We start from the raw sequence: 230,686 nt of genomic DNA on the forward strand, positions 1-230,686 counted from the left end.
TCAGTTCACAGTAGCTACCCTGTTCATTCTGAAACACTTTTCACGCTCGATAGTAAATAAACTTTAACTCCAGTTAAATTTACTTGCCTCATGAACATTCATTTCTTCCTTCCTGAACTGAAATGAGCATTACCTTAGCTGTGGTTATAACTACTCACTTCACCTTGCGAAAAAGAACCGCATTCACTACGTTCGCTTTCGGTAAACTATTGCACTATTTACCCGATTCTATCCTTGTTTTCACTGAGTCCAAATATGTAGCTCAGGCATAGTAATAACATCCATTAAAACAAGGAAACTGTGATGAATATAGACTTCGACATGCTGCGTCATATTATGCCTCAGGCTAAAGACAGCGACATTCAACACTACTTACCAGCTATCCAAAACAGATTAGCTACTTTTGATATAAATACCCCCTTACGTGTTGCACATTTCATTGCGCAAATTGCTCATGAAAGTGGTCAGTTTAAATATAAGGTTGAAAACCTAAACTATAGTGCCAGAGCATTGCGATTGGTGTTCGGTAAATACTTTCAAACAGATGAAATAGCTGAACAATATGCGCGAAACCCAGAGAAGATTGCTAATGTTGTGTATGCCAATCGCATGGGTAACGGTGATATAGGCTCTGGTGATGGCTGGAAATATCGAGGGCGAGGATTAATACAATTAACAGGCAAAGAAAACTATCGAACCTGTGGGAATGCCATAGGGTTGCCGCTGATTGAACAACCTGATGGTCTCGCAAACGATCCAAATGCGGCGGTGATGACTGCATGTTATTTTTGGCATAGTCGTCACCTAAATCAGTATGCAGATCAGGATGACCTAAAGTCGATTACGAAGCGCATCAATGGTGGTTACCATGGTCTTGAAGAGCGGGCCAAGTTTCTTAATAGAGCAAAGCAGTATCTTGAGATTCAAGGAGCGGATGTATGAGTAACTTCACTTTAGATGACTTGGAAAAAGCACAATCTCTTGTATTCAGTAAAGACAAACTTCGTACTTGGCAGCAGTTAAGTGAGTTGCTGACTGCACAATTAGATACTGTAAAAAAAGAGCCGGATCCATTTTCTACTTGGTGGAATACTAACTTTGCGCTCTTTAGTTCAGTCCAAGTACAGATTAGTGCAGTAAATGCTGGTTTTGCGTCTTTCGAAGATGAGTATATTGAAATAAGTAACTTAGGACCTTCTATTATTGATTTATCAGGCTGGCGATTGAATGCGGGCTCTGAAGGGCAAGATTATGATTTCAACAAACACACTTTGCTATTTCCACAAGATGTTATTCGCGTTTATACCAATCGTGAAAATGCCTATAGCTTTGATAGTCGCCGACCCATTCTAAATAATAAAGGGGATACGGTTTCTCTTTATGACAATCAAAGTAATCTGGTGAGTTGTTATGCTTATGGCCGAGATGCACATCAGAATGTTGGGATCACACATATCTTTTTTGACGGTAATGACCCGAAGAAAGAATCCGATGAATATATAGAGATCGGCAATTTAGGCAATCATATTATTGATCTGAGCCTTTGGGAAATTACTTCTAATGGAGGACAGAGATTTCAATTCCCTCTGGGTAGCAAGCTTATGCCTCACTCTGAACTTAGGGTTTATACCAATCAGATTAATGAGTTGACAGGTGGGTTCTCGTTTAATAGCAATAGAGCAATTTGGAATAATAACGGTGATGTTGGCAGGCTATTCGATTATCAAAAAGTATTGGTATCAGAATATGCGTATGCATAGAGGGAGGGGCTAAGTGCCCCTTAGTTTATTAATGCGAAAGAAAAAACCAGAGCAAATAGTGAATAAACCCAGCCAAGATATTGTCACCCTAGTCGACGATGCATTGCAGTTACTCAATTATATGTCTCGAGAGGGCGCCATTGAGCTAGATGAGCGTATTGCCAAAAATGTTGTTGAAGCTAAGTTTAAGGTCCAGAGCGGTAATTGGCAGGTTGAAGACGAAACCTTATTCCTTTTGAACTATGATGCATTATCAAAAGCTGTTCACCCAGTCACAGTTGAAAGTATTCAATCAGTTATACCCAATGAGAAAGCTGAAAAAAGAGCACCTACAAAAGCAGAAAGTGCAGTTGCTTGGTATCGTCGTTATGCCTTAATGGCGCTTGTTTCTTTGTTGATTATTCAGGTGTACTACTTATTCGGAGCTAACCTAAATAGCAATTTAAAGCATGCCTTTACTGAAAAAGTGCGGCTTACACTCAAGTTAGAAACACTGCCTGCAAACAGCCTTGCGAATGAATACACACAACTTAATCAGGCGCTAGAGACCGTTGAGCAGCAGTTTGACGCAAACTATAGCCTATTAAAGTCTTGGAATCGCATTTGGATGCTGGGGTTTAGTTTTAACCCAAATTTACCTGATTACAATCAGTTGTCTTTTCAGCTTAGGGCAGAGCAATTGAGCTTGAACGACCCTGAACTGAAGGTAAAACAACAGCAGCTTCAGCTAGAGCAAGCGCATTACCTGTCTCAGCTAACTTTCTTTGAGCATGACTTATTTTCAGATTCTATTTTGAATGTGTTGCAAAGTTACATTCTGCCTTTGCTATATGGCTTACTCGGCGCATTTATCTTTGTGCTCAGAGATCTTCTTCGCGAGATCAAATCACTGACATTCACTTATGATGATGAAATACGTTATCGCTTAAGGTTACCACTTGGATCATTGGCTGGCATGATTGTTGGTTGGTTCTTGAAACCTGAAGAGGCAGGTTTAGGTGCGTCATTATCACCTATGGCTTTAGCTTTTCTGATGGGTTATCACGTGGAGATATTGTTTGCGATGATGGACAAAGCGATTGCTAATATTCGTAAACAACTCGAGCCAAATCAAACGACCCCTCAATCTAAGTAAGACAGGATTACATAAATTGAAACTATCTAACCCTTGTCATTTAAACTGGCTACTTGTCGAAGAAAACGGCAAGTTGCTGGTTTAATTTATCTTGCTCTTGTTTAAGTTTTCCTAGCGTAACAAGTCCAACTAACGATCCTTTTAAACAAGCTTGCACTTTTTGTTTTTGGCTAAAGTGTTTGGCTTTGAACTTAGGTTTAATCTTTTTGGGCTTATAGACTTTTAGTGTGCAGACAATTGCACTTATTAATGCTTTTTGGCTCATTTTTATTTCCTTACTTTCTCCTCTAGCATGTCTGAAATACATATTTAAAACACAGGCAATAAAACGATTCTATTTGCGTTAATGCCACCGAGTTTTCTGTTCAAGGGTACTTTAAATTTAAGCTTTCAATCTAAGTTCTCAAACAAGTAAGGAATATCATGGAACATGAAAAGCATTTTGAGGCCGAGGGCTTTGAATGGCCAAATGTCTTGGAAAACAAGAGTACAGATCTTCATGAGAAACTGCTCAAACAAGGTCAAGCTATGGCACATTTTGCTTTGCAAAAGGGTTTAGCTGTGCCAAGTAAGTTGGTAGAGCAACTCCAACAGGAGCAAACTCAAACAGACATTGCCAGTTTAACAAAAGCACATAATCAGTTAGCTGAACTCGTCGCGCCAGCAATGCCAGAGACAATTTTAATGATGGCCCAAGAGCAAGAAAAACAAACATGGTTTTTGTTTTTAGGCAGAGTGCCACTTATACGCAAAATGATGTTAGTGGCAATCATCTCTTTGGTTACGCTGATTAGCTTGAGTCTGTCATCATATATTAACAACGACAATATGGTGGCCAGCATGTTTGATATGGAAGGTGCTCGCCTTTTATATGTGCAAGCGATATTACTTGCCTCTGCGGCCATTGGCGCCTCCTTCTCGGCCTTATTTAAGGCAAACAGCTATGTGACTGCAGGATGTTTTGATGCCAAATACGAGAGCTCTTATTGGGTTCGATTTGTGGTTGGCTTAATCTCGGGCATTATTCTGACTCAGCTTATTCCTATTAATTTAGATGCAGTGGCCAAAACTGCAGAGCAAAGCACCGGCATGGGCGGCGGAATGAGCCATGCCGCTTTAAAAATTACCATGGCTTTGGTGGGGGGCTTTTCGGCCAACTTGGTTTATACCATCCTCGATAGAATAGTTGATACCGCACAGTCGTTTATCTCACCGCAACAACCTGAAGATCTAGACACCGTCAAACAGGGTTTAATAAATCAATTTAAGTCTGAGCAGCTTGAATATGAAGCGCATCTTTCACAAGAACTTATGGCAATTCAGCAACAAGTTGCGAGTTCCCCCTCTATGTCGAGTACTGATTTCCAGCAGTTACTCAGTCAGTACTTAGCAAAGATAATCCGTAATGAGGAGAAGTAATATGGTTAAGTCTTGGTTAAAAGTACTGGTAGTGATTGGTAGCTTGTTGATTCTCAGCATGGCCTCAGGCTGTGCACTGCAAATGGTATCAAATTTTGATAGGCAAACTGAGCAGCAGATCATGGATGTCGCTAAAAAAGTCGATAGGTTTTACGTACAACTGAGTGAGCTGCCAAAAGAGAAGCGCACCTTTCACTTTAGTCAGAGTACATATCTCAATATTGAAGTTGAGTTATCAGCCCTGCTTATGCGTCAAAAAGTCAGAGAATTAAATGAGTTAACAACCAAGCAGGTGGAGATAACCCAAAACCTTTGGCTGCAAGATAAACAGCAGCATCAGCAAGCAAACAGTATTTCAGATTTTTTGATCAAAACGCGCAAGCAGCAGTATCAGCGACTTTTTCTTGCCATGATCCGTGGCGAACAAGCAAAACAGTAATAAAAGGACAACCTTATGAACATAAATGATTTATACAAAGAAATGTTAGACACCGCCTTGAATGTCGTCGGTGACGAAGCACAACAAATGTCTGGGCCTTTGCAAAAAGCGTTGAATGCACAGAAAGCATCGATTGAAGCTTTAGCGCAGGCTAAACTAAATGGCGAGATAAATGAAGATGAGTTTACAGCTGAACTAGAACGAGAAAAATCGATTTTGGAAGTTGAACTTATCACTTTAGAAATCATAGCTAAAGCGACGGTCCAAAAAGCCATTAACGCCGCCATGTCATGTTTAACCTCTGCACTAGCGCGTTAAGTTATGATGTTGTATCCGTCGAAGTGTTATGCGCTTCGATGGTGAGGAGTTCACAATGACAGATAAAAAAAAGCGTCAGCAAGCGACTAGAGTCAGGGTCATTCGACCATTCAAGTTTGCGCCTATCAGAGTAGTAAGAATCACCCAGCGTTCAGCAACTGATACCTGCCAATCTTCTAGCCTCAAAAAAGACGATGCATTAGAAGCTGAGAAGACGCATGTTGAAGGTGATTTAACAAAAGAGCCACAATATGGCTTGGGACTAGAAAAACAAAATCATAATAACGATGCAGAGCAACCTGTTGAAACAGACGCACCGCTGGCACATTTTGACAGCGCTGCAAACCCCTATGCATTCTATGTCGCACAAATCCCCACTATGCTGTGCAGTTTGCCCTCGGAGGCCATGAGCTCTGTTAGTAATAGTGATAATAAAGGAACACGCTCACTAACCGATGAAGTTCAAAATGCTCAGAACGACAACAAACTAACAAGTCCCGAACCTGAGGGGGGAGAGCTAAACGAGCAAAGCCAGCTGGAAAAACAAACTTATAAATCTGAGTTTGGGATGCCACAAAAAGATATCAAGCAAGCACGCTTTGGTGGACAATCAGGCAACAAACTCAGTAAAGAGTTAAAATATAAACTTAATACCACGCAAAGTGAAGATTCAACAGAGCAAGTAAATATCACCGCTCAGCTTATTGCAGAAAAGTTGAAGATAAGCCTGGGAGAACTCACCTTTTGGTTAAGTAGTCCGAGGGAGGTACTTAACACTGTCATTAAAGCAGATCGCGATAAGATTCTGCCTCTTTTAAAACAAACCAGTAATATTCAATCACTGACTTTTGCTCATGTGCTACATGCTTATCAACAAAATGTATTTACTGAGGCGCAAGCATGGTCTATTGAACAGATGATAGCGCGATTAATATCCAAGTCAGCAAAAGAGCAAATTAGTTTAAATACTTTGCTGGCATTAGCCGCACAAGCTAAAAATGAAGATTATGCCTTTGTACAATTCATGCGTAAGGGAAAAAGAAAATCGCTATTTAAGCCGTTGAGCGCTTTCATTCAAGCCGGTTATCTTGATGAATTGAAGCACTCGGCTCCTAAACATTTATTCTACATCCCTTGCAGCTTATCTTTTGAATATTTAAATGAATGCTTAGCTGCGCATCAACAGCGTTGGCAAACATGGCTTCGTCAACCTCTAGTTAAAAGTGTAATTTAGCCTGACTAATTAGGCTTTTAACCCAAGTGACTTAGTTAGGATATTTTTAAACTCATTCAGACACAAATGACATATTAATCGTGGAGTTTTCTGAATGACTAAACTAGTTTTTTGCTCTTGCGTTGCAGCAGATGGCCGCAAGTTTGCATTTTTAACCGACCAACCTGAAGTCGAAGAGCTGTTTGATAATGGCTATAAGGTCGCCTACAAAGATAGAGATGGACGTGATACCCCTGAGTTATTGGCACATTGGCGCAGTGCGATAACCTTAGAATCAAAAGAGTTCAGTTTGCTACCTGAAGACGACCAAATCCCAGACATTGTGCAGAGTGCGTTCAATACCATGCTGTCTCACCTAGTGAAGGGGATTGATGTTTTCTTCTGTGATTACAACTTAGGCGTCGAAGGCGACTTACCTATGTGTAATCAAGTGATGGATGAATTTAAGTCGACAGACTTTGTGTTGTTCTCATGTGCAGACATTGTTGGCAATGACCCCACAGTGCAACCTTATATGGTGTCGTATTGTGCACCTCGTTATAAGCAAGGTAGCAAGGTTGCACAGCAGCATCGTATTTATTGTAAAACAGATCCATTTGCGTTTTGCCAAGCCATAAACGCCATCGTTGTGCAACGTCAAAAAGATGATTTAACTGGCGGTCATATTCGTAGCGATCTAGACCCTTATATCAATGAATCTCCAATAGACAAAGATACGGCAGATCAAGTGCTTAATAGATTTGTAGAATCGCTGCGTAGTAGCAACCCAGATACCGTTGCGATTGGGTATAACGGTTAATAACGGCTAGCGCCGCCAGCACTTAGAAGTAACTTTTGAGTCATAGGCGGCCTAAAAGGATTTCTATGGATCAGCAATTTCATTATTACGCAACGCTTGTTGCTGGGATCATGGCGGGTATGCCTTTAAATGATTCCAGAGAGTTAGCCTATTATTGTTACGGGACAAGCCAGCAGTTCGCTAACTCTGAGCAGACCGAATCTTGGCAGTTTAACGACTACAGTTTTAAGCCAATTGTGACCCGTAAAGGTCAGTCAGAACTGCGTTATGGACCGAATAACTGTGCTTTGGCTTTTGAGGAGTTCCCGGCGATGGAAACTTCGTCAAATAGCGAGTACTCTGCATCAAGTAAAGTCACCGTGTGTAAAGTGGGCTCTAGTACTTCGGTGAATAACATGGCGCAACACAATACGCAATTTGCACAAACACAGTGTTTTTACAACCCGTTGACCGACGTAGATTGGCAAGGGGGAGGAGATTTAAAGCATCACTTTAAGCAGCGTTTGGCCCATAGAGCCTCGCAGCAAACTCAAAGCTTAAAAACGCAATATGAGCTTCAAGCGCAGCAAGTTCAGAGCAAGATATTTGACTCAGAAGCGATTTCGGAACCTGACGATGCACTGTCGTTATTGAAGCCACTAGAGAACAGTAAATTCATTCACAAAGCCATCAATGATGTGATTTACAAACAGCGTTATCACGACCAGGTGCGCTCAGCGCCTCTGGCATTGCTTGGTTGTCGTTTGTTCGTACTGCAACAAAGTTGGTCTGCTCCTCATTCAACCCAGTCACTATTGCATGCGTGGTTGAATACCTGGTTGGCCATTTATAGCTTTAAGCAAAACAGGCCCATGCCGCAAACAGCGCCTTGGGAATTATTTAGCTCACAACCAGGGAGCGGTCAGTTTTATGAAAAACTGGAGCAATGTTTAGAGGAGTTAAATCGAAAACGTTATGGCGAAGCTGTTTGGTTAGCGCTTATTACTGAAGCTTGCTCATCTCAGCAGCAAAGCACAAATTTTGATAAGTCGCCATGGTTACTGTTTTATGGTTTAGCATTAAGGCCCGCGTATTTATTAGACCAAGCACAGAATTTATCGGGCGGTGACAAAGAGTTTGTTATTCACAATCTTAATGGCTTTAAGCAAAGCCAGTTCTACCAATTGAATGTGGCAGCGCACTATCATTGTGATTGGCTAGCCAGACAACTCGCCAGTAAAGGCTTAAGTGCTTTTAACACCCAGCAGTCTTTAGGCAACTTAGCGCTTTGGAGAGCAGTATGAGATTATTTGAATTATTGATCGTACTCTGGTTATTGTTTTTAACCCTTTATATGTTTGTACCGAGTTTTAAAGTGATGATTGATATGTTCTTAATTTAATGGGTAGTGTCATTTCGACACTACCCATTAAGAAATTAAAGGCATGTGCCCGCTTCTACTAGAACCTTGTTTTTTGTGGTTTCACCAGTAATGACTGCTTGTCGATTAAAACAAGGAAAGTGTAACGTGCCAACTACTTTACCGTTTTCATCAACATAGTTATAGATGCGAAAATCCCAGTAGCCCGCTACGGCAGAAAATGAGAGTGCAATTGTTGCGGTTGCAATAGAGGCTAAAATTAAATTTTTCATAAAATGTCCTTTTATATATTAGATTAATAACAAGCTTGAATATGATCGGTAAAGCAAGGCTTGGCACTTAAGCAATCACGAAAAGTTTCTTGACCATGGCAGTTGTATTCAAAGGTATTACAAAAAGTATAAAAGCTAGGTCTAACACCTGCTCCTTGAACTTGTGGTGTTTGCTGAACGTTCAAAGTGATTGTCTTAGTAAGGCTTTTAAGGTTCGACTTTCTTAAACGAATTTTCATAACTCTCCTTATTGATGTTAACAGAAAGTTAAAGTTAACACTTCAACACTATAAGGTCAATTTTTACTCGATCAATGGGGCTCTTGTTGAGGATTTAGCCAGTAAATATAATGAGTTTCCCCGATTCAAATTGATAACTTACTTGCACAATAAGACTCCAACCAGTTAAAGGAGTAGCGACATTCAGCTTAAGCAGAATTCGTTCCGCGCAAGGATGCGGCCTTTGTTGGCACCTCCCAAAACGCAGGTTTGGCCGCTCTTTTGAGCGGTCTTTTTTAAACTTTCTTCGTGTATTTAAAAGGTACTTAAATCATGATCGATAAAGGAAATAATGAGACTAAGCAAACCCAAAAAACAGGGTTATTAGACAAAGCTAAAAACCATTTAAAGGGACTTGTGCTAGGGGGGCTTGGGGTTGTTTCTGCGGCTGCAGTACCCGTATGGCAAATCTACTTTGTAGAAACGTCCGAGGTGGCTATTGAGATCACTTCAATCAGTCGAATTGAATCGGATCATTTTAAGGTTGCCCTCGATACCGATGAGCTGCAAATGCTAGAGCCTTACATTCCTGAAAACTTGTTGTATGAATTTAATCACTTGGGGCAAAGGGGCGATAAAATTGACTTTCCTGAATTCTCTCTTGTCACTCTATTTACTGCCTATGATAAAGCAAAACAAGACCTTAAGAATATCTCAATCACAAAAACGAAATTACAACAAAGCATAGAGCGAATAGACGCTTATTTAGATCCAGCCAATCAACAGTATCCGTTGGATGAGTTTCGTGTCAGCGAGTTAAAAAGCTGGGATTTGAGTAATCACATTGATGACGCCGAAGCACAGTATTTTGAGAACCAAGTGCTAGCTATTACAAGAGATTATTCGCAGATGGAATTTAATGTCCAAGCAGAGCCTGCACTCAATCTGTCGGCATTGGCATTTCTACTTAATGATGTAAAAGAAGATATAACTGATGTGATCCGTGAGTCGAATAATCGCCATGAACGTTTAAGAGATGATATTCGCAATATCGAAACACAATTACAAAAACTAAAAGATCAGCAATTTGAGCAAAATACGTTTTTTACTGTGGACGCAGTGGTGTCAAACTCGGGTAGAGCAAGCACATCGCTGCGGCCTTTAGCACTGATGCGAGTGCAAATTAGTGATAACAACTATGTTGATATTCGCCTAGAGCAGCAACATTACTCAGAGCAATCTTAGTTACTCCCATCTTCTACCAATATGTTGAGCTATCGCTCATTAGAGCTATATTCTTTTCCGAGTGAAGATCAAGCATTGATCAACACCTTTTGGGGCAGCACTGGGCGCGTGCAAATGTATGCGATGGACACTCAGCAAAATGTATTCAGTTCAAATCAAATTGCTTTTGTCGATAATCGAAACCAAAAAGTCATTTTAGATAAACTAAAAGAAGTGGCCTCAAAGCAAATGCAGTAACTAATTAATTAGGCAAAGCTTTTACGGCGTTTTCAAAGGCAACTGATTGCGCGAGAAAGTCTGTTTTAACACCACAGTGGATTCAATCGCTGCGATACTGCTGATTTGTCCCAACGATTTTTTTACGAAGCTTTCGTAATGGCTTAAATCTTTGGCGACTATTTTCAATAAATAATCATAACTGCCTGTGATCACCGAGCATTCCATGACTTGCTCAAGGGCTTCTACTTCGTTTTCAAACTCATCGGCGAGCTTATCTGAATTGGCATTTAGCCTGACTAGGGCATACACCAAAATCGATAGGTTAAGTTTTTCTCGGTCTAGAATGGCCTGATAGCCCTTAATAATACCTTCTTGTTCAAGTTTTTTTATCCTTCTTAGGCAAGGGGTATCGGATAAGTTAACCTGCTGTGCCACTTCAGTGGTCGTCATTCGGCCACGATATTGTAATAGGTCTAAAATGGCTAAATCTTTACTATCAACACGCATGTTAGTTAATTCCACTAATTTTTATTTTAATTTTATTAAATATCACTCATTGGGGGCGGAATAATCAAGTTTATTGGTGAATTTTTATCACAGCCTACTGCTACTATTAATTTATCAATACCAATAAGAATAAAAATTATGACAGCATGTACACGAGAGTTTGATGTTTGGATCCGTAGTTCATTCTGCGAGATAAACTCACAGCTCGAAACCTTATATTGGCAGCAAGAAGACAAAGCGAATGTCGAACATATCGGTGAAGCATTAAAGCAACAATTGCAGGCTGAAGGCACAGAGTTGATCAAAGCTTTAGTTGCTGAAGGTAATACCGATGAAGGGTTCGATAATGCCTTTGATTTACTCGGCAATGTTGGCCTCTATATGGCAGCTTGCAGACGCCATGAAATAACTGAGCCGAGCCGAGAGCGAACTTCACCCTTAGTTGAAGCATCTACATTAGCCATGCACATTGGCGCGTCGATAGGTGTCACGCCACGTTTTGCCACCGCGCATTTAACGACACACAACACTGCCGTGAACGGTGTTTATAAACGCTTTACCGATCTCGCAGACGAAAAAACCTTCGTTGATTACAACACCAAGGGTATTCTGGCCTATAAACGCGCTGCTGACGCCTTGTTAAAAATCTTACCGCTGGGCGTATCGCACCCAATCACGGGCGATTTATTAAAAGTTGCTAAATTTGCACTGCAAGATGTGATTGACTCTAACCAAGAGTTGTTTGATAAGCTCGACACAGACCGATTTTTTTACTGTGTAAGACCTTATTACAAACCACATAGAGTGGGTTCTCAGGTTTATCGTGGTGCCAATGCTGGAGACTTTGCTGGTATTAATGTGATTGATATGCTGCTCGGGTTATGTGTTGCCAATGAGCCCAGTTATTCACAAATGCTTGTAGATAAATTCTTGTATATGATGCCAGAAGATCAGCAAATTTTGCGTGATTGTATGCGACGCACAAGTTTGATGGATTTATTTTTAAACCTTGAAAGCCAGCACAGCGCTTCTTGGTATCAAGAGAATGTGTCATTATTTTTAGAAGTGTGTGAGTTACACGGAAAAGGCGCTACTCAGCACCATAATCAACTGGTTGAAAAGTATATTGCGCAGCCTTCAAACTCAATGGCAGAGCAACACCTAGATAAAGTAACAGCCAGCGGCCCGCCACTGTCAGTCTTACTTGGCTCACTCGAAAAACTTCGAGACCGTCGCGCCGCCAATCAGCGAGAGGACATTTTTACTCGTTATCACGATATTCAAAAACTTAAAGCCACGTTAAGCAGATAACCAGATGAAACAAGATTTTGTATTACCGAGTGAAGCGTACTTATTGAATCACTCGGTTGGAAGACCACTAAAAAGTGCCGAAACCCACTTTAAACAAAGCTATTTATCACCATGGCAAGATTCGGGCAGGGAGCCTTGGCAAGCTTGGCTGGCCATTATTACTGAGTTTCAACAAGCGTTGGGCCGACTTTTTAATTCATCATCTATGCAGTTCTGCCCGCAAGTTAATTTATCGAGTGGACTTACAAAACTCATTATGGCGTTGCCTGAACTAAACGAAAACAGTGTTGTTTTAATGAGTGCGCAAGACTTCCCAAGTATGGGATTTGCGATGCAAAAGGCCCTCCCTGACGGGGCGATAATTCGCTATATTCCCGAACACAAAGACATCACGAAAATTGACGTTTGGCAGCAACATTTAACTGCCGATGTCGATTTGGTTTTTGTTAGTCAAGCCTACTCAAATACCGGGCAGCTCGCGCCAGTCAATGACATTGTAAAGCTTGCTAAAGCCAATCATACCTTAAGCATTATTGATGTTGCGCAATCTGCTGGGGTTATTCCTCTAAATTTAACCGACCTTGATGCCGATTTTATGATTGGTTCAAGCGTAAAGTGGTTATGTGGTGGCCCAGGGGCCGCCTATTTGTGGCTTAACAGTAAGCATATTGAGCGATTAGCGCCAAAAGATGTAGGCTGGTTTTCTCATGAAAACCCGTTTGAGTTCGATATTCACCACTTTGCTTATCACGATAGCGCTTTAAAGTTCTGGGGCGGTACACCCAGTGTTGCCCCTTTTGCTTTTGCTTCGCACAGCATTGACTATTTTTCTAAGCTTGGCGATAAGCTCAGGAAGCATAATCAAGACTTAATAGACTTACTGATCCAACATTTGGGCGAACAAGTGGTTTCACCCCACGATAGAAATCACCGCAGCGGGACTGTGATTATAAATCCGAAAATGGGAGTAGAAGCAGCTTTAACTGAATGTGTTAAAGATGGAATAAGCATAGATGCTAGAGCACATGGATTGCGTGTTTCACCGCATATTTATAATGACGAAAGCGATATTTTAAAGCTATTGGCAGTGTTAAAGTAGAGCACTTCTTATTAAAGTTATGAATGTGTAGTTGCTCAATAAGTATAGGTTTATTGAGCAACTTTCTAGAAAGCTTAAAGTTTACTCACCATGTGTTTCATGGAAGTGATTGCCATGTTGGTGGTGCCAGTGACCATCGTGTTTATATTCTACTCGCCCATTTTCGATACGCTGTTTATGACCACATTCTAAACTGTGTGCATGTTTGTGCTTCTTATGCGTTTCAGTTAACGCTTCATGAGTATGCCCTGCGTGGGTGTGGTGATCATGACCATCATGATTATAATCAAAATGGTCAATATGCCACTCTGAGGCATGCCCGCATTTGGCATTATGCATATGTTTATGGTCATTATGTTCTTTGTGCTCACCGGCTATCACAGACCCTGCTAAAAGTAATGTCGAAAACAAAATAGTATTTCTCATCCTAATTTCCTTAAGTGGTTTTCAAATACCATTTTATATTTGCTTATATGATGAAAATGTCAAATTAAACAGTATGTTATAAGGTATCAGGTTCAACTTCGATTTGTTGAAAAAATAAGTTCTTTTGCTTGATTTTTCAACACTTTGTTACAAACAATCAGTTGCTAACTACAAAAAAAAATATGTAATTTTATTTAATTTTTTAATAACTCAAGGATAGTTATGAAAAGCAAACTTATCGCAATAGCTGTATCCGGTTTAATAGCAAGTACATCTTCACAAGCGACTTCGCTTAACAAAACAGAAATCGACAATGTGTTTTCAGAGATCAAATCAACAAGCCCTGGTTGTAGTGTCGGGGTTATCAAAGATGGAAAACTCATTCACAAAGCAGGCTATGGTTTAGCAAATATGGAGCTAAATGTGCCTCTTGATGGATCACATGTTCACCGTATTGCGTCAGTTTCTAAGCAGTTTACAGGGATGGCGGTCATATTACTTGCCGATGAAGGTAAAATTGATTTAAACGCTGATATTCGTAAATATCTACCAGAGCTTAGAGATTATAAAGAATCAATAACGATTAATGCGATGTTAGGTCACTTTTCAGGCATGGGTGATTATGACTTTGTCGATGCAGAACTAGACAAAGATGCGCTTAAGCTTAAATCGACCATGGGTGGAGAGTTCCGTTTAGGTAAAGAAGATTATCTCACCATTGAAGAGTTTTACGATTACGTCAAAACGGTACCTTTAAGAAATAAACCTAACGAAGACTTCCGATACAGTAACTACGCATATTTTCTTTTGTCTATGCTGGTTGAACGTGTATCAGGTGAGAGCTTAAGAGAGTACAGTGAAGCGCGTATTTTCAAGCCTCTGGGCATGAGTAATACCTTCTTTAGTGACGAACCAACTGAAATTGTTAGAAACCGTGCCGATGGGTACAGTAAAAATAGTGAAGGTGAATATTTTACTAATATGACCAATCTATTCTGGGTTGGAGATGGTGGGTTACACACAACAGTTGAAGATATGGCTATATGGGACGCCTACTTCTATAACCCAACATTAGGTAAGGACCCAGAAAAGCTACTTGCGCAGTTTATGCAGCCAAATAATGCTGAGATCACCATGGAGGGGCGTAAGTATGCGAACGGACAATTTATTGGTGAAAAGGATGGTGTTGAAATTGTTTATCACAGTGGTGGTTGGTTAGGCACAATAACAAACTATGAACGTATACCAGAAAAAAAATATGCTTCAATTGTGTTTTGTAATGATACGTCTGTTGATATTGCACAATTGGTTAAAGAGCTTCGAAAGTTAGTTCTTTAATCTATTTTTCAAGAGGCAAGTAATGTTGCCTCTTCTTGCTATTATTTCATTTCTTCGCACCATGTTGATGCTAAATTAGGCTCAAGCAAGGGCTCTCTGGGCAGTCTTTTTTGACCTGGTGGAACAAGCACCTTTAGGTTTAGAGATTTAAGCAATAATCTGACATTTTCATTGGCGTCATCATGATCCATTAAAAATTTAACTAGCTCAGAAATATGTTGAGTCCGTAAGCTCGATAGATTTTCTATGGCTATTGCATGTTTAACTTCATCTAAAAAAAGCAGGTAGTCATGATTTTCGATTGCATGCTCACGAATTTTGTTTTCTATATTAGTTCGATACTCTTTGTATAAAGCAAGGTCTTGTTTGATGAGTGCAGTGGTCAAAATAGAGAATGTGAGTCGAACTGAATCTCTATGTTTATTTTGTAATTGAAATAACTTTTTGGCCTCTAAAAAGTGGTTAAGTGCCTTATCTACTTGCTCAATATGTAGAGCAATGTTACCGCGCACAATATGAATACCTGCGCTGATATTGGCATCTAAGTCATCAAACTCAATTGAATCGAGTAACTGAAATCCGACAGAAGGCTGTCCTTGGACGCGATAGGCTGTTGCTATGTTTGATTTCAGGGCCGCTGTGTAGTTAATACTTGTGGTTTTAGTTAAGGCGCAAGTAAAATGCTGTATCGCATCTTGATGTTGATTATTTTGTCTGTATGCCACACCAATATCATTGATAATATGCAAAGTTTTTTGTTCTGTTACAGCTGAAAACTGCTTCTTTTTCAAGGTTGTTAAGATATTCGTAAAGCTTTGCCAATCATATACATTGATTGCAGCCTTGATAGCGAAACGATGAAACTGGAGTGCGTCTTCGTTAAAGGTATTTTGGTACTGGTGTTTTTGTCTTTTGTACTCTGCTAGCGCTTGCTTCGGATTGTTTTTTCTAGCTGAGATAGATTCTCTATTAATTCAGAACTGACAGTTGCAGAGGCTGACAATAACAAAGACAACAATAGACTCATAAAAATGACCAAGCAAAACCAAGTAATATAGTTATTGTAAACGTATTGTGATTTTTTAATAATACTAATTTGCTACTTAACTACGCGCTTATTTGAAAAACACTTAATTAATAGATATATGGCTTGAAACAATATCAGCGTCATTGTCTAGCCAATGCGAGTAAAATAGATGAACTGCGCGGTTTTCTCATCATAATAGGCGCTCGAAACAAAGTCAGCTTCTGGTGGTAAGGCAAATTTATCTCGCTCTGCTAAGTTTGTTGATAAGGTCACTAAGTGATTTTTACCATTGTCTGTTCTGACATGAACCAGAATTTGATCCTCTAAACTGAATGCGTGCACAATTTCGCCGTCATTAAATGACCACTCCTGGTCACCCTGTAAGTTAAACACTTTATTGCGCTCCCAAACTGTTTGTTGATTTTCATCACTAAAAATAACTGTACCGCGTTGATTAAATATTTTGGCTGAGCCGGTGCTTAAATCAAAGTGCAAGGACGCGTTTGCTTGGTGAGTTGTTGTGATCAAGGTGTTTTTATCTTCTGACCAATGGTCAACTCGTACAATATAGACATCTGATTCTAAGGTTGTAAGTTGATTGGTGGCAAGATGATACACAAACGCTTTACCCGAGGCGGCAAAAGCAAGTTCAGTGTTATCAGCAGACCAAATTGCTTTGGATATAAAGTCACTCTGAAGGTTATTGTTAAAGATCACCTTATCTTGTTCATTTTGTCTAAGAAATAACATCGGTAGTCCATGCTTTTGAGAAACAAAGGCGATTTTCTCTCCATCTGAAGAAACACTTGCAAGGTAGTCTTCATATTTACTGTTAGCTTCAAATGCCCCTTCTAAATTAGAAAGAATGTCTATATTTTCGCTAAAAATCGTTGCGACTAATTTGCTATTTTGCAGCGAGACTTGAGTAAGTGGCGAGGTATCGAAAAACTGAACTGGATCAAGCTTAACATTGCTAATTTTCTCGTTATTTAGAAATTTACCATCGACCTTTCTTACTTCGGGTTTTAGCGTATCAAAAAGTAAAAGCTGTGCTTTAGGTGAATACCAAGCGAGGTGGTAAATAGATGATAAACCCTCTTTTATCGAAGTAAAATCATAAGTTTGCCTATCAAAACGCATTACTTTTTGGGTGGTTTGGTTTTGAGTAAGTTATATAAATACTGAATCAGGCGCCAATGCTAGTGAGTGTACTCGTGTACTTAATGTGAATGGGGCTAAAAAGGTAATCTCCTGTTTCTCAATAGTGACCTCTGTGAGAGAAGGTATCGTTCTATCAGCTATTTGTTGAGTCGCAACAAAATAGATATGCCCTTTAGTAGATGTAGATAGATGATCAACTTGGGTTACATCATCTGGCAAACTGATGCTGTGCTTAATGGTAATGAGGCTATTTTCAACTTCATATATATTTAGCTTTATCGAACCAGTTTTAGGCTCTTTAAAGCTGACAATAATTTTATCATTATCTAACCAAGCAAATGTAAAGGGCTCATGCTGCATTAGTAAAACATACTTGTTTGTGTTAGAAAGCATTTTTAAAACTAATTCAAAACCTTCATGTTTTTGTTGCATGAAAATTAGTTTTTCAGCATCAAGTGATAGTTTACCTCTAGATTCTTGGTGAGTAGAGTGGGTAAGCGCTTTTGATTTTGCTATAGATAACTGTGCCTGTTTTTGTGGCGGCACAATAAACTCAAATGCCAAGAGTATACACAGTAAGCATGCTGCACTAAAAAAGACCAAAGTTTTATGTGATGTGGGCTTGTTGTGTGCTTCTTTATCCGTTTCTACTTTCTTTATTTCTGGTGAAAGCTCGAGACTATAGCCACGCTTTGCATGTGTCTGAATAATTTTCGCGGCTTTGCTGTCGTCTTTTAAAGCCTTTCTTAATAGTGCGATCAAACGTTGCAGAGAGCTGGGGGCAAATATGCGATTTGGCCAAACCTGCTCGAATAAAAACTCTTGGCTGAGCACTTTTTTTGGGTGCTGTGCAAATACACAAAGCAACGCCATTGCTTTCGGTTCAACTAATTCACAGGTTTCTCCATGACAAACTTGATTTCTCTTTACATCAATGAAGATATTATTTAGATAAAATTTGTCCATGGAAGTCATTTAACGTATTGATAATGATAGTTATAAAAAGCCTAAGTTATTCCTAAGAGAAACATTGTTGCGACTCTATCGCGTTTGAATCTACTCTTTTGTAGAGTGAGTCCTCTGTTTTTTATAAGGCTTTTCTTATGGTTACTTTCTTAAATAAATTCGATTGCGCGCGAGTAGGTTGGCTGTTTTTAGCATTCTTTATTACCCCTATAACGGCTGCGCAGACGCCTAACATTACTAAAATAAAATCAAAAGTCTATGGCGAAACAAGAGAAATTCTCGTGTCTTTGCCAGCGAGTTATGAGCAAGATAAAGACAAAATTTATCCTGTTATTTATTTAACTGACGCAAATATGCAGGTACCTCATGCTGCGCCAATGATCCATTACCTCGCTGGTGGAATATCAGAGTTAATTGTTGTGGGTATTCAGACCTTTGACCGTCACGATGAGCTAAGCCCGTATCATCAAGATGGCACTGTATTTAGTAAAACAGAAGGTGCTGAAAAGCTGTTGGCTTTTATCGAAACTGAGGTGAAGCCCCTGATAAATCAAACCTACCGAACTGCGCCTTTTGAGATATTGAGTGGTCACTCTCTCGGTGGGTTGTTTACTATGTTTACTTTTGCACGCCACCCCGAGAAATTTGATGCGTACTTTGCATTGTCACCAACCTTAGCTTGGGCTGATGGCAAGCTTTTAGATGAGATTGAGCAGAGCCTAGAGGGGATGGCAAATAATAGAATTCTTGTGGCCTACAGTGAAAAAGAGACCCCGTTCGTAAATCAGTATGCTGCTTTTCAAAAATTCTTAACATTACTAAAAACAAAAGCACCTAGCTCTCTTGATGTAAATGCTCGATTTATTTCAGGTGAAGATCATATGACGATTGCACACCTTGGGTTATACCATGCGCTTAGGTATACATTCCGAGATTGGTGGTTGTCTAGCAATACTATGGTAGGTGCGCCAGAAAAGTTTGATGCCCATTATGCACGTTTATCAAAAAGATTAGGCTACTCTATTCGTCCTGAGTTTAACGAGTTATGGGGGCTAACTGCCTATTTGATCAGGGAGCAGCACTATGTAGAGGCGCATTACCTGATAAAAAAATGGCAAGGTTATTACCCAAACCGTTCAGCACCATTTTATGAATTGGCTCAATTGTATCTCGCCCAAGATAAGCCGATTGCGGCAAACCGCAGCATTTTGCAGGCAATTGAAAATGCAAAGCCTAATTCCAGGCAGCAGCGGAGAAGCCAAGACTTACAAGCCAAAATCAGAGCAAAACTATAGCTGGGTAAGGCAATTAGTCAGATACTGACTGCAAATATGAAAAATATGCTGTAGGTCAAATAATGCAGCATATTTACATTTAGATACTATTCTCATCGCATTTATTATTGCACTGATTGGTTTGCCTCGTAACATAGGGGGGTTAACAAACTGAGAACATCTAAAATGAAACTAAAAATCTCTCTATTAAGTGCAGCGGTTGTTGTTGCGCTAAGTGCGTGTACCAGTACACAAAGTACATCACAACAAGTTGTACCTGTAGTACAAAAAGTTGAAAAGCAATACGACAATATTTTATTGCAAAAGTACGCAGGATCTTATGATGGTGTTCCGCAGTTCGACAAAGTCACAATTGCGGATTTAGAGCCTGCGTTGGATATTGCAATTGCTGAAAACCTTGCAGAAATTGATGCCATTGCAAATAACCCTGAGAAGCCAACTTTTCAAAACACCATAGTGGCACTTGAAGCGTCAGGTGAAGCACTTGATCGTTTATTCCCATACTATGGCATTTGGGCAAACAATAACTCAAGCCCTGCATTTCGTGAGTTACAAGGTAAACTAGTGCCTAAGTTTTCTGCGATGAGCTCTAAAATCACGCAAAATAAAACCTTATTTGAACGTATTCAAGCGGTTTACAATAGTGATGAGTTTAAAAACTTAACCGCTGAAGAGCAGCGTATTACTTGGATGCGTTACAACGGTTTTGCGCGTAACGGTGCAACACTTTCGGGCGACAAAGCCAAGCGTTATGCTGAAATTAACTTAGAGCTGTCAGGCTTACATTCTAAATTTGGCAACAACGTATTGGCTGATGAAGAAAACTATGTTGTTTATCTTACAAAAGATCAGCTAGCTGGTTTACCTAAGTCATACATCTCAGCTGCAGAAGCAGCAGCAAAAGCGCGTGGTCAAGAAGGCAAATATGCCGTAACGAATACGCGTTCATCAATGGACCCATTCTTAAAGTATTCTGAAGAACGTGAACTACGTGAGCAGGTTTGGAATAACTATTATAACCGTGGGAATAATGCGGGCGAAAACAATAACCGTGACGTGATCAGCCAAATCTTAAAGCTACGTCATGAACGTATTCAGCTTCTAGGCTACGAAAACTATGCACAGTGGCGTTTAGAAGATCGCATGGCAAAAGCGCCTGAAAATGCCATCGAACTGATGAATAAAGTATGGCCTGCTGCGATTGCACGCGTAAAAGAAGAAGTGGCAGACATGCAAGCGGTAGCAGATAAAGAAGGTGTGAATATCACTATCGCGCCTTGGGATTACCGTTTCTACGCAGAGAAAGTGCGCAAAGCGAAATACGACTTAGACTCAAATGAAGTGAAAGAATACCTTCAAGCAGACAAGCTAACTGAAGCCATGTTCTATGTGGCGGGTGAGTTATTTGATTTCACATTTACACCAGTACCAGAGGGTTCAGTGCCGGTCTTCCATGAAGACGTGAAAGTATGGGAAGTGAAACGCAAGTCGAATGGCGAGCACGTTGGTTTATTCTACCTTGACCCGTTTGCACGTAAAGGTAAGCGCTCTGGTGCATGGGCAACATCGTTCCGTTCACACACGACATTCCAAGGGAAAACAAACGTACTTAGCACCAATAACTCAAACTTTGTTAAGGCGCCAAATGGTGAAGCGACATTGGTTTCTTGGGATGATGCGAATACCTATTTCCATGAGTTTGGTCATGCGTTACACGCGCTTTCTTCAAATGTGAAATACCCGAGCTCGAACGGCGGTGTGCGTGATTACACTGAGTTCCAATCTCAGTTACTAGAGCGTTGGTTATCAACTGACGAAGTGATCAATAAGTACCTTGTTCATTACAAAACGGGCAAGCCAATGCCAAAAGAGTTAATCGAAAAGATCCAAAAGTCTTCAACGTTTAACCAAGGTTTCTCAACAACTGAATACCTAGCGTCTGCGATCATGGATATGAAATTTCATATGACTGATCCTGAATTAATTGGCGATCCGGTTGAATTTGAAAAAACAGAACTTGCGAAATTAGGCATGCCATCTGAAATTGTAATGCGTCACCGTACAACGCATTTTGGTCATATCTTCTCTGGAGAAGGCTATTCAGCAGGTTACTATGGTTACCTATGGGCTGAGGTATTAACTTCTGATGCAGCAGAAGCATTTGCAAATGCACCGGGTGGTTTCTACGACAAAGACTTAGGCGATCGTTTAGTTCAGTACTTATTCTCAGTGCGTAATGCAATGGATCCAGCTGAAGCTTATAACAAGTTCCGTGGTCGTGATGCAGAAGTAGGCGCGTTAATGCGTGACCGTGGCTTCCCAGTATCTGAATAATTTTTAGCAGTTAGCATTAAATAAAAGATATTAAGCCCAGCGGTCGCTGGGCTTTTTTGTATAAGTATCAAACAACTCCATAAGCCAGCATGGCATCAGCCACTTTAATAAAGCCCGCGATATTTGCACCTTTTACATAATCAACGTGTTCTTCATGTTCACCATATTGCACGCATTTATCGTGTATTTGTTTCATGATGTTGTGCAGTTTCTCTTCAAGTTCCTCGTGCGACCAAGACATACGAATGCTGTTTTGCGACATTTCTAAAGCTGATACAGCCACACCACCAGCGTTTGCCGCCTTACCTGGCGCATAAAGGATTTTATTATCATGAAACACTTTGACGGCTTCTGGCGTACAAGGCATATTGGCGCCTTCTGATACCGCAATACAGCTATTTTCAGCCAATTGTTTTGCGTCTTCTTCTGTAAGCTCGTTTTGAGTAGCACAAGGCAAAGCGAGTTGTGCATTGATATGCCAAGGCTTTTTATTTTCGAAAAATTCGCAATTAAACTCATTGGTCAATACATCTAGCCGTTTGCGTTGCTGAATCTTGATTTCTTTAATTTTATCAAGTTGTACTTGCGTGAGGCCATCAGGGATAAATAGTGTGCCACTTGAATCTGAAAGCGTGAGCACTTTGGCATCAAGATGTATTAGCTTCTCTGCACAATGAAGCGCAACATTACCTGAGCCTGATACTAAGCAAGTCTTGCCATTAATGTCGTGCTGGTGGTGAGTGAGCATAGCTTGCATAAAAAACGCATTACCATAACCTGTTGCTTCAGTGCGAATAAGGCTGCCACCATACTCAATGGCTTTGCCCGTAAGCACACTTTCTACTCTATGGGTAATGCGTTTGTACTGACCGAATAAATAGCTGATTTCTTTTGATCCCACGCCGATATCTCCGGCGGGTACATCCATATTAGGGCCAATATGTTGATAAAGCTGTGTCATAAATGACTGGCAAAAGCGCATGATTTCTCTGTCAGACTTGCCTTTAGGATTAAAATCAGCGCCGCCTTTGCCTGCGCCTATGGGTAAGGTCGTTAAGCTATTTTTAAAGGTTTGTTCAAAGCCTAGAAATTTCAGCACACTTAAACTGACAGATGGATCGAAGCGAAGTCCACCTTTGTAAGGCCCGATGGCATTATTAAATTGCACCCTATACCCACGATTGATGCGAATATTGCCCTCGTCATCTTCCCAAGTAACACGAAAGAACACGACTTTATCCGGCTCAGTCATTCTTTCTAAAATATGAGCATGTTGATACTGCTTATTTTTATTTATGAAAGGAATAACAGACTCTGCGACTTCTTTGACAGCTTGATGAAATTCAGGCTCATGCGGATTCCTTTTAATGAGCCCGTCCATAAAGTGTTCTAAAGTTAAATCATCGTACATATGTCCACCTGTTAGGTTTGTGCGTTATTCTAGAAAATGGGCTATTTCGTTATATTGAGCCTAGTCTAATTTGTAGGAATTGTGATTTATTTTGTTTATTTTCCAGTTATTTAGTCTATATGAGTTCTCAGCTGGTTTAGATCAAATGTTACCAATTGTTTCCAATTTACAAACTCTTACAAATAAACAAAATGAGCGTTATTTTTTCTTTACCTTTTCGCTTATGATGTGAGCAAATAACATATGGCTAGTAAAATAAGAAGGGAATATGTCGTTGCTAAATTCATTTCAAAAATCACTTTTGGCGTTATCAGTATTAGGCTTAGTGGCCTGCTCAGGCGAAGAAAGCACTGAAAAAGCTGATAGCAAAACAGAGCAAACAGCGAAAAAACAAGAAAAAGAAGAGTTTGCAATTCCTGTCGAAGTCACCTTTTCAAAAGTAGGTGATGTTGCCAAGTTTTATCAAACCACTGCCATTTTAGAAGCAGAGCAAGAAAGTAAAGTGGTTAATAAGGTAACGGGCATGCTTGAATCTGTGCATGCTCAAGAAGGTCAGCGTGTGAGTGCTGGAGAGTTACTTGCACAAATTGACCCGCGCAATTATGAATTAGATTTTGAGCGAGCCAAGATTGATTACGAATCAGCAAAGTCAGAGTACCGTCGTAGCCAGCCAGTTGACGGCAAACAACTGATCTCTGAAAAAGACCTTGATAAACTGCGTTTTAGAGTGCAAACCACAGAAAATCAACTTGAAGTTGCCAGAATTAAACTTCGCGACAGTAAAGTTGTTTCGCCGATTGACGGCGTTATCGCAAAACGTTCAGTCAAAGCACATAACATGCTAAGTAATTTAGGCAATGAAATGTTCCATGTTGTGTCACTGGACTCACTCATTGGTGTGGTATATCTGCCTGAGTCAGAGCTTAGTAAAGTTAAGCTTGGCCAAGTTGCAAAGCTTCACTTTCCTGCAGAGCCGAATCTACAACTAGAAGCAACTGTATTGCGTATAGCACCTTTGGTCGATAGCAAGTTAGGTACCTTTAAGGTCACACTGACGATTGATAATCAAGATAATATTTTAAAGCCGGGGATGTTTGCCCGTGTTGCCTTATTACTTGATAGCAAACAAGGTGTTACCTTGGTGCCTGAAAACGCAGTAATCAAAAAAGATGGTAAAGCAACCCTGTTTGTTGCACAAAATGACAGAGCTAAAAAGCTTGAAGTCGAAACGGGTTATACCCAAGACGGCTGGGTAGAAGTTATCACGCCTATTTCGAGTGAAGATGGCGTTATCACTGTAGGTCAACATGGCCTGAAAGACGATGCTTTACTGAAAGTGTTAAATCACGACCAAAGTGCCATCGTGACCAATACTGAAGACAAATCTCAACAGCTTTAATCGCGCCAGAAGTAAGGACAGAGTATGAATATTGCTAGGCTTGCTGTAAAGCGCCCAGTGACCATAACCATGTTGGTTTTGGCGGTGATGTTGTTCGGTATGGTGGGGTTCTCACGCCTTGTGGTGTCGTTACTACCTGATCTAAGTTACCCAACTTTAACAGTAAGAACAGAAAACCCCGGTGCGGCCCCCGCTGAAATTGAACAATTGATTTCAAAACCAATTGAAGAAGCTGTGGGTGTTGTTAAAGGCATTCGCAAACTGCATTCTATTTCTAAACCGGGTCAATCAGACTTAGTCATCGAGTTTCAATGGGGCACAGATATGGATCTGGCCATCATGGAGCTTCGCGAAAAACTCGATATGGTGATGTTACCCGTTGAACTGAGAAAACCCGTCATTTTAAGGTTTAACCCATCTTTAGATCCAATTTTAAGACTAAGCATCTCAGGTGATGCGCAATCTTACACACAACTAAGATCACTGCGTACCTACGCAGAAGAAGAGTTAAAGCGCGCCCTTGAACCTATTGATGGGGTTGCAGCAGTCCAGCTCAGTGGTGGTTTAGAGCAAGAAATACAAGTGCTTATTGACCAACAACAAGCCAATCTTCGTGATGTGACCGCTGAGATGATCACAAACCGAATTAAAAACGAAAACATTAATGTGTCAGCCGGTCGAGTTTATGACGGTCAGCAAGAGTTTTTAGTTCGCACCCTTAACCAGTTTACTTATATCGAAGAAATTGGCGATGTCATTATTAAACAAGATGCCGGACAAACGGTTTATTTACGTGACATTGCCACTGTGGTTGACGGTGTAAAAGAGCGCCAAGATATTACTCGAGTTAATGGAAACGAAGCAATCGAGATGGCTTTGTACAAAGAGGGCGATGCCAATACGGTGGCTGTGGCCAAACGTGTACAGGCTAAGATCAAACAGCTACAGGACGAATTACCAGAAAATGCTGAGCTAAAAATTCTCTCAAATCAGGCTGAGTTTATTGAAAAAGCCATTGATGAAGTGAAGCAAACTGCCATTATTGGTGGTCTACTTGCGATTGTGGTTTTGTATCTTTTCTTAGGTAAGTTTAAGCCGACAATCATCATTGCACTGGCTATTCCAACCTCCATCATTGCAACCTTTAACTTGATGTTTGCCAATAACATCAGCCTAAACATTATGTCTTTAGGCGGTATTGCACTGGCGGTTGGCTTATTGGTCGATAACGCTATCGTAGTGCTTGAAAATATCTATCGTAAAAAAGAGCAAGGTCAAGATGTTGAACAAGCTGCAATCGAAGGTACCAATGAAGTATCGGGTGCAGTAACAGCGTCTACGCTAACAACATTAGCAGTATTTGCGCCTTTGGCATTTGTCACAGGTTTTGCTGGTGAGATTTTTAGCGACCAAGCGCTAACGGTCACCTTTGCTCTACTTGCTTCATTAATTGTGGCACTGAGCTTTATTCCTATGTTGGCGTCACGCCAGTTTTCAATTGCCTCGGGTGATGCAAACCTTGACAACATTGAATCTGAAAAGCCCGTGAAAACAGGTGCAAAGAAATGGCTTAGCCTGTTATTACTGCCATTCAAGTTTGTAGCAGTTGTGATCCCATGCTTTATTGGGCGTTGGATATTGCGCCTCATTATGATGCTGTCGAAAATTATTGGCTGGTGCACCAGCAAAATTACTTATCCAGCTTATGTTGCATTCAATGGTGTCTATAAAATTTTTGCCAAAGGGTATGACAAGCTACTTAAAGGCGCGATGAAACAGCGCGCATTGGTCATTTCAATTTCTTTAATTTTTGCTGTGGGTGTTGCAAGTTTATTGCCTAAATTGGGCATGGAGCTGATGCCTGAAGTGGCGCAAACAGAGCTGACTCTAGAAATAACGCTGCGCCAGGGCACGCCGATCGAACAAACCGACCAGCAGCTTAATTTGCTGGCTCGCTCAGTCGTTGATATGCCAGGTGTGGTGCACACTTATAGTATGTCGGGCACAGGTAGTCTGATGATGAGCAGTGCGACACGCGGCGGCTCTCACTGGGGGCAACTGGTTGTTAAAACTGAAACACCAGCACAACTAAGTGCGGTGCAAGATGCGTTACGTGCGCAACTATCTGGCATGGCGCAGGTCAATGCGGAGTTCACGCAAAGTCGTATGTTTGAACAAGAGCGTCCTTTAGTTGTGGTGATGAGTGGTTATCAGCTTGATGAGTTAAAACTGTACGCCGATAGATTGGTGTCACAACTACAACAGCAAAACCGTTTTGCCGATGTCACAACATCGCTCAGAGCAGGACAACCTGAGCTGAAAATTGAGTTTGATCATCAACGTTTAAGTAGCTTAGGTTTAACTGCTGCCGGCATCACCGATATTCTGGCAACCAAAATAGGCGGTAATGTCGCTAGCAAATATAACCTAGATGATCGTCAGGTTGATATTTTGGTTCAGGTTGATCGTGATTCACGTAACTCAGTGGCGGCGATCCGCGACTTAATCATTCATGGTGAGAATGGCCAGAGCGTGCCTTTGTCAGCGGTTGCAAAAGTCACTGAGTCTATTGGCCCGAACGAAATCAATCGTTTAGATCAGGCGCGCGTTGCCATCATTACAGCCTCTGTGAAAGAAGGTGATTTAGCAACAGCTGCGCAGGTCGTTCGCAGTGAAGTGGCATCTTTAGGGTTACCTGATCGTATTTATAGCCAAGTGATTGGTCAGAATCAGCAAATGGAAGAAGCCTATTCGTCATTAATGATGGCGCTATTGCTGGCGGTATTCTTGGTTTACTTGGTGATGGCTTCACAGTTTGAGTCATTGTTAAATCCGTTCATCATTTTATTCAGCGTGCCACTGGCGGTACTCGGGTCAATCTTTGGTTTATTTATCACGGGTACCAGTTTAAGTGTGATCACCTTTATTGGCTTGATCATGCTAAGCGGTATTGTAGTAAACAACGCCATTGTATTAATTGACCGTATTAACCAGTTACGTGCGCAAGGTTGCGCGATGTTAGATGCTATTTTAGAAGCAGCCAACTCACGTTTACGTCCAATCATCATGACGACCATGACCACAATTTTGGGTTTATTGCCTATGGCGATGGCAACAGGGGAAGGCGCTGAATTACGTGCGCCATTGGCGATTACGGTAATGAGCGGTCTATTAATTGCGACTTTCTTAACTCTGATTGTTATTCCTGTTTTGTATAGTGTGTTTAACCGTGACCAAGTGCAAGTAAATGAGAACTTAGGTAAGGCGGACTATGAAGCAGGCTAAATCAATCAAAAACCTGACTGCACTGGCCCTAAAGCGGCCAGTGACTTGCTTTATGTTGATGCTATCAATGATAGTAGCTGGTCTTATGAGCAGTAAGCTTATTCCCCTTGATAGCTGGCCTGCGGTCAATGCACCTGCCGTGTTTGTAAGAGCATCATACCCAGGTTCGACGCCTGAAGAGATTGAGCGTCTTATAACAAAACCGCTTGAAGAAGCTTTGGCAACCATGGGTGGCGTGAACTCAGTCACTTCTCGTACTTCTTCAGGGTGGACGTCACTTACCCTACAGATGAAGTTTTCTACCGACTTAAATGTGGCAATTTTAGAAGCACGTGAGAAGGTTGATTTGGTTCGACACCTTTTACCTGAAGACTTACAACGCGTAGACGTAATGAAATTTTCAACCCAAGATATGCCGGTTGTTGAATTAACATTATTGAGTGAAAAATCTTTAAATCGTGACTATGAGTTTTTAGAAAACAACCTAAAAATGCCATTGGAGCGGATTCAAGGCGTGGGGCGCGTAGAGCTTTATTTACGTCAGCCAAGAATTTGGGTGAAACTTGATCCTGACAAACTCGCCATGCATCGCGTTGATATTCAACAAGTGACGCGAGTGCTTCAAGAAGCCAACTTTTTAAAGTCTGTGGGTGAAGTACATACAGAAGATTATCGCTATGCGGTGACACCGCAGGGCCAATATCGTGATATCGAAGATATTCGTGCGCAACGCATCAATGAGCGAGTGAAACTCTCTGACATTGCCAACGTGCACTATGCTTTGAGTGAGCGTCAATGGCAGCGTCGTGTTGACGGTCAACCTGCGGTAGGCTTAGATATTTTCAGAGAGTCGGATTCAAATGTGGTTGATGTGGCAAAGCGCATTCGTGAAACTCTTGATGAAGTGATGCAAAAGCCACAACTGCAACATATTGATATTCAATATGACAGAGATGATGGTAACAGTGTTGAAGTATCAATTTCTTCATTGTTACAGGCTGGCGCAATCGGGGCGGTATTATCATTCTTTGTACTGTGGTTCTTCTTACGTAACCTCAAACTGACCGGCGTTGTGGTGCTTGCAGTGCCTGTTTCATTAAGTATTTCGTTGGCGATTATTTACTTCATGGGATTCAGCTTAAATATGCTGACCTTGATTGGCTTGATCATCGCCATCGGCTTGCTTATCGACAACTCGGTGGTAGTTTGTGAGAGTATCTTGCAACAACGAGCACAAGGTGACTCGGGTAAAACTGCTGTCATAGAGGGCGTTGATAAAGTCAGTATCGCCATTTTGAGCGCAACACTCACCACGGTAGTAATCTTTTTGCCTTTGCTTATGGGTGACAGTAACTTTTTAACCGTGATGTTACAGCAAGTAGCAGTGTCTATTTGTGTACCATTATTGGTGTCATTATTAGTTGCGAAAACTCTGATCCCATTGTGTATGTATCGTGTTTTACCAGACAATGCAGGCGCAAACGAATCTGGCTCAGATAAAGCACAACAAAAATACCGCAAAGCATTAAATTGGGGTCTTAGCCATCCTAAGCGAGTGGGCGCTTTTTTCTTGATTCTGTTTACCAGTGTCATGCTGGCAAAAAGTATTGTTGATAAGAGCTCAAGTGACGCCCAGTCACAGAAACGATTACAGATTTTTTATGAGTTTAAGGGGGAACCTGAGCTCGATAAAAAACTCGCGTTTTTGCAAGAAATAGAGACTTATTTACTCGATAACAAGCAATCTCTTGGGATTCAAAAACTTTACTCTGGCGTTTATCAAAGAGGCGCATGGTCAAGTATTCGTTTTGTTGAAGACTTACCAAGACCCATTGAGGATATTAAAAAAGATATCCGTGAAAACTTTCCTGAATCAGCGTATGCAAAAGCGTCTTTGCAACGAGAAGCTGGATCTCGAACGGCGGTGAGTGTTTATCTATTCGGTCGTTCGACTGCAAAATTAAATGAGTTGGCTGAGCAACTTATACCTGTGCTTGAAGCCCACCCACATTTTACTGATGTAAAAAATAGTGCTGAGGGCGATGTCTATGAAATGCAGCTGGTGGTAGACAGACAACGAGCTATGCAGCTGGGTGTTTCGACGCAAGAAATTGCCACTAAAATTGGTAATGCCATGCGTGGTCTCAATTTGAAAACGCTGAGGACTTTAGACAAAGGTGAAGTTGAAATTATCGCGGGTTACTATGAACAGGGCGCTATTCCTATAGAAGAACTTAAAAGCTTACCCGTCATGGAATCAAACGGCGCTATTTTAACCTTGCAACAACTGGTAGAAATAGAAACACGTCCAGCCCCGCGCACAATTTCACGCAGAGATCGTCAAACTCAGATTTCTATTGAGATGAATATTCAAGATGTTAGTCACAAAGAAGCCGCTAAGTCGTTGAACCAGATGATGAACGCGATCACATTACCGCGAGGTTATTCATGGGGCTTAGGCCCTAAATTTGCTGAGCAAGATGAGTCAATGAAAGACATGGTCTTTAATATGATGATTGCGCTTTTCTTGATCTTTATGATCATGGCGGCGTTGTTTGAGTCATTGCTATTGCCAATTGCAATTCTAAGCTCGATAGGCCTTGGTTTTGTTGGCGTTTACTGGACCTTTGCACTACTTGGTATGGGCTTGGGTGAAACAGGCATGCTAGGTATGTTGGTACTCATGGGTATTGTGGTAAACAATGGCATAGTCTTGATTGACCAGATCAACCGCTTTAAGGGCTCAGCAGAGCACTTACAGCAAGCGATTGTTGATGCTTGTTCAACACGTTTACGCCCAATCTTGATGACTGTGGCGACGACGGTAATTGGTATGTTACCTGTGTTATTCGATAGTAGTTCAGCAGATTCAGGTGTATTAGATTATAAACCCATGGCGATTGCGATTATCGGTGGCTTAATCTTTTCAACGCTGACTAGTTTAGCCTTTGTGCCTTACTGTTATTACCTACTTTACCGTTTAGGTCAGGGAAGTAGTAACCGACTTGCTGAGGCAAGGGCGTATGCCAATCATAAGTTAAGTAGGCTTAGCTAAGCTTTGAAGATAAAAAGCGCGACGAGTTCGCGCTTTTTTGTGTCAGTAGGTAGACGAAAAAAAACCTCCCTTTGTTTAATCTCAATATCCCTTCTACACTCATACAGTAAATTATGTCTTAACTTAGGAAGTGAAGCCTGTATATAAGGACATATTAACCATGCGTTTACTGCTTATTTTATTGTTATTACTGATAACCGTTACCTTATCTTTTCAACCTGCAAAAGGGGCTTCGGCCAACTTCAAAGCGAGCATTAAAGGTTGGCGTCCAGAAGTGCAAAGTAAAATTCAGGTATTGGGAGAGTTTTCCAGTTGTAGAGTGGTTAACGCCTTAAAATTTGATAGCATCAATTCGGCTTGCTTCTTGAAAAAAGAGAATAAAGGCTGGCAGTTAGAGTCTTTTGCTAGTCAATGTGAAGTCGAATGCATCAAGGTTTCGAACATCAATACAATCACTAATACAGTGCGTTTTAATCAAATAAATCCGTAATCTTATTAAGCTCTTTATAGCGTTTAATGATGGGGGCGCTTTTTTCATTTAGTGCAGTACTTATTTTTGTGTCACATTCTGCTTTACCAATAGATTCAAATGGCCCAGATAATACAACCGTGTAGCTTTTCCCTTGCTTGCTTATTTCAGAGAGAAAGATATTTTTATTTGATTCAATGAGTGGCACATTCACGGAAGAGCGCTTTGCATAAAGAGCATATTGGCAATAGTAATGGGCTGTTTTAGGTCTTGTTTGAGTTTGAGGTTTAGTAGGTAATTCAAAATTACTATCGATCCGTTGCCAATTTATAGAATCATATTTTCTGGCATCTATCATAAAACTACCAAATAAAACTGGTTGAGAGTAGGCCTGATTAATGACGAATTGTGCCTGTTTTTTAGTTTTGTACGGACCCGCAACAAGGTAATAGTTTTCATGATTTAAGTGTTGATATAGCTGTAGCGGGAAGTTAAGCGCTTGAATACTGTGAGCAACGATATTTGCTGAAAACCTTTTCTTAAATACACCTAGTTGAACAAAATATTGCGCTTTGTATGTGTCAGTGGGCTGTGTAAGCAACTGTGTTTTATCTTGAAGTACGATGTCTCTCAAAATAACAGTATCTCCATACTCTGGCGCGACTATCTTTTCTGGGAGGTTTTTTGTGATTAAGTTATCTACAGAAAATTGGTTTTGCTCTAGTTTTATACTGTATTCACCAGCTTTCACCTTAGGAAAAAAATAGTACCCATCATATTCACTGATGGTTTCGTATTGTATGTTGCCTTCATCATCGAGTAATAGCACAGACACGCCTGAAGCAGGCTTAGTCTTGTTATTGGTCGTGTAATAAAGCGTGCCTTCAACCTCATTGACAATATTAATAGGGATTTTGATATTGGTTACGCCACCTCTGTGAGAAGACGCTTTTATGCGATTATTAACTGGCTGATAGTATGGGTTAGACAGACTCATCAAATCTAAACTCAAAATTTGCCCGCCAGTACTGCTAGGTAGTAAAACTTGCCCGTTGGAGTTTGTTCGGTGCTCTTTCCATAAATAATTACCAGTGAAACTTGCATCCGCAATGGGTTGATCTTGTGTATCAAAAATCCCATTTTTATTCTGATCAACAAAAGTTTCTACTGCTAGTTGCCCTGAACTTAATGAACGAGGGGGCAAAAAATTGATGTTATTATTGAATTGGTCGAAGCTTATTGTGCCGCTGATCCCCAAGGATACTAGCCACTCATCTTCACTATCATATTGCCCGCTAAGGCTAATATTAAATACATCATTACGGTAAGTATATTGATGGCCGAGCACGACTTTTGCTGCAGAGCGTGGGTTATAGCTTAACTGTGTTTGGTTAAACATTTGGCTGGTTTGTGGCCACCGGAGACTGCTCCGATAATTGAGCAGCTCTTTGTCTTCAAATGGTTTCCAGTCAACAGAGTTAGTCCAATGCCATTTACCAAGATCCATAGACCAATAACTTTGATTGATTAATTCATCTTCAAGCTTGTCATATTGAAAACGACTGGACCAGTTCCCTCCTAAATAACTTGCATTGAGACCAAATTGGGTGAATTGACGCGTTTCTTTTTGTTCTCGCTTTTCATTTAAAAATCTTAAGTTCCAACTTAAATTATCAAACTGACTAAAGCGACTATTGAGGCTCAGTGAGGCACGGGATTTTAAAGGGTAATTTTGTTTTAAAAATACAGCACTATTGAATTCATTCAGGTGGCTGTATTCAAAGTTAATATTGATATTCTCTTCAGTAAACTTTGACGTTTCACCACGGTAACCTGCAAAATAAGCTGAGCCAAACTCAACCTGTTTTGCACCCACAAATTTGAAACTGCCAAGCTCAGAATTGCTCTGCAAACCCGTACTAAGATAACGACTGTTTTCATCTCCAGTTAAATAGTTCAAACCCATATCATAGGTGAGGGTATCTGATAAACCATAAGACACACTGCCAGATATAGACTTACCAAAACTAGCAGCATTGTTAGATTGTCCATTTAGTAAATTACGCGTGCTATCTAATAATTCTAGCTGGTAACTCATTTGACCTTTAGCAAGTGCAGTATTACCCACAGAGATCTTTCTGGTTTTAGTGAGCTGCTCACCTTGGGGACCATAGAGTCGAATTTCAAAGATGTTGTTGCCATAAAATGTTTCCACATCTTCAAAACGCACAATATTTTCATCGGTAGACTCCGAAGACGCGACAAATTGCCCATTACGGTAGAGTTCAGCAAGCCAGCCTGGCAGCGTAGCTTCTTCTATTGTTATTGTTGAGAAGCTTTGTGAGGTGTTCGGGTTTATATTTGATAGGTATACACCACGACCTTGGCTAAAGTTCATGATGAGTGGATCTCGTTGAGACTGAATATCACCTAGTTCGTAATGTAGTTGAGTGATTAGTCCTTCTTGGTTTGAGTCCTCATATGACTTTGTGAGTTTAATGAATTGGTTAGTGCCAGTTTCATTTTGGTTAAACCTAAATTGAGCTTGATGTTCGAATGCGTCGAAATAACTATTGAGAGTGAGTAGGTTTTTGCTTTTTTCAAGCCTTGATAAATAGCTAGAAGTGAGAGAATAATCAGTTACAGGGTATGTAATATTTTGAAACTGATCGGTTATCTCAATGTCAAACTCAGGGGTTAAAAGTCGAGAGCGTACCAATGGTAATTGAGAGTCTTTTTTCTGTTTTGTTTGAAGCAGATTGGTGTTTAAACTTAATTGCATCAAAGCGTAATCAAAATCTGCATCAATATTTAATACTGAATTAATCACTTGCAGGTCAATATAATGGTCAAAATCATCTTCTGTCCAGACAGGCTCTTCATCTGAGTCAAATGAGGTTGAATCTATAGCAATAGAAAAAGTCAGCTCGCTTTTTTTAATAACTCCAGTTATTTGTTGGTTCTCTACTTTAAAAGCAATACCGAGCGCATCATTTAAGGGCGATATGGGAAGTAAAAACCTTCCTGATTGAGTGTAATAACCCTCTAAGTCAGAAATTACAGAGCGACCGTTTAGCTTTACATTAACAATAACAAAGTCATCGTCCACTACTGGCCAATGGTATAAAGTGAAATTGGCTGCACTTACATTAAACGTAAAAAGTAATGTATAAAAGAAAAGTACAGCCTGACGATGAAACCGAAGTTTCATTTTGAGAAGTTAATCATTAATATTTAACGTTTCAGTAAGAGAAACCTTACCGCCATAACGAATATTTTCTTCGTACTGGATTGTTAGAGGTCCAGAGGCGCTTTCTGTTAAAGGAATAAACACCTTACGACGAGTAAGTGGGGTATAAACGCCCAAGTTTTTTATTTCTCCAACTACTTCTTCATCTTCATTGAGAATTTTGAAGTCACCAAATAATGAACGGTTACCATTAAGTGTCTGCCAAAACATCACCGTAGGCTGGCCATTTTGTGTCACCAATTGTGGATTCACAATATTTGACTCTACTTCCAAGCGACCATGTCGAACAATCACAGGAATGCTATAAGCCACTTTAGGTTTGATACTGATACCAGCTTCATTGGGGTCTTGGGCTTCCGAAGCAATAATCTTCAGTACAGCACGGTATTCACCATGTGCTAAATTTGCTTTTTTGCGCACCGTCATTCTAATGGCTTGCATATCTTTGGCTTTTATTGTGCCTCTGCGCGGTGAATATCTTAACATTGATTTGGCAGAGCGGCCTTGTACATCTGCTTCTGAGACATTGATGAGATTACCTTCTTCGGTCATGTCTTTGTGCACAAGTACTAATCTGAAATCGAGGTTTTTATCAGAAGTGTTTCTGATCATTAAAGAGTTGTTTTTGGAACGACCATCAAAGTAAAGGCGATATTCTGATAATGCAAGATTGGCAAATACAGATGAGCTACAGGTCACTAAAAATAATATAAAAGAGAAGTAAAGAGGAAAACGCATAACATTATAACAGACTAAGAAAGTAAAAAGTGTGAGCAACGCCCACACTTTAGTTTAAAAGATTTTGACGAAAAGTTCTTATTGGAAAGACACGTCAACAGTATAATCTACAGAGTAGTTACCATCTGCAGTTAGTGCATTGTCTACAGTCATTGTGCCGTATACACTGATAGTGATATCTGTTGCTGAAGCATCAGTCGTGAAAGCAGATGCTACGCCATCAGCTGTTGTCGTTGAAGATGTTCCATCTGTTGCTGTAGTTACAGGAGCAAATGTCAAGTTAGCACTTGAACTGCCTGTTACAGTAATGTTCATTGCAGAGTTTGGCGCAAGACCAGATACAGTTACGCCACCGATTTGGATGTTAGCATCAGATGCGTCACAGTCACCTGTTACCGCACCAGCGTTGTCCATAGTACAGCTTGAAGTTGCCGCCAAACGGATTTTACCGAAGTTTAGCGCACTAGTTTGTGCAAAAGTTGGTTCACTCCATCCACTGATAGTTGCTTGAAATGTGTCACTAGATGCAAAAATTGAGCTTGAAGTAGCTGCTAAAAGCGCCGCTGAGAATAGAAGTTTCTTGTTCATTAATACTTACCACTTAGTTATTAGTTTTGAACTTCCATGTATTAAGGGCTAGATAAAAATACACAACGCCATAATCCATTAGTATTGATTTAAACATACTTTGATACATATAAAAAATACTTTGTTTACATTTGTGCATTTTTATAAATAATTTTATTTAAATTAGGTAAGGGTGAAAACTAAAGTGCTAACTCAAAAAATCTTTCTAGTCCTTTGGTTGCTATTTTTTAGTGGTTTTGTAATGGAATTGTAATATTTCTATCTCTTCAAATATTGCCCCGGGGTGCAGTTAAATACCTTTTTAAATGCGGTGTTAAATGCTGAACTGGACTCAAAACCCAGCTGCTCAGCTATCGTTTGTTGTGTGTAACCTGCTTCAATCATTTCAACCGCACGCAGACCTCTTAACTTCTGTTTCCATTGACTAAAGTTCATAGCAAAGCTTTTGTGGAATAACCTATTAAGCGTACGAGTCGACGCGCCAACCAGTTCGCCCCATTGCTCAAGGGTTCTATTACAGCCAGGGTTTGCGTGCAGCTCAGAAATAATTGGCAATAAGCGGTCGTCTTGTGCGCTAGGCATAAAGAAACTACTGGTTTGCGCACATTCTAATTGGTCAATAAATACTTGGGTAAATCGTAGCTTTTTATCATCAGGTTGATAGTTTGGTGGCCAGTTACACACTTCTAAAATCATGGCTTTAAGTAATTCATTAACATGAAGAAGCTTGGCTTCACTACCAAGTATTTGAACATACTTTTCATCAATATAAACACTGCGAAAATGCCCACCGTAGCGGCAAAAGGTTTCATGAGGAAGGTTGGGTGGGATCCACAAAGCTTGATCTGGGGGAATAACAAATTTACCCGCGGGCGTGTGTACACCTAACACCCCATCGCTGGTATAAGCGAGTTGCCCCCAAGTGTGTGAATGAGTCTGCACATGCTGCCAAGGCGGCATTTCAGTGGCTCTTGGGTAGATAGGCTTGCCAAGGGCTTTTAGGTTAAAGCGTGTTTTAACACTCACCCAGCTCGAACTTGGCTGATTTGATAAGTTATCTGTCATAACTTTGCATTTTGGTCACACTGTGCACAGCATACAATGTGCTTGCGTTTTAATCAAAGTGCTTGTGTGAGGGAAAAGTGGAACAGAATAAACAGTGGCAGTCACCGTTTGGATTTTTAACTATTGCAACCATTGTCATGGCGGTCACGTTTTCGGCGTGGAATGCCTTATTAAATAATTTTGCAGTAGAGGCGGCACAATTTAATGGTGCCAATATGGGCATATTGCAGTCTCTTCGAGAAATACCAGGTTTGCTGGCTTTTACTGCAGTGTTTATTTTATTGGTATTAAAAGAGCAAACATTTGCGCTAATAAGTTTGTGTTTATTGTCGGTTGGCGTGGCGTTAACTGGGTTATTCCCGAGTGTTTATGGGCTATATGCCACGACGGTATTAATGTCGATTGGCTTTCACTACTTCGAAACTTTAAATCAATCTTTGAGTTTACAATGGTTTAGTAAAGATGAAGCACCGCAAAAGTTGGGTCAATTGATGTCGATAAAATCCATGGCCTCATTGGCAACCTTTGCCCTAATTTGGCTAGGTGTGACTTTCTTTAGTACCGCCTATCAAGGGCTTTATTTATTCTTTGGTGGTGTAGGCTTGTTACTGACTTTATTTATGATGGGTGCATTTCCGCATTTTCCTGAGAAAAACCTACAGCATAAAAAGTTAATCGTGAGAAAAGAATATAGTTTGTATTACATTTTGCTGTTCTTCTCAGGCGCGCGACGCCAGATTTTTATGGTCTTCGCGGGTTTCTTGATGGTTGAAAAGTTTGGGTTCGATGTGGCGCAAATAACCATGCTGTATATGTTCAATCACGTAATTAATATTTTTGCCGCACCAATGATTGGTAAAATGATAGGTCGCATTGGTGAGCAAAAAGCATTAACCATTGAATACGCGGGTTTAGTGTTGGTATTTGTCGGTTATGCGCTGGTGGAGTCGGCGGAGTTTGCTGCGGTGCTTTACGTGGTAGATCATTTGTTTTTTGCCATGGCCATAGCCCTTAAAACCTATTTTCAAAAAATTGCCCGGTCTGAAGACATTGCCGCTACGGCCGGTGTGAGCTTTACCATAAATCACATTGCCGCTGTGATCATTCCTGCAAGCTTTGGGGTTGTATGGTTATACGATAGCTCACTGGTGTTTTACTTTGGTGCGGGTTTGGCTGGGTGCTCTTTAATTTTGAGTCAGTTTATCGGAGGTCATTTGGCAAAGCATCAAGCTCAAAGTGAGCAAACAGCATAAGTTTTTAGCTTCTTACACTCATGTTGTCGTCAAGATGAGCGTACGTTAAAGACTTTATCATTTTACATTTGTTCATAATCTGTAACGTTTCTGTCTGTCTATCATTGCTGCTCTGTGGTTATAATCGAGCCAAATGTTTATTCATAGGGAACGTTATGCATATCAAAGTGGACAACATCAGCAAGCATTACAAAGAAGTGACCGCCGTAAATGGTCTCAGCTTTGAAGTACAACAAGGTGAGGTGTTTGCACTGCTTGGCCCCAATGGTGCCGGTAAATCATCTCTTGTGCGCATGCTTGTAGGCTTTACTCAGGCCGACGAAGGTCAAATCACAATTACAGTCAATGGTGAGCAATACACGTCTATTCCAGCCTCAGAATTAGGTTATTTGCCTGAAGATCGTGGCCTCTATTTAGAGAAATCTTTAGCACAGAACCTGATGTATTTTGCAACGTTACGTGGGGTAGATAAAAAAACAGCCAAAGAGCGCATTGATTATTGGCTCGAACGTTTTGATTTACTCAAGCGAAAAGACGATCAGCTTAAAAGCCTGTCTAAAGGCAACCAGCAAAAAGTACAGCTAATTAGTGCAGTTTTGCATAAACCGCAATTGGTATTACTCGATGAGCCATTCTCAGGACTCGATCCAGTGAACCAAGAAAAAGTTGTGTCATTTTTAAAAGAATTAAAAGCGCAGAATATGACGGTTATTCTGAGCGCACACCAAATGTCGATGGTTGAAAAACTGGCTGACAGAATGTTACTGATGAACCACGGGCAAAGTGTGTTGTATGGCACATTGGCAGACATTCAATCACAAGTTGGCGTGGGGAGTGCTTTGAAGGTGACATTTACCCACGCAGTGAATGGAATTGAAGCGAGCAACAAGTTGACGCAATTTGAAGTTGAGCAACTGAATGACACGACTTTGGCAATTCGTGCCGAGCGCGCAGATCAACTTAATCAATTATTAGCGCATTTACCTGAGTTAGGTGATATCGCGTTTATCGATAGCCAAAGAATGGATTTACACCAGCTCTACTTACACGCCATAGAAGCGGATCAAGCAGTACAAAAAGGAGAAGCCGCATGAGTAGACTAAATCAAACCCTGACTGTGGCTAAATGGGAGTTCATGCAATTCTTTAAATGGAAGCAGGAGCTCATTGGCAAATCAATTATGCTGCTGGTGGCGCTAGGTATGTATTTATGGCACAACCAAGTGCTTTATCAGCCTGAGCCGCAGCAAATCGTCTCTAATATTGAATTACAGGGTCTTCAATTAGATGATGACTTTGTGCTTAGAACAGAATCAAAATCGAACGATGCACTTATTGCTGAAGTCAAAGCGGGCAATATTGATGGTGCATTGATCTTTGCTTCACAAGCGTTACCACAAAAAGTGACTTTATATTCTCAAGGTAAAATGTCGTGGCAAAATGACTTGCAAGTCCAGTTAAACGACTATGCGCGTTCAAATGCTGCCGCTTCTTTAAACCTTGGCCCAACTCAACTGGCTTTACTTGAGCAGCCACTGCAGTTTGAAACAAACTACCTAGATGAAGCAGTCAAAGATGCAATGCAACAATCTTCAATTACCGCTAATGGTTTACTATTTTTAATGGCCATTGGTGTGTTTATGACTTTCGGGCAGGTGTTTGTTGCAATTACCGGCGAAAAGCAACAACGCGTCACTGAGCAGCTTTACTCTTGCATTGATGCAAAGACGTGGATTGAAGGTAAAATCATCGGGCAAATGTTGCATGCGCTGAAAGCCATGACCACGACCGCCATTACTGCATTGTTGGGGTTTGCATTTGTACAGGTCATTTTGAAAGGTAGAGCGCTTGATTTCAGCATTTTCGACTTTACTGTTTTACCTTGGTTTATTGTGTTTGTACTCGTGGGCATTTATATGTGTACAGCATTTATAGCCGCTATTGCAGCTGCGATCGATGACCCGAACCACAGTGGTAAGTCAGCGTTTATGATGATCCCCCTGATCCCGATTGTGGCTGGTTTTATGATGATGGATAGTCCAAGTAGCTTGGCTGTGACTGTGTTAAGCTATTTCCCATTAACGGCATTTGTCTTTATGCCAATGAAAATGGCGCTGATTGATGTGGCATTTTGGCAAGTAGCCATCGCCTTCATCAGCTCATTGCTTGGTTGTATTGTTATTCGCAATATGGCGGCGCGCATGTTTAAGATGGGGATGACCATGTATGGTAAAGAGCCAGACTTCAAAACCATGATGAAATGGGCGATTGCCGTTAAATCTTAATCGATACGATAGTAAAAGGCTGAATTTATTCGGCCTTTTTTATTTGTGTTTCTTTATTTGGTTTTTATTAACTGATCTTCTTTTTTATTCGAAAGCAATTATTTTTATCTAATTTAGGAACTAAAACAGACTTATTTATCTGAAAATCATTATTTAGTAACAATTAGAGTCTTGGCTTGAAGAAAATATTCAACTATTGTTTTTAATAATATAAACAGCTATAGAACGAATACCTATGTTTTTTAACTCAAGGAAAGAGCGCGAAATGTCTCAAGCGCTTCAAGTAAAACTTGATCTCCTCTCTCAAACACATGCATTTCTTGAAATAAATAGCTCAGGCATCATCGAAAATGCCAGTGAATTCTTCTTATCAAAAACGGGTTACTCCTTGTTTGATGTAAAAAATAAGAACTATAAAGTGTTTTTTAATGCTGACTTAAATGAATTACAAAAAGCAGGCAATAATGAGCTTGTTCAAGTGAATTGCAATAACAATCAAGCAAAATGGTTTTCATTGAGTATCAGCTACAGCAATGAGAGTTTAATTATCTTATCTTTAACTGATGTGGATGCTTACGAACAGCAAAGTGTTGATCAAAAAGGTCAACTCGAAGCAATTGGGCGTTCTCAAGCAGTGATTGAGTTTGATTTGCAAGGATATATTCTCCATGCAAATGAAAATTTTCTTCATGTAATGGGCTACAGTTTAAATGAAGTAATAGGCCAACATCATAGTATGTTTGCAGAACCAGCGTTTTCTCAAAGTGCAGAATATGCCGACTTTTGGGCTGCGTTGAGCCGAGGTGAGTTTAGTTCTGGCGAATATAAGCGCTTAGGAAAAGGCGGAAAAGAAGTTTGGATACAGGCTACTTATAATCCTATTTTTGATAAAAACAATCAGCCATTTAAAGTCGTTAAATATGCTTCTGACATCACTGAAAGTAAGCAGCAAGCTGCTGACTACCAAGGTCAACTAGATGCTATAAGTAAATCTCAGGCAGTTATAGAGTTTAACATGGACGGCACCATCATTACGGCGAATGAAAACTTTTTAGCGGCGATGGGGTATGATTTAAATGAAATTCAGGGCAAACATCACAGTATGTTTGCTGAGCCAGATTATGCACAAAGTGAAGATTATCGCGTTTTTTGGGCGCAATTGAATGCAGGCAAGTTTAGTTCTGGTGAATACAAGCGCCTGGCGAAAGGGGGCAGAGAAATTTGGATTCAGGCTTCTTATAATCCGATTTTTGATTTAAATGGCAAGCCATTTAAAGTCGTTAAATATGCCTCAGATATCACTGAGCAAAAGTTGCAAAGTGCCAACTATGAAGGTCAATTACACGCGATCAGTAAGTCTCAAGCGGTCATCGAATTTAATATGGATGGCACCATCATCACAGCCAACGATAATTTTTTAGCGACGACAGGGTATCAGCTTGAAGAGATCAAGGGGCAACATCACAGTATGTTTGCTGAGCCTGATTATGCAACCAGTGTTGAATATAAGCAGTTTTGGCAAAAGTTAAACAATGGCGAATTTGACTCAGGCGAATATAAGCGTTTGGCAAAAGGTGGCCGAGAGATTTGGATCCAAGCGACTTACAACCCGATTTTTGATGCCAGTGGCAGAGTAATAAAAGTTGTTAAGTTTGCCAGTGATATCACAGAACAAAAGCAGCAAAGTGCAAACTTTGCAGGGCAATTGCAAGCGATTGACAAATCTCAAGCCGTGATAGAGTTTAATCTTGATGGTACCATCATTACTGCAAATGAGAATTTTCTTAAAACAACGGGATATACTCTAGATGATATCCAAGGGCTGCACCACAGTATTTTTGCAGAGCCTAAATATGCCAGAAGCGACGAGTATGCCCAGTTTTGGCAAAAGTTAAACCAAGGTCTCTACGACAGTGGCGAATATAAACGTTTTGCGAAAGATGGCAGCGAAATTTGGATCCAAGCCTCATACAACCCAATCTTAGACAGTGAAGGGCGACCATACAAGGTTGTTAAATATGCAACTGACATCACTGAAAGAAAGCTGGCTATACGAAGTATTAAACAAGCAATCATTTCATTGGCTGACGGTAAACTTGCACAAAGCATTGATGAAGATTTAGGGTCAGAGTTTAACATCTTGAGAGATGCGATGAATGGTCTAATGCAAAACCTCAATAAAATGGTGATAGACATAACTCAAGCGTCGGAAATGGTAAATAATGGCGCGCAAAATATTGCATCAGGCAATGAAGAGTTAAGTCGTAGAACTGAGAGTCAGGCTGCAAGCCTAGAAGAAACGGCATCTACTATGGAAGAGCTTACCACCACAGTTCAGCAAAATGCCCGCAGTGCTGCTGATGTGTCGCTTCGTGCGGCTGATGCAATGCAAAATGCTGAAGAGGGTGGTGAAACAGTATCTACTGCCGTAAACGCCATGTCAGACATTGAAAACTGCAGTAAGCGCATTTCGGACATTATTGGAGTGATTGATGAAATCGCTTTCCAAACGAACTTATTAGCCTTAAATGCCTCTGTTGAAGCTGCAAGAGCCGGAGAAGCGGGGCGAGGCTTTGCTGTAGTAGCCAGTGAAGTTCGTAACCTTGCTCAGCGCAGTGCCTCTGCGGCGAAAGAGATAAAAATCTTAATTAAAGACAGTAGTGAAGCGGTTCATATTGGTAGTGCTTTGGTTGCTGAGTCCGGGGTGAAATTTAAAGATCTTATCTCTGTTGTCGGTGACGTTAATAAAATGATTAGCGAAATAACGAAGGCTAGCCAAGAGCAGTCTGAAGCCATCTCTGCGGTATCATCAACTGTTGCACAGCTTGATAACCTAACGCAAAACAATATGCATTTGGTTGCCCAATCGACCAGTGCAAGTAAAGATATGCGTGAGCAGGCAAGCCATTTACTTGATCATGTGTCAAATTTTGAAACAGATCAAAGTCAGCTACTACTTACATCAAATTCAGCGTCTAAAATACTTATCTAGTGAATACCCTCAGCGCATAAGTGAAAATTAAGATAAAGAGAGAAGCAATTTCTCTCTTTATCTCTACTTCGTTTATTTGTTGCGTTCTGTTTAATTATTAAAGTTTGTCACGCAAACAGCTTACTGCTAAAATCCGCAAAAATTTTAATAAGAAACAATAATATGGAAGTTTATTTAAACGACTATTTAGTCAATAGCAGCTTTTTAGTACTATTTTTATTCACGGTGTTTTCTGCAAAATGGGTGTACAACTTTACGACACCATATTGCACTTTTTCGCAACTTATTGAGCAGAAGAATCGTTCTTTGGCAGTTTCAATTTCAGGCTATTTATTGGCTGTCACTATCATCTATTTATCGGTGCTTAGCGGTCCATCTACTGGGCTCGTTACAGATCTGATTAATGTAGCGATTTATAGCACGTGTGGCATGTCATTACTTGTTTTGTCTCGTGTAATCAATGATAAATTTTTATTGCCTACTTTTTGTAATACAAAGCATTTAATTAAAAAACAAAATTTAGCGACAGGTTTTGTGCAAGCTGCGAGCTATATTAGCAGTGGTTTATTAATCGGAGGCGCTTTATCTGGAGAAGGCTCTTGGTCATCAGCCCTTGTTTTTTATGCACTAGGCCAGTGTATTTTAGTAGTTTTTACGAAACTGTATGACATTATCACTCAATTCGATCTTCAGAGTGAGTTAAAAAACCAAAATCTTGCTGCTGGTATTAGTTTTTCTGCGACATTGATCGCGCTGGGCATCATTTTATTTCATGCAATTGCAGGTGAGTTTGTGTCGTGGCAACAAAGTCTGATCTTATTTGCAATCGATAGCGTGATTGCCTTTTTGTGCCTGCCTATCTTCAGATTAGCTTTTGATAAGCTTTTGCTACCCAGTATATCGCTCGATATAGTAATTGCAGAAAATAATGTAGCTGTTGCGCTTATTGAGGGAGCGATGGTTATTGGTATTGCGTTGGCAATCTTAATTGCTCTTTAGGAGTTGCCATGTCTATCAATAAACTTTTTGTGATCTCTACGATCACACTTATCTATTGTTGGCTCATGATTGGTCATCTAGATTCACCTGAGAAAATTGAGCCTTTCGCTAGTGGCTCGACTTACTCTAAAAAGGATACACCCTATAAATTTAGAGTGCCAAATGACGGACAAATAATGCTTTTTGAAGTTAAAGGTTCTGTGGCAATGAACTCTTGGAAAAGTATTGATATAGAAATCTACGACGCACAGGGCAATTACTTATTTGCTTATACAGATGAACTATGGGCCGAGTCAGGAAGAGATTCTGATGGTCGTTGGACGGAGTATCATACGCACCTTGAATACAAGCAGCGTTTCCCAAGTAAAGGTGAATATGTTGCATATATTCATGACATGTCTTCTTCTAGAAATGCATACAGTAAATCTTCTTTTAACTTTCGTATTCTCGCACTAAATGGAGATAGTCGAAAACTCAAAGTCATGTTATGGATAAGCGGAGTTATAACTGTGATCTGCCTGCTTATCATCATGCACCGTTATGAAAATGGCTATAGTAGCTTCGAAAGAAAAAGAGCTAGACGGATCGCCAAAGAGGCTGCTCTGGGTATGAGCACTGAGCCAATGCAAGTAAAGACCGCTATTCTACTTTTTGCTGTACCAACATTTTTCTTAACATTATGGGCAATGCATGAAGATGATGCTGACATTGATTGGCTAAGTTACTCTCATAGTAAGCGTCATATCTATGTTGATAAGCAACTTCGTGAACACAGTTTAAAAAGTGCCCAGTTTAGAACTGGTTCAGGACGTGGTGGTAAATAGTGATCCGCGAAAGCCATATTCTGCTTTTTAGCATTTTCATCGCTGGTTTATGCTCAATCATATATGAGTTACTTATAGCGACAACTGGGGCTTATTTTTTGGGCGATAGCATCACCCAATTTTCTCTGACTATTGGTATTTACATGGCCTTTATGGGCGTCGGCTCGTATTTATCCCGCTGGGTGTCTGATACTAAGCTGCTTGGCTCATTTATAGGGTTTGAGTTGATTCTGGCTTTAATAGGAGGCATGAGTGTCCCTATTCTTTATTTCTCTTACGCATTTGATTTGTCATTACAGTTATCTTCCGTGGTGTTAACAGCTCTGATAGGTATATTGATAGGCTTAGAAATTCCTTTGCTTAGTCGCTTAATGGAGAAGCATTACAACTTAAAAACCAATATTTCTAATGTCTTATCTATAGATTACTTCGGGGCCTTATTGGCAACCTTGTTATTTCCTTTCTTACTTTTACCTTGGCTAGGTGTATTTAAAACATCATTGGCTTTTGGCATGATGAATTTAACAATTGCACTTGCCTTACTTTGGTATTTTGCCGAGCATTTGAGCATTGCCCGCAAAAATGTCTTGCGACTGGCACTTACTTTGGTTTCATTGATTTTAGTAGGAACATTCATTTTCAGTAATGAGCTGAATAAGATTTGGAATAATCGTGTTTATGAAGACCATGTCGTTCATTCAGAACAATCCCAGTATCAACAGCTGGTTCTGACGCGCTCCAAGAATGACATCCGTTTGTATCTTAATGGCGGTTTACAATTCTCATCGATCGATGAATACCGCTATCATGAGGCTTTGGTACATCCTGCTATGGCAAGGTTACATCAGCCAAAACAGGTCTTGCTCTTAGGAGGGGCTGATGGGTTGGCGGTACGTGAACTGCTTAAGTATGACTCGATAGAGCAGGTTACCTTAGTCGACTTGGACCCAGCAGTTGCCAAGCTTGCTCGTGAGAATCACTATGTAAAAGCGCTAAACCAAGATTCACTCAACAGCACCAAAGTTGATGTAATTCATCAGGATGGTTTTGTTTATAGTGCCGAAGATAAAAAAGAATACGATCTAATCTTGATTGATTTACCTGATCCTAAAACAATCAGTTTAGCGAGATTATATAGTAAGCAATTCTACCAACAATTAAAGCGTCGACTTCATCCGCATGGTCTGATGGTGACTCAGGCAACCAGTCCTTTCTTTGCCAGAGATGCATTTTGGTCCATCCATAATACTGCGGTTGCCGCTGGTTTTAATAGAGTGGCTCCATATCGTGTTAATGTCCCTTCTTTTGGAGAATGGGGCTTTATAATGGCTTGTAAGCATATATGCCAACAACCAGTTAATCACGATATTGAAAGTCGTTTCTATAAAACAGAGCTAGAAGCCATGTTGTTTACTATTCCTCCTGATTTTGAGAATCAACAACAAGACATTACAACGCTCGATAACCCCAGTGTGCTCTATTATTACTTAAAAGGCTGGAAGTACTGGAATTAGCCACAGAATTTGCTTAATTTAAGTGCCTCATAGCTTCGTTAAGCAAATTTTATCTAAAATATTTTATGCTCCCATTCATCCCAAAAAATTAACCATTCACTTAATTTGTGCGTGCCAATATTTAGTCGCTAAGTAAAATAAGCGTCAGTTAAACAATAGAAACCATTATGCGCACCATACAATTATCATTAAAAGAACAATTAATAATGCTCTGTTTGATAACCATGATCAGTCTAGCTATTAGCCTTTCTGATTGGGTTCTAAGAGGGATGTTACCTTCACTTAAAATACCTTTATCTGCACTCAATGCAGTAGTTTGTATGTACTGGTTCCCTATGGTGGGCACTTATGTACTGATAAGAAAATGCTTGATAGCAAGTTGGTTTGTTCAATTCTTAACTTTTCATAGTCTGATGCTATTAGGTGCACTATGTTTTGGCTTGATAAGGGCTAAGTTGCTACCAGTGTCTATCATCGGCTTGAAAGAGGCAGTTTTAATCAGCTTGCCATGGAGCACAATGATATTTGTTGCAGTTAAATTTTATTTGGCTCAAAAGCATCTCAAATTAGAGCAGCAATTAAGGAAACAAGCAGAAATCAACTTGCTGCACGCTCAATTAAACCCACACTTTCTATTCAATAGTTTGAATACCATAGCGTCATTTGCGCGCACTCAACCAACACGCTGTGAAGACTTAGTACATGATCTGGCATCCGTTTTGCGTTATTCATTGTCGCAATCAGGGTTAAACCAGGCAAATAAACCAACAACTAAGGAAGCCTGGGTCAAGTTGAGTGACGAACTGGTAATCCTAAATAAATGGTGTGATATCGAGCGCAGTCGGTTCGGAGAGAACCTCAATATTTCCTTCGGCATCGACGAAGACTTGCTTGATGAAACTGTGCCTGCCATGTTGCTACAACCTCTTATAGAAAATGCCATAAAGCATGGTAAGTCGGTGCCGCTGCGTATTTGGATCACAGTACGACGTGACAACCAATATATGCTTTTTAATGTGCGTGATAATGGCATTGGCTTTGCTGAATCTGATTTAGCTAATGCCCACCTTAAAAACACTGATATAAGAGATAAAAGGCTTGAACAAAACAAAGTCGCGCATTTTGGGCTGGAGATCACTCAAGCAAGGTTAGAATTAGAAGCAGGCTCAAGGCTAGAACTCAGCAATACCCCAGAGGGGGGAGCAAGTGTCGAGTTTAATTTACAAGTAGGGAGTATGGCATGTTAAATATCGCTATTGTTGAGGACGAACTGCCAGCATTAGAAAAGCTCAAAGCCCAGTTAAGCCGAGTATGTGCCCACGCTTTGTTGTTTACATATCAATCAGTAAAGGCATGTTTGGCTTCAAGTGAATTGTCGAAAGTAGATGTGCTTTTTGTCGATATTAATCTGCCTGACGCCAGCGGAGTGAGCTTGGTAAAGTCTCTGAAGCAGCTTGGATTTAAAGGTGAATGTGTTTTTAGCACTGCATATAGTGAATTTGCAGTGGAGGCTTTTACAATCGGTGCCGCCGATTATTTATTGAAGCCTTATACAGACGAGCGTTTATCCTTGGCTTTATCGAGAGTCAACGACAAGCTCAATAACAAAACCTCAGAATTTCAAGAAACGGAAGAATATAGTTTAGTTAGCAAAGTAGGCGTTAAAGTGACCTTAGTAAAAGTGTCCGATATTTGTGCAATTAAGTTAGAGCATGGTCAAGCGATTGCATATGGCTCTGAAGTTTCATATCCGCTTGATCACTCTCTTGATGAATTAATGACTTTATTACCTTCTCAATTTTTGCGAGTTCACCGAAACGGCATTGTGAATATCAAAGAAATCAAACAAATGGACCGCTGGGTAACAGGCGGTTATTTAATCAAGTTTCATCAATCAGAAGTAGAAGTAATCAGTAGCCGAAATGGCGGACGATTACTCAAAGACAAGCTAATGCGATAGCTAATCTAACCATCTAAAATCAATAGGAAAGCTCATGAAAAAAATAATGCCATGTATCTTGGTAGGGCTGCTTGCGGCCTGTTCAAGCCAAAACACGCAAGACGTTAAAACTCAGTTCATCGACGATGGTCAAAAACACCCTTTAGTGATTTTGCTCGGAGGCAGTGATGGAGGCAATACACTTGCAAAACCACAGTGGCAGCCAATTTTTGATAGATTAAATGAAACAGGCATGTCAGTGGCATCACTTGGCTATTTTGGTACAGACAGTACACCCAGTAATGCAGCTGAGTTGTCATTAGAAGAAATAGAAAAGCGTATCTCTTTATTGGCTAATAGCGACAAAATCAACAACAACTGCGTGGCGGTTTTCGGCTTCTCAAAAGGTGCTGAGTTGGCTTTATTGCTGGGTAGTCACTTTGATTCGATTAATCATGTGGTCGCTGTTATGCCAAGCCATGTCACTTGGAATGCAGTGAAAACAGTAACAGACAAATCTAGTTGGACTTTAAAAAACCAGCCATTGGCATATATCAGCGCACCATTGTTTTCTTGGCAAATGCAAAAAGGCAATGTGACAGGCAAGTTTACGCCAGCTTTCGAACAAGCCTTAGGCAAGGCGACAGAGCTTGAAATTGAACAGGCTAGAATACCGATAGATAAAAATGAAGGGCCAGTTTTGCTCGTGTCAGCTAAGCAAGATGAAATTTGGCCGTCTTACGATATGGCGAATGAAGTGATGAAGTATCTTGAAAAGCAAGATTATGAATACTCTTTCGAGCATATCACACTGGAAGGGGGACACTATGGCTTTGATAGACAAACCCTTAATCAGGTTAGCGAATTTTTAAAACAGCATTTAGTAGCTAGTTGTCGGTCATAAAACTCATATATGAAATTTTATTGAGTTTTCCAGAGCACAAGCATTGTTAATTTCCTTATTCAAGTTTATGTTATAGGAACTGCCGATTGGCAGGGAAAATTTTCATAAGGATAATAAAATGAAATTAAAATTGAATAAGAAAAACCTAAAACAACTCAATAATGATAAGGCGCTGGCTATGAATGCAACACCTCAAGTGGCAGGTGGAGCATTTACTGATGACAAAGTGCTTTGTGTACCGACAAACCTTTGTGCTTGGTTAAAAACAGATGCTTTCATGGGTTGCCCTACAGGTCCAGGCTATTGTTTTAGTTCACCTCATGAGGCTTGCGTAGATACGCGTATTTAATATCTCCTAGAAACTTAAAGTTATTGACTAAGGCCGGTATATCGGCCTTTTTAAGTGATAGCTCTATCCTTTCTTGCTATGCCCCTTAGCTTTGATTATTGTTCATTTAATTTAACTTAACTTATTTTTGACGTTCTATGAAAACAGCCATTGTAGTAGGTGCGACAGGTCTTATTGGTCAAATTCTCATTAAGCAACTTGCTGAGAGTGCAGGAATCGCAAAGGTGATTGCTATTACGCGCAGAAAAATATGTTACGTCAACCCTAAAATCAGTAACCAAGTTGTCGACTTTGCAAATCTAGACAATTTTAGTTGGTATTTCAAAGGTGATTTACTCTTTTCTTGCTTAGGCACAACAAAAAAGCAAGCGGGTTCTGTTGCTGCTCAGCGTATGGTTGATGTCGACTATCAGCTTAAGGTTGCTGAACTTGCTGCTGATAATGGTGTATCTGAGTATTTTTTAGTGTCTTCAAGTGGCGCAAACGGCAAAAGCAAGAATGCATATTTGCAGATGAAAGGAGAGTTAGAAGACAAAGTCACACGACTTAAATTTAACCGTATCTGTATTTTTCAACCGTCATTGTTACTTGGAGAGCGAGAGGAGGTTAGGTTTGGAGAAAAGCTTGGTAGTTGGATATTGCCTACACTATGCCGCTTACCTTTACTAAAACGCTATAAGCCAATTTTCGGGGAGCAAGTAGCAATAAAAATGTGTCAAGAAAGTTTGAAGTTAAAAACAGGCGTACAACGATTTACGCTAGATGCTTGTTTTCCTGACGAAGTATAAACTTTCTAACTCAAGAGATAAAAATGGCACTTTACTTATCAACACAACGACTGAATTTAATTGAACTGAGCTCTGAAAAAGCGTTAGTTGATGATGCATTAATAGCTGCGATCCCATGTGTTTTGACTGAGACCGTTGTGGCAAGCCTGCCGCCTTATTTTCATGGCGTGAGCAATGCTGTAGAAGTTAAATCTTGGTTAAGTAAAATGCGTTCAGAGAGCCGCTTATTTTTAATTAAAGATAAACACGATGCGTGTTTAGGCTTTGTATTTGTTAGTCATACAGATAAGGCTGAGAAACACATGGGTTACTTACTCGGACAAGAATATTGGGGTAAAGGTTTTGCCAGTGAGTTATTAATCGCCTTTATAAAACGCGCAGAGAAAATAGAGTCCTGGCGAAGTCTTGTTGGTGGGGTAGAAAAAGGGAATGTTGCTTCTTCTAAATTACTGTTGAAGTTGGGTTTTATACCTCGTGAAAATGAGCGTGAAAACGTAGACTTTTTTGAATATGTACTCAATAAGGGTTTATTAAATCGTGTTTAGGTGATTTAATTCAACGTGTTTTAAAAAAGGAATTTTAGGGAAGTTTAATAGTGAAATGCCCAGAGTGTGAAAATAAAATAGGCTTTTTTTCAAAGGCCTTGAATAAGTGGGGTAAATATAAAACCTGTCCCCACTGTCAAACTAAAATAGAAGTGGCTATTAACTTGAAATTCCTAGTAATAGGTATTATCCCATTAATTTTCTTCTTCATATTTGCCCTAAATCCTCTTGCATCGCAATTTGGCATGTTTTCAAGTGTGTTGATAGGCATTATCGCTGGAGTTTTTATAAGTTTTTCGTTAAAGCTTGAAAAGAAAGAGTAGTTTAAAAGTTAGCTCACTTAAATATTAGCTACTTGGCTTTTGTTTCACTTTCAGGCTCTCGCTGTGAGGGGGCCGACTCTTGATGCTCAATGGTATTTACCTTTTCAGCAACTTGTTTGAAGCTTTGAATTGATTTTATTGCTTCAACATAAAAAATAGTGGCTTCTTTTGACTTGTGATCATAAGTGAATACATAATTCACACTGGTTCCTAATAAAGAAGTCTCAATTGGCGCTTCTTGATCACTCAAAACAATAAGTACTCTCTCAGACTCACCAGCTTTAATATCATTTGCTTCAATTTTTGCGAATGCAAAAATATAAGCAATAACACATATAGACACTGCAGCGAGAGTAAATCGCAAGTTCGTTTTAGGGTTGTTTGGTGCCCAAAGCAATGCACTCAAAACTCGCATTCGCTTTGGCATTTGACCATCAGCATATTCCAGTTTTTTTCTGGCTCTAAAACGATTACCTATGTCAGCAATAACTAAAACCAAAATTACCGCGATATATGTAAATACGATATTTGGATTTTTTATAGGCGTAGCCAACATATCTTCAAAGGAAACATATTTAACAATGCTGATCCCGAACTCACTGTAAAATAGATGTAGGTAGGCCATACTGGTGAGTAATAAAACCAGATAACAGAAAGCTACGCTTATCCCTGTGGAAATACGGATGACTTTAAAGATCTCTTCAAATAAGTACATTTCAGAGAGTTGCTTAAATTTATCCTTGTTATTATCAGTGCTGCTCAAATCACTTATTCCTGAATCACATATAAACTTACCGTTTTTGACAATAGCACTTTGCTTTGGGTTAGTCACTGATCGGCTGGCGCTCAAAAAGTTTGCGCTAGGAGATAAGAGCGCCTACTGATTGTCTACCACGAGATTTGAAGACAGACCGTTTTTTCTATCTAATTTCACACTTAACCGACAAGGTTGGTTTTTCGAAAACAAACCGGATTTAGCTTTAAAAGTGAGGTTTGGCTTGGTTTCTTCTGCTTGCTCAATAAATAGGTCTACGTCGAGTTTAATATGCGCTATTTGCAAAAATGATAACGGGAATAAGTTTAACAAAGGCGCCTCAATCAGGGTATGTGAAAGTGCTTTATCATCATTGTAAACTGGCATGCTTATGCGCACAGTTTTGGCCTCTAATTCCTCTTTTGAATTAATATTTAAGCGGTTCAGTAATGCATGGTATTTGTCTACTTCTGTCATTTGTTGTGCTTTATAGAGCGCACTTATAAGCTGGTTTAAAATAGGGTCTGCATCACTGATTTTCACTTTTGAGCTATTTAATGAACTGGCCAAAACAATTACCCTGGGATCTGAGAACGTAGCGCACGTTCATATCCATCAACCAAATAACGTAAGCCATCAGGGGTTTCCATGGCGGCAATTTTCACTTCTAGTTTCGCCTTGCCGCCATTGCCTAAGTTAGCTCCTTCAGCGGCTAAATCTTGACTCTTGGCTGTGCGTTTTGGGAAGGACACTTGCAAGTCTTCACCGTTTACGCTGAGTTCCAGTTCAGTGGCAAATTCCATCTCTTTAAGCTCAACTTGAGAAAGGGGTACTAGGGTGATCAAAGGCACATTGACCGTTTGAATACTGGCGCCATCCTTGGTGGTTTTTGGATATTGCACCGCGACCATACGTGGTTTCATGACTTGCACTGGTGGCTCTTCATGGGGTGTTTGTGTTTCAGTACGTGAATTAATCGCAGCTTTTCGGGCATTACCTGATGCTGATTGTTCAGGCTCATCTTCAACAGGTTCAAAAAATTGGTCAATGAGGCCAAGGTTTTTTTGTATTAATGCTTCGCCCGCAGCTGCAGTGGCAGTGTGTATAGTTTGAACGAATTCTTGTAGGTTGATCATATGCAGGTCCAGTTATAATTTTTCACACAATAGCGATTTAACTTTCTTAAAACTCGGGCAGAACTCGGATCTCCAGGCGTAAAATTGCCTGAGTAGAAACCAGTTTTACACGATTGTTCAAATTTAAAAGCCTTTAACCTTATATGCTCATACACAACGAAAGGAAAATACCATGAGTGTAAATCAAGGGCCTGCGCTGCTGTCGATGGCGCAACAATTCAGCGGTTTGCCAATGAAAGACTTAATTGGCGGGCCATTAATGGCGGCTGCGCAGGCCAACCATAAAATGGCGATGACGCAAGTACAGTTTATGTTAGATACCTGTTTCAATAAGACTGAGAGCAAATCGCAAGACTCAGAGTTTAAAGGTGAAATGCTTGAGCCCATTATGGTGGCGCTCACATTGAAACGCCCAGTGCTTACGACCAGCAATAAAGATGGTGAAATCACCACAACTCAATCATCAGTTGAGTCAGAAATTCATTTGCCATTACTGACCTTACTCCCTTTGAATGCGCTCGCGGTTGATGACGTGAACATTCATTTTAATATGGAAGTGAAATCGAGCTTTTCTCATGAGAAAAGCAATGAGCAAAGCCAGTCGGTCGGCGCTGAGGCATCGTTCACTCAGAAGCTGAATTACGGCTTAGGCTCTACGGAAGTATCAGGCTCAGTGTCATATTCGAATGAAAGTAAGAATAGTGAAACTGAGAAATATAATAAGAGCAACAAAGCCACTTACGATGTCAAAGTACATGCAGGTCAGTTGCCTCTACCCGAAGGAGTGGGGGTGATCATTAAAGCGTATACCGACAACATTGCGCCTGTGCTCATCAGTGGTGACGGGACTAAAGCCGACGGAACAGGAGGTTAAAATAGCGCATGAGTACAATAATTGATTGTCCATATTGTGAATCAGAAGGGCGTAAAAGCCCTATTGTGATTGAGCCTAATTTATTGCTGCAGGGGAAGTCTTTTACATGTAGCTGCTGTAAGAGTGAGCTTTCTTTAAAACCGCAAAGCGCGGATGTGTTTGAACGCGGTTTAACAGCGTATCAAAACTATCAACATGTGACTGCGTCATTGCAAGACGCAGGCAACACACCGAGTTTGGCTTAATCTCTATGCTACCGAGTATATGTCGGTAGCTGTAAGCTCATTTTTTAAATTCACCCATAACCCGATATGAAGTTGGTACTACGTAAGGTTATTTAGTCCCAAACAAAAATAAATCTCGGTAGCAGTGAATTTACTTCGAGTCTTATCAATACCACTAAGTTGAATATAATCCCCTGATTTTACAGATATTACACCGATTAAATACTTCTTTAAAACAACATACTAAGGCTGTTTCAAAGCACATAAATGAGATTAAAGAGGATATTTATGAAACAGGTTTTATGGTCGTTGTTGTTTGTGACATGTGGGTTGTTTACAGCAAAGATAAATGCAGAAGATCAGCAATTATGGGTGTCGGCAAATAAGATGCTTTTTAAGCAAGGGTCGGTTTCAAGTTCATTTTACACCGAATTGAGAACTCAAAATGGAGTAGATGACTTGAGTGGCTTTTTTGCCGGACCCAAGTTGAGTTACAAGCTTAACGAGTATGTCAAAGTCGCGACAGCAGGTAAGTTTATTCGCTTGTATAACACCGCAGGTGATGACCAGTTACAACGTTTAGAACTAGAAGCATCGTTTTCATCAGGAAAACTCGCCAGTGGCTGGCGCTTTGGTTTACGCAATCGCGTTGAATATATCGAAAAAGACAGCGAAACCAATGGCCGCTACCGCATCAGAGTAAGTGCAGATAAAGATGCATCATTCGCTCATATTAAGCGTTTTCACATTCGCCAAGAATGGATTTTAGATGAAGACTATCAGCTAACCGAATACCGCCTTGTGCCTTTTGCTTTCACTTTAAAAGATGCTTTGATGGGCGCACAAGTCAGCTACTTGTTAAGACGAAAAAGTAAAACCGGAGAATACAGCCATGTATTAGGTTTGGCTTGGCAGTTTTAAGGAGTGAAGGCGATGTCAGTTAATACGGCACTGAATACATTGAAGTTAAATGGGCGTATTGCGGTGATTTATTCTGCTGATCCTGCACAAGTAGGTTCAGTGATTTATCGAAGCTACAACACGCGAAGCTGGAAAAGCTATCAAAAGGTGGCGAATGATATCAAAGAAGGGCTTGAGCAAGCAGGATTTAATCATGTTATCTGTTTGGCCGATGATCAACATTTAGCTAGGCAGTTAGCTGAAAATAAAATCGACTTTGCTTGGCTAAATACGGGAGGGATGCAAGGCGCAGATCCTTGTTGCCATGGTGCCGCGCTGTTAGAAAGTTTGGGTATCCCTTATGTTGGGCATACGCCGCTTAATGCCGCGCTTATGGATAATAAATTTCTGTTTAAAAAGCTGTTACAGCAACTTGCTATTCCTACGGCAGAGTATGTGCTTTGGCATCCTGAAAAGCCAAATACGGCTGAAGAACTGGTGCTCAGGCATAACAAACTTCACTTCTTTGGCGATGCTAAACTCATTGTTAAACCTGTATCGGGGCGGGCTTCTAATCATGTGCATGTGGTTAGCTCTTTGCGCGAATTAAATGAGGTTTGTCAGCAGGTTTATTCACACACGCAAAGTGCCGTTTTAATTGAGCAGTTTTTATCAGGAGACGAATACTGTGCTTCGGTGATCCCAACCATGGGGGAACTGGCTTCGCCCACTTGTTTTGGTATTTATCAGCGCAATTTAGGGCCAGGCAATCGCATATTTACGTCAATGGATATCAAGCCAATCGGTACGGACTCCATCATTACATTATCTGATGAGCAACAAGCGCATCTTAATGAGACGGTGACAGCTTATTGTAGAAAGCTCTTTTCCATGTTGAACTTATATGGCTTGTTTAGGCTTGATTTGAGAATGGATTCAAAAGGACAGTTATGTGTTCTTGAAGCAAACCCTAAACCTGATTTAGGGGCTGTACATAATGGAACAGGCAGCTTGGTTGCAATGGGTTTGCAAGAGCTCAAAGTCTCGTACACACAATTTTTAGACTATTTAGTTCAAGTCAGTTTGAGCCATTTATCTTTGCATCGAAAACCTAAATATCATGCTCTGTTAGCCCGTATAGGTGCGCCATGTCAGTAGAACCAGAGGTTATGCATAACCCCGAAGATCAACATGAGGCAGTAAATCGCACTGGGCTAATGTATTTGCTAAAGCAAACTGTGCAATTGCAAGTCACCTTATTATTGTGTGTTGCTGTGATAGTGTTCATTGCCGCGGGTGAAGCATACCGGGTTGCCCCAGAGTTGGTACTTAAAAATATTTGTAATCAATCACATATCTTACGTCAGCAAATTAATCAGTCGCTCAGCTTAGGTATGCCGATTGAATACAAAGGGTTTGCACCGCAAGTAAATACTTTTGCATTGCAAACCCAAGGGGTCGAACGGGCTGAAATAAAATCCATTTATGCGCAAGCTGACAGGCAAAACAGTGGTCTCATTCCCTTATCTTGCTCAGCAGCTCCAGGACAACTCGTTGAGCAAATCGACATTGATATTCTGGGACTAGTAATGCCTAAAGCAGCCTCACAGCAATATGTTTTGCAACTGCCATTGGCAACTAATACCGCTGATGTAGGGGTGCTTTCAATCGTCCTGACTGCGGGTATTTTCAATCAAGAAATCCATCAAGCATTTGGCAAGATTATCGATTCAATACCTTGGGTTTTCATCATTTTTACCTTTTTTGTGGCGGGGCTTTTCCAAAAACAAGCTAAGGCCAGCACCTTGAAGTGGGCGTTTTATTGTGTGTTTAGCTTACTTACTGTGCAATTGGTGATGACTTCTTTTTCTCTATATCAAACTAAAATTATTGGTCAAAGTGATGCGGTGCTTGATTTATTGTCGCAGCGTTTTAGCGCAGTGACCGATATGGGGTTTGATTTAGACCATCAGGTACGTGGTGTTGATGAGTTATTAGAGCCTTATCGGGTTAATAACAGTATTTTGCACAGTTTGAATGTGTTGAAGCTGGGTGAAGCATCAGGACCAGATAACAAAGATGGGGTCATAACAAACTGCCGACAAATCGGGTTGTCTGATTATCAAGTGTGTAGTGAGGTGTTAAGTAACGACATTTATCAGAAATTGTGGAAGGCCGTTCGCAATATTTTCATTTTGTTAGCCGCTTTATTATTGATTTTAAATGTCTTAGTTGAAGCCGTAGTCAGCAGTCAGCGAAGCAGTAAAGTGAGCAAGTCTGCTTTACCGAGTAGCTATCGAGCAATCAGAGCAATTTTTGTTTTGGGTGTCTTGCTTGAGTCGATCACCTTATCTTTTTTCCCTGCTTACTTAAGGCAAACATTGGCGCTCGGTAGCGGCGAATTACAGTTGATATTCAGTTTGTACTTCTTAGGATTTGCTTGTGTCATGGTGCCTGCAGCGGTGTGGGTTAGACGCTTTGGGGTGCAAACCATGCTGCGCTTGGCCTTAGTGGTGAATAGTGTGTCGTTGCTTGTGCTTGCCTATTTTGTTGAAGCTGAATTACTTGCAATTGCAAGGTTGCTGTCAGGTATGTCCCAGGGATTATTGGTGATCTGTGTACAAAGTCAGTTTTTACGGATCGCTCAATCTTACCCTCAGTTTTCAGCGAGTAATCAATTATTAATTGGGTTTTATATCGGTGCCATCGCTGGGGTGTCTGTAGGGGCGGTCGTGGTGCCAATTTTAGGTGTTTCAGGGGTATTTATGAGTGCAGCTGTCATTGGCGGCCTGACATTTCTTTATAGCTTGAATCAATCTATAGAGCTGGCAGTCGATACAAGTGGTGACGACGATGTTAAACCTTCTGTAAGCAAGGGGTTACTAACAGACTTATTAATGATGTTTAAAGATAGGCAATTGCAGCAATGCTTACTGCTTATCGCCATCCCAATCAAAGCCATACATACCGGGGTGATCTTGATTTATATCCCTGTACTTATCAACCAACAGTTTGCAGACCCTAATATCGCTGGGCAAATCATTGCCTTGTATTTCTTCGCAATCCTTATTGCAACACATTTTGCTAAGCCCAATGCCAATAACCAATTGCGAGCCATTAGTTTGAGTGTTATTGGCGCAGGGTTAAGCATTATGCTCATAGCCAGTTTTGAGTGGATGGCGCACTCCTTAAGTCACTATGGGTCATTGCAAAGCTATCAAGAGCTGCTGTCTGTGAGCGTTATTGTGATTGCGGTACTTATGGTCGGATTCTTTCAGGGCACTCTGGGCAGCCCATTGGTCGGGGTGATGCTGAGTAGTCAATACGCTAAACAATTTGGCAGTGACATTACCGCGGCTAATTATCGATTTTTAGAACGTATGGGGGCGGTATTGGGTCCCATGCTGACAGCGGTAATTTTGGTACAGGATAGCAATGACAAAGTAAATACTAACTTATCTTTAGTGGGTTTTATTTTCATTGTTATGGGGTTTATTTTTTATATTCTAATGAGGTTAACATGTCAAAAGGACAAGTAATATTGACGCTGTTTTTCACAGTTTTTTTATGTGTGTTCAAAGCTCAGGCTTTTGAAGTGGGTTTCTGCGATAGAATGTTTATCGCTTATCAAAAGGTTGCGCCAGAGCACAATGGTTTAACTTGTAAAAAGCGTTTTGTAAAAAGCGCCAAAACAGGACGATTGAAAGAGCAAGCGGAGTTAAATCGCTATCCCGACCCGCAATTTAATATTTTGGTTTTATCACCAAAATGGTCCACCGCCTATGATATTTCTACTGCAGAGATTGCCCGTGATTTTAGAAACTCAGGCATAAAAACCAATTTTACTTTGTTTAATTATGAAGGCAATGAAGTGGAAGCCGAAGCAATGGTTGCATGGGCGCAGTTAAAACAGTTCGACCTCATTTTTTCGATGGGCTCGAAGGCAACTGATTTTGTAAGTCGAAATTACAAAAATGGCGCCATTCCAGTTGTCAGTGCCTGTAGTAAAGATCCGATAGCCATGGGTTATGTCGATCCCGTGTTGATGAAAAGCCAAACAAACATTGCTTATACATCTTTGAACATTAATGTAGATACACAACTGGCCTATATCAAGTCTAAATTCTTATCAGATCTCACCGACTTGGCAATTATTTATGATACCAATAACACCAGTTCAGTGGTGACACAGGTAAAACCGTTTCTGAGCCTCCAAGAGGCATATAAAGTAGAAGTGAGCGAAATTGGAGTGGATTTAAAAGACCCTAATCATAATCTTGAACGCAAAATGCAAGAGTTTGTTGAGCTTGAGAAGTCGAACCAAGCCAAAGCCTTTTTAGTGACAGGCAGCTCTGAGCTTTATGAGAATGTCGATCTGATTAACGTTTATGCGCAAAATGTGCCTGTGCTGAGTGTCACGCCGAGTCATGTTGAAGGTGGTGAGCGTAGTGTCTTTATGGCTATAGGTGTTAGCTTTGAAAGTAACGCCCGTTTAGCGGCAAACTATGCGAAACGTATTCTAATGCACAAAGGCGAACCTGGTGAGTTACCCGTAGGTTTAGTAAAAGCACCTGATATTGCCATAAACTTGATGCGAAAACCTGATGAAATCACCAGCCTACCCATTAACTTCTTAGAAGATGCCCTGCATATTTTCAATAGCCAAGGAGAGCCGATGAAAGTTGGCGGCTTGATTGTGTCTCCGACACAGCTTTAAATAAATAGGGCAGACAGTTATGACAGAGCTCGAGGAAGCAATGGCAGAGCTGGAATTGCTGGTGGCTTACATTTGTCGTCAAGGCTTACAGCTTGACGGCAAATTACTCAAAGACGTACTTAGAATTAAAACTGAGTTTAACGAACAAAAAACACTCTCAGAAGAAGATGAAGCGGCGTTTTGGCAATACTTTAATGCACTAGTCAAACAAGTTGCGCCGGCAAGTGTGGTGAGTATTCGTGATAGTAATCCTAGTCATTCTTGGCAGGCGCGCTTTCCTAAGCAATTCAAACAAGTACACCGTATTCCTTTATATTATGGGTTGTTAGTATGTGCCATTATTGTACTGACAGTGAGTTTGCAAACTTATTATATGGTTGGTATTGGGGTAATTCATAAAACTCATGCGTTATTCGCAGAACGTAATGAATTTCGAGAAAAGCTACAGGTACTGAGCTTAAATCCCTCACATAAAGCAAGTTCAGAGTGGCTAGCCATAAAGCGCAAAGAGCAAGAGCTTGATCAGGAGTTTGATGCAAATCGTACCTTGCTACTCAGATGGAACACATATTGGCGATTGGGTTTTAGCCATGAAGTGACGATTTCGGAGTTTGATAAATTTAAATATCAGCAGAGTAAAGCCAAGTTAACGGCGCAATTAGACTTCATTACTGAGCAGCCACGAAGTTATGAAAGCGCTAAGCAAATTACACAGCTAAAAGATAAGATCTCGGAGTTAGATAAAGCCTTTGTGCTTCATCAAGCTCGGCAAGCCTTTTTTGACTCACGGCTTTCGGCCGAATATGTGGTTAACTTATTGGCGAATTATATATTACCCCTGCTGTATGGGCTATTAGGCGCATTAACTTTGGTATTGAGAAACCTACACCTTGACTTCAAGCGCGGTACGTTTTCAAAAAAACTTTGTTTAGATTACAACTTACGTATTTTGCTCGGTGGTGTTGCCGGTGTGTCTAGTAGTATGTTGATGGGGGAGGGCACAGGGGTACCACAAGGTAGTTATTCACCTATGCTGTTCGCGTTTGTTCTGGGCTACAATGTCGAAATTATGTTTGCATTGATGGATAACATTGCGAATCGATTAGGTGATAAATAAGCCTGATTAGTCACAGGGTTTCCCCAATTTATCGATTTTAATCTTGTTTAAAGTGTGATTTTTTAGCAGAAGAGTCACACTATGAGGCAATCTTTTTTTTCCTTAAAAATTAAAATAATACATCACATTATTGGCCAAGCATTTGAGCTGGTTAAACCCATTAAACAGTTTATTACTGGCGCCTTGTTACTCGTTCAAGGCCAAGCATATGCGCAAACACATGAGCAAGCAGAGAAGCAAGCTCTAACGATTGACGCATCAACGCTTTGGACAACACAGCAAAACAGCAAGCAAGGGTTTTCGAGCTCGTTATTTTCGGCAAATATTGACCTTGGTTTGCAGCTGAATACGCAACAAATGATTCAGTTTGGGATTGAGTACAGTCAAACGCCTGATGAGCAAGGGCAAGCTATGTTTGTATTATTTGAAAGTAGTGCCGACGTGCTGACCACACAAGATGCTAATGAAGCAGGCAGAGCACAAGTTTCTACGTTTTATTGGCAAGACTCAGGCGTATCTAAACTGCCAAATAGCAATACAGACACCGAACTGACCATTGGTTTGTTAGATATCGAAGGTGGTGTCGATACCAATGGCATTGCCAATGACGAAAACACCCAGTTTTTACTGCCAGCTTTGGTGAATAACACCAGCGTTTACACCCCAGATTACACCTTGGGCATACGCTACCTAAAACAACCCAGCGAGAATGAGGTGGGGTACACTTTATTAGTGAGTCGCAGTGAAGGGTTGGCGGATAAACAAGGTAATTACGCTGATGTACTCACACAAGGTAATAGCCAACTATTTATCGCAAGTGAAGTGAAATGGCGCGTTAACAACTCAGAAGTACACCTTGGTGCTTGGAAAAATCAGGCCGAAGCGGCAACGGGTATGTACTCTGCCTTACAATATCATCAACCATTTAGCATGGGAGAGCTTGCTTTGTTGGTGAGAGCAGGCCTTACCAAGCAACAGCAAAGTGACGCTGAAGCACAAAAAGATATTACTTCTCCAGAGCCTAAACAAACACTGACCCATTCAACTTTGAGTCTGGCTTCAACATGGACGCAGAATAACTGGCAGTTTGGTTTAGGTGTTGCGACTGAAAGACAGCAAGCCCAGCAAAATAATGAAATACATCAAGGAGAAGCCTGGCTCAAATATACATTGCATGATATGGCCTCGGTGTCCGTGTTTAATCAATGGCAGTGGCCTGATGAGCAAAGTAATAGGGTGCAAGCGAGGCACTCAGGCTTACGGTTGTTTTTGCAATTTTAAGAAAGTATTTAATGAGCAAGTTTCTAATAACCGCTTATATCCGCCACTCCTATGCCACCGATCTGCTCAGGCTGCCTGAGCAGCACCCACTGTATCGTAAACATGCGTGTTTGGTAGTAAGTGACTTAACCCATAAAACCGCTGCAGCGCATGGCTTTGGTTTTAACGGTTATATTCGAGAGTCTATTCCGCGCAAAGGGAAAGTTATCTATAAGCAGCCACTGCTACTATCAAAAAATGAAACTAAAATTGACGAGCTCTATCAGCATCTCACCAGTCGCTATGCACCAAATTACAGTATTGAGCATTATAACTGTGTTGATCATTTGTATTTTTGCTTAAAAGAAGTGGGAATACGCAGTAAGTTATTGAATCACTTCAAATATGCCAATAGTAAATGGTATAAATAGTTTTAACGCGTTATTGTAGTTTTCAATTATGAATAATTATTTAACCTGATTTCAGGTGATTGAGCCTTAAAGGCTTTGTTTAATAAGGATATTAGCATGGCGATAGAATTCACTTATTTAGCTTATCATCCTCAGCATATACCCCTGTTGGCAAAATGGTATTTTGATGAATGGGGCACCTATGTTGAAGATGGCTCGGTTGAATCGTTTCAAGACAAGTTGCAAGATTATTTAAACACGGACCAAGTGCCACTCATTATTTTGGCTGTTGATGGCCAAACCTTAGTGGGCGCGGTACAAATTAAGTACCGTGAAATGACTATTTACCCCGACAAAGAATATTGGCTGGGTGGTGTGTATGTTAACCCTGACTACAGAGGGCAGCACATCGCATCCCAATTGGTTATGCAAGCAGAGAAACATGGCATTGAACTCAATATAAACCATCTATACTTGCAGACAGAATCTTTGAATGGTGGCCTTTATACCAAACTAGGCTGGGAGATTGAATCGCAGGTTAATTACCGAGGTGTTGACGTGGCAGTGATGCAAAAAACGCTGAACTGAAATTTCATTCATGGGATGGGTAGCCAAACAGTACCTTAAGTTTTTTGCTTACACCTTTAGCTATTAGCACTTGCCTATAGAGTATTCTAACTTGCATAAAGTTAGCACTCCATGGCGTGTTATTGGGCTCCGATCCAACAATACCATAGCGGATTGTGAGGCTTTTATCTTCTTCTACAAACGTACCGAATAACTTGTCCCAAATGATTAAAACGCCGGCATAGTTCTTATCAATATAAGGGGCATTAGTGGCGTGGTGAACTCTATGGTGCGTAGGTGTGTTGAATACCTTTTCGAGCCAACCTAAGTTGCCTATGGTTTGCGTATGCACAAAAAACTGAAAGGCGAGGTTGAGGGCGACAATGGCAATCACTATAGCTGGCGCAAAGCCCAGTAAAATCATGGGCAGCCAAAACAGCCACATGCCAACAATTGGATATAAAAGGCTCTGCCTAAAAGCGGTTGTGAAGTTCATGTGTTTTGAGCTGTGGTGGACCACATGGGCAAGCCAAAACCAGTGGATATTATGAGACGCACGATGAAACCAATAATACAAAAAATCTTGTAGTAAAAAGCCGACTAATAAACTGCCAATTGAAAATGGAATATCAAACAAAGCAAATTGATGTAACCAATTAAAAAATGGCATCAATAATATGAGTGCGATGGCATCACTACCTTGATGCAACAGCGCGAGCATAGCGTTGTTTAAGCTGTCTTTTATGTTGTAATACTGCCTTGCTTTATAGAACTCAACAGCGACACATAATAAGAAAATAGGACTGAGACCAAGTAAAATCAGTTCAACGGGGATCATACATATCTCCAAGTCTATTTAGGCATTGTTGAATGTCTTTTTGAAGGATGGCTTTGAGCGCAAATTTGGGAATATACCAAGGACTTTGACATTGAATTCGATACGAAACTTGAGTGTGTTCGCCGGCTTTTTGAAAGAGAATTTCACCACGGTGCTGGCGAACAGGAAAATCATTGAGCACCTTATAACAAATCCCAGTTTGGTCAGCTTGAGTAATTTGCTCTTCAAAACTGATACCCAATATTGATACCTGCCGAATACATCCCTTGCCACCTGTTATTTCATCTTTGTTGGCAGGCTTAAGTTCTTTGAATTTGGCATTACAAAAACGGTCAAGATTGCTGTGGTCAAGCAGGGCATTTAGCAAAGTATCAGTGCTACAAGCAATCAGTTTTTGATATTTAACTTCTAACATAATTGAGTCACGTTTGGGCTTTTTAACAGCATAATTTGACAATAAGTGAGGTTCTTGCGCTAATACGACATAGTTTTGTTATTTTGCGACAGGGTTGTTATGGCGTCAGTTTCAAATGCATATTTACATAGTGTCTTGGCTTTTTTGAATGAGCAGGGCATTGCTACAACAGAAATAAAATACGATATCACACAGCTCACATCTGAGCGCATTGCCATGCAAACCTATGTTGATCTGCTTAACTTTGGTGCAGAGCGCACAGAGCTTAGCTTGTTTGGGTTTGAATTGGGAAAGCACATTCAAGCAAGAGATTACGGTGTACTGGGCTATTTGGTCGAAAGCTGTGAAAATCTTGCACAAGCCATAGATGTTCTCATGCGGTTTGATGCGCTGGTCGCTGATATTGGGCAAACTCAGCTAAGTGCTACTGACACATTTGCGCACTTAGATTGGCGGCCGCTTAGCATCGATTGCAAACAGATGGTGCTTCGAAATACCACAGCATGGATTGCGACGGTGAGAAAAATTCTCGGAGAAACGCTTTCTCCGCATCAAGTGACATTCAGCTTTGATTTGTCAGCACAAGAGGTTAAACAACTTAAAGTTTGGTTTAATTGCAAGGTCATAACAAAGACGAATGAAAACCGCATCAGCTTTGATAAAACTCTGCTTGCACTGCCATTTACCTCTGAAAATAAGGCTATGTTTTTGGCTTTGGTTAAACTTTCTGAAACAGAGCTTTCACAGAGTAAGCTCACTCAATCTGAGCTTTCTCAAACTATTCGAAACAGTAATATTAAACAGCAAGTCGCTACTTTACTCAGTGCTACAAGTAACTTACAGGGGTGCGACCAAAAACGTATCGCCGAAGCACTTTTTATGAGTGCACGTTCATTACAAAGAAAGTTAAAAGCGGAGAAAGTGAGTTTTTCGCTCATGCTAGAGGCTGAACGTAAATCTCGGATAGATAAGTTACTTAAAAATAATACCATTGCACAAACGGCCTATGAGCTTGGCTTTGTGGAACAATCTTCATTTACCCATGCATGTAAAAAGTGGTTTGGCATAACACCTCTGGCCTATCAGAAGTCACTATCAGAACTGACTAACAAAATGGCAAAATAATTCATTACAATTTTGTTGGTGATATTCAATTTAAATCTTTGGGTCTTAAATAAAAATGCTTTAGCTTGGTTGATAGAACTTGAGATAACAGGGGGAAAGATGAAACAAGATCAGATTAATTTTGCAGACAAGTTTGCTAAATTCAATGAGCATTGGTCGCCGAGAGTGATCGCAGAGATGAACGACTACCAGTTTAAACTGGTTAAAATTCAAGGTGAGTTTACCTGGCACGATCATAAAGACACAGATGAGGTCTTTATTGTCATCGAAGGCGAGATGGGTATTGAGTTTCGAGACCGAAGCGTTCATTTGAAAACCGGAGAAATGTGTGTTGTAGCTAAGGGCGAGGAACATAAGCCATTTGCTGAATGTGAGTGTAAAGTAATGATTGTTGAGCCAAAAGGTGTTGTAAATACGGGTGAAGCAGGCGGTGAACTGACCGCACAAAATGATGTGTATATTTAAGTAATTTTAAAAAGGAGCGGTTATGTCTAACGGTTGGAAGTGCCCTAAATGTGATTGTCGAGATTATGAAACAGATACCATTGCAACAACGGGCAGTGGCTGGTCAAAAATCTTCGATATGCAAAATCGAAAATTCACAGCTGTGACCTGTGTGCACTGTACTTATACAGAGTTTTATAAAAGCAGTACAAGTACATTAGGTAATGTATTTGATTTGTTTACTAATTAACCTGATTCCCGGATAATAAATGTATCTCCAGCGGCTACTTTCAACGTTAACTGCGTTGAATTTACTTGCAATAGGCTAGCTATTGACGCGTAAATTCGCCTTGTTATCGCTAAAAGTCTCCGGCTGCAGACTTGAATAATCACTTATCATTTAAATATCAATACGCTAGTAAATCTCTTAACCAAAGTTCGGGTTAATTAAGTAATTTATTGAAAAGGAATTCGAAAATATGGCAAAAATTTATTTACTACTCGCTATTTTAGGCGCGGTACTCCCGTATGGGGCCTTATTACCTTGGTTATTTGATAACGGCTTAAACCTAAAATTACTTTGGCAAGCAATCACAGCAAACAATATTAGCGTGTTAGCATGGTTAGATGTGGTTATAGCCGCAGTGGCACTTATTTGCTTCATCGTAACAGATAGTAAAAAGCATCAAGTTAGAGGTGCTGCGTTTGCGATAATCGCGACCTTGACTGTTGGTGTAGCGTGCGGTTTGCCACTGTATTTATATCTCAAAGAAAAACATAGGAAAGTACAGGCTAAGGCTTAAATTGTTCGAGGATCTTTGCCGATTCTTTACCTATATTGGCAAATTGCTCGGTGCCTTTTTCGAGCACTTTTTGCGCCTCTTCAATGACCTTTGAATACTTAGGGTCGCCCGTAGCCAGTAGCTGTGATAACGCCACACCAATGGCAGTAGTAGTAATGGTGCTGAGGTTTCTTAAATTATCGGTCGCGTCTTGTACGGCAATTGCCGTAGACTGGGCTACGGCTTGTTCAGCTTTTTTGCGCGCATTGACATCCGACATGATAGTGCGAGATTAACCCTGCGATAAGATCATGGCGCATGAAGTACTGACAGAAGCCGTACTCACAGTTTGCGAACTTTGCTGAATAGTCACGGCATTTTGCATCATTAAGCCCACGGTGTCTGCGAGGCTTGAGTCAGACAGTTGTGTGATGATGTCAGAAATGGTTTTTTCGTTGCTATCAGACATACTTACTCCTAGATAACAATGGGAGCTAATCTAGCCCCCAAACATGTTATACCAATCCTCATTAATACTTAATCATTTTGAGGGACTAAAACTGACGCTAGCTTCGTTAAAAATTTCTTTTTAGAACAACTAAATAGCAAAATTTTAGCCTTGCCTACATGGATGTAGGTACCTCAGCGATAGCAGGACGCGTGAGCGGTGCTATCGACAATTTTCCTTGCCTCAAAATAGATCACTTAATTAAAAGGATTGGTATTAAAAAATTGAGTTAGCCTTTCTCAATTAACTCTTCAGTGGTACGACCCAGTACCGCACTGCCAATTGCACCCAATGCATTAACACCCTGCACGGTTGCAGCTTGTGCCATGATATTGGCATTTTGCTGTGCGCTGGTGGCATTATTACCTGCGTTTGACAGTGATAAACCGAGCGCTGTGTAGAAATTACCCATCGCCATCGCTGGGGTATCTGCCAGTACTTTGGTATTTACTTGAGTAATAGAGTCTGTGATCTGTTCATTGACTTTATTGAGTTGTTTGTCGGCCATAATGAGTCCTTATTCCGTTTGATTGTCTTCTTGCGCTGTCGGCACACCAAGTTGTTCACTGAGTGCTGACATGGCTTGAGTGAGTGTTTTGTCAACGTCATTCAGCATGGCGTCAACGTGTTTAGAAATTTTGCTCGCTTCTTCAAAAGGTTGGTGCTCGTTTAACACTTTTTGATTGCCTTGCAGGAGCGCATTGACCTCTTGCTGCTTGCTTTTTGTGAGCGCAGTAATTTGTGCTAATTGCTCAGCACAATGAGCTTGAATTGTTTCGGTACTATTCATCGTCAGTTGACTCTTTGGGTTTTTTGCCTAAAAAGTTAAACAAGTTGAAGCGCTTTTTTTGTGGAGGCGAGGGCGTTACTTCCTCTTCAGGCTCTACATCTTCAATATCTGCATCTTGCTCAAGCTGTAAGGGAGCTGGAGGAACTTTGGGCGCAGCATGAGTTTGTTGAGTAGACGCTGGTAAATGAGTCGGTGTTTGCAATAATCGAGCACAGGCATTGGTGATCGACGCAGAAGTGGTCATTTGTGCACTTTGTTGGTTGGTGATCGCATTATGCATCGACAAACCCAATGTTTCAGCGAGGGTCGCTTCAACCATACTGGTTGGCTGCTGTGAAAATGGGTGGTTGTCTTCAGGTACTTGATTTGTATTATTTTGTTCGTCACTCATTGCTTTGTCCTTGCTTTAAGCACGCAAAAACTGCGTAGATTATACCAATGCGCAATAACACTTAATCATTTTCGAGGGATTAAACCTGATGATAGCTGCGTTAAAGATTTCTCATTTAGAACAACTAAACAACGAAATATTTGCCTTGCTACCAACAAGGTTTTCTTGCCTCAAAATAGACAACTTAGTTAAGCGTATTGGTGTTAGTTTGAAATTAAGTACAGGTTAACGTATTTTCTTTGAGCAAAATCGGGGCTTTTTACTGAAAATACGGGGATGATTAAGGTAATAAAACTCATCCCCATAGGTGTTATTCGGCGGTCTCGTGTAACACAGTGGCAATTTTTTCGCCCACCACACTGAAGTTTTCAGCACCTTGAGAGACAATAGATTGTGCCGTTGAAATAGCTTCAACATATTTGCTATCACCCGTTTCTAGAAATTGTGATAACGCGACACCAATTGCAGTTGTACTTAAGGTATTGAGGTTACGTAAATTGTCAGTTGCATCTGCCATTGCCAAGGCGGTAGATTGGGCGATTGACTGTTGTGCGCTATTAACTGCAGACTCACCTGCCTCAGGTGCTTGGTTTAGATTACTCATATTTTACTCCTGCAAAAAAGCCCTTAGTTGCAAGGCAAGTAAGGGCCTGAAGGCATCAGAAAAAGCGATTAAGCGCCTGGCTCAATAATGCTTTCAGCACTGCGGCCAATCACTGAGCTACCAATAGACATCAATGAATTAACACCTTGCACAGTTGCAGCTTGCATTGTGATTGCAGCTTGTTGTTGTGCCGCAGTTGCATTGTGCGCAGCGTTACCTAATGCTTGGCTTGTTGACATGAGTAGGTTACCCATTGCCATTGCTGGTGTTTCACCTACCACTTTAGTGTTTACTTGCGTAACTGAATCAGTAACTTGCGGGTTTACTGTTAGTGCATCTGCCATGATTTTCTCCTATGACCGAATCGGTCCTTATTAAGAATAAATAAAATTAAGAATTAAAAAGCGCCATACAAATTGTATGGCGCTGAGCGCGATTAGCCTTTTTCGATGATGCCTTCAGCGCTTCGACCTACTACAGAGCCACCAATTGACATTAGTGAGTTAACACCTTGTACAGTTGCAGCTTGCATTGTAATTTGCGCTTGTTGCTGAGCTGATGTTGCATTGTGCGCAGCATTACTTAATGCTTGGCTTGTTGACATTAATAGGTTGCCCATCGCCATTGCTGGCGTTTCGCCTACAACTTTAGTGTTTACTTGAGTTACTGAATCAGTGATTGCACCATTAACTGTTGCTGTCATGATAATTTCCTTTCTTTAAGTTAATTTTGACTGTTAAGTCGTAAAGTTAAGAGAGAAGTTTTGCCAAGCAAAACCGCTCAATTAAGATAAAATCTCTGCGGTACCGCGGCCGATCACTGAGCTACCAATCGACATTAGTGAATTCACACCTTGTACTGTCGCTGCTTGCATCGTGATTGAAGCCTGTTGGTTACCTGTTGTTGCATTTAATGCTGCTGTGCCTAATGCTTGACTGGTAGCCATATGCACGTTACCCATTGCCATCGCAGGTGTTTCACCAACTACACTAGTGTTCACTTGCGTTACTGAGTCAGTGACTTGGCCATTTACTTGAAGTGGTGTTGCTGCACCACCAGCTGCTGCTGCCATAGTTTGTTTCCTTCTTCATGTTAATATTGTGCTCATTCCAAGCGGTTTGAGCTCTTATGCTTTCGCATACTTAGCGCCAAGAGAGAGAATTAAATTCGCTCCAATGGCAGTATTAGTTTTGATCAGCACATTGTGTTGCTGTTGAGAGTAAGTGGCATTGTGTGCTGCATTACCTAGTGCTTGCGCTGTTGCTTGCACTAACATGGCACGAGAAACTTGAGGCGATTGCTGATTAACTAAGTCATGTATTTTTGTGCTTAGGTCTTCCATCACAGTTATCCGTGCTTGTTTCGATAAGGTCATATTAGGGGTTGCAACGTTTTGTTAATCGGGCAATTGTGCTAACAATTGCCGCGAATATCGGCTTGTCTAGATTCGGTATGGTTTGTATTGTTTTTTATAGTCGCGAGGTGACATACCGGTATAACGTCGGAAGATTTTTTCGAAGTGGCTTAAGTCGCCAAACCCAACCTCTAAACATAAATCAGTAATACGAATGTTAGGGTCCTGGGCTATCATGGCTTTGGCGTGTTCTATTCTTAGTTCAGCCAAAATTTGCTTAAAACTTTTGTTTAATGTGTTTTTAAATAAGTAAGACAGATGAGAGGGGCTGACAAATGCCTGATTAGCAAGGCCTGTTAACGTGATCTCTTGTTGCCAATTGTTCTGCATATAAATTAATGCTTTCAGCAAACTTGGGTGTAACGCTCTTTGTTCAGCAACTTGTTTTTTAAACAATATAGTGACGATAGATTTTCGGTGTTCTCCTAACATTTGGCCCGCACTATTTTCTAGTTGTTGACTAAATTCAGGCAGTGTCTGTTTAAGTACCTCTGAGCTGATATCGTCTTGATACGAAAGGGCGATTAGCTTAACCAGAGTTTGCTCTAATTGCATCATATTGCCAGGCCAATCGTACTGGCTGAGTAAATCAAAGCAATCTTTTGCAAGGCTTTGCTTGGCACTGATCTTATGGTAGTCAAATAAGGTATTGATGAGTAAAGGTAAGTCAGTTTTTCTGTCTTTTATACTTGGGATTGGTAGCTCAAGAAAGCTTAGTTTTTCAAACAGGCTGCGAGAAAATAACCCCTGATTAACCCGAGCATATAAATTGTGTTCACTACTAGAAAGTAACCTGGGCTGAGACGTGTTTTGTCTTAGGCTATATTGATTAGTCAGCAGGGCATTGAGCTGAGTTTGTTGCGACATCGGCAAATGGCTGACATTGGCGATTAACAAAGAGCCATTTTGCGCCTGTTCGAATGCTTGTTTTAATTTACTTTCAAAGTTATGTGCGTCAATAGATGTGCAATCAAGCTCAACAAAAGGGCCTGCTTTTTTATCACTTAACATATGAATGCTAATCGCTGTTGCGAGCGTTTCACTTCCTGGTGGGGCATTTAAGACGAGGGGGAATAAGGTGTTGGCACACTTTTCTATGAGTCTTTCAAGTTTGTTTATCTCTGCGCTATAGCCTTGGAGCGCAAAGCTTTGGCCAAATTTTTCGTCACTCAGTTGTGCGACTCTGAGCCTCGCAAGCATCAATCCGAGCTGGTTTGCAAATTGTTTAAATGCAAGCTCTTCGCTTGAACCCTGCTTTACTTCAACAAGTAAATGTAATGTACCAAGCTGTTTTCTTTGATAATTAATGGGGATTTTTGAAATGGGCTTTTCAAACTGCGCCGATTTAGGCCAAAAATGTGAAACAGCATGACTGGTTTGATATTCAACCACAAAGTCACAACGTGTTAAGTGATTAAATTTATTGTCTAGTAGCTGTGCAATTGAATTATTGAACAAAAGCGCTACATCTAAAGAGTTCCTTTTCACTTGTGAGCGAATTTCCATTTTATTTCTCCGGTTGGTTAGCCACCACACGCTTCTATTTCATTTATCCCAAAAAAAACAATAAAAATCGGTGTTAAATAAAATCCTTTATCAGCATTTTTGTGGTGAAAGTAGTGTGTAATTGGCAAAGTACTGGAAAAGACGGGCCTTAAATCGGGGAAATCAAGCGAATAGTGATTACAATTTATTACACCTATTAAGAAAACGTCTTATTAACATCGTTTAGGCTTTTAGTGCCAAAAAAATGGATAAGCGCTTGCCAAAGTAGAAAAGTGCAAGGAGCTAGCCAAATGCAAAAATTGCAATTGCGCATATTTGTATCAAGCTTGATACAAATGAATCACAAACGGATACCCAAAAGGTGGTTTAATATCGATACAGTGGTTTTGACTCATCAATGGGAAGACAACACAATGAAAAAAACTTTGTTAGCAGTAGTACTAAGCCAAATTATTTATTTACCCGCTCAGGCGAGTGAGTTATGGCAGCAAACCACACAAAACCGCAGTTCAGAGCTTAAACAGCTTGCTCGGTATCATCTTGCAAGCAGTCAATTACAAGCAAAGCTCATGGCGCCAAGCCAAGAGGTGGATGTTGAGTTGCCCTTACCCAGTGGTGAGTTTGTGTTATTTAGACTGAAACCCAATAAAGTCATGTCTGATACTTTGGCGGAAAAGTTTCCAGACATAAAAACCTTTGTGGGTTTTCAAGTTGATAACCCAGCTAACACAGGCCGTTTCGATATTGGACCAAAAGGCTTCTTTGGAGTTTTTAATCAAGGGCAATCACGGGTATTTATAGATCCAGAGCAGTCAGAACATGTTTATCGCAGCTACGAAGCTAAAGCACTGCATATATCTAAACTAATTAAGCAAGGTGCTCCGATTAAGCGCTTACAAAGCAGTCAGTTAAAGCGTGAACAAATACAATCGAGCGAAACTCAGGCGGAAGATAGTGCTTTACCAAATACACATATCACTTACCGTATTGCGTTTACTACTACAGGGGAATACAGCCAATTTCACGGTGGCACAAAAGAAAAAGTGATGGCGGCTATCGTGACCATGGTGAATCGTCTCAATGATGTATATGAGCGAGATCTAGCCATGAGTTTTGAGATAGTGAGTGACAATGACAAACTGATTTTTTTAGACCCTGAAACCGACCCATTTGCAAATACCGATGAAGATATCGATATTCTCACAGAGCAAATTAATGGCTTAATTTCACAAGACAGCTATGACATAGGCCACCTAGTAGGAACTGGCGGCGGCGGTTTAGCTGGGTTTGAAGTGGTGTGTACTGAGTTCAAAGCTGAAGGTGTAACAGGCAGTGAAGCGCCTACCAACGACGCATTTCATATTGATTATGTCGCCCATGAAATCGGGCATCAGCTAGGTGCAGATCACACCTATAATGGTTTAGCTGGGGCGTGTGATGGAAACCGAGTAGATCACAGTGCCTATGAACCAGGCAGTGGTTCTACCATCATGGGCTACACAGGCATTTGTGATGAGCAAGATTTACAAGCTAACTCAGATCCTTATTTTCATATTCGTTCATTAGATCAAATGAATAACTACAGTCGATTAGGGGCGGGTAATACGTGTGGTGTTCATAAACAACGAACGAATGCAAAACCTTCAGTTGAAGCAGGTCAAAACTATACTATACCGGCTAAAACTGCGTTTAAATTAGTAGGTTCAGCCCAAGATAGCGATGGGGACACGCTCAATTATAGCTGGCAACAGTTTAACTTAGGGCCTGCATCTGCTGATAAACAACAAGACAGTGTTGATGATGGTAAGCGACCCTTGTTTAGAACGTTTAATCCAAGTTCAGAGCCAACCCGTGTTGTGCCTCAGATGAGCGACCTCTTAAAAGGTGAACTGAGTTACGGCGAAGCGTATGCAACCACAACGCGTGCGCTAGATTTTCGTTTAGTTGTTCGCGATGGCCAGGGCGGTGTTAGTGATGACACAATGCAAGTTAATGTAGTTGAAGTTGAGCAAGGTTTTTCTGTCACGCTACCTGACCAATCAAGTAATTGGCGTGATAATGAACAAGTTGTTACTTGGCATACAGCGGGTACTGAAAACGCACCGGTCTCTTGTGAAAAAGTGGATATTCTACTTTCGGATGATGCCGGACAAAGCTTTACAACTACCTTGGCGCAAGGCGTTGCAAACAATGGTCAATTCAATGTTCAACTCGATAATATAACAACAACTCAAGCGCGTATAAAAGTGATGTGTAGCGACAATATCTTCTTTGCGGTTAATTCTGGCAATTTTGCTATTGAGGTTGGAGAAGGCCCAATCACTGAAGTCGCTCCACAAATTACGGGTCAAGTCGCGTTATCAGTGAATGAAGATAGTAGCATCACGTTAAAAACTTCTGATTTAACTTATGCAACAGCAAAGCCAGTTGATAAGCTCACCCTGCAGCCTGGTGAAAATTATGCACTGGACAGCTTAACCATCACGCCCACTGCTGATTTTAATGGCTCGCTTAAAGTGCCGGTTACCGCATCTAGAGGTGAGCTTACCAGTGAAGTATTCCAGCTAACAATTACAGTTGCAGCGGTTAATGATGCACCTGTTGCGCAAAATGACACTTTTGAAGTGGACTTTGAAGCCAGTGAAGTGACATTGGATGTACTTAGCAATGATTCAGATAAAGATTTAGATACATTGGTCGTTGAGAGTGTTGATTACCAAGGACAAGGCACAGTCGAGATTAAAGAGGGCAAGCTTGTCTATTCAGCAGCAAGCGGTTTTTCAGGGAAAGAAACATTTAATTACACTGTATCAGATGGTAGTGGTGGTACAAGCACCGCACAGGTAGAAGTTACAGTGAAAGAGGATCCGACGCCAGTAACGCCTCCAACGCCTGAGCCAAGTAATGATGATGGTGGTTCTGGAACATTCGGCTTATGGTCGTTGCTAGGACTTTCTGCATTATTCTTAAGAAGAGTGAGGAAATAATAATGATAAAGCTCACCAGTATCGCTTTATTAGCTGGGTGCTTAGTAGGTTGTGCATATACTGCACAACCTACTCAGGCCAGTGCCCAGCAAACCAGTCAGCATGAAATGACAAAACAAATAGAACAGGCAGTAGAAAGAAATGACTATAGATTGCTTGCCTTGGCAAGCAGGCGTCTAGTTTTTCCGGGCTTAGAGCAAGAAGACACTGCGAAATTAAAGAAAATGTGTGGAGTGCGCTACGTCGACAACAGCACAGACATTATTAAGAGCACAGAAGATAAACAAAAGCGCAGAGATGCTTATGCTTTCGCAAAATCGTTTAACCAAGCTATGTTAAAGCACTGTTTAAATTCAGCGACTGATTCAATAGATACTGTTGAATGATACACTTATGTTAGATGAAAAATGTATCAAAGCAGGGCATACAGACGTGCATTCAATTTTAATAATTGATGATGATATTGAGCTGACCGACTTAGTTAGCCAATTTTTAACTCAAAATGGTTATAAAGTTAGTGTTATCAATAATGGAAGTGATGCAATCAAAGGTATAGACTCTGAGCAGCCAGATTTAATCATTCTTGACTTAATGTTACCAGGCACAGATGGGCTTACAATATGTAAAGCTATCAGACCAAGCTTCACTGGGCCCATCATTATGCTCACCGCTTTAATTGATGACATAGATGAAGTGACTGGTCTAGAAGTTGGTGCTGATGATTATTTATGTAAACCAATTAAACCTAGGGTGCTTCTGGCACATATTCGAGCCCAGTTGAGAAGACAATCAAGTCTAATTGAACAGCAACAAACAAGCATAGTGTCTTGCCATGGTGAGTTGCAGATAGATTTACCTAATCGACGTGTTAAATACTTATCTCAAGATATAGATTTATCGAGTGCTGAATTTGATTTACTGGTGATTTTAGCAAGTTCACCTGGTGAGATTTTCTCCCGAGAAAAGCTGCATAAACGCATTTTTAAGCTTGATTATGACCCAATGGATCGTTCTATAGATTTGAGAGTATCTCGGCTCAGGAAAAAGTTAGGGGATGATCCTAAACAGCCTAAACTATTGACTACGGTCAGAAATAAAGGGTACTTACTTGCAACTTAATCTTAAGAAAATCGTTGTTGGCGCTCTTTTTTTGCTTCTATGTAATTTAGTGTCAGCGCATGTCACCTACCACTATGCTCAACCCGCTCTGGTTGAAAAGGCCATCGATGAATGGGAAGCACACCTTTATAAATTAGCCAGCGAACTTGAAACAGCCTTTACTAGCAGACCTGCGACACATTGGGAGCGTGAAGCGCTTAAAGCCAGTGAACGTCATGGGGCTGATGCTTATATAATTTTGGCTAAAAATTTTGCATCGTATGAGCAAGACTTGTTTTCCAGGGCGCTTTTGGATGGTCAAAAGAGTTTTATAGACTTATCGACATCCAGTGTGTTTTATATTCTTGATGAGCAGCAATTGGTGATGCTTGAAAATGTGTATTTTGATAGTGTAACGAACTGGCTCTCTGATTGGCTTTTATGGCTAGTATCTAGTGTATTGAATCTCGGCGCATTGGCTTTATTTACGTTTTATTGTTGGTCTGAGCAAAAGCGTTTGGAAAAAAACATTTCAAAAATTAATGAGAAAAGCAGTCCTCGTTCAAGGTCAATTGACGAGCAAATTATTCAAATAAAACATTATTTATCCGATATTAGTTCGCAAAATCAAACTCAATTAAACTTACAAAGAGACCTTCTGCATGGTGTTGCTCATGAATTCCGAAGCCCCATGGCACGAATTCAGTTTGCACTAGATATGTTAGAAGACGCTCAAGAGCAAGATAGACAAGACTTAACCCAATCAATGCAAAAGGCATTGCAGGGGCTAGATGACTTAGTAAAAGAGCTGCTTTCTTATGCTCGTTTAAAAGATGGCTCAACAGTGCTAAATAGAGAGCCTTGTGTACTTACTGAGCTAATAAGGCAAGCACTAAAACAAATTGAGGTTTTTTATCCGAGCATTCAGTTTGAGGTAAAAGACAGTCAAATAGAAGCTGAGGTTGATACACATTTATTAACTAGATTATTCATTAATATACTGCGTAATGCTGGTAGGTTTGCGAAAAGTAAGTGTGAAATCAGTCTAACGTTAGAGAGCGACTCAATTCACTGTATTGTTGAAGATGATGGTATTGGGATCCCGCCGGGTAGAATAACCCGCATTTTTGAACCATTTACACGCCTTGATCCTAGTCGATCAAGAGATTCTGGCGGATGCGGCCTAGGTTTAGCAATAGCGCGATCAATAGCACATTTACATGGCGGTGAATTAACTGTTATTGAAAAACACCAAGGTTTGGGCGGCGCATGTTTTTGTTTGGTTTTGCCATTTAACCCAAGATGATTGCCATTCATTTATTACTCAGATACTTTGCAATAAATTTTGGTAAATATTTATTTCGGTCGTACTTATGTTTACAAAAAACACCCCTAAAACAGTTTTTATTGTGGTGATACTACTAACGTTGATTTTTGATCAGCTTTCTAAGCTCTGGGCTGCTAATTCTCTAGAACCTTGGCCAATGGCGAGTTATTTTAATGATGTGTTTCGAATTGGTTATGCTGAGAATCATGGCGCTTTTTTGAGTTTGGGCGGTGCAATGCCTGAATCAATGAGAAAGGTCGCTTTCATTGGTGTGGTCGGGGCTTTTCTGTTGGGTATTATTATTTACGTATTAAGAGATAAGAAACTGACAAACCCAATGGCGGTTGCTTGGGCGCTGATTGTCTCTGGTGGTGCTAGTAATTGGCTAGATAGAGTATTAAATGATGGAGGTGTTATTGATTTCTTAAATGTGGGTATCGGTAACTTACGTACAGGGGTTTTTAACATTGCCGATATGTTTATTTTAGCCGGAGCAGGAATGCTATTATTTTATGGTTGGCAAGAAGAGCGCGCAGCGAAGCAGGCTGCTAGGTCTTAGTTTTATAAACTTTTTACAACGGCCCATCTTCAATTAATTAGAGCTTTGTGTTTGTAATTGTTATTAATTGTTACACAAAGCTTGCACTCTCTTTTCATTTTATCTTTTAACCAGTAGTCTTAGCACAAATTTTATATTTGAGGCAAAGACATTGATTAAACATTTATTTTCAACAGCACTGTTAGTTGCAAGCAGCTCAGCAATGGCAACTATTGTAGAGTTTCAAACTTCTCAAGGTAGTTTTCAAGTTAACTTGTTTGATCAAACCACGCCAAAAACGGTTGAAAACTTCATGAAGTATGTCAACGCAGACCGTTATCAAGATGTAATTTTCCACCGCTTAGAGCCAAACTTTGTGTTACAAGGTGGTGGCTTCTTTTATGAAGGCAGTATTCCGCTAAGCCAAGTTGAGTCATTTGGCAATGTAGAAAATGAGCCTGTTTATTCAAACGTGCGGGGGACCATTGCTATGGCTAAGGTGGAAGGTGATCAGAATAGTGCATCAAGTCAGTGGTTTTTTAACCTCAAAGACAATAGCACAAATCTAGACGTGCAAAATGGTGGCTTTACCGTATTTGGTCAGGTGATTGGTGATGGTATGGATATCGTAGATAAAATTGCTAAATTAGAGCGCTGTGGTTCAATTCCTTTAGTTGATTACTCGCAAGAAAAATGTGCTGACGATCAGGTTAACCCAGACGAGAGCAACTTCATAACAATCAATGCAGTAACGATTATTGATGACAGTGAAAATACGGCAGAAAATTTAGAACCTAAGAAAAATACGTTGCTGACAACTACTGATCCTGACACGGGTAATAACAATTCAGAGAGTAGTTCAGGTAGCTTATTTAGTATGTTGATGCTGTTAGGTGCAGGCTTATTTGTTAGAAGAAGATAATTTAGTAAAAGCAGGGGAGACCCTGCTTTGTCGTTATTATTAATAAATAGTAACTTGCCCACCTTGCGCTTCGCATTTAGATACTAGGTAGTTGAAGTCACTCTGACTTGTTGCTTCTTCAATCCATGGAAACCCACTAGATACAGGAAAGCAAGCAACTGAAACTTCTTGAAACCCTTTCGCAATTGCTGCATTAGAGAAGTAAGCTGCTGAGATCAGGACTGAAGAAATAGCTAAAGCTTTTATTGTTTTTAACATAATGATTCCTTGTTATTTTGTTTGTTATATTTATCAGCAATACCGCTCCTAGGGCTGATTTAGTAACGATATCAAAATAGGAACAAAAATTAAATAAAAAGCCCAAGTATTTCTACTCGGGCTTTTTATTTATGTTTTGCTTTTTTAGTTGATTTTTACCAACTAAATAACAACGCAGATACTGCAAGCAAACCAACGATTAATACAAAGTACGTGCTTAAGCGGCCTTTGTATTTATTTAGGCTTGGTACTTTGTATATGGCGATAGTTGGCATAACGAATAAAATCATCGCAATGATAGGGCCTGAAATTGCTTCCATCATACCCAGAATGCTTGGGTTAATTACCGCACAGATCCAAATTGTGACAAACATCACAGCAACGCCAATTTTATCCGCAGTCGCATTACCTAGCTTAGTTTGCTTTGTAACCAGACCATTAAAGCTTTCACGGGCACCTAAGAAGTGACCTAAGAAAGAAGAGGTAATGGCAACAAAGGCAACGAATGGGCCAAGCAGTGCAATATATGGGTTGTCATACACGTTAGCTAAGAATGATAGAACCGACACGTTTGCTTCTTTCGCTTGTGCCATTTGCTCTGGTGTTAAAGAGAAAATACAAGAAAATACAAAAAGCAATACAAATAGGATAAGCATTAAAGAGGTATATTTTAGAATCTTTTCGCTTTTGCTCACCGCTTCAGATTTGTAATGACGGCGCTGCACATTCGCAAAGCTAGAAATTGCAGCAGCGTGACTGAATGAGAATACAATCACAGGCACTGATAGCCATAATGTGCTGCTCAGCTCACCCATATCCGGTGCTGAAACCGCAGGCATTTGCCAATTAGGAATTAGGTAAAGTGATAAGAATAATAAAATCGCTACTAAAGGGTAAACCAAAGCAGAGAAGGCGCGCATGAGAAGCTTTTCACCACCCAGCATTAAACCAACCATAAACGCAACCAGTACGCCAGAAAGCGCCACACGAGGGATAGACTCCATGCCTAACTGGTTCACCATAAAGCTATCTACCGTATTGGTTAAACCTACACCGTAGATAAGTAGAATAGGGTAAATAGAGAAAAAATATAGAAGTGAAATTAAACGGCCCGCACCAGCGCCAAAATGCTCTTCAACCACGTCGGTGAAGTCTGCGTTATCTTGCTTTGATGAGAGCACAAAACGGGCAAGACCACGGTGTGCTAAAAATGTCATTGGGAAGGCTAGTAAGGCCATAATTAGCAGTGGCCAAAAACCACCAATACCGATGTTGATTGGTAAAAATAAAATACCCGCACCGACCGCTGTACCGAATAGGCTTAACACCCATTGTGTGTCGTGCTGAGTCCAGCCACCCCGACTGGCTGAAGACATATCTAATGTCATGGCTTCTGGGGAGTTACTCATACTTGTTGTCCTAAAAATTAATAAGAATTATTTTTCGCGCGCATAATATAGAAAATGACAGCAAGATGCATTCATACCAGCTTAATGGTTGCTGAATACTGTAAAGGGAGTTTGACGAGTGAATAGATAAGTCTACTTTTACAAGGTGTAAATATGTTCACTACAGAGAAAACTAGGTAATCATGTACAAAGTTTTAGCATTTGAATTTTAAATACTTTTTAAAAGCTCATTAGCTGTTTGAAACGACTTGTATGTCTACGAGAGGCTTCAACTTCATGGCCTGAATGTAAGGTAATTAATAAATTGCCATTAACAGCGATATCAACGTTTTTTACCTGTCTTAAATTAATGATGTGCTGTCTATTTGCCCTAAAGAATAGCGTTTCAGGCAATCGTGCTTCTAGTAGATTGAGAGACTTTTTTATCAGTGGTTTTTGTTGCTTATGATGTATAAAGCAATAGTTTGAACAGCTTTCAATTAAAAATATATCTTTTAAAGGCACGAAGTCACATTCATCGCCGTCTTTTAAAAACACAGAGCTGTTTTCATCAAACTTCACTTGTTCAGTGTCTTGTGGTGCTGGCTCTGAGGCTTCTAGTCTGATGAGCTTATTAATGGTGACTGTTAATCGGTCTGTTTCAATCGGTTTTAATAAGTAGTCGAATGCGTCGTAGTCAAATGAGCGAATAGCATACTCATCGTATGCCGTTGTGAAGATAACCTTACCTTGAAAATCGATCTCATCGAGTAATTCAAAGCCATTCTTACCCGGCATCTGAATATCCAAAAATAAGATCTCGGGTTGATGTTGTTTGATTAAAGCAATGCCTTCATCTGGATCTGCCGCTTGGGCTATCACCTCTATTTGTTCAAATTCACAGAGCATAGTGTTGAGTTCTAATCTTGCTAAACGAGAATCTTCAATAATGATTGCTTTCATAGTTCTGCCTTCGAATGATGAGACTGTATAGGAAAAGTAAGCGTGGCAATCACGGTCTCGTCTGCTTCGCTTAACTCAAAACTTGCAGATGAACCATATAACAACTGTAAACGCTTTCGAATATTATGTAAGCCTATATTGGTTGATGTTCTGGAGGTCGAAGAGGGCTTTAAGCTTCCAGGGTTACATACTCGAATGAATATGAAATCCGCTTGCTTGTTAATCTCCAAACTTAATACACCACCGCCTTTGACTAGGCTAATACCATGTTTTATAGCATTTTCAATGAGCATTTGTATCATCATAGGGGGCACGAGTACGTGAAGTAAGTGGTCATCTACCTTGCTTTTAAATTTGAGCCTGCCTTCATATTGAATACCTGAAATAGCAATAAACTCTTCAATTACTTTAAGTTCTTGCTCAAGAGGAATATGGCTTTTTTTATCAGCATTCAATGCATGCCTCATAACGTTAGAAAGTTGCGTGATACTCGCTCTTGCTTGGTTTATGTCCTCTAACATCAAAGCTCTAATGTTGTTGAGACTGTTAAACATAAAGTGAGGGTTAATTTGGCTGATTAGGGTGTTAAGTTGCGCTTCTTTTAATGCTAATTGCAGTGATAGTTTTTCACTTTCTACTTGTTTCCAACGCTGCAGTGATTGCACACCTAAATAAATACAGCTCCAAATTAGGGTGATTGGGTATAGCCCAATGATGTTACTTATAATATTCATGTGACCTAGTGCAGAGTCATAATCAGGGTTTGTGCTATGCAACAGGGAGACGATGCTAAGCATAAATAAAGCCATGGCACTTGTACTTATTAAAGAGCAAATAAGTACAGGTAATACCATTCTAGAGAGTGATTTTTCTATCACTCTACTTTTGATATAGAACACTCTCAGGCCAAGAGAGGTAAGCAGCCCAAAGAGCAAAATAACAATGCTGTTTACAACTTTTTCATCCACATTATTAAAGTCTGGCATTAATCTGAGGAGTAGATTTACAGTTGCCAACATACTCCACCCAATTATTTGGCAGACCCAGAATTGCTTCTTTCTAGAAAAGTAATGCATCAATTTTTGTACTCTTAGCCTATTTTAGTTGTGCTTAACCTAGCTGGGGTAAAGTATTTACCAAGCCCATAATGCTAAGCCTATGTAACCATTCACTGCAAAATATACCGTTGAAATTGAAAACAGCATACTACTCATTGGTAAAAATATTCGGGCGAATCGATTTGCTTCCTGTTTCTTAAATTTACAAAAACTGATTAAACTCATAAAAGAAAAGAGTGCAAATAGCCAAGTGCATGCAAAAATAATGAGGGTCGCGGCGTTGATATCGGCAATTGTCAGCCAAGTGATTTGTGTAAATGCAATTGCTAATAAAATTAAGCTTGCCACTGCACAAAATGGCAATAGACGAATGAGTAGCTGGCTTTTGTTTTTCAATTTGCCTCTGAAAAAGTTTACGCACCAGATTGGCAAATACAATAAAGTAACCGTTAAGCTAATAACAAATAGCAGGCCTATTACAACTGGTAACCAAGCCATAAAGAATGATGACTCAACCCAAAACTGCCCATCTGTTACCAATACCTTTCCATATTCAGGATGCTCTACAAAGATTGAATTAGCGATATACGAGCCTTTTTCAATAAATTGATTATCTTCAAGGTGAATTAGCGTTAAAGATTCAGATGGAATAAGCGGTGAGACAGTCAGTTCATTATCTTGTTGAGATACTTTTACGGCATTAAAAGGCCAAGTTATGCCAGCGAAAATTTGGTTTCTGTCAGAGTGCAAACGATAGTAACCAGTAATATCTGAGTTTATTTGTGTGCTTTGTGGCTGTAGTTTGGGCTCGATATTTTGGTGTAAGTAATCCATTAGCATATCCGAAATTTCACGATATTTAATGCTGTTGGTGTTCACCATGAGTACATAGCCAATATCTAATTGGTGAGAGAAAGCAAATGCTGTGATAAACTCACCAACGCCCCCATTGTGACCAACCCATAAATGGCCTTTTTGCTCTGTTTGGTATAAACCAAGGCCATAGCCAAAGTTAAGGCCTTGCTTGGCCGCTAGAGTAGAGTGCGGCATTTGCATTTTTGCTAAAATATCCGAGTTTATCGATGCGATAGCATTATGCTGAGTTGAATCAAGAAAATAGCGGCCAAACTTAGCAAGTTCAGATGCTGAAATACTTAAATTACCAGCTGGACGAAGAAAAATATCATAATTAGGGATTGCCTCACCTGAATTGAACCCTTGGCTAAATGCCGAGTTGTCTTGCTGGTAACCAAAGAAGGCATTGTTCATATCCAATGGTGCAAGGATATTTTTGCTTACATAGTCATCAAAAGCTTGGTTGCTAAACTTTTCTATTAAGTAACCCAAAATGCCATAGCCTGGGTTCGCATAGGCGTGCCTTGTGCCAGGTTGCCATCTTACAGCAAGTGACTCAGCATCACGATTTACTGATTCAAGCAGGTTTACCTCTTGCCCCGTTTTGTTATAAAAGTTCTTAAAATGCATGTCATCAAACCCAGCCGTGTGCTCGAGTAAGTGAACGACTCTGATAGGGCTGGTTTCGTGCCATGGATTATCAATGTTAATTTCAGGCGCAAGTTCACTCACCTTAGACTGTAAAGAAAAATATCCCTCTTCGATAAGTTGCATAATAGCCATTGCAACAAAAGGCTTGGTTGTTGAACCGGCTCTAAATAAAGTATTTTTATCGACTGCTATTTCTTGCTCTAGATTACTAAAACCATGATTAAGCTCTACGGTATTTTTATGTTTATTAAAAATGACGAGCTGAGCACCCACAACATTGTGTTCTTCAAGTATTTTGCTGAATTGAGCTTTGAACTCATCTGGTTGAAGTGTTTGCTGTGCTTGTGTCTTTGCCGTAGCAAGGCAGCTCAAAAATAGTAGATAAATGGCAAGTAGGTAACTGGTTTTCATATTAACCCCTGTTAGTAAATGTATGTACAGAGTCTAAAAGGAGCCGGTTTTTTGATGTTGAAAAAGTACAGTAACGGTGAAAAACGAAGATGAATGGTGTGATTGTTGAATTGAATGGAGGAGGGGGCTATTTTATAGAGCTATGCTTTTATCATTAAGGAAACAGTATGAAAATCGCTTTAGTCGGAGACTACGATCCACAAGTGCTTGCCCACCAAGCCATTCCTAAAGCTTTGCAGTTAAATACTGCTCAGTCAATTGAATATCAATGGATACATTCATCAGCAGTCGATTTACAAGATTTATCGCAGTTCGATGGCATTTGGTGCGTGCCCAAAAGCCCGTATGACAATATGGAAAACGTGTTGTCTGTGATCCGTTTTGCTCGTGAGCATAAAAAGCCATTCTTAGGCACTTGCGCGGGTTACCAACATGCCGCGTTAGAGTTTGCTCGAAATGCGTTAGAGTATGAACAAGCGGGTAATGCAGAAGTGGATTTAGAAACACCCATGCCTCTGATCAGTGCTTTAGTGTGCCGTTTAAATCATGAGCAACATGGTGTTACTTTAAAAGCAAACAGCAAAATACAAGGTATGTATGGTCAAAGAGAAATTAGAGAAGAATATAACTGCGGCTTTGGTGTGAACCCAAAATACTTAAACTTGTTTGCAGAAAGTGATTTGCTATTTAGCAGTGTTGACCACAATGGAGAGCCAAAATCGTTAGAGCTGCGATCCCATCCATTCTTTATTGGTACGGCCTTTCAGCCAGAGCGAAGCGCTTTACAGAATAAGCAACACCCAATTATCAAAGCCTTCATAAATGCTTGCTTAGGCTAGTTTTAAAACTGAGTAAAAAAAATATTATTGCTCAATCATCATATTTACCAATCTCAACTGCTATACTGCTTTTTAATCATAAGGTTAAAGAGAAGTAATATGAGATTAGTTTATTTGTTACTGAGTTTACTTTTTACATGTGCGGCCATGGCCGAAGAAGAAAAAAAGCCAGAGCCAGAACCTTTAGATCCTGGATATCATGCTGAGCATCCTATGGTGCTAGTTAATAAAGGCTCAAATATTTATGCTATGAATATGTCTGGTTATCGTATGCCCCATGACTTACAAGTTGTGTATGAAATTAAAAACCCCGATGTTGCTTTTTTAAATCTAGTCAAAGATGCAGATTTAGTTACGATTAAACCGCAAGCATTTAACATCCAACGTTTGCTTCGAGGTGAAGAGATCACTGTCACTGCCGATGTTTATATGGGCCACTTTGACAGAGGCGGTAATTTATTTTATGCAAACCGTACTATAGAATTTACCGATAAAATTTATGCAAGAGAGTTTAAAGATTTACAAGATTCGACTCAGTGGCAAGATTATGATTATGTGGATATCAAAGGCAATGAACGTTTATATATCCACAAAATCCAAAAAGCCCCTAGCTTCAGTCACTTGATTCATATTGATATGACTGGGGCTTGCTTGCAAAAATTCAGAACATCGAAGCGCGTGCCGAAAGAAAGCGAATTGACTTATAAATTTGTGAATTGTGGCACTTTAAAGCCGCTTTATTATGAAGCTGAAGACTTTCAAGAAAAGTAATGTATAAATTTGAATAAGCGCCTTAATCGGCGCGTTTTCTTTGCCAGTAACCCGCTAAAAGAGAGCCACTTATATTGTGCCAAATTGAAAATAGCGTACCCGCAATAGCCGCTGTTGGGGTAAAAAATTTAATCGCAAGCGCCACTGCCAACCCAGAGTTTTGCATACTCACCTCAAACGCCACTGTGCGACAAACGTGTTCATTAAAACCTAATTTTTTCGGTGCCCAATAACCTAATGATAGCCCGATAAGGTTATGGAGCATAACTGCTGCTACAGTCAATAGGCTCAAGCTTTGCAGCTTTTGGTGGTTCAAGGCGACGATAATACTGATGATAAAAATGATTGCCAACATAGCAATTATTGGCAATTTGCTGTGTATCTTCGCAATAACATTGGAAAAGGTGTAGTTGAGCATAATGCCAGTTAAAAGAGGTAATAATACAATCTTTGCCAAACTACTCAGCATCGAAAGTATAGGAATATCAACATTCTGAGCAATCAATAGGCTTGTTAAAAGCGGCGTCATGAACACTCCAATTAAGGTACTGACTGCTGTCATGGTCACAGACAAAGCAACATCGCCTTTTGCCAAATAACACAACACATTACTTGCGGTGCCACCGGCAACAGCACCAACAAGCACCATACCAATTAGCATTTGAGTGTCTAATACAAAGAGTTGGCTGAGCAAAAATGCGGTGATAGGCATGACAGTAAATTGCAAAACTAGACCAAGCCCCACGGCCTTTTTATTTTCAACGACCCGCTTAAAGTCTGCTGGTTTTAGCGTTAAACCCATCGTTAGCATGATAAACATTAACAGCGGCACAATACTCGATTTAAAACCTGTAAACAGGCTAGGGTTAAAGTAAGCAATAACAGAGCTGATAACAGCCCACAGAGGAAAAAGTTGAAGTGATAGATGCATCGTAGTTGGATGTGTTTTTTATTTCATACTACCTATTAATATTGTTGATTGATATAGCAACAGCATAGATCATCAAATGGCCTTTGTGTATTTGAATATACAGAAAATAATACTGAAAAAAGCAACTAGGTTCAAAGTGACCTTAGCTCAATACCTAGCTGCTTTAGTTGGTTATGATGTTGAATTAATTAACTGTTACCGATAAACCACGACGCTTAAGTAACGCTTCAGTCGTTGGCTCTTGTCCACGGAAAGCTTTATAAGATTCCATAAGATCACGAGTGTTACCTACTTCAAGGATATTCTCACGATACTTCTGACCAATCTTACGGTTTAAACCACCCTGTGTTTGAACATACGCATACGCATCTGCCGCTAAAATTTCACTCCACATATATGCGTAGTAACCTGCTGCATAACCACCCATTGAGTGGTTAAAGTACGCCGATTTATAACGAGGCGGGATGTAATCAATGTTTACGTTATGTTTTTCAAGAGCAGCTTGCTCAAACTTAACAATATCTTGTTTTGGCGCAGAAGCTGGTAATGAGTGCCATTCCATATCTAGCAGTGCAGCTGCAACATATTCAAATGTATCGAAGCCTTGGTTGAAGCTACGAGACTCGATCACTTTTTTAAGTAAATCTTTTGGAATTGGCTCACCCGTTTTGTAGTGTTTTGCATAGTTTGCAATAACTTCAGGGTACATTGCCCAGTCTTCTTCGAATGTAGATGGGAACTCTACAAAGTCACGAGATGTAGAAGTACCTGAAAGAGTTGGGTATTTCACTTGAGACAACATGCCATGAACACCGTGGCCCATTTCATGGAAAATAGTGGTCGCTTCTGAGTAGCTGATAAGCGTTGGCTCACCCTCAGGGGCTTTTTGAATGTTCATTACATTCACAATCACAGGGCGCTGATTGTCTAGGCCAGACTGTTTAACAAAAGCACTCTTCCATGCACCACCACGTTTACCTTCGCGGGCAAAATAGTCGGCGTAGAAAATAGCTAGGCTAGAACCGTCTTCGTCTAATAGTTCATAAGCTTCTACGTCTTCATGATAAACCGGTAAGTCTGGACGCGGCTTGAAAGTGATGCCGTATAAACGGTTCATAGTGAAGAACACACCATCTTTCAGTACACGATTAAATTCGAAATACTCTTTTACCGCATTTTCATCTAGGTTGTACTTATCTCTACGTACTTGCTCTGCGTAGAAAAACCAGTCCCATGGTGCTAGTTTGAAGTTTTCGCCAGAGGCATCAATTTTAGCCTGAATTGCAGCGGCTTCTGCATCTACATTCTGAAGAAGCGCAGGTACCATGCTTGAGAGCATATCTAACACAGCTTGTGGCTCTTTTGCCATTTGTGACTCTAGGCCAAAGTGCGCATAACTGTCATAGCCTAATAGTGCAGCGCGCTCTGCTCGTAATTTAGTGATCGTGGGCACAATATCAGCGTTGCTATTTTCACCTGTCAGAGCACGCTCAGCAGATGCACGCCACACTTTCTCACGAAGGTCACGATTCTCTAAAGAGGCAAGAATTGGTTGACGTGTCGTATTCGTGATTTTGATAAGGTACTTGCCTTCATGGCCCGCTTCTGCCGCAGCAGTTGCAAGTGAAGCGATTTGTGCATCAGACAGACCAGCTAGTTGCGCTTTATCTTCAACAATAACGACATTGTTTTTAATCAGCGCCATAATGTTTTGGCTGAACTGAGTACCAATTGTAGAAAGCTCTTTGTTGATTTCACGAATACGCGTTTTTTGGTCTTCGTTTAGTTTCGCACCTGAACGAACAAAGCCTTTGTAAAGTACTTCTACTAGACGCTTTTCTTCCGCGGTCAGATTAAGTGCAGCACGCTGGTTATAAACCGCTTCAACACGTTCGAAAAGTGCTTTATTTAAGTTGATATTGTCGCCATGTGCGGCAAACTTTGGTGCCATTTCTGTTTGAATAGCTCGGCGTGCGTCGTTTGAATCAGTACCGTTTAAGTTGAAGAAAATACGACTTGCACGAGTCAGTAGCTCACCGCTTTTTTCCATCGCAACAATGGTATTTTCAAAGCTAGGTGCTTCAGTGTTATTCACAATATCATCAATCTCAGCAAGTTGCTCTTTCATGCCTTGCTCGAAAGCAGGTACAAAGTGCTCGTCTTTGATTAAATCAAATTGTGGTGTTTGAAATTGCAAAGGGCTTTTCACAAAAAGTGGGTTTGTACTTTCAATTGAAGCAGAAACTTGCTCATTTTGCGCAGTGTTATTTGTTGTTGTATTGCTTGGCTCTGAGCAAGCACTTAATAAAAGTGCTGAACTAATAGCGGTAGCGATCAGTGTTTTCATTGTTTTTCTCTATTTATGTGTATAAAACTAAGATGGTTAAAAGGAAAAGCGTGCGCTTAAGGCACAATGGTCACTTAACATGTCGTCAATATTCATATTGTCGAAATAATGAAACTTTAATGACTCATGGTTGTATTGATTGCTCAATGCACTAGAAATAAAAATATGGTCAATTGGCGCTGGGTATTTCGGATGACAACCGGTTTTGCCGTCAGTGAGGTTTTGTAATTGCTTGTTAGGTAAGCTGGTGTCAGCAAATAAACCCGGTGAGTGAGATAAGTCTTTTCTGAAGCGATTGTTAGGGTTCGCCAGTCTATGATTGAAGTCACCTAGCACAATCCAATTTTCTTGATTTAGTTGTTGAGATTCTAAATAGTCATCAAGAACCTTTACCTGTTGAGCAAGAACAGCGCAAGACTCTCTATCAGAGTCTAGGTAATCATCTACAAAGCAACCGCTTTTAAGGTGAAGATTGACGATGTGGAATTTTTCATCTGCATGTTGAACAGTTAACTTTATTCCCTGTCTTAAGCCTGGTCGAGGGACTGCAATGGCTTTTAGTTGTTCAATACGGTCTATTCTCAGTGAATTTCTTACCGCAAAAGCTATTTTTTGCTGTGTTGATGTCAGGCCACTTTCTCTACAGGTATAAGTTTGAGAATCAGGGCGGTCCGAGATGATTATTTGCCACTCTTCTTCAGGAAAGACACGCGCAACTGCTTTGGCTGACTCAACTTCTTGTAATGCTACAACGTCTGCTTTTAGGTTACTTGCATATTCCTTTAGTTTTTCATAATCGGCTTCATTACGCGCTTTACACCCTTGGCCATTATTCTCAGCCAAATGCTCAATATTCCATGTGGCAACTGCCAGTGATTCTTCTGGATTAGAAACCGTACTGCATGCGCTGAGTGCGATAATGGCGCAACAAGTAAAAAGTGAGTGTTTGAAAAATTTATTCATCAACGTGCTTCTGAAAAACTTGAATTTTATGATATGTTATAAAGTAACATTAATTGATGCAATCTTTATTGCGTTAAATAGCAGAGTTGCACGATAAGTGGTAAGACCAAGTTAATTTATCGTTCGCTTTCTGTTTGGTATGACACTCCGTTGAAAGGTATAGGCTTTATGGCATTAATTATTAAGCAAGCAACTTTAGTGAATAATGGTGAAATGCAAGTTTGTGATGTGAAAGTTGAAGGTGAGCTAATCACAAAAGTTGCTGCCAATATTGCAGTCTCAGATACAGATTCCATTATTGATGCAGAAGGTATGTGGTTATTACCCGGTATGATTGATGACCAAGTACACTTTCGAGAGCCAGGCTTGACGCATAAAGGCAGAATTGCGAGTGAGTCGGCCGCTGCAGTGGCTGGTGGAATAACCAGCTTTATGGAAATGCCTAATGTGTCTCCTTCAACGACTACACGGCAAGCTTTGGAAGATAAAATGTCCATAGCAGAAAGAGACTCTGTCGCGAATTATTCGTTTTATTTAGGCGCTACACCTGACAACATTGATGAAATCAAAGCGGTCGATGTTAATAGAGTATGTGGTGTAAAAGTATTCATGGGCGCGTCGACAGGTGATTTGCTTGTTGATCATCCAGATGCGCTCGAGAGAATTTTTAAAGAGTGCCCAATTTTAATAGCGACTCACTGCGAGCAAGGAGAGGTGATAAAACAAAATCAAGCCCGAGTATTGGCTGAGTGTGGTGTGTCAAACATTGAGCACCACCCTGTAATACGAGATGCAGAAGCCTGCTATCAATCCTCGTCATATGCTGTTTCTCTGGCGAAAAAATACAATTCTGACCTACATGTTTTACATTTGACCACGGCTAAAGAAATGGCTTTGTTTGAGCCCGGTCCAATCGAGAACAAAAAGATTACAGCAGAAGCCTGTGTGCATCATCTTTGGTTTAACCAAGATGATTATGCAGCGCTCGGAAATCAAATAAAATGCAACCCTGCGGTTAAATCTGAGCAAGATAGACTAGCACTTTTAGCTGCATTACAAGAAGATAGAATAGACATTATTGCGACCGATCATGCGCCTCATACATGGGAAGAAAAGTCAGTCCCATATGAACAAGCACCAGCAGGTTTACCGCTTGTAGAACATGCACTATTAAGCTTATTAGAGCAAGTTAAACGCGGCACTATGTTATTGACTCAGGTTGTAGAAAAAACGGCACATAATGTAGCAAAGCGCTATACCATTGAAAAGCGTGGTTTTATTCAAGAAGGTTATTTTGCCGATTTGGTTTTGGTCGATCCAAGTGCATCAACTTATGTTACCCATGATACGGTTCGTTATATGTGTCAGTGGACACCGTTTAATGGGGTTACTTTTTCACATAAAATTGCTGCAACTTTTGTCAACGGCCACAAAGTTTATGATGGCGAGCAAGTAAATACTCACCTTAATGCAGCTCACGCATTGAAGTTTAATCGTTAGAGTAAAAATGATGAATTTACCTGATATTACATCAAAGCAAAATAGAGAGTTTCCTGCTCATTTAAAGTGGGTGGGTATGGAAAATATAGCAGTCCCCTTGCTTATTGAAGCTGATAAAAACCGTATTTCAGTAACGGCACAATCAGATCTGTTTGTAAGTCTAGACAGTGATGCAAAAGGTATTCATATGTCGCGTTTATACTTATTACTTAATGAGTATATCGCTGGGCAGGTGTTGGATGAGCATACATTGGCTAAGATGATGGATGCAATGCTGAGTTCGCAAAAAGGCTTAAGTCAGCAAGCTAGGCTCAATTTAAAATTTGAATTACCGCTCTTAAAGCCCGCATTGTTAAGCAATAACAGTGGATATAATGCTTACCCCATTGAAATTGAGGTCGTACAGAGTCAACAATCAAGACAAATTCATGTATCTTTGACAATTCCTTACAGCAGCACTTGCCCTTGCTCTGCAGCACTGTCGAGACAGTTGTTAAGTGATGCAGTAGAAAGCAAGTTTTGTGAGCAAAATCAAATTGATAAAGCCCAACTACGAGCTTGGCTTGAAAGTAAAGAAGGCTCAATTGCAACCCCGCATAGTCAACGTTCTTATGCCTACATTCAACTTTCACTGGAGCAATCGGTATTTCCTAATTTTGCTGACTTGGTGACTCTTTTTGAGCAAAGTATTGGTACACCAGTACAAACTGCGGTTAAACGCGAAGATGAACAAGCATTTGCCGCACTTAATGCGGAGAACTTAATGTTTTGCGAAGATGCAGCCAGAAGATTGAAAGCGACACTTGAGTCAATGAGTTCAGTGACTAACTACCAGTTTAAAATTGAACATCAAGAGAGTTTACATGCGCATAACGCCGTTGTGCATGACAGTAAATTCTAACTGTTATTCATAAATTGAAACAATTTATTGCCCAGAGCGTACCGCAAATAATTGCTATTTTAGGTGCGCCCATTAAAGTACCCGATCCTTTTCCTTTGGGGATAAGTGAAAACACTAACAAGCAGCTGAATCTAATAATAGAAGTTCAGCAATAATAATATTGAGGGAAACCATGCGTATTAAAGCATTAACTGCCACTATTGTGCTTGCAGCAAGCAACTTTGCTATTGCTGATGAGGGTATGTGGCAACCACATCAATTACCAGAATTAGAATCTGTGTTAAAACAAAAAGGGTTAGAAATTGATGTTAAATCGATTTCTAAACTAACAGAATTCCCAATGAATGCAGTGATCAGCCTAGGTGGTTGTACGGCTTCATTTGTCTCACCAAAAGGCCTAGTAGTTACAAACCACCATTGTGCTTACGGTTCAATTCAGTACAACTCAACTACTGATAACAACATTTTAGAAAATGGCTTCTTAGCGAAAACACCATCAGAAGACTTACCTGCAGCGCCGGGCTCACGCGTTTATGTGACTGAAGAAGTGACAGATGTGACTACAAAGGTAAACCAAGGCACAGATGGTCTATCGGGTAAAGCACGTTACGAAGCAATTGATAAAAATCGTAAAGCGCTAGTTGCTGAGTGTGAAGCAGATGGCAGTTACCGCTGTAACGTCTACACCTTCCACGGTGGCCTTGAGTACTACCTAATCAAATCACTTGAAATCAAAGATGTACGTCTAGCTTACACGCCAGCGATGGGCGTTGGTAAATATGGTGGTGATATCGATAACTGGATGTGGCCACGTCATACAGGTGACTTTGCTTTCTATCGTGCATACGTAGGCAAAGACGGTAAACCTGCTGAGTATTCAAAAGACAATGTACCATTTGCATCTGACTCATTCTTAAGCGTGAGTGCCAAGGGCGTTCAAGAAGGTGACTTTGTAATGGTAACCGGTTATCCGGGCCGAACTAACCGTTACCGTATTGCGACTGAAGTTGATTACGTGTTCAATACAGCTTACCCGTTAGCACGAAAGCACAACTCTAAGTATGTTGAACTAATTGAAGAAAATGCACCTGAAGGGTCTCAAGCGCGCATTGCTTACGAGAGCACCATTGCAGGTTACAACAATTACATTAAGAACTATGGTTCTATGATTGAGAGCTTCAAAAAAGGCTCAATGTATACGCGTAAGCAACAGTTCGAGAAAGATTTAGCGGCTTGGATCAATGCGAATAGTGATCGAAAAGCAAAATATGGTTCAGTGTTAACTGATCTGAATAAACTCGTTGCTGAATCTCAAGCGCATAATCAACGTGATCGTATGCTAGGTTATGTGCACCGTTCACAAATGATTTCTACTGCACGTATGCTTTACCGTTTAGCAGTTGAAAAGCAAAAGCCAGATGCAGAGCGTGAGCGCGGCTATCAAGAGCGTGACTTACCACGAATTCAAGCGCGCCTTAAGAGTATGAGCCGCCGTTATGATGAAACGGTAGACAAGGCCATCTTACTTCACTTCTTAGAGCTTTATGCTGCATTGCCAAAGTCAGAGCGTTTAGTTGAAGTTGATAAAGCATTCAATCTAACTAATGGCTTTAATAAAGCGAAACAAAAAGCATTGCTAGATGACATGTATGCAAACTCTAAACTGGCTGATGAAAAAGCCCGTTTATGGATGGCAGACCTTGAGTTCTCACAAATTAACGCAAGTGCAGATCCATTCGTTCAATATGCTAAAGCCATTTTTACTGTGATGAAGCAAATTGAAGATCAAGACAAGGAGCTTGCGGGTAAACAGCAAGCAGCTCGTCCAGCATTAATGGAAGCTATTATCGCGTATAATAAGTCTTTAGATAAGCCAGTTTATGCTGATGCAAACAGCACATTACGTGTTACTTACGGTACCGTTGGCGGTTATTCACCGCAAGACGGTCTAGTGGCGACACCATTTACTTCTCTTGAAGGCTTATTAGCTAAAAACACCGGTGTTGAGCCGTTTAATTCACCAGAGAAACAAAATGAATTAATTAAACAAAAACTTTACGGTGCATACACTGGCGGTATGAATACAGTACCTGTTAACTTCTTATCAAATGTAGATACAACGGGTGGTAACTCAGGTTCACCAACACTGAACGGTAAAGCTGAACTAGTTGGTTTATTATTCGATGGTGTGTACGAAAGTATCATCGGCGACTGGGATTATGATGCAAACCTAAATCGCTCTATCCACGTAGACTCACGTTATATGCTTTGGGTAATGGATAAAGTAGATAATGCACAAAACCTACTAAAAGAAATGAACATTGTTAAGTAACAGTTAGTTCTTCGTTTATTCAGAAAAGCGCTGATTTTTATCAGCGCTTTTTTATTATGTAACAATAATTTACCTTTAATTTTATCTACTAACCTCGAATTTTATAGCTATCAAACTGATTAATTTTTAACAAAAATTACTTTACATTAATTGTACCTATGTTAAAAAGTAACGGTTGTTTTTTAATTTAAAGTTAAAAAGTAACATTAATAACTGAGCGGGCAATATCATTACATAAGACAATGTAATCTTTGCCTTAAATTCAAGGGGTACGTTATACCAATCGTTAATTTGGTATGAGTAGTTGTATTACTTGCTCACTGGTTTATGAAAAAAGAGATTATAAAAATGTCAAAACTAGTCATCGATACAGGAAACAATCAAAATAAACGAACAAGGTTAAGCCTTGCCGTTACTTATGCGTTAATGGGATTAAGCCCACTTTTTGTTGCTGCGAATGCGTCGGCTGAAAATGACAGCGCTGCCAAAAAAGATGAGAAAATCGAAGTCATTGAAGTCAGTGGTATTCGTGGCAGTATTAACAGTGCACAAAACATTAAGCGCTTTGCTGATACCGTTAAAGATGTGATCACTGCATCCGATATTGGCGCATTACCTGATAAATCGGTGACAGAAGCATTGCAGCGTGTACCTGGTGTAACCATTGAACGTTTTGCATCTTCAGACGATCCGAAGCACTATGCTGACGAAGGAACGGGCGTTTTGGTTCGTGGTTTAGATAGAGTTCGTTCAGAAGTAAACGGTCGTGATGCATTCAGTGCTAATCCTAATGGCGGGTTAAGCTATGAAGATTTTCCTGCTGAGTTATTAGGTGCCGTTGAAGTTGTTAAAAACCAAACTGCAGATCTGATTTCTGGCGGTATATCGGGCACTGTAAACTTGCTTACTCGCAAGCCATTCGATTCTGATGAGCAGTTAATTTCAGTCAATGCTAAAGCCAATTATGGTGATTTTAGAGGTGAAACAACCCCTTCTTTTTCAGCGCTATTTTCTGATACTTGGGACACCAATTCGGGCAAATTTGGCTTCTTGATTGCCGCATCTCAATCTGAATATCAAACTCGTGGTGATGGCGTTGGTCTAGGTAATTTCCATTCGCGTGGTGATTCATTTGTACCAACTTTAGATCAGTGGGGTGGGATCACCGGCGTTGATCCATCATCACCGGTTGACGGTCCAGCACTACCAGGTCAACCCGCAGGCAGTGTTTGGCATGTGCCTGTGGCTATCCACATGAGTACCGCAGATAACGATCGTAAACGTCAAGGTTTGACGTCTTCCTTGCAGTGGGCAAATGACGATGAAACCATAGTCGCAACCATTGAGCATATTCGCTCAAAAGCGTCATTAGAGTGGAATGAACGTCAAATTGGTCAGGCAGCACAGGGCTTTAAGGGATTTATGGGGTCATCACAAAATTGGCAAGATGATGCAGCCAATGGTTATCCTCTAACAACCAGTAATAATTTTGTGACTTCTGGCATTGCGCTGGGTGTTAGTCCTGAAACACCATTTTTCTATCGCAGTCGTTGGAACTACAACGAAAATACAGTAAACGACACATCCTTCAAGTTGACACTGAAACCGATTGATCGGCTGACAATTAATTTTGACTATCAAATGATTGATTCAGAAAAACACCGTCAAGACTACAGCATGTCAGGCCAGACAAGAGGTAACCATGTACATGTGGTTTCTCCTTACTTCTTAGACATGCGTGGCAGCAGACCAACTGTTGAGTTTTTAAGCGACAACATCATGACTGCAGGCTGGTCACCAAATGAAGATTGGAATGGGCCAGTGCCAAACTTATTTTTAGGCAGTGGCATGGAGCAAGTTGAACACAATACAGCCGAGGCAGATAGCTACAAAATTGATTTTAAATATGAATTAGATGGTAACTTCACGAGTATCAGTGCCGGCGCATATATGTCTGATAAAGATTTAACCGTTCGTGACACCGCTTATGAAGGCTGGTCTGCAATTGGTACCCCTTGGAATCAAGATGACCGTAATGCGGCCGCAGCAATTAATCGTCCAGAGTTATTTGAGCGCGTTGATTTTGCTGATTATTACAACGGTCAGGTTTTGGTGGGTAACGTAAATAATTTCTTATTTCCGAAAATGGACTTAGTCAGAGATTATGCGAACTCTTTACGTCAGGGCTGTAAAGACGGTTGGCACAACGCAACTAACAGTGCTGCAAACAATGGTGTTTGTACAGGCACATATGTACCTTATGAAGACAAAGCTGACCGTGTTGAAGGACCATTTGCTGCACATAATATCAGTGCAAGTAATGAAAAACGCACCGAGTTTTACGTAAGAGGTGACTTTGACTTTGAACTAAATGATATCCCAGTTGTGGGTAATGTGGGTCTTCGTTACGTCAACTATCAACTGCAATCAACGGGTGCAGTAGTACGCCCAGCGACGATCAAGCGCGGTGAAGAAGGTACATCGTTAAATACGGTGATGCAGCAACCAGAGTATAAACGTTATTATGACCTAGCTAATGGCGAGTCGCAGCTAAGCACCGTTGATGGTACTGATTACAGCACCATCTTACCAAGCCTTAATTTAAGTTTTGGTGTTACTGAAGATGTAGTTGTGCGCTTTGGTGCATCAAAAGCATTGTATTACCCAAGCCTAGTAGATGCTCGAAACATCAGTATCATTAACCTTGATTACACACGCAGATTACAAACTCCAGGTGCTGATTACGATGAGGCCAATAACCCAGTTGTAGGTATTGATGATATAGAAGTCACGGCATTATCAGGTAATCCAAACATTGAGCCTGAAGAAGCGGTCAACTTAGACTTAACAACTGAGTGGTATTTTGCCGACGCGGGTTATATCACTTTCGGTTTATTCCACAAGAAACTTGATAACATCATCCGAAATCGTGCATTCGATATGGACGTCACTTTTAACGATGAAAAGTACGACATTTCTGCGTATGGGCCTGCTAACACCGGGTCTGGCACTATTCAAGGTGCAGAATTCTCTTACTCTCAGTTTTACGACATGTTACCGGGTGCTTGGAGCGGCTTAGGTCTACAGTTTAACTTTACTTACATTGATCAAGACGGCTTACAAGATCCTAATGAGGTATCCGAAGGTACACTGGCTTTCAACGAAAATGGCGACCCGATCACCGATAATCGAAACACTTTTAGAATCTTTAGTGGTTTACCGCTACAGGGCTACTCAGATACAAACTTGAACATCGTGGGTATGTATGAGTTCGATAAGATTTCTATGCGTGTCGCTTACACTTGGCGTTCAGAATACTTATTGACCCTGCGTGAATCAGAAGAGTACGTTCCTGCGTATGCTGAGGCAACAGGCATGATGGATGCAAGTATTTACTACACCATTAACGACAATTGGAAAGTGGGCTTTGAGGCAAGTAATTTACTTGATACAGAAACCAAGACCCAATACCAAATGGATCAGGCTGGCACCAGAACACAAGCACTTAACTTTACGACTGACAGACGTTATGCGTTAAGTGTTCGCGCGACTTTCTGAGTCATTCATCTACCAGCTCTGTTTTTAGCAGAGCTGGTATTTTTATGACTAAAAGTTTAGTTTTGTTTTACAAAGCGTGTTCAAAGTTTTTGTGAACATGATTTATTGCGTGATGGTAGAGGTTAACTGTGTCAGAGCTTATCAAAGGGAGTGGTTGCAATGTGCAACTACAAACCGCCGGTTGGGATATTTTACAAGAGCAAGTTAGCTTGCCTGTGGCCGTTGTTCAGCAGAAAAAAGTAAACCAAAATGCCAAATGGATGGCAGAGTTTGCTCGTAAACATAACATGTTACTTGCACCTCATGGTAAAACTACCATGTCGACAGAGTTGTTTGCACAGCAACTCGAAGCCGGCGCTTGGGGGATAACTTTGGCCACTGTTCCACAGGTAAGCTGTGCGATTGAAGCGGGTATTTCTCGCATCCTTATGGCGAATCAGTTAGTGGGTCGTTTTCACTTTGAGCAAGTTGCAAATTGGCTATCATCCACATCATTAGAGTTTTACTGCTTTGCTGATTCAGAAGAAAACTTACGAGCGCTTGGCGCATTTTTCGCTGAACGCAATTTAACCCTAAATATCTTACTTGAAGTAGGTATAAAAGGTGGACGTTGTGGATTACGTTCAGCAAAGGATATTTCAAGTTTAGTCTCGACCTGTAAACAATATTCAAGTTTGAATTTAATGGGTCTAGCATTCTATGAAGGGGTGATCAGCGGTGAGCACCCTGAGCAACAAGTGGCTGATTTTGTGAGCGACGTTAATACGCTTGCGCAGCACATAGCGTTGGAAGGAGGCTTTGATACCCAGATACCTATTATTACAGGTGCAGGTTCAGCCTGGTATGACATAGTTGCAAAAGCACTTTCAGAGCATGGGTTTGCACACAAATTTAGAATTGTTTTACGCCCCGGTTGTTATTTAATACATGACACAGGTATCTATCATCAGGCTCAGCAAGCAGTGCTATCAAGGAGCCAATTGGCGTGTGACATTGCTGGTAACCTTCAGTCCAGCTTAAGTGTCTGGGCTTATGTGTTATCAGTGCCTGAGCCGGGTCTAGCTATTATTGGAATGGGCAAGCGTGATGTGGCCTTTGATGCGGGCTTTCCAACAACAGAGTTGATTTATTCGCCTAAAACAGCTGTGCTTTCAACGCCCACTGCTGAATTTCAAATTGTAAAAATCATGGATCAACACAGCATGCTGCGTTATCCCGAACAGCAAGCTTTACATGTCGGTGACATGCTCAATTTCTCAACTTCACACCCTTGCCTTACATTCGATAAATGGCGGCAGATTGGTATTGTCGAACATGATTGGGTGATCACTAAGACGATTTCAACACAATTTTAAAGGATTCTAATGGACATAATAAGTAAAATAAAAGAAGGCCTAGGGCACTTTAGTCCGGCAGAAGATAGAGTGGCAAGATTGATTTTAGCCGAGCTTAACTTCGCTGCGAGTGCATCTATAAACGAACTCGCTGATAAGGCTGAAGTCAGTCATGCAAGTATCACTCGCCTTGCAAAAAGTTTAGGCTGTGACAATGTTCGTGACTTGAAGTTTCGTTTAACACAATCAGCAGCGATCGGTGAGCGGTTTACCAACTTAGAAATAGTAGAGAAGAAGCAACTTTCTCATGTTTACACATCGATCCAAGAAATTTTAGAGCTCAATGCTGGGTTAATCAATGAAGCCATCGTAGAGCAGGCCAGCAGTGTTGTGTGTAACGCCAGACATTGTTTGATTTTCGGTGTCGGTGGTGGCAGCAGTATGCTTGCTCAAGAGTGTCAAAATCGTTTTTTTAGACTTGACGTACTTGCTAATGCGCACAACGATCCGATGATGATGCGCATGGCAGCGTCTACGGTGAACAAAGACGATGTGGTGATTTGCTTATCATTAAGTGGTGTATCACCGGATGTCATGGATGCCGCAAAAATTGCCAAAGAATATGGAGCACATATCATTACGGTTTGCCCTGATAGCGAACTGTCGCAATTTGCTGATTTTCACTTACCTATTAAAACTCAAGAAAGCGATTATATTTTCAAGCCCAGTGCGGCACGTTACGTGATGATGGCGGCATTGGATATTCTCTCAAGTGAAGTGGCGATGCGTAATCAAAGGCGTTCTAAAGAGAAGTTACGTCGTCTTAAAATTCAACTCGATCTTCATCGTGATAAAAATAGTGATATGCCACCTGCTGATAAACGTTTTCCGCTTGGAGATTAATGATTGTGAAATACACTTCAGCAGATTTCATCATTCGTGGTGCGCGCGTCTTTATTGGTAAAGATAACCCCATCGAGCAGCTCGATGTTGCAGTGAAAAACGACATTATTATTGCAGTTGCTAAAAAGTTGAACATGCAAGCAAAGTTAGTGATTAATGCCGATGGGCTGGTGTTGTCGCCGGGTTTTATTGACGTGCATACCCATGACGATCTTGAAGTGTTAAGAAAACCCTCTGTGCCCGCAAAGTTAAGCCAAGGTGTCACAACTGTAATTGCAGGCAATTGTGGGATCAGTGCAGTGCCTACCAGTGCTAAAAGTGGTTTACGCGACCCAATTAATTTATTAGGGGCGAAAAATGAGTTTGTTTATCCAGAATTAAAGGATTACCAAGACGCGTTTGCAATTGCGAAACCCAGTGTCAATTTAGCCATGTTAATTGGTCATATTAGTCTTCGTGCGCAAGTGATGGACAATTTAGAGCGCGCTGCCACAGCACCCGAAATTGTGCGAATGCAGAATTTATTAGAGCAGGCAATGTCACAAGGTGCATTGGGTTTAAGTACCGGGCTTGCTTATTACAATGCGAAACAAGCTAGCGAATATGAAGTGAACCAACTGGCGCAAGTTGTCACCCCGTTTGATGGGCTTTACACCACGCACTTACGCACTGAATTTCAAGGGGTCATCGATGCTATGGACGAAGCGTTTGCAACTGCAAAACAGGCCGAATTACCACTAGTGATTTCCCATATTAAATGTGCCGGTAAAGAAAACTGGGGTCGCTCAGAAGAGGTGCTTGCGCATTTTGAGCAACAAAAACAGCACCAACATATTGGCTGTGATTGTTATCCTTACGCGGCCAGTTCAAGTACATTAGATTTAAAGCAAGTTAATGAAGAAACTGACATTTTCATTACTTGGTCTGAATCATTTCCTGACATGGCAAAACAGCATTTAAAAGACATCGCTCAGCAGTGGGGTTTAACTCAATTAGAGGCGGCAAAACGGCTGCAACCTGCAGGTGCGGTTTATCACTGTATGCAGGAGTCTGATGTGCAAGCTTTTCTAGGCTATGAGCATAGTATGGTGGGCTCAGATGGACTACCTTGCGACCCTCATCCGCACCCAAGGCTGTGGGGCACATTTCCTAGAGTGCTCGGGCATTATTGTAGAGATGAGCAACTACTCTCATTGGAGCTTGCGCTGCATAAAATGACAGCGCTACCAGCTTCGCATTTTAAATTACAAAAGCGCGGCAAAATTGAAGTCGGCTATTTTGCTGATTTGGTTTTATTCGATCCTGAGAAAATCATTGATAACGCCAGTTATAGAGAGCCAAAGCAAAGTGCTTCAGGCATTCAAGCTGTTTGGGTTAACGGTGTGGAAAGTTTTAATGCCATGCAGTGCTGCCATGCACATGCACCAGAAGGCCGAGCTGGACGTTTTTTAACAAGACATAATCATAAAAATAATTAACGAGGAAGTCATGAGCATAAGAAGAATTGGCGCCGAAGGCGGAACGGGCACGGGCGGTCAGCATTTACCTTTTGCCAGAGCCGTTGAAGCGGGTGGTTGGCTAAAAGTTTCTGGTCAAACACCGATGAAAGACGGTGAAGTGGTCGAAGGCGGCATTATTGATCAGTCGCGATTGGCGATTAATAATTGCATTGAAATTATGACTGAAGCGGGCTACGGCCTTGAGCATGTGACGCATGTGTCAGTGGTTTTGACAGATGCCCGTTACTTCCAGTCTTTTAATAAAGTGTTTGCTGAAGTATTTGGGGCGCATCCTCCTGCGCGGATCTGTATGGTGGCAGATCTCGTGGTGGACTGTAAGGTCGAAGTCGATGTCACTTGTTACAAAGGCAATTAAGAATAGCTAACATCCCTTGGGGAGAACGTATGTCTAAGAGCCAATTATATTTCTTGCTGGCCTTTTTGGCTTACTTGCTGGTGATGATTTTGGTCAGTTGGTTGGCGTCACGAAAGCAAAAAAATGCCAGTGACTACTTATTGGCTGGACGTAAAGTGCCCCTATTTCTTACCCTTGGCACCACAGTGGCCACTATGGTGGGAACTGGGTCATCAATGGGAGCTGTCGGGTTTGCCTATGACAACGGCTGGGCGGGGGCATTATATGGTTTAGGTGGTGCAGCGGGTATTTTGCTTTTGGCTTGGCTGTTTGCACCAGCACGCCTGCAAGCATTTGCCACGATGAGTGAAGAGTTGGCCAGTTATGTCGGCAATCATCATGTTGTTAAAATCACCCTCGCCATTATGATTTATGCGGCAAGTATTGGTTGGTTGGGCGCACATTTAATCGGTGGCGGTATGTATTTATCTTGGCTTACTGATTTAACTGCGATGCACGCCAAATTATTAATCGGTACAGGTCTTGCTGTTTTCATTATTCTAGGCGGCTATTCAGCGGTTGTGTGGACCGACGCCTTACAGGCCATCGTGTTGTTTATTGGCTTTATACTTATGGCTTATTTCTCGGTACAGTATGTTGGTGGGTTCGAGGCGGTAAATAGCAGCGAGCGTGTGTTTGAACTGGGCATTTTTTCGTTTCAAAATGTCGGCATTTTACCCGCACTTTCAATGTTTTTAGCGGTGCTTATTGGCGTTTTAGCTACGCCTTCATTTCGACAGCGCATTTATGCCGCGGACAGTGTCAAAACTATTCGACGCTCATTTTTGATTTCTGGCGTTTTGTATTTATTTTTCGCATTACTGCCTGCTTTGATTGGCATAAGTGCCTATGTGATTGACGCTCAGCTAGATAATGCCGCTTATGCTTTTCCATATCTCGCCTTAGAAGTTTTGCCTATGATGCTTGGCGGTTTTATTCTACTCGCTGGCATTTCTGCCACTCTATCGAGTGCCAGCTCAGATGCCATTGCAGGGGTGAGTGTGTTAATGAGTGATTTATTTGGCACTTTTAGCACGCAGACACAAAGTGCCAAGCAACAATTGTTAAGCTCTCGTGCTGCTATGTTGCTCACCATACTGATTGCGTTATTTCTCGCGCTTTGGTCAGACAATATAGTGAGTTATATCACTAAGATGATTTCGATACTCATGAGTGGCTTATGTGTGATGGGATTACTTGGTCGGTTTTGGCAAGCCTACACATGGCAGGGGGCACTTGCGACGCTGCTTGGTGGAGCATTAGCGGGCATTGTTGTGGGGTCAAATAGTCAGTGGCTGACGTTTTTTGGTAATCCGATAATCCCCTCTGTTTTCAGCGCATTAAGTTTGGGCGTTCTTGTTAGCATACTGACCAAAACTCACAATGATGAGTCTATTACCGTTGTGAATGAGACCAATATAGGCGAGCAATCACAATGACAAACTTAGTTTTTAACACTATAAAAAGCATGGTGTTTTTTGGCGAGTGTATGCTCGAACACCGCGCTGACGGTGATATGAGTTTTGCGGGCGATACATTTAACACAGCTTGGTATTTGTCTCAGTTTAATAAAGATAAAACATGCTTAGCTCTTCAGTATGCCAGCGCAATAGGTGATGATGAAGCGAGCTCGAATTTAGCCTTGCTTCTTCAGCAAGAGAGGTTAGAAAGCCCTTACTTAATCACAGTTCAAGATAAAAAATTGGGGCAATACTGGGTTAAATTAGCTGAAAATGGCGAACGCCACTTCGAGTTTGATCGACTCAATAGCCCTGTGAGGCAATACTTTAAGCAAGACCAAAGTTTACTAGCTGCACTTAGATATAAACAGTTCGATGCCATTTATCTATCAGGAATAACGCTTGCCGTTTTATGCCCAGAGCAAAGAACACAATTAATCGCAGCACTGAGGCAATTCAAACAACATGGTGGTGTGATTTTTTTCGACAATAATTATCGCGCAGCATTATGGCAAACTGAGACGCCACAAAAGTGGTTTCAGCAATTGATGGCATTGGCAAATGTCTCGTTTTTAACGGATGAAGATGAATACGCGGTCTATGGCACTCAGTGTGTAAACAGCATCATTACGCACCACTTTAGCCAACAACTCGCCCCAGATATGCTAGTTATTCGATGTGGAAGTGCGCCTTGTGTGATTGCCGTTGCCCCCAACGACGTACTTGAAATTTCCCCTAAAAAAATTGTCGTAGAAAAAATAATCGATACCACAGCAGCTGGCGATTCTTTTGCTGCAGGGTTTTTAGTAAAAGCGTTACAAGGTGAGACGTTTGAAAACGCTGCAAAGTTTGCCCATAGGCTGGCAGGTCAAGTGATCCAACACCATGGTGCGCTCATGCCTAAAGATAAACTCACAAAATATCTCTCTGAGGAGTTGTAGATGCGAAGTAAGCACACTGTTTTTATTTTTATTAGCATATTGTTTCTCAATTGTTTTTTAACTTCGGTTCAAGCATCGGTAAAGCAAAACATGGCCAGCCTAGATAATGCTGCGTTAATGCCAATGCCAAAACAGTTAGATATAAAGGCCTCTAAACTCAAACTTGAGTCGTCTCTAAGCGTTCATATTGAGGGCATGAGTGATCAGCGAAAGCGTTTTCAATTGCAGCGCCTACAGTCACATCTAAATCGCATCAGCAACTCGACAATCACTATTTTAGAAAGAGAGAAGCAAAACGCAGATCTGACTATTGATATTCAACAGCAAGAGCAAGAGCAAGCGCTCAGCGTCCCTCAGTATGGTGAAGACGAAAGTTATAAGCTAATTGTTAATCAGCACGGCATTCACGTTGAGGCGCAAAGTGTATTTGGTGCTCAGCATGCGTTGACGACGTTAGTACAGTTAGTATATTCACAACAAAAAAATGCCCGGGCAAAGAGCGCAGTATTTATTCCTAATGTAGTTATTCAAGATACCCCGCGTTTTGCGTGGCGAGGTTTGTTAATTGACAGTGTGCGCCATTTTTTACCAATAAGTACCATTAAACGCCAGTTAGAAGGAATGGCTGGTGCCAAACTTAACGTATTTCACTGGCATTTAACTGATGATCAGGGCTGGCGTATCGAAAGCAAAGCGTATCCGCTTTTGACTGCTATAGCATCTGATGGCGACTTTTACAGTCAAGCTGAGATCAAAGAAGTCGTTGAATATGCCAGCTTATTGGGTATTCGCGTGTTGCCCGAAATAGGGATGCCTGGTCATGCAAGCGCCATTGCGGTGGCTTACCCTCAGTTGATGACCAAAGCCAAAACGTATGAAATGGAGCGTCACTGGGGGGTATTCAAGCCTTTACTCGATATAGCAAATCCAAAAATGTATGAGTTTATAGATACTCTGATAGGTGAGATGGTGACATTATTCCCCGAGCAGTATTTTCATATCGGGGGGGATGAAGTCGAGGCGGATCACTGGCTGGAAGATGAACATATTCAGCTTCTTATGAACGGTAATAATTTGCAAAATGGTGCCGATCTACAAAATTACTTTAACAGTAAAATTCAACCAATTATTGCGAAATACCATCGCAAAATGGCAGGCTGGGATGAAATTTTTCACCCCCAATTGCCTAAACAAATTCTAGTGCAATCTTGGCGCGGCCATGATTCATTAAATGCGGTGGCAAGAGCTGGATACCAAGGTGTTTTGTCGACGGGCTTTTATATCGATCAGCCACAATATAGCGATTATCATTATCGCAACGATCCACATCTTATCCCGCCTGTGGTGGATTTAACACAGCCTAAAAATCATGCTAAACAATTTGTGGTTGAGCGCTTAAAGGGGAGCCCTGTAAAGGGCGAGTTATTGATCCTTGGAGAGCAAGTATTAATTAAGTTGAACAACAACCATCATCAACTTGCAATACGAGAGACTGTATCAGCTCCAGAGCAACACCTTGTTGCCCAGTTTGATAGCTGGATGGGACCATTGAGTTTTGAGTTCGACTTTGCAAAAAATACTGGCTTCGTTTTAATCGGTAATAGCCGTTACCCTTTTACTATGAGCGAATTAACAACACCCAAGTCGATAACCCTTGCACCCGCGCTTTTTCCAAATCAGCAAGCTTTGATCTTAGGTGGTGAGGCTACCATGTGGAGTGAAATGATCAGCAAAGATAACATTGATGTGAGAATGTGGCCGAGATTATTCGCCATTGCTGAACGGCTTTGGTCACCAGTTGAAGTGAAAGAAGCGGACAACATGTATATGCGTTTAGATGTAATCAGTGAATATGCAGATCAAGTTATTGGGCTTTTGAACGTCAGCCAACAACAAGCTGGTTGGGCGGGGTTAATATCTAAAAACCTTTCGCAGCAACAGCAGCATGAAACTTTGGCATTTTTGAACACATTGGCTCAGTTGCTTGAACCAAGTCATTACTATACCCGCCATCACATCAAACATCTGAACGATGTATACCATCAGCTAGCGCCTTTAGATTTGTTTGTGGATTTTTTAGCGGTAGAGAGCAAAGAGATGCGCTTCTTAAAAGAACATGTAAAAGCATATATTGCTGGCAATACACGCGCGCTTACACAGATAGAGCAGCAACTTGAACAATGGCAGCGAGTTTTAAATGCTGAGCAAGGTTTGTTGGCAAAGAGCGAAAAGTTAAAGCCTTTACAAACAACCTATGAAAATCTCAAACGCTTTGCCGATTATACGCAACGCACCATTGAGGTTTGTGAGGGCAAGCAACAGACAGCAAAACTGGACGAGCGCTTACTCGAATTACAAGCGTTAACAGATGAATTAGTTATCGCCGGCATTTACCCCGTCCGTCAGTTATTTTTACACTGTGCTGCAGTGCAACAACAAAGTTAAATCAAGCTTAAGGAAAACCATGAAAGTCATTTATTTCTCTAGTTTATTGTTCTGCACAGCCTTCAGTGCTGCTGCAAATGACGTCGCAGCAACAAAATATGACACACAAGACTATGTACTTGATGGTGTTTTTACTCAAGGCATAGAAGGCCCAGCAGTAGATAAAAATGGGGTGCTGTATGCGGTTAATTACCAAAAACAAGGTTCGATAGGGCGAGTTAGTCAACAACATCAGGTCGATACTTTGCTTACACTCGCAAACGGTTCAATAGGCAATGGTATTCGATTTGATAGCGAAGGTAATATGTTTATCGCAGATTATGTGAACCATAATATTTTAACCGTGTCTGCAGATGCTCTGAAACAAGGCAAAGACGTGTCTGGTTCGGTTCGCGTATTTGCTCACGACAATCGAATGAATCAACCAAATGACATTGCGATTACCGACAAAGGCATTTTGTTTGCCAGCGATCCAAACTGGGCAAATAGAACTGGGAATTTATGGCGGATCACCCAAGATGCTCAAGTCACCTTGCTAGAAGCGAATATGGGGACGACCAATGGCATTGAAGTCAGTCCCGATAATAAAACTCTTTATGTGAACGAAAGCGTGCAACGCAAAGTATGGCGTTATGACTTAGACGAAAAGGGTAATATTTCTAACAAACAATTACTGATTAGCTTTGCTGACTTTGGATTAGATGGAATGCGCAGCGATAAACAGGGCAATCTTTATATTGCACGTTATGGTGCGGGGCAGGTAGCGGTTGTTTCACCGGCAGGTACATTAATCAAAACCATAGCTTTAAAAGGCCAGTATCCAACTAATGTTGCGTTTGGCGGCAAAGATGCTCGTACTTTGTATATAACTATGCAAAAGCGTGGGGCGATAGAAATGACTCGTTTAAACTGAGTTGGTCGCTTGTTTTAACTGGTCGAAAGGGGTTTTAAAAAATCATGGGATGAACGTAACTCTCTCAGAAACTTTACTTTGTTCAAAAAATAGCGCAAGTTGGTATATGTATGCTTTTAGTTATTCAAATAATAAAAGCTTATTTTTAATGAAAAATACCAATCCTTAAAATAGGTTACTTAATTAAGGTGATTGGTATAAAAGGAGCTTACAATGCAACTATTTCTTCGCATTTTAGCGCTAGCTGGCTTTGTACTGGCTATCACTATAGGCATTATTTCAGGCACTTGGAAGTATGCAATTGCGACTGCGGCATTAAGTACATTGCTGTTTATTGTGACTTTGAAAAAAACTGAAAAACCTACCCACACAGCAACAAAAGTAGGCAAGGGCACTGATAACGCCAACGCCACAATCATAGCTGGTGCAAGTATCACAACTCATAACCTTTCAAATGATTCGTCGAGTTCATCTAGTAGTTTCGATAGCAGTAGTGGCGGTGGTGCTGACGGCGGCTGTTAATGTTTATAGCAAGGAGCGTTCGATGCTAAATAGATATAACACAGGTTTAGTGATTGTAGATATTCAGGGTAAGTTAGCAACACTTGTGCATGATAGTGAACCGATGATCGCGCAAACAGTAAAGTTAGTACAAGCGGCAAAAATACTTGATTTACCTATCGTGTTTTTAGAGCAGTTACCAGAAAAACTTGGGCCAACTATTCCTGAACTGCAAGCGCATCTGGGTGATATTCCTGCCATAGTAAAAAGTACATTTGATGGCTGTGGCAGCGAAGAGTTTTTACAAGCCATAGATGCTGCTAGTGTCGATAATTGGCTGGTATGTGGTATCGAAGCCCATATTTGCGTATATCAGACGGCGATGAGCTTAAAACAAAGAGAGTTTGGTGTTGAACTAATACAAGATTGTGTCTCTTCCAGAACCCTCGAAAACAAGGAGCTCGCGCTAACTAAGTTAAACCAATTAGGAATAAGTTTAACTAGTTTTGAAATGTGTTTATATGAGCTTATAAAAGATGCAAATGACTCCATATTTAAACAAGTGTTACCTCTGGTGAAATGATCAAAACCGATCATTTCCCGCGCTATTCAAGTTATTGATTTTCGTTTTACCTAGCATTTTTAAAAGTAGGTTTCTGAAAAAGCGTAACAGTGGATATAAAATGGCTGAAGCCCGCTTAGATTTAAATAGCCAGTAATTCAATTTATTAAAAACACCTGAGCGTGAACTGATTAGCGCGAGAGCGTGAATGGCATCCGCACCGTAATAAATTACGCCAGCCATCTTTAATACCATACCTTGATCGATATCGAGCCCAAGTTGAGTAATTTCTTCTAATACTTCGCTACTTTCTCTGGCATTGATAATTTTGAGCTCACCAATACTTTCTCGAATACGAACGACTTGGCAGTAGTTATCACAAGCAGGACAATCTTTATCATACACCAGCAAGATTTCTTCTTTTTTCATAAACTGTTCCTCTGTTGCTATAAACCGATAATGTGCACTAAACCAAACGATAAGCAAATGATCGAACTTCCAAATTCAAAACTTGCTTGAGCGATAAAAAGGACTGTTAATAAATAAAAACCCAGCTACCCTTCGGGCTTTATATATTAAGGTGTTCAAGATTAACGCGGTTTTTAAAAGTGGCAAATTTTGTGATAAGTCCATTAGCAGAAAACGTATAGACAGACCAAATAATAAGCATGGATACAATGCCACTGTTAATAACAGTGGATTTATTACTGTCTTGCTCTGCAAGTTTTGCCATTTGTTTACCAGCACCAAAAAACGATACCAAGGTGCGCCAAAATAAATACACCCCAGATACATAAGTGCGCCTAGGAAACTTAAACAGCCTATTACTATGAGAAAATTATTTTCCTTGGGTCTGTTAAATAATTTTCTTTATATTTAATGGCTACATTAACGCGTTACTAATTTGAATACATTAACTGATTGGTAAAAAAACATTTCTAACATCATAGTTTGTTTATGTTTTGGTTTCTCGCTAACTCAACAGTTTCGCGTATTTTTTTGATGACCAAGTCGGGTGCATCTGCCGGAATATTATGAGTCGCACCCATTGCTATGATGTGCTCAGAATTGTTAGAAAGCGCAGCGATGCTTTTTTGCATGCCTTGCCATTTATCGGTAATTCTAAAGAATCTCGGGTTATTTGCATAAGCTTGTTTGTCGTGACTGATTACCAGCATTTTTAAATTGCCAAAGTCATAGCCGAACGTTTCTAAAGGCGTATAAAAGCCTTTTTCATGTCGGTAGCTTGAGAGCACATGCGCATATCTGAAACTGCCATAATATTGATCAAGTCGTTTTTGCATCGGTGCGTCATAGTGCTTGAAAATATTCTTCATATCAGATAATCCAAATGCAGCATTAAGATACTGTAAGTTTTTAACTAAATCGGGAATTGGGTCAAATTCTCCTCGCATAATCTCATGCTGATATTCATGGGCGGAGTCTAAAAGAATAAGTGCAGCCAAGTTAATCTCGTTTCTTGCCACGGTTCTTCTAGAAATAATGCCACCATAAGAGTGGGCGACTAAAACAACAGGCTCGTTGCCAGCTATATGCTTTATCAGTGCAGTTTGCAGTGCTGATTTTTCATTTGTTGTAAAAGTAACTGGCACATTATCACTACCACCATGACCAAGCCTGTCGTAGTAACAGCTAGTAAAGTTATTGGGTAATGCTTTGGTGATAGTGTCCCAGCTTTGTTCTGAGTCAGCTGCAAATCCAGTTTCGAAGAACACAAAAGGCGCATTATCTCCTTTGCATAAATACCGAACTTGTTTGTTTTGATAAGTGAAATATTGACCGGGCAGCTTAATGGTTTGGTGCTGAATAAAGGTAACAAAGCGAAGCAAGGTATAGATGAATAATATGAGTAAAAAAGCAAAAAGAGCTTTGTGTGATTTTATGCGATGCGCAAATTTTGGCATATGAATTCTTCCCAGAAATTATCATTCTTTTTGTATAACGATTTAAAGATTGAAAAGGGGTGAAAATCAATTTGAGTATTATTGTATTTTGACACTTCATCAAAGTGCCAAAATACAATAATACTCGGCCAGATTAAGCTACTTTCTGCTTACCAATCAAGCTATTAATATCGACCTCGTCAATTTGAGTAGGGTCTAAATGTTGCTTGGCGTAGTCCAAGTAAACACCTGAAGTTAAAAATAATTCAAAAATATCTAAGTCTATGTGTTGATCTTTGACCATAAACTGCATAATTTTCAGTGACTCTGATAAGGTTTTCGCTTTCTTGTAAGGTCTATCTGAAGCGGTCAAGGCTTCAAAAATATCCGCAACAACAAGAATGCGTTCAGGGATCGACAAATCTTCTTTTTTTAGCTTTCTTGGATATCCTGTGCCTATCAAGGTTTCGTGATGAGTTGACGCCCAACGCGGCACGTTGGCTAAATCATCAGGAAATGGCAGGTTATCGAGCATTTTTATGGTGCTTATCATGTGCTCATTGATTCTAAATCGGTCTTCATGCGTCAGCGTACCGCGTGAGACTGTTAGATTATAGAGCTCGCCTTTATTGCTGAGTAGATCAGGGATATCCATTTTTATCCCATATTTACCGACATACTCAGGTTTGATTGTTCTTGGATGAAGATGCTCAGTTTTATCATTGAGCAGCATTTCAACACAAGGTAAAGGAGTTTTTAACCCTGGTTTGGCTTCTAGCTCCAATTGCGATAAACCCAGTGTATCGTCAAAGTGGCGCTCCCAAGTTATTAAAGATAACTCTTCAAGACGAGAAACAGCTTCATCACTGAGGTATTCCCCACCTTGATTACATTTTGCAATAAATGCAAAGTCATCTTTTAATTGTTTGAATCTTCTCTCAAGTTCGGTTTTGTAGAACGCTTGAGATTGAGGTTGAAGCTGTGTGTTTTGGTGATAGTCAATGACAGCATCTCGATATAAAACCTCAAAACGCATACGAATTTCATGTATACGATTATAAATCGTTTCTAATTTGGTTGCTTTGTCGACGATATATTCGGGTGTGGTGATTTTGCCACAATCATGCAACCAAGCAGCCATTTTGAATTCACGTTTTTGCTCAGCCGTTTTCAAATTGAAGTCACTAAATATGCCATAGCTGGCCGATGAGGCTGCTTCCGCTAACCTAATACCTATATCTGGCACACGTTTACAGTGGCCAGCAGTATAGGGAGACTTGTCATCAATAGCTTGTGCAATCAGTTCTACAAACGACTCTAATAATTCAGCTTGCTGTTTTTCATGTTTTTTTATTGACGATGACATTTCTGCTAAAGAAGCACCAAGCTGATCAAGTTCTTTGATGTTACTGTGCTCAATAGCAACGTCATCATACTGCCTGCATTTGATTTTCTTGTTCTGTGCCATGAGTTTATGAATTGGCTGCACTATGGGCGCTGAAAATAAGTAAGACAGAGGGAGTAAACAAACAAGGCATGCTGCAGTTAGAAATATAGAAGCTTTAACTTGGTTCAAGCTTCTAGCATAAAGCTGATCTGTGGGCGTGACGATCGCAAAAAAGGTTTCTTGACCATCATTGACTTTCACAGGGCTAACGTAGACGTAGGCCTCAGCTTTATCAAGTTTTACTTTAAGCAGTTCATTTTGTAATGAATCATTATCAATTGCATCTAAGAGGACTTTGTGCGGCACAGTAAATGACTGTTTGGTTACATTTAGCATGTTTGATTTGGTTAGCCATTTATTTCTTAATTGTGCCTCCTGAGAGGGGGAAATACTCGTTATTGCCCGGTTAATAATAGGCACTAAACTTTTTAACTCAGGCTTGAGTAATAAATGCAAAGAAGACGGGAATTCATGAGGCGCAAAAGAGAGAGGCTCATTGACTTTTATTCCATCTATAAAAAACTCTGATTGGGTTTGCAAAAGTGACAATTGGTTGTCAAATCCGGCATCGGCTTTGCCATTCTTAACTGCAAAAAACACCTCTTTGAGAGTATCAACTTCGATTAAAGTTACTTCTGGGAATTGTTGCTTCAATAGGGGAATAATAGACCAGCCTTTTGCTATAGCTAAGGTTTTCCCCTTTAGTTGCTCTATGTTAGTAAACTCCTGAGCATTGGATAGCGTAATAGTCGCGTATGGTAATTCTAAATAGGGGTCTGATAAAATGCCCATTTCTTTATTTTCAGACGTTTTATAAACCGCTTGTAATCCATCGAGTTCATAGTTTTTAAATTTGCCAACGAGTTCAGGCCAAGTAAAACCATTCACAAACTCTATTTCAAGACCGGTCATCTGAGCAATCAGATTCAATTTATCAACTGAATAACCGTTGGGTTGACCAGAAATGGCAAAATCAATTGGGCTCCAATCCTTAGAATTAGATATTTGTAAATTAGGTGCATTTCGGATAATTTCTTTTTCATTTTCTGAGAGTGAAAAATTGTTATATTCGAAACTCGTATTTTCCGTCTTTTGTAGCTGGTTGGTTGCAATGACTTCACCAGTGGCCTGATAAACAAATAAGTCACTTCCTATGACTAGGCTATGTTTATTTAGATACTTAGTTAAACTAGAAAGCGCAATATCGACACCTATAACAGCTTCCGATGCTCGCATGTTTATAGAGTAAGTTAACCCAGGTGCTTCGAGAGATTTAAACTGGTAAGGTGCTGATTTATATACCTGTTCATGACTTGCGCCCTTGAACCATGGGCGTGCTGTCGGGTCGAATTCATGATATTCACTGTAGCTAGCACGAGGTGATAAGTTTTTATCTAAAAAAGTAATCGTTCTAGTCGGTACTTCTGTATTAGGCGCTATTTCAATTTTTAACCACCTGTCTGAAGCCAAGGCGTTTAATTTAGTTTTAATTTCTTGCGAATTAAGGTTAATAAGTTGCCCGAAATGGCCAGAGGGGTGGCCAATAAAAATAGAATAATAAATAGGATTATTTTCCATTGCTTTGGCAAACATTTGCAGTTGCCCAGTCGATAACCCTTCGATTTGGTTAAAGCTAGTATTCGTAGAAAGTAGCTCGGCTAATCCATTGGCTTGGTGATCAATTGCAGCTAGGTAGTCACGAGTGTATTCTGATGACGTTTGAAACTGCTCAAAGGCATTCTGTTTAGTCTGTTGAGTAGAAAAGTGATATTGCAATAAAATCGCCACACCTGCAGTTATTGTGGTGGCAATGAGAAATATAAAAAAAAGCGTAAATCGAATCGAAAAACGCCAGCTCTTCGGTGAAAGCATGAATACATCCTTGCATGCGTCTCGGTTAAATTATTTCCTAGCTTAGAAAAGGAATGGCAATATTTCCAATTAAAATCTTTAAATTTCCATTCAGTTACCTATAAATAAAGTGTCTATGGGCGGTGTGTTTTAAGATTGATCAAATTAAGAGAATTTTTACATTTCATAAGTAAGTAGGTTGTGAGATTAAGTCAAAAGAGATTTACGAAATTCATTTGTAGCTTAGATGTTTATATAATGAGTTTAATATACTCGAGCCCAATAAATGTATTTACTGGGCTATTTGTGTTAATGATCGGTTATTCAGGAATAAACTCGAAAGATGCGGCGCGAGAAAGGCGGTTATTAACGGCTTGCCAGTCTTCATTCACAGGCGGTGTTTCGACAAAGATTTTAGACGGCGTCAATTTATCTAAGCAGTATAAGTCGTAGTATAGAGCTTTACCATAACCTGCGGCATCGCAGGCTATCTGTTTGATAAGTTCTGGCTGTAAATCTAATGCACTTACCTCGGCTAAAATCTGCTCTGAGTAGGCAAGTATCGCAATGTTTTTGTTGCTTTCATTTTGAATCGCATGAGTAAGCTCAGCGGTTTTAACTAAAGTCACAGGTGCATTTGGCTGGTAGTGTGCTTTTACGTTACCCGGCACCGCTTCGTTATGCTCCATCGGTGTTGTGACTGGTTTACCTAAACATTGCTCTATCTCAGCAGCTGAAATTGGGCCAGCGCGTAATACCCTTAGCTCATCTGATGTTAAATCTAAAATGGTCGATTCCAGACCATGCTCGCATGCGCCGCCTTCTAGAACCGCAGGAATACGACCTGTTAATTGCTCAACCACTTGCTCAGGTACTGTTGGGCTTAATTGCTTATAACGATTTGCCGAAGGTGCAGCTAATCCTGTGTCTAAATCAATTAACACTTTTAAAAACAGCGGGTGAGAGGGCACGCGCAGTGCAATGGTGTCTTTTCCACCGGTTACTGGGTTATTCAGCCCAGCTTTGGTGTTTAAAATAACCGTTAATGGCCCCGGCCAAAACGCATCAGCAAGCTTCTGTAGATCTGAAGGTTCCGAGTCTGCCCAACGTGCAATATGCGTTTCATCGGGAATATGCACGATTAAAGGATGATTTGATGGGCGACCTTTTGCTGCAAATATTTTTGCCACGGCTTCTGGCTGTGTTGCATCCGCGGCAAGGCCGTACACGGTTTCAGTCGGTAGGGCGACACATTCACCTTGTTTAAGCAGCTTAACGGCTTGGGCGATCCCTTCGTCTCCGGTGAGAAGCTCGAGTGTTTCAAATTCATTCATAGGTAAACCTTAAGGATTACAGAGCTGACAATAATAGGGATCGGCAGCGGTTTGTTCGGTATTTTTTAATTCAGTATGGTCGCAGCATTCACAGTAATATTTATGCTGCTTAATTTGTTGTGTTGCAAGGCCGCATTGTTCACAAGGCAAACCTGCAATGGCTTCTTTTACAACAAAATTTTTGGCATTGCACTTAGGGCAAATGGCACTGAGCCTGTTTGCTAAATCGTCGGCAGCTTTACTGATCATTTGCTGCCGAAGCGGGCAATGCATAGCGCGTAAATCTGGCTCAATTAACGCTTCGGTTAATTGCTTGTCAGCTAAAGTTTCGATCAAGGTTTCGCTGCTTAACCCCTTTAAGACTTGCTCATCAAATTTCAGTAACCAACGCTGACTTTGAAAATGATTGAGCTTTTTTAACAAGGTATCATGGCAAGTCTTACTGTTTACTTGGATACTCGAGATTGCAAAAGGCCCTGAGGCACTCGCATAAATAGCTTGCTCTGTTGCACGTTCATAAAAACATAAAATCTCGTCATTCCAGTTCACTATGCCCGGGTAAGGACCATTGCCAAAACTCCCTTCGCTGCCCAAACCAAATTCGGCACCGAGCAACTCACACGCCATTTTCGCTTTTTTTAAAGCCGCTTCTTTAGGGCTGAGCGTGCGTTCTATGTCGCCTGCGAATGTGCCTAAGCTATCGGTGTCAAACGCATTGCTTTCAACCACATCAAAGCCAAGCGGCGCGAGTGCGTTTGCGATGCACTTAGCTTTATCATGTTTAGAGATAAGTACAGCTTGATTCATTAATGACCCGACCTTAAAACAACTCAATTACCGAAACGAGATTAAAATAGCAAAAGCTCAAAGCTCTGATAAAAACAGGCTTTAAAAAGGGGCGCTATTATACGGTGAGTTGTATAAATTTGTCACTATTTTCGCCTTGTCAGATGGTGAAGTGGGGCGTGTGTTTTTTAAATCTGGCGAAGATGGGTGAAGAAAAGGAGAAACTGGGTGTTTCTCCTTAAATAACCTGAGCTCAGGTTAAATACGTAAACTTACTTGCCTAGCATTTTAGTTGGGCTTTGCGCTGCAAGGTACGCAAACACAGCGTAAACCGCTACGTTTTGGTTTAACTTTGCAGGGTCGATTTTATCTAACGTATCGTCTGCGGTGTGGTGGTAGTCAAAATAGTCAGTACCATCTTGATGTAGAGAGAAAATAGGGACGACTTTAGAGTCTTTAAATGGAATGAGATCAGGACCACCAAAAGCGTTGTTTCGTGCATCGTATTTAACCCCTAAGTCTTTTAAATGCTTAGCAATGGCACGTACTGTCGGTAATGAGTTTGAAGCAACACGAGATTCAACTGCATAGATAAGGTCGGCACCAAAGTCAGACTCTGCCGCAGCAACAATATTACCTAGCTCGTTTTGATGTTTCTTCACATAAGCCTTTGCACCCCAAAGACCTTGCTCTTCAGCGGCAAATAACACCACGCGCACACTGCGCTTGGTTTTTGTCAGCTCACTAATGTGTTTTGCAGCAGCTGTGATAATTGCCACACCCGCACCATCATCAAGTGCGCCAGTGCCTAAATCCCATGAATCTAAATGCGCGCCTAACAGCACGTATTCGTTAAGCTTTTCTGTGCCGGTAAATTCACCAATGACATTGTAAGAAGTGCCCATGCCTTTTGATTCAGCTTGTACGTTTAAATTAATTTCAACTTTATGACCCAGTTGCAATAAACGTTCAATTTGGTCGGCATCTGGGTTTGCCAGTGCGACAGCAGGAATGGCCTTGATACCATCTTTATAATGGTTACCGCCTGTGTGTGCAAAACGGTGTTTGGCAGTACTGACTGAGCGCATCATAAATGCCACCGCGCCTTTTTGGCTGGCAACCACGGCACCTCGGTTACGCGCTTGTACGGCAGGGCCGTAGCTGTTGCCGTCTAAGCTGCGGTCCATGCGATAATTGATAAAGACAATCTTACCTTTCGCGGCATTTTTAGGTGCAGCTTCAAGCTCTTCTAGTGTTTCAAAGATGACTATAGGTGCGCGCGTACCATCTTTTGGCGTGCTGACACTGTTACCAAGCGCGGTGATGTGAATAGGTTGCTTTGACGGCAGAATAATTTCGGCAGATTCAGAATAGCGCAACCAAGCTGGGAATTTAGCAGGTTCTTTCCAAACTTTGTCGAAGCCCAAACGCTTTAGTTCTTTCATCGCCCAGTCTACGGCTTCGAGATCTTTAGGTGTGCCCGCCATACGTGGCCCAACTTCCGTAGTCAGTCTTGCCACAATATCGTAAGCCAATTCGCTGTTAAGCGACTTTTCTTTTAATTGTTCAGTTACTTGAATTGTTTGTGTATCGAAGGTGTCAGCAGCAAAAACATTGGCGCTTAACACCAAGGCTGCCAATAATAACTTTTTCATTCTTATAAGCCTGTTGTAAATATTACCATTATTTTGGAACGTTCTAAGTGGGTATGCAACTATACGCGATGAATCACAAACAGCTTATCGATTTGTGATAAATAAGCCAAACAAAAAAGCCCCATTCGATTTGGGCTTACTAGGGCGTGTTGACCTTTGCTGTTTTTTTTTGCAACAGTGAGTTGGGTATTTAGGCCAGGAAGAGGCTGCGTAGCAAGGGTTGCCCCGCATAGTTATTCTATGTAAGTCAGCCGATAACGCCGAATAAATGACCAACTCGCGCTGCTCGAAGAGTTCAACCAAAAGCTTCCACTACTTTGTCATTCGCCACTTGCATAACCCATTATGCTTCGTAGCTCATTTCGTGTACTGAAAGCCTTTGATTTGAACAAAATTCATACCTCAAAGATAAACACGCCCTAGGGCAAAATGAGTATTAAACACTATTTGAATAGTGATAATGGCTCACTAAATTGAGATAAATTAGGAAATACTTGGCTCAATGATGTGTCATTTAGTCCTAACCACTGTCCTAAACTTGCCGCATATTGCTCAATGGATGTTGTGGGGATCAATCGGCCGCCTCCAGCATCAAAATCATGGTCGAGTTCAGATACGGGCACATCGCCAAAAATGGTGCCACCATTGACCGCACCTCCCATCACGAAGTGATGGCTACCCCAACCATGATCGGTTCCATCACCATTGATTGCTAAAGTTCGACCAAAATCAGACGCGGTGAAAAGCGTGACGTTATTACTTAAGTTTAAGCTTTCCATGGCGTTATTAAAGGCAACAAGTGCACCGTCTATGTTGCTTTGTAAATTGGGTAAGCTTTGCGCTTGGCCTGAATGGGTGTCAAAGCCACCCATTGCCACGATAAAGATTTGTCGTTTGGTGCCCAGCTCGGTGCGTGTTGCAATACTTTTGCTCACAGTTTCTAATTGCATAGCCAAAGGTGTGGTAGGGAATGGTGGTAATGACACCTCAGTGTTAGCAACGGCGTTGTTAAATTGCTCGTTGGCTGTATAAGAGTCATTCATAAACTTGGCCAAATCTTTTTGTAGCAAGTTATTTGAGCTATGATTTTGCGCACTAAAGTGGGCTATTAATTGCGCATTATTCTCAAACTCTTCTAATGCTCTGATTGTTGCCGCTTCACCGCCACTGACATTATAGGGGAAGGTGTTTTCTCCTGTAAGCCATAGAGGGGCTTCATCGGTCGAGATAGCATTAAATGGTGTTTGTTCAGCAAGCCCTTGCGTTACTAATGCATCGTTCATGAGCCCGCCCCACCCAAACTGGGCACCTTCTGTCTGCCCTGATAACCAAGTTGATTGTTGGTCATTATGCGAGAATAGCCGAGCAGGTAGCTTGGCGGTTTTTTGTTTAATCATTTCGGCCGAAATGGGCTCCACCAGTGGCCCTACATTGCCAACAATAGCCAACTTGCCTTGCTGGTATAAATTGGCCATGCCAGATAACTCGGGAGCCAGCGCAAAACTGCGTGTGCCAAATCGAGAGGGCGTATTAATCGGGTTGAGGTTTGCTATGGTGCGTTTCGTTGTATATTGGCTTAATAAGCTACTTCTGTGGCTCGCCCATGTGTTGTAGCTATCTGTATCATACGGAATAAGCGTATCGTGGTTATCCATTCCGCCGTATAAGAAAACACATACCAGTGCTTTGTAATCTTTATCTTGAGCGTCGGTATTCGCAAGTGCTTGTCCTAATTGCAGCATAGATGTTGCCATCATAGAAGCGCCACTGAATTTTAAGAAATGTCGTCTATTCATGAGAAAGCTCCTATTTTTGAACCAAGTAATCAGGTGATGTCATAACCAGTAAAATAGCCAGTTTTACCCTCAGCAAATAACCTTCTTCATCGTCTTCTTCGACGCGACTGATAATAGGCTTTATATCCTCGAGCGTTTTAGCTGACAGCTGCTCTGCACTGAGGAGTAAATTTAAATGTGCCAGTAAGGCATCAACATCATTGGCTAATGCCAGTTCTTTATCGTAATCCGTAAAAAAGCTATTCACTGCATTGCGAGCATCCAGTCGAATGTTGTTGTCATCGAAGTCGGCTTGTAACTCTTCTACATCAACATCTCCTTGAAGGCCTGCGATATAAAAGGTCATAAAGTTGGTGTATCCGGGGATAGAAGTGGCATTGGTGATCTGAAGTTCAGGAGCGACTAAACCATTGGCGGCTGTCTCAGTACCGGGGGCTGCGTAGCCGGGTCTAAAAAAGTTAAATACACTTTTTGAGCGATATGGGTGCTGGCTTAACATACTTGCAGGGCTGGTATCCCAGAGCATTTCTTGGAATTCAGGTGTGACGTTTTCGATTTCAAATGCGCGCGCCCACTGTGTAAAACGTAAAATCGGCTCTCTAATTTTACCTGAACTACCACTTGGCTTACCTGTGGCTTCAGGGTCAAATAAAATGGCTGCTAAGGTCGCGGTTAAATCACCTCTTTGCTTATCGCCTACATTTGAACCATCAGGGAGTGTAAATTGACCTTGAGAAAAAGCAGTTGCTACTCTAGTTACATACTCAGTAGAGGGGTTCGAAGACACCAAACGCTGAATAAGTTGCTTACTAATGAAAGGAGGCATATTTGGATGATTAAAAATATGATCCAGTGCTTGAGTGATTGACGCTTGAGCGCCCGTACCTGCAGCGATTTGCGTTCCTAAAAATGTTTTTTCTTTTTCTGAGTGTAATTCAGGGTAAATCGCCATAGGGATCGCAAACTCGTGGCTTTGCGTTTCTTCAGCAGTATCGTGATCAAGATCTAGGCCAGTGAAAACGCGAGCAAGACCGGTAATATCCTCATTACTGTACAGTTCAATTTGTTTGCCATCGTCATCTATTTGCTCTGTACCATCTTGATTTAAAGCAACCACACCGAGGGTGAAAAGTTGCAGTAGTTCTCTTGCGTAGTTTTCGTCGGGGACTCTGCCAGTTGCCTCATCGCCTTTCATGTTGCCCATGTAAGTTAAGTAAAAGCCCATCGATGGGGAGTAGGTGACAGCCTCGAGTAATGTTCGGTAATTACCAAATGCATGATTGATTAGGATATCTTGATAACTCGATACCGCTTCTGGAATATCTGTGAGTTCTTCACCGCCTGCATTTGAAACAACGAGTATTTCCGACAAGGCAAAGGCCATACGTTGCCTTAATTGATCATCTGCTGAGATAGCATGTCGCCAAAAAGCGATGGTTGTTGAACCAACATGCAGCAAATCGAATTCATCATCGTCATTGACTTCAGTCGGGGCATAAGCATTGACAACAGGCAGTTTTAAACTCGGTGGAAGCTGTAGTTGATCTTTAAACCACTTAGAGGCACTTTGACCCGTTAAATTGGTGATATCGGTCGGTGTGGCGCCAAAAGTGGCATGTTGAATAAAACGAGAAGTCGAGGTCGCAGTGGCAAAGGTTAGATCGCTTTCTTCACTTGTGTCGTCACCGATATTGTCGTCGGCATCTTGATCACCAGAGTCATTATCTGCATCGTTATCAGCAGTATCACTTGAATCTGAGTCATTATCTGAGCCTGAATCTTCGCTCGAGTCATCACTCGAATCATCAGTGTTGTCTTGCCCTGAATTGTCATCTGAGTTGTTGCTGGAGCTTGAGCCACTACTATTATCGACAACTTGTTCTGGTGCCTTAGATGTTGATTCTGAACCACCAGAGCCGCAACCCGCAAGGCTGAAGCAGACCAGAACACAGAGATATCTTAGTTGAATTAGTTTAGTCATTGTTTCTCTCTCGTTACTTAACGATAAGTTAAGTGTAGAGCTAAAAACGCTGAGCGTGTTTTACAGTTATAATACGGCTTTCATACAAAATTGTATGAATTTAAGGCATAGGAATTTCGATATTAAAAACAGCACCTTGCTGCTTATCTAATAAGCATAATTGCGCGTTATGGACATCACAAATTGCCTTAACAATACTTAGACCTAAGCCATTTCCTGGTTTAGAGCGACTAATATCAGCGCGATAGAATTTATCGAAGACTTTTTGTTTGTCTTTGTTTGGTATGCCTGGTCCATCATCGCCAATTTGTAGCAGAGCACTTTGGGTGTGACTTTGTAATCTGATCCAAACCTGTGCATTGTTGCTTGCATACTCAAGTGCATTTTCAAGTAAGTTACACAGCAACTGACTTATTAAATCTCTATCACCATAGCATTGCACACTGGGGACAACTGAGATTTCAAATTGGCGACCGCTATCTTCAAATACAGGTTGGTAACTGAGGGCTAATTCATTAACTAGCTCTGATAAATTAAACACGCTAAAGCCTTGAATATGTTTGCCTGACTCAATGGCATTCAATCGCACTAAATTGTTAAAGGTAGTGATGATATGAGTGAGGTCTTGATTGGCTTTCTCAAGGTGAAAATGCAGCGCGTGCGCATCATCAATATCTTGATACATAGATTGCAGTCGGTTTGATACACGAGATAAGGGGGTTTTTAAATCATGGGCAATGCCGACCGACATGGTTTTCATATTGTTATGCAGGTGTACAATTTCATCTAGCATGGTATTGATTGATTGGCCAAGCGCTTGCCATTGTGGATCTGTGGTATCTATTTTAATTCTCGCCGAATCAGGGGCTTGTGCAACGTCATCAAGCTGGCCAATAATCGCTTGAATTGGTTTTGAATCTTGACGTGTAATAAAGGCAAATAAAATACACAAGGTAAGCCAGCTAAGCGGTAAAAACCATGCAAGCAATTCATAGGCAAAAATGCCTTTCAGTCTTTGTGTTTCTTCTTGTTTTTGCCAAAAGTGAGCATACGCATGCTCATTAAAATATAAGGTGGTGGTGAGGACTTGAGTAGGGGCGTCTTCTTCTAAATTCAAAGTGAACCAAGTTGGGGTATCGGCTGTGGGTAAATCGATATCGGCGCCAAGCATAAGTTTGCCGTCTCTAAAGCCTGCAACTAGCCACTCTTCTTCTAACAGGTGTGTTTTTGCTTCTTCGTCAGTCCATTTAGGTCTATGGGTTAGTTCAAGCTCTTTTAAAATGGCACGCGGGCCTTGCTCTTCATAGATATGCTCTATTTCTTCAGCATATTCAGCAAACTCATTCTTTTGCTCGTTCTTATCAAGCCAAAGCGAGATTTCGATGAAGGCAAATAAAACAATAAGTAATGCAAACCAAGACAATGTGCTTAGTTTTAAAGTTTGCACGATTTGATGTTTATTCAGCATCTTGTTGCCTCGACAATAAGTAGCCACAACCACGTACGGTTTTGATCATATCGAAAGCAAAGGGTTTATCTATTTTATTTCTAAGTCTAGAAACATGAGTTTGAACAAGACTGGTTTTCGGATCAAAGCTAAACCCCCACACTTGCTCTAAGAGCATGGTTTTAGTAATGAGTTGCTCAGGGTTCTGCATCATAAACTCAAGGATTTGGTACTCTTTTGGCATGAGTTCAATTTCTTTTCCTGCTCTGAATACTTGCCGAGTGGTTCGTTCAAGTTTGAGTTCACCAATGCAAATTTCAAGGCTGCTTTCTTTTAGAGGTTGGCGCCGGGCGAGAGCTTTAACTCGAGCATAAAGCTCCGAAAAAGCAAACGGCTTTACTAAATAGTCATCAGCGCCGGCATCTAACCCTGCAACTCTATCAGATGTGTCATTGAGCGCCGTAAGCATGATGATAGGAATGGTAACTTTGCTTGCACGCAGAATGCGAACGGCATCAAGGCCATCCATATTAGGCAGTAATCTATCGAATATGATGACATCAAATTCACTTGACGATGCTAACAGCATAGCCTGTTCAGCATTATCACAGTGTTGAACTATTTCACCATGTTGCTGTAGTCCTTTGCTGATAAATTCAGCTGTATCTAAATCGTCTTCAACTAATAAGATGTTCATAATGCTCTGAAAGAAAAATTTTACCTTTTAAGCATATCTTATTTATTGAGTTTTGATTCATACAATTTTGTAAGCTAGCTTTGAACGTTTTTGAAATAGAAGTTTATGCGAGAAATGGGCTTTTTCTCCACATTAAAACAGCAGTTTACATCTGATAAGTTTGTATTCATTATAGGTGCTTGTTCAAGTTTAAAGGAGTAAACCAATGATCCGCCAAGCAAACCTAGAAGATCTTCCACAAGTGCTCAACTTATACCGAGAACTACGTCCGCACGACCCTGAGCTTGAAAAGTCTTTTTCTGAGCAGGTATGGGCTGAGATGATGCGCTGCCCAGAAACATATATAGTGGTGGCAGATATCGAAGGGGAGTTAGCCGCAACTTGCGCACTGGGTTTAAATAAGAGTATTGCAAATGGCGGTCGACCTTTTGCCATTATTGAGCATGTGATCACCGCAGAAAAATTTCGACGTAGAGGATTAAGTCAACAAGTACTCGAGTTTGGCATTCAAAAAGCGTGGGAGCTAAATTGCTACAAAGTTATGTTGCTTTCGGGCGAGAACCTGACTGGCGCGCACCGAGTATATGAATCGGTAGGTTTTAAAGCGGGTATTGAAAAGGGCTTTGTGATTAAAGCGCCAAAAAATAAGAAAGATAAATGAACAAAACAATATTAGTTACCGAAAGACTCACCTTAGCCCCTTTAAATGAGAGCGATAAGTCTCTTTTCATTGAGTTATGAATGGATCCAGAGGTGATGGAACACTGTTATGATCCTAGCACGTTAGAAGAAGCTGAGGCTGGCTTTGAGGCTTTTGCTCAGCCGTGGGATAGCAACAGCCATGATTGGTTATGTTTTGGGATAACTGAAACAAACACTGGCGATAAGGTTGGCAATATCTCAATCAAAATACTTGATCACAAATCAAGAGTAGCTGAAGTTGGGTTTTTATTGAGTCCAAATAAACAGGGCAGAGGGTATGCTTTTGAGGCGCTTGAAGCTGTGGTCAAATTCGCCGCTACTGCGTTAGACATTCAAACGCTGATTGCCATTTGCTCGGTAAATAATGTGTCATCTATAAAATTGCTAGAAAAGAGTGGCTTTATAAGAACCGCTATGATGAAAAATAATGTTGTCATAAATTCTGAGTATATTGATGATTATCGTTATGAGAGGGCAGTAAGTTAACGTTTAAATTATCTGAATATTCCCATCTTTTTATTGTTTTTTATTTCACTCAAGTTGAATTTCTATTCAATAAGTCATCAGTCATTCGAGTAATCTTTTAGACTATTTCAAATCATATAAACATACCTTATTACTCTGGGTTATAACAATTTAGTAACAAATTTTGTGCAGCTGTAATTAAGTTAGTACAAACTTTGTTCAAGCTCTATGTATCTAGACGTATATACGTATCTATCTCTATGTAATGAAATTTTTACAGCTCAATTCGTTACGATTAGAGCTTTTGCACCTAAAACAAAAACAAATTGACAGCGCTAGACATTTGCTCTTTCCTTGTTTCTTGTAAACGGGTTGTTAACTGTTTGCACACCTAAACAACAAGATAAGGCATCGCCATGAAAGCAAGACTAAATAAAACAACACAAGCTTTAATTTTTTGCGGTACGTTGGTCCCAACGGTATATGCTTCGGGTTCATTACCTGAAGTTTTAGGGGAGAATTTTGATCAAGAGCAGCGTTACATTGTGACGTTGAAAAAAGAAAATCAAGCAGTGGCTTTACCATTTAAATTAAGCCCAATGCAAGCTAAGCAGCTTCAGTTTAACCGTCTACAATCGGTTGCTGATGATGTTGCTGCCGAAGCTGTTCAAGTTTTACCATCGATTAATGCAGTGTCAGTTGAGTTGACATTACAACAAAGAATGCAAATTGCGTCTCGTTCAGATGTTGTATCAATTGAAGTGGATCCTAAGCGTCATTTGCTAGCTGAGAGCACGCCTTACGGTATTGGCATGGTGCAAGCTAACCAGCTGAGCGATAACATGTCGGGTAACCGTAAAGTTTGTATTATGGATACAGGTTACACGCTTAACCACCCAGATCTTCCATCGACCGGGATCACAGGTGACGACGGCTACGGCAGTAATGATACTGGTAACTGGTATAACGATGGCAACGGTCACGGTACACATGTAGCGGGCACGATTGCGGCCATTGGTGGTAATGGTCAAGGTGTTGTGGGTGTTAACCCATCGGGTCAGCTTGGTCTTCACATTGTTAAAGTATTCAATGACTCAGGCCGCTGGGCATATGGTTCTGACTTAATTAAAGCCATTGAGCAATGTCAGCAAGCTGGCGCAAACATCACCAGTATGAGTTTAGGTGGTTCTGGCCAATCATCAGCTGAACGTCAAGCATTTGCGAATAGTTATGCGCAGGGTATGTTACATATTGCAGCAGCGGGTAACGATGGTAACAGCTCAATGAGTTATCCAGCATCTTATGACGCAGTTGTATCTGTTGCCGCGGTTGATAGCAGTGAGAGCAAAGCGTCGTTCTCGCAATATAACAGTCAAGTTGAGATTGCAGCACCGGGTGTTAATGTAAACTCGACTTGGAATAACAACGGCTATAAAAGTATAAGTGGTACCTCGATGGCAACCCCACACGTATCGGGTGTCGCTGCATTGGTATGGAGTCACTTCCCAAATTGTTCTAACCAACAAGTTCGTGATGCGCTTAATGCGACAGCAAAAGATAAGGGCAGTGCGGGCCGAGATACTTCTTATGGTTACGGTATTGTTCAAGCAAAAGCGGCTTATGATTATCTAGCTAACTCAAGCTGTGGTGGTACAGGTGATACAGCGCCAGTGGCATCATTTACTGCGGCAGTGAATGGTAAAACAGTTCAGTTTACTGATGGTTCATCAGACGATAAAGGCATCTCTAGTTATGCTTGGCAGTTTGGTGATGGCGCAACCAGTTCACAGCAAAACCCAAGTCACACTTATAGCGGAACAGGTGATTTCACGGTTAAGCTAACTGTAACAGACACAGCTGGTCAAACAGCGAGTAAGTCTTCTGTTGTCAGCATTACAGATGGTAATACTGGTGGTTGTAATGGTGTTGCAGCATGGTCGGCAACTAAGTCATACCGTGCAGGCGACAAAGTGTCTTACAACGGTTATCAGTACGAAGCAACTTGGTGGTCAACAGGTGCACAGCCTAATGTATTCACGAATGTTTGGAAAAAACTAGGCAAGTGTAGTGGCTCTGGTGGCGGTGACAACCAGGCGCCAGTATCAGCGTTCTCATTCAATACTAACGGTTTGAGCGTATCATTCACTCAGCAAGCAACGGATGATAAAGGTGTAGCGTCTTATGCATGGAACTTCGGAGATGGTCGTTCAAGCTCACTTGCTAACCCGTCACACAGCTATGCACAAGCAGGTTCTTACTCAGTAAGCCTAGAAGTAACCGACGCTGAGGGCTTATCTCACCGTGTATCTAAGACAGTCAATGTATCATCAGATTCAAATGCCGGCTGTAATGGTGTACCAGCTTGGACAGCCGGCGCAGTGTTCTTACCTGATGCACAAACATCGCTAAATGGTCGTTTATATCAGGCTAAGTGGTGGAACCAAGGTCAAAATCCAGAACAGTTCTCAGGTCCATGGGACGTTTGGACTGATAAAGGTTTATGCCAACAATAAGAGTTTCAATTAAGTAATTCCCACACTTTGTTTTACAAAGGCAATTTAGGTAACTAAATTGCCTTTTTTCATACCCTACCATTATTTCTGCCTTCATTTTTCGTACTCATTGTTATGACAAGCTATGTTTAATAAAAAAGCAGAATACTTAAACTTATGAAATGGTTGAAACATATTGATGACAGCTTTGATGCATTGCTGACAGATTGCTATCAGCAGCGCGAAATGGAAATGGAAAACCACATCAACAAAATTCGTTTTTTTGGTTTGATGGCGCTGTTTTTACTTGAACTACTGGTCGGTACGCTCAGTCAGGGACTGGATTTAATTTTAATCGGTGTCGATCTTGGGTCGATGGTTATAACAGCAGGTTGGTGTTGGCTAGTTCGGCACTGGGCAACCACAGGCAGTTATAAGCCTTGGCTCAAGTATGTATCTATTTTATTCGATTATGTGATTATTTTAGGGATCACATTAGAAATGGAATATTTGGCCGAAATAGGGCACTTCTTACGCGATCTACATCAAACACAATTTGAATTGATGCTGATCAGCGCGCTAATCTTATTTAACGTCATGAGTGCATTCAGGCAAGGTCGTGTGATTATTTACTTTTCAACGCTGTGTTGTTTAGCTGCGACAACGCTTATTTTAGAGCACAGCCAGACTGACCGAACCATAGAGATCCACGAACAGATCATCGTGTTATTCTCGGGGTTACTCGCGTGGTCAATTTCTCATTACATTACTAATACATATACACGCTTGCGTCATCGCGAAAGATTATTACGCTATTTGCCTGAAAAGCTGGTTAGCGCGGTTGAAACCGGTGCCGTTGACATAGAGCCGGGCGGTGAGCGCCGAGAAGTAACGATTTTGATGGCCGATATTCGTAATTTCACCACCTTATGTGAACGCAATGAACCAGAGGTAGTTACTCGTATTCTAAATCGTTATTTCTCAGCCATGAGTAATCCTATTTTTAAACATGATGGCATGATAGATAAATTTATCGGTGACGCCATTATGGCTGTGTTTGGTGCACCACAAGCAGGAATGAATAGCGCTCAATGTGCAATAGATGCAGCAAAGGGCATGCTTGAAGAATTGATTGAGTTAAATAAGCAATTTGCCCAGCAGGGCCTACCACAGCTTGAAATTGGCATTGGTATTCACAGTGGTGAAGCCATTGCAGGTAATGTGGGGAGTTTGAGTTGTATGGATTACACCGTGATTGGTGACACAGTTAATGTCGCAGCGAGAATAGAGAGCAAGACCAAAGAGCTTGGGCAAGTATTACTTGTCAGTGAAGACACCGCAGAGAAATCAGAGATGCCGGATTTAGTTTGGGTTGCGGATGTAAAACTCAAAGGTCGAGATAAAACAGTCAATGTCTATTCTTTCACATGAACATCATTTAAATACTTTTCTATATGAACTCAAGGGGAGCTAAGCTCTCCTTGAGTTCAAATTCACTTGCTGATTGCCAGATTACAATTTATGCAGTTTGGCTTCGCCTGAATTAACATACAGGGTTCTATCAACGAATGACTGGTTATTTTTGAAACCAACAATTGGCACATGGTGCCATTGAGAAGTGAGTTTGTCTTGCTTGATGTTAAGGGTGACAAAACCTCGGTTTTTAAGGTCAATATAACGAATATGTGGGTTTTCAGGCTTTAGAATATTGCCTACATCTCCCACTATTTGCTGCAAACCCGGTACAGGGATTGACGGCGAAGTGACAGAAGGAGTGACAATTTCAACGGCAAGTGCACCGTCATGAGTAAAGCGATTATATTCACGCCAGTCGTACGGGTTTTTAGCAATATCGGCAGCCCAAGAAGAATGTACATCACCAGTTAAGAACACCACATTTTTAATGTCTCTTTGTTCTACAAAGTTAAGTAGTCTGTCTCGAGCGGCAGGATAGCCATCCCATGCATCAGCATTAATTGGCTTACCAAACATCTGAATTTGCATAATTTGCACTTGTTGACCAATTAAATTCCACTTCACGCCATTGTTTTTAGCATCGAGCAGGTTGTCTTCTAACCATTGTTCTTGTTCAAAGCCCAATAAAGTTCGCATAGGATCAAGGCGCACATCGTCTTTCACATCGACTTGCTCATCGCGACCAACATAGCGGGTATCGAGCATATTTAAATGTAGTAACTGACCAAATTCGAATTTGCGATACGCCTTTTCACGGTTACCACTTTGAGGCTCTCGAATAGGCATCCACTCATAATATGCTTGAATGGCTGAATTAGCACGGGTTTGCCAGTCGCCTTCATTGTCGTTATGGTTTTGTGCACCGCCACGCCAAGTGTCATTGGTAAATTCATGATCATCCCAAATACAGATCATAGGGTGGGTTTGGTGCAGGGTTTGCAAATCTTCATCTGTTTTATACGTCGCATGACGTAAGCGGTAATCATTGAGTGACACCATTTCATGCTTTGGCTCTACCAGCCTCTTCCATAATAACGGGTTACGATAAACATCTTCGTTACCGTACTCATATAAATAGTCGCCTAAATGTAAAACTGCATCGAGATCATCCATTTCTGCTATGCGAGCATAGACATTAAAATAGCCATAGCTAAAATGCGAACAAGATGTCATCGCTAGCTTCACTTCAGATACATCATATTGAGGTAAAGTCTTGGTGCGACCCACAGGCGAGACAATAGGCTCATCGAGCTCTTCAATGATAAAGCGATAGTAATAAGTGCTATCAGCATTTAAACCTGTGACATCGACTTTAACGGTAAAATCTCGACCTATACTGGTTTCAACCTTGCCTTCAGTTTCGATAGTCGCGAATGAAGATGATGTTGATACTTGCCAGCGCACAGACAATACCAGGCTGTTGATATCGACAACTTGCGTGATTTCTTCAGGAATGGTGACTCGAGTCCAAATGATCACCGCATCATGGAGCGGATCACCACTGGCAACGCCATGGCTGAAAGGGTTGGTTTTAAACGTACAACCCGAGAGTGTTAAACTCATTGGCATCACGCTCAGTAGAGCTGATCCTTTCAAAAAACTTCGACGTGAAATAGACATAAGTAATTACTCTAAAAAAAGGGAGCGCTAGAATTAACACGTAAAAGTTACAAAAATGTTAATTCAAATCAGCTTTTTCAGAAATGAGTAATTTCTAAGTCTATGAATATAAAAAGAAGCTCACTCATAGTTGATGAGTGAGCTAAATACTCTAAATGTTAGTTAGGGCTCAGCGAGTAGTTTTTTCACCTCATCGCTGTCTTGGTTTTGATAGTTTGCAAAACTTAAGCCCATAAATTCAGGCAAGGTTGCACTGATAAAAATAGATGACAAGGTACCCGCAGTTAAACCAATTAACAGGGCGCTGGCAAAACCATTTAAGGCATCACCTCCGAGCAACCAAATCGCAAAAACCGTGGCAAGTGTGGTAAACGAGGTGATCAGCGTACGGCGTAATGTACTTTGCAAGGCTTCATTAATTGAATGACCAATGGGTTGTTCAGGTTTGGCACGAATGAGTTCACGAATGCGGTCGCCAATGATAATACTGTCGTTGAGCGAGTAACCGATAATCGCTAAAAGTGCTGCCAATACCGTTAAATCGAAGGTTAAACCAAGCACAGTGAATAAAGCGATGGTGATTAAAACATCGTGGAACAGCGCGACAGTTGCAGCGACGGCGAGTCGCCACTCAAAACGCACCATTAAATAAATCAACACAGATACCACTGCAAATACAGCCGCCAGTGCACCACTGGTTTTGAGCTCTTCACCTACTTGTGCGCCCAGAAACTTACTTTCTAGGATATGGGCATTTAACTTTGACTCAATCGCAGTTTGAAAAGCGGCGATTGAGTCTGAAGCCACGTCGGGTAAAAACAACACCCGCCAATGGCCGTCTTGGCTTTGTGATAAGCTAAACGCGTCTGATGTTAAGGTACTTAATGTGGTTTGCAATTCACTCATACTGGTTAGTGACATTAAAGTGAAGTCTAATACGGTACCCCCCGTAAAATCTAAGCCAAATACAATGGGGTTAAGGGCTAAAGCGCCAAGGCTAACAACAATTGCAATTAGACTAAATATAAAGCCCATTTTACGGGCAGACTGCCAAATATTATGCATGATGCGCTCCTTCTTTCTTTGTTGTTACTGATTCAAGTTGGGCCTTGTTTTTATCTTTTTGATGCTCTTTTTTTCTTTTCTTTTTAAGAAAGAGTGGCGAAAGGTGAGACGACACCAATACGCCCGAGAACAAACTGGTTAAGATCCCAAGGGCTAACGTAATAGCAAAACCTTTGATTGGGCCATAACCTACACCAAGTAAAACCAGCGCGGTGATCATCGTCGTTAGGTTCGCATCGATAATGCTCGACATAGCATGTTGGTAGCCGCGTTTTAAAGCGCCAAGTGTGCTCGCACCTTGTTTGATTTCATCACGAATGCGCTCAAAAATAATCACATTGGTATCGACCGCCATACCTATGGTGAGTACTAAACCCGCGATCCCAGGTAGGGTTAACACAGCTCCAGGTAATAACGACATTAATCCAAGTAAACAGACCAGATTCACCACCAATGCAATGATGGCGACTATACCGAGTCGCCCGTAGCACACCAACATGAATAGTAGGGTGATGGCTAAGCCCAATTTGAGAGCATTAAAGCCGTTTTCAATGTTTTGCTCGCCTAGGCTTGGGCCAATCGTTTGCTCTTCAACAATGGTGATAGGTGCTTGAAGTGACCCAGCACGCAATACCATAGCTAGCTCTTGTGCACGCTGCATGGTGCCTAAATTAGTGATACTAAATTGGCGGTTAAGGGCTTGTTGAATGGTGGCGACCGAAATCACTTCTTGTTGTTTAACCACATCCCCTTTTTGATTTTGGTGATATTCGCCATAGAGAGTGGCCATTGGCTTACCAATGTTTTGTCGTGAGAAACGACTCATTTTGTCGCCGCCAGCAGGGGAGAGCATCAGTTGTACTAGCGGTTGCCCTGATTCATCTCGTCCAGCTTGAGCCGATTCAATCTCGGAGCCAGTAAAAATAGGCAATGGGTTCAATTTGGCTGTGCCGCCATTCTTATACTTGTAAGTGTGGCCTCCAATGTCTTTCAATGCATGAAAAGATAACTCAGCAGTTGCACCAATTAAGCGTTTTGCAGCAGCTGGATCTTGTACACCCGGTAACTCAATTCGAATATGTTGCTTACCTTGGCGTTGTGTGACAGCTTCTGTGATCCCTAATTGCTCGATACGCGAACGCAAAGTACTAACGGCTTGGGAAATTGCTTGTTCAGCAATCTGCTTTTGACTGGCTTCGTCAAAACCAAGTTGCCAAATTACTTGGTTTGCCGTGTTTTGTTCAATACTCGTAAGGCTTGGGTAGTCTGCTTTTAAGCGCTTCACTAAGGTAGCAAGCTTATCTGCTTGGTTACTATTGGCTTTGATGACCACGCTATTATCACGGGCTGCTTCAATCTTGATACCACGCAATTTGTGCTCAATGCGATAATCTTTTGCGACTAAACGCAGTTTTTCGAGACGCTCTTCAAGGGTTTTGTCGGTATCGACTTTTAATACAAATAGCACGCCGCCGTTTAAATCTAGGCCTAATTTTAAAGGCGATAAATTAAAACTTTGCAGCCATGCGGGTGTAGTTGCTTCACTTTGCACGCTAATGTTTGCTGCGCTTTGTAATTGCGTTTGCAACTTTTCTTGTAATACGGCTTGCGCATTCACACTCGCCTTTGGATGTTCGAGCAACACTCGAATTTCACTGGTTTGATGGTTTACAGTCGCTTCACGCACAGGCAATTTCGCGTCTTCAAGGTATTGGCTAATTTGAGTCGCCGATAATGCATTGTAATTACTGCTGACCTTTAATACCGTGTTATTTGGATAAAGGTTTGGTAGCGCGCTAATTGCCAGAAATACAATGACTAACAGCAGCGCCCATGGGGTCAAACGGTTGTTCGACTTAGTGTTTAATTTATTTTTCATAATTCACTCATCTAGGGCAGCAAAACACAGTTTTGCCGAAAAAATTAAAAGGTTTTTTGGCGATAAGTGAAATTAAGCGTGGTAGGTTAGTCGCGCTTTATAAACTAAATTGGCTGGTTTACAGGCATCAATAAAGCCATGATTTGGCCGCGTATTGCATTGATACCAAGGTTGTTCTAGCTTGTCAGTTTGCAAGCGAATTTCGCTAATGTAAGTGTCTGACATCAGCTCAAAAACTAAAATAAATTCGCTTTGCTGTTTTGGGTGTAAAAAACGAATGGCTTGTTGTTGAGAGGGGCGCTCAACAATTGAAAACAACCCAGAATCATCGGCAGTAATATGGTGCTTTTGCGAATGCTGCTGCGATGAAAACTCGTTGCTTACAGCATTCTCTAATGGACTTTGATAACTAGTTTGGCTTTGAACATTATTCTGCAAATGCGGAATCTGTTCGGCAGATGACGGAGCATCGGCAAACAGTAAAAACAGCACAGCAATAATTTTTAAAATTCGGATCAAAGTAACAAGTTCAAATTAAAAGCGATAAAGCATAATAAGGGCAAGATGAATTTTATCAAGGGAAATGAGTTTTTATTTAGCCATAACTATAAAGTATAGTTAATTACAAATTTGGGATAGTTCGATATTTTATTAAAAGCTGTATGCGAACTTAAATGCACTTTAAATACTTCAACAAGACACTTAGTGGTAAATAGCAATAATATAGTAAGTTTTAGCTTACTGTATAAGTAGAGCGCATATTTGCATAACTAAAACATGCCTCTACTTTTTTGGGCTTGCTTTCAGAGTTATATTTTTTTATCAAGATAAGATTGCTTTAATGCCATACTCAACCTGTCAGCTGCGTCTAAAAAAGCGCGTTTTTTTAATGTGTTGGTAGACTCCGACTGAAAGCTAATACCTTTACCATCATATACCTGAAACAGTACTTGTTTTGAGCTTTTTATCTTAGTGATATCAACACTCATAACGGCAAGTAATTTTTTAGAGGATGAGTGCTCAGTGTTGACCTTGATGTTAATGGCGACAGTCGCTTGTTGTGGTTCAGATGTAAAATTTAAACCTAGTTTACTCAATTGAGCTAAAATCATGTTATGGGCAATCGTTGCATGTTCACCGGTTGTATTTAGGTAAAAAGTTTGTTGGTCAAAGCGGGCTGAGTACTCTGCTTTTAATTTGCTCTTTGCTTTTAAAATTGACTGTTTCGGCAAGGTTAATTGTCGGTAAACAACGCAGTTAGTTTTATCAACCCAATTATCGATGAATGTAGCCTCTTCTAACAGGGCGTGTGTTTCAAGCTTACTACTTTGAGTGAATTGATTACTTGAAGCTGTAGAGCGAGTGTGTGTTTTGGTTTGTGTTACAGTGCTAACTTCAACGGAGATGAGTTGGCTCATCGCTTCTTTCGCACTAATAGCGGCACGTTTTAAATCAAGGGTTTTAATACCAGTACATTGTGTAATGCCATATGTGCTTAGGTCGTTGGCAGTAGCAAACTGAGTATCAACCCAGTTAGGTTTAGGCTTGCTACTAAAGTAATTCCCACAGCTACAGGCCTGTACAACTTGAGGGTAATTACCCAGCAAAAAAATTAGCACTATTTGGGTGATATTTTTCATATAACTCCGTCAAAATTAAATTATTCGTTTCGTATCGGGTGTAAAAAAGGTGCACATTGAGGCACCTAAATTAAACGTCTTTATTCAGTAGCGCAGAGTGTTAAAGAAAGTCTTTTATGGCATCAATTTGTGCTAATTGTATGAGCTCTTTTCTTCTTGAGCTAATTCGCTTGATGGCACCTCTGATAGGCTCTAAATCATCGAAGTCATTTGTGGTTGTCATGGCACGTTTATAAAAAGCTTCGGCAGTATCTAAGTCACCTTCTTTTTCTGCGCAAAGGCCGTTGTTGTAGTTAATTGCGAGAGAATCGGCGAAAAGGCTTTGGGCTTGGGAAAATTCATTACATGCCTCTTCAAACCACTCGTTTTCTGCAAACTCGATCCCTTTATCAAGGTGCTGTTCCGCTTGTTCAGTTAATTTACTGTCATCACTTTCTAACAGAGTTGGTGTTAAAACGACGGTATGTGGTGCGATATCTTGCGAAAACTCTTTGAAAATATTACTGACAGCTTCACCAGCAAGCTCGGCGTTACTTTTGTGTGGTGTATAACTATCTGAGCATTTACTACTACTAGCTTGGTGACTAAAACGTTTTGTAAATAGTATTTTACCTGTTTCTACTGAAGAAAGTTTTGGTGTCATATTTGCTGAAATGCTACGTTTGGTGCAGCTGACATTGTACTGATATGAGTTTTTACATTTCTTATCACTGCATTTTGTTCTTGTTTCAGTGTAAGACTGTCTTTCAACCGAGGATATGTAGTAGTTGGCAGATAAAATAGCATCAGCTCCAACTAAGCGGCCAAGTTTGACATTATTTGATGAACTCGCTAAATCAGATGTAGAGAACTTTTGCTCCTCAATAACACGCTGAATAGTCGCTCTATCTACTAGCGTAAAAAATGGCTGATCGGCGACATTAATATTAGCTAATTCAGATTCAAACATATTGATAAATGAGTCTCCACTCTGATTACCATTTACACTTGAAACAGCCACTTTATCAATTCGTACATCGGCCATTCTATCGTTCTTAGCTGGTTTTAGTTGAGTTATAGGGAGGTCGGGGGAAGTCATGACATTCACAACCGCATCAAGCATACTGTCAAAACCGTCTCCAATTGTTTTGGTAACATTACAACCTGCGAGTAATGAAGTGGTGATAGCAACAGCGAGTAATTTAGTTTTCATGATTAGTCCTTTGGTATTATTAAATTCAAAAAAAATATAGCAGGAAAGTTTGTTTTTTAAACTAAATATTGTTCTTTTTTTGATCTAAATAAAAAGGTTCAAGGAAAAATAATATGTTTATTATAAAAGTATTGTTCAATCATTAGTTTTTATTTAACTTGATTCATAGTTGCCTAGAGAAGATTTTGGCTATCGATAAGAAAGCCACTCAGCTTCAACTTTGTGTGTAGTCATGATTACAGTTTCTCACAGTGATAGCGTTAATAGGTTAAGTTGAACTTTATATTAAAGCTTATACTTTTCGTAAGAAGAGTTTTAAGAGTAATTTCATCATTCAAATGTATTTAATTAATTTTTCTATTGCTCTTGTTTTTATTTGAATCCGAGATTTCTAACGCTTTTTCACAGAGTTTTTATCTCTCTTCGTTATATGTTATTGCCTGATATTGTAGATAATCATAATTTTAAATTTGATTTTACATTTTCTTAAAGTTACTTTTGTACTGTAAACGGGACAAATTTAATAATTCATAAAAATAGAGAAAGTAAGATGAAATCTAAATTTAAAAAAAGCTTAGTTTGCGCAGCAATCTTAAGTTCGAGCGTAGCTGTTGCGAGCACATCATTAGACTCAAATAACAAAAAAGCTGATTATCTAATTACTTATGAAGCATCTAGCCTTCCAGCTGAGTACCAACAACAAATCATCAAAAACATCACTCAAGTTGCTAAAGGTACTGTAGGTTTAATTTCGTTAACAGAAGAGCAAGCGAGTGCAGTTCAACAGATTTCTGGTGTGCGTGTAGAACTAGATGTAGAACGATTTGCAATTCTTCCTCAGTCTCCAAGTAACTTTGCGCTGGAACAAATTGACAGCGATGTCACTGTGGCTAACTTCACGAATAATGAGTTCGAAAATCTAGCTCAACAAGAAGTAACTCCTTACGGCATTACATTGACTAAGTCTGATTTAGTTGCTGATCCTGCGAATAATGGCATCAAAGTGTGTGTTATCGATTCAGGTATCCAAGGCAACCACGAAGAGTTTGCAGCAACTAATTTGAGCGGTAACCACAGTGATTACTCTGATTTTTGGTTTAACGATGCCGTTGATCACGGTACACACGTAGCGGGTACTATCATTGCTAACCGTGATGGTAAAGGTGTCGTAGGTGTGGTTTCTAATGGTGCCGTAGACACATATGTGCAAAAGCTATCTCGTACAGCACATGGTGCAAACTCAGGTTTCAGAACTTCACATATTCTAGAAACAATGGAAGTGTGTGCGAACCAAGGTGCGAACATTATTAATATGTCACTAGGTGGTTCTCGTTCATCTGATACTGAGCGTGATGTAGTAGATCGTTTGACTAATCGTGGTGTGTTAATTGTTGCAGCAGCAGGTAACCATGGTTCAACAGCGACTGATGGTGATGATTCATACCTATTCCCAGCGTCATACAAAAATGTTATGTCAGTCGCGTCAGTTGATCAGAATACTGAAATTTCTACTTTCTCTGCGGTTAACGATCAAGTTGAAATTGCAGCGCCGGGTACACGTGTACTTTCTACTGTTGATAGCGAGTCTGTAAATGTAAATCGCTTTATCTGGAATGCGAAAACTGGCGGTTATTTCTCTTCTGGCTTTAAGCAAATTGATGCAGGTAACACACCTTATCCACGCATCTCACAATTAAGCGAAAGTTGTTTCTACAAGATCCCATTTGATGCATTCTTAAGCGAGTACTTTGACGGTACATTAAGTGCTACTGACAAAGCGGGTTTTGATGCTGCAACAGCGGCATGTCAAGCAAATGAAGGTCAGGTGCTAGTAACATACTTCGACGTGCCAGCAGGTATTCCAGAGTGGGTATCAAGAGACGTTCACAACATTGACTACGCAACTGATTTCCCGACATTAACAGTGTCAAATGTGGTTGGTGAATTAATCAATAGCAGTGGTCTGATGCTAACTGAATATAACAAGTACGGTTATGAGTATAAGTCAGGTACATCAATGGCAACACCGCATGTAACTGGTGTTGCAGCGAAAGTATGGAGCCACTTCCCAAATTGTACAGGCTCTCAAATCCGCGACGTTCTTAACTTTACTGCAACGGACATCGGTGTTGAAGGTAAAGATCACGAGTTTGGTCATGGTTTAATTGATGCAAAAGCAGCATATGACTTTATTGCTGCAAATGGCTGTGATGTACCAGAATCAACGTGTCCAAAAGCATGGTACGAAAATCAAGCTTATACGAAAGGCGACCAAGTAACCTTTAACGGTCAAATTTTCGAGGCTAATTATTGGACTAAGAATGATTTGCCGTCAGAAAATGAAGGTCAATATAAGCAGTGGCAACTTGCAGGTAGCTGTGCACTGTAATTAATGGTTTGATACGAAAATAAAAATGGCTTGTCTTTGTACAAGCCATTTTTTATTTTATCGCCAAAGAAATTTACAAAGAAATTATGAAAGCAGAAACTATTATAAGAAAAGCCTCAGAACAAGATATCACTTGCTTATCTGTTTTGAGTAGCAAAGTTTGGTTAGCGACTTACGCAAAAGAAGGGGTTAAATCTGAGTACGCAGACTTTGTAGTTCATAACTTCAATACTGAATCATTTCTGCAAGACATAAATAGTCCAAATAAAACCATTTTAGTCGCTGTACAAGAAGGCATTGTGCAAGGTTATTTGCTCGCAAATAGACAGAGCCATTATCAAGATCAATCTAAGTTTGGCTATGAAATTGAACGCCTTTATGTTGATGCTCAATTTAAAGGGCTGGGTATCGGAAAAGCACTACTGCGAAAGTGCCAAAATGAGTTAGGCCATGAGTTCTGGCTTTATACCTGGGTTGAAAATGACGCTAATGACTTTTATAAACATCTAGGGCTTATTAATATCGGACAATTAACGTTCGATTTTCATGGCGTAAAAATTCAGAATTGGGTTTACTCAAGTGCTAAGTTAGCCTAAATGCCTCAGTTGTTTTGACCTAAAATAAGTTTTCTCACCATCAGCTCCCATAATGTCTTTATCATGGCATCTAAAAGCACATATCAAATTACGCGCTTATTTAACCTGGTTCATAAAACTTAAAGTATTCTGAATGTTTCAAAAGCAGAGAAAACGAAACTCACTGACTTGAGTGATTTTCTGAAATTTGAATCTACCAACCAAATTAAATTCATTAGCTACAAACTCTTACCACCTAGATCTCACAATCTCAATGTCTTTAGTCCGCGCGCGATCCTTTTTAAGTAAATAAATGTAAATGAAATAACTTCTTGTTTAATATGAATTATTTTTATTATTGAAATTTTGACAGCGTTGACACATTAGATAATTTATTCTTTTGTTATCTTTTTGTAATAAATTAGAGTGTATACTTCTGCGCGCTGGCATGGGGTCAGCTTTTGGAAGCGGTTTGCAAAGGAAGGTGAATATAAAAATAAATCTTAATTAAAACACACGGTTAATTATGAAACTCTCACTTAGATTGACATCTATGGCGATGCTTATGAGCACGTTGTCAGGTGTATCCTTGGCTGCTGCGCCACAAAACTATTACCAGAACATTGATAATGCAAATGCAACAACACTGAAACAAAGCTTGCATATAATTATCAAGGGTCACACAAAAATTCCTTATACATCATCAAATACAGATACTTGGGACGTGCTAGAAAAAGCCGATGAAAACCCAGATAATAACTCTCAAGTTGTTGATGTGTATAAAAATGCAGTTTATAACAAAGTGGGTGGTGGTAATACTAACTACAACCGCGAACACTCTTGGCCGAAGTCTTATGGTTTTCCAAAAGATGGCAGTCAAAATTTGGCATATACAGACCTTCATCACTTATTTATTTCAAATAGTAGCTACAATTCAAGCAGAAATAACAAACCTTATGCAAACTGTACTAGTGCATCTTGTTCAATAAAAACTACTGATGTTAATAACAATCGCGGTGGATCATCTTCTGAAGTGAATCTAACTATGGGCTCAGGTCCGTTAGATGGTATTTGGCAAACTTGGCCGGGCCGTCGTGGTGATGTAGCCCGTGCATTAATGTACTTAGCAGTGCGCTATGAAGGTGGTACAAATGCCAATGGTTTTGTAGAGCCTGATCTTATTTTGACCGATGATCGCAGTAAAATTGAAGCCTCTAAGACGGGTGGTAATGAAGCTGTTGCTTATATGGGTTTAAAAACAGTGCTTATTCAATGGCACAAAGACGATCCAGTTGATGATTTTGAGCGCCGTCGTAACGATGTGATTTTCCAATATCAAGGTAACCGTAACCCATTTATCGATCACCCTGAATTTGCAGCATGTATCTTTGAAAGTGATTGTTCAGGCGTAGGTGCTGGCACTGGCACTGGCGGTGGCGATACCGGTGGTGGTGACACGGGTAGCAGTGACGCAACACCTTGGATAAATGAACTCCACTATGATAACAATGGTTCAGATGTAAACGAAGGTGTTGAAATCGCAGGCGCTGCAGGGATAGATCTAAGTGGTTGGCAGCTAGTAGCTTATAACGGCAACGGCGGTGCGGCATACAAAACTATCTCACTTTCAGGCACTTTAGCTGATCAGCAATCTGGTTTTGGTACTAAATTCTTCGCCATGAGTGGCCTACAAAATGGTGGCCCAGATGGTATTGCGTTAGTAGATAACACCGGTAAGTTGGTTCAATTCTTAAGTTATGAAGGTACCTTTACTGCAACTGATGGTGCAGCGCAGGGCACGGCTTCAACATCAATTCCTGTATCTGAAACGTCATCTACTGCAGTAGGCCACGCGCTACAACTTACTGGCTCAGGTTCAAAGTACAGTGATTTCACTTGGCAAGTAACTGCTTCAACGTACAATCAAGTGAACTCAGGTCAAAGCTTTAATGGCGGTACACCGGTTACTGAACCTGTGGTTGAAGAAACATTCTTTGAAATGAATAGTGTTTCTTCTATTCCTGACAACAGCGCAATGACATCAACGCTTGATGTTGATAACTCAACGACATCTGGCACTGCAACCGTAAAGGTGAATATTAGCCATACATACCGTGGTGATATTAGTCTAGTGTTGACCTCGCCAACAGGTGCTCAATATCAACTTAAGAATTATAATGGTCGCGATAGTGCTGATAATGTCGTTGAGTCTTACACGGTGAATTTGTCGGGTAGTGTAAAAGGCACTTGGCAATTAAGAGTGCAAGATCACTATAACCAAGATGTAGGCACATTAAACGCTTGGTCGATTAAGATTAACTAAGGTTTTTTAGTAAGCAGCCCGCTTTGTTAAGCGGGCTTTTTTATTGCATTTGCTTAGCTGCTTTTTAGCAATACTTTTGTGTCATCGATAAATAGCTTGCTGACTTTCTTAGTTTGTCCATCACTGAGCGTAACGTCTTTGTTTGTAACGCTATGGATGTGAGTTAAATTAATCACCGTTGATTTATTGATTTGTAAGAAGTTTTCTCTTGGTAATTCATCGATTAAAGATTTTAGCGTGGTATTGGCAAGTATCATGTTGTCTTTAACCCATACTTTTACATAGTTACCGTAAGATTCGAGGTACGTAATGTCTGCAAGGGTGACTTTTTCTAGACTTCTACCTACTTTGAGGGTTAAAGACGTTGCTGTATTTGAGCTGGTCGCTACAAAAGAGAGCTTATCAATAGCTTGCGCAAAACGAGTTTCATTGACGGGTTTTAACAAGTAGTCGACCACATTGAGCTCAAAGCCATCGATAGCATATTCAGGGTGGGCGCTAACGATGATCACTGACGGGCACTGTTTAACAACTTTTAGCATCTCAATACCAGTTAGGGCAGGCATGTTGATATCTAAAAATAATAAATCAATGTCTTGATTGGCTAATACTTGCAACGCTTCAACGGCACTATAGCACTGAGCGACAACCTCAAAATTAGGGTACTTTTTTAAATGATGAAGCAGCACTTGGTGTGCAATCGGCTCATCATCTATTAATACAACTTTATGTTTCATGTTAGCTCTATTTCTAAATTGCACTGCCAATGATCACCCTCAGGACCATAGTTTAATTGGTGAGTATTAGTATAAATGAGAGAAAGTCGTTTGCTTAAATTTTGCAATCCAACGCCGGTATGCTCCTTGTTTTGCTTCATATCTTCGGCCATTTGCTCGCAAAAACTGTTTTCGCAGATTAAGGCTAAGCGATTACCTTCTAGCTTACAGTCAATTCGAATATTGCAACGCTCAAGGTTGTTGGTTATTGCGTGTTTAAAAGCATTTTCAATGGGCACAATGAGCAGCAGTGGTGCGATTTGATGTGCTGAGTTGTTGAGTCTTGGTAGGTTAACACTCAAATTAATATTGCCACTTAATCTCACTTTTTGCAGCTCAATAAAGTGTCTGATGTAGTTGAGCTCATCTTCAAGAGAGACAAAGTCTTTGTGCCCTTTATATACAGAGTGTTGCAGCAAGCTCGATAAGTGTTCGATCAAGTTTGGCGCATCATCAGACTGACAAAGCACTTTGCCGTAAATATTGTTAAGTGAGTTGAACAAAAAATGTGGGTTTATTTGCTGTTGCAGCAAAGTGAGCTCAGCCTGTTTGTTTTGCTGCTCTAATTCGAACAGCTTGCGCTCTGTTCTGTGGTGTCGACAGAGCAGAATAATCGGGGTGCTAAGTGCTATTAAGCTGAAAGTAAACACATAGTTTTGTGGTTGAAAAATACCTTGTGCATTTGAAGGTATGAGTAACAATGTTTGCCCAGAAATGGGTAATACATTGATGAAGGAAAACGCAATCGGTGTGCAGATAAGTAAGTAGACGAATGTACCGCACAAATAATTAAATAAACCGAATTGCCCAAGTAGTTTTGCGATGAGAAAACGCTTGTTCAACCAATAAATTACCCAGATAAGCGCTGCAATAATACTAGATTGTATGCCAGTCCAAATAAACGTTTTAAACTCCGTCACTCCTACGTCTAGGCTGACAACTAGGGTATTAGGGGTGAGCGTTAAAGCTTCATCATGGCTGTTGGCTAAACACATTAAAATAACCCAAGCCCCTAGGGCTATAAGCATAAATAGGTCTTCAATTTTGATTGTTTGTAAGTACCTACTATTTATTTTCTTCAACTTTAATGAGACCGAAGGTATAAAGATACTACACAGACTCAAGCCAATAAAAATCACTACGCCATCAAAACTAAGGTGAGCATTGAAAAAAGTTGGTTGCAGTGTTTGTAAGGTAAAAAGGGCGACGGGGTAAACAACGAAACCAAGAGACCAATAAATAAGTCGCTTCAATATGTACTTATTATAAGTAGCTAAATGAGCAAGTAGCATAGGCAAACTCATCATACCGACTTCAATGAATGTGCTTATATACGCTAAAGCGCTTGTCTGTTTTGCTGACAAAAATTGTAAGTGAGTCACTATCATGAGCGCGCATAGCATAGGCACAAAACGTGAGATAAATAGTGTCGGGCTGCTTTGGAACAATTGGCTCATAACGCTGTTTATAAAAAGTTTACTGCGAAAAGTAGATAAGGCCACTATATCTTAAACACACAATATAAGGCGACCTAGAGCGCTTTTGAAGTGACGAAAGTGCATTTTTAAATGATGAAAAGCCATTTTTGTGCTTTATCATTTAAACAAAGCAAGACGTCATCAAGTAATAGTCAGTAATCAATTTACTCAATAGCATAAAACCACTGAACAAAGTTGAACAGAGGTGATACATGCTAGTTTTAACTGACATAAATAAGCAATATCCTGACGGCACACATGCCCTAAAGCAGATTAATCTAGAATTACACAAAGGTATGGTTGGCTTACTAGGACCAAATGGCGCCGGCAAATCAACCCTGATGCGAACGCTTGCCTGTTTACAAGCGCCAGATCAAGGCGACTATGCGTTTTTAGGCAAATCATGTTTGCAAGACCCTTCTATGCTACGCAAACAATTAGGCTACGTACCTCAGCATTTTGGTGTGTATCCCAATATGTCTTGCGAAGCATTATTAACCCATATTGCGGTGTTAAAAGGGTTATCGACCCAGCAATACAAAAAGCAAATTCCAGAATTATTAGCGCTGACAAATTTAACTTCAGTTGCTAAACGCCACGTTTCGACTTTTTCTGGGGGGATGAAACAGCGCTTTGGCATTGCTCAAGCTTTACTCGGTGAACCCAAATTACTGATCATGGATGAACCAACGTCAGGACTCGACCCCGCAGAGCGTGAGCGTTTACATGATGTTTTAGTTGAAATAAGCGCTGATAAATTAATCATTCTCTCTACCCACATAGTTGAAGACATTGAAAACCTTTGCCATCAAGTTGCTATGTTGATAGAAGGCCAAATCATCGACAGCGATGACGTAGAAACCTTAATTGCGCCACTAAATAACAAAATATGGTTGAGTGACACGCTTCCTGAGAGCCATGCTCAGGTTTTAAGTAAAAGCTATAAATATGGCAAGCCATCGTGGCGAATTTATAGTGAGCAACAGCCTACTGCGAATGCACGCCCTCAACTTGCAAAATTAGAAGACCGTTATTTTTTAGAGCTTCATAAAAAGGAGGCGCGTCATGCTAATAAATAATGAGTTGAAATACGCATATCGACAACCAATTGTATGGGTGGCGAGTATCGCTGTGTGTTTATTTAGCACTCTAATAGGTTTAGGTTGTTTGCATGAACAAAGCACGGTTAATGAGCTCTACCAAGTGTATGCGCTTTTGCAAATGTTGATAATGCCAGCGGCTTTTGCCGTAATTGCAGCCACTTTACTATTTAGAGACAGTACGTCGAACATGATGGCGCTTATCGATGTAACCCCTGTGTCTTTTCGGGTGCGATGGCGTACCAGAGTGTTTGTATCGACCGCTATTTTAAGTTTTCCCATGTTGTTCGGCTTTGTAGTCGTCTGTGGTGTATTTGCAAGTCAAACAACTTGGTTGATGGGTTTGCAAAGCTTCTTTTTGATCAGTCTATTTGGCATTGTTCAAAGTAGTTTTTTGCTGATATTAATCGCCTTTTATTTGGTTAAACGGTCATGTACGCCGTTTACCTTGTATGCCATCAGTGCTGCCGTAGGCATTGTTTACATAGTCATTGGCGGTATTTTAGGGTTTCAGTTTTTATCGGGCAGCGCGATAGTGAGTGAGGTGTTTTACACGTTCATGCTCTGGGCAGACCCGTTTGGTATAACGCCTTTGTTAGATATCAATGTTAGTGATCAAGCTTCAAATGTGCCCTTTATAGTTAATAGAATCGTTTATTTTATAGTGGGCGTGCTTGTGTTTTTGGCTTTGTCTAAAGTCAGTATTAATTTAAATGTTGAGCACAATAATAAAAAGGCGGTTAAGCCTGCGCAGGAAAAAACCAGACGCCATGTTTATATGCGTCTACCCGATCTGCCTGTTGTTCATCTGCTTTTCTTAAACTTTAAAGTGTTGTTGAGCTCAAAGCTTACCCCTGTCATTTTGGTCATTTGGGCCAGTATTGTTCTTAATGAGGCACTTTCAACGTTGCTTTCAGCTCAAGCTTATAATCTCAATAACAGCATAACGGCACTCAATGCCGTCTCCTGGGATGTATATTTGCTTTTTACTTCGGTGTGTTTGGCGCTCTGGAGCGGGCTAGTTTGTTGGCATACCCAGCGTAACCAGTTTGCAGATGTATTGTCTTCGACACCAATCAGTAACTGGCAAAAAATCATGGTAGATATGATTACATTGTTAATTTGCTTGCTGGTTTTAACTGTGTTTATGGGGGTTGCGAGCCTAATGGCTGAGCTCATAGCGGGTAGTGATATTTCGCTGTCGCACTATGTACAGCAAATAATATTTAGTCTAGTACCGCAAGCGCTATTGGCCGTGATATTTGTATGTATTCATCATCTTGCTAAATCTGTGATTAAAGCAGGGCTGTGTATATTTGCATTGCTAATTATTAAGTTCACACCCATTACCTCGGCGTTGGGAATAACACACTTACTCTGGAATATTGCGGGTTCGCCATTGCAACCTGCCTCTCAAACAAAGCTGTTTTTAGAAAGTGAACAGGTATTTTTACCATTTATGCTGTTTTGGAGTGTAGTCGCTGCAACGCTTTGTGTATTTGCTGTAAAGCTGTCACATAGAGGGACAGGGTATGTGATGAATAAAAAACCTTGGACCATGCCAGCTGTTGCGATGGTGTTACTAACGCTCGGAGCCGGTGGCTTTATGCATGTTCAAATCACCAAAGAAAAGCCTTTGACCTATCAAAAGCAAAGAATGCAGTGGCAAGCGGACTACGAGCAAGCTTTCAGGTATTTTGCCGACTTACCTCAACCAACAATGACAGAGTTAGAGACTAAAATCGGGTTTTATCCAGAGCAAGGCAAAGCATACTTTGATGTTCAATACACGTTAGAAAATAACAGTGAATATCCAATCAGTCAGTTTTTAGTTAGTCGAGATGGCAATCATAAAAACTGGAGTTTGGCTCTGATAAATAGAGAAGGGGAAATAAAGCCACCTAAACTCAATCAGTATGAAATTAGATTAGCTAAACCATTAGAGGTAGGGCAGTCGCTTAACCTGAAAGTGAGCTTTATGCTCAAGCAAGTAATGTTTTGGCCAAGTTCAGAGCACTTGATAATTAAACCTAAGTGGTCACAAATCGCGGCGCAATCAATTTTACCTATGGTGGGTTATCAACCAGAGTTTGAAATTCAAGATCCTTTAGAAAGAGCAAACAAAGGGTTAATTGCAGAGCCATCTCAAACGGGAGAGCCTGTTAAAGCTATGCTAAGAACAACACTTTCGACCCAATTGAAGCATGAAAGCCAAGCACCAGGCGTATTGTCAAAACAGTGGCAAGAAGATAACAGAATGTTTTATCAGTTCTCAACAAATCAACCTATTGAGCTAGATGTTGTTTGGCAGTCTGAGCCCAGAATAATTTTGCATGAATGATCTATTACCTTCCATAAGTTAATAAAAAATAAAGTTAAATTTATTTTAACTCTCGATTAGGAAAATAATAGAAGATTGATAAGAAGAATAAGTCGCTACGCTTTATAGTGAAAACCATGCAATGACAAAAAGCCTAGTTAAGCAGGTGAGGAGAATACAATGAAGCGCAGAGAATTTATTAAAAGTGCAGCCTTAGGCTCGATGGGCGGTTTACTTATAAGCCAAACGTTAGGTGCACAGGCTGGTGGTAAAATGTTAACCCCTAGGGAAGTCGAAGGGCCGTTTTACCCCATAACTCCGCAAAAAGACAAGGATGCAGATTTAACCGAAGTCGAAGGTAAAATAGGGCGTGCCAAAGGCACTATTATAGATATCTTTGGACAAGTGTTTGATCAAGATGGTAATGCCATTGAAGATGTCACAATAGATCTATGGCAGGCTAATAGTTATGGTAAGTATCATCACCCTCACGATAACAGTGAAGCGCCAATCGACCCGCATTTCCAAGGGTGGGCGATCTTGCAAAGTGGCAAACAAGGGCGCTTTAAATTTAAAACAGTAATGCCGGGTGCATATCCGTTAAATGCACCTCAGCAGCGTACACCTCATATTCATATAAAAATCAGTAAGTACGGTTATGAGTCTTTACTGACGCAGCTATATTTTCCCGATCAGCCTTTAAACGACAAAGATGGCTTGTTTAAACGTAAATCTAAGCAAGAGCAGAAAATGATGACGGCTAAAAAAACCAGTAAATCGAACGAGTATCGCTACGATATTTTTCTGCAAAAGGCATTTTAGTCTGACGTTGGGGTTTTTTTATAATTAACCCAAGACAGTTGAGCAGAAAAAGCGGATAATTAGCGGTATTTTTAGAAAAGCGCTTACAAAGCATAGTAAGCGCGCGACCGTGGAAACCGCTCTATGGAAATCAAAGTTAATTTTCTTGATAATCTTCGAATTGAAGCGAAATTCGATGATTTCTCAATTATTGCCGATCAACCAATTCGTTATAAAGGTGATGGCTCAGCACCAAGCCCATTCGATTACTTCTTAGCTTCATCAGCAATGTGTGCGGCTTACTTTATTAAGGTGTATTGTAACGCACGTGATATTCCGACCGATGGCATTCGTGTCGCGCAAAACAACATTGTTGATCCTGAAAATCGCTATAACCAGATTTTTAAAATTCAGGTAGAGATCCCTGAGCATATCTCTGAGAGAGATCGCGAAGGTATGCTGCGCGCGGTTGACCGCTGTACAGTGAAAAAGGTGATCCAAACTGGCCCTGATTTCCAACTTGAAACCGTTGAAAACCTAGACGCTGACGCGCAAGCGATGTTGATGACAACGCCAGAAGGCGGCACAGAGACATATATTTTAGGTAAAGACCTTCCGCTTGAGCAGACCATTGCCAATATGACATCGGTAATGGAAGACTTAGGCATGAAGATCGAAATTTCTTCATGGCGCAACATCGTACCGAATGTTTGGTCATTGCATATCCGTGATGCGGCTTCTGAAATGTGCTTTACCAATGGTAAAGGTGCAACCAAAGAGAGCGCTTTATGCTCGGCACTAGGTGAATTCATTGAGCGTTTAAGCTGTAACTTCTTCTATAACGATCAGTTCTTTGGTACTGAAATCGCCAATGCTGAGTTCGTGCATTATCCAAATGAAAAATGGTTCAAGCCAAACGAAGAAGATGAATTACCAACAGAGATCTTAGACGAATATACGCGCGAGATTTACGACCCTGAAGGTGAGTTATGTGGTTCGCACCTAATCGATACTAACTCAGGTAATATTGAACGTGGTATTTGTTCAATTCCTTACACACGTCACTCAGACGGTGAAACGGTTTACTTCCCAACCAACTTAATCGAAAACTTATTCTTAAGTAATGGTATGAGTGCGGGTAACAACCTAGCTGAAGCGAAAGTTCAGTGTTTATCTGAAATTTTTGAACGTGCGGTTAAACGTCAGATCATCGAGCAAGAAATTGTATTACCAGATGTACCACAAGCCGTATTAGATAAGTTCCCAGGTATTGTTGAAGGTATTCAAGGTCTTGAAGAACAGGGATTCCCGGTTGTTGTAAAAGACGCGTCACTTGGCGGTCAATTCCCTGTTATGTGTGTGACCCTAATGAACCCGAAAACGGGTGGCGTATTTGCGTCATTCGGTGCTCACCCAAGCTTTGAAGTTGCTCTTGAGCGTAGTTTAACTGAGCTACTGCAAGGTCGTAGTTTTGAAGGTTTAAACGACGTACCTAAGCCAACATTTAACAGCATGGCAGTGCAAGAACCGGAGAACTTTGTTGAACACTTTATTGATTCAACAGGTAAAATTTCTTGGCGTTTCTTTAGTGCGAAGCACGATTATGAGTTTGTTGAGTGGGACTTTTCAGGCACAACTGAAGAAGAGTCAGACAAGTTATTTGGTATTTTAGAGTCGATAGGTAAGGAAGCTTATATTGCTGAATTTACACACATTGGCAACGCCTGTCGTATTCTTGTACCAGACTACTCAGAAGTGTATCCGGTTGAAGATTTAATTTGGGATAACACCAATAAAGCCCTGCAATATCGTGAAGACATCTTAAACCTTCACCGTTTAAGTGAAGATGAATTGGCTGATTTAGTTGAGCGTTTAGAAGAGTCAGAACTAGACAACTACATTGACATCATCACATTAATTGGTATTGAGTTTGACGAAAACACAGTCTGGGGTCAGCTGACAATTCTTGAGCTTAAGCTGTTAATTTATTTAGCATTAGGTGATTTAGAAGCAACCAAAGAGCTGGTTGAATCCTTCTTACAATACAACGACAATACCATTGTTGAGCGTGGCTTATTCTACCAAGCGATGGATGCAACCTTAGAAGTAGCACTTGATGAAGAGCTTGAAATTGAAGATTACATTCACAGTTTCACACGTATGTTTGGTCAAGAAGTGATGGATGCTGTTGTCGGCTCAATTAATGGCGATGTTACTTTCTATGGTTTAACTGAAACTAGCATGAGCCTTGAAGGTCTTGATAAGCATTTACGCTTAATTGAAAGCTATAAAAAGCTACATGCGGCACGAGCACGTTTAGCAAAAGACTAAATTTAGTTTCGAGAAAAATATTGAAAGGCGCTTATTGATATAAGCGCCTTTTTTGTATTCGATTTAATCTAGAGTATGTCGCTAGACATAACCGCTTACATTTAATGGTAAAATTGACATCAATGAGTGCAAATAAAGTAATACACTGTGAGCTCACTCAGGTTAGTAAAGCCAACTGCTTATAGTGCTATTAGAATGAGTTGTTTCAATAGGTTAAGGCTTATCTCCCATCCAAGCTTGAGCTACTTATGCCCCATTTCTGGGGCTTTTTTTATTTTAATCATTGTTGCATCTTGTGAAATTTCTTATCATTGCAAAGAATTTATTTTTGGTGCGAGGTTGAGACGTGCTGCTCCGTAATAAAACCCTCTTATTCATGTCTTCCATCACCGCTATTGCGGCTATTTTAAGCTTAGGCGCAAACAGCTATATGTATATGACTAGTTTAAAGTTTGCGCCATTTTCAGCCTTACTTTGCGTGATGGGTGTGTTTGCCAGCTATAGTTTATTTAAAGCTAAAGTATTTGGCCGCCACTTGGTTTTACTATTTTGGCTTTGCCAAATATTGGTCGTAGGAATAAAAGGTCAGAAGTTTGGCTTTTTATTTGCCTTGGCAATGAGCTTTCATTTTAATATCACACCACAAGTTTATGTGGTGGTTAATGTTCTAGGTGTGATTTTGGCAAGTATCTGCATTTTTCAAATTAAAAAAGAAGGACAAGTTAACTAAATTATCTATCTGAAAAAGGTTGATATTAACTATCGGCATTCTTTACTTATCCAATTTGACCATAGAGATTGGTTTTCACTTAGCCAACGCTTAGCTGCATTTTCTATTGTTAGCCCTTTAATCATGACTAAAGCAGCTATTTCCTCAAATTGCGCGTTGTTTAAATTTACATTTTTTAAAATATTCAGAGCGCATGGGTTACGAGCGGCTAAACTTCGAGACGTTACTTTTTTAAGCCAAGCTGATTTGGGGTTACCACAGTCGTAAAGAAAGGCTTTATTTATACCCCACTCAGGCACTGTCTCGCACTCAGTATCATAATCAGGAAACTCAATAAATTCTCCTTGATACTGAGTATTGACCCAATTGGGCGTCCAATTAAACACCAAAATAGGTTTCTTTAGTGCATAAGCCTCTGTTAATTTATCCCATAGTTCATCTGCAGAATTTAGGCTGATCAATTTAAAATTTAGTTTCAATGCTCTGATCCTTGCTCTATCAGGCTTCTCCCATGGCCCAGCGTAGTAAATACCGCGGTTTGAGTTTTCATCTGAAAATAAAGCCGCGCATTCGTTTAATGCTGTCCAGTTTGGTAGGTTAGGGCACTGTGTTTTAACATAGCTAGGAAACCACCATTCTTCGCGGGTCGTAGCGTTATAGCGCCCCGCATCAATAATGCTATTTTCATTTTTTAATTGATAAAATTTATCTGCCATACTGCCTTCCCATACTTCTACTTGTATGTCGGCCTTATTATATTTAAGTGCATACCATTGACCTTCAGTCGGTAATTCTACATAACTGACATTAAAGCCGAGTTGTTGGTAGATATTGCCAACGATATGAGAAATGACTTTTTGCGACGCCCAGTTATTGGTAATTATTCGAATGGGTTGATGTTCTTTTTGTGTTGGGCTCGTTGAGCTTTGGGCGCTTAAACTATATACAAAAAGAGCAAGCATCCAAGGTGTGAGGTTGATTCTTAGCATTGAATGGCAGTCCCTAGATACGCTTATTAGTGTCAAAGCTAGCGATTATTGTTTTATATAGCATAGCAGTGAACAGAAAAAGTTCAGGGTTATCGTGAAGGTGTAAAGGTTTTTATTCTAAAAATCGGCTTAATGAAGCCGCTAAATTTTAATAACCAAATAACTCTGCATACCCAATGCCTTTAAAACCACCATTGGCTTTGACTCTGCCTTCCCAATATTGAATGGAGAGCTTATTTACAGAATCTTTAGTGATGGTTTCAATCACGATAGGCTCAATATCCGGCAAAGTAACACGCCATTTGCTCGGGTAGTATTTGTTATCAATACTTATGTGCTTAAGTTTTTCTAGCAGAATATCTTGTTTGAGAATTTGCTGTGTTTGGCCTTTCTCATCAATATGTGTACCGCTACAGTAATCATAGTTTTGCTGCGCATCACGAATGCAGAATAACATCAGGCCTGTTTTTTTTCTTTTATCAGAGCCACTCACTAGGCTAAACCAATCCCAACCCATTTGATTTTTGTCGATTAAGCTTGCTGACCATTCTCGGTCGTACCATGCATTACCTGTGACTTTATACTCTTTTCCTTCAAAGGTGAGGGTGCCAGCGGTTTCTAGAAACGGGTAGCTAAAATAGTAAGAGGCATGACCGCTTTGTGTTTTTTGGCTGTAGCCATTGTCACCATGTAGCGTAAGTGGGCTGTTAGTTAGCGAAACATCAATGGCATAGTCGCCTTGTTTGGCTTTCATTTGCAGGGGTAAAAAGTCGCGAGCTTGACTTTTAAGTGACCAATCATCTAAATAAGCATTAAAGGGTTGTGCTGTTATTTGAGCTTGACCTGCACGAGCATAGCGCTCAAAAGCAACATGTTTTTGTTCATGTTGTAGGGCGAAGTGCGCAAAGTAGAGCTGGTCGTCCCACCAGGTTGATTCGAATGGCAGTGGTACTTGGGTTCTAAATAGCGTCCACTGCGCACCAAAGGTTTCACCTGTTTCAGCAGTCAAAGTGGCTGTGATGTACCACCACTCAATGCCTTGCGCTAAATGTGCGCCATGATCTTCTGGAAACTTCACACCACGTTTGGCATCGACAGGCTCGCCGCGCATGGTATGTAAAAGCTGTTTTTCTTGCGGTTGTGGCGCTTTTTCGCACCCCAGCAGTGTAAATAGAATGAATAATAAGACATAAACGAATTTCACAATTAGCGATCCTTACGATGTAAGCTGGCGGTGAGCTTTTTCACTGGTAGATAAGCGCATATCACAGCAGATAAAAGCAAGAATAAACAGGTGCTGAGCAGAGCAGGTATATCTAGATAGAAATGTATGGTCCAACCAAAGGCAATGGGCATAACGTATTTCAGCAGTGCTAAACCTAAAGCCAACCCTAGCGGAATGGCAAATAGACATGTAAAACCGACTAAAGCAATGGTTTGTATGAGTTTTAGCTTATGTAATTGAGTGGGGTCGACTCCTAGGCTATTCAGCACAGCCAGTTGTTTTGCGTGCTGGGCACTGAGACTTAATAAGCTAATACATAAACTGATCAGTGCGATGGCGAGAATAAAACCATTGAGTACTTCCGTGACTTTAAAGGTGTCGTTAAACAGTTTATTCGCGATTTCTTTAAAGCGTTTATTTTCTGAAATAGCGGCGCTATCTATGCCATAGTTATTAATTAGTTTTTCAGTAATTTGAGAAGTTGATACTTGTTCGTTCAATGTCAGAGATAGGCCATACACTTGCCAATGTAATGAGCTTTGTTTGATATTGTCTTCAAGAGTAATGAGTCCTAATGCGGTATTTCCATAGTCATAAGCAAAGGCTGAAATACGACATAAGAAACTGTGCTGGTTTTGCCTGAACAATACAGTATCACCAAGTTTAATACCGTGTTTTATAAGTGCTTGTTCATTGGCTATGCAGCCATTATTAGTAAAGTGTGTAGCACTGACAGACTTGCCTGTAGTTAAGTTGATATGTGAGAAAGCGTCAGCGCTATTACCAAAGCTGGCAAGTTTTGCAGGCATAGCGTCGATGTAACCGTTAGATGCCATGTAAATGCCAACACGTTGAATATCAACATCATTACTTAGGTTCGCTCTCAGTTTTGGTTGGTATTTATCAACATGAATATACATGTCGGCACTGAGTTGCTTTTCAAGGTGTGCATTGAGGGTGTTACTGAAACTTTTCACCATAATTTGCATACCAATAGCACTACCTAGAGCAACTAAAATAGCCACAATGGCAATACGTAATTCAGTTAATTGAGATTTACTGTCGGCGTAAAGCCATTGCCAAAGAGGTTGCTTAAATGGGTTTTTGAAACTCAGTAAGCCTTGTAAGCAGTTCGGTGTGAGCAGCACAAACAAGGTTAAGATGAAAAAACACAATAACAGTGCTTCAAATTCAGTGCTGGAATTTAAATACAAGTAACTCAGTGCGGCAAGAATACCAAGTAGCGATAGACCGAAAAGCATATTGCTTTGGTTTTTCAGCATGTTTTTTTGAGTTACAACCATGAGTGCCAATGTCGCTAAGTTGACAATAAATCCCAGTGCTAAAGTTTGCCACTGCCAGCCGATGGTGAGCGCTTTATCTAACTGATATAAGCCCATTAAAGTGCGGTTTATATCGATCACCAGTGCATTGGCAATTAAAAAGCCAGCCACGCTGCCAAGTAATGCGGTGATAAAACTCATTAGAGTAAACTCTATGACAATGGCCGTCGTAATCGCCTGTTTTGAGCACCCCAACAGGTTAAATTGAGTGAGCAGTTTTTTGCGCCCAGCAATAGAAAGCTTAATGGCGTTGAAGCTTAAAAACGCAGCGACAATATAGCCAAGTAGCGCCAGTGCTGCGAGGTTAAAAAAGAAAGCTTCAGAGAGCGCATCAAAGTCTTGCTCTTGTGAGGCAACTAATCTGGCTTCATGGCCTAAAATGGCTTCAACCTGAGAAGCTTGCTCTGTTGTAAGGCCTGTGAATTCGATAAAACTGAGTTTACCTTGTGCGTTGAGTAACATGTCTGCATAAGCTATATCGGTGAGCGACCAAACACCTATGTCATCAACTAATATAAATTTTGGCGTATGCGGATTGTTTTGCAGCGCAAGCGTATTGTCGCCTTTATGTAGTTGATATCTTTGTGCTCGATTGCTGTCAATCATGATAGCGTCAAATGCAAGGCCTGTGTTCTCGTTCTCTCCAGTGTGTGTAGAAAATGCCGGAATAGGCTGAGTCATCCAGACCAGACTGTTTATGCCCTGAACGTAAAGGATGTTACCTGAAGCGAAAGTCAACTTTCCTCGCAATACAGGTTGTGCGTTGATGAAACCATGTTCGCGTAACTTCAACCATAACTTGCCATCGAGATAGTCTTGCCCTATGGGGGGCTTTACAATATGGCTAACCGCAGAGTCTATGAGAGCTGATGATTTACTGTGGCGATTTTTTGCTTCTTGGTTAAGTCCGGCAATGGCGGTGAGTAGGGCACTGCCTAAACTCAGCCCCACGATAAAGAGCAACAATAGCCAAGAGTGACGCCTAAAATAAGCAATGTGCGTCGTTAATATGAGTTTAATTTCAGCCATGATCTACTCGTTGAATTGCCCATTAGCGAGTACTTTCACCGTATCAAAATACTGTGTCAGTTGCTGCGAGTGAGTGACCATAACTAAATTAATTTGTCGTTCTTTACATAAGCTTGTTAGCATTTCAACCACTTGGTGTGAGCGAGCTTGATCTAAGTTGCCGGTAGGTTCATCAGCAAGTATAAGCTTAGGCTGGTTTAATAAGGCTCTGGCTATACCGACACGTTGCTGCTCACCACCAGACAGTTGGCTTGGTAATTTATTCAATTTGCCATTTAAACCAAGTTGCTCAATCAGAAGGTCAAATTCTTTGGCATTTTGATTAGGGTAGTTGAGCTGGTGCTGAAATAAGATGTTTTGTTTAACAGTCAGGCAATCGAGCAATTGGTAATGCTGGAATATAAGGCCTATTTTTCGACGATAATGGGCAAGCTTTTTGTCATTATATGCAGATATAACCTCGCCATTAATACTGATTTGGCCACTATCGGGTTTGAGCAACCCAGCGAGTAGGTGTAATAGGGTGGTTTTTCCTGAACCACTGTCGCCAAGCAAAGCTACTTGCTCTTGTGCACTGACTTCAAAACTAAAGCCATCAAATAGGGTTTGAACTTGGTCGCCATCAGCGCGAGAAAAGCATAGATCGGTTACGCTTATCACTGTAATTCCTTGTTGCTCAGTGGTTTTACTTAGTTTACAAAATGCTCATAGGTAAAATAAAGCAAAACTTGCAACAAGGTGTGTCAGATATTTAGCCAGTTTATGAAATGGTTTAACGCAAATTAAACTCTGTCACATGCCACAATTCTCCAGAAGGTCCCCATAAATAAACAACTTTGCCCCACGGCTCAGTTTTAATTTGGGTGAATTTGATATCGAATCCTTGAATTGAAGAGATATGCTCATAAGCCTCATCAATGTCATGTACCGAAAGTTGCATCATTAAATTAGTTGCTAGCTCTTGGTTGTAAAAGCGGCTCAAGAAAAAGTAACAATCGCCCTTTTCATAAAGGGTTAAATCTTCTGAAGCATCACTGCCGTTAAACCCAAGAGCGGTATAAAACGCTTTCGATATTGTAAAATCTTTTGCTGGTATAAAGACGCGGATATCATCAACTCTCATTTTTCATTCCTTTTTAAGACTCATCATGTTTGGTAGTTGCAGTGAAGCATTAAATGAATGATAAACAGGATAATGACCCGAATCAAAATACTCAGGTCAGTTTTGTATGTTGGAAAAAGGGTTTAATCAAAAAAGCACTTATACAATATCGCCAAAGCGGCCCATTTGATAATCGCGAACTGCTTGATGAAGCTCTTCTTGGGTGTTCATCACAAAAGGCCCCATGTGGGCGATTTTCTCTCGAATAGGCTCGCCGACTAACACTAAAACACCTAACCCCCTTTCACCTGCTTTTAACGTTAGTGATGCGTTAGGGTCAACCTCAAACTGATAGGTTTCGACATATTCAGTGTCAGCAATAGAGCCAGAATGAATATAAACAAGTGCTTTGCTGTGTGCAGAGATGTCTAAAGTTGTTTCAGTGTTTGCTGGCAATATTACATCAGCAATTGCGCCATTACTGGCTAATTCATTAATTGAAGATGTCGCGGTTTGTTGCTCTAGTTGCCAACTTCCAGCCAGTGCTCTTAGCTCTATACCTGCGTCATTTCGTAACACGGGGACTTTTTGCTCCGTGGTATCTTGATAACGAGGCGGACGCATTTTGTCTTTTGCAGGCATATTTAACCAAATCTGAAAGCCGTGCATGCCATGTTCGGCATCAGCGAGTGGCATTTCAGAGTGTATTACGCCACGGCCAGTGCTCATCCATTGAACGTCACCTGCGCGTATGGCTTTTTTATTACCCATTTGATCTTGGTGCTCAAAGCCACCTTTACGAATATAAGTAAAGGTTTCAATGCCACGATGAGGGTGCGCAGGAAAGCCGGCCATAAAATCATTTTTGTTGTCTGATTTTAGTTCATCGATCATCAAAAAGGGGTCAAGGCTTCTACCGTCAAACCCCGCAATACGGCTAATGTTGACGCCAGCACCATCTTGGGTGGCGTGTGCTTTGTTGGTACGGATAATTTTCATGCTGTTTAATCTCTAGCTGTTTGATGAGATAAATTTAGCAAGTTTAGTTGAGGTAAATAAGTGCAGGAAATTGATAGATATGTTCAAAATATTTGAATGATTGAAAGCTACATAGAAATTATATTGTAGCTTTCAATAAACTTAACTGCAGTTTTGATTAAGGTTTGTAACTTTTGCTGATGGGTAATGAATGATCCAGTTGCGCAAGTTTTTAACAACGACGCTTTCACAGGACTTTTCTAACACTTCACCTCTCACAAACTCTTTCTTCTTTCCTTCAAGAATGTGTAATGTCTGTTGAGCTACAGGAGAAGAATATTCACCAGAAACGTCTCTTTGCACACTTTTTACTGCTGAATTAAACAGTTTTTGCAAATGCAAGGTTAAGTTTGAACTGTCAGCCAGCAATAAGTCACGCTCCTTTTCAGTTAAAGGCTTGGCGTGAACTTCAATGATGTTTTGGTACAACTTTGTTTTCTTCGCTTTTGTAGTCTTTTTTGCTTTCTTACTTTTTGGAAAATCTATCCAAGCAACAAGCTTTAAAGATAAGTTTGTCATAGTTGAGTCAGAAAAAAAGATAGGTTTGACATTAACCTGCTTTTTGTCATTTGGGTTTGGCTCGGAGCTATAAAAAGCATTATTCGCTACAATAGAGTTAAGCTGAATCGAGTTTGCTAGGTTTCGTAATGGTAAAATAGCCTCGTTTGCCTCGTCTTGCTGTGCTCTTAACTTTTCTTCTTTTAATGAAGAAGCAATTGCAGCATGTGTAAATAGTTGTGCTAAAGCTGCGGCAGGTGGACCCTGATATAACATATTCGCCCCCTCAATTGATCTGTTATGAGAGTAGTTACCACGAATATCTATAGGCAATTGTGTATCTAGATAAAATTTAAACTCAGTCGCAGAAATCAAGTTTTTTTCAGACAACAAAGTTGCCTGAACATAGTCATCTCTTTTAACAGATTTGCAGCCCGTAAGGGCTGCAAATAAGAGTAAAATAAGTATCAAGCTTTTCATTAAAGGAAAATCTTTTTGATAGACTCTTTAGTTTGTTCAAGTGCTTGATAATAAGCATTTGTTACACCCGGGAAGTTCAGAGATGGCTCGTCCCATTCACCGTCAACAACGACCTTTTTATCAATTTTCTGATATTGGATGTACTGGTTGTCATTTAAGTCAACCGAGTAAACAACGCCAGTTACATAACCTTGAGGGTCAGTTAGAGGGATATAAGCATCGTACAAGCGGTACGCACCATGCGCCCAATATTCAACTACTACTAAAACGTCGATATTTTTAGACTCTTTAAGAGGTCTGAAATCTTTCTTAGCAAAACCTAGTTCGCCCTTGAACTTTTTAAGCTTTTTGACTTCATTTTCAGAAAGCTCAATGTAACTCACATTATCTGAAGACTTTTTGTAACCTTCTAGAACGAGTTCTTTTGTTGATTCTAGATCTGCAATTGGTAGAGTTTTTAAGTGCTTATCTAAAGTAGCGTTAGCTGCTGATGCTACGCCATAACAAAGCAGACAGTAAGCACCATGAATGTTGGTTGTAGGTGCTTCTGCTTTAGCAAAATAGATACCGATTTTTTTTTCTGCATTTAGAACTTCAGGTTTTAAAGAAACCGTTGGTTGAGGGGTAGAGCCACATGCTGCTAAACCAAGAGTGATTAAAGCCGCGAAGATTATTTTAATTGTACGCATAATACATCCTTAAATTATAGTCGCGGCTATAGTATGAAAAGTTAGTTAACGATGCAATTACAAATGTATTTATTTGTAAAGAAATGTTAAGTCACTATTTTATATTGAAAAACTTTAACACTTGTCAAATTGCAATTCACATAACCTCTGATAGAGCGTACATTCTTTAAGTAGGGCTTTATGCGGTCCTTTTGCAATAATCTTGCCTTTATCCATCACCACTATGGTATCGGCATGCATTACAGTAGCAAGGCGGTGCGCAATAATTAGCGTCGTTCTATCTTGCATTAGCTCATTTAAAGCAGCTTGAACATGAAATTCACTTTCTGCATCAAGGGCGCTGGTGGCTTCATCAAGCAATAAAATTGATGGGTCTTTTAAAATAGCTCGAGCAATCGCGATCCGTTGTTTTTGTCCTCCTGATAAGCGAACGCCTTGCTCGCCTAAAAAGCTGCCATAGCCTTCGGGTAAACTGGTAATAAAGTCATGTGCATGGGCACGTTTTGCGGCTTCTATTACTTGCTCATCCGTTGCGTCAGGGTTGCCGTATCGAATGTTGTGCCAGACATCGGAGCTAAATAGCACAGGGTTTTGTGGCACCATGCCCATTGTGTGTCTAAGAGAATCTAAAGTCAGAGAATCAATAGATTGATCTCCTATAAAAATACGTCCGGTTTGCGGGTCGTAAAAGCGTTGTAGTAACTCAAATAGGGTGGTTTTGCCAGCACCAGAAGGGCCAACAATGGCAATAATTTTGCCTTTTTCGACTGTCAGATTAACCTTATCAAGTGCTGCAACTTCAGGTCTTGAAGGGTAATTAAAGGTGACATTATCAAACTTTAAATGGGCGTTTTGATGCCAAGTAAGCAAGGAGGCATTAGATTTATTGGTAATGTCACTTTTGACATTTAATAAATCTAATAATCGGGTTGCAGCACCGGCTGCACGTTGAAGCTCGCCATATACTTCAGAGACAGTTGCGACGCTTGAAGCAACAATCACCGCATAAAAAACGAAGGCAGCCAGTTCACCGCCTGACATACGTCCAGCGATCACATCCATACCACCGACCCAGAGCATCACAGTAATGGCGCTAAATGTTAAACCAATGACTGCGGCAATTAAGATTGCACGCTGGGTGATACGGTGTTTAGCGACTGTGAACGCTTTTTCTACTTCTCCTGCAAATGCGGCTTTTTCTTTTGTTTCATGGGTATAGCTTTGAACTACTTTGATATTTTGAATAATTTCACCAGCATAAGTACTTATATCCGCAATAGCGCTTTGGCTGCTCTCAGAAAGCTTACGTACTTTTTTACCGAAGAAGAAAAGGGGAAGTAGGGTCAAAGGTACGCAGAGCATCACCAATAAAGTCAGCTTAAAGTTCAAAATGAATAACATGACTAAACCGCCAATCATCATTAAAGCACTGCGCAGCGCCATAGAAAATGAAGAACCTACGATGGATTGTAATAGTGTTGTGTCCGTGGTTAAGCGTGACATCAGCTCGCCACTGCGGTTTTCTTCAAAGTAACTCGGATGAAGGTGAATAATTTTATTAAACACGGCTTTACGTATGTCATTACAGACTCGTTCACCAATCCAGCTCATTAAATAAAATCGAGTAAATGTACCGCCTGCAAATAAAACAATCAGTGCAATCATGACAAAAACCGCATTGGTGAGTTGTTCTACTGAACCTGCCATAAACCCATGGTCGATGACATACTTCACCCCTTGACCTAATAAAAGGTTTAAACCAGAAGTAAATAGCAGTACTAACAAGGCTGAAAGTGCAACTAGCTTGTAAGGTTTTATAAAACCAAAAATAGGTATCAGACTCTTAAAAGCAGACTGCTGTTTTTTGTCTTTATCGCTCAAAAGAGCCTCCAAGTTTCTAGGTTAAATGAACATGTGTCAGAAGTAGCTAAAGTGTGCCTTTAATTTACTGAGCTATAAAGATAAACATCTCAAGAGAATTGAATTTTTTGTAACAAATAGTCATTTGTGATTAAGGTAGTTTCAATTAGAATGCCGCCCCATCTGATAATGTTTTCAATGGAAATTAAAGGAATACCATGAAAAAGTTTCTCTCTGATGCTGTAATTGCAGCACTTTCTTTATTTTCTTCTGTAGCTGATGAGTCTAAACAATTATTCAATCAAGTACACATTGCCCACCCCGATGAGGGGGATAACTCATATTACGTTGCAAGCCATTAATTTTTCGCGCCGCAACAACATTCAGGTGTTTGGGACGATTTTGGCTATTTAAGCACCGACACAAATATATCGTTGGCGTATCAAAAAACTGATTATGCAAGGGATTTGTCTGTTGCAGGTGAATGGTTCGCAACAAACGAGTGGTTTGTCACTGGCAGTGTTGGTGATATTGGACATGTTAGTTATAACAACTCTGTAGGCTTTGGTTACTTACTTGATAATAAGATAAAAATAAGTGCTCGTTATGATAACTGGAGACATACCAGTAATCGCACTATGGTAAAGGCTGAATATAATCATCAAATTAATGATACTGATTATTTAGGTGTTACTTTAAATGTTGAGTCGGATTTAGATACTTGGTCATTAGCAAGCCGTTATTTCAAGCATGTTTATGGAGATAGTTTTGTGAGTTTAGACATCTACCATGAAGACGATGAGTGTTATGACTATACGTCAGTGGTGGGTAATTATTACATGAATCGTAATTTATCCTTTGGGTTAGGTTCATACGACTCAGACTTAGGTATTCAAGCGAAATATTTCTTCAATGACAATTTCCATTTAGTGGGCAGCATCATTGATTTTGACGAAGGTGAAGTCTACCAACTTTCCTTCACTGCTCAGTATTAAGAAGTAAAACTTAACTTTTTAAATAAAAAGCTAAATCAAATAAAAGCCATAAAGCTAAACTTGCTTTATGGCTTTTATTTGAGCAATTATCTGGCTAGTAGCGAATTTCAAATTTCTGTTCTGATAGTGTTTCGTCATATTGCCATTGATAACGCAAGGGTTCAGGGTTGTTGTCATAAAGCCAAATCTCCGCGACAAGGGCGATGTCTTGGCGACTTAAAATTACCTTTTGGTTTAGTTCACCCTGACTTATGGGTTTACGAAGAATGCAATTTTGGTAATCAGCTTTACCTGAATCAGCTTTGCTTTGACACACATTTAAATATGCTCTCACGTTACCGGTCGATATCTTGGCGTCTATCAACAAACTTACATCGGTTTTTAAATCAAATGATTTGTCGATGACCAAGTCTGTCATGATGACTTCAGAGCCAGCGTCTGAACTTATGCTGTCTTCTGAATTACCATCTGCATTATCACTTTCTGTTTGTGATGAATCATCAGAGATCGAAGTGTTACTGGTTTGTTGTGATGATGTCGAGCTAGCTGTTGTGTTTGATACATTACTGCCACTTTCACCCCCACCTCCACCGCAGGCGGCTAGGGCAAATAGGCTCGTTAATATGATGAGATACTTGTTCATTGCTCTGCTCCTAGTTGAATGGTGATATTGGTATCTACGGTATTGAACCAAAGAGGTGATGAAGCGCCATTGTTGATAGCAAAATCTGCAAATTTACTGTAAGCGCTATTTATATCGACTCGTTCATGAGGGTGGCGCCAAGGTGAACCTACAGCCAGTGCAAACGGGATACCATTAGCTGTTTGGAAATATATCGATGATGACGGATCACTATTGTCATCTGCTTCGACTGATAACAGAGCAGAATTAAACGCCTCTGTTGGAGCTTGGTTTTTCACATGTATCTCTAACCCACGGTAATTGCCATCGGTAATTACATCACCATGATAATGGTCATCACTGGCGAAAATAAATGGGTCGAGTAGATTTCCGGGGGCATTTTCAGCTGTAATTGCATTAACCAATGGTAAAGTAACAGAGAAGGTCACCTTTTCATTTACATCACAGTTGACATCAGTTCTGAAATACTCACACCCATTTTGCACATTGACATGATCCCAAATGTCTTGAGCTATTATCGCTATGGCATCAGTTCTTCCAGGTTCTATAATGGCTCGATTAACAGCTTGTCCATTGATGAATAAGCTGGCGTTGTCTGTATTTATTTGATTGGTTGAGACGGTTTTAACCGTACCGGTATTTGCATCTTTTTCATAAAGGCGCACGGCAAACCCATTATGGTAAGAAGCACCCACCCCAATAATCTCTCCTTCAATACGGTAGCTGGTTACACCTTCGGATGAGAAATATTTGGTAGTACGATAATGCAGCACTAAATCATTGAAATCAGAGTCATCTAAGTAAGGCCAACGGTCTTCAAAGGCAAGCGTTATCCAGTCATTTTGTCCTGGGTAGCTTTCAGAGCCATAAGTCTCAAATTCATAGTCTTCTACCTCACCACCTTGCACTGCGCCATAAGCCGTGAGTGTTTCTTCTTCTCCGTCAGTGACTCTAAATCTTGCCCATGATGTACCATTGACAGCATCACTGGGGACATCAATTAAAATGCTATTATCACCAGCTGAAAGATTCACTTTATCTATGGCTTTCTCGTCGTCAGAGAAAGTACCATCTTGGTTCCAGTCAAACCAAGCATATAAACTACTTGCTTGTGAGGCATTGACTATAACTTGGGCGGTTAACCCTGCGGCAAAATCAGTCGCAAGAGTTACCCCATCATCAGAGCTGTCTGAGTAATCAATGTTCATATCGGTACTGGTGTTAATATTCTCCCCATCTACGGTTTGGCCGAGATATATTAGATTTTGATTGTCTTGGTTGGGGTCAAAGACATGGCGAGCACCATTGTTATCTAGAGCACTACGATAAGGTAGCGGTGCATCGCCAAAGTCCATTGATTCGTCTGTCACTTCTACTTTGGCAATGGCACATCGAGCACCATCATTCTGCCCAGATTTTGGACCAAGCGTGAAAATTTCTGTGGTGGGGTTATAGCCTGATTTGTCGTCAGGCACATTGGTTAGGTCGACCTTGAAAATATTACCTGAACCATTATTACTAACATAGAAGACGATGTTTTCACTGGTTGTGCCAGTTTCTTCATCATAGACATCTTGAACCCCAAAGTAGGCGGCACCAAAGGCGCCTGTGTCTGAACCAATATCCAAGCGGGTAACAAGCTCAGGGCTGGAACCATCGAGAGATACTTCGAATAAGTCACCATCAGACTCCATCGCATACAACTTGTTGGTAATAGGGTGAAAAGCAAAGTCGTAAACCGTCATGCCCCAGTTTTGGCTGCCAGAAACTCGGGTCGCAGTTAATGGAGCGCTTAAGTTATCACTGATAGGAATTTCATATAAGCCATTGCCTTTGTTGTAGATATAGTAACTAGATGTGCGAGTATCGGGTTCGCCTTCAGCAGGTGCTTCACCCGATACTTTCACATCGCCAACAAAGAAATGAACACCAGATGGCAACCCAGATACTGTAAGTGCAGTTGAGTCATAGTGAGTTGTCTCGCCTTCAACGGTTTGTTCAATACGGACAACTTGTTTACTTTCTTTTCGAAAACCATATAAATATTGGTCTTTAAAGTTAAAGCCAATAGCATTTACACTGGCAGTGTCTTCAGAACCATTTAACCTAAGTGTGCTGGCAATGATATTTGTGCGTCCTGAAGCTAAGTCGATGCCATACATTTTGGCATTGTTGTCTTGCATCAAGAAAGCTTGACTGGGGCAGGTTTCAAAAGGCGCTGCGTTAGCTAAAAATGGCAGCAGCGCAGTTGCAATTATGCATCTTTTAATCATGATAGCACCTTACAGAAGTGATTTTACTTAGAAGATGCAGGATTAGAACCAGTTGTTAAGTATCTGCTTTATATGTTTTTATAAAAATACAGACTATCATTTTTTTTAATCTGCATAGCAATTTGCAAATTATAAATTCTCAAAATGACGAACAATTAGGCCTTCTAGTTCTCCTTGCCACGGTTCACCTAAAACTTGTTCTACAGATGTTTGACAAAAGCTTAAAAACTTCAATGCTGTTTTGGGCATATAACGGTCGTTACGTGCAATAAAATACCAATGATTTACCAAAGGTAACCCATCAACAGGTAAAACGGTTAGGTTGGAGTTATGCAAATCTAATACATGCTGTGACAACATGCCAATCCCCATGCCTGCTGAAATACCAACTTTTATTGCCTCATTACTTGATAGTTGCTGCATGTGCGAAGGAGTTGCGCCTTGGTTTTGCAAAAAGCTATCAAACATCATTCGTGTCGCTGAGCCTTGCTCTCTCAGCAGAAAACGGTTCTCGAGTAATTCTCTGATATCGATGCGTTCATTATGAGCAAGAGGATGTGCGCTATTGGCAACCATCACTAAGGGGTTCACCAGAAAAGGTTCAGCAATTGCATGCTCTAATGAGGGGGGATGACTGAATACATACAAGTCGTCTAAGCCCTGTTCGAAACGTTGTAGAACCTGCTCACGGTTACCTATTTCAAGCGTTATTTCTATTCCTGGAAACCTGATCTGAAAAGGGCCTATTAGCTTAGGCAGTATATATTGTGCGGTGTTTACCATCGCAATCTTTAGGTGACCAGATTGGCCTGCATCTATATCGTCTAGTTGCGAGGTAAATTCATCTAAACATGCGAAAATCTTCTGGCAAGATAAGTACAGAGCATTTCCGGCTTCAGTTAAGACAAATCTCTGTTGTTGAAAAGAATATAATCTATGACCTACTGTTTCTTGCAGTTTTTTAAGCTGAATAGATACAGTAGGTTGGGTTAGATGAAGTTGCCTTGCAGTTTCGCTAATAGAGCCGGTTTGAACTAATGTGATATAGACCCTTAACAAGCGAAATGTCAGATAGCGTTCAATCATATTTATTATTATCTATATATGTATTATTAAACTTTAATTATTATCAATATAAATAGTCTTTTACAATGCTTCGCAGCAATTTAGAGGAGTATTTATGCCTGACATAATCGTCATGTTTTTTATCTTAGGTTTGGTCGCTGGGTTATTAAGATCAGATCTGGCCATTCCGAAAGCCACTTACGATACGTTAAGCTTATTATTAATGCTGACAATTGGTTTAAAAGGCGGAACTGCATTACACGGTAATGTGAGTTGGTCTTTATTACCACAGATGCTGACGGTTGTTGCGCTAGGAGCATTAATCCCGCTGAGTTTATTTCCATTATTAAGAAAATTAGTCGGTCTTTCTGTGGCCAATAGCGCTAGTATCGCTGCGCATTATGGCTCAGTAAGCGCAGGTACATTTGCGGTTGCTTTAGCATATGCCGAAACGAATCAGTTGACAGTAGGCGCTGAGGTGACTTTATATTTAGTGTTGTTAGAATTACCCGCAATTATTGTTGGCTTATTGTTATTTAGAAAACTCTCTCATGACACCTCTACGCAAGTTTCGATGAAAGCGCTTTGGCACGAGGCATTAACGAATAAGAGTGTGATCCTACTTGTAGGCGGTGTATTTATAGGCCTAATGTATGGTGAGCAACAAGGCGCACAAGTAACTGGATTACTAACTTCGAGCTTTAAAGTAGTACTGGCGCTGTTTTTATTAGAAATGGGTATTACAGCGGCGCAAACTTTAAGACCGCTGCCATTTAAGTATTGGAAGCTGGCAATATTTGCATTAACGATCCCGTTTATACTTGGGTCATTAGGTGTGTTTGTTGGCGCAACTTTAGATTTATCTCTAGGTTCTATTGTTGTTTTAGCTAGTATTCTGGCCAGTGCCTCTTATATCGCTGCACCTGCCGCGATAAAAGCATCGATAAAAGAGGCTGACATAGGTTTGGCGATGTTGAGTTCGCTTGGTTTAACTTTTCCACTCAATGTAGTCATAGGCATTGGCGTGTATCATCAAATAGCACAGTGGTATTTATCTTAAAAATAAAAGCTGGCATTGCCAGCTCTAACATCAAAAACTTTCATCAATCAATATTATCCCGCAAAATTTAAGATACCTTCTGTATTCATAAAAACTAAACTATTCATGGGCTGAAATGATAAAGGAAGTGTTTAATACTGAGAGTTATCTAAATGTTCCAGCGTCTAAAGTTACATGTTCAACTTAACTTTGCCTTGAGCTCAGAGCATGATAATTTTGTTGAATATCGTATGAATGTCAGAGACAGTAATTTGTCTGGTCGTATTCAAGCTAACTTGTTAATGGTCAGACTCAATGCTTTGAAGTTTCTTAAATAACAAGATCAGAAGAGTGTTTCTGAGTTTGAATAACGTTTTAACTTGTTAAATAAATTCATCGAGCAGGGGAAAAACCAATTTCAAGATAGAAATAAGCTGACTGTCATCAATGATATAGAAAAAAAAGCTAAAGATTACAACTCTGCATTTACACAAGTTATGAGCTTATTCGAACAGCGAAACCAAGTTGTGCAAAATGACTTAGATGGTAATGGCGCTGAAATGCGAAAGAGCATTACAAAAATCATGGATAGAAGTGCGTCTATTCGAGATACAGATTTACTTCATAAATCTTCAAAATTACAAGAAGCGCTGTTACTTGGACGTTTATATGTAAGCAAATTTCTTATTAATAACTCAGTCGAAGGGTAACCAACGCTCTCTAGACGAGTTCGAAGAAGTTGCAATAGAGGCACAAATGCTTAAATCAGTGCTAACCAATACTCAAGATATAGCCGCTTTTAATGATTTTGAAAGACTTTCTAAAGTTTATGTCGAAGGGATTAAGAAAGTTCAAGATATCATTATTTCAAGAAATAATTTAATTGAAAACTCATTAAATAAAATAGGTCTTGAAATCGCTGAGCAAATTGAAAGGATTAAACTTGCAAGCAAAAGCTGTCAAGATGAGATAGGCCCCCAGCTTCAATCAGATAGTGAATCTGCCATTGTAACAATTATTGTATTTTCATTAATGGTTATAGGTGTAGGTGTGTTCTTAAGCTACTTTATTCCAAATTTAATCAGAAAGCCGATTGGCGGAGAGCCAGTAGAGATGGCTAATATTGTACAAGCTGTTTCTAAAGGTGACTTAACTTACCAATTTAAAAATACCGGTAATGAGACTGGTATATACATAGCGATGCGCGAGATGGTTGATAAATTGAATGCTATGATTGCGCAAGTTATGCAGTCGACAACCCTGGTCACAAGCACTTCAGAAGAACTTAATCAAATCACCACACAATTAAAAATAGGTGCGGAGCAACAAACAGAGCAATTAACACAAACTGCGACAGCAATGAATCAAATGGCTACTACGGTTAATGAAATCACGCAAAGTGCACAAATGGCCGCTGATTCAGCGATGAGTGCTGATAATGATGCAATTTCAGGTAAAAGAGTTGTTCAAGAGGCGCAACAAGCTATGGCTGAGCTCGTTGAAACCATGCTTAATGTAAGCCAAACAATAGAGAACTTAGAAGCAGAAACTGAATCTGTTGGGTCAATATTTGATGTGATCAGGGGCATAGCAGATCAAACTCATTTGCTTGCGCTAAATGCCGCAATTGAGGCTGCGCGTGCTGGTGAGCAGGGCAGAGGGTTTGCAGTTGTAGCTGATGAAGTAAGGTCATTTGCAAGTCGCACTCAACAAAGTACAGAAGAAATACAGGTGATGATTTCTAAGCTACAAAGTGAAGCAAAACGTTCAGTCGATTCTATGCGTGCAAATATGCAAGGTGTAGAGCAAACTGCTGAAAAAACAGCTAATACAGAGCAAGTTTTAGAAACGATCTCTCACTCAGTTGGCACCATTAAAGATATGAATATACAAATTGCTAGTGCATCAGAAGAGCAAAATGTGGTGAGCCAGCAAATCAGTGATAGTGTGCAAAACGTTAATGAGAAAGCGCATGATACGATGGAAGGGGCCGATCAAGCTTCTCAAATTGCACATAACTTATCCAAACTTGCCAGTGAGCTAGATGGGATTGTTAAGCAATTTAGAGTGCGCTAATTATATAAAAAATTAACTATTTAAATGGTTTTTACTCAGCCATAACGCAGTATCTCAACTATGCTTTTGTATATGCATACTTTGAGGTACTGCTAATGATGTATGGTGTCGATAAAATTAATGCTTTCGCGCTAGCCATGTTGAACCAAGCTGAGTTAGACGATTTGCTCTGGTCAATTGCACAAGGTGTTGGCGAAATCATGGAGTTTGATGATTGCGTCATTTATTTGCGTAATGGCGATAAACTTGTGCAAATGGCAGCTTTCGGTATTAAAAACCCCAAAGACAGAGAAATTTTTGAGCGAATAGAAATACCTGTGGGTGAGGGGATTGTTGGTACTGTTGCTTTAACGGGTGAATCCGAAATCGTCTGTGATACCCGAACTGATCCTCGTTACATCAATGATCAATATGATGGTTTGTCTGAGCTTGCTGTACCTGTAGTCTATGAAGGAGAAACCATAGCTGTAATAGACTCTGAATCAAATAAGCCAAACGACTATTCTGAATTTGAACAAGCATTATTACAGGTAATAGCTAACATTGCCTCACCGCGCATAGCATCAGCACAATATCAATTGAAATTGAAGCAAACACAAGTTCGCTTAGAAAGAAGTAACGAAGAGTTAAAACATAGTTTAAATGAACTTGCGAAGAATCAAGCTGCATTGATCCAATCTGAAAAAATGGCCTCTGTGGGTGTGCTATCAGCGGGGATTGCCCATGAGATTAATACCCCTTTGGGCTTTTCGATAAGTAATCTAAACACAGTTTTAAAAGATTTTTTGCCAGAGCTAACCCAAGTAATTCAACGAGTAAAGTCAGATCCAGAACTACCGGTTACGAGCCGAGCCTTACTTTATGACGAAGAGTTTAACTATGTGTTAGATGACTTATCTGCACTGACGCAAGAAACGTTAAATGGCCTCAAATCAGCCAAGCAGATAATGCTAGATTTAAAACGTTTTTCACGGGAAGACTCTGATGTTTTCATTCTCTCAGATATTAATCAAGGCATTGAATCGACATTAAATATTCTACGCAATGAGTTAAAAACAGATTGTGAAGTCACGCTTGATTTACAGCCTTTACCTGAGGTGCCGGTCAATATTGGTAAGCTCAACCAAGTGTTTATGAATCTCATAATGAATGCGAAGCAAGCGATTTCTGAACGAGGAAAAATATCGATTAGCACACAATTTATTGATGACTGGATAGAAATAAAAGTCAGTGATACAGGCTGTGGTATTCCAAGGTCACACCTAAAAGATATTTTCACACCTTTTTACACGACCAAGCCAGTAGGAGAGGGCACCGGACTGGGTTTAGCGATTTGCTATCGGATCATATGCCAAGAGCATAATGGTAAATTGAGCGTTGATTCTGACAATCAAGGTACTGTATTTACAATCCAGTTGCCAGTGAAACACCAAGTTGAGAAGACTGCTTAAATATCTTGGCTAGAGAAATAATACGTATTATAAATTTATGTTTTGCGCGGCATAAACCGCGCGATTACCAAGATGGTTTAATAACCTTTAAGCCAAAGTATATTCAATTAATTGAACAACTTGATCTGTTGTGGTCGCTCAGGCATGTGCAGAGCCATCCACTTCTTTGAGAGGGTGAATAATAGACTCGTCGTGTAAAGTAGTATAAGGCTTTGCTAGTGCAGCACAGAAACCGGCATCAAATGCGGCATTCCATTGTTTATATTTATCGCCAAAGCGGATCACCGCAAGGTCACAGCTTTTTATGGCATTTTAATTCTGATGGCATTAACTTTAGCTGATTTGTGATCACGCCAAAACTGGTTTTCTTCTTCTCCCAAGCAATCGCCCGCTGCGTCACTACTCTCATGGTCGTTATTTGCTGAAATAAATGTCACCGGTAAGTTTTTCGCTTTACAGCCAGTAATAATTTGGTCGCGCCAATCAGTGTGAATTTCGCCAGATAAGTAAATTTTCATGATTGCTCCTCATGTGGTGTCGATTGAATAATACTAAGCTTACCAATTTGTTGACGATGGGGGCGACAAGATTGATGGTTGGAAACGCAACAACAAACGCAAAAGCCCATGCTTTTAACCAAACAAACAGGACATTTTCAATAAAACCAACATTAAAAAGCGTAATGACAAAAGACATAATGCATGACATCAATAGTGCCATAAGAAAAGAGAAAACGAGTTTTTGATAACTAACCTGAACTATGGCTAATAAATTTATCTTCAACGGCCACTTTTAACGCTAACTACGTTGAATTCACTTGTAATAGGCTTGCTATTGACGCGCAAATTCGCCTTGTTATCCCTAAAAGTTTCCGGCTGAAGACTACAACAGTATGTTTCACCTAATAAAAATGTATTTGTAAACTTCTGAACCAAAGTTCAGGTTATCTAAATAGATCATAAATATGCTACCTTTGACGAAAGAAAAAGAAAGCCAAATTTGATTGGCTTTCTTTAATTGAGTATGGATTATCTAAACACCAGTCACCCAAGAAGGTAAATAATTAAGTGAGATTGTTTCAAGTGTTTTATCAAATCCGGTTATGACCATAATAGCCAAAATGAGTAACAGAATTCCTAACAGCTTTTTTAGTTTCTCAACATTACTGAATACGTTCGGTCGAAATTTCTGTAAAACGCTGGTCGAGATAATACTGGTAATGATTAAAGCACTGGCAGTGCCTAAGCCAAATAGAAATAGCACTGAGCTGGCCATCAGTAAGTCTTGACCTAGTGATGCTAGAGCAATGGCAGCGCCAAGTGTTGGCCCAACGCATGGCAGCCACACTAAACCAAGCATCATGCCAATCATAAATTGATTTAAAACACTGTCTTGCTCACTCTGTTGTGTTCGTTGCTCTGGTGTCAGTTTTGTTAATACCAATGATAGCCAACTCGCGACTTTAGGGAGCAGCAAACTGAGACCCATAAGTACTAACATAGTTGCCCCAAACCAACGTAAAACTTCTGGCGATAGGCCAAGGCTAAATAAAATAAATGTTAACACACCACCTGCAAGTGCAAATGCCACGCTTAAACCTAATGCCAATGCAAGTTGACCTGTTTTACCGCTATTTGATGATGAAGCCATCACAATGGGAACAAGGGGCCATACGCATGGTGAGAGTATGCTTAGCACACCAGCCATTAATGCTAATGGCAGAGAGACAAATTCAATACCCATGATTAAAACTTAAATGCGCTATTTAGTTTTTTTTCAATAACATCAAAACGTGTTTCAGCAACCGAATACCAAAACTGCTTGTCACCTTTGTATAAAAGTAGCGTTGATTGCCTTGGGGCTCTAAATTTCTTTACCCACTGCTTATCGTTGTCATAATCAACAACAAGTACATGAAACGGTTTATCTGGGTTTTGCTCATGGTATTGTTGAAAAAGCTTTTGTTGTTTTTTACAAGTTGGGCACCAAGGGGCGTATACATCAATCATGATGACCGCATTTTGCTCTTGTAGTTCTGAAAACACTGCTTCACTAAATGGTTTCTTCTCAAATGCAGAGGCAGTAAATGCCATAAGTAAACTAATAAAACTAGTGAAAATATATTTCATGTTGCTCTCTCTAAAAGACTGATTAATTGCTCTAGTAGAGAGAGAAAGTCTGTTTTTTATTTCAAAAAAACATAAAAATAATTTTAAATTAGGGCGTGTTTATCTTTGAGGTATGAATGTTGTTCAAATCAAAGGCTTTTAATACGCGAAATGAGCTACGCAGCAAAGGTTGCCCCGCATAATGGGTTATATAAGTGGCGAATGACAAAGTAGTGGAAGCCTTTGGTTGAACTCTTCGAGCAGCGCGAGTTGAACATTTATTCGACGTTATCGGCTGACTTACATAGAATAACTATGCGGGGCAACCCTTGCTACGCAGCCTCTGCGGGGCACCCCCTGCCTTGCCTAAATATCCAACTCACTGCTGCAAAAGCACACAACAAAGGTCAACACGCCCTAGGTTTGGTAATAAAATCTACAAACAATTTAAGACTGACTAAAAGGCAAAGTTATTGTGATAACTCTGAAATATCATCAATTAAATCATCAATTTCGCTTAAGAGGTGCTGCTTTTGTTTGTCGGTTAAACTTAGAAAAACCCCATATAAAAAATCTTGGTAGCTTTGACGGTTTTGGTTGTTCAATTTGTTTAGCTCGTCGCTTCGAAATCTTTCGGGGCTTAGTAACAGCGATTTAAGTTTGTCTTGATCTTTACTCTCAGAAACAATATTTAATAACACTGTTTTGAGAGAGGCTTGATAACGTGCTCGATAATCTGACCACAAATGAGATGTAGGCGATTGAGCAAGGTAAAGTGATTTGACCATTTTGTGTTGAGATGAGGTGATGTCACCCAGCCAATTTTCTAGTGAATTCTCTGTGCGAGTAAACCAGCGTTTTTGGCGTTTTTCATCACTGAGTTTTGCTCGCTTCTCTTGTTTTTCTTTTTCTTGCTCTGCGAGTTCTTCGAACAGGTTATTTACTTGTTTTTTAGTTAAATTAGGTGCTAAAGCGACTAGGTCGGGTACAATTTCTGCACGTACAGTATGCCAATGCGCAACGGCTTCATTGTTATGATAAGCAATACGCGCTGGGGTGATGTTTCCTTGTTCGATATCTGTTTTGATTTGTTTTAAATGGGCGATATAAGCAGGCAATTCGTTGCTTCTATGCCAATCAAGCCAAGTTTTTAGGTGCTCATCGAGTAGATCTTCTTGGGCATCGTTTAATGACACATAATTGTCAACATACCAATAAGCTAACCAGTCCGCATTCTTATAAGCAAACTTAGTCGAGCAGCCTGTTAATAGTATGAATAATAAGAGTAAGTAATGCTTTTTCATAAGTTTTCCTTTCTGAGCTTACGTAAATCTACGTTGTTAATTTTGTTTTAGATTACTAACAAGCTTGTGTTGCCATGACTGTATCAGTCGAGGTTTTACTAAACATACTTATTTATTATTTAATGCTCAGACTTCGTGCCGCGAAATTTGTTCACTTTTTTGACCATAAATTGATAAAGTTCAACAAACTCGTGGCTAGATTGGTTATAATGCCGTCAGTTATTAAGGTTTATTTTCGTGATATGGCAATTTCTTCTAAACGTGGACATGGGCGTTTTTCAACAACGCTTTTAGAAAATAATATTATCAGTGCAAAGCTAATTGGCAGCTTCAATGAAAGGGGCTGTTTTAATTATACCGAATCGGTAAAACACATAGTTAATGCATTAAATGGTGAGCCTTTTGCAATGCTGATTGATGATCTAGAACTTGAAGGTGGCACGCCTGAGGCGTATCAAACTTTGCAAGCCTATAATGTTTGGCTCAATACTCAGTCTATTATTGCTAAAGCATTTATCGTCAATGACAGAATGACGAAACATATCATACTGCAGCGTTCACCTGCTTTGCTCGAGCAAAAGATTGCTTTTTTCGAAACTCATGAGGAGGCTGAATCTTGGTTATCTCTGCAGCTATATCAAAAGTGCAGTTAAGTACTATTCTATTAAATAACCATACCTAGCATAAATGGATTTAATTTTTCCGGAGCTCTTTAACTGGCGCAAAGCATGGTTCAGAATCGGGATTAAATGCGCGTGTTGTGGGTGTACCCTCATGGCTACAGGGTATTCTGAAATTTCAAAAACCTTTTTAAAATCCCGATATCTTTCAATATTAGCGATATAATATGCGGCAGTAGCCTCGCCGATTAAAATATATTTGAACCTATTTTTGAAAAGTTGCTCAACTAGCATTTTTTCTGATTTATTGTCTACAGCAATTAATTTATTTTGCCCAAAGTACCTATCAAACACGCCATAGCTATACCCTCTGACTTTACCTATGACTTGTCCATATAATTCAGAGATATGCTTAATTTCTCGAGCTTGATTAGAAACGATGATTTCTTTGGAGGTAGCATAACTTATAGAATATAACCCTTGAATATGTTCGTTCTTTCTCCATATTGGGCTAATGCCGGGCTCAATGTCGACTTTTCCTTGTTCAAAATATAGTTTTCCTCTTGCTACAGAGAGGGGGACGAACTCAAATTCTAGATTAGTTAAAATACTTATTTCACGAAAAATATCAATGAAAATACCTTCTTGGTTCTGTGCTTTTACAAAACTATATGGTGGGTTTGCTTGGTGATACAAAATAACGGAATAAGACCTAGAGGGCGCAGCTTGCACGAACTTGTAAACGAAAATAAGAAGTATAAGTAGCGCTTTCATAGTTGCTCTGTATTAAAGCCTTTATTTTATTTTAGTACTAGAAATAAATTTTTACAGGGAACTGATTAATACTGACTATACTTATATGAGGTCTTGGTTATGAGCGAAAGATATGTCAGATAGCAAAAAAAAAGTTTTGGCTGGCATTTTTATGTTTATTGGCTTTTTAGCTTTGGTAGCAGCTTTTGCGAATACGGTCAGTAAAATCAATGAGGCTACTGACAACCTTTATCAACACCCTTTTATAGTGTCAAATCGTGTTCAAAAGATTAAAACCAATCTACTACAAAGCCAAGTGCTTTTTCATTCGATAGTTGAGTCAGATTTTTATAATGAAAACTTTTCTGTTAATCAGCTAAAGGTCAGGATACAAACTTACAATGCACGAATAGAGGAGGACTTTTCTCAAGTAGAAAAGTATTACCTGGGTAATCCTAATAGTGTTAAATCTATACAACTCAATTTAGAAAAGCTCAATAAAAAATATAATAATTTCTATAACGCCATTGCAATAGAGCATAAAAAAGAGCCTTACGACTTACTTATTGCACAAATAGACCCTCTCTTTTTAATGATGCTTGATGATTTAGAGCAGTTACATGTATTTGCTCAGAATAAAGCGATAGAGTTCAAAAATGCTGCCCACCAAGACTACTTCGAGTCAATTGCCATCTTAGTTTTTATTATTATTTATGTATGTTTACTCGTTGCATATATTTACTTTTTAAATATTTCTCATGTTAAAAGAGCACTTAAGAGCCTTGAACTTCATTACAAGTGGCGTAAGAACATACTCAATTCAACACCTGATGCAATATTGATCATCTCTGAAAACGGAAAAGTAATTGACTGTAATGAGCAAGCTACTCTGTTATTTGGATATACATCAGATGAACTAAAGCAGTTAGAAGTTGAAGCGCTCATTCCTCAAAAGCTCAGAAGGATTCATAAAGAACATAGAAAAGTACATTTAAAGTCATCATTTATAAGGCCTATGAGTAATCTAGATGGGCTAAAAGTTTTGTTAAGAACAGGAAAGGAATTAGATGTCGCAATCAGCTTAAATGAAACTGAAATTAATAATAAAAAGGTTTATATCTCTGCGATACGTGATATTACTCGAGAAGTAAAAATAAGAGATGAGATTGAGTACCAAACCAATTTTGATGTGTTAACTGGGCTTGCTAATCGAAATATGTGCGAGAAACGGTTTGAACAATTAGTTTCAAAAGGTAACGATCAGAACAGTAACCTAGATATCGCTTTGTTTTTCATTGATCTTGATGACTTTAAAAAGGTTAATGATACTTTAGGGCATGACACTGGAGATAAATTGCTTTGTCAAGTTGCAGAGAGGCTGAGTGGTACCGCAGAAAAGCATGGTCTTGTTGGTCGACTAGGGGGAGATGAGTTTATTCTCATTTTAGAGGTTGATAATGATGAAGATAGTGTTAAAAATTTAGCATTTGAAATAGTTAGCGATTTTAAGCGAACATTCTTCATAGATGCGAGTACTTTAAAAATTTCCTGCTCTATTGGTGTTGCCCTGTATCCATGTGATGGAAAGACATATTCTGAGATCCTCAGAAAAGCGGATGCGGCCATGTATCATGCTAAGTCGTTAGGCAAAAACCAGTTTACCTATTATTTTGATTCTCTAACGGTTGGCTTATCAAAATACTTCAAAATAGAAGAAGCCTTTCTTACTGCAAATATAGAGCAAGAGTTTTATATGGTTTTTCAACCGCAAATTGACTTCAGTAATAATGAAGTTATCGGTGCAGAGGCGCTTATTCGTTGGGAAAAAAGAGCGAATGAATTAATACCACCTCAAGAATTTATACCTGTAGCTGAAAATAATGGAAAGATCTTAGAGTTAGGTGAGTTTATTATTCGCGAGTCGTTAAATTTTGCTTTGATGGCTATTAATTTAACTGGAAATAAAAATTTTAAAATATCTATCAATGTATCACCTAAGCAATTGATGGATCACTCTTTACTTGAAAAGCTTATTGAGCATATTGATGATAGAGGATTATCAGCGAGTAATTTAGCGCTTGAGATTACCGAAGGGGTTTTACTTGATAGCTCTTCAAGTACGATTGAAATATTAGAAAAAATTGCTAATGCAAATATTATTCTATCCATGGATGACTTTGGAACAGGTTACTCTTCACTCAGCTACTTAAGAAAGTTTCCGTTTAAGCACGTTAAATTAGATAAGTCTTTTATTGATGACTTGGCAGTTAGTGATAACGCCGAAGCTTTAATCCGATCTTCTATCATGATGGCCCATGCCCTTGATTTAAAAGTAGTCGCAGAAGGTGTAGAAACTAAAGAGCAGTCAGATATATTGGCGTCATTTGGTTGTGATTATGCTCAAGGTTATTATTACAGTAAACCATTGAAAAAAAATGAGTTTAAAACACTTATCCGTGATGCAGATAAATATATATCCAAGATTGAAGATGCAAAAAATAAAAGGCAAAGAAATTAAGGCACAAAAAAAGCAGACACTGTCTGCTTTTTTCAGAGTAATTTAATTAAAAAATTAAAGTACTACGATGTTTTCAGCTTGAGGACCTTTTTGACCTTGAGTTACAGTGAACTCAACTTTTTGGCCTTCAACTAGAGTTTTGAAACCATCGCCAGAAATTGCACTGAAGTGAGCAAATACGTCTGCGCCAGACTCTTGAGCGATGAAACCAAAACCTTTAGATTCGTTGAACCACTTAACTGTACCAGTTACTTTAGACATAATCATATCCTAAAAAAAATATTGTAAAAATGTGCCCGAAGGCGGTATTGCTTGGAAAATAAAACTTGAACTTAAAGCTTCAGGACGAGTATTACGAGTAGTACAACGAAATGTAGATTTTAAATTTAGACTTTCTTTCTAGCTGATGCGCACTTTATAGGCAATGGTTGAGTAAGTCCAGTGATTTCTTAAAAATTTTTCTTGAGTGAATGGTAACTAGACAGTAGCTGGACAGCTCAAAACATCTGAAATATGATAACTGTATTGATATACAGTTGTTGTTTGTTATGAAAGCCCTACCTGAAAAGTATTACTTGTCACATTTCAATGAATTAATGAACTTCTTGCGCTCGACAAGTATGCATCTATTCACTGATAAACAACGGCAGCAATTAGAAAAGTTGTCTGTATTAAATGAATCAGCGCTGTGTTTGTTATTGCGTATCGTAAATAGAAAAAGTGAGTTTGTTTTTAAAGATCACTTAAACTATGACGAAATAACAGATGTTGAGCGGGCTCTCAGTGAGCTACTTGACGCTGAGCTAGTTAAGTTTGCAACTCATAAACCACCTCATGATTTAATTAAAGAGCTGAAAAAGCAAGATCTTCAGCAAGTATGTATTAATTCAAATCTCGAAAATACGCCCGTTAAATCAGCTAAAAAACAAGCTTGGCTAGAGGCGGTCTTGCAGCAAGTGCAGCATATAAATGTGCAGCAGTGCTCGGTGTTTAATCGTTATGTATATTCTGATTTTAAGCCGACTTTTGAGCTTTGCTTATTTGTTTATTTTGGCAAATTAGGCGGCACACTTTCGCAGTTTTCCATGCGTGATCTCGGTGTTTTAAATGTACATGAAAAAGCGAATACTCAAATAAACGCTCATTTTGACGAGCAAGAAGAAACGCAAACCGCTTTTTATTTTTCTAAATTACTTCAATCTTTAAAAACATTGAGTGATGATGAAAAACTGACATTGGCACACACCCTTGCAAGTTCTGATGTTCTTCAACCAACAGGTTTTCAAGCAGAATCTAAATACAACACGCTGACTTATAAACTCGCTGTGTTTTGTCTGCCTGAGCATACTCAGCTTGCCACACAGCTAATGATGCTTAGCGGTCATGTCGGTGCGCAAGAAAAGTTAGTAAGAACTTTATATGCTCAAGGTGACATAGAGGCTTGTAAGCAAAAGCTTGACGATATTATTGAACACTCAGCGGATGAGGGTTTATTAATTTTTGCCGAAGACTTTTCAAGAAGAAAGTTTGGTGCTGAACGCACTTCAATTTTAACTAATATGCTCAGAAACGCAGGGGAGGCTATCCCATTAGATGAAGCATTTGTTGGCTCGCCAGAGCAGGGGCTGATAGATAACTTTGCCCGCCAAGGGATCACCGCGATCCACTGCGAGAATGCGATTTGGCGTGCACTATTTTGTTTAACATTTTGGCCCGAACTTTATGAACATGAACTCAGTGGTTTAGGTAATGAATTTTCTCGATTACCTAAACCAATCAAAGAAAATATTTTTTACGACATATTTGAAGCAAATATTGAAAAACGTTTATCTAGTTTTTCGAGTAGTCAAGACTTATGCACTTGGTTGCTAAAGCAAACCACAGCCCATTACGGCAAGCCCAACGGTTTTATCGCTTGGTACGAGAGCTTGTTTGATGAGCTCTCGCTATTGGTAAAACATGCACCCATTGAGGCGCTTTGTGCGCATCTTCGAGCCATGGCGAAAAATTACAAAGGGTTAAAAGACGGCTACCCAGATCTTATTTGTGTCAAAGGCGCCGAGCTGTTTTGTGTCGAAGTAAAAGCACCGGGTGACAGTTTAAGGCGCAATCAACTGGTGACCATGAACCAGTTATTAAAAGCTGGTTTTGATGTCTCGATTAAAAAAGTTGAGTGGCAAATTGACCTCACCCAGCCTTATGTGATCATCGACGTAGAAACCACTGGGGGTAAAAAAGAATATGAGCGCATTACCGAAGTGGCGATGGTTAAAGTCATTGGTGAAGAGATTGTTGAGCATTGGAGTTCATTAGTTAATCCGAACAAACACATACCAAAATACATTACCGAATTAACAGGCATTGATAATCAAATGGTTCGCGATGCGCCTGAGTTTGTTGATATTGCTGAACATATAGCATCATTTACAAAGGGGTGTATTTTTGTTGCCCATAACGTGAATTTTGATATGGGGTTTATTCGCGCTGAGTTTGCACGTTGTGGCATGTATTACAAGCGCGCTAAGCTATGTACCGTGTCACTTGGTCGTAAGTTCATTCCGGGGCATAAATCATATTCATTAGGCAATATTTGCAGAGATTTAGGTATTAGCCTTGTCGGTCACCACCGCGCGTTAAATGATGCGATGGCGACCGCTGAGTTGTTCATTAAGATTAATAAATCTCGTATAACTTAACGACTTTTAATGTATAGAGTACATTCGCATTTTAAATGTCAGCTAGATGCCAAGTCTCATCTAGCTGAATATATTTTGTATTTTTAGACTTAACGTTCGCCCATAACTTCGAATTCGTCTTCAATAAGGCGCGCTTTACCATCTGCTTCAATGCGCCAAAGTTCGCGATGCACAACACCAAATGCTTTATTCATGGTCCATTTTGAAGTCAAAATGAAGCTTGTATCATCAAATTTTTTCCACTCTACATCAGTGTATTCAACCTCTTTGAAGCCCTGGTCAATAATGCCTTGCCAGAATGACTCTATTGTTTGTCTGCCTTCAAAAGTACCAAATGGGCGTGCTTGCATAACTGCATTATCGTTATATTGCATGGCACAGCCTTTAGCATCTTGGTTGTTAAAGGCTTTTTGCCATGTTGCGATCCCTTGTTTACATGCTTCTAGTACTTGTTGTTCGTTCATTTCTAGTCTCTCTTTTACATCAATATTTGTGAGGCTAGATTAAGGAACTGAAAAGTTTTAAAAAACAGATATAATAGAACTAACTGTTTTGCTATACAGAACAATAAAATGAAACGTTTAAAACAAATGATGATTTTTGCCGCGATAGTAGAAGCTGGATCTATCTCTGCAGCAGGTGAGCAACTATCACTCTCAAAGTCTGTGATCAGCCAAAATTTAAAAGACCTTGAGCATGCGCTTGGGGTTATTTTGTTAAAACGTACAACGCGAAAGTTGTCCCTCACAGATGCGGGAAACCGGTTTTATTTGCAATGCAAAGAGATAAGCCTGATTGCCAGTAGTGCATGGGAACAGGCTCAAACTTTTCTAACTGAACCTAAAGGGCGAGTAAGGATCACAGCGCCAAACGCTTTGATGGAAACTTTAGTGACACCAGTGATTGCTGAGCTGATCAAGCGCTACCCAGACCTGAAACCTGAATTGATAAGCGCTGATGAGCAGTTAGACTTTATGGAGCATGATATTGATTTGGCAATTAGAGTTGGCCGCTCTTCAGATAGCAGTTTAACGCAAAAGCGCATTGGCTCATTCAAAGATGTACTTTGTGGTATGCCAGATTTTGCTGGTCAGCAATTAGGGTCGTTACCCTATATTGCCAATGTGTGGCAAGGTAAAAAAGTTTCGCACACCTTTGTGAAAGAGAATAAGGAAGTGCAGCAATTCTCTACAGAGGCACAATGTATAACGAACTCGTTTTACTCATGTATATCATTGCTTAAAGCGGGTGCGGGCATTGGAGTTGTGCCTGATTTTTATTTGTCTCAATTTGCCGATGAGCTGGTGGCTGTAAATTCTGAATTAATACTGCCTAGTAACCCTGTTTTCGCAATACATCCTTATGGCAAAAATCAACCATTGAATGTCAGAGTGTGTACTGAAGCGATAACAGAGCAACTAACAAAACTAGTTGCTCAAAGTACCAGTTAAGCTTGATAAAGCTCAAAGAATGATACTTGATCAGGCTTACTGAGGGCTTTAGGGCGCATTGCTTGTACTTTTTCTTTTGCTTCAGCTTTGCTGTAGCCCAGCTCAACGAGCAATATGGCAATCATTAAGCCTGTGCGACCAGAGCCGCCTTTACAATGTACAGCGACAGTTGCCGATGTATTCAGTAAAGTCAGCAGCGCTGATTTTTGCTTTTGCCAAGCATCAAAAAATCGTTCATCCGGCCCTTTATCATCAGAAATTGGTAATTGAAACCAAGTGATGTCTTGGTTAGCACAGACTTCACCGAGTGTTGAGGCATTATTTTCTTCAAGCTCTTCATCCGACATCAACGTCACAATGGCACTGGCACCAGCCGCTTTTAATTGCGTTACAGAGTCGACTAAGTTCGCGTCTTTTATTCCTGGGCAAGGCGTGAACAAAAAACTAATGTGGTTTTCTACGGTTAATTTATCAAACGGATGTAAAGGCATAATCTTTCCTATTTAAAGTTATGGGCAACAAGCTGAAATACGAGCTGGTCTGTCACCCATTTCATTTAAGCGCGCTAAATCATTTGCTAAAAAGTCTGGGTTATTTTCCGTGGTGCTGCTCAGTACAGTTTTAGCCCACTCAGGAAGTTCGCTATTGATGCTATAAAAGACCCATTGACCCTGACGCTTGTCAGTAAGTAATCCGCACTTTCTTAGCTGAGCTAAGTGACGCGATATTTTGGGCTGGCTTTCTTCAAGTGCTGCCATTAGTTCACAGACACAAAGCTCTTGCTCTTTCTCTATGAGCAGCAAGCTTTTCAAGCGAGTTTCATCTGCAAGACATTTATAAAATTGTACAGGTTCCATCATGTTTCCAAGTATTCAAGCCGATTGGTATGAGTCTCAACCAATATATGGAAAATCATATGTTTTAGCTTTTAGTTGATCAAGTATTTATAAAATTATGTGTTAAAAATAAGGTGACTAAAATTATTGGTGCCAATTTAGCACTAATGTTTTTAATAATTTCGCGTTTTTCTGCACAGATATTCTCCGTACGATCACATTAATCACTTTTATCGGAGAATGTCATGAACAAACTTAGCTATACACTTAGCGCCGTCGCTTTAGCCTTAGTGCTGAGTGGCTGTGGTCAATCGAATGCACAACAAGGCCAACAACCACCGCCATTAACTATTGATGTGGCTAACGTTCAATTAGAAGAAGTTCAGTCTTGGCATACGTTCACGACTCGCTTAGAAGCACCTGAACGTGTTGTTCTTAAACCACGCGTATCTGGTCAACTTAAAAGCATGGCATTCAAAGAAGGTGAGCGAGTAGAAAAGGGTCAATTACTTTTTAGCATTGACCCTCGTCCATTTGCAACTCAGGTTGAAAGCTTGAAAGCACAACTTGTAAGTGCAGAAGCAGCATTAAGCCAAGCGCAAGGCGAGGCAGAACGTGCACAACGTTTGGTTGCTAAAAATGCCATGTCGACAGAGCAAGCAGATCAACGTGACGTGACTTTACGCCGTGCCATTGCAAAAAAGAATGCCATTGCTGCTCAGCTTGAAAAAGCGCAATTAGACCTAGAGTTTAGCCAAGTAACAGCGCCAATTAGCGGTGTTATTTCTCGTGCGGATGTCACGCAAGGTAACTATGTGAGTGCCGGTGATACAGCCCTTACAACCATTGTTTCTGATGATTTGGTATATGCGTATTTTGATGTAGACGAACGCACATGGAGCAAGCAGTTTGCTGGCATGAATGCAGATACTGGCGTGATGGTGCAGTTACAACGTATCAATAGCCAACAGCCAATTGCAGGTAATGTCGACTTTATTGATAACGAAATCAACCCAACAACCGGTACGTTGCGTGTTCGTGCTGTGTTTGATGCGCAAGCGCATAACTTAAAACCGGGTGCCTTTGCACGTATTTCAATGGCTGCACAAACGCCAAAAATCTTGGCAATTGTACCGGAGCGCGCAATTGGTACCGATCTTAAAAACCGCTTTGTTTTAACCGTCGATGAAAATAACACGTTGCAATATCGCTTGGTTGAGCTTGGTGAGCGCTACGGGGCGTACCGTGCCATCAAAAGCGGTTTAGTACGTGGCGACCGTATTGCAGTAAATGGTCCTGCGCGCGTTGGTCCGGGTATGCCAATTACACCGAATAAGGTGGCATTTAATTTTGAGAATACTCAGTTTGTTCTTAAGTCTACAAATACCTCAAGTGATTTATTAGTTAGCGCAGCGAAGTAGAGAGTATTATGAACTTTTCACACTTTTTTATCTCAAGGCCCATATTCGCGGCCATGCTCTCTTTGATCTTCGTGATCACCGGAGCAATTTCATTGTTTCAGCTACCAGTAAGTGAGTATCCAGAAGTGGTACCACCTACGGTTGTGGTAAACGCAACGTATCCGGGTGCTAACCCAAAAGTTATCTCACAAACAGTTGCAACGCCCCTTGAGCAAGAGCTCAATGGCTTAGAGAATATGCTTTATCACTCGTCTCAAGCTACCAGTGATGGCCGTTTGACGTTAACTGTGACATTTGCACTGGGGACTGATCTTGACCAAGCGCAAGTACAAGTGCAAAACCGAGTTAATAACGCCTTGCCCCGTTTACCACAAGAAGTACAGCGCTTAGGTGTAACGGCACAAAAGTCGTCACCAAACTTGGCGATGGTGGTGCACTTGGTTTCACCTGATGGCGCTCAAAATACCGCTTATATGGCCAACTATGCTGATATTTATATCAAAGATGAGCTTAAGCGTTTACCGGGTGTGGGTGACTTACAGTTATTCGGTGGCTCAAAATATTCAATGCGTGTGTGGTTAAATCCAGATGCATTAGCGGCTCGTAACCTCACAGCGACAGATGTAATGGGCGCTTTGCGCACGCAAAACCAACAAGTGGCAGCGGGTTCTTTAGGTGCACAACCTTCGCCTGAAGAAAACCAATTTCAAATTCTGTTAAACGTTAAAGGGCGTTTAGAAAGCATCGAAGAATTTGAGCAAGTCATTATCAAAGTGGGTGAAAACGGTCAGCTTACGCGCCTTAAAGACATCGCTAAAATTGAACTGGGTCAAGAGAACTACGCCTTGCGAGCTATGCTAGATAACCAGCCAGCACTCGCGATGCCGGTATTCCAGCGCCCTGGCTCAAACGCAATTCAGCTGTCAGATGACGTTCGTGAAACTATGGCACGTTTGCAGCAAGATTTCCCTGCAGGCATGACGTATGAAATAGCTTATGACCCAACGGTTTTCGTTCGCGGCTCAATCGATGCCGTGATTGCAACCCTAGCTGAAGCGATTCTATTGGTTGTTGTGGTCGTAGTGTTGTTCTTACAAACTTGGCGCGCCTCTATTATTCCTCTAATTGCTGTGCCAGTTTCATTGGTTGGTACTTTTGCCATCATGCAATTACTAGGTGTGTCTATTAATACCTTGTCGCTGTTTGGTCTTGTGTTGGCAATCGGTATTGTTGTGGATGATGCCATTGTTGTTGTTGAAAACGTTGAGCGTAATATTGCCAATGGTCATAGCCCATTTGAGGCCACAAAAATCGCTATGAGTGAAGTAACAGGCCCAATTATTGCGATTGCGTTTGTATTGTGTGCGGTATTCATCCCTACGGCGTTTATTACCGGTCTTTCAGGACAATTTTATAAGCAGTTTGCATTAACCATTACTATCTCAACACTTATTTCAGCGTTTAACTCATTAACTTTATCACCTGCATTGTCGGCAATTTTATTAAAGCCACATGATGCACCACAAGATAAGCTTACAAAACTACTGAACGCGTTATTCGGTACTTGGTTATTCAAACCATTCAATCGCTTATTTGATAAAGGCGCACAAGGCTACGAAAAAGTCGTGAAAAAGCTGATCCGTATGAGTGTGGTTGTCGGTGTAGTGTATCTTGCTCTAGTTGGCTCAACTATAGGCTTATTTAACTCTGTTCCGGGTGGCTTTATTCCTCAGCAAGACAAGCAATATTTAGTTGCAGTGGCACAACTGCCAGATGCGGCAAGTCTTGATAGAACTGAAGAAGTAATTAAGCAAATGCAAGAGATCGCCCTTGAAGTACCGGGCGTTGCGCATACGGTTGCTTTCCCTGGTTTATCGGTAAATGGCTTCACCAATAGTACCAATAGCGGCATTGTGTTCACGCCACTGGATGATTTTAGCGAACGTAATGACCCTAGCTTGTCGGCCTTTGCCATTGCAATGCAATTAAACCAACGTTTTGCTGCCATTGATGAAGCGTTTGTGGCTGTATTCCCACCACCGCCAATTCTGGGTTTAGGTACAACGGGTGGCTTTAAACTTCAAATTGAAGACAGAAGTAACCAAGGGTTTGCAGCGCTGTTTGCTGCACTGCAAGCAACCATTGGTGTTGCACAAAAAGACCCCGCACTCATGGGCTTATATTCAAGCTTTAGAATTCAAGTACCGCAAATGGACATTAACATTGACCGTGAGCAAGCGCTAATTCAAGGCATTCCGTTAGACGAAGTATTCAACGCACTGCAAGTTTATTTAGGTTCTGCATACGTCAATGACTTCAATATGTTTGGCCGTACTTATCAAGTAAAAGCGCAAGCTGAAGCGAAGTTTAGGTCGAAGAAAGAGCAAATCAACAACTTAAAAGTGCGCAATGCTGCAGGCCTCATGGTTCCTCTAGGTTCTGTTGTGACTGTAGAAGAAACCACAGGTCCAGATCGTGTGATGCACTATAACGGTTATGTTACCGCTGAATTGAACGGCAGCCCTGCACCGGGTTATAGCTCAGACCAAGCGCAACAAGCGATTGAAGCGGTACTGGCGAAAACATTGCCAGAAGGGATCACCTATGAGTGGACTGAAGTGACATATCAACAGATCTTAGCGGGTAATACCATGGTGTATGTATTCCCACTGGTGGTTGTATTGGTCTTCATGGTATTGGCAGCGCAATACGAAAGCTTACGTTTGCCATTGTCGATTATTTTAATTGTACCAATGACGATTTTCTCAGCGCTGGCAGGTGTTTACATGCTCGGTGGCGATAATAATATCTTTACGCAAATTGCTTTGATTGTACTGGTTGCGCTGGCTTCTAAGAATGCAATCTTAATGGTCGAATTTGCCAGAGATAAGCACTTACAAGGTGCAACGCATCTAGAGGCGATTATTGAAGCGTGTCGTTTACGTCTTCGTCCAATACTGATGACATCAATTGCCTTTACGGCAGGTGTAGTCCCTCTGGTACTGGCGTCAGGTGCAGGGGCTGAAATGCGTCAAGCAATGGGTAATGCCGTATTCTTCGGCATGATTGGTGTAACGGTATTTGGCTTGTTATTCACGCCAGTATTCTATCGTCTAGTAACGGCTAAGGAGCAATAAAATGCGCGTATTTAAAATGACGTTATCGGGCATTGCTCTGGCTGTGTTGGCAGGATGTGCAAGTGCCCCAAATATTGACCAAGCACAGCACACGTCGCAAACCTTCAGCAATGCGTTAAGCACACATGTGTTGTTATCTGAAGTGGCGAAACAAAGCGAACAAAACTGGTGGCAGCAACTGAACATCGCTGAGTTAGACCAACTTGTGGTTGATGTATTGGAAAAAAACCAAAACTTAAAAGCATCGTCGGCGCGTTTGCGCGCCGCCCTTGCTGGGTTATCAGAGCAGCAACGCGCAAACCTGCCGCAAGGTGGCTTAGCGGTATCTGGTAACCGTTCTAATACGCCTAGCAGTTTAAATCCAAACGCAGATGTTGTGAGTTCAGCAACCGCGGGTGGTAACGTGAATTTGCAACTGGACTTATCGGGTCGCATTGCAGCACTCACTTCAGCGGCAGAAGCGGTTGCAGTTGATAGCCAAGCGCAATATCAGCAGTTAGTGACTGAGCTGGTTAGCGCGTCTGTTCGAAGCTTTTTACAATGGCAGAACTTACAACAGCAACAAGCATTAACCCTTAATCAATTAAAAGCACTAGAAGACTCGATGGAAATCATTCAAGTGCGTATTGAAGAGGGCATAGCGACTGAATTGGAGTTAAACAGAACACGTGTGCAGTACTACGAGCTTAAACAACGGTTGCCTCAAATTGGTGTTGAGCTTGCCCAAGTTGAGCAAATTCTAAGTGCATTCACCGATAAACGTGCCGATGAACTTAGTTTCACTGTGTTGAGTCAAACAGACTACGATGCGCTTAATTTATCAGTGAATGTGCACTCGGCAGATGACGCACTCATGCAGCGCGGTGATATTCGTTCAGCGATGGCCAAGGTACATCAACAAGGTTATTTGGCACAAAGTGCAGAGCGTGCGCTTTATCCTGATATTAACCTATCGGCCTTTGCTGGCGTATTAAATATGCCGGGTATGAATTTCAATAATACCCAATCGAATTGGCAAGTTACGCCAAGCATCAATTGGTCTTTATTCAGTTACCCGCAGTTATTAGCTCAACTTGACGCTCAAACTGCATTTTCAGAAGCAAGCTATCACAGTTATAAGCAAACTTTGACCGATGCATTGTCGCAAACTGAGCTTTCTTTACGTGCTTTACAACATGCTCAGCAGCAGTTTGCACTCTCTACGCAAACTGTAAAAGCCGCGCGAGCTGCTTATCGACAAGCTGAAGCGGGATATCAAGAAGGGCAATTAGCCTACCTTGATTTACTTGCAGCAAGACAAGACGTGCTCAGTGCTGAGCGCAGCCAAGTGTTGATCCGTAACCAATGGTTAGGTGCTTCTGTTGCAGCATATAGCCAATTGAGCGGTGGCTGGTCACCACAATTAATCTCTAATCTCTAACACAGGAGGCCTCATGTACAAGGATAACAACAAAATGAATGCATTGAAGTTACGCCAACATGGGGCTGACTTCGATTTGGAAATGACACAACTCGATTTGCCTATTCCCAGAGGCAATGAACTATTGATAAAAGTAGAGTATGTCGCGTTAAATCATTTAGATGCCAGCTTTGCTGTAAAAGGCTTTAGCCAGTGGCAATATCCGCATATTTTGGGCTCGGATGCTGTTGGTACGGTTGTTGACGCACCAAAAGGGGTGTTTCCGGCTAAAGGCGCACGGGTTTTATTTCATGCGAACCTTGCCCAGCAAGGCATGCTAAAGCAATTTACTGTTATGCCAAATCATGCGGTTTCTGAGTTACCAGAGCAAATCGAAAGCGAATTAGCTGTAGCATTGCCAAACTCGGGAATGGCAGCATTACTTGCACTTGAAAAAATTAAGCTGCAAGAAGGGGATACACTCGCAATCAACAGTGCACAAGGTGCAGTGGCTCATTTTGCGATTCAGTATGCAAAAAAACAGGGAGCACAAGTATTTGCGTTTGCTCAAAAGCCACATCATAAACGTTTGAAAAAACTGGGTGCTGACTTTGTGTTTGATTGTAGTAAAAAAGACGATGCAATCTGTGCGCAAATAAAGCACGAAATTGGCCCTGACGGCTTTGATTGTGTGATCAATACAATTGGTAAAGAAAGCGTCGTTCAAGATATTCAAAAACTAAGGTTCTGTGGGCGTATAGCTTGTCTAAATGGGTTTTCTGCGATCCCCGAAGAGTTACTATTCGAAAAAGCACCTAATATTGGCGTGGTGTCGATTGCAGGTGCTTGGTTGGCAAATAGTTTATGCGCACAGCAGCATTTATGTTTTATGGGCGAAACGCTTTTAAAGGATATTGAAAGTGGTGCCATACAAGCACCAGAAATAGAGCTGATAGAGTTTAACTCCGAAAAAGTCAAAGAGACGTTACAGTGCCTTTTGAACCAAACCTGTATCAAGCGACCGGTTGTTAAAATTACTTAATGTTTGTGAAAGCTTATTGAAAATAAGCTTTCACAAAATCGATAAATACTCTCAGTTTGTAAGGCGGGTAAATGAGCTGAGGGTAGAGCATATAAAGCCCGCCACTGTCTTTTATTTTCTCTTGTTGTAACACTTCAACGAGCTGACCTGAATCTAGCTCATCTTTAACGAAATAATTCGCGATCCTGAAAAGCCCACCGCCTTGTTGAGCTGAGCGCTTTAACATGTGATTGTCGTTACTAGATAGCCAACCATTGATGTTTACTTGCTGGGAAGTAAAAGGCCAGATGGTTTGCTCAGTCACTGTCAGGCATTGGTGGTCTTCTAAGTCAACAACCGAGCCTAATGGACCATTTGATTTTAGGTAACTCGGAGAGGCAACAATGATATGCTCATAGTTGAACAGTTTATTGGCAACCATGTTATCTGGCGGTGATGAGGTGGCACGAAAAGCCAAATCAAAATCTTGTTGGTTTAAATTAAACGTTCGGTAACTTGAGTTAATTACAAACTCAATATTCGGGTGCAGTTGTTTAAATCTATGGCAAATGTCGAAGAGAAAGGTGCTCGCAAACATTTTTGGCGCAGTGAGTCTTATAACTCCAGCAACTTGTTGTGAATCAGTGGTTTTTTCTATATCAAACAACTGGGTTCTTATTTGCAATGCTTGTTCATAAACATGAACGCCTTGGGCGGTGAGTTTAACACTACGCGTTGTTCTGATGACTAAAGGCGTTTTTAAATGGGTCTCAAGCTGTTTTATTTTTTCCGAAAGATGACCTTTAGAGATCCCTAACTGCTCAGCGGCTTTTGTAAAGCTAAGTTGTTCTGCTAGTGTTAAAAATAGCATCAGCAACTCAACACGTTTATGTTCGTTCATAGATATTATTGTTTGCTATATAAAACAAAGTTTTCTTAATTATACTCTTTTATTCATGGCACAGAACAATAAACTAAAGAGACTAAAAACAAATTAAGGTGACTTGATGACGAAACAGACTTTACCACTTCAAAAATATTACCCTCATGTCAGTCGCATTGCATACGGATGTATGGGTTTAGGCGGTGAGTGGGATAACTCTTCGATTGTAAATAAAGATATCTCGCAAGCTCACTCTGTGATTGAAGCAGCACTGGTTTATGGTATTAATTTCTTCGACCATGCTGATATCTATCGAAATGGTAAAGCTGAGCAAGTTTTTGGTGAAGTGTTAAAGAAAAAGCCTGAATTGAGAGAAAACATGATACTGCAATCTAAATGTGGGATCCGTTTTAAAGAAGGGTCATTACCTGGCCGGTATGACTTTTCTGAAAAGTGTATCAAGCACTCAGTTGAAGGTAGTTTAAGACGTTTAAATACAGAGTACCTAGACATTTTAATGTTGCATAGACCAGATCCTTTAATGCAAGTGGAAGAGTTGGCTGAGACATTATTGGAATTAAAATCAGCAGGCAAGGTCAACCATTTTGCGGTTTCTAATATGAGTCATCATCAGATTTCATATATACAGAAACATCTTGAACTGCCGATAATCGCAAACCAAATCGAAATGAGTTTAGGAAAGCTGGATTGGCTGAACGACGGTGTTATGGTGGGCAGTGCGGGCAACCATCAGGTGGACTTTGTGAGTGGTACTTTAGAATATTGTCAAAATGAGCGGATCCAACTCCAAGCTTGGGGATGTTTAGCTAAAGGTCGATTCTCAGAGCAAGGTTTGCAGTCAGAGTGTCATGTGACGAGACAAACTACCAAGCTCATTTTTGAATTGGCAGAAGCACACCATGCAACACCAGAAGCGATTCTACTGGCATTCCTATTAAAGCACCCGAGTAATATACAGCCTGTTATTGGCACAACTAATTTAGATAGAATAAAAGGTACGACTATGGCACTCGATTTTGAGCTGACCAGAGATGAATGGTATAGCCTCTTTGTTAGCGCGAGAGGGCAAGTGTTGCCTTAGAACGAATGAAGAGGAATTAATAAGTGCTTTCGGGTGTTAAAAAGGGTGACATAATGTCACCCTTTTAGTTTGAGACTCTCTTATAAAGAGAATGTTCTTGCTACTGACAGCACGATACGTTCATCGGCTGTATCCCAATCTAGGTTGGTGTTTTCAGCGGCCACTTCAATATTAAAACCTTCGTAGCTTGTTTGATACGCTAGACGATAGTGATGGTAAGACTTGTCAGTTGCTTGCCAGCTAAATTTATCACCATCTAACGAGTTTGAGATATCAAAGCTGGCTCTTAAATTGTGGTTTGGCGCAAGCTCAACGGTGTGTGCTAACATCGCAATAGTATGGCCTGCATCTGTTCCGAAGTAATCCCAGCTATACCAGAAGTTAAACTCGGTATTACCTAGCTCATTGTTAAAACCGAACTTGGCGTATACTTCGGGGTAGTTACCGTCGCTAGAAGCGCTTTCACCATGATACGTGTAATAAGCGATACCATAATCAATGCTCCATTGGCTGTTTAATTCAGCGTAGCGGCCTACATAGAAATCCCATTCTAAATTAGTGTCGGTACCAAAATCGACATTCGATGCCCAAGAGCCAGCATATACGCCATTATCGAATGCTTTATCAAGGCTCGCTTGAATAGCTGGGCCGTTATCAGTTTGGCTAACACCATTGAAAGTATAGTCAGATGCGCCAGTCACAGTTGTACTCCAATCTGCCATTGCCAAATTTGAGCATAGCGCGAGAGAAATAAGAGATGTTTTAATCAATGTTGTCATAATTAGCTTACTGTTTCTATTTTTGTATAGTCGATTTCATTTTCTTTTGGCGAACCTTCAATATTGGCTACGGCTTTATATTTTTGCACCAAGATATAACCAAAGCAGGCGAAGAAAATGCCGATCACAATGGCGCCAACCCATTGGATCTGTAAAAAGTTGAGTTTGAAAAGTAGGGTCAGTAGAGACAATGCGCCAATGTTCAGCGCGATGTACTTTGCTTTACCTAATTTTTGTACTGTCATGCCCAAATTGTCGGTGTACAAACGTACAAGCGAGTCGAGAGAGTTGATCACAAAGACAATACCAACAAACACCATGGCAAAATTCACTAGGCCATCTGTTGCGATGCCAGTTTCATGGTAGTGATAAAGTACCGCAAACCAAGCCGCAATTGGAATTGATGGGAATATCAACATCGCAGCGAGTACTTGATAGGTCTTTAGTCCACCCACGAAACGTGAAGTAAATTGACCGATCATAATGCTCCAAGCAAACCACCAGAATAAGTAAAATTCATGGTAATCATTAATAGGCAATACAAACTGATGCATGTTGGCAAAATAGTCACCGATCAAAGCAAAGTTATTGAAGTAACCCGAAATCGCACTGTCACCAAATACGAAGGCATTGGCCCACATTAACGCAATTAACCCAATGAATACCCAAGTGGTAGTGATACTTAAAAAGCGCACATACTTAATATCAGTGCTTGAATAAACGGCAAACGCGATGGCTACAAATACAATGAGGTAGAAAGTTGGAATGATCGACTCGCCGTCCCCCATGCTCGGCAAATACCAAGGCAGGTTTGAAAGCAGCAGGTATGCGGTAAACGCACAGGTGCCAATGATCACAACATTATTAAGTAGTTTAACAAGAGGGATCTCGAAGAACTTTACTTTAGGTTCAATTACGCAGAAATAAAAGCAGGTAAGGAAATAGAATCCCCAGATCAAAAAGCCCCAAAAACCAAACTCGATAGCAAGTGGGTTTGTGAAGCCATATTCTGGGCTTGCGTTTATGTCTGCATAACCTGCAAACTCAGTGAGAGGAAACATCACTAAGCCAACATCTAGGCCTGAAGTAAACAAGATAGCAATAAAGGTAAAGGTTTTGACCGGTGTCACACCGACAACTTCGACGTTGCCCCATTTATAAATAATGAAAGCAATTGAAAGTAGGGTAAATAAAATGCCCGCACTAAGCCATAAGGTCATTGTCACCCTCCCAAAATAAGTAGAAATAACTCATATTTTCTCCCGTTATAATTGTTATATGTCGTTGCTCTCACTCAACCTAAACGGCACACCATGACAGCAAAGTGCAACAATTAAGTGCACCTGTGTGATTCTTTTATCTTTGTTTGTTACGCCAATCTTCATGTAAATGCACCTTGGCATTCATAGGTGCCAATGGCGCGTTACCTAAAATCATATCTGCGGCTTTTTCAGCGACCATGACAGTCGGTGCATTTAAGTTGCCATTCGGAATTGTTGGAAAAATAGAAGAGTCCACCACTCTCAGGCCATGAATACCGTGAACTTGCGCTTGCGAGTTCACAACGGCCATCTCATCTTCGCCCATCTTGCATGAACATGAAGGGTGGTAGGCGCTCTCAACGGCTTGTCGAACAAATTCGTCAATCTGTTCATCAGTTTGAATATGTTCACCAGGTTGAATTTCGCCATCACGATACTCATCAAAGGCAGGTTGAGAGATGATCTCTCGCGTAAGGCGAACGCACGCTCTAAAGCCTTCAATATCGTCTTGGTGTTGCAAGTAATTAAATTGAATTTTCGGCGGCACCTGCGGGTCACTTGACTGAATGGTCACACTCCCTCGGCTCTTAGGTTTGTTATGCCCAACATGCACTTGGAAACCATGGCCATCAAATGCAGACTTACCATCGTAACGGATCGCCGCTGGCAAAAAGTGATATTGAATATCAGGCCATTCAATACCGGCTTTTGAGCGTATAAATGCACAAGACTCAAAATGGTTAGTAACGCCAAGACCAGATTTATTCAACACCCATTCAGTGCCGATCAAGCCCTTTGAAATCAAGCCAAGTTTACCGTTTAAAGTAATCGGCTTTTTACACTTGTATTGGAAGTAAAACTCAAGGTGATCTTGTAAGTTTTTACCGACTCCCGGCAACTCATGTTTAACTTCAATACCCGCATTTTCTAAGGCTTTGCGTTCACCGATACCAGATAATTGCAGAATATGAGGAGAGCCTATTGGGCCCGCGCTTAATATGACTTCTTGACTAGCATCCGCTTGGTATACTTTGTCATTAACACGATATTCAACGCCTGTGGCTTTTCTATCGAGCAAACACACCTTGCTGACAAGGGCACCTGTGACCACAGTTAAATTACTGCGATGTTTAATTGGATCTAAATACTCGCGAGAGGTTGAGCTACGCACGCCGTTGTTTACTGTCATGTGCATTGGGCCAAAGCCTTCTTGCTGCTCACCGTTGTAGTCACTTGTGACTGGGTATCCGGCTTGAGCGCCCGCCTCAATAAAGGTGCTATAAAGCGAGTTTTTCATTTCATTACCGTTGTTGACGCCCAGTTCACCTGTGCCACCGCGATAGGTATTCTCACCTTGATACCAGCTCTCAGCTTTTTTGAAATAGGGCAAACAGGCTTGGTAATCCCAGCCTTGCGCGCCGTGCGCTTGCCACTCGTCAAAATCTTTGGCATGACCTCTTACATACACCATGCCATTAATTGATGATGACCCACCTAGCACTTTGCCACGTGGGCAGTGCATTTTTCGGTTGTCTAAATAAGGCTCAGCTTCAGTATGAAATTGCCATGCATACTTATCGGTATTCATCGGAATAGACAAAGCAGTAGGCATCTTGATAAAAATACTCTTATCAGAGCCACCTGTTTCTAGTAATAGCACCTTGTTTTGTGCATCCGCTGAAAGGCGATTTGCCAGCACACAGCCCGCAGAGCCTGCACCGACGATGATGTAGTCGTACAGCATATTAGACTCCTAAAATGGGCTTTCGATTTGACTCATACCCACATAAACCGACTTGGTTTGTGTATAGCTATTTAAAGTCTCAATGCCATTTTCGCGACCAATACCTGATTGTTTGTAACCGCCAACTGGCATTTCGGCAGGGGAATTACCATAGCTATTTATCCAACAAATACCGGCTTTAAGCTGGTGGATAATACGGTGCGCGCGTTGAATATTTTGACTAAATACACCGGCACCTAGCCCTAGCTCAGTATTGTTAGCGCGGGTGATCACATCAGCTTCATCTTCGAAAACTAACACGCTCATAACAGGGCCAAAGATCTCTTCTTTGACAATGGTCATGTCGTCAGTACAGTCAGTGAAAATAGTCGGTGCAACGAAGTAACCCTTAGGGGCAGACTCAGGCGATAAAGCATGGCCACCTGTTAATAAAGTGGCACCTTCGGCTTTGCCTTTTTCGATGTAATCTAGCACCAATTCTTGGTGTTTTTTAGAAATAAGCGCGCCCAAATTAACATTAGGATCAAGGGGATCTCCTGCGATAATATTTGCTTCAGTGCGCGCTTTAAGCTGGTCAATAAATTGTGTGTAGACCGATTTGTGTACATACACACGAGTACAGTTAGTACAGATCTCGCCCTGGGTATAAAAATTCCCCAACATTGCTGCGCTTACAGCTTCTGTAATATCAGCGTCATCAAACACAATTAATGGAGATTTGCCGCCAAGTTCCATAGTCACATCTTTTAAGTTCGATGCGGCGCTTTGCATGACTTTTTTACCTGTGCCAACTTCGCCAGTGAACGATACTTTTTCGATCTCTGGGTGTGTTGTCAGCCATTGTCCGACTTCAGCAGCGCCTTGCACAACGTTGAATACACCTGCTGGCATGCCTGCTTCAATGAAGATTTCAGCCAGTTTAATTGCACCTAGAGGTGTTTCTTCTGATGGCTTGAAGATTAAAACGTTACCGGCAGCAAGAGCGGGGCCTGATTTCCAACAGGCAATTTGTAGCGGGTAGTTCCATGCGCCGATACCTGCACAAATACCTAAAGGCTCTTTACGTGTGTAAAAAAAATCGTTGCCAACGGGTTGTTGTGTACCGACTTGTGTTGGTGCAAGACCTGCAAAATATTCAATTACATCGGCGCCAGTTTGAATGTCGACACAATCCGCTTCTTGAATTGGTTTACCTGTGTCTAACACTTCGATTCTTGCTAGCTCGTCATTACGCTCACGTAATAAGTAAACGGCTTTGTTTAGAATTCGGCTTCTTTCGATTGGGGTCATTGCTGACCAAGCCACAAAACCCTCGCGTGCACTGGTAATGGCTTTTTCTTGAATAGATTCATCTGCAACTTCGACATGGTAAATCACTTCGTCAGTTGCAGGGTTTTTGACTGTAAAAGTTTCTTTGCTCTGGTTCGACACAAATTGGCCATGGATAAAATTCTGATAAACAGGTGTGGTCATTTTTAAGCTCCACAAGATGAAATGAGGGAAGACACATAATGTTTTGCAAGCTGCTCAGCTTGCTTAAATTCTTGCTCTGAGGCCTTACTTAAAACAGCTCTTAGCCATAAGCCATCAATCATACCCGCCGCTAATTTAGCAGCGCGTTTGGCATCGCTTTCGGGCATTAACGTCTTGAAAGAAAAGGCTAAGTTACTGTATAAGCGTTTTGCATTTACGGTTTGCAATCGGTGCAATTGTTCATCGTGCATTGATTGCGCCCAAAAGCTTAACCAAGTTTTTGTACTACTGGTTTGTTGTTGGATAACTGAAAAGTTCGCTTCAACAATAAACATTAACCGTTCTTCAGCAGAGCAAGATAGCTGAGTTTTACTGATCAAACTGGTTTTTAAATTGTTTAATAAAAAGCGCACAGTCGCTTCGATGAGGCCTTGTTTACCTCCAAAGTAATGGCTAATGATCCCTGAGGATAAGCCCGCTCTCTTACTAATGCTGTTTATGGTTGTGGCATGTAAGCCCACTTCTGCAACCGACTCTAACGTTGCTTCAATGAGTTGTTGGCGACGTATCGGTTCCATTCCTACTTTTGGCATAACTTTTTATTGATTGACCGTTCAATTAAAATAAATCCTATAGAGTTCTAAGTAATTTTTCAAGTTTGTATTGGTTTTATCCATTTGCGATTATAAATTGATGTTTTTTAAATTGTTGTTTTGTTTGTGCTTTTGTTTTATGTGTTTGGTTTTAATTATTTTTGTTTGAGTAGTTAAATTTATAGTTAAAATGATTTGATCTTGTGACTTTTTACTGGTTTTTATATTGATTAAGTTGTTTTAAATCGAGGGAAGAGGTGTTTTTTATGGTGCTATTTTCAAATTTTCTGGGTGTTCGCTGTAAATATAGTCTGAAATGTAGCTTTTGTGGCTAGTGTTCTTAGTGATTTGCAATTTGATTCGAGTTCTAATAATTGATAATATATTTCGAATACGAAGTATTTGAAAGCCGCTTTTTAGCGTCACGGCCTCCTTGGTAAAACTTATAAGATTCTGAATATAAAGAGATAACCTTAATTGGATGTGCGGGTGTGTGTGCGTTTTAAAGTTTTAAATCAAATTATTTTCGACAATGATTTGTATTTAGTAAGTGTTTTCTCGCATTAACTTATTTATGGAGAAATCATGTCAGCCGTAGCAAGTAGTTATTACGACTGTGATGACATTGTTGAATTTAATCAAATCCGCCACGGTCAGCTAAATAGCAGAATTTATGTGACTTACTCGACGATAAAAACCCCAAATACTTTCCATGACGCATTAGTTCAAGTCGCTTTAGCACAAGGTTATGGCAAGATAATTGCAAAAGTAAAAGGCTCACAGTTATTATCGTTTTTGAAAAAAGGCTATAAGATTGAAGCGACAGTGCCGGGTTATTTCGGGAGTGAAGATGCGGTATTTATTTCTTATTTTTTAGATAAGAATCGTGAGCAGAGTGAATTCTGTCAACAATACGATGAAATCGTTGCCAAAGCCTTAAAAGCTAACCCTTGGCACCCAGGCAAGTTTAATGAACCGGTTCAATTCAGAAGCTGCAATCTCACTGATATTCGTGCTTTAAGTAAATTATATGGGCATGTCTATACCAATTACTCATCTCCTGTGAGTAACGAAGAGTTCATTAAGACGAGTATGAATAATGGTGTGCAATACTACTGCGCTGATTATATGGGCGTAATTGTTGGTTGCTTACGCGTTGAGTTAGATATAGACACCAGCAATGCACGTATTTACGATCTGGGCGTGATGACGCAATTTCAGAATCAAGGCATAGCATCTGCGCTTTTAAACAAAGTTAAGCAGTTTTTACAACAGCAAGATATTAAAAACGTTTATACCTTATGTTTGGCGACTTCATTACCGGTTAACAAGATATTTTCGCAACAAAAATATGAGTTTGGTGGGCGACTAACTAATAACAATCGAATTGAAGACGAATTTAAGTCTTTGAATCTCTGGTTTAAAAAGTTGGCAGGGTGATTAGTATAATAATAAGGGCAGTAATACAAAATAAGTACTGCCCTTGATGAAATGATTTATTCTGACTCAGCCTGCTTTTGACTACTGAGATGCATCGGATCAATTTCAAGTACAGGTGCAGCGTCGATTTCAGTTGCATCCATCATAGAGGCTATGCGCTGCATTGAAGAGAGAAGGAGAGATTGCTCCCATTCTTCAAGTTGACAGAACTTTTGAATAAAGTGCTCTTGTAGAGGTTGCGGTGCATCAATTAATGCACTCTTGCCATCTTCAGATAAAAATAACCCAACACGTCGCTTATCTTCTGAGCTTCTAACCCGTTGGATCAAGCCGCGGTTTTCAAGTCTATCTAATATGTTCGTTACTGTTGCTGCACTTAGGTTAATTTGTTTGGCAACCTGACTCGCCGTCACGCCTTTAACTCGCGCAATTTCTTGCATAATAAGTAACTGTGGGCCTGTTAGACCCGATGATTTATTTAATTGCTTAGAATGCAAATCAATTGCACGGATAACTTTTCTGATTGAGACGAGTAGCTCTTCGTATTTTTCCATGATTACGACACTGATAGACTATTTGCGCCGATAATAGCATCTATCTCAAAAGGATTAAAATACTGATGAATAATCAGTGATGTTAGTATTTAGGGTGTGTTGGAAAGGTTCTATCAGAGCAAGTCATGCGTTTATTAAAGTCTTTTTTAGTGCCTTAAATTATTCTTTTTGTAAATTTTTTGTTCTTTTAAGTTCAATTAAATTCATCCTTTTGCATTAAATTTGTTGCTATAAATACTCTCGCTCATATAATGTTCACAAAAAGTGCATAGTAGTGCACTTTACTTTGTGGTGCGATGTGTATGCGGTTTTGTGTTCTAGTTTTTTTTCTTTTACTTCCTAATTGGTGTTTTTCTCAAACGCCTTTGGTGGTAGATATCATGCAAAGTGAAAACTTTACGCAGCGTTATCAAAGTTTTTTAAATGGTCGCTCCCCCTATGAAGTCAAAGACTTTCATGCCACAACAAAAGGGTCACATATAGAAATTATCGAAATGATCCTTTTGCAACAAGCGTTGAAACTTGGAGGCATTGATAGACCTATCGTATTTAACCCCAAACCTTCTATTAATATCTTAGAATATTCGGATTTAATTGCCGGGGACAGCCTGGTTTTGGCTCGCTCCGTATGGCATGAAGACATTCTCAATTATCGAGGGTCATTGTATGTAAGCACGCCTTTAGTCAAATTTGGTGAATACGAAGCTGGTTTATATGTTGCTAAGCGTAACGTACATCTCCACAACTTAGCTAAAGCTCAGTTAGAAAATTTAACTGTTGTTGCAAACCCCAGATGGAAGGTAGATTGGCGTGCACTTCACAATACCGACTTAAACATTGTCAGCTTTATTGGCCCTTGGGAAACCATGTTGGAAATGGTAGAGACCAGTGTGGTTGATGCCATGCTGATCAATTTTAGTGTCAGTAATAGTTTAGAGCTAAACTTTGAAAATAGGCTATATGTACCGATCAATAATATTAAGGTGTTTTTGCCAGACTCTAGACATTTTGTAGTAAGTAAACGCCACCCAGAAGGTCGCGCAGTATTTCAAGCGCTGAATAAAGGTCTCGGCATATTGAGAACAAATGGCACAATAGAAAAAGCGTTGAAACAGTCAGGTTTCATTAATGAGAAAGTCACGGATTGGCAAACGATTAACATCCAAATGCTCAACCCGGGATTGCAATGATTAAATATACTTCTCAGCTTATTGCGTTATTTCTTTTCTTTTTTTGCTTTGAATCTTCCAGTAAAACACCTGCGTCTAAATTTCAAACCAAAAGTTTTGCTGAGCTACCCGCAAAGCTAGAGGTGTATAAAAAGGCAGTATTGGCAACGTATGACTTAAAATTATTGCCAAACCTAAAGGCTCTCGAGCAAGAAGCGGCATCTGTTAACAATGCTAAAGTTCAAGCTGAAGCATTATTATTGGTGGCATTACTTAAACACCGTTACGGTGACTACAAAGAGAGCTTAACGCTTAATCAACAGGCGCTAGATATTGCGGTGGAGCTGGCCGATCCAGCTTTGTTGATCAGTGTTTACCTTTCAATTGTTCATCTAGAGGTATCTTTAGAGCGCTTTAAACAAGCATCAGAAAAAATGGATAAAATAGCACTTTTGGTAAATCAATTACCTAGAGTCAGCATTTTGAGGGCTAAGGTCTGTCTTTGGAAGGCTAGGATCTATTTTAGTAAAGGCAGTTATTTGCAAGCATTGTATGTGCTAGATGACGCCCTAGACAAACCGAATATGAGCAAGTCGATTTACATTGAGTTGCTGATTGAGAAAGCCAAAGTAAAGCTAGAAATGGGTGAGCACATCGTAGCACAGGATTTGATTGATCAAATCAGCCAGTATAACTCAGACAGACAATTTCATCATACCAAGTTAATGGTTAAAGTGCTGCAAGCGAAGACATACCTTCAAGCTGGTTTGTTTGCAAAAGCGATTTTAACTGCCCAAGATGGCCTACAAAGTACTTTTCACACCCGCTTTTTAGAAGAGCAAGCACAATTACAACACACTCTGGCTGCCAGTTTTGCTCAAATCCAAGATTACCAATGGGCGCATTTATATCTGAAGCGCTATGCATTTACACAAAAGGCATTAGACCTGCAAAAAAGAAATAACAAGTTACTGCAGCTTGAGGCAAGGTTTGACTTTGATCAGCAAAGGCAGCAGTTGTCTATACTCGAAAAAGATAATGCCCTAAAAGAGCAACAGATAACGCAACAGATGCAAGCAATTGAAAACACCGCTTTATTACAACAGCGAGTGATATTACTAGTGGTGTTGTTTTTTACATTGCTATTTTTTATATATTGGCGCTGGCAAAACAAACGTACATTGAAAATGCTTGAGCAGCAAGTTGCTCAACGTACACAAGAACTCGCAATTAGGAATAAACAGCTTCAAGCATTGAGTTATACTGATAGTCTGACTGGGGCTTATAACCGTCACTTCTTGTTCACTCACATTGACGAATATTTGCCCACTGAGATGATGACTGAATCAACCATTATGTGTTTAATTGATATCGACTTCTTTAAGCGAGTCAATGATACCTATGGTCATAGTGCAGGTGATACAGTTTTAAAATCTTTTGTAACTGTCCTAAAACAAACGATTAGGCAAAATGATGTCATTATTCGTTGGGGTGGTGAAGAGTTTTTATTATTAATGCCTAATATCTCGCGAGACGCAGCAGCAGAAATTCTAGAGCGGATAAGAGCCAATATAGAATCTTTTGAATTTAAAGATAATAACATTCGAATTCCGGTTACCGCTTCATTTGGCTTTACGCCATTTCCATTGCAAAGAAACTCGGCTTCACTTGACTGGGAGCAAACTATCGAGCTTGCTGATTTATGTTTATATTTGGCGAAAAACGGTGGCAGGAATGCATGGGTTGGGATCACAGATGCAAAGTTTGATAAAGCTTTCGAGGCTGAAGACATTGTTAATAATGCTAAGCAATTAATACAGCAAGGCAATCTAAAGACAATCTCAAACCGTGAGGAGATCGTCAATAACATGATAAACTAAACAAAAAGTTTATCTTATTGAGCGAAACTGTGCTGCCGATTGAATCTGTTTTTTCACAACTGACCGACTCCTTATCTTCTCACCCGAGTGTATTACTACAAGCCCCTCCAGGTGCAGGTAAATCAACTTGGTTGCCTTTACAACTCTTGTTATCAGGGCAATTTAAGAAAATAGTGATGTTAGAGCCACGCAGATTAGCGGCGCGCAATATTGCTAATTTCTTAGCTCAACAATTAGGTGAACAAGTTGGCGAACAAATAGGTTTAAGAATAAAGCAAGAGGCGAAAGTCAGTCACCGAACACGTTTGGAAATTGTCACTGAAGGTGTTTTGACACGGATGATCCAGCAAGACCCAGAATTAGATGGCATAGATCTACTTATCTTTGATGAGTTTCATGAGCGCTCATTACAAGCAGATACTGCGTTGGCTTTATCGTTAGAAAGCCAAAGCGCATTGAGAGATGACCTTAAAATTTTAGTCATGTCTGCGACATTAGACTCTGAGCGTTACCAGCAGTTTTTACAATGTCCTTTGATTCGCTCGGAGGGCCGAAGCTATCCTGTCGAAGAAATGTATGTGCCACTTCGCAACGAGCGAGAGTGGTTAGCAGCCATTCCAAATGTAATATATAAAGCGATTGAAGAGCAATCTGGTAGTATTTTGGTCTTTCTTCCAGGCCAAAAAGAGATTAATTTTGTGGCACAAAATTTAGGTGAATTGGGCGACAATATTGACGTTGTCAGCTTATTTGGCGAGCAAAATAAACAACAACAGCAAGCCGCTATTGCTACAGCACCGCAAGGAAGAAGAAAAGTGGTATTAACCACCAATGTTGCCGAAACGTCTTTGACCATCGAAGGCGTTCGTGTAGTGATAGACAGTGGTAAAAAGCGCGCTGCGGTTTATAACTTGAACACCGGTGTGAGTGAGCTTCAAACACAGTCAATCTCAAAAGCGTCGGCGGTGCAAAGAGCGGGGCGTGCAGGGCGTATTGAGCCGGGAGTTGTTTATAGACTTGGTGAAAAAACGCAGTTCGACCGACGCATAGCCCACGATTTACCCCATATAAAAACATCAGATATCAGTGCCTTAATGCTCGAAGCAAAAGTATGGGGAGCAGAAGTGTCAGCACTGCCATTACTCGATCAGCCTTCGATAGCTCAACAAGAGCAAGCGACTCAATTACTGCAGATGTTAGAAGTCTTGGATGCCAACGGAAAATTAACCCCATTAGGCGCTCAGATACATAGTTTTGGCACTGAACCAAGACATGCCCATATGTTATTAAAAGCCCAGCAACTTGAAGTTGATATCCCGGATATTACAGCTTTGGCTTGTGCATTGGTTAGTTTATGGGAGCAAGGAAAACAACATAACCCTGATGCAGTGATTGCACTATCTACTATGTTAACTAAGCCAACATCAAGCTTCAAGCAAGCGTATCAGCACTGGTGTAAAAGGCTTAAAATTACAAAACCTGCAGAGCTCCCTATATCTGCCGTGCCACTCCTTATTGCATTGGCTTACCCCGATCGTATCGCAAAACGTAGAGGGCAAGGCTTTTTAATGGCAAATGGTGCAGGTGTCAAAGTCAGTGAGCAAGTGTGGCCGGTTGCTGAGTACTTAGCCATTGTATCCTTGGGAGGGGAAAAGGGCATGCAGGTGTTTAGTGCGACTCCCTTACATATTGAAGAGCTAAATGCTTATCTTCCATACTTGATAAGCGAACAAACAGTTTGCGAATTTGATGAAAAACAGCAGAAGTTTATTCATGAAGACCGAGAATTACTTGGGCAGATAATCCTTTCGAGCAAACCAAGCAGAGCTGAAATTGACACACAAGCAAGAACGCAAGCATGGTTAAGTTTGATAGCTAAACAAGGTCTATCATTATTCAGATCTTACGGCGAGTGTGAGCAGTTACTTACTCGTTTTGAATTAGCCTGCAAGTTTTACCCTGACACATTTAATGATTTATCTGAGCATGCATTAACAGCAGATTTAACATGGTTGTATCCATATTTAGAGCAAATTAAACAGTTCGACGCGTTAACTAAACTCGCGCTGAAAGATGCGCTAATGAGTTGTTTAGAGTGGTCTCAACAGCAAGCGTTAGAACAACTCCTGCCAGTTAGAATACAAGTGCCTTCAGGGTCTAATATAAAGCTCACATTTCAACAAGAAGGACCTGCAAAACTTAGCGTTCGAATGCAAGAGGTGTTTGGTATGCTCGAAACGCCAAGGCTGTGTGAAGGGCGACTTCCTTTGTTGATGGAGTTATTGTCTCCGGCGCAACGTCCTTTGCAGCTCACGCAAGACTTAGCAAACTTCTGGGGGACAAGTTATAAAGACGTGCAAAAAGAAATGAAAGGGCGTTATCCAAAACATTTTTGGCCAGATGATCCAGCCAATAGTCCAGCAACAAATAGAGTAAAAAGTCGTATGTAGCGACTTTTTATCACTTAAAGTGCAGTAAGGGATCTCGCTTTAAATTGTAAGAAACAGTAAGTTATTGTCAGTGTTTTGCGCCTAATTTATTGACTTGATACTGTTAAGGCTAAGAGAAATAAATACAATCTAGATCATATTTACAATGAGTATGTCTACATTTTTTACAAAGGGGTTTTGCAATTTTCTGAGGCTTTGCTAATCGTTTTATTAAAGCCAATTACGGAGTTTGTAGCATGAAACCTTACCTGCCCGCTGTTTTAACTGCTTTAGTATGTCTATCCGGCTGCGGTTCAAGTAGCTCTGAAGATAGTCAGAATATGACGACACCTACCCCTGAGCCGACACAATCAACAGATGACGAAACTGAAGTGCCTATAGCAGCTTTACGTTTTCCAACTAGTTTAATGGTGTCATCACCTTTTGCTGACAGTGCTCAGCAAAAACAGGCAAGAACCAGCCCGAGTTACGCGCCAAGTACACCTCTCTTTGGCCCAACTGTCCCTAGTTATTTTTCCGCAACGGAGCAAATAGGGCAGGTGTTAGCCGGGGAGCTTGCTATTTCAGATGCGTTTGATGTTGCCTCTTTCTATCAAGTTAGCATTAACTCAGATTGTTTCGGTCCCCAGTTAATGTATGAGGGGCACCCTGAGGCGAGTAGCTCAGGTAGTAGCTCAGGTACATTACCCAGTGGTGATTTGGGTTTGTGGCTTGCTGAAGATAACAGCGGGAACGCTTGTGCCGTATCGCAAGTAAATGCACTGCTCTCTGGTATTGAATCACAAACAGAAATGGCGTTAATGGTTATTGCGAGTTTTATCAGCGTTGCAGACAGTGAAGGTGAATCTTTGCCTGAAGAGGGCGCAACACTTGATCTCACCACTTATATGAATGCCCAAGGTATAACCAGCGTTAGCTTTGACTCTGCAAGCATCTCCCTTGCGTCAGATACCTGGACATACAGTGCTGAAATGGACTATCAAGTGTCTGGCAATGACTATCGAATTACTATTTCAATGTCGCACACACCTAGTTCAGAAGAAACCGAATATACCGGGTTATTACAATACACGGTTGAAGGGAAGCAAGGGGTGTCGGGTATAGAGTGGCCTGGGTTTAATTGCAGCCAGAATGAACGTACGCTCGCAGCGTCTCTCGCGTATGAAAGAGAAGATGATGAGATGAATTTGCAATTAAGAAATGCCACCTTATGCGGTCATAGTGTCACTGGAGTATTTAACAGTAGTGGTTTAGTTGATGTTGATAATACGTATAGTGCGTCAAACAGCGATGGTTGGAGTGAAAATTTTGCAATTTTAGGTGCTGACTTCGATTTAACCTCTCTGGCTGGTAGTTACAGTTATGTTTGGCAAGCGGGTGTGAACGACTCTCACAGCCGGATTTTTAATATAGGATTTAATGATACAAGTTTAGACAATGGTGAAGCGCATTTTGGTTATGGTGAGCAAGTCACAGACACTGACGGTTGGATCCAAGGGTTTATTTGCAATTGGGCTGGACCAGGTGCAAGCCACGCGCTCGTTGCCAAAACACAAAGACAATTCTTCGAGTACGATGCAAGTTTAAGTGTGTATTTAGGCACCGATCATAGAGCCAATATTGAATATGCACCGACAACAAGTTGTGACTATGATGGCTCAGGTAGCTTCTTATTTGATATAGATTTAAGTGGTGTTTTAGGTGACATCACTGACGAAGATAGCAGTTCAGTATTTACGAATGATCTGTGGAGCGCTTCAGATACTAGCCTGACAGTACCGGAAGCATTGGCCGCAAGAGGGCTTACTGTTCCCAGTATTCCATTTAACTGGCCTAAAGATGAGTGATGCATATTGTATAAGAGAATGACGCGATTAACGCGTCATTCTTTTTACGAATACCACGACGAATAATGCCAAAGAGAAACTGCCTGTAAACGCTTCAACCGTGGCAATAAAACGAGAAAATCCAATAGGGGTTATGTCTCCGTAACCCAGAGTAGTAAATGTCACTACACTGAAATAAAAACTGTTAAGCAGTGCACTTATATTGTCAGAAAAGCTTTGTGAAAAGTTAATAGAAAGCACTTCATCCTGATAACTGATGCCAAACAGGAAGTACATTAGTGCGCAAAATACAATCATTGAAAGGCTAAAACGGATCACATTTGCGGGTTTTTCACCATAACCACAGAGCAGGTCAACAGCCGCACTCATAAAGCGCTTTTTTGAATGAGTTGGGTATTGATAATGACGCATACGCAGCTCTTTGTAGGTATAATTACCAGCCATTTCAAAAAGACCTTGTTGCTCAGCACCTTTTCTAAGTGTGCGGTATGTCTCTTCAGATTGTAAGAAGAAATCAGCGGCATCTTCTGTTCGTTTCTCTTTGGCTGCTAAGCTTGCCTCATTTTCTTGCTGTAATTTACCACTTAAATCTATATTATCGATCCGAGTATTGTTTAGCTTTACACCCAATAAGTTGGAATTTGAAAGCTTACAGCAATGTAAATTGGCATCATGCAGATCTGCTTTCATTAAAGAGGCATTTTCAATTTTGTTGTTAAATAAGTGCGCGCCTCTTAAATTTGCACGATAAAAATTGCTATATGATAAGTCGTAACCAGTATGGTCATTATGTTTGACAAGGTTTAGTCCCTCGAGATTTGCTCTTTTCAACTCCAAACCTTGCAGAAGCCCACCACGCTTGGCATAACGTTCTAGTTTTTGCGATAATTCAAGCCCACTTTTATCGAACTTTGCGTCATGCCAAAAGCAAAGACCAGAACCCATATCGATTTCTTGGCAGCGATGACCATCAGGAGATTGATATTGGCAAGTAGGTTTATCTTTCATAAATTAACCCCTTTATAGTCTTATTACACTAAAGGTAGCAGTAAATTTATGGCTTTGAATGTGAAGTAAAAAAAATTCTTAAAAATGTTTGATTATCAATTAAAGCTTAGTAAACGAAGAAAGACGGTTGCAATCAAAGTCACACCAGAGCAAGTAATAGTGACAGCCCCCGAAAACGTGTGTGAAGTTGCTTTAGAAAATTGGCTAAAGAGCAAAAAAGACTGGGTGCATGCTCAAAGACATAAACTAGAGCTTGCGCCTAATAAACAAAAGCCGTTGCACACAAGGTCACTATTGATTTTTGGTTTAGTTTATAAGATTGAATTTTCAGATATAAACAAGCCTGTATTAGATCATGAAAGCCGATTTGTATATTTACCCGAAGTGTTGCGCGAAGAGAGGCTTGAGTTCAGGCGAGCGATCATTGAATTACTGACAGATTTGCTCTCTAGTTATTTAGAGTTGTGCTTAGAGCAATTGTCTATGCAAATGAATTGTCATGTTTCAGCTGTGAAAATCAGGGAGTATAAAAGTCGCTGGGGAAGTTGTAGCAGTAAACAAGCGCTTACTTTTAATAGCCTTCTTGCTGGGGCGTCAAAGCGTATGATTGATTATGTTATTGTTCATGAGCTAGCACACTGTCATGTACTGGCACATAACAAATTATTTTGGCAAATTGTTGAAAAGCACTATGAAGACTATAAGTCAGCAAGATTATGGTTTAACAAGAATGGTAAAGCGTTAATGATAGAATGAAGTAAGATGATTTAATAAGAAAGAGATGGTGGAGGGGGCTGGATTCGAACCAGCGAAGGCAGAGCCGTCAGATTTACAGTCTGATCCCTTTGGCCGCTCGGGAACCCCTCCACAGGGGGTATCTAATTTTGTACAACTTGGTGGAGGGGGCTGGATTCGAACCAGCGAAGGCAGAGCCGTCAGATTTACAGTCTGATCCCTTTGGCCGCTCGGGAACCCCTCCAAGTTGTAGTGTGATGTTATGGTGGAGGGGGCTGGATTCGAACCAGCGAAGGCAGAGCCGTCAGATTTACAGTCTGATCCCTTTGGCCGCTCGGGAACCCCTCCTAAACAACGGCGCTGATAATAACAAAGTTTTTTATTAAGTAAAGAAAACAACTAAAGAAAATTAAAAAAATGCCGATAAAAATATAACTTTTTAAATAATCGGTGAAACTCTATGCAATTAGAGCGCATTTTAAACAAGGAGCATCAGCTTGGTGATACGCTAGCAAAAAGCGTGGCACAAGATCGTCGTGCTGACTTTGCGCTTTGTTTGGCAATGCTTTCACCAAACGCACTCGACTTCAGTGAATTTCATTTACCTGAATCAGAATTAATTGAGCCAGACAAGAGCGAAGATGCATTAAAAAAAGAACTTCAAATTGGTCCACAGCAACAAACGGCCCCCAACACTTATGATATGACCATAGGTGAAAATAATAGCCGTTTACTTCATGAGCAGGGACTTACAGAATTAAGGCTAAGAAATTGTCTTTCGCCAGAACCTTTACATATCAGAGACGATAAAAAGCACATTGAGTTGGTTATTATTGATAATTGTGAACCTACTGTGCAGGCTAAAATTTTTGCACAAAGAGCTGGCGCATTAGAGATAGATAAACCCAAAATAGATGCTGCAGGTTTTTATGATCAATTAGCTAGCGGTGAAATGCAGCAGGCGGTTCAGTTGTCCGCCTAATGCGAGATAATAGTGAGTGAACTTGAGTGCGGTTTAAATCAGCCAGCGTGACACTTCTTAAATTTTTTGCCACTGTCACAAGGGCAGGGATCATTTCTAGATACTTTTAACTCTGGCACATCATATAACTGGCCATCTAAGTAACGCCACGCCCCTTCTTCTTTAATAAATCTTGAAACCTCATGTATTTGGCAATGTTTTCCGTCTGCCAAATAATGGGCTTTAAACTCTACATAATCAAACTCAGGTTCAGTTTTTGTTGCGACGATCTCGAGCTTTATAAAGTTGGCAAATGAAGCGAATGCAGCGATGTCTTCAAGACTGTGATTACGTTGCTCAGATTTGGCATAAGTCTCAAGTATATACTGCGCATTATTAGTCGCATAAGCACTGTAACGAGAGCGCATAAGCTGCTCCGCTGTTTCAGGTAACTTATGCTTTGTAATGAATACATTGCAGCATGACTCATAAGGTTGAGTGTTAGAACAGTAACACATAAGAAAATCTTATATTAACTTGCTATGCGCTCTATTGTACACGCTTTGCTGCTGGTTTCAGTAAAACAGTATAGCGAGATATCTGTTTGGCTTAAGTGCATTTGCGAAAGCTGCTTCGGATCCGTAATACCAGTCCATGTAATAACCGCCGCAAAATTGCCATTATTCAAAGCTGAATTTAGTACATACTCTAAATCAACGATGTGTTTTTTTCTGATCACTAATAATTTACTTGAGTCTATTGAGCTGGCCTCAAGCATATCTTTATTTGGAATATGGTCAGGTGCAATTAGTAAAGTCCAACCTTGTTTGTGATTACATTGGTGAATGATCTTAAGTAGTTCAAGACTGGCACAAATTTCATCAGGGGTTTCAACAAAGTTAATGGCTTTGGGGGCATCTACTTTTTTTACTGAGCTTGGTAAAACTGCGGTTGTCTGTAACATAATCATCTCACTGGTTGTTTATACAGTATTTACATACAGTAGTTTATACAGTGTTTTAATGCAAGCAGAAATGTTACTTTTTAATCAACTTTAATGAGTCTAATATGATAAGTTTTTTAAATTCAATTACTTATAATTTTTGGTGTTTTGGGCTTTTTTAAGGCGCTATATATGCAGGTGTTTTATACAGTAGTTTTTACAGTGAATACTGTATAAAACTACTGTATAAAAAATAGACTTAATTAGACTGGAATTGCAATTGATGAATTTGCTCGTACAAGGTGGCAGCATAGCACTGCGCATCTTTGATTCTTTTCGTTGTTAAATGCGGTTTTATTTGTTCTATTACTGCATTGGCCGCATCGACACCTTGACTTTGAGCGAGTGACAACCAAGCCATGGCATGGAATGCACTCTGCGGCACCCCTTGGCCTTTTATAAACATCAAACCTAAATAAAACTGTGCTTTATTATCTCCCGACATAGCAGCCATACGCAGCCACTTTGTTGCCAGCGGATAGGATTTTTCTTGTAAGTAGTACAAGCCTTTTTGAAAAGCAGTGACTGAGTCATGCTCTTTAGGATAGCGTAGTTCACCATTAGGGGGTGTTGTAACGAATTCAAGCACATTAAATAGTTGTTGCTCTAAGTCGTAATGCGCCGCGCTATTATCTGGCGATTTATCCATACTCTACCTATTTTTAAAATGCTTAATATTATTGTAGTCAAAACTTTGTGACCATGTTGGCCATAAATTTAGTTATGCTAAATTCTTGCCATTTGATTAGCTAATTATATATTTTTACTGTCATTGTGCAGTTATTTTTTTAAAGCTTTCTGAGATCAAATGCCTTTATTATCTATAAAAGATGCAAAAGCCCCATTATTTTCTTCTCAGCCACAGTACCTCTCCTACGTTATCGATTGCTTCACACTGAACAACTATGACAAGCAGAACCAGTGGAGGTGCTTCAGTCTTGTACATATAGCAAGCAGACTTCATTAAAATTGAATAAGAAAGAGAAACAGGTCTAATAAATAATCCTAGCTAAAAGAAACTTTAATTGCATTTTTAATCACTGTAATTAACCGCTAGAATAGCGCCGCTTTAATAAGAATTATAAATTTCTTTTAACTTTTACCAATGGAAACATCTATGCTCGAAAAGCTATTTTCTATCAAGCATCAAGGCTCTAGTGTGAAAACTGAGTTAATTGCTGGATTCACGACCTTTCTCACTATGGTTTACATCGTTTTTGTGAACCCGGCAATGTTAGCGCAAACAGGTATGGATTTCGGTGCCGCATTTGTTGCCACATGTATTGCTGCGGCAATTGGTTGCTTCATTATGGGTTTTTGGGCGAATTATCCGCTTGCACTTGCTCCAGGTATGGGGTTGAACGCCTTTTTTACTTATGGCGTTGTTTTAGGTATGGGTTATAGCTGGCAGTCTGCATTAGGGGCAGTGTTTTTATCTGGGTGTATTTTTCTTGTTTTAAGCTTATTTAAAGTGCGAGAGTGGATTATCAACGCGATCCCCCTTGTATTGAAGCAAGCGATTGCAACGGGGATTGGCGCGTTTTTAGCTTTAATCGCGCTTAAAAATGCCGAAATAATTGTCGCAAGTCCTGCAACGCTTGTTCAACTGGGTGATATCACTAGTGCAGGTCCTTTACTAGCAATTTTAAGTTTTTTTGTTATCGCAGCCCTTATGTTCAGAGACGTCAAAAGTGGTGTTCTGATCAGTATTTTTATTGTAACGATTGCTGCATGGGCATTAGGTTTGATTGAGTATCAAGGAATAGTGTCTGCTCCGCCAAGTATTGCCCCAACTATTATGCAACTAGATATAGCTGGTGCGCTTGAACTTTCTATGTTGAGTGTTGTGTTTGCGTTCTTATTTGTTGACTTATTCGATACTTCTGGCACTTTGGTGGCAGTAACGCAAAAAGCAGGTTTAGCAGACAAGCAGGGAAGAATGCCACGCTTGGGGCGTGCACTTTCAGCCGATAGTACGGCCACAATCGCAGGCTCTATGCTAGGTACTTCAACAACAACATCTTATATTGAATCAGTATCAGGTGTCTCAGTGGGAGGCAGAACAGGCTTAACTGCTGTTGTTGTTGGCGTATGCTTCTTACTAATGACTTTCTTTGCACCTTTAGCGCAAATGATCCCAGCTTATGCCACTGCTGGAGCTATTTTGTATGTCGCAGTACTCATGTTGCAGAATTTAAAATTAGTGAATTGGGATGACATGACAGATGCAATCCCGGTAAGTGTCGTGTTGCTGATGACACCACTGACATTCTCAATTGCACATGGTATTGCTTTAGGCTTTATTGCTTACACTGCAGTGAAATTTGTATGTGGTAAGAAAGATGAAATCACGATTAGTGTTTGGGTATTAACCGTGCTTTTTTTAGTAAAGTTTGCTCTAAGCTAATTAGTGAAATTTGATGCCGAAGAAAAGTGTTACCACTTTTTCTTCGGTGCAAATAAAACATCTAAATCGTCTTGCTCTTGTTCTTTTTTCTGTTTAACAGATGATTCATTAGACGCTTTTAATTCATTACTGATTTCGTTTAAATAAGATTCTAGCAGTTGCTTTTTGTTAGTGACATATTCATCAGAGTAGGTAACTGCACAAATAGTAGCATATGCCTTTTCGAAGTATTGTCGAGCCGAACCGACCATATTCGCCGTTCTAGCAGCAACACCACGTTTGATTTGGCTTTCAACATTAATTTTTAATTGTAGCTTTTCAAGTCTTCTATCTTCGGCAACAAATTTTTGCGTTTCAACTTTACCTTTAGAATGCTCAGAACGAAGCACGCTTCTCAGCTTTTTAATACCTTGAACTAAAGCAATAAGTTGTTTGTCGCTGTCAGGCAAGCTTAAATTGTCAGAATTATTTGCGTTTTCAGGTGTTGAGTTCATCCGCTCTTTTGATTCGTGCAAGCGGTTTTTTAATTCTCTTGATGTAGGCGAGAGTTCGACCATAGCAGCCAGTGCGTCATGAACACGTCTTTGCAGAACTTGTATCATAAACTCAGACATTGGAATATTACTGCTATTTACAATCACATCTTCAGATTCTTCAATGATGCGTTTTTGTCTAGCAAGCTCTTTTCTTCTTTCTGCTTCTTGCTTCTCTTTATGCTGCTGAACTGCACTCACCCATACGCAAATGATGATTAAAGCAACAATTAACACTATAATTATTGGGACAAGCATAGCGACTTCTCAATCATAATTTCTCAAACCATTTTTATCTTACATGAAATTATCACTTACTGAATAGCGCAACTCGATATTCTGATAAAAAATACATTTAATTCATAGCTTTTTATTATAGTTTAAGATTTAAAATATGTTCAGTTTTAAACAAATGTGGCAATTGCTACCTGAAAGTCTTCAAATATGCTAGCCTTATAGAATTAGGGCAAAATGCTGTATGGCTCAATAACGAAGCCGTTGCTCGTGAAAAACTAAAACAATAAAAATATTATGAAATTACAACAACTAAAATATATTGTAGAAGTCCTCAATCACAACCTTAACGTGTCGGCAACAGCTGAAAGTCTATACACATCTCAACCTGGTATTTCTAAACAGGTGAGAATGCTCGAAGACGAACTTGGCGTGCAAATCTTTGGTCGAAGCGGTAAACACCTTACACATGTTACACCTGCTGGCAATGAAATCATCAATATTGCCCGTGAAATACTCTCTAAAGTCGAAGGAATAAAAGCTGTTGCGAATGAACACACCTTACCAGATCAGGGTAAGTTGAACATTGCGACAACTCACACTCAAGCTCGTTATGCGCTACCTGGGGTGATCCAAGGCTTTATGCAGAAATATCCTGCAGTGTCTTTGCATATGCATCAAGGTACGCCTCAGCAAATTTCTGACGCGGCAGCTCGTGGTGACGCTGACTTTGCTATCGCAACCGAAGCGCTGCACTTATATAGTGATTTGGTTATGTTGCCTTGTTATCACTGGAATAGAAGCATTGTGGTCACAAAAGACCACCCACTTGCAAAACTTGGTAAAAATATTTCAGTTCAAGATATCGCGAAGTATCCACTGATCACCTATGTATTCGGTTTTACTGGTCGATCAGAACTTGATAAAGCATTTAATGCCCACGGTCTTGAGCCACATATTGTATTTACTGCAACAGATGCTGATGTCATTAAAACTTATGTTCGTTTAGGCTTAGGTGTTGGGGTGTTAGCAACCATGGCCATCGATACGCAGACTGATGACGATTTAGTTTGTATCGATGCAAGTCACTTATTTGAGGCGAGCACAACTAAGATAGGCTTTAGAAAAGGTAGTTTCTTACGCGGTTATATGTATGACTTTATTGAACGCTTCGCACCACACTTGACCAAAGAGCTAGTCGAAAAAGCGAGCTTATTGCGTAATCAAGATGACGTAGACGAGCTGTTCAAAGATATTGAGTTACCAGTGAAGTAATTAACTCGTATTATAAAAAAGGCTGCAATTGCAGCCTTTTTTGTGTCTAAAATTTTCTACTACTTAACACTCGATAATATTAACCGCTAGACCACCACGTGCAGTTTCTTTGTATTTGGTCTTCATATCGTTACCTGTATCCAACATGGTTTTGATTACTTTATCTAACGATACTTTTTGATCGCCCGTACCACGCATAGCAAGACGTGATGCATTGATTGCTTTTACCGCCCCCATAGCATTACGTTCGATACAAGGAACTTGTACTAAACCACCAACAGGGTCACATGTTAAACCTAAGTTATGTTCCATACCAATTTCTGCCGCGTTTTCAACGTGTACAACATTGCCGCCCATGATCTCAGTAAGTGCACCTGCAGCCATTGAACAAGCTACACCGACTTCACCTTGACAACCAACCTCTGCACCTGAAATTGACGCATTCTTTTTATAAAGAATACCAATCGCTGCAGCGGTTAATAAATAACGTGTGGCAATTTCTGCATCTACTTCTTTGATGAATGTATGGTAATACATCAATACTGCCGGCAAGATCCCCGCTGCACCATTTGTAGGCGCGGTGACTACACGGCCGCCAGCTGCGTTTTCTTCGTTTACGGCTAGAGCGAATAAATCAACCCAGTCCATTGCACGAAGTGGGTCGTTGTTATTTTCAACGTTTAGCTTTAAATATAAGCTCGGTGCACGACGTCTTACTTTTAAGCCGCCCGGTAAAATACCTTCTGTACGCATACCACGCTCAATACAAGCTTTCATAACACTCCAGATGTTAAAGAGTTCATCTTTAATATCTTTTTCCGCGCGAAGTGTTTTTTCGTTTGCCATCATCAGAGATGACACACTTAAACCTGTCTCTTTACACATATCCAATAGCTCTTGAGCATTATTGAAAGGGTAAGGTGCTGGGTTTTCTGCGCGAATATCAAGTGCGGCTTGTTTTTCTTGATCGAAGGCTTCTTCGGTCACAATAAAACCGCCGCCGATAGAATAATAGACTTGGCTGTGAACTAACTCTTCACCAGAGTAAGCAAAAATTTCCATGGCGTTTGAGTGCTTAGGCAAGGTTTTACGACGATGGAAAACAATCGCGCCTTGCTTTGGAAAAGCCGCTTTATGGGTCTTATCTAGATATATAACTTGTTCGTTTTCGATGGTGTCTAAAATTTCGGGGACTGCATCGGCATCGATAGTTTCAGGGTCGTAACCTGCTAAGCCTAAAATTACCGCTTTACCTGAGCCGTGACCAACACCAGTTTGACCAAGTGAGCCATACAGCTCTACTTTGACAGAAGTAACCTTGTCGATTAATTGTTTTTCTTGTAAATCTTTTACATAAAGACGTGAAGCGCGCATTGGGCCGACTGTATGTGACGACGACGGGCCAATCCCGATACTGAACATATCAAATGCACTAATCATAAACTTCTACTCAACATTGCCTTTGAACGGACGCACATCATAACGTTAAAGTATTTCAATGTAACTATTTTGCGCTGGCTAAGTGGTGGTTAGTTGACCAGTTGAGCAAAGTTTTTAACTAATTTAGCCGTCGCGCCCCATAGTAAGCCATGCTCAGTAGGAAAAATATCGAATTTTCGGGCTTTTCCGCCTAATTGTACTTCGATTGAGCGCCAGTTTTTTTCGTCAAATAAGCGTTCGAGTGAAATCGTAAATACCTGTTCTACCTCTTCACTGTCAGTGTGCCATGAAGCGTGAGATTGAAGTGTTGCAACAATAGGTGAAATGGTAAAGCCTGTTAATGTGTTATGAGTGGGTAATTGACCGATAGAATTGATATGACTTGGGCAAATACCCAGCTCTTCATTGGTTTCACGTATTGCAGTGGCCTGAAGTGAGGGGTCAAACTGCTCAAATTTGCCACCTGGAAAGCAAATTTGGCTTGGATGGTGTTTTAAGTAGGCTGCGCGTTTGCAAAATAACAAAGCGGCTTTGTTATCGACCTCAAGCAGAGGCAATAGTACGGCACTTGCTCTGGTATTTTCAATGTGAGCTGAGCCAATGAGAGGCGCACTGAGGTTAAATTTACATAAAATGTCAGATAACTTCATTTACTCCTCCCGATTTTTGCTTAGCTATTACTAAGTATAGGTAATATTTTGTTTACCTTGTCTAAAGTTTCTTGGTATTCCAAAGCAGCTTTTGAATCGGCAACAATGCCTCCGCCAGCCCAACAATGAATTTTATCTTCACTGCATACCAAAGTTCGAATGGTGATTGACGTATCCATCTTGCCGCAGGCACTGATATAACCGATAGAGCCACAGTATACACTGCGACGATGAGGCTCGAGTTCCTCAATAATTTCCATGGCACGAATCTTAGGAGCACCTGTGATTGAGCCGCCAGGGAAAGCCGCTTCTAATTGATCAATAGCGGTTTTGCCTTCAGCTAGTTCACTTTGTACGGTACTCACTAAGTGATGAACAGCAGGGAAGCTTTCGATATCGAATAGTTTAGGCACAGTCACAGTGCCCGGCTTGGCCACTTTACCTAAATCATTACGGAGTAAGTCAACGATCATCACATTTTCGGCGCGGTCTTTAGGACTATTCTTCAGTATTTCGGCTTGCTCTTTATCGGCTGTAACTTCTTTTAATCTGGGCAGCGTGCCTTTTATTGGCTTAGTTTCGACTTTGTTATCTTCAACCAGAATAAAACGCTCAGGCGACACCGATAAAATAGACCCATGCGGGTGATTTATAAAAGCGGCAAATGGTGCTTTGTTGTGCGCTCTAAGGGTTTTATAGGCTGACCAAGGGGCGCCATTAAATTCTGCACTGAAGCGCTGAGCTAAGTTAATTTGATAACAGTCGCCACTTTTTAAATAAGCTTGAATTTTATCAAACTGTTTTTCATACGCGCTTTTATCAAGATTCGATCGCCACTCAGAGGTGAGCTTAAAAGGTACTGCTTTTGCAGCTTGTTTGTTAATTGCCGCTAAATACGTGTCAAGGCGATCGAAGTTTGGCTGAGAAACATAAAACCACTCAGATGCCTGATTATCAAAAACCAGCGCATCTAAATATAGACCTGCACTCATATCTGGCATATTGATGTCTTCGATTGCCAACTCGGGCATGGATTCAATATAACGACCCAAGTCATAACCAAAGTAACCTAACCATCCACCGGTAAAAGGTAAATTTTCAGCGGTTTGTGTATCTGATAAATCACTTAACAGTGATTGCATAATGGAGAAACAACTTTGCGTTTGTTGTTTACCGTCCAAAAATACGTGCTTATTTTTCGCTTCGACGAGATGCTTTGGCTCAAAACTGATGATGTCGTAACGGCTATTTTCGTGTTGAGCGTTACTTGAATCTAATAAAACTGCGTGAGGCAAATGGGCGAATTGCTCAAAAACTAACTCAGTAGATAGCTTAATGTCTAATTTTTTACAATTGATTTGCTCATTTATCATTTACTTGAACCTGAAAACTAGCCCGAAACGGGCGAGGAGGGTATCATATTTGCCAGTTTTACAATAGTGATGCTCAATACCAATTGAATTAAAAAATCGATCATTCTAACGCGCTAAATGATTTACTAACGTCGTTGAAAACTATTTGTATAGAGCCTCTATGCACACTAATTTTCGCCTAGTTATTGAACCATTACCGTTAACCGATTCTCGGTAAACGTTATCTGTCGTTATAATTGAGCAAAACTCTAATACAATTGGTAAAATCACTTAAAACCGTCAACATGTTAAAGGCGTAAGCTATATTTGACTTACGATTATTAAGGAACCGTCATGAGTATGATCCGTCAACAAGACTTCATCGACAGCATTGAAGATGCATTGCAGTATATCTCTTATTACCACCCACTCGATTTCGTTCAAGCTTTAGAAAAGGCTTACCATAAAGAAGAAAGCAAAGCGGCTAAAGATGCGATTGCTCAGATCTTAATTAACTCTCGTATGTCTGCTGAAGGCAAGCGTCCACTGTGTCAAGACACAGGTATCGTTACGTGTTTCGTTAAAGTAGGTATGGATGTTAAGTGGGATAAAACAGATTTAACTGTACAACAAATGGTTGATGAAGGTACACGTCGCGCTTATAACAGCCCTGACAACCCACTTCGTGCATCAATTGTTGCAGATCCTGCTGGCGCACGTAAAAACACCAAAGATAACACGCCATCAGTAGTACATATTGACATGGTACCAGGTGCTGAAGTTGAAGTGATGATCGCAGCGAAAGGCGGCGGCTCAGAAAACAAAACGAAAATGGTTATGCTTAATCCATCTGACGATGTTGCTGCTTGGGTTGAGAAAACACTGCCTACTATGGGGGCAGGCTGGTGTCCACCAGGCATGCTAGGTATAGGTATTGGCGGTACAGCTGAAAAAGCAGCGGTACTAGCGAAAGAGTCACTGATGGATCCGGTTGATATTCACGAACTAATCGAGCGCGGAGCAGAAACAGCTGAAGAAAAGCTTCGTTTAGATATCTTTGAACGTGCGAACAAGTTAGGTATTGGTGCACAGGGCCTTGGTGGTTTAACAACGGTTGTTGATATTAAAATCAAAACAGCACCAACACACGCTGCATCTAAGCCAGTTGTAATGATCCCTAACTGTGCAGCAACACGTCACGTACATTTCACGCTAGACGGTTCAGGTCCAGCTGATCTTAAAGCACCTAAAGTTGAAGATTGGCCAGAGCTGACGTTTGAAGTGGGTGAAGACACACGTCGCGTAAACTTAGACACACTAACGAAAGAAGACACACTAGATTGGAAGATGGGTGAAACCGTGCTTCTTTCAGGTAAAATCTTAACAGGTCGTGATGCAGCGCATAAGCGTCTTCAAGACATGATCTTGTCAGGTGAAGGCTTACCTGAAGGTGTAGATTTCGAGAACAAGTTTATCTACTACGTAGGTCCTGTTGATGCAGTAGGCGACGAAGCTGTAGGCCCTGCAGGTCCAACTACAGCAACGCGTATGGATAAGTTCACCGATCTAATGCTAGAAAACACTGGTATCGTGGGCATGATCGGTAAAGCTGAGCGTGGTCCAGCGACAGTTGAATCTATCAAGCAAAACAAATCAATCTACTTAATGGCAGTAGGTGGTGCAGCTTACCTAGTATCTAAAGCAATCAAGAAAGCGCGCGTAGTAGCGTTCGAAGATTTAGGTATGGAAGCAATCTACGAGTTTGAAGTAGAAGATATGCCAGTAACAGTTGCAGTAGACAGCGATGGTAACAACGCGCACACTGCAGGCCCTGCGATTTGGAAAGCGAAAATCGAAGAGCTAGACAGCAAATTAAAATAAGCAATTAGCTTGTTTTAAATGGAAAAAGGAGTGAATTTTCACTCCTTTTTTATGCCTGATAATGACTGAATATTATTGGGATTGGGTATTATCCAGTCCAATTGGATAAATATAAGGATGGTCATAGTGAAGTATTTTGAAGTGCCAAAATGTTTTCATGAAGTATTTGGAGAGCAACAAACTCGATTAGAAGTGTTTTTAACAGTATTTTTCGCTTGTATTGCGACAATAGTTACTTTTTTCTTATCAGGTTTATCGCTTAATCATTGGCAGGTAATCGCCGCCTTTTTAATTGTGTTTGATGTTTATGCAGGCTGTATCGCTAACTTCAGCCAAGGAACAAATCAGTTTTACGCTCAACGTTATAAAAGTAGATTAATATTCATCGCGATACATTTTCATAACGTGATCATTGCGTTACTACTTGATATGTATGTTCAAGAAAGTTTATTGATTTGGGGTTATACAATTGTTTCAGCGTGTATTGTTAATTTTTTAAAGAGTAATAGACTACAAACGTTTATTGCCGCCAATTTATTTTGTTTTGGTATTTTAGTACTACTAAGTTTATCTATGCCAAATTGGCTGATACTCATCAGTTTATTCTTTATGTTTAAAGTCATTGTTAGCTTTGCTGTTGATCATCATAAGCAAAAATAAATACACAAATGTAACTCAACTCTCGTTTTTATAGCCTCACAAAGCTACGCTTTTAGATTTAAGCCTGATTATTATTTGTCAGTATCAGGCTTACTTCATCACTCCCAAGAAAATTCTTCAAATTCAAACTTGAAAACCAATTGATTAACTGTAATGATAATGATTATCAATTGTGATTTTGAAATCGGTTCATATGTGTTTGAAAGAAACTATTGCTTGTTACACACCTTGTTTAAAAACCCACTGTCGAAGACCTCAATTAGAAGCACCTGTTTTGGTATCTCAATATATTGAGGGCAGTTTGGCATTAGCAAAATGGTACGGCAGCAGTCATTGCACATTGTTACAAGAACTGTATTTAAAAAGAGTATTCAATGAGTTACTCAATAAAATTGCTGATCCACTCGTACATGAGTCAATCAGAAAGCAATGTTTTGAGCAGCTATATAAGCCTCTTCTCGCTTTGAAGCGATTCTACAAACAGCAGCAAGCCGATAAACAAAAATATTTGGCGCTGGAGCTTGAAGCAAGAGTGCTGTGCCGTGAATTTAATCCATTTTTATAGGAGTCAAAGATGACTACATTTCGCCAAGAATCAGACAGTATGGGTGTCTTAGATGTGCCTGAAGCCGCACTTTACAAAGCGCAAACCCAGCGTGCAGTCAATAACTTTACAGTTAGCAAGTTAACTATGCCGCAAGAGTTTATTCGAGCACTTGCTTACATTAAACAAGCGGCGGCCGAGGCAAATGCAGAGCTAGGGCATCTTTCACAAGATAAAGCACAGGCGATTGTCAAAGCAGCGCAAAGTATTATTGAAGGTGAGCATTCAGACCAATTCCCGGTTGATGTGTTTCAAACAGGCTCTGGCACAAGTTCAAATATGAATGCCAATGAAGTGATCGCGACGCTTGCAACACAGCAAAGTGGTATTCAGATCCACCCGAATGACGACGTTAACATGGGTCAAAGCTCAAACGACGTGATCCCAACCGCTATACACGTCAGTAGTGCGGTTGCTGTAGTTTATGAGCTATTACCTGCACTAAAACACCTATCACAAGTGATAGAGCAAAAATCTAAACAAGTCGGTCATGTAGTTAAAACAGGTCGTACGCATTTAATGGATGCAATGCCAGTTACATTTGCACAAACTTTAGGTGGTTGGCAGCATCAGATTGACTGCGCGTATCAAGGTATATTAAGTAGCGTAGAAAGGGTCTACGAACTTGCACAAGGTGGTACAGCAGTAGGCACGGGTGTAAATGCTGACGCACAATTTGCCAAAGTGTTCACGCAATATTTAAGTACAAATATTGGTATTCGCTTTAAACCAAGTAGTAATCATTTTTATCACATTGGTTCGCAAGACGCGATTGTAGGCCTTTCAGGACAATTAAAAGCAATGGCTGTGGCGAATATGAAAATTGCCAATGACTTACGTTGGATGAACTCAGGCCCGTTGGCAGGTCTTGCTGAGATTGAACTTGAAGCGCTACAGCCAGGCTCTTCAATCATGCCTGGTAAAGTTAACCCGGTGATCCCAGAAGCGGCAGCCATGGTCAGTGCACAAGTCATTGGTAACGACACGACAATTTCGGTAGCGGGTCAATCGGGTAACTTTGAGCTCAATGTCATGTTGCCTGTGATTGCGCATAACATTATTGAAAGTATCGACATCTTGGCGAATGTCAGCCGACTACTCGCTGATAAAGCGATTGCAACATTTAATGTGAACGAAGAAAACGTTAATAAAGCACTCGCAAAAAATCCTATTTTAGTGACGGCTCTCAACCCAATCATAGGTTATGAAAAAGCGGCATTTATTGCCAAAACAGCCTATAAAGAAGGCCGACCGATTGTTGATGTTGCGAGTGAACATACCGATTTATCTGTCAATGAACTAAAAGAGTTATTGAACCCAGAGAAGCTGACCAAAGGTGGTTTGTAAATTAAAACTTCTAATGTCTAGCAATCCTTAACTTTTAAAAGGTGAAACATATTTTTTTCACCTTTTTTGTTCTGTAAATCAGCTTCTGTAATCTCATGTAATTATCGTTTGTTAACTTTTGATCTACATTTTATTTTCTTAGGAATATAAACATCGCGTAGAAAACTTAATGGATTGAGTGTGTTGCGGTGAAGCATTCTCAGATTATCAAGGATGGGTTGAAGATGCGCTGCGCTCGACAGATTTAGTCCTCAAGCAAGGCTTTAATCTAGACAAGTTTGCTTCGCTACACCCTGATGCGTCAATTTTTATTCGAGAAAAATACAACGCACGTCGTGAATCTCTGATCAATAAATACTTTGATTTAGGGTATCGAGAAACAATCGAAGTTGAAAAAAGTGAATGTCATATTGATAGACTTCAAACGGTACTTGGCGTCGATTTAACCTACTTCGATAAAGCTTATCCACTTCCCCAAGACTTAGGGCCTTTTGGCCCTTTTTTCATTTTGTATTTCTAGGAAAGAAATTATGAATATCACCGAGAATTTTACCGTTGTAGATTACTTAAAAGTAAGAATGGAACAAATAGGTATTGAACAAATGTTTGGGGTGGCAGGTAATTATACGGCTGCGTTATTAGACACGATTTTGGCAGATAATAATTCCCCGATAAAAATATCAGGCAACGCCAATGAAATTTGTGCAGGCTTTGCCGCAGATGCCTATACAAGATTAAAAGGTGTGAGTGCGCTTTATGTGACATACAGTGTGAGGGCATTTAGTTTACTCAACACGATCGCCGGTTCTTATGTCGAGCAAGTACCTGTTATTTTAATAAACTGTGCGCCAACCAATAAAGAAGACCAAATTTCAAAACAAGCAGGCTTACTGTATTCACATACAACGGGGTATGAGTTTGTCGACATTCATATGTTTAAACCTGTGACTGTTGCAGCTGAGCGGATCACCAATACCAAACAAGCACTTTATCAAATTGATGCCGCGATTACAGCTATGTTGACAGAGCGTCGCCCCATATATTTTGAAGTAGCTGAAGATGTATGGCGTGCGGATTGTCAAAAAACAAGTGGTAAACTTAGCTCTGGTGTGGGTGCAACAGTTACAGTGAGTGAAGCAAAACCAGCAGCCAAAGCTGCGGTAAATTTAATGCGCAGTAAACCAAAAAGTATTTTCTGGGCAGGTGTCGAATTACAAAGGTACGGCTTGCAAGACAAGTTCTTATTATTGCTCGATTTTATTAATGATACCCATACTGTGCCGGATCAACATATTCATTTTGTGACACCAGCATTGAGCAAGTCAGTCATAGAAGAATCACATCGTTACTTTGAAGGCTGTGTCACACTAAAAAAACAAGAAGTTGAGAACTTAGTCGGTGAAGACGGCGTGTTAGTTGGCATAGGTGCATGGACCACAGGTAAAGATACTGGCAATGAAGATATATGCAGCAGTAACACTATTCTAGCTGCGCACGGTGGGGGGGTTGTCGGCGCTGAGTTTTATGCATCAGTGACACTAGAAGCCTTTATCGATGCCATGTTGGCTGAATTTATTGATATAGCTGCGAAGAAGGAGTTGCTAGAGCTCGCAGGTTTACGTACTCAAAGCAACACGAGCTTTAAACTTATGTCGAGCCAGAGTAATCTAGTGCAACCTTTAGGGTATGACAGTTTCTTCTCAGCTATGAGCCAGTGGCTAACTGAAGATGACATCATGGTCGTCGATGCCGGCTTCCCTTTGATTGGTGCGCAGAGTGTTAAAGTTCCGAGCCGAAATGGGTTTGTTGCGCAAGCAGCCTGGTTATCGATAGGCTATTCAGTGCCAGCAGGCACAGGTATTAAATGTGCTTTTCCTGATAAGCGTGCCATTGTTGTGGTCGGAGATGGCGCATTTCATGAAACTTGCCAAGCGGTTGCAGATCAGCATGCTTATGGGCAGAACACGGTTGTATTTGTTATTGCAAATGGAATTTACGGCATTGAACAATACTTGGTTAATCCGAATCCATTTAGGCAACCCCCAGTCGATTATCCAGATAAATTGTTAAATGATGTTTATCAATATAATGATTTACCCAATTGAGAAATTGCAAAAATTACCGATGCATTTGGTGGACAAGGTCGTAAAGTGACATCTGTTGAGCAATTGTACGGAGTGCTAGAAGAAATTCGCGCTGATGAGCATAACAATTACGTTGTTGAACTCTGTATTCCTAAAGACAATGTGCCTAATGCAATTGCGGTTGAAGCTGGCAGTGCAGTAGGGGAAGATGAAATCGATAACCCAAACTGGCCACCAGCAGGGAAGTTTTAACTTTGCGAATGAATAAACAAAAAAGGTAGCTAAATAGCTACCTTTTCTCGTTTTAGGGCTTTAGATTAAGCACCAGCTTCCATAATAGAAGTACTACCCGTTTTAGCTAATTCAGCAAGGTCTTTGTCGATCCAGAATAGTGCTTTGCCATCTTCACCGATCAGTTCAAGCTTATCTAGAATACCTTTGAACAGCTTTTCTTCTTCATGTTGTTCGGCAACATACCATTGTAAGAAGTTAAACGTAGAGTAATCATGTGTAGTAAAAGCAACATGAGTTAGCTCATTGATTGCTTTAGTGATAGTGCACTCATGCTCAAGAGTGGTTCTAAATACATCACCTAGAGAATTAAACTCATGAGGAGGCGCTTCAATGGCACCTAAGATTGGTAATGCACCGGTTTCACTTACATAAGTGAATAAACGGTTCATGTGTTCCATTTCTTCAACGGCATGCTTTCTTAAAAACTCAGCAGCACCTTCGAAGCCTTTGTCTTCACACCAAGCACTCATCTGTAAGTATAGGTTTGAAGAATAGAATTCTAAATTAATTTGCTCGTTTAATTTTTCAACCATTGCTGGGGCTAACATAGCGGTTACTCCTCTAAGAATTTATGCACGCATTGTTCTTTAATACGCTCATGAATACAAGTAGATCATAAAGAAAAACAAATAAAAATAACAATTTAGGCGAGAAAAAACGCAAAAATCCAGTTAAGCAAAAAGCGCAATCAATCTCATTAAAGCTCACCGACTAAAAAATGGTATGCAATAAAAATTTAGGTACAACTATAAGTAAGAATGCGAATGATTATTTCAGTTTTGTACCTTTACATAGGTACTTTTTATCGCTTGCTGAACGGGCGCATTTTTTACAAATAAAGTGACTGGGTGAAACAATATCTCCAAGCTGAGATAGTTTGCTTTCGATGTCTTTTCTTTTCCACTCACACAGGGTTTTACTCATTTATACCTACTACAAAATAGTTAAATACAAATAAACATTATTATCATGTTTAAATCAAAGGGTGCTTTTTACATTAAATATGGGCAGATTACTAGCACAATAAATGAAGAGTTTGGAGCTAAAAAAGCCAAGACTATGAATTGCCTTGGCTTTGTTGACGGGTAACTATTTTATAAATGGGATTGTAAAAACTTTAAGTAAGCGTCAGATGCCGTGATGCGGTTTTTCTTTTTAGTAAAACCGTGGCCTTCGTCTGGGAATAGCACGTACTCAACTGGTGTGCCATTCTTCTTAACCGCTTCAACCAGTTCATCACTTTCAACCTGTAAGACGCGAGGATCGTTTGCACCTTGCACAACCATTAATGGCTTCACAATATTATGTGCATGGAATAGCGGGGAGATAGCTCTATGCCTTGCTTCATCTGTTGCAGGATCACCCATTTCGTCATACAAGGCTTTACGGAAGCTTTCCCACCAAGGTGGAATAGACTTAAGCGTTCTCACCCAGTTTGTCACACCGAATATATTAATTCCAACTTCAAATTCTTCAGGTGCAAAGGCCAATGCAGCAGCCGTTAAATAGCCACCGTAACTGCCACCCATAATGCCGATTTTGTCTTTATTAACCCAATCTAAGCTTTGTAGGTATTTTTTACCCCAAATAAGATCGTTCAAATCATCTTTACCATGCTTCTTATCATCTAAATGAAAGAAGGTCTTACCATATCCACTACTTCCACGGTTATTGATGGCATACACGGCATAGCCATGATTCACTAAATGTTGGATTTCAGGTCGGTATCCTCTGACACTTTGTCCACCTGGACCACCATGAACAAAAATAACAACTGGCACAGGAGAAGCTTTAGACGCTTGCTTTGGTTTATACATTACTCCTGGGACTTCTAAACCGTCGAAGCTGTTAAAGCGTTCTATGGTACTGGTCACTAAGTGCTTTTCATCTATGGCTTTATTCAATGAAGAAGTTAACTGAGTTGCTTGTTGAGCACCGAATTGCCAAACATATAAGTTGTGTGGAGAGGTATCTGATGTCAGATAAAAAGAAATTTTCTGCTCGTCTTTAGAGAAGTTAACACTTCTTAAATTACCAGCGGGTAATTCTGGCATCTGGATGGTTTTTTGCGTATTTAAATCGGTGGCGACCAATTTTGTCATTGAATCTTCATTAACAAAATGAACGCGGTAACGGCCCGATTCTGAGAAATACATATGCGTGATATCCCAATCTGCAATTAAATAAGGTTTATGCGCTTGGGTCGTTAAATCGTATTGCCAAATTTGTGTAAATTCACCATGGGCATTCGTTTGATAGTAAAGTGTTTGCCCATCTTTAGAAAATGAATTAGCTGAAAACGTTGCATCATGCTCTACGTTAGAGAGTAAAACTGGTTTTTGACCTTTAGCTTGGTTATCAACCAAGAACAAGTCAGAATCTTTATTGCTATTTGATTTACTCAATACAAAATAGCGCTCATCAGGACTGACTGTTTCAATGTTTAAGCCTGATTCATTCTTATATAACAAAGAACGCTCATAGGTTTTAGCATCGTACTTATATAAGTCCATAAAACGCATATCACGTTCGTTACTCAGCACGTAAAAATGGCTTTTATCACCTGAAAAGCCAAATATGCTTGCACGTGTTTTTTGACCAGGTGTTAAATCTTTAACAGAGCCATCTAACTCACGAACATATAGGTGGAATAACTCATTACCGCCCGCGTCTTTAGTAAATAAAACGCGATCATCATTTGGAAAATAGCCAACAGGGTATGTGGTATCGGTATTATTGGTCAGTTGCGTTTTATTACCTGTTTTAGTATCAACTTGATACAGGTTGAAAATGCCTGTTTCATCACTACTGACTAAAATGCTTTTCCCATCATTAGAAAAGCTACTGCCCATGACGTTAACAGTATCGTAGAAAGTTTCAGCACTATATTGTTTAAATGCTTGGACACTTGCGGCTGACTTAACCTCTAGGTTTTGTGGGGAAGAAGTCGTGTTACACGCGCTCAAAAGCGAGAGTACCGCACAGGTAAGTAAAGATTGTCTGATCATATTTATTCACACTTGCTTTGGTTAAAAATAAGCGAGCAACCCCCCGTTGAATAAGGTTGCTCACTTGGGTTTCGATTAAAATTGGTATTTAAGACCTAAGCGATAGTTTCTTCCTATCACATCATATAAAAGACTGCCTTGGTTAAGTCCTGGTAATCTTGGAGGTCGTTTATCAGTGAGGTTATTGACGCCTAAATACATAGATAAGGAGTCAAGCCATTGATAGTTAATTTGCAGGTTATGGCTGGTGTAGCTACCTACTTCATTTGCAAACGCAGAAGGGTAGTACTCATCAGAGCGCGTTTTATCAAATGTAGAACTGCCAACATAGTTGCTATTTAAACTTGCTGTTAGATCTTTGTGGGTGTAAGAGGTACTAAAGTTTGCCCTTACACGAGGGTAAGTCACTGAGCCTGCTACGTTCTCGATAGGTAAACCTGCTTTCGGGTTTTGCTCGTTAATGCGCTCAGTTAAATAAGAGGCATTGACTCTGAAGCTGAGTTGCCCTAAACCAGTTTCG

211 protein-coding genes, 3 tRNA genes and 1 pseudogene (1 of these 215 cut by a window edge) are annotated in these 230,686 nt (G+C 40.5%); 115 read left to right on the top strand and 100 right to left on the bottom strand.

Annotated features, from left to right (window positions below; genetic code table 11):
- Window positions 1-303 precede the first annotated feature (303 nt).
- From ACGHEH_RS11040 to ACGHEH_RS11050, 3 genes are read left to right on the top strand one after another with little or no spacing between them, the layout of a single operon-like run.
- Window positions 304-942, top strand: a complete 639-nt coding sequence (locus ACGHEH_RS11040; RefSeq protein ID WP_390445197.1) for a glycoside hydrolase family 19 protein — start codon at window positions 304-306, stop codon at window positions 940-942.
- Window positions 939-1,760: a lamin tail domain-containing protein gene (locus ACGHEH_RS11045; protein ID WP_390445199.1), complete on the top strand. Its 822-nt coding sequence runs from the start codon at window positions 939-941 to the stop codon at window positions 1,758-1,760. Before ACGHEH_RS11040 ends, ACGHEH_RS11045 begins: the two co-directional genes overlap by 4 nt.
- 31 nt (window positions 1,761-1,791) lie before the next feature.
- Complete coding sequence (locus tag ACGHEH_RS11050) at window positions 1,792-2,895, top strand: hypothetical protein (protein ID WP_390445201.1); 1,104 nt, start codon at window positions 1,792-1,794, stop codon at window positions 2,893-2,895.
- 49 nt (window positions 2,896-2,944) lie between these two features.
- Here the strand turns inward: ACGHEH_RS11050 and ACGHEH_RS11055 are convergent, their stop codons facing one another.
- Window positions 2,945-3,160, bottom strand: coding sequence for a hypothetical protein (locus tag ACGHEH_RS11055; RefSeq protein ID WP_390445204.1), 216 nt, complete (start codon window positions 3,158-3,160; stop codon window positions 2,945-2,947).
- Window positions 3,161-3,318: 158 nt separating this feature from the next.
- Between ACGHEH_RS11055 and ACGHEH_RS11060 the strand changes: the two genes are divergently transcribed.
- From ACGHEH_RS11060 to ACGHEH_RS11085, 6 genes are all read left to right on the top strand, one after another.
- Window positions 3,319-4,314: a hypothetical protein gene (locus ACGHEH_RS11060; RefSeq protein ID WP_390445207.1), complete on the top strand. Its 996-nt coding sequence runs from the start codon at window positions 3,319-3,321 to the stop codon at window positions 4,312-4,314.
- Between the two features lies 1 nt (window position 4,315).
- Window positions 4,316-4,753: a hypothetical protein gene (locus ACGHEH_RS11065; protein ID WP_390445210.1), complete on the top strand. Its 438-nt coding sequence runs from the start codon at window positions 4,316-4,318 to the stop codon at window positions 4,751-4,753.
- A 15-nt stretch (window positions 4,754-4,768) separates the two neighbouring features.
- Entirely contained in the window at window positions 4,769-5,071 is a 303-nt protein-coding gene (locus ACGHEH_RS11070; RefSeq protein ID WP_390445213.1) for a hypothetical protein, read from the top strand.
- Between the two features lie 55 nt (window positions 5,072-5,126).
- The gene (locus ACGHEH_RS11075) at window positions 5,127-6,305 is read left to right on the top strand and encodes a hypothetical protein (protein WP_390445216.1); all 1,179 of its coding nucleotides are present in this window, start codon (window positions 5,127-5,129) and stop codon (window positions 6,303-6,305) included.
- A 94-nt stretch (window positions 6,306-6,399) separates the two neighbouring features.
- Window positions 6,400-7,104: a hypothetical protein gene (locus ACGHEH_RS11080; RefSeq protein WP_390445218.1), complete on the top strand. Its 705-nt coding sequence runs from the start codon at window positions 6,400-6,402 to the stop codon at window positions 7,102-7,104.
- A 65-nt stretch (window positions 7,105-7,169) separates the two neighbouring features.
- Window positions 7,170-8,387: a hypothetical protein gene (locus ACGHEH_RS11085; RefSeq protein ID WP_390445220.1), complete on the top strand. Its 1,218-nt coding sequence runs from the start codon at window positions 7,170-7,172 to the stop codon at window positions 8,385-8,387.
- A gap of 133 nt (window positions 8,388-8,520) precedes the next feature.
- Here ACGHEH_RS11085 and ACGHEH_RS11090 read toward each other — a convergent pair whose 3' ends face one another.
- On the bottom strand, window positions 8,521-8,736 hold the full coding sequence (locus tag ACGHEH_RS11090) for a hypothetical protein (protein WP_390445223.1): 216 nt from the start codon (window positions 8,734-8,736) through the stop codon (window positions 8,521-8,523).
- Between the two features lie 23 nt (window positions 8,737-8,759).
- Window positions 8,760-8,975 carry a hypothetical protein gene (locus tag ACGHEH_RS11095; protein WP_390445225.1) on the bottom strand — a complete coding sequence of 72 codons (216 nt, stop codon included), beginning with the start codon at window positions 8,973-8,975 and terminating at the stop codon, window positions 8,760-8,762.
- A gap of 312 nt (window positions 8,976-9,287) precedes the next feature.
- Between ACGHEH_RS11095 and ACGHEH_RS11100 the strand changes: the two genes are divergently transcribed.
- Both ACGHEH_RS11100 and ACGHEH_RS11105 read left to right on the top strand, forming a co-directional pair.
- Complete coding sequence (locus ACGHEH_RS11100; protein WP_390445228.1) at window positions 9,288-10,199, top strand: hypothetical protein; 912 nt, start codon at window positions 9,288-9,290, stop codon at window positions 10,197-10,199.
- Window positions 10,200-10,220: 21 nt separating this feature from the next.
- A complete protein-coding gene (locus tag ACGHEH_RS11105) occupies window positions 10,221-10,436 on the top strand; it encodes a hypothetical protein (protein ID WP_390445230.1) in 216 nt (71 codons plus the stop codon).
- A 21-nt stretch (window positions 10,437-10,457) separates the two neighbouring features.
- On the opposite strand, the gene ACGHEH_RS11110 is transcribed toward ACGHEH_RS11105, so the two are convergent.
- Window positions 10,458-10,925: an Lrp/AsnC family transcriptional regulator gene (locus ACGHEH_RS11110; protein ID WP_390445233.1), complete on the bottom strand. Its 468-nt coding sequence runs from the start codon at window positions 10,923-10,925 to the stop codon at window positions 10,458-10,460.
- Window positions 10,926-11,063: 138 nt separating this feature from the next.
- Here ACGHEH_RS11110 and ACGHEH_RS11115 point away from each other — a divergent pair, with 138 nt between their 5' ends.
- Together ACGHEH_RS11115 and ACGHEH_RS11120 are read left to right on the top strand one after the other, a co-directional pair.
- A complete protein-coding gene (locus ACGHEH_RS11115; RefSeq protein ID WP_390445236.1) occupies window positions 11,064-12,236 on the top strand; it encodes a monodechloroaminopyrrolnitrin synthase PrnB family protein in 1,173 nt (390 codons plus the stop codon).
- A 4-nt stretch (window positions 12,237-12,240) separates the two neighbouring features.
- Complete coding sequence (locus ACGHEH_RS11120) at window positions 12,241-13,335, top strand: aminotransferase class V-fold PLP-dependent enzyme (protein WP_390445237.1); 1,095 nt, start codon at window positions 12,241-12,243, stop codon at window positions 13,333-13,335.
- Between the two features lie 81 nt (window positions 13,336-13,416).
- Here ACGHEH_RS11120 and ACGHEH_RS11125 read toward each other — a convergent pair whose 3' ends face one another.
- Window positions 13,417-13,761, bottom strand: coding sequence for a hypothetical protein (locus ACGHEH_RS11125; RefSeq protein ID WP_130256660.1), 345 nt, complete (start codon window positions 13,759-13,761; stop codon window positions 13,417-13,419).
- Window positions 13,762-13,983: 222 nt separating this feature from the next.
- On the opposite strand from ACGHEH_RS11125, the gene ACGHEH_RS11130 reads away from it, so the two are divergent.
- Window positions 13,984-15,099, top strand: a complete 1,116-nt coding sequence (locus ACGHEH_RS11130) for a serine hydrolase domain-containing protein (RefSeq protein ID WP_390445239.1) — start codon at window positions 13,984-13,986, stop codon at window positions 15,097-15,099.
- A gap of 41 nt (window positions 15,100-15,140) precedes the next feature.
- Here the strand turns inward: ACGHEH_RS11130 and ACGHEH_RS11135 are convergent, their stop codons facing one another.
- The 3 genes from ACGHEH_RS11135 to ACGHEH_RS11145 form a co-directional block, all read right to left on the bottom strand.
- On the bottom strand, window positions 15,141-15,824 hold the full coding sequence (locus ACGHEH_RS11135) for a hypothetical protein (protein WP_390445242.1): 684 nt from the start codon (window positions 15,822-15,824) through the stop codon (window positions 15,141-15,143).
- Between the two features lie 442 nt (window positions 15,825-16,266).
- Window positions 16,267-16,362, bottom strand: coding sequence for a hypothetical protein (locus tag ACGHEH_RS11140; protein ID WP_390445245.1), 96 nt, complete (start codon window positions 16,360-16,362; stop codon window positions 16,267-16,269).
- A 934-nt stretch (window positions 16,363-17,296) separates the two neighbouring features.
- Entirely contained in the window at window positions 17,297-18,253 is a 957-nt protein-coding gene (locus ACGHEH_RS11145) for a transcriptional regulator (protein WP_390445248.1), read from the bottom strand.
- A 137-nt stretch (window positions 18,254-18,390) separates the two neighbouring features.
- Between ACGHEH_RS11145 and ACGHEH_RS11150 the strand changes: the two genes are divergently transcribed.
- Window positions 18,391-19,548 carry an alpha/beta hydrolase gene (locus ACGHEH_RS11150; protein WP_390445250.1) on the top strand — a complete coding sequence of 386 codons (1,158 nt, stop codon included), beginning with the start codon at window positions 18,391-18,393 and terminating at the stop codon, window positions 19,546-19,548.
- Window positions 19,549-19,713: 165 nt separating this feature from the next.
- Window positions 19,714-21,882: a M3 family metallopeptidase gene (locus ACGHEH_RS11155; protein ID WP_390445253.1), complete on the top strand. Its 2,169-nt coding sequence runs from the start codon at window positions 19,714-19,716 to the stop codon at window positions 21,880-21,882.
- A gap of 67 nt (window positions 21,883-21,949) precedes the next feature.
- Here the strand turns inward: ACGHEH_RS11155 and gdhA are convergent, their stop codons facing one another.
- On the bottom strand, window positions 21,950-23,293 hold the full coding sequence (gene gdhA / locus ACGHEH_RS11160; RefSeq protein WP_349285775.1) for an NADP-specific glutamate dehydrogenase: 1,344 nt from the start codon (window positions 23,291-23,293) through the stop codon (window positions 21,950-21,952).
- A 268-nt stretch (window positions 23,294-23,561) separates the two neighbouring features.
- On the opposite strand from gdhA, the gene ACGHEH_RS11165 reads away from it, so the two are divergent.
- The 4 genes from ACGHEH_RS11165 (at window position 23,562) to ACGHEH_RS11180 (ending at window position 31,522) form a co-directional block, all read left to right on the top strand.
- Window positions 23,562-24,692: an efflux RND transporter periplasmic adaptor subunit gene (locus ACGHEH_RS11165; RefSeq protein WP_390445256.1), complete on the top strand. Its 1,131-nt coding sequence runs from the start codon at window positions 23,562-23,564 to the stop codon at window positions 24,690-24,692.
- A gap of 24 nt (window positions 24,693-24,716) precedes the next feature.
- A complete protein-coding gene (locus ACGHEH_RS11170; protein ID WP_390445258.1) occupies window positions 24,717-27,977 on the top strand; it encodes an efflux RND transporter permease subunit in 3,261 nt (1,086 codons plus the stop codon).
- Window positions 27,964-31,032, top strand: a complete 3,069-nt coding sequence (locus ACGHEH_RS11175; protein ID WP_390445260.1) for an efflux RND transporter permease subunit — start codon at window positions 27,964-27,966, stop codon at window positions 31,030-31,032. Before ACGHEH_RS11170 ends, ACGHEH_RS11175 begins: the two co-directional genes overlap by 14 nt.
- A 160-nt stretch (window positions 31,033-31,192) precedes the next feature.
- Complete coding sequence (locus tag ACGHEH_RS11180; protein WP_349285779.1) at window positions 31,193-31,522, top strand: hypothetical protein; 330 nt, start codon at window positions 31,193-31,195, stop codon at window positions 31,520-31,522.
- Here ACGHEH_RS11180 and ACGHEH_RS11185 read toward each other — a convergent pair.
- The 4 genes from ACGHEH_RS11185 to ACGHEH_RS11200 all read right to left on the bottom strand — a co-directional run bounded on the left by ACGHEH_RS11185 (window position 31,503) and on the right by ACGHEH_RS11200 (window position 37,142).
- Window positions 31,503-34,712, bottom strand: coding sequence for a hypothetical protein (locus ACGHEH_RS11185; protein WP_390445262.1), 3,210 nt, complete (start codon window positions 34,710-34,712; stop codon window positions 31,503-31,505). The genes ACGHEH_RS11180 and ACGHEH_RS11185 overlap by 20 nt on opposite strands.
- Before the next feature lie 9 nt (window positions 34,713-34,721).
- The gene (locus tag ACGHEH_RS11190) at window positions 34,722-35,489 is read right to left on the bottom strand and encodes a hypothetical protein (RefSeq protein ID WP_390445265.1); all 768 of its coding nucleotides are present in this window, start codon (window positions 35,487-35,489) and stop codon (window positions 34,722-34,724) included.
- Between the two features lie 78 nt (window positions 35,490-35,567).
- A complete protein-coding gene (locus ACGHEH_RS11195; protein WP_390445267.1) occupies window positions 35,568-36,077 on the bottom strand; it encodes a hypothetical protein in 510 nt (169 codons plus the stop codon).
- 258 nt (window positions 36,078-36,335) lie between these two features.
- Window positions 36,336-37,142: an AraC family transcriptional regulator gene (locus ACGHEH_RS11200; protein ID WP_390445270.1), complete on the bottom strand. Its 807-nt coding sequence runs from the start codon at window positions 37,140-37,142 to the stop codon at window positions 36,336-36,338.
- 36 nt (window positions 37,143-37,178) lie between these two features.
- On the opposite strand from ACGHEH_RS11200, the gene ACGHEH_RS11205 reads away from it, so the two are divergent.
- The 15 genes from ACGHEH_RS11205 to ACGHEH_RS11275 all read left to right on the top strand — a co-directional run bounded on the left by ACGHEH_RS11205 (window position 37,179) and on the right by ACGHEH_RS11275 (window position 51,856).
- Window positions 37,179-37,262: a hypothetical protein gene (locus tag ACGHEH_RS11205; RefSeq protein ID WP_390446014.1), complete on the top strand. Its 84-nt coding sequence runs from the start codon at window positions 37,179-37,181 to the stop codon at window positions 37,260-37,262.
- 2 nt (window positions 37,263-37,264) lie between these two features.
- Complete coding sequence (locus ACGHEH_RS11210) at window positions 37,265-38,395, top strand: MFS transporter (RefSeq protein WP_390446016.1); 1,131 nt, start codon at window positions 37,265-37,267, stop codon at window positions 38,393-38,395.
- 155 nt (window positions 38,396-38,550) lie between these two features.
- Entirely contained in the window at window positions 38,551-39,489 is a 939-nt protein-coding gene (locus ACGHEH_RS11215) for an ABC transporter ATP-binding protein (protein WP_390445272.1), read from the top strand.
- Window positions 39,486-40,679, top strand: coding sequence for an ABC transporter permease (locus ACGHEH_RS11220; protein WP_390445275.1), 1,194 nt, complete (start codon window positions 39,486-39,488; stop codon window positions 40,677-40,679). The genes ACGHEH_RS11215 and ACGHEH_RS11220 overlap by 4 nt, the downstream gene beginning before the upstream one ends.
- Window positions 40,680-40,944: 265 nt before the next feature.
- Window positions 40,945-43,671, top strand: coding sequence for a PAS domain S-box protein (locus ACGHEH_RS11225; RefSeq protein ID WP_390445278.1), 2,727 nt, complete (start codon window positions 40,945-40,947; stop codon window positions 43,669-43,671).
- A 162-nt stretch (window positions 43,672-43,833) separates the two neighbouring features.
- Window positions 43,834-44,670, top strand: a complete 837-nt coding sequence (locus ACGHEH_RS11230; protein ID WP_390445281.1) for a DUF350 domain-containing protein — start codon at window positions 43,834-43,836, stop codon at window positions 44,668-44,670.
- 8 nt (window positions 44,671-44,678) lie between these two features.
- Window positions 44,679-45,494 carry a hypothetical protein gene (locus tag ACGHEH_RS11235; protein WP_390445284.1) on the top strand — a complete coding sequence of 272 codons (816 nt, stop codon included), beginning with the start codon at window positions 44,679-44,681 and terminating at the stop codon, window positions 45,492-45,494.
- Window positions 45,494-47,008, top strand: coding sequence for a polyamine aminopropyltransferase (locus ACGHEH_RS11240; RefSeq protein ID WP_390445286.1), 1,515 nt, complete (start codon window positions 45,494-45,496; stop codon window positions 47,006-47,008). Before ACGHEH_RS11235 ends, ACGHEH_RS11240 begins: the two co-directional genes overlap by 1 nt.
- A 167-nt stretch (window positions 47,009-47,175) precedes the next feature.
- Entirely contained in the window at window positions 47,176-48,255 is a 1,080-nt protein-coding gene (locus tag ACGHEH_RS11245; protein ID WP_390445288.1) for a sensor histidine kinase, read from the top strand.
- Complete coding sequence (locus ACGHEH_RS11250; protein ID WP_390445291.1) at window positions 48,249-48,968, top strand: LytR/AlgR family response regulator transcription factor; 720 nt, start codon at window positions 48,249-48,251, stop codon at window positions 48,966-48,968. Before ACGHEH_RS11245 ends, ACGHEH_RS11250 begins: the two co-directional genes overlap by 7 nt.
- 34 nt (window positions 48,969-49,002) lie before the next feature.
- A complete protein-coding gene (locus ACGHEH_RS11255) occupies window positions 49,003-49,851 on the top strand; it encodes an acyl-CoA thioester hydrolase/BAAT C-terminal domain-containing protein (protein WP_390445294.1) in 849 nt (282 codons plus the stop codon).
- 118 nt (window positions 49,852-49,969) lie between these two features.
- Window positions 49,970-50,200: a hypothetical protein gene (locus ACGHEH_RS11260; RefSeq protein ID WP_349285794.1), complete on the top strand. Its 231-nt coding sequence runs from the start codon at window positions 49,970-49,972 to the stop codon at window positions 50,198-50,200.
- Between the two features lie 137 nt (window positions 50,201-50,337).
- Window positions 50,338-50,988 carry an NAD-dependent epimerase/dehydratase family protein gene (locus ACGHEH_RS11265; protein WP_390445297.1) on the top strand — a complete coding sequence of 217 codons (651 nt, stop codon included), beginning with the start codon at window positions 50,338-50,340 and terminating at the stop codon, window positions 50,986-50,988.
- A 23-nt stretch (window positions 50,989-51,011) separates the two neighbouring features.
- Window positions 51,012-51,533 carry a GNAT family N-acetyltransferase gene (locus ACGHEH_RS11270; RefSeq protein ID WP_390445300.1) on the top strand — a complete coding sequence of 174 codons (522 nt, stop codon included), beginning with the start codon at window positions 51,012-51,014 and terminating at the stop codon, window positions 51,531-51,533.
- Between the two features lie 50 nt (window positions 51,534-51,583).
- On the top strand, window positions 51,584-51,856 hold the full coding sequence (locus ACGHEH_RS11275; protein ID WP_349285797.1) for a hypothetical protein: 273 nt from the start codon (window positions 51,584-51,586) through the stop codon (window positions 51,854-51,856).
- 28 nt (window positions 51,857-51,884) lie between these two features.
- Here ACGHEH_RS11275 and ACGHEH_RS11280 read toward each other — a convergent pair whose 3' ends face one another.
- The 3 genes from ACGHEH_RS11280 to ACGHEH_RS11290 all read right to left on the bottom strand — a co-directional run bounded on the left by ACGHEH_RS11280 (window position 51,885) and on the right by ACGHEH_RS11290 (window position 53,746).
- Window positions 51,885-52,619 (bottom strand): hypothetical protein, encoded by a 735-nt coding sequence (locus ACGHEH_RS11280; RefSeq protein WP_390445303.1) that lies wholly within the window; start codon window positions 52,617-52,619, stop codon window positions 51,885-51,887.
- 114 nt (window positions 52,620-52,733) lie between these two features.
- The gene (locus ACGHEH_RS11285; protein ID WP_390445305.1) at window positions 52,734-53,180 is read right to left on the bottom strand and encodes a DUF2589 domain-containing protein; all 447 of its coding nucleotides are present in this window, start codon (window positions 53,178-53,180) and stop codon (window positions 52,734-52,736) included.
- A gap of 5 nt (window positions 53,181-53,185) precedes the next feature.
- Complete coding sequence (locus ACGHEH_RS11290) at window positions 53,186-53,746, bottom strand: DUF2589 domain-containing protein (protein WP_349285800.1); 561 nt, start codon at window positions 53,744-53,746, stop codon at window positions 53,186-53,188.
- A gap of 172 nt (window positions 53,747-53,918) precedes the next feature.
- Here ACGHEH_RS11290 and ACGHEH_RS11295 point away from each other — a divergent pair, with 172 nt between their 5' ends.
- The 10 genes from ACGHEH_RS11295 (at window position 53,919) to ACGHEH_RS11340 (ending at window position 63,836) form a co-directional block, all read left to right on the top strand.
- Window positions 53,919-54,620: a DUF2589 domain-containing protein gene (locus tag ACGHEH_RS11295; protein WP_390445308.1), complete on the top strand. Its 702-nt coding sequence runs from the start codon at window positions 53,919-53,921 to the stop codon at window positions 54,618-54,620.
- Window positions 54,621-54,628: 8 nt separating this feature from the next.
- Window positions 54,629-54,865: a hypothetical protein gene (locus ACGHEH_RS11300; protein WP_390445310.1), complete on the top strand. Its 237-nt coding sequence runs from the start codon at window positions 54,629-54,631 to the stop codon at window positions 54,863-54,865.
- A 267-nt stretch (window positions 54,866-55,132) separates the two neighbouring features.
- A complete protein-coding gene (locus ACGHEH_RS11305; protein ID WP_390445313.1) occupies window positions 55,133-55,765 on the top strand; it encodes a DUF2490 domain-containing protein in 633 nt (210 codons plus the stop codon).
- Between the two features lie 12 nt (window positions 55,766-55,777).
- The gene (locus tag ACGHEH_RS11310) at window positions 55,778-56,902 is read left to right on the top strand and encodes an ATP-grasp domain-containing protein (protein WP_390445316.1); all 1,125 of its coding nucleotides are present in this window, start codon (window positions 55,778-55,780) and stop codon (window positions 56,900-56,902) included.
- Complete coding sequence (locus ACGHEH_RS11315) at window positions 56,893-59,283, top strand: MFS transporter (protein ID WP_390445318.1); 2,391 nt, start codon at window positions 56,893-56,895, stop codon at window positions 59,281-59,283. Before ACGHEH_RS11310 ends, ACGHEH_RS11315 begins: the two co-directional genes overlap by 10 nt.
- The gene (locus ACGHEH_RS11320; protein WP_390445321.1) at window positions 59,265-60,461 is read left to right on the top strand and encodes an ABC transporter substrate-binding protein; all 1,197 of its coding nucleotides are present in this window, start codon (window positions 59,265-59,267) and stop codon (window positions 60,459-60,461) included. Before ACGHEH_RS11315 ends, ACGHEH_RS11320 begins: the two co-directional genes overlap by 19 nt.
- A 19-nt stretch (window positions 60,462-60,480) precedes the next feature.
- Entirely contained in the window at window positions 60,481-61,578 is a 1,098-nt protein-coding gene (locus ACGHEH_RS11325) for a hypothetical protein (RefSeq protein ID WP_390445324.1), read from the top strand.
- Between the two features lie 81 nt (window positions 61,579-61,659).
- A complete protein-coding gene (locus tag ACGHEH_RS11330; protein ID WP_390445327.1) occupies window positions 61,660-62,859 on the top strand; it encodes a hypothetical protein in 1,200 nt (399 codons plus the stop codon).
- 11 nt (window positions 62,860-62,870) lie between these two features.
- Window positions 62,871-63,269: a hypothetical protein gene (locus tag ACGHEH_RS11335; RefSeq protein WP_390445330.1), complete on the top strand. Its 399-nt coding sequence runs from the start codon at window positions 62,871-62,873 to the stop codon at window positions 63,267-63,269.
- A gap of 96 nt (window positions 63,270-63,365) precedes the next feature.
- Entirely contained in the window at window positions 63,366-63,836 is a 471-nt protein-coding gene (locus ACGHEH_RS11340) for a GNAT family N-acetyltransferase (protein ID WP_390445333.1), read from the top strand.
- 4 nt (window positions 63,837-63,840) lie between these two features.
- Here ACGHEH_RS11340 and ACGHEH_RS11345 read toward each other — a convergent pair whose 3' ends face one another.
- Together ACGHEH_RS11345 and ACGHEH_RS11350 are read right to left on the bottom strand one after the other, a co-directional pair.
- Window positions 63,841-64,653, bottom strand: a complete 813-nt coding sequence (locus tag ACGHEH_RS11345) for a sterol desaturase family protein (RefSeq protein WP_390445336.1) — start codon at window positions 64,651-64,653, stop codon at window positions 63,841-63,843.
- The gene (locus ACGHEH_RS11350; RefSeq protein ID WP_390445338.1) at window positions 64,640-65,068 is read right to left on the bottom strand and encodes an SRPBCC family protein; all 429 of its coding nucleotides are present in this window, start codon (window positions 65,066-65,068) and stop codon (window positions 64,640-64,642) included. Before ACGHEH_RS11350 ends, ACGHEH_RS11345 begins: the two co-directional genes overlap by 14 nt.
- Window positions 65,069-65,167: 99 nt before the next feature.
- Between ACGHEH_RS11350 and ACGHEH_RS11355 the strand changes: the two genes are divergently transcribed.
- From ACGHEH_RS11355 to ACGHEH_RS11370, 4 genes are all read left to right on the top strand, one after another.
- The gene (locus tag ACGHEH_RS11355) at window positions 65,168-66,193 is read left to right on the top strand and encodes an AraC family transcriptional regulator ligand-binding domain-containing protein (RefSeq protein ID WP_390445341.1); all 1,026 of its coding nucleotides are present in this window, start codon (window positions 65,168-65,170) and stop codon (window positions 66,191-66,193) included.
- Between the two features lie 99 nt (window positions 66,194-66,292).
- Complete coding sequence (locus ACGHEH_RS11360; protein WP_349285815.1) at window positions 66,293-66,658, top strand: cupin domain-containing protein; 366 nt, start codon at window positions 66,293-66,295, stop codon at window positions 66,656-66,658.
- A 22-nt stretch (window positions 66,659-66,680) separates the two neighbouring features.
- Complete coding sequence (locus tag ACGHEH_RS11365; protein ID WP_058029381.1) at window positions 66,681-66,887, top strand: zinc ribbon domain-containing protein; 207 nt, start codon at window positions 66,681-66,683, stop codon at window positions 66,885-66,887.
- A gap of 229 nt (window positions 66,888-67,116) precedes the next feature.
- A complete protein-coding gene (locus ACGHEH_RS11370) occupies window positions 67,117-67,440 on the top strand; it encodes a DUF2834 domain-containing protein (protein ID WP_390445343.1) in 324 nt (107 codons plus the stop codon).
- Here ACGHEH_RS11370 and ACGHEH_RS11375 read toward each other — a convergent pair.
- The 11 genes from ACGHEH_RS11375 to ACGHEH_RS11425 form a co-directional block, all read right to left on the bottom strand.
- Window positions 67,430-67,699, bottom strand: a complete 270-nt coding sequence (locus tag ACGHEH_RS11375) for a hypothetical protein (RefSeq protein WP_058029383.1) — start codon at window positions 67,697-67,699, stop codon at window positions 67,430-67,432. The genes ACGHEH_RS11370 and ACGHEH_RS11375 overlap by 11 nt on opposite strands.
- Window positions 67,700-67,711: 12 nt before the next feature.
- Window positions 67,712-67,888 carry a RebB family R body protein gene (locus ACGHEH_RS11380; protein ID WP_083496525.1) on the bottom strand — a complete coding sequence of 59 codons (177 nt, stop codon included), beginning with the start codon at window positions 67,886-67,888 and terminating at the stop codon, window positions 67,712-67,714.
- Between the two features lie 268 nt (window positions 67,889-68,156).
- Entirely contained in the window at window positions 68,157-68,435 is a 279-nt protein-coding gene (locus ACGHEH_RS11385) for a RebB family R body protein (protein WP_058029384.1), read from the bottom strand.
- A gap of 9 nt (window positions 68,436-68,444) precedes the next feature.
- The gene (locus ACGHEH_RS11390) at window positions 68,445-68,717 is read right to left on the bottom strand and encodes a hypothetical protein (protein ID WP_390445346.1); all 273 of its coding nucleotides are present in this window, start codon (window positions 68,715-68,717) and stop codon (window positions 68,445-68,447) included.
- Complete coding sequence (locus ACGHEH_RS11395) at window positions 68,710-69,108, bottom strand: RebB family R body protein (protein WP_390445348.1); 399 nt, start codon at window positions 69,106-69,108, stop codon at window positions 68,710-68,712. The genes ACGHEH_RS11390 and ACGHEH_RS11395 overlap by 8 nt, the downstream gene beginning before the upstream one ends.
- 310 nt (window positions 69,109-69,418) lie before the next feature.
- A complete protein-coding gene (locus tag ACGHEH_RS11400) occupies window positions 69,419-69,712 on the bottom strand; it encodes a hypothetical protein (protein ID WP_058029386.1) in 294 nt (97 codons plus the stop codon).
- Window positions 69,713-69,780: 68 nt separating this feature from the next.
- Window positions 69,781-70,056: a RebB family R body protein gene (locus ACGHEH_RS11405; protein WP_058029387.1), complete on the bottom strand. Its 276-nt coding sequence runs from the start codon at window positions 70,054-70,056 to the stop codon at window positions 69,781-69,783.
- A gap of 92 nt (window positions 70,057-70,148) precedes the next feature.
- Window positions 70,149-70,421, bottom strand: coding sequence for a RebB family R body protein (locus tag ACGHEH_RS11410; protein ID WP_390446018.1), 273 nt, complete (start codon window positions 70,419-70,421; stop codon window positions 70,149-70,151).
- A 75-nt stretch (window positions 70,422-70,496) separates the two neighbouring features.
- The gene (locus ACGHEH_RS11415; protein ID WP_349285822.1) at window positions 70,497-70,784 is read right to left on the bottom strand and encodes a RebB family R body protein; all 288 of its coding nucleotides are present in this window, start codon (window positions 70,782-70,784) and stop codon (window positions 70,497-70,499) included.
- Between the two features lie 54 nt (window positions 70,785-70,838).
- Entirely contained in the window at window positions 70,839-71,087 is a 249-nt protein-coding gene (locus ACGHEH_RS11420; protein WP_390445353.1) for a RebB family R body protein, read from the bottom strand.
- Between the two features lie 66 nt (window positions 71,088-71,153).
- The gene (locus tag ACGHEH_RS11425; RefSeq protein ID WP_390445355.1) at window positions 71,154-72,632 is read right to left on the bottom strand and encodes a helix-turn-helix domain-containing protein; all 1,479 of its coding nucleotides are present in this window, start codon (window positions 72,630-72,632) and stop codon (window positions 71,154-71,156) included.
- A 413-nt stretch (window positions 72,633-73,045) separates the two neighbouring features.
- Between ACGHEH_RS11425 and ACGHEH_RS11430 the strand changes: the two genes are divergently transcribed.
- The 6 genes from ACGHEH_RS11430 to ACGHEH_RS11455 all read left to right on the top strand — a co-directional run bounded on the left by ACGHEH_RS11430 (window position 73,046) and on the right by ACGHEH_RS11455 (window position 79,504).
- On the top strand, window positions 73,046-75,619 hold the full coding sequence (locus ACGHEH_RS11430) for a reprolysin-like metallopeptidase (protein WP_390445358.1): 2,574 nt from the start codon (window positions 73,046-73,048) through the stop codon (window positions 75,617-75,619).
- A gap of 2 nt (window positions 75,620-75,621) precedes the next feature.
- Window positions 75,622-76,005 (top strand): hypothetical protein, encoded by a 384-nt coding sequence (locus ACGHEH_RS11435; protein ID WP_390445361.1) that lies wholly within the window; start codon window positions 75,622-75,624, stop codon window positions 76,003-76,005.
- A 7-nt stretch (window positions 76,006-76,012) separates the two neighbouring features.
- The gene (locus ACGHEH_RS11440) at window positions 76,013-76,738 is read left to right on the top strand and encodes a response regulator (protein ID WP_390445363.1); all 726 of its coding nucleotides are present in this window, start codon (window positions 76,013-76,015) and stop codon (window positions 76,736-76,738) included.
- Window positions 76,728-78,023 carry a sensor histidine kinase gene (locus ACGHEH_RS11445; protein ID WP_390445366.1) on the top strand — a complete coding sequence of 432 codons (1,296 nt, stop codon included), beginning with the start codon at window positions 76,728-76,730 and terminating at the stop codon, window positions 78,021-78,023. The genes ACGHEH_RS11440 and ACGHEH_RS11445 overlap by 11 nt, the downstream gene beginning before the upstream one ends.
- A gap of 67 nt (window positions 78,024-78,090) precedes the next feature.
- Window positions 78,091-78,603, top strand: coding sequence for a signal peptidase II (gene lspA / locus ACGHEH_RS11450; RefSeq protein ID WP_390445369.1), 513 nt, complete (start codon window positions 78,091-78,093; stop codon window positions 78,601-78,603).
- A 151-nt stretch (window positions 78,604-78,754) separates the two neighbouring features.
- On the top strand, window positions 78,755-79,504 hold the full coding sequence (locus tag ACGHEH_RS11455) for a peptidylprolyl isomerase (RefSeq protein WP_390445371.1): 750 nt from the start codon (window positions 78,755-78,757) through the stop codon (window positions 79,502-79,504).
- Between the two features lie 39 nt (window positions 79,505-79,543).
- Here ACGHEH_RS11455 and ACGHEH_RS11460 read toward each other — a convergent pair whose 3' ends face one another.
- From ACGHEH_RS11460 to ACGHEH_RS11480, 5 genes are all read right to left on the bottom strand, one after another.
- Window positions 79,544-79,762: a hypothetical protein gene (locus ACGHEH_RS11460; protein WP_390445373.1), complete on the bottom strand. Its 219-nt coding sequence runs from the start codon at window positions 79,760-79,762 to the stop codon at window positions 79,544-79,546.
- A 155-nt stretch (window positions 79,763-79,917) separates the two neighbouring features.
- Window positions 79,918-81,171, bottom strand: coding sequence for an aromatic amino acid transport family protein (locus tag ACGHEH_RS11465; protein WP_390445375.1), 1,254 nt, complete (start codon window positions 81,169-81,171; stop codon window positions 79,918-79,920).
- Window positions 81,172-81,390: 219 nt separating this feature from the next.
- A complete protein-coding gene (locus ACGHEH_RS11470) occupies window positions 81,391-82,113 on the bottom strand; it encodes a LytR/AlgR family response regulator transcription factor (protein ID WP_390445377.1) in 723 nt (240 codons plus the stop codon).
- On the bottom strand, window positions 82,110-83,132 hold the full coding sequence (locus ACGHEH_RS11475; protein WP_390445379.1) for a sensor histidine kinase: 1,023 nt from the start codon (window positions 83,130-83,132) through the stop codon (window positions 82,110-82,112). The genes ACGHEH_RS11470 and ACGHEH_RS11475 overlap by 4 nt, the downstream gene beginning before the upstream one ends.
- Before the next feature lie 114 nt (window positions 83,133-83,246).
- Window positions 83,247-85,088, bottom strand: coding sequence for a serine hydrolase domain-containing protein (locus tag ACGHEH_RS11480; protein WP_390445382.1), 1,842 nt, complete (start codon window positions 85,086-85,088; stop codon window positions 83,247-83,249).
- 167 nt (window positions 85,089-85,255) lie between these two features.
- Here ACGHEH_RS11480 and ACGHEH_RS11485 point away from each other — a divergent pair, with 167 nt between their 5' ends.
- Window positions 85,256-85,927, top strand: a complete 672-nt coding sequence (locus tag ACGHEH_RS11485; protein WP_390445384.1) for a hypothetical protein — start codon at window positions 85,256-85,258, stop codon at window positions 85,925-85,927.
- 99 nt (window positions 85,928-86,026) lie between these two features.
- Entirely contained in the window at window positions 86,027-86,698 is a 672-nt protein-coding gene (locus ACGHEH_RS11490; protein ID WP_390445386.1) for a hypothetical protein, read from the top strand.
- Window positions 86,699-86,720: 22 nt separating this feature from the next.
- Here ACGHEH_RS11490 and ACGHEH_RS11495 read toward each other — a convergent pair whose 3' ends face one another.
- From ACGHEH_RS11495 to ACGHEH_RS11505, 3 genes are all read right to left on the bottom strand, one after another.
- On the bottom strand, window positions 86,721-87,629 hold the full coding sequence (locus ACGHEH_RS11495; protein WP_390445389.1) for a bile acid:sodium symporter family protein: 909 nt from the start codon (window positions 87,627-87,629) through the stop codon (window positions 86,721-86,723).
- Window positions 87,630-87,813: 184 nt separating this feature from the next.
- Window positions 87,814-89,976: a M3 family metallopeptidase gene (locus tag ACGHEH_RS11500; RefSeq protein WP_390445392.1), complete on the bottom strand. Its 2,163-nt coding sequence runs from the start codon at window positions 89,974-89,976 to the stop codon at window positions 87,814-87,816.
- A 36-nt stretch (window positions 89,977-90,012) separates the two neighbouring features.
- On the bottom strand, window positions 90,013-90,939 hold the full coding sequence (locus tag ACGHEH_RS11505; protein ID WP_390445395.1) for an endonuclease/exonuclease/phosphatase family protein: 927 nt from the start codon (window positions 90,937-90,939) through the stop codon (window positions 90,013-90,015).
- Window positions 90,940-91,107: 168 nt separating this feature from the next.
- Between ACGHEH_RS11505 and ACGHEH_RS11510 the strand changes: the two genes are divergently transcribed.
- The 14 genes from ACGHEH_RS11510 (at window position 91,108) to ACGHEH_RS11575 (ending at window position 110,224) form a co-directional block, all read left to right on the top strand.
- On the top strand, window positions 91,108-92,439 hold the full coding sequence (locus tag ACGHEH_RS11510) for a dihydroorotase (RefSeq protein ID WP_390445398.1): 1,332 nt from the start codon (window positions 91,108-91,110) through the stop codon (window positions 92,437-92,439).
- A gap of 7 nt (window positions 92,440-92,446) precedes the next feature.
- On the top strand, window positions 92,447-93,340 hold the full coding sequence (gene folE2 / locus ACGHEH_RS11515; protein ID WP_390445400.1) for a GTP cyclohydrolase FolE2: 894 nt from the start codon (window positions 92,447-92,449) through the stop codon (window positions 93,338-93,340).
- A gap of 172 nt (window positions 93,341-93,512) precedes the next feature.
- Window positions 93,513-95,672: a S46 family peptidase gene (locus tag ACGHEH_RS11520; RefSeq protein WP_390445403.1), complete on the top strand. Its 2,160-nt coding sequence runs from the start codon at window positions 93,513-93,515 to the stop codon at window positions 95,670-95,672.
- Between the two features lie 348 nt (window positions 95,673-96,020).
- Window positions 96,021-99,230, top strand: coding sequence for a TonB-dependent receptor (locus tag ACGHEH_RS11525; RefSeq protein WP_390445406.1), 3,210 nt, complete (start codon window positions 96,021-96,023; stop codon window positions 99,228-99,230).
- A 161-nt stretch (window positions 99,231-99,391) separates the two neighbouring features.
- A complete protein-coding gene (locus ACGHEH_RS11530; RefSeq protein WP_390445408.1) occupies window positions 99,392-100,585 on the top strand; it encodes an alanine racemase in 1,194 nt (397 codons plus the stop codon).
- A 9-nt stretch (window positions 100,586-100,594) separates the two neighbouring features.
- Window positions 100,595-101,467, top strand: a complete 873-nt coding sequence (locus ACGHEH_RS11535; RefSeq protein ID WP_138631811.1) for a MurR/RpiR family transcriptional regulator — start codon at window positions 100,595-100,597, stop codon at window positions 101,465-101,467.
- Window positions 101,467-102,945: an amidohydrolase family protein gene (locus ACGHEH_RS11540; RefSeq protein ID WP_390445411.1), complete on the top strand. Its 1,479-nt coding sequence runs from the start codon at window positions 101,467-101,469 to the stop codon at window positions 102,943-102,945. Before ACGHEH_RS11535 ends, ACGHEH_RS11540 begins: the two co-directional genes overlap by 1 nt.
- A gap of 10 nt (window positions 102,946-102,955) precedes the next feature.
- On the top strand, window positions 102,956-103,342 hold the full coding sequence (locus ACGHEH_RS11545; protein ID WP_390445414.1) for a RidA family protein: 387 nt from the start codon (window positions 102,956-102,958) through the stop codon (window positions 103,340-103,342).
- Window positions 103,343-103,371: 29 nt separating this feature from the next.
- Window positions 103,372-104,820 (top strand): sodium:solute symporter family protein, encoded by a 1,449-nt coding sequence (locus ACGHEH_RS11550; RefSeq protein WP_390445416.1) that lies wholly within the window; start codon window positions 103,372-103,374, stop codon window positions 104,818-104,820.
- Window positions 104,817-105,782, top strand: a complete 966-nt coding sequence (locus ACGHEH_RS11555; protein WP_390445419.1) for a sugar kinase — start codon at window positions 104,817-104,819, stop codon at window positions 105,780-105,782. Before ACGHEH_RS11550 ends, ACGHEH_RS11555 begins: the two co-directional genes overlap by 4 nt.
- On the top strand, window positions 105,783-108,227 hold the full coding sequence (locus ACGHEH_RS11560; RefSeq protein WP_390445421.1) for a family 20 glycosylhydrolase: 2,445 nt from the start codon (window positions 105,783-105,785) through the stop codon (window positions 108,225-108,227). It abuts the gene before it with no gap.
- A gap of 19 nt (window positions 108,228-108,246) precedes the next feature.
- A complete protein-coding gene (locus ACGHEH_RS11565) occupies window positions 108,247-109,140 on the top strand; it encodes an SMP-30/gluconolactonase/LRE family protein (protein WP_390445424.1) in 894 nt (297 codons plus the stop codon).
- 213 nt (window positions 109,141-109,353) lie between these two features.
- Window positions 109,354-109,662 carry a hypothetical protein gene (locus ACGHEH_RS11570; RefSeq protein WP_390445427.1) on the top strand — a complete coding sequence of 103 codons (309 nt, stop codon included), beginning with the start codon at window positions 109,354-109,356 and terminating at the stop codon, window positions 109,660-109,662.
- A 22-nt stretch (window positions 109,663-109,684) separates the two neighbouring features.
- A complete protein-coding gene (locus tag ACGHEH_RS11575; protein ID WP_390445430.1) occupies window positions 109,685-110,224 on the top strand; it encodes a hydrolase in 540 nt (179 codons plus the stop codon).
- Here ACGHEH_RS11575 and ACGHEH_RS11580 read toward each other — a convergent pair whose 3' ends face one another.
- From ACGHEH_RS11580 to ACGHEH_RS11630, 11 genes are all read right to left on the bottom strand, one after another.
- Window positions 110,225-110,632: a DCC1-like thiol-disulfide oxidoreductase family protein gene (locus tag ACGHEH_RS11580; protein WP_390445433.1), complete on the bottom strand. Its 408-nt coding sequence runs from the start codon at window positions 110,630-110,632 to the stop codon at window positions 110,225-110,227.
- A 139-nt stretch (window positions 110,633-110,771) separates the two neighbouring features.
- Window positions 110,772-110,936 (bottom strand): hypothetical protein, encoded by a 165-nt coding sequence (locus ACGHEH_RS11585; protein ID WP_390445436.1) that lies wholly within the window; start codon window positions 110,934-110,936, stop codon window positions 110,772-110,774.
- A 211-nt stretch (window positions 110,937-111,147) separates the two neighbouring features.
- The gene (locus tag ACGHEH_RS11590; protein WP_390445439.1) at window positions 111,148-112,128 is read right to left on the bottom strand and encodes an alpha/beta fold hydrolase; all 981 of its coding nucleotides are present in this window, start codon (window positions 112,126-112,128) and stop codon (window positions 111,148-111,150) included.
- A gap of 133 nt (window positions 112,129-112,261) precedes the next feature.
- Window positions 112,262-115,426 (bottom strand): HD domain-containing phosphohydrolase, encoded by a 3,165-nt coding sequence (locus ACGHEH_RS11595; protein WP_390445441.1) that lies wholly within the window; start codon window positions 115,424-115,426, stop codon window positions 112,262-112,264.
- A gap of 299 nt (window positions 115,427-115,725) precedes the next feature.
- Window positions 115,726-116,739, bottom strand: coding sequence for an L-threonylcarbamoyladenylate synthase (locus ACGHEH_RS11600; protein WP_390445443.1), 1,014 nt, complete (start codon window positions 116,737-116,739; stop codon window positions 115,726-115,728).
- Window positions 116,740-116,748: 9 nt separating this feature from the next.
- Window positions 116,749-117,546 carry a DUF6671 family protein gene (locus tag ACGHEH_RS11605; protein ID WP_390445446.1) on the bottom strand — a complete coding sequence of 266 codons (798 nt, stop codon included), beginning with the start codon at window positions 117,544-117,546 and terminating at the stop codon, window positions 116,749-116,751.
- 251 nt (window positions 117,547-117,797) lie between these two features.
- Window positions 117,798-119,180 (bottom strand): M20/M25/M40 family metallo-hydrolase, encoded by a 1,383-nt coding sequence (locus tag ACGHEH_RS11610; RefSeq protein ID WP_390445448.1) that lies wholly within the window; start codon window positions 119,178-119,180, stop codon window positions 117,798-117,800.
- Between the two features lie 443 nt (window positions 119,181-119,623).
- Window positions 119,624-120,976: a DUF1501 domain-containing protein gene (locus ACGHEH_RS11615; RefSeq protein ID WP_390445451.1), complete on the bottom strand. Its 1,353-nt coding sequence runs from the start codon at window positions 120,974-120,976 to the stop codon at window positions 119,624-119,626.
- 10 nt (window positions 120,977-120,986) lie between these two features.
- Complete coding sequence (locus tag ACGHEH_RS11620; protein WP_390445453.1) at window positions 120,987-122,957, bottom strand: DUF1800 family protein; 1,971 nt, start codon at window positions 122,955-122,957, stop codon at window positions 120,987-120,989.
- Between the two features lie 100 nt (window positions 122,958-123,057).
- Window positions 123,058-124,425: a sensor histidine kinase gene (locus tag ACGHEH_RS11625; RefSeq protein WP_390445456.1), complete on the bottom strand. Its 1,368-nt coding sequence runs from the start codon at window positions 124,423-124,425 to the stop codon at window positions 123,058-123,060.
- Window positions 124,415-125,101: a response regulator transcription factor gene (locus tag ACGHEH_RS11630; protein ID WP_390445458.1), complete on the bottom strand. Its 687-nt coding sequence runs from the start codon at window positions 125,099-125,101 to the stop codon at window positions 124,415-124,417. Before ACGHEH_RS11630 ends, ACGHEH_RS11625 begins: the two co-directional genes overlap by 11 nt.
- A 205-nt stretch (window positions 125,102-125,306) precedes the next feature.
- Between ACGHEH_RS11630 and ACGHEH_RS11635 the strand changes: the two genes are divergently transcribed.
- The 4 genes from ACGHEH_RS11635 (at window position 125,307) to ACGHEH_RS11650 (ending at window position 130,191) form a co-directional block, all read left to right on the top strand.
- A complete protein-coding gene (locus tag ACGHEH_RS11635) occupies window positions 125,307-125,762 on the top strand; it encodes a GNAT family N-acetyltransferase (protein WP_390445461.1) in 456 nt (151 codons plus the stop codon).
- 80 nt (window positions 125,763-125,842) lie between these two features.
- Window positions 125,843-126,289 (top strand): GNAT family N-acetyltransferase, encoded by a 447-nt coding sequence (locus tag ACGHEH_RS11640; protein ID WP_390445464.1) that lies wholly within the window; start codon window positions 125,843-125,845, stop codon window positions 126,287-126,289.
- Between the two features lie 395 nt (window positions 126,290-126,684).
- A complete protein-coding gene (locus ACGHEH_RS11645) occupies window positions 126,685-128,781 on the top strand; it encodes a S8 family serine peptidase (RefSeq protein ID WP_390445467.1) in 2,097 nt (698 codons plus the stop codon).
- A 156-nt stretch (window positions 128,782-128,937) separates the two neighbouring features.
- Window positions 128,938-130,191: an adenylate/guanylate cyclase domain-containing protein gene (locus tag ACGHEH_RS11650; protein WP_390445469.1), complete on the top strand. Its 1,254-nt coding sequence runs from the start codon at window positions 128,938-128,940 to the stop codon at window positions 130,189-130,191.
- 81 nt (window positions 130,192-130,272) lie between these two features.
- Here ACGHEH_RS11650 and ACGHEH_RS11655 read toward each other — a convergent pair whose 3' ends face one another.
- From ACGHEH_RS11655 to ACGHEH_RS11680, 6 genes are all read right to left on the bottom strand, one after another.
- On the bottom strand, window positions 130,273-131,799 hold the full coding sequence (locus ACGHEH_RS11655; RefSeq protein ID WP_390445472.1) for an alkaline phosphatase D family protein: 1,527 nt from the start codon (window positions 131,797-131,799) through the stop codon (window positions 130,273-130,275).
- 219 nt (window positions 131,800-132,018) lie between these two features.
- Complete coding sequence (gene secF, locus ACGHEH_RS11660) at window positions 132,019-132,921, bottom strand: protein translocase subunit SecF (protein WP_390445475.1); 903 nt, start codon at window positions 132,919-132,921, stop codon at window positions 132,019-132,021.
- The gene (gene secD / locus ACGHEH_RS11665; RefSeq protein ID WP_390445478.1) at window positions 132,914-134,800 is read right to left on the bottom strand and encodes a protein translocase subunit SecD; all 1,887 of its coding nucleotides are present in this window, start codon (window positions 134,798-134,800) and stop codon (window positions 132,914-132,916) included. The genes secF and secD overlap by 8 nt, the downstream gene beginning before the upstream one ends.
- Before the next feature lie 72 nt (window positions 134,801-134,872).
- Window positions 134,873-135,319, bottom strand: a complete 447-nt coding sequence (locus ACGHEH_RS11670; protein WP_390445481.1) for a hypothetical protein — start codon at window positions 135,317-135,319, stop codon at window positions 134,873-134,875.
- 290 nt (window positions 135,320-135,609) lie between these two features.
- Window positions 135,610-136,440, bottom strand: a complete 831-nt coding sequence (locus ACGHEH_RS11675) for a hypothetical protein (RefSeq protein ID WP_390445483.1) — start codon at window positions 136,438-136,440, stop codon at window positions 135,610-135,612.
- A gap of 100 nt (window positions 136,441-136,540) precedes the next feature.
- A complete protein-coding gene (locus ACGHEH_RS11680) occupies window positions 136,541-137,632 on the bottom strand; it encodes a CsgG/HfaB family protein (RefSeq protein WP_390445485.1) in 1,092 nt (363 codons plus the stop codon).
- Window positions 137,633-138,182: 550 nt separating this feature from the next.
- Between ACGHEH_RS11680 and ACGHEH_RS11685 the strand changes: the two genes are divergently transcribed.
- The 3 genes from ACGHEH_RS11685 to ACGHEH_RS11695 all read left to right on the top strand — a co-directional run bounded on the left by ACGHEH_RS11685 (window position 138,183) and on the right by ACGHEH_RS11695 (window position 142,919).
- Window positions 138,183-140,021 (top strand): S8 family serine peptidase, encoded by a 1,839-nt coding sequence (locus ACGHEH_RS11685; RefSeq protein WP_390445488.1) that lies wholly within the window; start codon window positions 138,183-138,185, stop codon window positions 140,019-140,021.
- An 86-nt stretch (window positions 140,022-140,107) separates the two neighbouring features.
- Window positions 140,108-140,617: a GNAT family N-acetyltransferase gene (locus ACGHEH_RS11690; protein ID WP_390445490.1), complete on the top strand. Its 510-nt coding sequence runs from the start codon at window positions 140,108-140,110 to the stop codon at window positions 140,615-140,617.
- A 544-nt stretch (window positions 140,618-141,161) separates the two neighbouring features.
- Window positions 141,162-142,919, top strand: coding sequence for an endonuclease (locus tag ACGHEH_RS11695; RefSeq protein WP_390445493.1), 1,758 nt, complete (start codon window positions 141,162-141,164; stop codon window positions 142,917-142,919).
- A 53-nt stretch (window positions 142,920-142,972) separates the two neighbouring features.
- Here the strand turns inward: ACGHEH_RS11695 and ACGHEH_RS11700 are convergent, their stop codons facing one another.
- Together ACGHEH_RS11700 and ACGHEH_RS11705 are read right to left on the bottom strand one after the other, a co-directional pair.
- Entirely contained in the window at window positions 142,973-143,656 is a 684-nt protein-coding gene (locus ACGHEH_RS11700; protein WP_390445496.1) for a LytR/AlgR family response regulator transcription factor, read from the bottom strand.
- A complete protein-coding gene (locus ACGHEH_RS11705) occupies window positions 143,653-145,152 on the bottom strand; it encodes a sensor histidine kinase (RefSeq protein ID WP_390445499.1) in 1,500 nt (499 codons plus the stop codon). The genes ACGHEH_RS11700 and ACGHEH_RS11705 overlap by 4 nt, the downstream gene beginning before the upstream one ends.
- A gap of 233 nt (window positions 145,153-145,385) precedes the next feature.
- Between ACGHEH_RS11705 and ACGHEH_RS11710 the strand changes: the two genes are divergently transcribed.
- The 5 genes from ACGHEH_RS11710 (at window position 145,386) to ACGHEH_RS11730 (ending at window position 152,455) form a co-directional block, all read left to right on the top strand.
- Entirely contained in the window at window positions 145,386-146,252 is an 867-nt protein-coding gene (locus ACGHEH_RS11710; RefSeq protein WP_390445501.1) for an ABC transporter ATP-binding protein, read from the top strand.
- A complete protein-coding gene (locus ACGHEH_RS11715) occupies window positions 146,239-148,614 on the top strand; it encodes a hypothetical protein (protein ID WP_390445504.1) in 2,376 nt (791 codons plus the stop codon). The genes ACGHEH_RS11710 and ACGHEH_RS11715 overlap by 14 nt, the downstream gene beginning before the upstream one ends.
- A 159-nt stretch (window positions 148,615-148,773) precedes the next feature.
- On the top strand, window positions 148,774-149,415 hold the full coding sequence (locus tag ACGHEH_RS11720) for a hypothetical protein (protein WP_390445507.1): 642 nt from the start codon (window positions 148,774-148,776) through the stop codon (window positions 149,413-149,415).
- Between the two features lie 123 nt (window positions 149,416-149,538).
- Complete coding sequence (locus ACGHEH_RS11725; RefSeq protein WP_390445509.1) at window positions 149,539-151,725, top strand: OsmC domain/YcaO domain-containing protein; 2,187 nt, start codon at window positions 149,539-149,541, stop codon at window positions 151,723-151,725.
- A 376-nt stretch (window positions 151,726-152,101) separates the two neighbouring features.
- Complete coding sequence (locus ACGHEH_RS11730) at window positions 152,102-152,455, top strand: hypothetical protein (RefSeq protein ID WP_390445512.1); 354 nt, start codon at window positions 152,102-152,104, stop codon at window positions 152,453-152,455.
- Between the two features lie 29 nt (window positions 152,456-152,484).
- Here the strand turns inward: ACGHEH_RS11730 and ACGHEH_RS11735 are convergent, their stop codons facing one another.
- The 9 genes from ACGHEH_RS11735 to ACGHEH_RS11775 form a co-directional block, all read right to left on the bottom strand.
- Window positions 152,485-153,444 carry an ABC transporter substrate-binding protein gene (locus ACGHEH_RS11735; protein ID WP_390445514.1) on the bottom strand — a complete coding sequence of 320 codons (960 nt, stop codon included), beginning with the start codon at window positions 153,442-153,444 and terminating at the stop codon, window positions 152,485-152,487.
- 148 nt (window positions 153,445-153,592) lie between these two features.
- Window positions 153,593-154,648 (bottom strand): lipocalin-like domain-containing protein, encoded by a 1,056-nt coding sequence (locus ACGHEH_RS11740; protein WP_390445517.1) that lies wholly within the window; start codon window positions 154,646-154,648, stop codon window positions 153,593-153,595.
- 2 nt (window positions 154,649-154,650) lie between these two features.
- A complete protein-coding gene (locus ACGHEH_RS11745; protein WP_390445519.1) occupies window positions 154,651-157,041 on the bottom strand; it encodes an FtsX-like permease family protein in 2,391 nt (796 codons plus the stop codon).
- A gap of 3 nt (window positions 157,042-157,044) precedes the next feature.
- A complete protein-coding gene (locus ACGHEH_RS11750; RefSeq protein ID WP_390445522.1) occupies window positions 157,045-157,701 on the bottom strand; it encodes an ABC transporter ATP-binding protein in 657 nt (218 codons plus the stop codon).
- A 112-nt stretch (window positions 157,702-157,813) separates the two neighbouring features.
- Entirely contained in the window at window positions 157,814-158,164 is a 351-nt protein-coding gene (locus ACGHEH_RS11755) for a lactoylglutathione lyase (RefSeq protein WP_138568184.1), read from the bottom strand.
- A 138-nt stretch (window positions 158,165-158,302) separates the two neighbouring features.
- Window positions 158,303-159,142: a pirin family protein gene (locus ACGHEH_RS11760; RefSeq protein WP_390445525.1), complete on the bottom strand. Its 840-nt coding sequence runs from the start codon at window positions 159,140-159,142 to the stop codon at window positions 158,303-158,305.
- Window positions 159,143-159,283: 141 nt separating this feature from the next.
- Window positions 159,284-160,159 carry a hypothetical protein gene (locus ACGHEH_RS11765; protein WP_390445528.1) on the bottom strand — a complete coding sequence of 292 codons (876 nt, stop codon included), beginning with the start codon at window positions 160,157-160,159 and terminating at the stop codon, window positions 159,284-159,286.
- Complete coding sequence (locus ACGHEH_RS11770; RefSeq protein WP_390445530.1) at window positions 160,159-160,848, bottom strand: hypothetical protein; 690 nt, start codon at window positions 160,846-160,848, stop codon at window positions 160,159-160,161. The genes ACGHEH_RS11765 and ACGHEH_RS11770 overlap by 1 nt, the downstream gene beginning before the upstream one ends.
- A 114-nt stretch (window positions 160,849-160,962) precedes the next feature.
- Window positions 160,963-162,729 carry an ABC transporter transmembrane domain-containing protein gene (locus ACGHEH_RS11775; protein WP_390445533.1) on the bottom strand — a complete coding sequence of 589 codons (1,767 nt, stop codon included), beginning with the start codon at window positions 162,727-162,729 and terminating at the stop codon, window positions 160,963-160,965.
- A 197-nt stretch (window positions 162,730-162,926) separates the two neighbouring features.
- Between ACGHEH_RS11775 and ACGHEH_RS11780 the strand changes: the two genes are divergently transcribed.
- Together ACGHEH_RS11780 and ACGHEH_RS11785 are read left to right on the top strand one after the other, a co-directional pair.
- A complete protein-coding gene (locus ACGHEH_RS11780) occupies window positions 162,927-163,070 on the top strand; it encodes a hypothetical protein (protein ID WP_390445536.1) in 144 nt (47 codons plus the stop codon).
- A gap of 12 nt (window positions 163,071-163,082) precedes the next feature.
- Window positions 163,083-163,703: pseudogene (locus tag ACGHEH_RS11785) on the top strand (putative porin); the annotation flags it as partial.
- A gap of 94 nt (window positions 163,704-163,797) precedes the next feature.
- Here ACGHEH_RS11785 and ACGHEH_RS11790 read toward each other — a convergent pair.
- The 3 genes from ACGHEH_RS11790 to ACGHEH_RS11800 all read right to left on the bottom strand — a co-directional run bounded on the left by ACGHEH_RS11790 (window position 163,798) and on the right by ACGHEH_RS11800 (window position 167,705).
- On the bottom strand, window positions 163,798-164,346 hold the full coding sequence (locus tag ACGHEH_RS11790) for a hypothetical protein (RefSeq protein ID WP_390445539.1): 549 nt from the start codon (window positions 164,344-164,346) through the stop codon (window positions 163,798-163,800).
- Window positions 164,343-166,619, bottom strand: coding sequence for an LruC domain-containing protein (locus tag ACGHEH_RS11795; protein WP_390445541.1), 2,277 nt, complete (start codon window positions 166,617-166,619; stop codon window positions 164,343-164,345). The genes ACGHEH_RS11790 and ACGHEH_RS11795 overlap by 4 nt, the downstream gene beginning before the upstream one ends.
- A gap of 129 nt (window positions 166,620-166,748) precedes the next feature.
- A complete protein-coding gene (locus ACGHEH_RS11800) occupies window positions 166,749-167,705 on the bottom strand; it encodes a LysR family transcriptional regulator (RefSeq protein WP_390445544.1) in 957 nt (318 codons plus the stop codon).
- A 94-nt stretch (window positions 167,706-167,799) separates the two neighbouring features.
- On the opposite strand from ACGHEH_RS11800, the gene ACGHEH_RS11805 reads away from it, so the two are divergent.
- The 5 genes from ACGHEH_RS11805 (at window position 167,800) to ACGHEH_RS11825 (ending at window position 172,250) form a co-directional block, all read left to right on the top strand.
- Window positions 167,800-168,744 (top strand): sodium-dependent bicarbonate transport family permease, encoded by a 945-nt coding sequence (locus ACGHEH_RS11805; RefSeq protein WP_390445546.1) that lies wholly within the window; start codon window positions 167,800-167,802, stop codon window positions 168,742-168,744.
- 152 nt (window positions 168,745-168,896) lie between these two features.
- Entirely contained in the window at window positions 168,897-169,061 is a 165-nt protein-coding gene (locus ACGHEH_RS11810) for a hypothetical protein (protein WP_390445549.1), read from the top strand.
- Between the two features lie 42 nt (window positions 169,062-169,103).
- Window positions 169,104-169,433 (top strand): hypothetical protein, encoded by a 330-nt coding sequence (locus ACGHEH_RS11815; RefSeq protein ID WP_390445552.1) that lies wholly within the window; start codon window positions 169,104-169,106, stop codon window positions 169,431-169,433.
- A 46-nt stretch (window positions 169,434-169,479) separates the two neighbouring features.
- Entirely contained in the window at window positions 169,480-170,799 is a 1,320-nt protein-coding gene (locus tag ACGHEH_RS11820) for a methyl-accepting chemotaxis protein (RefSeq protein WP_390445555.1), read from the top strand.
- A 95-nt stretch (window positions 170,800-170,894) separates the two neighbouring features.
- Window positions 170,895-172,250 carry an ATP-binding protein gene (locus ACGHEH_RS11825; RefSeq protein ID WP_349285893.1) on the top strand — a complete coding sequence of 452 codons (1,356 nt, stop codon included), beginning with the start codon at window positions 170,895-170,897 and terminating at the stop codon, window positions 172,248-172,250.
- A 138-nt stretch (window positions 172,251-172,388) separates the two neighbouring features.
- On the opposite strand, the gene ACGHEH_RS11830 is transcribed toward ACGHEH_RS11825, so the two are convergent.
- The 6 genes from ACGHEH_RS11830 to ACGHEH_RS11855 form a co-directional block, all read right to left on the bottom strand.
- Complete coding sequence (locus ACGHEH_RS11830) at window positions 172,389-172,535, bottom strand: YtoQ family protein (protein WP_390445558.1); 147 nt, start codon at window positions 172,533-172,535, stop codon at window positions 172,389-172,391.
- Window positions 172,536-172,552: 17 nt separating this feature from the next.
- The gene (locus ACGHEH_RS11835; protein ID WP_390445561.1) at window positions 172,553-172,768 is read right to left on the bottom strand and encodes a YtoQ family protein; all 216 of its coding nucleotides are present in this window, start codon (window positions 172,766-172,768) and stop codon (window positions 172,553-172,555) included.
- Complete coding sequence (locus ACGHEH_RS11840) at window positions 172,734-172,970, bottom strand: DUF2798 domain-containing protein (protein ID WP_390446020.1); 237 nt, start codon at window positions 172,968-172,970, stop codon at window positions 172,734-172,736. The genes ACGHEH_RS11835 and ACGHEH_RS11840 overlap by 35 nt, the downstream gene beginning before the upstream one ends.
- A 312-nt stretch (window positions 172,971-173,282) precedes the next feature.
- Window positions 173,283-173,993, bottom strand: a complete 711-nt coding sequence (locus ACGHEH_RS11845) for a cytochrome c biogenesis CcdA family protein (protein WP_390445564.1) — start codon at window positions 173,991-173,993, stop codon at window positions 173,283-173,285.
- Window positions 173,994-173,995: 2 nt separating this feature from the next.
- On the bottom strand, window positions 173,996-174,379 hold the full coding sequence (locus ACGHEH_RS11850; protein ID WP_390445566.1) for a thioredoxin family protein: 384 nt from the start codon (window positions 174,377-174,379) through the stop codon (window positions 173,996-173,998).
- A gap of 449 nt (window positions 174,380-174,828) precedes the next feature.
- Window positions 174,829-175,662 carry a DUF6279 family lipoprotein gene (locus tag ACGHEH_RS11855; protein WP_390445568.1) on the bottom strand — a complete coding sequence of 278 codons (834 nt, stop codon included), beginning with the start codon at window positions 175,660-175,662 and terminating at the stop codon, window positions 174,829-174,831.
- Between the two features lie 242 nt (window positions 175,663-175,904).
- On the opposite strand from ACGHEH_RS11855, the gene ACGHEH_RS11860 reads away from it, so the two are divergent.
- Window positions 175,905-176,315, top strand: coding sequence for a hypothetical protein (locus ACGHEH_RS11860; RefSeq protein ID WP_390445571.1), 411 nt, complete (start codon window positions 175,905-175,907; stop codon window positions 176,313-176,315).
- 3 nt (window positions 176,316-176,318) lie between these two features.
- On the opposite strand, the gene ACGHEH_RS11865 is transcribed toward ACGHEH_RS11860, so the two are convergent.
- Window positions 176,319-177,056, bottom strand: coding sequence for a substrate-binding periplasmic protein (locus ACGHEH_RS11865; protein WP_390445572.1), 738 nt, complete (start codon window positions 177,054-177,056; stop codon window positions 176,319-176,321).
- A 112-nt stretch (window positions 177,057-177,168) separates the two neighbouring features.
- Here ACGHEH_RS11865 and ACGHEH_RS11870 point away from each other — a divergent pair, with 112 nt between their 5' ends.
- A complete protein-coding gene (locus ACGHEH_RS11870) occupies window positions 177,169-179,553 on the top strand; it encodes a putative bifunctional diguanylate cyclase/phosphodiesterase (RefSeq protein ID WP_390445575.1) in 2,385 nt (794 codons plus the stop codon).
- Window positions 179,554-179,607: 54 nt separating this feature from the next.
- Here the strand turns inward: ACGHEH_RS11870 and ACGHEH_RS11875 are convergent, their stop codons facing one another.
- Window positions 179,608-179,814 (bottom strand): cold-shock protein, encoded by a 207-nt coding sequence (locus ACGHEH_RS11875; RefSeq protein ID WP_058029451.1) that lies wholly within the window; start codon window positions 179,812-179,814, stop codon window positions 179,608-179,610.
- 287 nt (window positions 179,815-180,101) lie between these two features.
- Between ACGHEH_RS11875 and ACGHEH_RS11880 the strand changes: the two genes are divergently transcribed.
- Window positions 180,102-182,249, top strand: a complete 2,148-nt coding sequence (locus ACGHEH_RS11880; protein WP_390445578.1) for an exonuclease domain-containing protein — start codon at window positions 180,102-180,104, stop codon at window positions 182,247-182,249.
- An 89-nt stretch (window positions 182,250-182,338) separates the two neighbouring features.
- Here ACGHEH_RS11880 and ACGHEH_RS11885 read toward each other — a convergent pair whose 3' ends face one another.
- A complete protein-coding gene (locus tag ACGHEH_RS11885) occupies window positions 182,339-182,713 on the bottom strand; it encodes a YybH family protein (RefSeq protein ID WP_390445580.1) in 375 nt (124 codons plus the stop codon).
- A 108-nt stretch (window positions 182,714-182,821) separates the two neighbouring features.
- Here ACGHEH_RS11885 and ACGHEH_RS11890 point away from each other — a divergent pair, with 108 nt between their 5' ends.
- Window positions 182,822-183,700: a LysR family transcriptional regulator gene (locus ACGHEH_RS11890; RefSeq protein ID WP_390445582.1), complete on the top strand. Its 879-nt coding sequence runs from the start codon at window positions 182,822-182,824 to the stop codon at window positions 183,698-183,700.
- Here the strand turns inward: ACGHEH_RS11890 and ACGHEH_RS11895 are convergent.
- Window positions 183,697-184,191 carry a tyrosine-protein phosphatase gene (locus ACGHEH_RS11895; RefSeq protein WP_390445585.1) on the bottom strand — a complete coding sequence of 165 codons (495 nt, stop codon included), beginning with the start codon at window positions 184,189-184,191 and terminating at the stop codon, window positions 183,697-183,699. The genes ACGHEH_RS11890 and ACGHEH_RS11895 overlap by 4 nt on opposite strands.
- 18 nt (window positions 184,192-184,209) lie before the next feature.
- On the bottom strand, window positions 184,210-184,560 hold the full coding sequence (locus ACGHEH_RS11900) for a metalloregulator ArsR/SmtB family transcription factor (RefSeq protein WP_349285905.1): 351 nt from the start codon (window positions 184,558-184,560) through the stop codon (window positions 184,210-184,212).
- A 221-nt stretch (window positions 184,561-184,781) separates the two neighbouring features.
- Here ACGHEH_RS11900 and ACGHEH_RS11905 point away from each other — a divergent pair, with 221 nt between their 5' ends.
- From ACGHEH_RS11905 to ACGHEH_RS11920, 4 genes are read left to right on the top strand one after another with little or no spacing between them, the layout of a single operon-like run.
- Window positions 184,782-185,957, top strand: coding sequence for an efflux RND transporter periplasmic adaptor subunit (locus ACGHEH_RS11905; RefSeq protein WP_390445588.1), 1,176 nt, complete (start codon window positions 184,782-184,784; stop codon window positions 185,955-185,957).
- 8 nt (window positions 185,958-185,965) lie between these two features.
- Window positions 185,966-189,094: an efflux RND transporter permease subunit gene (locus tag ACGHEH_RS11910; protein ID WP_390445591.1), complete on the top strand. Its 3,129-nt coding sequence runs from the start codon at window positions 185,966-185,968 to the stop codon at window positions 189,092-189,094.
- A gap of 1 nt (window position 189,095) precedes the next feature.
- A complete protein-coding gene (locus tag ACGHEH_RS11915; RefSeq protein WP_390445593.1) occupies window positions 189,096-190,514 on the top strand; it encodes a TolC family protein in 1,419 nt (472 codons plus the stop codon).
- A 13-nt stretch (window positions 190,515-190,527) separates the two neighbouring features.
- Window positions 190,528-191,535 carry a zinc-binding dehydrogenase gene (locus ACGHEH_RS11920; protein WP_390445595.1) on the top strand — a complete coding sequence of 336 codons (1,008 nt, stop codon included), beginning with the start codon at window positions 190,528-190,530 and terminating at the stop codon, window positions 191,533-191,535.
- A 13-nt stretch (window positions 191,536-191,548) separates the two neighbouring features.
- On the opposite strand, the gene ACGHEH_RS11925 is transcribed toward ACGHEH_RS11920, so the two are convergent.
- Window positions 191,549-192,415: a LysR family transcriptional regulator gene (locus tag ACGHEH_RS11925; protein ID WP_390445597.1), complete on the bottom strand. Its 867-nt coding sequence runs from the start codon at window positions 192,413-192,415 to the stop codon at window positions 191,549-191,551.
- Between the two features lie 106 nt (window positions 192,416-192,521).
- Here ACGHEH_RS11925 and ACGHEH_RS11930 point away from each other — a divergent pair, with 106 nt between their 5' ends.
- Window positions 192,522-193,499, top strand: a complete 978-nt coding sequence (locus ACGHEH_RS11930) for an aldo/keto reductase family oxidoreductase (RefSeq protein WP_390445599.1) — start codon at window positions 192,522-192,524, stop codon at window positions 193,497-193,499.
- Window positions 193,500-193,579: 80 nt separating this feature from the next.
- Here ACGHEH_RS11930 and ACGHEH_RS11935 read toward each other — a convergent pair whose 3' ends face one another.
- The 5 genes from ACGHEH_RS11935 to betI all read right to left on the bottom strand — a co-directional run bounded on the left by ACGHEH_RS11935 (window position 193,580) and on the right by betI (window position 199,350).
- Complete coding sequence (locus ACGHEH_RS11935) at window positions 193,580-194,278, bottom strand: TorF family putative porin (protein WP_390445602.1); 699 nt, start codon at window positions 194,276-194,278, stop codon at window positions 193,580-193,582.
- 2 nt (window positions 194,279-194,280) lie between these two features.
- Entirely contained in the window at window positions 194,281-195,498 is a 1,218-nt protein-coding gene (locus ACGHEH_RS11940) for a BCCT family transporter (protein ID WP_390445605.1), read from the bottom strand.
- Window positions 195,499-195,634: 136 nt separating this feature from the next.
- Window positions 195,635-197,284 carry a choline dehydrogenase gene (betA, locus tag ACGHEH_RS11945; RefSeq protein ID WP_390445608.1) on the bottom strand — a complete coding sequence of 550 codons (1,650 nt, stop codon included), beginning with the start codon at window positions 197,282-197,284 and terminating at the stop codon, window positions 195,635-195,637.
- A 9-nt stretch (window positions 197,285-197,293) separates the two neighbouring features.
- On the bottom strand, window positions 197,294-198,757 hold the full coding sequence (gene betB, locus ACGHEH_RS11950; protein WP_390445610.1) for a betaine-aldehyde dehydrogenase: 1,464 nt from the start codon (window positions 198,755-198,757) through the stop codon (window positions 197,294-197,296).
- 2 nt (window positions 198,758-198,759) lie between these two features.
- On the bottom strand, window positions 198,760-199,350 hold the full coding sequence (gene betI, locus ACGHEH_RS11955) for a transcriptional regulator BetI (RefSeq protein WP_390445613.1): 591 nt from the start codon (window positions 199,348-199,350) through the stop codon (window positions 198,760-198,762).
- 585 nt (window positions 199,351-199,935) lie between these two features.
- Between betI and ablB the strand changes: the two genes are divergently transcribed.
- Window positions 199,936-200,790: a putative beta-lysine N-acetyltransferase gene (gene ablB, locus ACGHEH_RS11960; protein ID WP_390445615.1), complete on the top strand. Its 855-nt coding sequence runs from the start codon at window positions 199,936-199,938 to the stop codon at window positions 200,788-200,790.
- A gap of 56 nt (window positions 200,791-200,846) precedes the next feature.
- Here ablB and ACGHEH_RS11965 read toward each other — a convergent pair whose 3' ends face one another.
- The gene (locus tag ACGHEH_RS11965) at window positions 200,847-201,344 is read right to left on the bottom strand and encodes a MarR family winged helix-turn-helix transcriptional regulator (RefSeq protein ID WP_390445617.1); all 498 of its coding nucleotides are present in this window, start codon (window positions 201,342-201,344) and stop codon (window positions 200,847-200,849) included.
- Window positions 201,345-201,724: 380 nt separating this feature from the next.
- Between ACGHEH_RS11965 and ACGHEH_RS11970 the strand changes: the two genes are divergently transcribed.
- The 4 genes from ACGHEH_RS11970 to ACGHEH_RS11985 all read left to right on the top strand — a co-directional run bounded on the left by ACGHEH_RS11970 (window position 201,725) and on the right by ACGHEH_RS11985 (window position 208,690).
- Entirely contained in the window at window positions 201,725-202,534 is an 810-nt protein-coding gene (locus tag ACGHEH_RS11970) for a hypothetical protein (RefSeq protein WP_390445620.1), read from the top strand.
- Window positions 202,531-204,393 (top strand): GGDEF domain-containing protein, encoded by a 1,863-nt coding sequence (locus ACGHEH_RS11975; protein WP_390445622.1) that lies wholly within the window; start codon window positions 202,531-202,533, stop codon window positions 204,391-204,393. Before ACGHEH_RS11970 ends, ACGHEH_RS11975 begins: the two co-directional genes overlap by 4 nt.
- A 29-nt stretch (window positions 204,394-204,422) precedes the next feature.
- Complete coding sequence (gene hrpB / locus ACGHEH_RS11980) at window positions 204,423-206,843, top strand: ATP-dependent helicase HrpB (RefSeq protein ID WP_390446022.1); 2,421 nt, start codon at window positions 204,423-204,425, stop codon at window positions 206,841-206,843.
- A 236-nt stretch (window positions 206,844-207,079) separates the two neighbouring features.
- Window positions 207,080-208,690 (top strand): hypothetical protein, encoded by a 1,611-nt coding sequence (locus ACGHEH_RS11985; protein ID WP_390445625.1) that lies wholly within the window; start codon window positions 207,080-207,082, stop codon window positions 208,688-208,690.
- 27 nt (window positions 208,691-208,717) lie between these two features.
- On the opposite strand, the gene ACGHEH_RS11990 is transcribed toward ACGHEH_RS11985, so the two are convergent.
- A complete protein-coding gene (locus ACGHEH_RS11990; protein WP_390445627.1) occupies window positions 208,718-209,698 on the bottom strand; it encodes an ion channel in 981 nt (326 codons plus the stop codon).
- A gap of 84 nt (window positions 209,699-209,782) precedes the next feature.
- Between ACGHEH_RS11990 and ACGHEH_RS11995 the strand changes: the two genes are divergently transcribed.
- Complete coding sequence (locus ACGHEH_RS11995) at window positions 209,783-210,454, top strand: M48 family metallopeptidase (RefSeq protein WP_390445630.1); 672 nt, start codon at window positions 209,783-209,785, stop codon at window positions 210,452-210,454.
- Between the two features lie 26 nt (window positions 210,455-210,480).
- On the opposite strand, the gene ACGHEH_RS12000 is transcribed toward ACGHEH_RS11995, so the two are convergent.
- The 3 genes from ACGHEH_RS12000 to ACGHEH_RS12010 form a co-directional block, all read right to left on the bottom strand.
- A tRNA-Tyr gene (locus ACGHEH_RS12000) sits at window positions 210,481-210,565 on the bottom strand.
- 27 nt (window positions 210,566-210,592) lie between these two features.
- Window positions 210,593-210,677 (bottom strand) — tRNA-Tyr (locus ACGHEH_RS12005).
- A gap of 19 nt (window positions 210,678-210,696) precedes the next feature.
- Window positions 210,697-210,781, bottom strand: a tRNA-Tyr gene (locus tag ACGHEH_RS12010).
- Window positions 210,782-210,893: 112 nt separating this feature from the next.
- On the opposite strand from ACGHEH_RS12010, the gene ACGHEH_RS12015 reads away from it, so the two are divergent.
- Window positions 210,894-211,415: a VC2046/SO_2500 family protein gene (locus tag ACGHEH_RS12015; RefSeq protein ID WP_390445633.1), complete on the top strand. Its 522-nt coding sequence runs from the start codon at window positions 210,894-210,896 to the stop codon at window positions 211,413-211,415.
- A gap of 38 nt (window positions 211,416-211,453) precedes the next feature.
- Here ACGHEH_RS12015 and ACGHEH_RS12020 read toward each other — a convergent pair whose 3' ends face one another.
- The 3 genes from ACGHEH_RS12020 to ACGHEH_RS12030 form a co-directional block, all read right to left on the bottom strand.
- Window positions 211,454-211,912, bottom strand: coding sequence for a YchJ family protein (locus ACGHEH_RS12020; RefSeq protein ID WP_390445635.1), 459 nt, complete (start codon window positions 211,910-211,912; stop codon window positions 211,454-211,456).
- A 14-nt stretch (window positions 211,913-211,926) separates the two neighbouring features.
- A complete protein-coding gene (locus ACGHEH_RS12025) occupies window positions 211,927-212,358 on the bottom strand; it encodes a SulA-like leucine-rich domain-containing protein (RefSeq protein ID WP_390445638.1) in 432 nt (143 codons plus the stop codon).
- A gap of 238 nt (window positions 212,359-212,596) precedes the next feature.
- On the bottom strand, window positions 212,597-213,046 hold the full coding sequence (locus ACGHEH_RS12030; RefSeq protein ID WP_390445639.1) for a tetratricopeptide repeat protein: 450 nt from the start codon (window positions 213,044-213,046) through the stop codon (window positions 212,597-212,599).
- Between the two features lie 468 nt (window positions 213,047-213,514).
- Between ACGHEH_RS12030 and ACGHEH_RS12035 the strand changes: the two genes are divergently transcribed.
- Entirely contained in the window at window positions 213,515-214,804 is a 1,290-nt protein-coding gene (locus ACGHEH_RS12035) for an NCS2 family permease (protein ID WP_390445641.1), read from the top strand.
- Window positions 214,805-214,833: 29 nt separating this feature from the next.
- Here ACGHEH_RS12035 and ACGHEH_RS12040 read toward each other — a convergent pair whose 3' ends face one another.
- Complete coding sequence (locus ACGHEH_RS12040) at window positions 214,834-215,595, bottom strand: hypothetical protein (RefSeq protein WP_390445644.1); 762 nt, start codon at window positions 215,593-215,595, stop codon at window positions 214,834-214,836.
- 273 nt (window positions 215,596-215,868) lie between these two features.
- Between ACGHEH_RS12040 and cysB the strand changes: the two genes are divergently transcribed.
- Window positions 215,869-216,846: an HTH-type transcriptional regulator CysB gene (gene cysB, locus ACGHEH_RS12045; RefSeq protein ID WP_058029479.1), complete on the top strand. Its 978-nt coding sequence runs from the start codon at window positions 215,869-215,871 to the stop codon at window positions 216,844-216,846.
- Between the two features lie 63 nt (window positions 216,847-216,909).
- Here the strand turns inward: cysB and ACGHEH_RS12050 are convergent, their stop codons facing one another.
- From ACGHEH_RS12050 to pabB, 3 genes are all read right to left on the bottom strand, one after another.
- Complete coding sequence (locus tag ACGHEH_RS12050; RefSeq protein WP_390445647.1) at window positions 216,910-218,286, bottom strand: L-serine ammonia-lyase; 1,377 nt, start codon at window positions 218,284-218,286, stop codon at window positions 216,910-216,912.
- An 89-nt stretch (window positions 218,287-218,375) separates the two neighbouring features.
- The gene (locus tag ACGHEH_RS12055; protein WP_390445650.1) at window positions 218,376-218,936 is read right to left on the bottom strand and encodes a CoA pyrophosphatase; all 561 of its coding nucleotides are present in this window, start codon (window positions 218,934-218,936) and stop codon (window positions 218,376-218,378) included.
- Window positions 218,937-218,956: 20 nt separating this feature from the next.
- The gene (gene pabB, locus ACGHEH_RS12060; RefSeq protein WP_390445653.1) at window positions 218,957-220,309 is read right to left on the bottom strand and encodes an aminodeoxychorismate synthase component I; all 1,353 of its coding nucleotides are present in this window, start codon (window positions 220,307-220,309) and stop codon (window positions 218,957-218,959) included.
- Window positions 220,310-220,642: 333 nt separating this feature from the next.
- Here pabB and ACGHEH_RS12065 point away from each other — a divergent pair, with 333 nt between their 5' ends.
- The 7 genes from ACGHEH_RS12065 to ACGHEH_RS12095 all read left to right on the top strand — a co-directional run bounded on the left by ACGHEH_RS12065 (window position 220,643) and on the right by ACGHEH_RS12095 (window position 227,116).
- The gene (locus ACGHEH_RS12065; RefSeq protein WP_130255919.1) at window positions 220,643-222,169 is read left to right on the top strand and encodes a fumarate hydratase; all 1,527 of its coding nucleotides are present in this window, start codon (window positions 220,643-220,645) and stop codon (window positions 222,167-222,169) included.
- A 126-nt stretch (window positions 222,170-222,295) separates the two neighbouring features.
- Window positions 222,296-222,829 carry a hypothetical protein gene (locus ACGHEH_RS12070; RefSeq protein WP_390445656.1) on the top strand — a complete coding sequence of 178 codons (534 nt, stop codon included), beginning with the start codon at window positions 222,296-222,298 and terminating at the stop codon, window positions 222,827-222,829.
- Between the two features lie 193 nt (window positions 222,830-223,022).
- Complete coding sequence (locus tag ACGHEH_RS12075; RefSeq protein WP_349285932.1) at window positions 223,023-223,394, top strand: hypothetical protein; 372 nt, start codon at window positions 223,023-223,025, stop codon at window positions 223,392-223,394.
- Window positions 223,395-223,403: 9 nt separating this feature from the next.
- Entirely contained in the window at window positions 223,404-224,780 is a 1,377-nt protein-coding gene (locus tag ACGHEH_RS12080) for a class II fumarate hydratase (protein WP_390445658.1), read from the top strand.
- A gap of 178 nt (window positions 224,781-224,958) precedes the next feature.
- A complete protein-coding gene (locus ACGHEH_RS12085) occupies window positions 224,959-225,300 on the top strand; it encodes a hypothetical protein (protein ID WP_390446037.1) in 342 nt (113 codons plus the stop codon).
- A gap of 10 nt (window positions 225,301-225,310) precedes the next feature.
- Window positions 225,311-226,885, top strand: a complete 1,575-nt coding sequence (locus tag ACGHEH_RS12090; protein ID WP_390445661.1) for a thiamine pyrophosphate-binding protein — start codon at window positions 225,311-225,313, stop codon at window positions 226,883-226,885.
- Window positions 226,886-226,930: 45 nt separating this feature from the next.
- On the top strand, window positions 226,931-227,116 hold the full coding sequence (locus tag ACGHEH_RS12095; protein WP_390445664.1) for a hypothetical protein: 186 nt from the start codon (window positions 226,931-226,933) through the stop codon (window positions 227,114-227,116).
- A 65-nt stretch (window positions 227,117-227,181) separates the two neighbouring features.
- On the opposite strand, the gene ftnA is transcribed toward ACGHEH_RS12095, so the two are convergent.
- The 3 genes from ftnA to ACGHEH_RS12110 form a co-directional block, all read right to left on the bottom strand.
- On the bottom strand, window positions 227,182-227,706 hold the full coding sequence (ftnA, locus tag ACGHEH_RS12100) for a non-heme ferritin (protein ID WP_058029484.1): 525 nt from the start codon (window positions 227,704-227,706) through the stop codon (window positions 227,182-227,184).
- A 546-nt stretch (window positions 227,707-228,252) separates the two neighbouring features.
- Window positions 228,253-230,166, bottom strand: a complete 1,914-nt coding sequence (locus tag ACGHEH_RS12105; RefSeq protein WP_390445667.1) for a S9 family peptidase — start codon at window positions 230,164-230,166, stop codon at window positions 228,253-228,255.
- Between the two features lie 75 nt (window positions 230,167-230,241).
- Window positions 230,242-230,686 carry the end of a TonB-dependent receptor domain-containing protein gene (locus ACGHEH_RS12110; RefSeq protein ID WP_390445670.1) on the bottom strand. It continues 2,513 nt past the right edge of the window, so 445 of the gene's 2,958 nt are visible here — the last part of the coding sequence; the start codon falls outside the window, past its right edge — the gene reads right to left on this strand; the stop codon is at window positions 230,242-230,244.

The sequence above is a fragment of the Pseudoalteromonas sp. MTN2-4 genome (assembly GCF_042848605.1).
Classification (GTDB): Bacteria; Pseudomonadota; Gammaproteobacteria; order Enterobacterales; family Alteromonadaceae; genus Pseudoalteromonas.

Coding starts and splice junctions, on each gene's coding strand:
- ACGHEH_RS11310 (WP_390445316.1), top strand. CDS start 55,778: ATGTCAGTTAATACGGCACTGAATACATTGAAGTTAAATGGGCGTATT.
- ACGHEH_RS12020 (WP_390445635.1), bottom strand. CDS start 211,912: ATGTGTTACTGTTCTAACACTCAACCTTATGAGTCATGCTGCAATGTA.
- ACGHEH_RS11195 (WP_390445267.1), bottom strand. CDS start 36,077: ATGAACAAGAAACTTCTATTCTCAGCGGCGCTTTTAGCAGCTACTTCA.
- ACGHEH_RS11560 (WP_390445421.1), top strand. CDS start 105,783: ATGCGAAGTAAGCACACTGTTTTTATTTTTATTAGCATATTGTTTCTC.
- secD (WP_390445478.1), bottom strand. CDS start 134,800: ATGAAAAATAAATTAAACACTAAGTCGAACAACCGTTTGACCCCATGG.
- ACGHEH_RS11380 (WP_083496525.1), bottom strand. CDS start 67,888: ATGTCTGATAGCAACGAAAAAACCATTTCTGACATCATCACACAACTG.
- ACGHEH_RS11165 (WP_390445256.1), top strand. CDS start 23,562: ATGTCGTTGCTAAATTCATTTCAAAAATCACTTTTGGCGTTATCAGTA.
- ACGHEH_RS11200 (WP_390445270.1), bottom strand. CDS start 37,142: ATGACAGATAACTTATCAAATCAGCCAAGTTCGAGCTGGGTGAGTGTT.
- ACGHEH_RS11630 (WP_390445458.1), bottom strand. CDS start 125,101: ATGAACATCTTATTAGTTGAAGACGATTTAGATACAGCTGAATTTATC.
- ACGHEH_RS11615 (WP_390445451.1), bottom strand. CDS start 120,976: ATGAATAGACGACATTTCTTAAAATTCAGTGGCGCTTCTATGATGGCA.
- ACGHEH_RS11185 (WP_390445262.1), bottom strand. CDS start 34,712: ATGAAACTTCGGTTTCATCGTCAGGCTGTACTTTTCTTTTATACATTA.
- ACGHEH_RS11620 (WP_390445453.1), bottom strand. CDS start 122,957: ATGACTAAACTAATTCAACTAAGATATCTCTGTGTTCTGGTCTGCTTC.
- ACGHEH_RS11940 (WP_390445605.1), bottom strand. CDS start 195,498: ATGACCTTATGGCTTAGTGCGGGCATTTTATTTACCCTACTTTCAATT.
- lspA (WP_390445369.1), top strand. CDS start 78,091: ATGTTTACAAAAAACACCCCTAAAACAGTTTTTATTGTGGTGATACTA.
- ACGHEH_RS11605 (WP_390445446.1), bottom strand. CDS start 117,546: ATGAATCAAGCTGTACTTATCTCTAAACATGATAAAGCTAAGTGCATC.
- ACGHEH_RS12065 (WP_130255919.1), top strand. CDS start 220,643: ATGAGTATGATCCGTCAACAAGACTTCATCGACAGCATTGAAGATGCA.
- ACGHEH_RS11305 (WP_390445313.1), top strand. CDS start 55,133: ATGAAACAGGTTTTATGGTCGTTGTTGTTTGTGACATGTGGGTTGTTT.
- ACGHEH_RS11085 (WP_390445220.1), top strand. CDS start 7,170: ATGGATCAGCAATTTCATTATTACGCAACGCTTGTTGCTGGGATCATG.
- ACGHEH_RS11890 (WP_390445582.1), top strand. CDS start 182,822: ATGAAACGTTTAAAACAAATGATGATTTTTGCCGCGATAGTAGAAGCT.
- ACGHEH_RS11535 (WP_138631811.1), top strand. CDS start 100,595: ATGGACATAATAAGTAAAATAAAAGAAGGCCTAGGGCACTTTAGTCCG.
- ACGHEH_RS11520 (WP_390445403.1), top strand. CDS start 93,513: ATGCGTATTAAAGCATTAACTGCCACTATTGTGCTTGCAGCAAGCAAC.
- ACGHEH_RS11550 (WP_390445416.1), top strand. CDS start 103,372: ATGTCTAAGAGCCAATTATATTTCTTGCTGGCCTTTTTGGCTTACTTG.
- ACGHEH_RS11915 (WP_390445593.1), top strand. CDS start 189,096: ATGCGCGTATTTAAAATGACGTTATCGGGCATTGCTCTGGCTGTGTTG.
- ACGHEH_RS11555 (WP_390445419.1), top strand. CDS start 104,817: ATGACAAACTTAGTTTTTAACACTATAAAAAGCATGGTGTTTTTTGGC.
- ACGHEH_RS11635 (WP_390445461.1), top strand. CDS start 125,307: ATGATCCGCCAAGCAAACCTAGAAGATCTTCCACAAGTGCTCAACTTA.
- ACGHEH_RS11990 (WP_390445627.1), bottom strand. CDS start 209,698: ATGAAAGATAAACCTACTTGCCAATATCAATCTCCTGATGGTCATCGC.
- ACGHEH_RS11655 (WP_390445472.1), bottom strand. CDS start 131,799: ATGAGTTTAACACTCTCGGGTTGTACGTTTAAAACCAACCCTTTCAGC.
- ACGHEH_RS11985 (WP_390445625.1), top strand. CDS start 207,080: ATGAAACCTTACCTGCCCGCTGTTTTAACTGCTTTAGTATGTCTATCC.
- ACGHEH_RS12040 (WP_390445644.1), bottom strand. CDS start 215,595: ATGCTTGTCCCAATAATTATAGTGTTAATTGTTGCTTTAATCATCATT.
- ACGHEH_RS11175 (WP_390445260.1), top strand. CDS start 27,964: ATGAAGCAGGCTAAATCAATCAAAAACCTGACTGCACTGGCCCTAAAG.
- ACGHEH_RS11675 (WP_390445483.1), bottom strand. CDS start 136,440: ATGAAAAATATCACCCAAATAGTGCTAATTTTTTTGCTGGGTAATTAC.
- ACGHEH_RS11475 (WP_390445379.1), bottom strand. CDS start 83,132: ATGTTGGCAACTGTAAATCTACTCCTCAGATTAATGCCAGACTTTAAT.
- ACGHEH_RS11760 (WP_390445525.1), bottom strand. CDS start 159,142: ATGAAAATTATCCGTACCAACAAAGCACACGCCACCCAAGATGGTGCT.
- ACGHEH_RS12090 (WP_390445661.1), top strand. CDS start 225,311: ATGAATATCACCGAGAATTTTACCGTTGTAGATTACTTAAAAGTAAGA.
- betI (WP_390445613.1), bottom strand. CDS start 199,350: ATGCCAAAAGTAGGAATGGAACCGATACGTCGCCAACAACTCATTGAA.
- ACGHEH_RS11400 (WP_058029386.1), bottom strand. CDS start 69,712: ATGAGTAATCTAAACCAAGCACCTGAGGCAGGTGAGTCTGCAGTTAAT.
- ACGHEH_RS11375 (WP_058029383.1), bottom strand. CDS start 67,699: ATGTCGGATGTCAATGCGCGCAAAAAAGCTGAACAAGCCGTAGCCCAG.
- ACGHEH_RS11115 (WP_390445236.1), top strand. CDS start 11,064: ATGACAGCATGTACACGAGAGTTTGATGTTTGGATCCGTAGTTCATTC.
- ACGHEH_RS11315 (WP_390445318.1), top strand. CDS start 56,893: ATGTCAGTAGAACCAGAGGTTATGCATAACCCCGAAGATCAACATGAG.
- ACGHEH_RS11640 (WP_390445464.1), top strand. CDS start 125,843: ATGGATCCAGAGGTGATGGAACACTGTTATGATCCTAGCACGTTAGAA.
- ACGHEH_RS11045 (WP_390445199.1), top strand. CDS start 939: ATGAGTAACTTCACTTTAGATGACTTGGAAAAAGCACAATCTCTTGTA.
- secF (WP_390445475.1), bottom strand. CDS start 132,921: ATGCATAATATTTGGCAGTCTGCCCGTAAAATGGGCTTTATATTTAGT.
- ACGHEH_RS11365 (WP_058029381.1), top strand. CDS start 66,681: ATGTCTAACGGTTGGAAGTGCCCTAAATGTGATTGTCGAGATTATGAA.
- ACGHEH_RS11355 (WP_390445341.1), top strand. CDS start 65,168: ATGGCGTCAGTTTCAAATGCATATTTACATAGTGTCTTGGCTTTTTTG.
- ACGHEH_RS11065 (WP_390445210.1), top strand. CDS start 4,316: ATGGTTAAGTCTTGGTTAAAAGTACTGGTAGTGATTGGTAGCTTGTTG.
- ACGHEH_RS11335 (WP_390445330.1), top strand. CDS start 62,871: ATGAGCAAGTTTCTAATAACCGCTTATATCCGCCACTCCTATGCCACC.
- ACGHEH_RS11900 (WP_349285905.1), bottom strand. CDS start 184,560: ATGATGGAACCTGTACAATTTTATAAATGTCTTGCAGATGAAACTCGC.
- ACGHEH_RS11105 (WP_390445230.1), top strand. CDS start 10,221: ATGTTGAGCTATCGCTCATTAGAGCTATATTCTTTTCCGAGTGAAGAT.
- ACGHEH_RS11330 (WP_390445327.1), top strand. CDS start 61,660: ATGAGGCAATCTTTTTTTTCCTTAAAAATTAAAATAATACATCACATT.
- ACGHEH_RS11110 (WP_390445233.1), bottom strand. CDS start 10,925: ATGCGTGTTGATAGTAAAGATTTAGCCATTTTAGACCTATTACAATAT.
- ACGHEH_RS11920 (WP_390445595.1), top strand. CDS start 190,528: ATGTACAAGGATAACAACAAAATGAATGCATTGAAGTTACGCCAACAT.
- ACGHEH_RS12105 (WP_390445667.1), bottom strand. CDS start 230,166: ATGATCAGACAATCTTTACTTACCTGTGCGGTACTCTCGCTTTTGAGC.
- ACGHEH_RS11695 (WP_390445493.1), top strand. CDS start 141,162: ATGAGCACGTTGTCAGGTGTATCCTTGGCTGCTGCGCCACAAAACTAT.
- ACGHEH_RS11735 (WP_390445514.1), bottom strand. CDS start 153,444: ATGCTAAGAATCAACCTCACACCTTGGATGCTTGCTCTTTTTGTATAT.
- ACGHEH_RS11930 (WP_390445599.1), top strand. CDS start 192,522: ATGACGAAACAGACTTTACCACTTCAAAAATATTACCCTCATGTCAGT.
- ACGHEH_RS11995 (WP_390445630.1), top strand. CDS start 209,783: ATGTTTGATTATCAATTAAAGCTTAGTAAACGAAGAAAGACGGTTGCA.
- gdhA (WP_349285775.1), bottom strand. CDS start 23,293: ATGTACGATGATTTAACTTTAGAACACTTTATGGACGGGCTCATTAAA.
- ACGHEH_RS11875 (WP_058029451.1), bottom strand. CDS start 179,814: ATGTCTAAAGTAACTGGTACAGTTAAGTGGTTCAACGAATCTAAAGGT.
- ACGHEH_RS11690 (WP_390445490.1), top strand. CDS start 140,108: ATGAAAGCAGAAACTATTATAAGAAAAGCCTCAGAACAAGATATCACT.
- ACGHEH_RS11965 (WP_390445617.1), bottom strand. CDS start 201,344: ATGGAAAAATACGAAGAGCTACTCGTCTCAATCAGAAAAGTTATCCGT.
- ACGHEH_RS11825 (WP_349285893.1), top strand. CDS start 170,895: ATGATGTATGGTGTCGATAAAATTAATGCTTTCGCGCTAGCCATGTTG.
- ACGHEH_RS11585 (WP_390445436.1), bottom strand. CDS start 110,936: ATGGCAAAACTTGCAGAGCAAGACAGTAATAAATCCACTGTTATTAAC.
- ACGHEH_RS11590 (WP_390445439.1), bottom strand. CDS start 112,128: ATGCCAAAATTTGCGCATCGCATAAAATCACACAAAGCTCTTTTTGCT.
- ACGHEH_RS11300 (WP_390445310.1), top strand. CDS start 54,629: ATGAGTACAATAATTGATTGTCCATATTGTGAATCAGAAGGGCGTAAA.
- ACGHEH_RS11340 (WP_390445333.1), top strand. CDS start 63,366: ATGGCGATAGAATTCACTTATTTAGCTTATCATCCTCAGCATATACCC.
- ACGHEH_RS11080 (WP_390445218.1), top strand. CDS start 6,400: ATGACTAAACTAGTTTTTTGCTCTTGCGTTGCAGCAGATGGCCGCAAG.
- ACGHEH_RS11705 (WP_390445499.1), bottom strand. CDS start 145,152: ATGAGCCAATTGTTCCAAAGCAGCCCGACACTATTTATCTCACGTTTT.
- ACGHEH_RS11040 (WP_390445197.1), top strand. CDS start 304: ATGAATATAGACTTCGACATGCTGCGTCATATTATGCCTCAGGCTAAA.
- ACGHEH_RS11580 (WP_390445433.1), bottom strand. CDS start 110,632: ATGAAAAAAGAAGAAATCTTGCTGGTGTATGATAAAGATTGTCCTGCT.
- ACGHEH_RS11415 (WP_349285822.1), bottom strand. CDS start 70,784: ATGGCAGCAGCAGCTGGTGGTGCAGCAACACCACTTCAAGTAAATGGC.
- ACGHEH_RS11610 (WP_390445448.1), bottom strand. CDS start 119,180: ATGAAAAAGTTATTATTGGCAGCCTTGGTGTTAAGCGCCAATGTTTTT.
- ACGHEH_RS11290 (WP_349285800.1), bottom strand. CDS start 53,746: ATGATCAACCTACAAGAATTCGTTCAAACTATACACACTGCCACTGCA.
- ACGHEH_RS11255 (WP_390445294.1), top strand. CDS start 49,003: ATGAAAAAAATAATGCCATGTATCTTGGTAGGGCTGCTTGCGGCCTGT.
- ACGHEH_RS12050 (WP_390445647.1), bottom strand. CDS start 218,286: ATGATTAGTGCATTTGATATGTTCAGTATCGGGATTGGCCCGTCGTCG.
- ACGHEH_RS11490 (WP_390445386.1), top strand. CDS start 86,027: ATGAGATTAGTTTATTTGTTACTGAGTTTACTTTTTACATGTGCGGCC.
- ACGHEH_RS11320 (WP_390445321.1), top strand. CDS start 59,265: ATGTCAAAAGGACAAGTAATATTGACGCTGTTTTTCACAGTTTTTTTA.
- ACGHEH_RS12055 (WP_390445650.1), bottom strand. CDS start 218,936: ATGAAGTTATCTGACATTTTATGTAAATTTAACCTCAGTGCGCCTCTC.
- ACGHEH_RS11260 (WP_349285794.1), top strand. CDS start 49,970: ATGAAATTAAAATTGAATAAGAAAAACCTAAAACAACTCAATAATGAT.
- ACGHEH_RS11050 (WP_390445201.1), top strand. CDS start 1,792: ATGCGAAAGAAAAAACCAGAGCAAATAGTGAATAAACCCAGCCAAGAT.
- ACGHEH_RS11235 (WP_390445284.1), top strand. CDS start 44,679: ATGTCTATCAATAAACTTTTTGTGATCTCTACGATCACACTTATCTAT.
- ablB (WP_390445615.1), top strand. CDS start 199,936: ATGTCAGCCGTAGCAAGTAGTTATTACGACTGTGATGACATTGTTGAA.
- ACGHEH_RS11745 (WP_390445519.1), bottom strand. CDS start 157,041: ATGGCTGAAATTAAACTCATATTAACGACGCACATTGCTTATTTTAGG.
- ACGHEH_RS11880 (WP_390445578.1), top strand. CDS start 180,102: ATGAAAGCCCTACCTGAAAAGTATTACTTGTCACATTTCAATGAATTA.
- ACGHEH_RS11190 (WP_390445265.1), bottom strand. CDS start 35,489: ATGCGTTTTCCTCTTTACTTCTCTTTTATATTATTTTTAGTGACCTGT.
- ACGHEH_RS11425 (WP_390445355.1), bottom strand. CDS start 72,632: ATGGAAATTCGCTCACAAGTGAAAAGGAACTCTTTAGATGTAGCGCTT.
- ACGHEH_RS11370 (WP_390445343.1), top strand. CDS start 67,117: ATGGCAAAAATTTATTTACTACTCGCTATTTTAGGCGCGGTACTCCCG.
- ACGHEH_RS11795 (WP_390445541.1), bottom strand. CDS start 166,619: ATGATTAAAAGATGCATAATTGCAACTGCGCTGCTGCCATTTTTAGCT.
- ACGHEH_RS11055 (WP_390445204.1), bottom strand. CDS start 3,160: ATGAGCCAAAAAGCATTAATAAGTGCAATTGTCTGCACACTAAAAGTC.
- ACGHEH_RS11865 (WP_390445572.1), bottom strand. CDS start 177,056: ATGAAAGCGCTACTTATACTTCTTATTTTCGTTTACAAGTTCGTGCAA.
- ACGHEH_RS11155 (WP_390445253.1), top strand. CDS start 19,714: ATGAAACTAAAAATCTCTCTATTAAGTGCAGCGGTTGTTGTTGCGCTA.
- ACGHEH_RS11180 (WP_349285779.1), top strand. CDS start 31,193: ATGCGTTTACTGCTTATTTTATTGTTATTACTGATAACCGTTACCTTA.
- betB (WP_390445610.1), bottom strand. CDS start 198,757: ATGACCACACCTGTTTATCAGAATTTTATCCATGGCCAATTTGTGTCG.
- ACGHEH_RS11680 (WP_390445485.1), bottom strand. CDS start 137,632: ATGAAAACTAAATTACTCGCTGTTGCTATCACCACTTCATTACTCGCA.
- ACGHEH_RS11715 (WP_390445504.1), top strand. CDS start 146,239: ATGCTAATAAATAATGAGTTGAAATACGCATATCGACAACCAATTGTA.
- ACGHEH_RS11905 (WP_390445588.1), top strand. CDS start 184,782: ATGAACAAACTTAGCTATACACTTAGCGCCGTCGCTTTAGCCTTAGTG.
- ACGHEH_RS11845 (WP_390445564.1), bottom strand. CDS start 173,993: ATGGGTATTGAATTTGTCTCTCTGCCATTAGCATTAATGGCTGGTGTG.
- ACGHEH_RS11480 (WP_390445382.1), bottom strand. CDS start 85,088: ATGAAAACCAGTTACCTACTTGCCATTTATCTACTATTTTTGAGCTGC.
- ACGHEH_RS11970 (WP_390445620.1), top strand. CDS start 201,725: ATGCAAAGTGAAAACTTTACGCAGCGTTATCAAAGTTTTTTAAATGGT.
- ACGHEH_RS11170 (WP_390445258.1), top strand. CDS start 24,717: ATGAATATTGCTAGGCTTGCTGTAAAGCGCCCAGTGACCATAACCATG.
- ACGHEH_RS11495 (WP_390445389.1), bottom strand. CDS start 87,629: ATGCATCTATCACTTCAACTTTTTCCTCTGTGGGCTGTTATCAGCTCT.
- ACGHEH_RS11385 (WP_058029384.1), bottom strand. CDS start 68,435: ATGGCCGACAAACAACTCAATAAAGTCAATGAACAGATCACAGACTCT.
- ACGHEH_RS11130 (WP_390445239.1), top strand. CDS start 13,984: ATGAAAAGCAAACTTATCGCAATAGCTGTATCCGGTTTAATAGCAAGT.
- ACGHEH_RS11465 (WP_390445375.1), bottom strand. CDS start 81,171: ATGAGTAACTCCCCAGAAGCCATGACATTAGATATGTCTTCAGCCAGT.
- ACGHEH_RS11125 (WP_130256660.1), bottom strand. CDS start 13,761: ATGAGAAATACTATTTTGTTTTCGACATTACTTTTAGCAGGGTCTGTG.
- ACGHEH_RS11870 (WP_390445575.1), top strand. CDS start 177,169: ATGTCAGATAGCAAAAAAAAAGTTTTGGCTGGCATTTTTATGTTTATT.
- ACGHEH_RS11510 (WP_390445398.1), top strand. CDS start 91,108: ATGGCATTAATTATTAAGCAAGCAACTTTAGTGAATAATGGTGAAATG.
- ACGHEH_RS12025 (WP_390445638.1), bottom strand. CDS start 212,358: ATGTTACAGACAACCGCAGTTTTACCAAGCTCAGTAAAAAAAGTAGAT.
- ACGHEH_RS11545 (WP_390445414.1), top strand. CDS start 102,956: ATGAGCATAAGAAGAATTGGCGCCGAAGGCGGAACGGGCACGGGCGGT.
- betA (WP_390445608.1), bottom strand. CDS start 197,284: ATGCTGTACGACTACATCATCGTCGGTGCAGGCTCTGCGGGCTGTGTG.
- ACGHEH_RS11075 (WP_390445216.1), top strand. CDS start 5,127: ATGACAGATAAAAAAAAGCGTCAGCAAGCGACTAGAGTCAGGGTCATT.
- ACGHEH_RS11850 (WP_390445566.1), bottom strand. CDS start 174,379: ATGAAATATATTTTCACTAGTTTTATTAGTTTACTTATGGCATTTACT.
- ACGHEH_RS11245 (WP_390445288.1), top strand. CDS start 47,176: ATGCGCACCATACAATTATCATTAAAAGAACAATTAATAATGCTCTGT.
- ACGHEH_RS11570 (WP_390445427.1), top strand. CDS start 109,354: ATGCAACTATTTCTTCGCATTTTAGCGCTAGCTGGCTTTGTACTGGCT.
- ACGHEH_RS11895 (WP_390445585.1), bottom strand. CDS start 184,191: ATGCCTTTACATCCGTTTGATAAATTAACCGTAGAAAACCACATTAGT.
- ACGHEH_RS11395 (WP_390445348.1), bottom strand. CDS start 69,108: ATGAGTGACGAACAAAATAATACAAATCAAGTACCTGAAGACAACCAC.
- ACGHEH_RS11500 (WP_390445392.1), bottom strand. CDS start 89,976: ATGAAAACACTGATCGCTACCGCTATTAGTTCAGCACTTTTATTAAGT.
- ACGHEH_RS11600 (WP_390445443.1), bottom strand. CDS start 116,739: ATGAATGAATTTGAAACACTCGAGCTTCTCACCGGAGACGAAGGGATC.
- ACGHEH_RS11650 (WP_390445469.1), top strand. CDS start 128,938: ATGAAATGGTTGAAACATATTGATGACAGCTTTGATGCATTGCTGACA.
- ACGHEH_RS11505 (WP_390445395.1), bottom strand. CDS start 90,939: ATGAATAAATTTTTCAAACACTCACTTTTTACTTGTTGCGCCATTATC.
- ACGHEH_RS11540 (WP_390445411.1), top strand. CDS start 101,467: ATGATTGTGAAATACACTTCAGCAGATTTCATCATTCGTGGTGCGCGC.
- ACGHEH_RS11470 (WP_390445377.1), bottom strand. CDS start 82,113: ATGAAAGCAATCATTATTGAAGATTCTCGTTTAGCAAGATTAGAACTC.
- ACGHEH_RS11780 (WP_390445536.1), top strand. CDS start 162,927: ATGAAAAAGTTTCTCTCTGATGCTGTAATTGCAGCACTTTCTTTATTT.
- ACGHEH_RS11710 (WP_390445501.1), top strand. CDS start 145,386: ATGCTAGTTTTAACTGACATAAATAAGCAATATCCTGACGGCACACAT.
- ACGHEH_RS11230 (WP_390445281.1), top strand. CDS start 43,834: ATGGAAGTTTATTTAAACGACTATTTAGTCAATAGCAGCTTTTTAGTA.
- ACGHEH_RS11730 (WP_390445512.1), top strand. CDS start 152,102: ATGTCTTCCATCACCGCTATTGCGGCTATTTTAAGCTTAGGCGCAAAC.
- ACGHEH_RS11565 (WP_390445424.1), top strand. CDS start 108,247: ATGAAAGTCATTTATTTCTCTAGTTTATTGTTCTGCACAGCCTTCAGT.
- pabB (WP_390445653.1), bottom strand. CDS start 220,309: ATGATAAATGAGCAAATCAATTGTAAAAAATTAGACATTAAGCTATCT.
- ACGHEH_RS11360 (WP_349285815.1), top strand. CDS start 66,293: ATGAAACAAGATCAGATTAATTTTGCAGACAAGTTTGCTAAATTCAAT.
- ACGHEH_RS11885 (WP_390445580.1), bottom strand. CDS start 182,713: ATGAACGAACAACAAGTACTAGAAGCATGTAAACAAGGGATCGCAACA.
- ACGHEH_RS12030 (WP_390445639.1), bottom strand. CDS start 213,046: ATGGATAAATCGCCAGATAATAGCGCGGCGCATTACGACTTAGAGCAA.
- ACGHEH_RS11800 (WP_390445544.1), bottom strand. CDS start 167,705: ATGATTGAACGCTATCTGACATTTCGCTTGTTAAGGGTCTATATCACA.
- ACGHEH_RS11100 (WP_390445228.1), top strand. CDS start 9,288: ATGATCGATAAAGGAAATAATGAGACTAAGCAAACCCAAAAAACAGGG.
- ACGHEH_RS11270 (WP_390445300.1), top strand. CDS start 51,012: ATGGCACTTTACTTATCAACACAACGACTGAATTTAATTGAACTGAGC.
- ACGHEH_RS11345 (WP_390445336.1), bottom strand. CDS start 64,653: ATGATCCCCGTTGAACTGATTTTACTTGGTCTCAGTCCTATTTTCTTA.
- ACGHEH_RS11405 (WP_058029387.1), bottom strand. CDS start 70,056: ATGGCAGATGCACTAACAGTAAACCCGCAAGTTACTGATTCAGTTACG.
- ACGHEH_RS11810 (WP_390445549.1), top strand. CDS start 168,897: ATGTTCCAGCGTCTAAAGTTACATGTTCAACTTAACTTTGCCTTGAGC.
- ACGHEH_RS11295 (WP_390445308.1), top strand. CDS start 53,919: ATGAGTGTAAATCAAGGGCCTGCGCTGCTGTCGATGGCGCAACAATTC.
- ACGHEH_RS11725 (WP_390445509.1), top strand. CDS start 149,539: ATGGAAATCAAAGTTAATTTTCTTGATAATCTTCGAATTGAAGCGAAA.
- ACGHEH_RS12075 (WP_349285932.1), top strand. CDS start 223,023: ATGTGTTTGAAAGAAACTATTGCTTGTTACACACCTTGTTTAAAAACC.
- ACGHEH_RS11575 (WP_390445430.1), top strand. CDS start 109,685: ATGCTAAATAGATATAACACAGGTTTAGTGATTGTAGATATTCAGGGT.
- ACGHEH_RS11765 (WP_390445528.1), bottom strand. CDS start 160,159: ATGAAAAGCTTGATACTTATTTTACTCTTATTTGCAGCCCTTACGGGC.
- ACGHEH_RS11145 (WP_390445248.1), bottom strand. CDS start 18,253: ATGGACAAATTTTATCTAAATAATATCTTCATTGATGTAAAGAGAAAT.
- cysB (WP_058029479.1), top strand. CDS start 215,869: ATGAAATTACAACAACTAAAATATATTGTAGAAGTCCTCAATCACAAC.
- ftnA (WP_058029484.1), bottom strand. CDS start 227,706: ATGTTAGCCCCAGCAATGGTTGAAAAATTAAACGAGCAAATTAATTTA.
- ACGHEH_RS11685 (WP_390445488.1), top strand. CDS start 138,183: ATGAAATCTAAATTTAAAAAAAGCTTAGTTTGCGCAGCAATCTTAAGT.
- ACGHEH_RS11460 (WP_390445373.1), bottom strand. CDS start 79,762: ATGTTAAAAACAATAAAAGCTTTAGCTATTTCTTCAGTCCTGATCTCA.
- ACGHEH_RS11755 (WP_138568184.1), bottom strand. CDS start 158,164: ATGAGAGTTGATGATATCCGCGTCTTTATACCAGCAAAAGATTTTACA.
- ACGHEH_RS11820 (WP_390445555.1), top strand. CDS start 169,480: ATGCTTAAATCAGTGCTAACCAATACTCAAGATATAGCCGCTTTTAAT.
- ACGHEH_RS11265 (WP_390445297.1), top strand. CDS start 50,338: ATGAAAACAGCCATTGTAGTAGGTGCGACAGGTCTTATTGGTCAAATT.
- ACGHEH_RS11860 (WP_390445571.1), top strand. CDS start 175,905: ATGGCAATTTCTTCTAAACGTGGACATGGGCGTTTTTCAACAACGCTT.
- ACGHEH_RS11350 (WP_390445338.1), bottom strand. CDS start 65,068: ATGTTAGAAGTTAAATATCAAAAACTGATTGCTTGTAGCACTGATACT.
- ACGHEH_RS11325 (WP_390445324.1), top strand. CDS start 60,481: ATGACAGAGCTCGAGGAAGCAATGGCAGAGCTGGAATTGCTGGTGGCT.
- ACGHEH_RS11525 (WP_390445406.1), top strand. CDS start 96,021: ATGTCAAAACTAGTCATCGATACAGGAAACAATCAAAATAAACGAACA.
- ACGHEH_RS11205 (WP_390446014.1), top strand. CDS start 37,179: ATGTGCTTGCGTTTTAATCAAAGTGCTTGTGTGAGGGAAAAGTGGAAC.
- ACGHEH_RS11720 (WP_390445507.1), top strand. CDS start 148,774: ATGAAGCGCAGAGAATTTATTAAAAGTGCAGCCTTAGGCTCGATGGGC.
- ACGHEH_RS12035 (WP_390445641.1), top strand. CDS start 213,515: ATGCTCGAAAAGCTATTTTCTATCAAGCATCAAGGCTCTAGTGTGAAA.
- ACGHEH_RS11250 (WP_390445291.1), top strand. CDS start 48,249: ATGTTAAATATCGCTATTGTTGAGGACGAACTGCCAGCATTAGAAAAG.
- ACGHEH_RS11150 (WP_390445250.1), top strand. CDS start 18,391: ATGGTTACTTTCTTAAATAAATTCGATTGCGCGCGAGTAGGTTGGCTG.
- ACGHEH_RS12015 (WP_390445633.1), top strand. CDS start 210,894: ATGCAATTAGAGCGCATTTTAAACAAGGAGCATCAGCTTGGTGATACG.
- ACGHEH_RS12080 (WP_390445658.1), top strand. CDS start 223,404: ATGACTACATTTCGCCAAGAATCAGACAGTATGGGTGTCTTAGATGTG.
- ACGHEH_RS11700 (WP_390445496.1), bottom strand. CDS start 143,656: ATGAAACATAAAGTTGTATTAATAGATGATGAGCCGATTGCACACCAA.
- folE2 (WP_390445400.1), top strand. CDS start 92,447: ATGATGAATTTACCTGATATTACATCAAAGCAAAATAGAGAGTTTCCT.
- ACGHEH_RS11120 (WP_390445237.1), top strand. CDS start 12,241: ATGAAACAAGATTTTGTATTACCGAGTGAAGCGTACTTATTGAATCAC.
- ACGHEH_RS11595 (WP_390445441.1), bottom strand. CDS start 115,426: ATGCTTTCACCGAAGAGCTGGCGTTTTTCGATTCGATTTACGCTTTTT.
- ACGHEH_RS11215 (WP_390445272.1), top strand. CDS start 38,551: ATGCATATCAAAGTGGACAACATCAGCAAGCATTACAAAGAAGTGACC.
- ACGHEH_RS11645 (WP_390445467.1), top strand. CDS start 126,685: ATGAAAGCAAGACTAAATAAAACAACACAAGCTTTAATTTTTTGCGGT.
- ACGHEH_RS11440 (WP_390445363.1), top strand. CDS start 76,013: ATGTTAGATGAAAAATGTATCAAAGCAGGGCATACAGACGTGCATTCA.
- ACGHEH_RS11840 (WP_390446020.1), bottom strand. CDS start 172,970: ATGGCACTATTGATGTCATGCATTATGTCTTTTGTCATTACGCTTTTT.
- ACGHEH_RS11835 (WP_390445561.1), bottom strand. CDS start 172,768: ATGAAAATTTACTTATCTGGCGAAATTCACACTGATTGGCGCGACCAA.
- ACGHEH_RS11935 (WP_390445602.1), bottom strand. CDS start 194,278: ATGACAACATTGATTAAAACATCTCTTATTTCTCTCGCGCTATGCTCA.
- ACGHEH_RS11225 (WP_390445278.1), top strand. CDS start 40,945: ATGTCTCAAGCGCTTCAAGTAAAACTTGATCTCCTCTCTCAAACACAT.
- ACGHEH_RS11060 (WP_390445207.1), top strand. CDS start 3,319: ATGGAACATGAAAAGCATTTTGAGGCCGAGGGCTTTGAATGGCCAAAT.
- ACGHEH_RS11420 (WP_390445353.1), bottom strand. CDS start 71,087: ATGACCTTATCGAAACAAGCACGGATAACTGTGATGGAAGACCTAAGC.
- ACGHEH_RS11625 (WP_390445456.1), bottom strand. CDS start 124,425: ATGCTGAATAAACATCAAATCGTGCAAACTTTAAAACTAAGCACATTG.
- ACGHEH_RS11910 (WP_390445591.1), top strand. CDS start 185,966: ATGAACTTTTCACACTTTTTTATCTCAAGGCCCATATTCGCGGCCATG.
- ACGHEH_RS11070 (WP_390445213.1), top strand. CDS start 4,769: ATGAACATAAATGATTTATACAAAGAAATGTTAGACACCGCCTTGAAT.
- ACGHEH_RS11975 (WP_390445622.1), top strand. CDS start 202,531: ATGATTAAATATACTTCTCAGCTTATTGCGTTATTTCTTTTCTTTTTT.
- ACGHEH_RS11090 (WP_390445223.1), bottom strand. CDS start 8,736: ATGAAAAATTTAATTTTAGCCTCTATTGCAACCGCAACAATTGCACTC.
- ACGHEH_RS11925 (WP_390445597.1), bottom strand. CDS start 192,415: ATGAACGAACATAAACGTGTTGAGTTGCTGATGCTATTTTTAACACTA.
- ACGHEH_RS11805 (WP_390445546.1), top strand. CDS start 167,800: ATGCCTGACATAATCGTCATGTTTTTTATCTTAGGTTTGGTCGCTGGG.
- ACGHEH_RS11390 (WP_390445346.1), bottom strand. CDS start 68,717: ATGAATAGTACCGAAACAATTCAAGCTCATTGTGCTGAGCAATTAGCA.
- ACGHEH_RS11095 (WP_390445225.1), bottom strand. CDS start 8,975: ATGAAAATTCGTTTAAGAAAGTCGAACCTTAAAAGCCTTACTAAGACA.
- ACGHEH_RS11430 (WP_390445358.1), top strand. CDS start 73,046: ATGAAAAAAACTTTGTTAGCAGTAGTACTAAGCCAAATTATTTATTTA.
- ACGHEH_RS11770 (WP_390445530.1), bottom strand. CDS start 160,848: ATGCGTACAATTAAAATAATCTTCGCGGCTTTAATCACTCTTGGTTTA.
- ACGHEH_RS11790 (WP_390445539.1), bottom strand. CDS start 164,346: ATGAACAAGTATCTCATCATATTAACGAGCCTATTTGCCCTAGCCGCC.
- ACGHEH_RS11485 (WP_390445384.1), top strand. CDS start 85,256: ATGAAAATCGCTTTAGTCGGAGACTACGATCCACAAGTGCTTGCCCAC.
- ACGHEH_RS11435 (WP_390445361.1), top strand. CDS start 75,622: ATGATAAAGCTCACCAGTATCGCTTTATTAGCTGGGTGCTTAGTAGGT.
- ACGHEH_RS11855 (WP_390445568.1), bottom strand. CDS start 175,662: ATGAAAAAGCATTACTTACTCTTATTATTCATACTATTAACAGGCTGC.
- ACGHEH_RS11220 (WP_390445275.1), top strand. CDS start 39,486: ATGAGTAGACTAAATCAAACCCTGACTGTGGCTAAATGGGAGTTCATG.